Annotated in this window: 215 protein-coding genes, 2 tRNA genes and 1 pseudogene (2 of these 218 cut by a window edge); 97 read left to right on the plus strand and 121 right to left on the minus strand. The window is 71.1% G+C overall.

The window, feature by feature from the left end; genetic code table 11:
• On the minus strand, positions 1-228 hold the 5' portion of the coding sequence (locus ACZ7PG_RS43605) for a glutamine synthetase family protein (protein ID WP_470245079.1). Its footprint begins 1,137 nt before the window's first position; 228 of the gene's 1,365 nt are visible here — the first part of the coding sequence; the start codon lies at positions 226-228; its stop codon lies beyond the left edge, outside the window.
• Between the two features lie 397 nt (positions 229-625).
• Between ACZ7PG_RS43605 and ACZ7PG_RS43610 the strand changes: the two genes are divergently transcribed.
• Positions 626-1,150 (plus strand): YflT domain-containing protein, encoded by a 525-nt coding sequence (locus ACZ7PG_RS43610; RefSeq protein WP_155545185.1) that lies wholly within the window; start codon positions 626-628, stop codon positions 1,148-1,150.
• Positions 1,151-1,237: 87 nt separating this feature from the next.
• On the opposite strand, the gene ACZ7PG_RS43615 is transcribed toward ACZ7PG_RS43610, so the two are convergent.
• From ACZ7PG_RS43615 to ACZ7PG_RS43625, 3 genes are all read right to left on the minus strand, one after another.
• Positions 1,238-2,470 (minus strand): DUF1700 domain-containing protein, encoded by a 1,233-nt coding sequence (locus ACZ7PG_RS43615; protein WP_470245080.1) that lies wholly within the window; start codon positions 2,468-2,470, stop codon positions 1,238-1,240.
• On the minus strand, positions 2,467-2,802 hold the full coding sequence (locus tag ACZ7PG_RS43620; protein WP_470245081.1) for a PadR family transcriptional regulator: 336 nt from the start codon (positions 2,800-2,802) through the stop codon (positions 2,467-2,469). Before ACZ7PG_RS43620 ends, ACZ7PG_RS43615 begins: the two co-directional genes overlap by 4 nt.
• 87 nt (positions 2,803-2,889) lie before the next feature.
• On the minus strand, positions 2,890-3,336 hold the full coding sequence (locus ACZ7PG_RS43625; RefSeq protein WP_470245082.1) for an Lrp/AsnC family transcriptional regulator: 447 nt from the start codon (positions 3,334-3,336) through the stop codon (positions 2,890-2,892).
• Positions 3,337-3,397: 61 nt separating this feature from the next.
• Between ACZ7PG_RS43625 and ACZ7PG_RS43630 the strand changes: the two genes are divergently transcribed.
• Positions 3,398-4,300 carry an SMP-30/gluconolactonase/LRE family protein gene (locus tag ACZ7PG_RS43630; RefSeq protein ID WP_470245083.1) on the plus strand — a complete coding sequence of 301 codons (903 nt, stop codon included), beginning with the start codon at positions 3,398-3,400 and terminating at the stop codon, positions 4,298-4,300.
• 323 nt (positions 4,301-4,623) lie between these two features.
• Here ACZ7PG_RS43630 and ACZ7PG_RS43635 read toward each other — a convergent pair whose 3' ends face one another.
• The 14 genes from ACZ7PG_RS43635 to rsmD form a co-directional block, all read right to left on the minus strand.
• A complete protein-coding gene (locus ACZ7PG_RS43635) occupies positions 4,624-5,802 on the minus strand; it encodes an MAB_1171c family putative transporter (RefSeq protein WP_470245084.1) in 1,179 nt (392 codons plus the stop codon).
• The gene (locus ACZ7PG_RS43640) at positions 5,799-6,365 is read right to left on the minus strand and encodes a hypothetical protein (RefSeq protein ID WP_470245085.1); all 567 of its coding nucleotides are present in this window, start codon (positions 6,363-6,365) and stop codon (positions 5,799-5,801) included. The genes ACZ7PG_RS43635 and ACZ7PG_RS43640 overlap by 4 nt, the downstream gene beginning before the upstream one ends.
• 464 nt (positions 6,366-6,829) lie before the next feature.
• The gene (locus tag ACZ7PG_RS43645) at positions 6,830-7,264 is read right to left on the minus strand and encodes a helix-turn-helix domain-containing protein (protein WP_470245086.1); all 435 of its coding nucleotides are present in this window, start codon (positions 7,262-7,264) and stop codon (positions 6,830-6,832) included.
• 58 nt (positions 7,265-7,322) lie between these two features.
• Positions 7,323-8,192, minus strand: coding sequence for a bifunctional DNA-formamidopyrimidine glycosylase/DNA-(apurinic or apyrimidinic site) lyase (gene mutM, locus ACZ7PG_RS43650; RefSeq protein ID WP_470245087.1), 870 nt, complete (start codon positions 8,190-8,192; stop codon positions 7,323-7,325).
• 30 nt (positions 8,193-8,222) lie between these two features.
• Positions 8,223-9,578 carry a polysaccharide lyase 6 family protein gene (locus ACZ7PG_RS43655; RefSeq protein WP_470245088.1) on the minus strand — a complete coding sequence of 452 codons (1,356 nt, stop codon included), beginning with the start codon at positions 9,576-9,578 and terminating at the stop codon, positions 8,223-8,225.
• An 89-nt stretch (positions 9,579-9,667) separates the two neighbouring features.
• Positions 9,668-10,417, minus strand: a complete 750-nt coding sequence (gene rnc, locus ACZ7PG_RS43660) for a ribonuclease III (RefSeq protein WP_470245089.1) — start codon at positions 10,415-10,417, stop codon at positions 9,668-9,670.
• A 13-nt stretch (positions 10,418-10,430) separates the two neighbouring features.
• Positions 10,431-10,613, minus strand: coding sequence for a 50S ribosomal protein L32 (gene rpmF / locus ACZ7PG_RS43665; RefSeq protein ID WP_013223689.1), 183 nt, complete (start codon positions 10,611-10,613; stop codon positions 10,431-10,433).
• A 70-nt stretch (positions 10,614-10,683) separates the two neighbouring features.
• Complete coding sequence (locus ACZ7PG_RS43670; protein ID WP_470245090.1) at positions 10,684-11,286, minus strand: YceD family protein; 603 nt, start codon at positions 11,284-11,286, stop codon at positions 10,684-10,686.
• Positions 11,287-11,781: 495 nt separating this feature from the next.
• Positions 11,782-12,510, minus strand: coding sequence for a DivIVA domain-containing protein (locus ACZ7PG_RS43675; RefSeq protein ID WP_470245091.1), 729 nt, complete (start codon positions 12,508-12,510; stop codon positions 11,782-11,784).
• A gap of 111 nt (positions 12,511-12,621) precedes the next feature.
• Positions 12,622-13,242, minus strand: coding sequence for a hypothetical protein (locus tag ACZ7PG_RS43680; protein WP_470245092.1), 621 nt, complete (start codon positions 13,240-13,242; stop codon positions 12,622-12,624).
• Positions 13,239-13,742 (minus strand): RNA polymerase sigma factor, encoded by a 504-nt coding sequence (locus ACZ7PG_RS43685; RefSeq protein ID WP_470245093.1) that lies wholly within the window; start codon positions 13,740-13,742, stop codon positions 13,239-13,241. Before ACZ7PG_RS43685 ends, ACZ7PG_RS43680 begins: the two co-directional genes overlap by 4 nt.
• Before the next feature lie 65 nt (positions 13,743-13,807).
• Positions 13,808-14,527 (minus strand): ribonuclease domain-containing protein, encoded by a 720-nt coding sequence (locus ACZ7PG_RS43690; protein WP_470245094.1) that lies wholly within the window; start codon positions 14,525-14,527, stop codon positions 13,808-13,810.
• A gap of 154 nt (positions 14,528-14,681) precedes the next feature.
• Positions 14,682-15,167, minus strand: a complete 486-nt coding sequence (gene coaD, locus ACZ7PG_RS43695) for a pantetheine-phosphate adenylyltransferase (protein WP_470245095.1) — start codon at positions 15,165-15,167, stop codon at positions 14,682-14,684.
• Positions 15,168-15,225: 58 nt separating this feature from the next.
• Complete coding sequence (gene rsmD / locus ACZ7PG_RS43700) at positions 15,226-15,783, minus strand: 16S rRNA (guanine(966)-N(2))-methyltransferase RsmD (protein ID WP_470245096.1); 558 nt, start codon at positions 15,781-15,783, stop codon at positions 15,226-15,228.
• A gap of 123 nt (positions 15,784-15,906) precedes the next feature.
• On the opposite strand from rsmD, the gene ACZ7PG_RS43705 reads away from it, so the two are divergent.
• Complete coding sequence (locus ACZ7PG_RS43705; protein ID WP_470245097.1) at positions 15,907-18,024, plus strand: HelD family protein; 2,118 nt, start codon at positions 15,907-15,909, stop codon at positions 18,022-18,024.
• A gap of 182 nt (positions 18,025-18,206) precedes the next feature.
• Here ACZ7PG_RS43705 and ACZ7PG_RS43710 read toward each other — a convergent pair whose 3' ends face one another.
• The 3 genes from ACZ7PG_RS43710 to ACZ7PG_RS43720 are packed head-to-tail and all read right to left on the minus strand — an operon-like array spanning position 18,207 to position 22,702.
• Positions 18,207-21,980, minus strand: a complete 3,774-nt coding sequence (locus ACZ7PG_RS43710) for an nSTAND1 domain-containing NTPase (protein WP_470245098.1) — start codon at positions 21,978-21,980, stop codon at positions 18,207-18,209.
• A gap of 55 nt (positions 21,981-22,035) precedes the next feature.
• Complete coding sequence (locus ACZ7PG_RS43715; RefSeq protein WP_470245099.1) at positions 22,036-22,494, minus strand: Clp protease N-terminal domain-containing protein; 459 nt, start codon at positions 22,492-22,494, stop codon at positions 22,036-22,038.
• A gap of 4 nt (positions 22,495-22,498) precedes the next feature.
• A complete protein-coding gene (locus tag ACZ7PG_RS43720) occupies positions 22,499-22,702 on the minus strand; it encodes a helix-turn-helix domain-containing protein (protein ID WP_155545168.1) in 204 nt (67 codons plus the stop codon).
• A 61-nt stretch (positions 22,703-22,763) separates the two neighbouring features.
• Here ACZ7PG_RS43720 and ACZ7PG_RS43725 point away from each other — a divergent pair, with 61 nt between their 5' ends.
• The 13 genes from ACZ7PG_RS43725 (at position 22,764) to ACZ7PG_RS43785 (ending at position 35,750) form a co-directional block, all read left to right on the plus strand.
• Complete coding sequence (locus ACZ7PG_RS43725) at positions 22,764-24,122, plus strand: FAD-dependent monooxygenase (RefSeq protein WP_470245100.1); 1,359 nt, start codon at positions 22,764-22,766, stop codon at positions 24,120-24,122.
• An 8-nt stretch (positions 24,123-24,130) separates the two neighbouring features.
• Entirely contained in the window at positions 24,131-25,123 is a 993-nt protein-coding gene (locus ACZ7PG_RS43730; RefSeq protein WP_470245101.1) for an LLM class flavin-dependent oxidoreductase, read from the plus strand.
• 385 nt (positions 25,124-25,508) lie between these two features.
• Positions 25,509-26,303, plus strand: coding sequence for an MlaE family ABC transporter permease (locus ACZ7PG_RS43735; protein WP_360684440.1), 795 nt, complete (start codon positions 25,509-25,511; stop codon positions 26,301-26,303).
• Between the two features lie 2 nt (positions 26,304-26,305).
• Positions 26,306-27,157, plus strand: a complete 852-nt coding sequence (locus ACZ7PG_RS43740; protein WP_470245102.1) for an MlaE family ABC transporter permease — start codon at positions 26,306-26,308, stop codon at positions 27,155-27,157.
• Positions 27,154-28,428, plus strand: a complete 1,275-nt coding sequence (locus ACZ7PG_RS43745) for an MCE family protein (protein WP_470245103.1) — start codon at positions 27,154-27,156, stop codon at positions 28,426-28,428. The genes ACZ7PG_RS43740 and ACZ7PG_RS43745 overlap by 4 nt, the downstream gene beginning before the upstream one ends.
• Entirely contained in the window at positions 28,425-29,429 is a 1,005-nt protein-coding gene (locus ACZ7PG_RS43750) for an MCE family protein (protein WP_470245104.1), read from the plus strand. The genes ACZ7PG_RS43745 and ACZ7PG_RS43750 overlap by 4 nt, the downstream gene beginning before the upstream one ends.
• On the plus strand, positions 29,426-30,409 hold the full coding sequence (locus tag ACZ7PG_RS43755) for an MCE family protein (protein WP_470245105.1): 984 nt from the start codon (positions 29,426-29,428) through the stop codon (positions 30,407-30,409). The genes ACZ7PG_RS43750 and ACZ7PG_RS43755 overlap by 4 nt, the downstream gene beginning before the upstream one ends.
• The gene (locus ACZ7PG_RS43760; protein ID WP_470245106.1) at positions 30,406-31,440 is read left to right on the plus strand and encodes an MCE family protein; all 1,035 of its coding nucleotides are present in this window, start codon (positions 30,406-30,408) and stop codon (positions 31,438-31,440) included. The genes ACZ7PG_RS43755 and ACZ7PG_RS43760 overlap by 4 nt, the downstream gene beginning before the upstream one ends.
• On the plus strand, positions 31,437-32,498 hold the full coding sequence (locus ACZ7PG_RS43765; protein WP_470245107.1) for an MCE family protein: 1,062 nt from the start codon (positions 31,437-31,439) through the stop codon (positions 32,496-32,498). Before ACZ7PG_RS43760 ends, ACZ7PG_RS43765 begins: the two co-directional genes overlap by 4 nt.
• A complete protein-coding gene (locus ACZ7PG_RS43770) occupies positions 32,498-33,697 on the plus strand; it encodes an MCE family protein (RefSeq protein ID WP_470245108.1) in 1,200 nt (399 codons plus the stop codon). The genes ACZ7PG_RS43765 and ACZ7PG_RS43770 overlap by 1 nt, the downstream gene beginning before the upstream one ends.
• Positions 33,685-34,188, plus strand: coding sequence for a hypothetical protein (locus tag ACZ7PG_RS43775; RefSeq protein ID WP_470245109.1), 504 nt, complete (start codon positions 33,685-33,687; stop codon positions 34,186-34,188). Before ACZ7PG_RS43770 ends, ACZ7PG_RS43775 begins: the two co-directional genes overlap by 13 nt.
• Positions 34,185-35,033: a hypothetical protein gene (locus ACZ7PG_RS43780; protein WP_470245110.1), complete on the plus strand. Its 849-nt coding sequence runs from the start codon at positions 34,185-34,187 to the stop codon at positions 35,031-35,033. Before ACZ7PG_RS43775 ends, ACZ7PG_RS43780 begins: the two co-directional genes overlap by 4 nt.
• 66 nt (positions 35,034-35,099) lie before the next feature.
• Positions 35,100-35,750: a hypothetical protein gene (locus tag ACZ7PG_RS43785; RefSeq protein ID WP_470245111.1), complete on the plus strand. Its 651-nt coding sequence runs from the start codon at positions 35,100-35,102 to the stop codon at positions 35,748-35,750.
• Positions 35,751-35,792: 42 nt separating this feature from the next.
• Here ACZ7PG_RS43785 and ACZ7PG_RS43790 read toward each other — a convergent pair whose 3' ends face one another.
• Positions 35,793-36,665, minus strand: coding sequence for an RCC1 domain-containing protein (locus tag ACZ7PG_RS43790; RefSeq protein WP_470245112.1), 873 nt, complete (start codon positions 36,663-36,665; stop codon positions 35,793-35,795).
• Between the two features lie 442 nt (positions 36,666-37,107).
• Between ACZ7PG_RS43790 and ACZ7PG_RS43795 the strand changes: the two genes are divergently transcribed.
• The 3 genes from ACZ7PG_RS43795 to ACZ7PG_RS43805 all read left to right on the plus strand — a co-directional run bounded on the left by ACZ7PG_RS43795 (position 37,108) and on the right by ACZ7PG_RS43805 (position 39,814).
• On the plus strand, positions 37,108-37,746 hold the full coding sequence (locus ACZ7PG_RS43795) for a DUF6801 domain-containing protein (protein ID WP_470245113.1): 639 nt from the start codon (positions 37,108-37,110) through the stop codon (positions 37,744-37,746).
• Between the two features lie 79 nt (positions 37,747-37,825).
• Positions 37,826-39,229 carry a DUF6801 domain-containing protein gene (locus tag ACZ7PG_RS43800; RefSeq protein ID WP_470245114.1) on the plus strand — a complete coding sequence of 468 codons (1,404 nt, stop codon included), beginning with the start codon at positions 37,826-37,828 and terminating at the stop codon, positions 39,227-39,229.
• A 9-nt stretch (positions 39,230-39,238) separates the two neighbouring features.
• Positions 39,239-39,814 (plus strand): hypothetical protein, encoded by a 576-nt coding sequence (locus ACZ7PG_RS43805; protein ID WP_470245115.1) that lies wholly within the window; start codon positions 39,239-39,241, stop codon positions 39,812-39,814.
• Between the two features lie 20 nt (positions 39,815-39,834).
• Here ACZ7PG_RS43805 and ACZ7PG_RS43810 read toward each other — a convergent pair whose 3' ends face one another.
• On the minus strand, positions 39,835-41,115 hold the full coding sequence (locus ACZ7PG_RS43810; RefSeq protein WP_470245116.1) for a PucR family transcriptional regulator: 1,281 nt from the start codon (positions 41,113-41,115) through the stop codon (positions 39,835-39,837).
• A 294-nt stretch (positions 41,116-41,409) separates the two neighbouring features.
• On the opposite strand from ACZ7PG_RS43810, the gene ACZ7PG_RS43815 reads away from it, so the two are divergent.
• A complete protein-coding gene (locus tag ACZ7PG_RS43815; RefSeq protein WP_470245117.1) occupies positions 41,410-42,105 on the plus strand; it encodes a hypothetical protein in 696 nt (231 codons plus the stop codon).
• Positions 42,102-42,467 (plus strand): GntR family transcriptional regulator, encoded by a 366-nt coding sequence (locus ACZ7PG_RS43820; RefSeq protein WP_470245118.1) that lies wholly within the window; start codon positions 42,102-42,104, stop codon positions 42,465-42,467. Before ACZ7PG_RS43815 ends, ACZ7PG_RS43820 begins: the two co-directional genes overlap by 4 nt.
• Here ACZ7PG_RS43820 and ACZ7PG_RS43825 read toward each other — a convergent pair.
• The 5 genes from ACZ7PG_RS43825 to ACZ7PG_RS43845 form a co-directional block, all read right to left on the minus strand.
• Entirely contained in the window at positions 42,464-43,255 is a 792-nt protein-coding gene (locus ACZ7PG_RS43825; RefSeq protein WP_470245119.1) for an arginase family protein, read from the minus strand. The two genes, ACZ7PG_RS43820 and ACZ7PG_RS43825, sit on opposite strands and share 4 nt — an antisense overlap.
• Complete coding sequence (locus tag ACZ7PG_RS43830) at positions 43,252-46,629, minus strand: pyruvate carboxylase (protein ID WP_470245120.1); 3,378 nt, start codon at positions 46,627-46,629, stop codon at positions 43,252-43,254. The genes ACZ7PG_RS43825 and ACZ7PG_RS43830 overlap by 4 nt, the downstream gene beginning before the upstream one ends.
• A 133-nt stretch (positions 46,630-46,762) precedes the next feature.
• A complete protein-coding gene (locus ACZ7PG_RS43835) occupies positions 46,763-47,659 on the minus strand; it encodes a S8 family peptidase (protein ID WP_470245690.1) in 897 nt (298 codons plus the stop codon).
• A gap of 43 nt (positions 47,660-47,702) precedes the next feature.
• Positions 47,703-50,015 carry a caspase, EACC1-associated type gene (locus ACZ7PG_RS43840; protein ID WP_470245121.1) on the minus strand — a complete coding sequence of 771 codons (2,313 nt, stop codon included), beginning with the start codon at positions 50,013-50,015 and terminating at the stop codon, positions 47,703-47,705.
• A 62-nt stretch (positions 50,016-50,077) separates the two neighbouring features.
• Complete coding sequence (locus tag ACZ7PG_RS43845; RefSeq protein WP_470245122.1) at positions 50,078-51,196, minus strand: erythromycin esterase family protein; 1,119 nt, start codon at positions 51,194-51,196, stop codon at positions 50,078-50,080.
• 31 nt (positions 51,197-51,227) lie between these two features.
• On the opposite strand from ACZ7PG_RS43845, the gene ACZ7PG_RS43850 reads away from it, so the two are divergent.
• Positions 51,228-51,863 carry a TetR/AcrR family transcriptional regulator gene (locus ACZ7PG_RS43850; RefSeq protein WP_470245123.1) on the plus strand — a complete coding sequence of 212 codons (636 nt, stop codon included), beginning with the start codon at positions 51,228-51,230 and terminating at the stop codon, positions 51,861-51,863.
• Here the strand turns inward: ACZ7PG_RS43850 and ACZ7PG_RS43855 are convergent.
• The 3 genes from ACZ7PG_RS43855 to ACZ7PG_RS43865 are packed head-to-tail and all read right to left on the minus strand — an operon-like array spanning position 51,823 to position 56,027.
• Complete coding sequence (locus tag ACZ7PG_RS43855) at positions 51,823-52,296, minus strand: GNAT family N-acetyltransferase (RefSeq protein WP_470245124.1); 474 nt, start codon at positions 52,294-52,296, stop codon at positions 51,823-51,825. The genes ACZ7PG_RS43850 and ACZ7PG_RS43855 overlap by 41 nt on opposite strands.
• A complete protein-coding gene (gene recG, locus ACZ7PG_RS43860; protein WP_470245125.1) occupies positions 52,293-54,446 on the minus strand; it encodes an ATP-dependent DNA helicase RecG in 2,154 nt (717 codons plus the stop codon). Before recG ends, ACZ7PG_RS43855 begins: the two co-directional genes overlap by 4 nt.
• Positions 54,447-54,449: 3 nt before the next feature.
• Positions 54,450-56,027, minus strand: a complete 1,578-nt coding sequence (locus ACZ7PG_RS43865) for a DAK2 domain-containing protein (protein WP_470245126.1) — start codon at positions 56,025-56,027, stop codon at positions 54,450-54,452.
• Positions 56,028-56,160: 133 nt separating this feature from the next.
• Here ACZ7PG_RS43865 and rpmB point away from each other — a divergent pair, with 133 nt between their 5' ends.
• Positions 56,161-56,352, plus strand: a complete 192-nt coding sequence (rpmB, locus tag ACZ7PG_RS43870; protein WP_247062089.1) for a 50S ribosomal protein L28 — start codon at positions 56,161-56,163, stop codon at positions 56,350-56,352.
• 57 nt (positions 56,353-56,409) lie between these two features.
• On the opposite strand, the gene ACZ7PG_RS43875 is transcribed toward rpmB, so the two are convergent.
• The 3 genes from ACZ7PG_RS43875 to ACZ7PG_RS43885 all read right to left on the minus strand — a co-directional run bounded on the left by ACZ7PG_RS43875 (position 56,410) and on the right by ACZ7PG_RS43885 (position 58,481).
• A complete protein-coding gene (locus ACZ7PG_RS43875; protein WP_470245127.1) occupies positions 56,410-57,180 on the minus strand; it encodes an alpha/beta fold hydrolase in 771 nt (256 codons plus the stop codon).
• A gap of 62 nt (positions 57,181-57,242) precedes the next feature.
• Complete coding sequence (locus ACZ7PG_RS43880; protein ID WP_470245128.1) at positions 57,243-57,920, minus strand: uracil-DNA glycosylase; 678 nt, start codon at positions 57,918-57,920, stop codon at positions 57,243-57,245.
• A gap of 30 nt (positions 57,921-57,950) precedes the next feature.
• Positions 57,951-58,481 (minus strand): gamma carbonic anhydrase family protein, encoded by a 531-nt coding sequence (locus tag ACZ7PG_RS43885; RefSeq protein WP_470245129.1) that lies wholly within the window; start codon positions 58,479-58,481, stop codon positions 57,951-57,953.
• A 93-nt stretch (positions 58,482-58,574) separates the two neighbouring features.
• Between ACZ7PG_RS43885 and ACZ7PG_RS43890 the strand changes: the two genes are divergently transcribed.
• Positions 58,575-59,738, plus strand: coding sequence for a glycoside hydrolase family 27 protein (locus tag ACZ7PG_RS43890; RefSeq protein WP_470245130.1), 1,164 nt, complete (start codon positions 58,575-58,577; stop codon positions 59,736-59,738).
• Here the strand turns inward: ACZ7PG_RS43890 and ACZ7PG_RS43895 are convergent.
• Both ACZ7PG_RS43895 and ACZ7PG_RS43900 read right to left on the minus strand, forming a co-directional pair.
• Positions 59,725-60,204 (minus strand): GNAT family N-acetyltransferase, encoded by a 480-nt coding sequence (locus ACZ7PG_RS43895; RefSeq protein ID WP_470245131.1) that lies wholly within the window; start codon positions 60,202-60,204, stop codon positions 59,725-59,727. The two genes, ACZ7PG_RS43890 and ACZ7PG_RS43895, sit on opposite strands and share 14 nt — an antisense overlap.
• Before the next feature lie 16 nt (positions 60,205-60,220).
• Complete coding sequence (locus ACZ7PG_RS43900) at positions 60,221-61,177, minus strand: thiamine-phosphate kinase (RefSeq protein ID WP_470245132.1); 957 nt, start codon at positions 61,175-61,177, stop codon at positions 60,221-60,223.
• A 124-nt stretch (positions 61,178-61,301) separates the two neighbouring features.
• Between ACZ7PG_RS43900 and ACZ7PG_RS43905 the strand changes: the two genes are divergently transcribed.
• Together ACZ7PG_RS43905 and ACZ7PG_RS43910 are read left to right on the plus strand one after the other, a co-directional pair.
• A complete protein-coding gene (locus tag ACZ7PG_RS43905; protein WP_155545137.1) occupies positions 61,302-61,535 on the plus strand; it encodes an Lrp/AsnC ligand binding domain-containing protein in 234 nt (77 codons plus the stop codon).
• A gap of 19 nt (positions 61,536-61,554) precedes the next feature.
• Positions 61,555-62,094 (plus strand): DUF3515 domain-containing protein, encoded by a 540-nt coding sequence (locus ACZ7PG_RS43910; RefSeq protein WP_470245133.1) that lies wholly within the window; start codon positions 61,555-61,557, stop codon positions 62,092-62,094.
• On the opposite strand, the gene ACZ7PG_RS43915 is transcribed toward ACZ7PG_RS43910, so the two are convergent.
• Positions 62,091-63,185, minus strand: a complete 1,095-nt coding sequence (locus ACZ7PG_RS43915; protein WP_470245134.1) for a D-alanine--D-alanine ligase family protein — start codon at positions 63,183-63,185, stop codon at positions 62,091-62,093. The genes ACZ7PG_RS43910 and ACZ7PG_RS43915 overlap by 4 nt on opposite strands.
• Positions 63,186-63,390: 205 nt before the next feature.
• Here ACZ7PG_RS43915 and ACZ7PG_RS43920 point away from each other — a divergent pair.
• Positions 63,391-63,650 (plus strand): annotated as a pseudogene (locus tag ACZ7PG_RS43920) (IS481 family transposase); the annotation flags it as partial.
• Positions 63,651-63,690: 40 nt separating this feature from the next.
• Here ACZ7PG_RS43920 and pdxR read toward each other — a convergent pair.
• Positions 63,691-65,061, minus strand: coding sequence for a MocR-like pyridoxine biosynthesis transcription factor PdxR (gene pdxR / locus ACZ7PG_RS43925; RefSeq protein WP_470245135.1), 1,371 nt, complete (start codon positions 65,059-65,061; stop codon positions 63,691-63,693).
• Positions 65,062-65,141: 80 nt separating this feature from the next.
• Between pdxR and ACZ7PG_RS43930 the strand changes: the two genes are divergently transcribed.
• Positions 65,142-65,792: a pyridoxamine 5'-phosphate oxidase family protein gene (locus ACZ7PG_RS43930; protein WP_470245136.1), complete on the plus strand. Its 651-nt coding sequence runs from the start codon at positions 65,142-65,144 to the stop codon at positions 65,790-65,792.
• Here the strand turns inward: ACZ7PG_RS43930 and ACZ7PG_RS43935 are convergent.
• Complete coding sequence (locus tag ACZ7PG_RS43935; RefSeq protein WP_470245137.1) at positions 65,770-67,200, minus strand: sensor histidine kinase; 1,431 nt, start codon at positions 67,198-67,200, stop codon at positions 65,770-65,772. The genes ACZ7PG_RS43930 and ACZ7PG_RS43935 overlap by 23 nt on opposite strands.
• Positions 67,197-67,910: a response regulator transcription factor gene (locus ACZ7PG_RS43940; protein ID WP_470245138.1), complete on the minus strand. Its 714-nt coding sequence runs from the start codon at positions 67,908-67,910 to the stop codon at positions 67,197-67,199. Before ACZ7PG_RS43940 ends, ACZ7PG_RS43935 begins: the two co-directional genes overlap by 4 nt.
• Before the next feature lie 147 nt (positions 67,911-68,057).
• On the opposite strand from ACZ7PG_RS43940, the gene ACZ7PG_RS43945 reads away from it, so the two are divergent.
• From ACZ7PG_RS43945 to ACZ7PG_RS43970, 6 genes are all read left to right on the plus strand, one after another.
• The gene (locus tag ACZ7PG_RS43945) at positions 68,058-69,404 is read left to right on the plus strand and encodes a ferredoxin reductase family protein (protein ID WP_470245691.1); all 1,347 of its coding nucleotides are present in this window, start codon (positions 68,058-68,060) and stop codon (positions 69,402-69,404) included.
• Positions 69,405-69,418: 14 nt separating this feature from the next.
• Positions 69,419-69,871, plus strand: coding sequence for an FMN-binding protein (locus ACZ7PG_RS43950; RefSeq protein ID WP_470245139.1), 453 nt, complete (start codon positions 69,419-69,421; stop codon positions 69,869-69,871).
• A complete protein-coding gene (locus tag ACZ7PG_RS43955; RefSeq protein ID WP_470245140.1) occupies positions 69,868-70,608 on the plus strand; it encodes an FAD:protein FMN transferase in 741 nt (246 codons plus the stop codon). Before ACZ7PG_RS43950 ends, ACZ7PG_RS43955 begins: the two co-directional genes overlap by 4 nt.
• A gap of 63 nt (positions 70,609-70,671) precedes the next feature.
• Positions 70,672-71,052: a VOC family protein gene (locus ACZ7PG_RS43960; protein ID WP_470245141.1), complete on the plus strand. Its 381-nt coding sequence runs from the start codon at positions 70,672-70,674 to the stop codon at positions 71,050-71,052.
• A complete protein-coding gene (locus ACZ7PG_RS43965; protein WP_470245142.1) occupies positions 71,049-71,873 on the plus strand; it encodes a class I SAM-dependent methyltransferase in 825 nt (274 codons plus the stop codon). The genes ACZ7PG_RS43960 and ACZ7PG_RS43965 overlap by 4 nt, the downstream gene beginning before the upstream one ends.
• 13 nt (positions 71,874-71,886) lie before the next feature.
• Complete coding sequence (locus tag ACZ7PG_RS43970; RefSeq protein ID WP_470245143.1) at positions 71,887-72,870, plus strand: asparaginase; 984 nt, start codon at positions 71,887-71,889, stop codon at positions 72,868-72,870.
• Between the two features lie 5 nt (positions 72,871-72,875).
• Here ACZ7PG_RS43970 and ACZ7PG_RS43975 read toward each other — a convergent pair whose 3' ends face one another.
• The 3 genes from ACZ7PG_RS43975 to ACZ7PG_RS43985 form a co-directional block, all read right to left on the minus strand.
• Positions 72,876-73,355: a cysteine dioxygenase gene (locus ACZ7PG_RS43975; protein WP_470245144.1), complete on the minus strand. Its 480-nt coding sequence runs from the start codon at positions 73,353-73,355 to the stop codon at positions 72,876-72,878.
• A gap of 197 nt (positions 73,356-73,552) precedes the next feature.
• On the minus strand, positions 73,553-74,569 hold the full coding sequence (locus ACZ7PG_RS43980; RefSeq protein WP_470245145.1) for an NAD(P)H-dependent glycerol-3-phosphate dehydrogenase: 1,017 nt from the start codon (positions 74,567-74,569) through the stop codon (positions 73,553-73,555).
• Positions 74,569-75,273, minus strand: coding sequence for a lysophospholipid acyltransferase family protein (locus tag ACZ7PG_RS43985; RefSeq protein ID WP_470245146.1), 705 nt, complete (start codon positions 75,271-75,273; stop codon positions 74,569-74,571). Before ACZ7PG_RS43985 ends, ACZ7PG_RS43980 begins: the two co-directional genes overlap by 1 nt.
• Before the next feature lie 672 nt (positions 75,274-75,945).
• On the opposite strand from ACZ7PG_RS43985, the gene cofC reads away from it, so the two are divergent.
• From cofC to ACZ7PG_RS44000, 3 genes are read left to right on the plus strand one after another with little or no spacing between them, the layout of a single operon-like run.
• Positions 75,946-76,557 carry a 2-phospho-L-lactate guanylyltransferase gene (cofC, locus tag ACZ7PG_RS43990; protein ID WP_470245147.1) on the plus strand — a complete coding sequence of 204 codons (612 nt, stop codon included), beginning with the start codon at positions 75,946-75,948 and terminating at the stop codon, positions 76,555-76,557.
• A 42-nt stretch (positions 76,558-76,599) separates the two neighbouring features.
• Entirely contained in the window at positions 76,600-78,975 is a 2,376-nt protein-coding gene (locus ACZ7PG_RS43995) for an RNA degradosome polyphosphate kinase (RefSeq protein WP_470245148.1), read from the plus strand.
• The gene (locus ACZ7PG_RS44000; protein WP_470245149.1) at positions 78,972-79,925 is read left to right on the plus strand and encodes an NUDIX hydrolase; all 954 of its coding nucleotides are present in this window, start codon (positions 78,972-78,974) and stop codon (positions 79,923-79,925) included. Before ACZ7PG_RS43995 ends, ACZ7PG_RS44000 begins: the two co-directional genes overlap by 4 nt.
• A 206-nt stretch (positions 79,926-80,131) precedes the next feature.
• On the opposite strand, the gene ACZ7PG_RS44005 is transcribed toward ACZ7PG_RS44000, so the two are convergent.
• The 4 genes from ACZ7PG_RS44005 to leuC form a co-directional block, all read right to left on the minus strand.
• Positions 80,132-82,990: an AfsR/SARP family transcriptional regulator gene (locus ACZ7PG_RS44005; RefSeq protein WP_470245150.1), complete on the minus strand. Its 2,859-nt coding sequence runs from the start codon at positions 82,988-82,990 to the stop codon at positions 80,132-80,134.
• A gap of 521 nt (positions 82,991-83,511) precedes the next feature.
• Positions 83,512-84,222, minus strand: a complete 711-nt coding sequence (locus ACZ7PG_RS44010) for an HU family DNA-binding protein (protein ID WP_470245151.1) — start codon at positions 84,220-84,222, stop codon at positions 83,512-83,514.
• Positions 84,223-84,450: 228 nt separating this feature from the next.
• On the minus strand, positions 84,451-85,053 hold the full coding sequence (gene leuD / locus ACZ7PG_RS44015) for a 3-isopropylmalate dehydratase small subunit (RefSeq protein WP_470245152.1): 603 nt from the start codon (positions 85,051-85,053) through the stop codon (positions 84,451-84,453).
• A 21-nt stretch (positions 85,054-85,074) separates the two neighbouring features.
• Positions 85,075-86,508, minus strand: a complete 1,434-nt coding sequence (gene leuC, locus ACZ7PG_RS44020; protein ID WP_470245153.1) for a 3-isopropylmalate dehydratase large subunit — start codon at positions 86,506-86,508, stop codon at positions 85,075-85,077.
• A gap of 147 nt (positions 86,509-86,655) precedes the next feature.
• Between leuC and ACZ7PG_RS44025 the strand changes: the two genes are divergently transcribed.
• Positions 86,656-87,357 carry an IclR family transcriptional regulator gene (locus ACZ7PG_RS44025; protein ID WP_051183801.1) on the plus strand — a complete coding sequence of 234 codons (702 nt, stop codon included), beginning with the start codon at positions 86,656-86,658 and terminating at the stop codon, positions 87,355-87,357.
• Between the two features lie 14 nt (positions 87,358-87,371).
• On the opposite strand, the gene ACZ7PG_RS44030 is transcribed toward ACZ7PG_RS44025, so the two are convergent.
• The gene (locus ACZ7PG_RS44030; protein ID WP_470245154.1) at positions 87,372-87,686 is read right to left on the minus strand and encodes a nuclear transport factor 2-like protein; all 315 of its coding nucleotides are present in this window, start codon (positions 87,684-87,686) and stop codon (positions 87,372-87,374) included.
• A gap of 100 nt (positions 87,687-87,786) precedes the next feature.
• Between ACZ7PG_RS44030 and ACZ7PG_RS44035 the strand changes: the two genes are divergently transcribed.
• Together ACZ7PG_RS44035 and ACZ7PG_RS44040 are read left to right on the plus strand one after the other, a co-directional pair.
• Positions 87,787-88,038, plus strand: coding sequence for a hypothetical protein (locus tag ACZ7PG_RS44035; protein WP_470245155.1), 252 nt, complete (start codon positions 87,787-87,789; stop codon positions 88,036-88,038).
• A gap of 52 nt (positions 88,039-88,090) precedes the next feature.
• A complete protein-coding gene (locus ACZ7PG_RS44040; RefSeq protein WP_470245156.1) occupies positions 88,091-88,666 on the plus strand; it encodes a hypothetical protein in 576 nt (191 codons plus the stop codon).
• 9 nt (positions 88,667-88,675) lie between these two features.
• Here ACZ7PG_RS44040 and ACZ7PG_RS44045 read toward each other — a convergent pair whose 3' ends face one another.
• The 5 genes from ACZ7PG_RS44045 to ACZ7PG_RS44065 form a co-directional block, all read right to left on the minus strand.
• Positions 88,676-90,739 carry a glycoside hydrolase family 3 C-terminal domain-containing protein gene (locus tag ACZ7PG_RS44045; protein WP_470245157.1) on the minus strand — a complete coding sequence of 688 codons (2,064 nt, stop codon included), beginning with the start codon at positions 90,737-90,739 and terminating at the stop codon, positions 88,676-88,678.
• A gap of 381 nt (positions 90,740-91,120) precedes the next feature.
• Positions 91,121-92,098, minus strand: a complete 978-nt coding sequence (locus ACZ7PG_RS44050) for a hypothetical protein (protein WP_470245158.1) — start codon at positions 92,096-92,098, stop codon at positions 91,121-91,123.
• On the minus strand, positions 92,095-95,496 hold the full coding sequence (locus ACZ7PG_RS44055; protein WP_470245159.1) for an AAA family ATPase: 3,402 nt from the start codon (positions 95,494-95,496) through the stop codon (positions 92,095-92,097). Before ACZ7PG_RS44055 ends, ACZ7PG_RS44050 begins: the two co-directional genes overlap by 4 nt.
• A gap of 1 nt (position 95,497) precedes the next feature.
• Positions 95,498-96,658, minus strand: a complete 1,161-nt coding sequence (locus tag ACZ7PG_RS44060; RefSeq protein ID WP_470245160.1) for an exonuclease SbcCD subunit D — start codon at positions 96,656-96,658, stop codon at positions 95,498-95,500.
• Between the two features lie 34 nt (positions 96,659-96,692).
• Entirely contained in the window at positions 96,693-98,435 is a 1,743-nt protein-coding gene (locus tag ACZ7PG_RS44065) for an ATP-binding protein (RefSeq protein WP_470245161.1), read from the minus strand.
• Between the two features lie 681 nt (positions 98,436-99,116).
• Here ACZ7PG_RS44065 and ACZ7PG_RS44070 point away from each other — a divergent pair.
• The 3 genes from ACZ7PG_RS44070 (at position 99,117) to ACZ7PG_RS44080 (ending at position 100,826) form a co-directional block, all read left to right on the plus strand.
• Entirely contained in the window at positions 99,117-99,794 is a 678-nt protein-coding gene (locus ACZ7PG_RS44070; RefSeq protein ID WP_470245162.1) for an HU family DNA-binding protein, read from the plus strand.
• A gap of 292 nt (positions 99,795-100,086) precedes the next feature.
• The gene (locus ACZ7PG_RS44075) at positions 100,087-100,233 is read left to right on the plus strand and encodes a hypothetical protein (RefSeq protein ID WP_470245163.1); all 147 of its coding nucleotides are present in this window, start codon (positions 100,087-100,089) and stop codon (positions 100,231-100,233) included.
• 182 nt (positions 100,234-100,415) lie between these two features.
• A complete protein-coding gene (locus ACZ7PG_RS44080; protein WP_470245164.1) occupies positions 100,416-100,826 on the plus strand; it encodes a histone-like nucleoid-structuring protein Lsr2 in 411 nt (136 codons plus the stop codon).
• 164 nt (positions 100,827-100,990) lie between these two features.
• Here ACZ7PG_RS44080 and ACZ7PG_RS44085 read toward each other — a convergent pair whose 3' ends face one another.
• The 3 genes from ACZ7PG_RS44085 to ACZ7PG_RS44095 all read right to left on the minus strand — a co-directional run bounded on the left by ACZ7PG_RS44085 (position 100,991) and on the right by ACZ7PG_RS44095 (position 103,095).
• Positions 100,991-101,140, minus strand: a complete 150-nt coding sequence (locus ACZ7PG_RS44085) for a hypothetical protein (protein ID WP_470245165.1) — start codon at positions 101,138-101,140, stop codon at positions 100,991-100,993.
• Positions 101,141-101,532: 392 nt separating this feature from the next.
• Positions 101,533-102,222, minus strand: a complete 690-nt coding sequence (locus tag ACZ7PG_RS44090) for an HU family DNA-binding protein (protein ID WP_470245166.1) — start codon at positions 102,220-102,222, stop codon at positions 101,533-101,535.
• A gap of 273 nt (positions 102,223-102,495) precedes the next feature.
• Positions 102,496-103,095: a hypothetical protein gene (locus ACZ7PG_RS44095; protein WP_470245167.1), complete on the minus strand. Its 600-nt coding sequence runs from the start codon at positions 103,093-103,095 to the stop codon at positions 102,496-102,498.
• 53 nt (positions 103,096-103,148) lie between these two features.
• On the opposite strand from ACZ7PG_RS44095, the gene ACZ7PG_RS44100 reads away from it, so the two are divergent.
• The 3 genes from ACZ7PG_RS44100 to ACZ7PG_RS44110 are packed head-to-tail and all read left to right on the plus strand — an operon-like array spanning position 103,149 to position 105,069.
• A complete protein-coding gene (locus tag ACZ7PG_RS44100) occupies positions 103,149-103,580 on the plus strand; it encodes a hypothetical protein (protein WP_470245168.1) in 432 nt (143 codons plus the stop codon).
• Entirely contained in the window at positions 103,564-104,613 is a 1,050-nt protein-coding gene (locus ACZ7PG_RS44105; RefSeq protein WP_470245169.1) for an HtaA domain-containing protein, read from the plus strand. The genes ACZ7PG_RS44100 and ACZ7PG_RS44105 overlap by 17 nt, the downstream gene beginning before the upstream one ends.
• A gap of 42 nt (positions 104,614-104,655) precedes the next feature.
• Entirely contained in the window at positions 104,656-105,069 is a 414-nt protein-coding gene (locus tag ACZ7PG_RS44110) for a histone-like nucleoid-structuring protein Lsr2 (protein WP_470245170.1), read from the plus strand.
• 178 nt (positions 105,070-105,247) lie between these two features.
• Here the strand turns inward: ACZ7PG_RS44110 and ACZ7PG_RS44115 are convergent.
• The 4 genes from ACZ7PG_RS44115 to gltX form a co-directional block, all read right to left on the minus strand.
• Positions 105,248-105,323, minus strand: a tRNA-Glu gene (locus ACZ7PG_RS44115).
• Positions 105,324-105,425: 102 nt separating this feature from the next.
• A tRNA-Gln gene (locus tag ACZ7PG_RS44120) sits at positions 105,426-105,497 on the minus strand.
• Between the two features lie 58 nt (positions 105,498-105,555).
• Positions 105,556-106,290: an HAD family hydrolase gene (locus ACZ7PG_RS44125; RefSeq protein ID WP_470245692.1), complete on the minus strand. Its 735-nt coding sequence runs from the start codon at positions 106,288-106,290 to the stop codon at positions 105,556-105,558.
• A 202-nt stretch (positions 106,291-106,492) separates the two neighbouring features.
• On the minus strand, positions 106,493-107,971 hold the full coding sequence (gltX, locus tag ACZ7PG_RS44130; protein ID WP_470245171.1) for a glutamate--tRNA ligase: 1,479 nt from the start codon (positions 107,969-107,971) through the stop codon (positions 106,493-106,495).
• A 95-nt stretch (positions 107,972-108,066) separates the two neighbouring features.
• On the opposite strand from gltX, the gene ACZ7PG_RS44135 reads away from it, so the two are divergent.
• Entirely contained in the window at positions 108,067-109,314 is a 1,248-nt protein-coding gene (locus tag ACZ7PG_RS44135; protein ID WP_470245172.1) for an FAD-dependent oxidoreductase, read from the plus strand.
• 15 nt (positions 109,315-109,329) lie between these two features.
• Here the strand turns inward: ACZ7PG_RS44135 and ACZ7PG_RS44140 are convergent, their stop codons facing one another.
• The 6 genes from ACZ7PG_RS44140 to ACZ7PG_RS44165 all read right to left on the minus strand — a co-directional run bounded on the left by ACZ7PG_RS44140 (position 109,330) and on the right by ACZ7PG_RS44165 (position 119,717).
• Positions 109,330-110,100, minus strand: a complete 771-nt coding sequence (locus ACZ7PG_RS44140) for a fumarylacetoacetate hydrolase family protein (RefSeq protein ID WP_470245173.1) — start codon at positions 110,098-110,100, stop codon at positions 109,330-109,332.
• Between the two features lie 4 nt (positions 110,101-110,104).
• Complete coding sequence (cimA, locus tag ACZ7PG_RS44145; RefSeq protein ID WP_470245174.1) at positions 110,105-111,736, minus strand: citramalate synthase; 1,632 nt, start codon at positions 111,734-111,736, stop codon at positions 110,105-110,107.
• 823 nt (positions 111,737-112,559) lie between these two features.
• Positions 112,560-113,600 (minus strand): 3-isopropylmalate dehydrogenase, encoded by a 1,041-nt coding sequence (locus ACZ7PG_RS44150; RefSeq protein ID WP_470245175.1) that lies wholly within the window; start codon positions 113,598-113,600, stop codon positions 112,560-112,562.
• Positions 113,601-113,828: 228 nt separating this feature from the next.
• Entirely contained in the window at positions 113,829-117,191 is a 3,363-nt protein-coding gene (locus tag ACZ7PG_RS44155) for a S8 family serine peptidase (protein ID WP_470245176.1), read from the minus strand.
• 238 nt (positions 117,192-117,429) lie between these two features.
• Complete coding sequence (serA, locus tag ACZ7PG_RS44160) at positions 117,430-119,028, minus strand: phosphoglycerate dehydrogenase (protein ID WP_470245177.1); 1,599 nt, start codon at positions 119,026-119,028, stop codon at positions 117,430-117,432.
• A gap of 125 nt (positions 119,029-119,153) precedes the next feature.
• Positions 119,154-119,717, minus strand: a complete 564-nt coding sequence (locus tag ACZ7PG_RS44165) for a TetR/AcrR family transcriptional regulator (RefSeq protein ID WP_470245178.1) — start codon at positions 119,715-119,717, stop codon at positions 119,154-119,156.
• 87 nt (positions 119,718-119,804) lie between these two features.
• On the opposite strand from ACZ7PG_RS44165, the gene ACZ7PG_RS44170 reads away from it, so the two are divergent.
• From ACZ7PG_RS44170 to ACZ7PG_RS44185, 4 genes are all read left to right on the plus strand, one after another.
• Entirely contained in the window at positions 119,805-120,704 is a 900-nt protein-coding gene (locus tag ACZ7PG_RS44170) for a TIGR03620 family F420-dependent LLM class oxidoreductase (protein WP_470245179.1), read from the plus strand.
• Positions 120,701-121,531 carry a TIGR03620 family F420-dependent LLM class oxidoreductase gene (locus tag ACZ7PG_RS44175; RefSeq protein WP_470245180.1) on the plus strand — a complete coding sequence of 277 codons (831 nt, stop codon included), beginning with the start codon at positions 120,701-120,703 and terminating at the stop codon, positions 121,529-121,531. The genes ACZ7PG_RS44170 and ACZ7PG_RS44175 overlap by 4 nt, the downstream gene beginning before the upstream one ends.
• A 262-nt stretch (positions 121,532-121,793) precedes the next feature.
• Entirely contained in the window at positions 121,794-123,122 is a 1,329-nt protein-coding gene (locus ACZ7PG_RS44180) for an ankyrin repeat domain-containing protein (RefSeq protein ID WP_470245181.1), read from the plus strand.
• Between the two features lie 69 nt (positions 123,123-123,191).
• Positions 123,192-124,055 carry a nuclear transport factor 2 family protein gene (locus ACZ7PG_RS44185; protein ID WP_470245182.1) on the plus strand — a complete coding sequence of 288 codons (864 nt, stop codon included), beginning with the start codon at positions 123,192-123,194 and terminating at the stop codon, positions 124,053-124,055.
• On the opposite strand, the gene ACZ7PG_RS44190 is transcribed toward ACZ7PG_RS44185, so the two are convergent.
• The 4 genes from ACZ7PG_RS44190 to ACZ7PG_RS44205 form a co-directional block, all read right to left on the minus strand.
• A complete protein-coding gene (locus ACZ7PG_RS44190; RefSeq protein ID WP_470245183.1) occupies positions 124,052-124,318 on the minus strand; it encodes a DUF397 domain-containing protein in 267 nt (88 codons plus the stop codon). The two genes, ACZ7PG_RS44185 and ACZ7PG_RS44190, sit on opposite strands and share 4 nt — an antisense overlap.
• Before the next feature lie 80 nt (positions 124,319-124,398).
• The gene (ilvC, locus tag ACZ7PG_RS44195; RefSeq protein ID WP_323331932.1) at positions 124,399-125,412 is read right to left on the minus strand and encodes a ketol-acid reductoisomerase; all 1,014 of its coding nucleotides are present in this window, start codon (positions 125,410-125,412) and stop codon (positions 124,399-124,401) included.
• A 35-nt stretch (positions 125,413-125,447) separates the two neighbouring features.
• Positions 125,448-125,954 (minus strand): acetolactate synthase small subunit, encoded by a 507-nt coding sequence (gene ilvN, locus ACZ7PG_RS44200; RefSeq protein WP_003080760.1) that lies wholly within the window; start codon positions 125,952-125,954, stop codon positions 125,448-125,450.
• Position 125,955: 1 nt separating this feature from the next.
• The gene (locus tag ACZ7PG_RS44205) at positions 125,956-127,848 is read right to left on the minus strand and encodes an acetolactate synthase large subunit (RefSeq protein WP_470245184.1); all 1,893 of its coding nucleotides are present in this window, start codon (positions 127,846-127,848) and stop codon (positions 125,956-125,958) included.
• A gap of 346 nt (positions 127,849-128,194) precedes the next feature.
• Between ACZ7PG_RS44205 and ACZ7PG_RS44210 the strand changes: the two genes are divergently transcribed.
• Both ACZ7PG_RS44210 and ilvD read left to right on the plus strand, forming a co-directional pair.
• A complete protein-coding gene (locus ACZ7PG_RS44210; RefSeq protein WP_470245185.1) occupies positions 128,195-128,644 on the plus strand; it encodes a PH domain-containing protein in 450 nt (149 codons plus the stop codon).
• 94 nt (positions 128,645-128,738) lie between these two features.
• A complete protein-coding gene (ilvD, locus tag ACZ7PG_RS44215; protein ID WP_470245186.1) occupies positions 128,739-130,583 on the plus strand; it encodes a dihydroxy-acid dehydratase in 1,845 nt (614 codons plus the stop codon).
• Between the two features lie 466 nt (positions 130,584-131,049).
• Here the strand turns inward: ilvD and ACZ7PG_RS44220 are convergent, their stop codons facing one another.
• A complete protein-coding gene (locus ACZ7PG_RS44220) occupies positions 131,050-131,625 on the minus strand; it encodes a DoxX family protein (RefSeq protein WP_470245187.1) in 576 nt (191 codons plus the stop codon).
• 51 nt (positions 131,626-131,676) lie between these two features.
• A complete protein-coding gene (locus ACZ7PG_RS44225) occupies positions 131,677-132,585 on the minus strand; it encodes an NAD(P)-dependent oxidoreductase (RefSeq protein WP_470245188.1) in 909 nt (302 codons plus the stop codon).
• A 65-nt stretch (positions 132,586-132,650) separates the two neighbouring features.
• Here ACZ7PG_RS44225 and ACZ7PG_RS44230 point away from each other — a divergent pair, with 65 nt between their 5' ends.
• A complete protein-coding gene (locus tag ACZ7PG_RS44230) occupies positions 132,651-133,859 on the plus strand; it encodes a PQQ-dependent sugar dehydrogenase (RefSeq protein ID WP_470245189.1) in 1,209 nt (402 codons plus the stop codon).
• Between the two features lie 33 nt (positions 133,860-133,892).
• On the plus strand, positions 133,893-134,345 hold the full coding sequence (locus ACZ7PG_RS44235; RefSeq protein ID WP_470245190.1) for a hypothetical protein: 453 nt from the start codon (positions 133,893-133,895) through the stop codon (positions 134,343-134,345).
• Position 134,346: 1 nt separating this feature from the next.
• Here the strand turns inward: ACZ7PG_RS44235 and ACZ7PG_RS44240 are convergent, their stop codons facing one another.
• The 8 genes from ACZ7PG_RS44240 to gatC all read right to left on the minus strand — a co-directional run bounded on the left by ACZ7PG_RS44240 (position 134,347) and on the right by gatC (position 142,510).
• The gene (locus ACZ7PG_RS44240) at positions 134,347-135,489 is read right to left on the minus strand and encodes a Gfo/Idh/MocA family protein (protein WP_470245191.1); all 1,143 of its coding nucleotides are present in this window, start codon (positions 135,487-135,489) and stop codon (positions 134,347-134,349) included.
• Positions 135,486-136,238, minus strand: a complete 753-nt coding sequence (locus ACZ7PG_RS44245) for a cupin domain-containing protein (RefSeq protein WP_470245192.1) — start codon at positions 136,236-136,238, stop codon at positions 135,486-135,488. Before ACZ7PG_RS44245 ends, ACZ7PG_RS44240 begins: the two co-directional genes overlap by 4 nt.
• Complete coding sequence (locus tag ACZ7PG_RS44250) at positions 136,235-137,155, minus strand: DUF6807 domain-containing protein (RefSeq protein WP_470245193.1); 921 nt, start codon at positions 137,153-137,155, stop codon at positions 136,235-136,237. Before ACZ7PG_RS44250 ends, ACZ7PG_RS44245 begins: the two co-directional genes overlap by 4 nt.
• A complete protein-coding gene (locus ACZ7PG_RS44255) occupies positions 137,152-138,249 on the minus strand; it encodes a Gfo/Idh/MocA family protein (RefSeq protein WP_470245194.1) in 1,098 nt (365 codons plus the stop codon). Before ACZ7PG_RS44255 ends, ACZ7PG_RS44250 begins: the two co-directional genes overlap by 4 nt.
• A gap of 400 nt (positions 138,250-138,649) precedes the next feature.
• Entirely contained in the window at positions 138,650-139,186 is a 537-nt protein-coding gene (locus tag ACZ7PG_RS44260; protein ID WP_470245195.1) for a hypothetical protein, read from the minus strand.
• Positions 139,187-139,194: 8 nt separating this feature from the next.
• Complete coding sequence (gene gatB / locus ACZ7PG_RS44265; protein ID WP_470245196.1) at positions 139,195-140,700, minus strand: Asp-tRNA(Asn)/Glu-tRNA(Gln) amidotransferase subunit GatB; 1,506 nt, start codon at positions 140,698-140,700, stop codon at positions 139,195-139,197.
• Entirely contained in the window at positions 140,697-142,214 is a 1,518-nt protein-coding gene (gatA, locus tag ACZ7PG_RS44270) for an Asp-tRNA(Asn)/Glu-tRNA(Gln) amidotransferase subunit GatA (protein WP_470245197.1), read from the minus strand. Before gatA ends, gatB begins: the two co-directional genes overlap by 4 nt.
• Positions 142,211-142,510, minus strand: a complete 300-nt coding sequence (gene gatC / locus ACZ7PG_RS44275; protein WP_470245198.1) for an Asp-tRNA(Asn)/Glu-tRNA(Gln) amidotransferase subunit GatC — start codon at positions 142,508-142,510, stop codon at positions 142,211-142,213. Before gatC ends, gatA begins: the two co-directional genes overlap by 4 nt.
• 236 nt (positions 142,511-142,746) lie before the next feature.
• Between gatC and ACZ7PG_RS44280 the strand changes: the two genes are divergently transcribed.
• Positions 142,747-143,400, plus strand: a complete 654-nt coding sequence (locus ACZ7PG_RS44280; protein WP_470245199.1) for an ACT domain-containing protein — start codon at positions 142,747-142,749, stop codon at positions 143,398-143,400.
• Between the two features lie 55 nt (positions 143,401-143,455).
• Here ACZ7PG_RS44280 and ACZ7PG_RS44285 read toward each other — a convergent pair whose 3' ends face one another.
• The 4 genes from ACZ7PG_RS44285 to ACZ7PG_RS44300 form a co-directional block, all read right to left on the minus strand.
• Positions 143,456-143,950, minus strand: a complete 495-nt coding sequence (locus ACZ7PG_RS44285; protein ID WP_470245200.1) for a GNAT family N-acetyltransferase — start codon at positions 143,948-143,950, stop codon at positions 143,456-143,458.
• On the minus strand, positions 143,943-146,138 hold the full coding sequence (ligA, locus tag ACZ7PG_RS44290) for an NAD-dependent DNA ligase LigA (RefSeq protein WP_470245201.1): 2,196 nt from the start codon (positions 146,136-146,138) through the stop codon (positions 143,943-143,945). The genes ACZ7PG_RS44285 and ligA overlap by 8 nt, the downstream gene beginning before the upstream one ends.
• Positions 146,139-146,149: 11 nt before the next feature.
• Positions 146,150-146,854 (minus strand): hypothetical protein, encoded by a 705-nt coding sequence (locus ACZ7PG_RS44295; RefSeq protein WP_470245202.1) that lies wholly within the window; start codon positions 146,852-146,854, stop codon positions 146,150-146,152.
• 83 nt (positions 146,855-146,937) lie between these two features.
• Complete coding sequence (locus ACZ7PG_RS44300; RefSeq protein WP_470245203.1) at positions 146,938-147,975, minus strand: uroporphyrinogen decarboxylase/cobalamine-independent methonine synthase family protein; 1,038 nt, start codon at positions 147,973-147,975, stop codon at positions 146,938-146,940.
• Between the two features lie 134 nt (positions 147,976-148,109).
• Between ACZ7PG_RS44300 and ACZ7PG_RS44305 the strand changes: the two genes are divergently transcribed.
• The 5 genes from ACZ7PG_RS44305 to ACZ7PG_RS44325 all read left to right on the plus strand — a co-directional run bounded on the left by ACZ7PG_RS44305 (position 148,110) and on the right by ACZ7PG_RS44325 (position 152,533).
• Positions 148,110-148,934, plus strand: coding sequence for an LURP-one-related family protein (locus ACZ7PG_RS44305; protein WP_470245204.1), 825 nt, complete (start codon positions 148,110-148,112; stop codon positions 148,932-148,934).
• Positions 148,935-149,038: 104 nt separating this feature from the next.
• Complete coding sequence (locus ACZ7PG_RS44310; protein ID WP_470245205.1) at positions 149,039-150,082, plus strand: MBL fold metallo-hydrolase; 1,044 nt, start codon at positions 149,039-149,041, stop codon at positions 150,080-150,082.
• A 79-nt stretch (positions 150,083-150,161) separates the two neighbouring features.
• Positions 150,162-150,563 carry a GNAT family N-acetyltransferase gene (locus ACZ7PG_RS44315; protein WP_470245206.1) on the plus strand — a complete coding sequence of 134 codons (402 nt, stop codon included), beginning with the start codon at positions 150,162-150,164 and terminating at the stop codon, positions 150,561-150,563.
• A gap of 10 nt (positions 150,564-150,573) precedes the next feature.
• Positions 150,574-151,026: a GNAT family N-acetyltransferase gene (locus ACZ7PG_RS44320; protein ID WP_470245207.1), complete on the plus strand. Its 453-nt coding sequence runs from the start codon at positions 150,574-150,576 to the stop codon at positions 151,024-151,026.
• Positions 151,027-151,255: 229 nt separating this feature from the next.
• Entirely contained in the window at positions 151,256-152,533 is a 1,278-nt protein-coding gene (locus ACZ7PG_RS44325) for a DUF222 domain-containing protein (RefSeq protein WP_470245208.1), read from the plus strand.
• 7 nt (positions 152,534-152,540) lie between these two features.
• Here the strand turns inward: ACZ7PG_RS44325 and mnmA are convergent, their stop codons facing one another.
• From mnmA to ACZ7PG_RS44345, 4 genes are all read right to left on the minus strand, one after another.
• Positions 152,541-153,632, minus strand: coding sequence for a tRNA 2-thiouridine(34) synthase MnmA (mnmA, locus tag ACZ7PG_RS44330; protein WP_470245209.1), 1,092 nt, complete (start codon positions 153,630-153,632; stop codon positions 152,541-152,543).
• Between the two features lie 5 nt (positions 153,633-153,637).
• The gene (locus tag ACZ7PG_RS44335) at positions 153,638-154,834 is read right to left on the minus strand and encodes a cysteine desulfurase family protein (RefSeq protein ID WP_470245210.1); all 1,197 of its coding nucleotides are present in this window, start codon (positions 154,832-154,834) and stop codon (positions 153,638-153,640) included.
• Between the two features lie 64 nt (positions 154,835-154,898).
• Positions 154,899-156,266, minus strand: coding sequence for an MFS transporter (locus ACZ7PG_RS44340; protein ID WP_470245211.1), 1,368 nt, complete (start codon positions 156,264-156,266; stop codon positions 154,899-154,901).
• Between the two features lie 44 nt (positions 156,267-156,310).
• Positions 156,311-157,594, minus strand: coding sequence for a helix-turn-helix transcriptional regulator (locus tag ACZ7PG_RS44345; protein ID WP_470245212.1), 1,284 nt, complete (start codon positions 157,592-157,594; stop codon positions 156,311-156,313).
• A gap of 150 nt (positions 157,595-157,744) precedes the next feature.
• Here ACZ7PG_RS44345 and ACZ7PG_RS44350 point away from each other — a divergent pair, with 150 nt between their 5' ends.
• Positions 157,745-158,647 (plus strand): NADP-dependent oxidoreductase, encoded by a 903-nt coding sequence (locus ACZ7PG_RS44350; protein ID WP_470245213.1) that lies wholly within the window; start codon positions 157,745-157,747, stop codon positions 158,645-158,647.
• A 161-nt stretch (positions 158,648-158,808) separates the two neighbouring features.
• Here the strand turns inward: ACZ7PG_RS44350 and ACZ7PG_RS44355 are convergent, their stop codons facing one another.
• From ACZ7PG_RS44355 to ACZ7PG_RS44370, 4 genes are all read right to left on the minus strand, one after another.
• Positions 158,809-159,693, minus strand: coding sequence for a lysophospholipid acyltransferase family protein (locus ACZ7PG_RS44355; protein ID WP_470245214.1), 885 nt, complete (start codon positions 159,691-159,693; stop codon positions 158,809-158,811).
• The gene (locus ACZ7PG_RS44360; protein ID WP_470245215.1) at positions 159,690-160,472 is read right to left on the minus strand and encodes a GNAT family N-acetyltransferase; all 783 of its coding nucleotides are present in this window, start codon (positions 160,470-160,472) and stop codon (positions 159,690-159,692) included. Before ACZ7PG_RS44360 ends, ACZ7PG_RS44355 begins: the two co-directional genes overlap by 4 nt.
• Before the next feature lie 159 nt (positions 160,473-160,631).
• A complete protein-coding gene (locus ACZ7PG_RS44365) occupies positions 160,632-161,591 on the minus strand; it encodes an electron transfer flavoprotein subunit alpha/FixB family protein (RefSeq protein WP_470245216.1) in 960 nt (319 codons plus the stop codon).
• A gap of 29 nt (positions 161,592-161,620) precedes the next feature.
• Positions 161,621-162,406, minus strand: coding sequence for an electron transfer flavoprotein subunit beta/FixA family protein (locus ACZ7PG_RS44370; RefSeq protein ID WP_470245217.1), 786 nt, complete (start codon positions 162,404-162,406; stop codon positions 161,621-161,623).
• A gap of 243 nt (positions 162,407-162,649) precedes the next feature.
• Between ACZ7PG_RS44370 and ACZ7PG_RS44375 the strand changes: the two genes are divergently transcribed.
• Positions 162,650-163,495 (plus strand): DegV family protein, encoded by an 846-nt coding sequence (locus ACZ7PG_RS44375; RefSeq protein ID WP_470245218.1) that lies wholly within the window; start codon positions 162,650-162,652, stop codon positions 163,493-163,495.
• On the opposite strand, the gene ACZ7PG_RS44380 is transcribed toward ACZ7PG_RS44375, so the two are convergent.
• Positions 163,473-163,898: a hypothetical protein gene (locus tag ACZ7PG_RS44380; RefSeq protein ID WP_470245219.1), complete on the minus strand. Its 426-nt coding sequence runs from the start codon at positions 163,896-163,898 to the stop codon at positions 163,473-163,475. The genes ACZ7PG_RS44375 and ACZ7PG_RS44380 overlap by 23 nt on opposite strands.
• Positions 163,899-163,951: 53 nt before the next feature.
• Between ACZ7PG_RS44380 and ACZ7PG_RS44385 the strand changes: the two genes are divergently transcribed.
• The 4 genes from ACZ7PG_RS44385 (at position 163,952) to ACZ7PG_RS44400 (ending at position 167,148) form a co-directional block, all read left to right on the plus strand.
• Positions 163,952-164,725, plus strand: a complete 774-nt coding sequence (locus ACZ7PG_RS44385) for a class I SAM-dependent methyltransferase (RefSeq protein ID WP_470245220.1) — start codon at positions 163,952-163,954, stop codon at positions 164,723-164,725.
• On the plus strand, positions 164,722-166,227 hold the full coding sequence (locus ACZ7PG_RS44390) for a 1,4-alpha-glucan branching protein domain-containing protein (protein ID WP_470245221.1): 1,506 nt from the start codon (positions 164,722-164,724) through the stop codon (positions 166,225-166,227). Before ACZ7PG_RS44385 ends, ACZ7PG_RS44390 begins: the two co-directional genes overlap by 4 nt.
• Positions 166,228-166,237: 10 nt before the next feature.
• Positions 166,238-166,726, plus strand: coding sequence for a glutathione peroxidase (locus ACZ7PG_RS44395; RefSeq protein ID WP_470245222.1), 489 nt, complete (start codon positions 166,238-166,240; stop codon positions 166,724-166,726).
• Between the two features lie 215 nt (positions 166,727-166,941).
• On the plus strand, positions 166,942-167,148 hold the full coding sequence (locus ACZ7PG_RS44400; protein ID WP_470245223.1) for a hypothetical protein: 207 nt from the start codon (positions 166,942-166,944) through the stop codon (positions 167,146-167,148).
• 48 nt (positions 167,149-167,196) lie between these two features.
• On the opposite strand, the gene ACZ7PG_RS44405 is transcribed toward ACZ7PG_RS44400, so the two are convergent.
• Complete coding sequence (locus ACZ7PG_RS44405; protein WP_470245224.1) at positions 167,197-168,426, minus strand: YbiU family protein; 1,230 nt, start codon at positions 168,424-168,426, stop codon at positions 167,197-167,199.
• Between the two features lie 86 nt (positions 168,427-168,512).
• Between ACZ7PG_RS44405 and ACZ7PG_RS44410 the strand changes: the two genes are divergently transcribed.
• The gene (locus ACZ7PG_RS44410; protein WP_470245225.1) at positions 168,513-169,628 is read left to right on the plus strand and encodes an ROK family transcriptional regulator; all 1,116 of its coding nucleotides are present in this window, start codon (positions 168,513-168,515) and stop codon (positions 169,626-169,628) included.
• A gap of 63 nt (positions 169,629-169,691) precedes the next feature.
• On the opposite strand, the gene ACZ7PG_RS44415 is transcribed toward ACZ7PG_RS44410, so the two are convergent.
• Positions 169,692-171,455: a glycoside hydrolase family 2 protein gene (locus ACZ7PG_RS44415; RefSeq protein ID WP_470245226.1), complete on the minus strand. Its 1,764-nt coding sequence runs from the start codon at positions 171,453-171,455 to the stop codon at positions 169,692-169,694.
• A gap of 125 nt (positions 171,456-171,580) precedes the next feature.
• On the opposite strand from ACZ7PG_RS44415, the gene ACZ7PG_RS44420 reads away from it, so the two are divergent.
• Entirely contained in the window at positions 171,581-172,858 is a 1,278-nt protein-coding gene (locus tag ACZ7PG_RS44420; RefSeq protein WP_470245227.1) for a glycosyltransferase family 4 protein, read from the plus strand.
• 106 nt (positions 172,859-172,964) lie between these two features.
• On the opposite strand, the gene ACZ7PG_RS44425 is transcribed toward ACZ7PG_RS44420, so the two are convergent.
• The 3 genes from ACZ7PG_RS44425 to ACZ7PG_RS44435 all read right to left on the minus strand — a co-directional run bounded on the left by ACZ7PG_RS44425 (position 172,965) and on the right by ACZ7PG_RS44435 (position 174,507).
• Positions 172,965-173,093 (minus strand): hypothetical protein, encoded by a 129-nt coding sequence (locus ACZ7PG_RS44425; RefSeq protein ID WP_470245228.1) that lies wholly within the window; start codon positions 173,091-173,093, stop codon positions 172,965-172,967.
• Between the two features lie 118 nt (positions 173,094-173,211).
• A complete protein-coding gene (locus ACZ7PG_RS44430; RefSeq protein ID WP_470245229.1) occupies positions 173,212-173,991 on the minus strand; it encodes a methyltransferase domain-containing protein in 780 nt (259 codons plus the stop codon).
• 57 nt (positions 173,992-174,048) lie between these two features.
• Positions 174,049-174,507, minus strand: coding sequence for a nuclear transport factor 2 family protein (locus ACZ7PG_RS44435; protein ID WP_470245230.1), 459 nt, complete (start codon positions 174,505-174,507; stop codon positions 174,049-174,051).
• Between the two features lie 90 nt (positions 174,508-174,597).
• Here ACZ7PG_RS44435 and ACZ7PG_RS44440 point away from each other — a divergent pair, with 90 nt between their 5' ends.
• The gene (locus tag ACZ7PG_RS44440) at positions 174,598-175,131 is read left to right on the plus strand and encodes a TetR/AcrR family transcriptional regulator (protein ID WP_470245231.1); all 534 of its coding nucleotides are present in this window, start codon (positions 174,598-174,600) and stop codon (positions 175,129-175,131) included.
• On the opposite strand, the gene ACZ7PG_RS44445 is transcribed toward ACZ7PG_RS44440, so the two are convergent.
• Positions 175,122-175,979 carry a hypothetical protein gene (locus ACZ7PG_RS44445; RefSeq protein WP_470245232.1) on the minus strand — a complete coding sequence of 286 codons (858 nt, stop codon included), beginning with the start codon at positions 175,977-175,979 and terminating at the stop codon, positions 175,122-175,124. The two genes, ACZ7PG_RS44440 and ACZ7PG_RS44445, sit on opposite strands and share 10 nt — an antisense overlap.
• A gap of 10 nt (positions 175,980-175,989) precedes the next feature.
• Complete coding sequence (locus ACZ7PG_RS44450; RefSeq protein ID WP_470245233.1) at positions 175,990-176,481, minus strand: SigE family RNA polymerase sigma factor; 492 nt, start codon at positions 176,479-176,481, stop codon at positions 175,990-175,992.
• A 142-nt stretch (positions 176,482-176,623) separates the two neighbouring features.
• Between ACZ7PG_RS44450 and ACZ7PG_RS44455 the strand changes: the two genes are divergently transcribed.
• Entirely contained in the window at positions 176,624-180,202 is a 3,579-nt protein-coding gene (locus ACZ7PG_RS44455) for a S8 family peptidase (RefSeq protein WP_470245234.1), read from the plus strand.
• A gap of 117 nt (positions 180,203-180,319) precedes the next feature.
• Here ACZ7PG_RS44455 and aceB read toward each other — a convergent pair whose 3' ends face one another.
• A complete protein-coding gene (aceB, locus tag ACZ7PG_RS44460; RefSeq protein WP_470245235.1) occupies positions 180,320-181,927 on the minus strand; it encodes a malate synthase A in 1,608 nt (535 codons plus the stop codon).
• Positions 181,928-182,023: 96 nt separating this feature from the next.
• Entirely contained in the window at positions 182,024-183,304 is a 1,281-nt protein-coding gene (gene aceA / locus ACZ7PG_RS44465) for an isocitrate lyase (protein ID WP_470245236.1), read from the minus strand.
• Between the two features lie 228 nt (positions 183,305-183,532).
• On the opposite strand from aceA, the gene ACZ7PG_RS44470 reads away from it, so the two are divergent.
• Positions 183,533-184,957, plus strand: a complete 1,425-nt coding sequence (locus ACZ7PG_RS44470) for a short-chain fatty acyl-CoA regulator family protein (protein WP_470245237.1) — start codon at positions 183,533-183,535, stop codon at positions 184,955-184,957.
• 8 nt (positions 184,958-184,965) lie between these two features.
• On the opposite strand, the gene ACZ7PG_RS44475 is transcribed toward ACZ7PG_RS44470, so the two are convergent.
• Together ACZ7PG_RS44475 and ACZ7PG_RS44480 are read right to left on the minus strand one after the other, a co-directional pair.
• Complete coding sequence (locus ACZ7PG_RS44475; protein WP_470245238.1) at positions 184,966-185,949, minus strand: hypothetical protein; 984 nt, start codon at positions 185,947-185,949, stop codon at positions 184,966-184,968.
• Positions 185,946-186,437, minus strand: coding sequence for a SigE family RNA polymerase sigma factor (locus ACZ7PG_RS44480; protein ID WP_470245239.1), 492 nt, complete (start codon positions 186,435-186,437; stop codon positions 185,946-185,948). Before ACZ7PG_RS44480 ends, ACZ7PG_RS44475 begins: the two co-directional genes overlap by 4 nt.
• Before the next feature lie 88 nt (positions 186,438-186,525).
• Here ACZ7PG_RS44480 and ilvA point away from each other — a divergent pair, with 88 nt between their 5' ends.
• Positions 186,526-187,782, plus strand: coding sequence for a threonine ammonia-lyase IlvA (gene ilvA, locus ACZ7PG_RS44485; protein WP_470245240.1), 1,257 nt, complete (start codon positions 186,526-186,528; stop codon positions 187,780-187,782).
• 21 nt (positions 187,783-187,803) lie between these two features.
• Positions 187,804-188,373, plus strand: a complete 570-nt coding sequence (locus ACZ7PG_RS44490; RefSeq protein WP_470245241.1) for an NADAR family protein — start codon at positions 187,804-187,806, stop codon at positions 188,371-188,373.
• A 1-nt stretch (position 188,374) separates the two neighbouring features.
• Here the strand turns inward: ACZ7PG_RS44490 and ACZ7PG_RS44495 are convergent, their stop codons facing one another.
• Positions 188,375-189,772, minus strand: a complete 1,398-nt coding sequence (locus ACZ7PG_RS44495; protein ID WP_470245242.1) for an alpha/beta fold hydrolase — start codon at positions 189,770-189,772, stop codon at positions 188,375-188,377.
• Positions 189,773-190,016: 244 nt separating this feature from the next.
• Positions 190,017-190,748: a FadR/GntR family transcriptional regulator gene (locus tag ACZ7PG_RS44500; protein ID WP_470245243.1), complete on the minus strand. Its 732-nt coding sequence runs from the start codon at positions 190,746-190,748 to the stop codon at positions 190,017-190,019.
• A 75-nt stretch (positions 190,749-190,823) separates the two neighbouring features.
• Between ACZ7PG_RS44500 and ACZ7PG_RS44505 the strand changes: the two genes are divergently transcribed.
• Together ACZ7PG_RS44505 and ACZ7PG_RS44510 are read left to right on the plus strand one after the other, a co-directional pair.
• Entirely contained in the window at positions 190,824-191,699 is an 876-nt protein-coding gene (locus ACZ7PG_RS44505; protein ID WP_470245244.1) for a carbon-nitrogen hydrolase family protein, read from the plus strand.
• Positions 191,696-193,021, plus strand: coding sequence for an APC family permease (locus tag ACZ7PG_RS44510; protein WP_470245245.1), 1,326 nt, complete (start codon positions 191,696-191,698; stop codon positions 193,019-193,021). The genes ACZ7PG_RS44505 and ACZ7PG_RS44510 overlap by 4 nt, the downstream gene beginning before the upstream one ends.
• Before the next feature lies 1 nt (position 193,022).
• Here the strand turns inward: ACZ7PG_RS44510 and ACZ7PG_RS44515 are convergent, their stop codons facing one another.
• Both ACZ7PG_RS44515 and ACZ7PG_RS44520 read right to left on the minus strand, forming a co-directional pair.
• Complete coding sequence (locus tag ACZ7PG_RS44515; RefSeq protein WP_470245246.1) at positions 193,023-193,400, minus strand: hypothetical protein; 378 nt, start codon at positions 193,398-193,400, stop codon at positions 193,023-193,025.
• 43 nt (positions 193,401-193,443) lie between these two features.
• Positions 193,444-194,196: an acyltransferase gene (locus ACZ7PG_RS44520; RefSeq protein ID WP_470245247.1), complete on the minus strand. Its 753-nt coding sequence runs from the start codon at positions 194,194-194,196 to the stop codon at positions 193,444-193,446.
• A 53-nt stretch (positions 194,197-194,249) separates the two neighbouring features.
• On the opposite strand from ACZ7PG_RS44520, the gene ACZ7PG_RS44525 reads away from it, so the two are divergent.
• The 6 genes from ACZ7PG_RS44525 to ACZ7PG_RS44550 all read left to right on the plus strand — a co-directional run bounded on the left by ACZ7PG_RS44525 (position 194,250) and on the right by ACZ7PG_RS44550 (position 199,059).
• Complete coding sequence (locus ACZ7PG_RS44525) at positions 194,250-195,212, plus strand: nucleoside hydrolase (protein ID WP_470245248.1); 963 nt, start codon at positions 194,250-194,252, stop codon at positions 195,210-195,212.
• Between the two features lie 47 nt (positions 195,213-195,259).
• A complete protein-coding gene (locus ACZ7PG_RS44530) occupies positions 195,260-196,372 on the plus strand; it encodes a C40 family peptidase (protein ID WP_470245693.1) in 1,113 nt (370 codons plus the stop codon).
• Positions 196,373-196,469: 97 nt separating this feature from the next.
• Positions 196,470-196,877 carry a YciI family protein gene (locus tag ACZ7PG_RS44535; RefSeq protein ID WP_470245249.1) on the plus strand — a complete coding sequence of 136 codons (408 nt, stop codon included), beginning with the start codon at positions 196,470-196,472 and terminating at the stop codon, positions 196,875-196,877.
• 86 nt (positions 196,878-196,963) lie between these two features.
• On the plus strand, positions 196,964-197,461 hold the full coding sequence (locus ACZ7PG_RS44540; protein WP_470245250.1) for a pyridoxamine 5'-phosphate oxidase family protein: 498 nt from the start codon (positions 196,964-196,966) through the stop codon (positions 197,459-197,461).
• Between the two features lie 9 nt (positions 197,462-197,470).
• Complete coding sequence (locus ACZ7PG_RS44545) at positions 197,471-197,911, plus strand: VOC family protein (protein WP_470245251.1); 441 nt, start codon at positions 197,471-197,473, stop codon at positions 197,909-197,911.
• Between the two features lie 2 nt (positions 197,912-197,913).
• On the plus strand, positions 197,914-199,059 hold the full coding sequence (locus ACZ7PG_RS44550) for an RNA polymerase sigma factor (RefSeq protein WP_470245694.1): 1,146 nt from the start codon (positions 197,914-197,916) through the stop codon (positions 199,057-199,059).
• A 134-nt stretch (positions 199,060-199,193) separates the two neighbouring features.
• On the opposite strand, the gene ACZ7PG_RS44555 is transcribed toward ACZ7PG_RS44550, so the two are convergent.
• Entirely contained in the window at positions 199,194-200,015 is an 822-nt protein-coding gene (locus ACZ7PG_RS44555; protein ID WP_470245252.1) for an MBL fold metallo-hydrolase, read from the minus strand.
• A gap of 69 nt (positions 200,016-200,084) precedes the next feature.
• Here ACZ7PG_RS44555 and ACZ7PG_RS44560 point away from each other — a divergent pair, with 69 nt between their 5' ends.
• Entirely contained in the window at positions 200,085-200,621 is a 537-nt protein-coding gene (locus tag ACZ7PG_RS44560) for a hypothetical protein (RefSeq protein ID WP_470245253.1), read from the plus strand.
• Here ACZ7PG_RS44560 and ACZ7PG_RS44565 read toward each other — a convergent pair.
• Positions 200,618-200,986 carry a VOC family protein gene (locus ACZ7PG_RS44565; protein WP_470245254.1) on the minus strand — a complete coding sequence of 123 codons (369 nt, stop codon included), beginning with the start codon at positions 200,984-200,986 and terminating at the stop codon, positions 200,618-200,620. The two genes, ACZ7PG_RS44560 and ACZ7PG_RS44565, sit on opposite strands and share 4 nt — an antisense overlap.
• 60 nt (positions 200,987-201,046) lie before the next feature.
• Here ACZ7PG_RS44565 and ACZ7PG_RS44570 point away from each other — a divergent pair, with 60 nt between their 5' ends.
• Entirely contained in the window at positions 201,047-201,679 is a 633-nt protein-coding gene (locus ACZ7PG_RS44570) for a winged helix-turn-helix transcriptional regulator (RefSeq protein WP_470245255.1), read from the plus strand.
• Here the strand turns inward: ACZ7PG_RS44570 and ACZ7PG_RS44575 are convergent.
• The gene (locus tag ACZ7PG_RS44575) at positions 201,669-202,820 is read right to left on the minus strand and encodes an MFS transporter (protein WP_470245256.1); all 1,152 of its coding nucleotides are present in this window, start codon (positions 202,818-202,820) and stop codon (positions 201,669-201,671) included. The genes ACZ7PG_RS44570 and ACZ7PG_RS44575 overlap by 11 nt on opposite strands.
• 22 nt (positions 202,821-202,842) lie before the next feature.
• On the opposite strand from ACZ7PG_RS44575, the gene ACZ7PG_RS44580 reads away from it, so the two are divergent.
• The 8 genes from ACZ7PG_RS44580 to ACZ7PG_RS44615 all read left to right on the plus strand — a co-directional run bounded on the left by ACZ7PG_RS44580 (position 202,843) and on the right by ACZ7PG_RS44615 (position 209,150).
• Entirely contained in the window at positions 202,843-203,238 is a 396-nt protein-coding gene (locus ACZ7PG_RS44580; protein WP_470245257.1) for an MmcQ/YjbR family DNA-binding protein, read from the plus strand.
• A 67-nt stretch (positions 203,239-203,305) separates the two neighbouring features.
• A complete protein-coding gene (locus ACZ7PG_RS44585) occupies positions 203,306-203,701 on the plus strand; it encodes a YciI family protein (RefSeq protein ID WP_470245258.1) in 396 nt (131 codons plus the stop codon).
• Complete coding sequence (locus tag ACZ7PG_RS44590) at positions 203,701-204,912, plus strand: RNA polymerase sigma factor (RefSeq protein WP_470245259.1); 1,212 nt, start codon at positions 203,701-203,703, stop codon at positions 204,910-204,912. The genes ACZ7PG_RS44585 and ACZ7PG_RS44590 overlap by 1 nt, the downstream gene beginning before the upstream one ends.
• Positions 204,913-204,954: 42 nt before the next feature.
• The gene (locus ACZ7PG_RS44595) at positions 204,955-205,725 is read left to right on the plus strand and encodes a maleylpyruvate isomerase family mycothiol-dependent enzyme (protein WP_470245260.1); all 771 of its coding nucleotides are present in this window, start codon (positions 204,955-204,957) and stop codon (positions 205,723-205,725) included.
• Positions 205,726-205,784: 59 nt separating this feature from the next.
• The gene (locus tag ACZ7PG_RS44600; RefSeq protein ID WP_470245261.1) at positions 205,785-206,579 is read left to right on the plus strand and encodes a hypothetical protein; all 795 of its coding nucleotides are present in this window, start codon (positions 205,785-205,787) and stop codon (positions 206,577-206,579) included.
• A gap of 42 nt (positions 206,580-206,621) precedes the next feature.
• Positions 206,622-207,050, plus strand: a complete 429-nt coding sequence (locus ACZ7PG_RS44605; protein WP_470245262.1) for a MarR family winged helix-turn-helix transcriptional regulator — start codon at positions 206,622-206,624, stop codon at positions 207,048-207,050.
• Between the two features lie 41 nt (positions 207,051-207,091).
• The gene (locus ACZ7PG_RS44610) at positions 207,092-207,667 is read left to right on the plus strand and encodes a PadR family transcriptional regulator (RefSeq protein WP_470245263.1); all 576 of its coding nucleotides are present in this window, start codon (positions 207,092-207,094) and stop codon (positions 207,665-207,667) included.
• 10 nt (positions 207,668-207,677) lie between these two features.
• The gene (locus ACZ7PG_RS44615; protein WP_470245264.1) at positions 207,678-209,150 is read left to right on the plus strand and encodes an FAD-dependent monooxygenase; all 1,473 of its coding nucleotides are present in this window, start codon (positions 207,678-207,680) and stop codon (positions 209,148-209,150) included.
• A gap of 426 nt (positions 209,151-209,576) precedes the next feature.
• Here the strand turns inward: ACZ7PG_RS44615 and ACZ7PG_RS44620 are convergent, their stop codons facing one another.
• Positions 209,577-210,095, minus strand: coding sequence for a GNAT family N-acetyltransferase (locus tag ACZ7PG_RS44620; RefSeq protein ID WP_470245265.1), 519 nt, complete (start codon positions 210,093-210,095; stop codon positions 209,577-209,579).
• Positions 210,096-210,233: 138 nt separating this feature from the next.
• On the opposite strand from ACZ7PG_RS44620, the gene ACZ7PG_RS44625 reads away from it, so the two are divergent.
• Together ACZ7PG_RS44625 and ACZ7PG_RS44630 are read left to right on the plus strand one after the other, a co-directional pair.
• Positions 210,234-211,199 carry a chitinase gene (locus ACZ7PG_RS44625; RefSeq protein WP_470245266.1) on the plus strand — a complete coding sequence of 322 codons (966 nt, stop codon included), beginning with the start codon at positions 210,234-210,236 and terminating at the stop codon, positions 211,197-211,199.
• Positions 211,200-211,312: 113 nt separating this feature from the next.
• The gene (locus tag ACZ7PG_RS44630) at positions 211,313-212,068 is read left to right on the plus strand and encodes a TRADD-N-associated membrane domain-containing protein (protein ID WP_470245267.1); all 756 of its coding nucleotides are present in this window, start codon (positions 211,313-211,315) and stop codon (positions 212,066-212,068) included.
• Between the two features lie 6 nt (positions 212,069-212,074).
• On the opposite strand, the gene ACZ7PG_RS44635 is transcribed toward ACZ7PG_RS44630, so the two are convergent.
• From ACZ7PG_RS44635 to ACZ7PG_RS44665, 7 genes are all read right to left on the minus strand, one after another.
• Positions 212,075-212,920, minus strand: coding sequence for a LysR family transcriptional regulator (locus ACZ7PG_RS44635; RefSeq protein ID WP_470245695.1), 846 nt, complete (start codon positions 212,918-212,920; stop codon positions 212,075-212,077).
• A 1-nt stretch (position 212,921) separates the two neighbouring features.
• A complete protein-coding gene (locus tag ACZ7PG_RS44640) occupies positions 212,922-213,302 on the minus strand; it encodes a DUF427 domain-containing protein (protein WP_470245268.1) in 381 nt (126 codons plus the stop codon).
• A 65-nt stretch (positions 213,303-213,367) separates the two neighbouring features.
• Positions 213,368-214,132 (minus strand): HAD family acid phosphatase, encoded by a 765-nt coding sequence (locus ACZ7PG_RS44645; RefSeq protein ID WP_470245269.1) that lies wholly within the window; start codon positions 214,130-214,132, stop codon positions 213,368-213,370.
• Between the two features lie 96 nt (positions 214,133-214,228).
• Positions 214,229-215,389 (minus strand): class I SAM-dependent methyltransferase, encoded by a 1,161-nt coding sequence (locus ACZ7PG_RS44650; RefSeq protein ID WP_470245270.1) that lies wholly within the window; start codon positions 215,387-215,389, stop codon positions 214,229-214,231.
• Positions 215,390-216,355 (minus strand): class I SAM-dependent methyltransferase, encoded by a 966-nt coding sequence (locus ACZ7PG_RS44655; RefSeq protein WP_470245271.1) that lies wholly within the window; start codon positions 216,353-216,355, stop codon positions 215,390-215,392.
• A 4-nt stretch (positions 216,356-216,359) separates the two neighbouring features.
• Positions 216,360-217,139, minus strand: coding sequence for an enoyl-CoA hydratase/isomerase family protein (locus ACZ7PG_RS44660; RefSeq protein WP_470245272.1), 780 nt, complete (start codon positions 217,137-217,139; stop codon positions 216,360-216,362).
• 55 nt (positions 217,140-217,194) lie between these two features.
• On the minus strand, positions 217,195-218,016 hold the full coding sequence (locus ACZ7PG_RS44665) for an ABC transporter ATP-binding protein (protein ID WP_470245273.1): 822 nt from the start codon (positions 218,014-218,016) through the stop codon (positions 217,195-217,197).
• A 327-nt stretch (positions 218,017-218,343) separates the two neighbouring features.
• On the opposite strand from ACZ7PG_RS44665, the gene ACZ7PG_RS44670 reads away from it, so the two are divergent.
• The gene (locus tag ACZ7PG_RS44670; RefSeq protein ID WP_470245274.1) at positions 218,344-218,889 is read left to right on the plus strand and encodes a cysteine dioxygenase; all 546 of its coding nucleotides are present in this window, start codon (positions 218,344-218,346) and stop codon (positions 218,887-218,889) included.
• The gene (locus ACZ7PG_RS44675; protein ID WP_470245275.1) at positions 218,886-219,281 is read left to right on the plus strand and encodes a rhodanese-like domain-containing protein; all 396 of its coding nucleotides are present in this window, start codon (positions 218,886-218,888) and stop codon (positions 219,279-219,281) included. The genes ACZ7PG_RS44670 and ACZ7PG_RS44675 overlap by 4 nt, the downstream gene beginning before the upstream one ends.
• On the opposite strand, the gene ACZ7PG_RS44680 is transcribed toward ACZ7PG_RS44675, so the two are convergent.
• The gene (locus tag ACZ7PG_RS44680) at positions 219,278-220,264 is read right to left on the minus strand and encodes an LLM class F420-dependent oxidoreductase (protein WP_470245276.1); all 987 of its coding nucleotides are present in this window, start codon (positions 220,262-220,264) and stop codon (positions 219,278-219,280) included. The two genes, ACZ7PG_RS44675 and ACZ7PG_RS44680, sit on opposite strands and share 4 nt — an antisense overlap.
• A gap of 63 nt (positions 220,265-220,327) precedes the next feature.
• Positions 220,328-222,856, minus strand: a complete 2,529-nt coding sequence (glgP, locus tag ACZ7PG_RS44685; protein WP_470245277.1) for an alpha-glucan family phosphorylase — start codon at positions 222,854-222,856, stop codon at positions 220,328-220,330.
• A 133-nt stretch (positions 222,857-222,989) separates the two neighbouring features.
• Between glgP and ACZ7PG_RS44690 the strand changes: the two genes are divergently transcribed.
• Positions 222,990-224,131: the 5' portion of a neutral zinc metallopeptidase gene (locus ACZ7PG_RS44690; RefSeq protein WP_470245278.1), read on the plus strand. It continues 292 nt past the right edge of the window; the window shows 1,142 of its 1,434 coding nt (coding positions 1-1,142); its start codon is at positions 222,990-222,992; the stop codon falls past the right edge of the window.

Genomic DNA, 224,131 nt, shown 5'->3' on the forward strand with positions numbered 1-224,131 from the left:
GAGCGCGTAGCCGTCGACGGTGTTCATGTCGACGTCCACGGCCAGGAGGTAGTTGCAGGCCTCGGTGGCGTGCCCGACGACCTCGTCCAGGAAGTACTCCGCCGAGCAGCGCTTGCCCTGGAGCCTGCCCTGCATGTCCGTGATCGCGACGAGCACGGTGTCGATCGTGCCCGCGTCCACCCGCGCCCGGAGCTCGTCGAGCGTGAGCATGCCTCGTCTGCGTGCCATCAGCCGCCCCAAAGGTTTGATGCGAATCCTTTGCGGGTCCTTCCTACCCGGTGACGCCGGACGGGTCAACCGGAACAAAGGTATTTTTGTGAACCATTGATTCGGCGGGCCGCGCACCCCCTCCGGCCGTGTCGTCCAGCCAGGTACGCGTGTCGTCCACCTGCGTGCGCGTGTCGTCCCTCCGGGTACGCGAGGCACGCGTCCGGAGGTACCGGACCGGCGCGCACGCGCACCTGGACGGACGACACGCGTACCCGGATGGACGACACGATGGCCCGCCCGGGTCCGGCGCGGCGGATTGCGCGGTTTGCCCGGCTGAGAAGAGTCTGTGAATTCCGCGCGAGCGGGAGGAATCCGGGGTACTCCCACGTTGAACGGGGCAGGAGAGGTGAGATCGATGACCACAGCATTCACGCAGCAGAGCACGATCGGACAGCAGCAGGCGCGGCCCCAGCTGCCCACCCTGCCCACCGGCTGGCCGATCGGTTCCTACGAGTCCTACGAGCAGGCGCAGCGCGCGGTCGACCACCTCGCGGGCACGGACTTCCCGGTCACCGACGTCACGATCGTGGGCGTGGAGCCGATGCTCGTCGAGCGCATCGCCGGCAAGATGTCCTGGGGCAAGGTCCTGGGCAGCGCGGCGACGTCCGGCGCGATGTTCGGTGTGTTCCTCGGCCTGGTGCTGAGCCTGCTGAACCCGGGCGCGGGCCTGGTCCCGATCGTGATCGGCCTGGTCGCCGGTCTCGGGTTCAACCTGCTCTTCGGCGCCCTCGGGTACGCGGCCAACCGCAACAAGCGCGGCTTCGTCTCCCAGAGCCAGCTGGTGGCGCGCCGCTACGACGTCCTGTCCCAGCCCCGCAACGCCGAGAAGGGCCGCGCTCTCCTGGCGGACCTCGCGGCCCGCAGCGCTTTCGGCCACTGACCCACCGAGATCGAAGGCCGCCCCCGGTTCTCCGGAGGCGGCCTTCGTCGCGTCAGGAGCGGCCCCGACCTCCGCTCCTGGTGGCTTCTACCTGGTCGGCGTCGTCGTGGTGCTCGTCGTGGGTGACGGAGTCGGCGTCGGCGTCGCCGAAGTCGTCGGCGGCACCGTCACCTTCGGGATCGCCGCGCTGAACGGCACCCCCGCGTTCTCGCGGCAGGCCGAGCGGTACCCGTTGTAGCCGTTGTAGTTGCCCTGGTCGTCGGTGACGCCCTGCTCGATCTTCGGCCGCGGGAACCGGTTGTCCTCGCCGATCTTCTCCTTGGACCCGCTCGACCGCTCGCAGCCGTAGCGGGTCAGCGTGATCGGACGGCCTTCCTCGTCGTAGAGGTAGACCTCGGTCAGCGGCTTGCCCTCGGCGTCGAACGCGTAGACGTTCTCGATCTCGTGGTTGCCGTAGCTCAGCTGCTCGTTGCCGTACCGGTCGGACGACGACGGGTAGTACGACGGCGAGCTCGAGTAGGAGTTCCGGTTCGAGATCAGGTCGACCGCGGCGCCGAACCCGCCCAGGATGCCGCCGATGACGAACGCCGAGATCGGCACGGCCACCCACAGCAGCCGCCGGTCGCGCCGCAGCCGCGGGCCCGCCCACACGGCCGCGCCGCCCGCGACGAACAGGAACGGCAGCAGCAGGACGGCACCGCGCGAGCGCAGCATGAGCAGCAGCCCGAAGCCGATCAGCACGAAGGCGCACACGATCCACCACGCCGGCTTGAGCGAAGCGAGGTAGCTCAGCGCCTTCCCGGAGTCCTCCTGCTGACGTCCCTTGTTCAGCGTCTGCCGCAGCCACGCCACCTCGGGCAGCGCCAGCACCGGCTCGATCCCGCCGCGCAGCAGCAGGAACAGGCTGATGAGGAACACGGGCAGGAAGAGCCCCGCGCCGAGGAGCGCGTCCGGCTGGACGCTCACGGCGGCGGCGAACGCGAACAGCGCGAGCGCCACCGCGCAGAGCACCAGGCCCCAGAACGCGATCCGCGGCTTCGCGAGGCTCGGGGTCGCCGACGTGGCGAGCACCTGCGTCGCCCCTTCGGCCGCCGGCGGGTAGCCACCGGACGCGCGCAGCTCGGCGGCGTAGCTTTCGGGCGTGCCGAGGCGCTCGATCAGGGCCTCGACGCGGGCTCCCTCCCCCAGCTCGGCCTCCAGCTCCGCCAGGTGCGGGCGGACGTCTTCGAGGATCTCTTCGATCTCGCTCGCGGGCAGGTCGGCGAGCGCGGTCCGGACCCGCGCCAGATAAACCCGCACGGCGGTCGGCTTGTCGCTCATGCTGCCTCTCCCACTGCGTCTCCCAGGAGTACGTTCATCGTCGATGCGAAGCTCTGCCAGGTCTTCCCCGACTCCGCGAGGCGGAGCCGACCCGGTTCGTTCAGGCTGTAGTACTTGCGATGCGGGCCCTCTTCGCTGGGCACCACGTACGAGGTGAGCAGGCCGGCCTTGTAGAGCCTGCGCAACGTCCCGTACACCGACGCGTCCCCCACCTCGTCCAGGCCCGCGCCCCTGAGTCTTCGCAGGACGTCGTACCCGTAGCCGTCTTCCTCGCGGAGCACCGCGAGCACGGCCAGATCCAGCACCCCTTTGAGCAGCTGACTGATCTCCACTGCACCCTCCAGTCCTACGCTTGGAAAGGTACCACGCATTGCGCAGTAGTGCGGACAGCGGAGGGCCAAGTGGGCGTGTTCGCCCGCTCAGGCCCCGGTGTCCACCGGGCGCTCGAAGAAGGATTCGAGGATCACGATGGTCCGCGTGCCGGTGACGCCGTCGATCGCGAACAGCCGGCGCAGCGACGCCTGGAGCTCCTCGGTCGTCGGCGTGCGCACCTTGACCAGCAGTGACGCCGGTCCGGCGATGACGTGCGCCTCCACCACCTCGGGCAGAGCTTCGAGGGCCACGCGCACCGGCTCGTCGCCCATCCAGGCGTTGGCCTCGACGAGGACGAACGCCGCGACCCCGCGACCGACGGCGGCCGGGTCGACGTCCACGGTGGTCCGGCGGATCACGCCCTGCTCGCGAAGCTTGCGGACGCGCTCGTGGGCCGCCCCCGCGGACAGACCGACGGCCTTGCCCAGCGCGGCGTACGCCTGCGTCGCGTCTTGCTGCAGCGCGGAGAGCAGCATGCGGTCCACGTCATCCACGGCTTGACCATATCAGGTTCGGCGATCCATGCTTGACGCAGAATATCATTAGGGGTGACAGATGGATCTGGTCAAGACGGAGTTCGAGGTACTGGACGAGCGGTTCGCGCGCGTGAACGGCGACGAGTGGATGCAGCGCCTCCACACGGGGTGCCGCTGGACCGAGGGGCCGGCGTACTTCCCGGCCGGGCGCTACCTGGTGTTCAGCGACATCCCGAACGACCGCACGCTGCGCTGGGACGAGACGACGGGCCAGGTCGGCGTGTTCCGGCAGCCCGCGTCCTATGCGAACGGGCACACGGTCGACCGCGCCGGCCGGCTGGTCAGCTGCGAGCAGGGCCACCGCCGGGTGACCCGCACCGAGCACGACGGCTCGATCACCGTGCTGGCGTCGGAGTTCGAGGGGAAGCGTTTCAACAGCCCGAACGACGTCGTCGAGCACTCGGACGGGTCAATCTGGTTCACCGACCCGAGTTACGGCATCGACAGCGACTACGAGGGGTACCGGGCGGAGAGCGAGATCGGGGCATGTCACGTGTACCGCGTGTCCCCATCGGGTGACGTACGGATCGTCGCGGACGACTTCTCCCGCCCGAACGGCCTGGCCTTCTCGGCCGACGAGTCGCTGCTGTACATAGTGGACACCCGGCAGAAGCCCAGCCACATCCGGGTGTTCGAGGTGGGCGCCGAGGGGGAGCTGACCGGCGGAGCGGTGTTCGGAACGTGCGACAACGGCGTGTTCGACGGAGTCCGGGTGGACAGCGAAGGCCAGGTCTGGGCGGCGGCACACGACGGGCTGCACTGTTTCGCGGCGGACGGGACGTTGATCGGGAAGCTGCGGGTACCGGAGATCTGCTCGAACTTCACGTTCGGCGGCGCGAGGGGGAACGAACTGTTCATCACGGCTTCGAGCTCGCTGTACACGCTGAGGGTGACGGTGAACGGGGCTCGCTACCCACGTTGACGGGCGCTCGCGTGGACTTGCGGGCTGAGCCTGCGGCTGCGGCCTCGCGAGAATCTGCGCGGCCGGCGGTCGAGTGGCGGGCTGGCAGCGGCCTGCGAGGATCGGCCCAACCGGCGGCGCCGCGGGCTGAGCCTGCGGCTGCAGCCGCCCCACCAGATCGGCCCAACCGGCAGCGCCGCGGGCCGCACCTACGCCAGCAGCCGCCCGCGAGAATCAGCGAGGCCGGCGGCGGCGCGGCGGGCCCCGCGAGAATCGGCCCAGCCGGCTGCGCCCACTCCGGCAGCCGCCCGTGAGAATCGGCGAGGCCGGCGGGCCAGCCCTTGCTACCCGCGTTGACCGGCGGTTGTCCTCACCCGGTCCACCACCGCGTCGCGCTGCCAGGCTCGGCTTACCCGGACCAGCCAGGCCGCCTCCGTCGCTACGTCCGCGTCCGGGAGTGGGTCCGGGGTTGGCTCGGCCGGCTCGAACCTTCTCCCCTGGCGGCCCGCCTCGATCGCCGCCGCCAGGGTTACCGCCTCCACCGTCGGGGCCACCTCCGCCTCCGGAACTCCCTCCTGGCGGGCCGCCGTCTCGGCTCGGGCCGGGAGGTCCGGGTCGAAGTGGGCTCGGAGCGCCAGGTGACCGTCGCGGATCTCGATCACCCTGCGGTACAGCGCGAACTCGGCGCCGCCCGACAGCTCGCGGCCCGGGTCCAGCGCTATGCCCGGGACCGCCGCGCGCAACGCCGTCCAGAGTGGCTCGATGCGGCGGTACGCCCGGTACGCCCGCACCCGGCCGATCACCGACGACACCGCCGGCGACCACGCGCTGAGCGTCGCGCCGGCCGTCACGAAACCGATCGTCGTCGCGGCGAGCACCGATGACGGCAGGTCCTCGCGGGCGCCGATCCGGGCGCCCTCGGCGAGGCGGCGGACGTCGTCGATGTCCCAGAACGTCCACGCGAACGCCGCGGCCACGCCGACCACCAGCAGCCACAGCCCGGTGCGCAGCGGGCCCGGCTCCGCGTGCCACGCGCTGCGGGCGAACACCGTGATCAGCAGGCCGAGGCTGAACAGGCTGTACGCCAGGAAGACGAGCTTGTCGGCCAGCGCGAACGGCAGGCCCGCGTCCGAAAAGACCGTGTCGTCGCCGACGCGCCGCGGCCGGGAGAGCGTGAAGCACACCGCGAGCAGCACCATCGCCACGCCGGTGAACAGCGCGTGCGGGGCGAGCCGGGCGCCTTCGCCGCGCCACACCGACTGCGTGAACGCGACGGCGAACCCGATCGCGCCCAGCTTCAGCTCGTCGCCGGCCAGGCTCAGGACCCATTCGGCCACCGGGCCCGGCCCGGCGAGGGCGGCCATCGCCGGGGTCAGCACGAGGATGCCGGTGGCGATGCAGATGCCGAACCCGGCGAGGAACCACATGGTGCGCACCGGCTGGCTGCGCCGCGCCTCGACGATCTTGTACCCGAACCCGGCGAACCCGACCAGGCACAGGTGGTAGGCCAGGGTTTCGATCACGGCGTCCGGCGGCGGGACCGGCCGAAGAGGGAGTCGAAGCGCCGCAGGCCGTCCGGGGCGTCGGGCGCGAGCTCGCGCGGCTCCTCGTGCCGGGCGACGCGCTGGGCGAGCAGGCTCGCCACGAGCTCGGCTTCGCGCTCTTCGACCTCGGTGTAGGTGGTGCGGCCGAGCACGCGCCGGACGAGCTCGGGCGAGAGGCTGGGCATGAGCTGCCGCCCGGCGGCGGCGTCGATCGCGACCCCGTCCGCGCCGCCGGCCGGGCCGGTGTGGCCGCAGAGCAGGTGGCCGACCTCGTGCAGCAGGATGTGCTGCCGGTGCAGGGCGGTGGTGGTGGTCGGGTAGAGGATGTAGTCGGCGCGTTCGGTGCTCATGAGCAGCCCGCAGGGAGCACCTTCGGGCGCGCTGACGGGCATGAGCTCGATGGGGCGCCCCCGTTCGGCGGCCAGGCTCGCGACGAACGCTTCGGCATCGAAGGGCTCGGGCAGCGTGACGGCATCGGCGACCTCCCGCGCCCGCTTCCACAGCGCCCGCCCCGGTCGCCGGCGCCACGGTGTATGCGCCACGTCAGCCCTCCCTCACGCCGCGACCCCACGGCCCCAGCCGGTTCAACGCGACGAGCCTGGCGTGGATACGCGACGGGAGCAAGATCGGGCGCCCGGATTTCGAGCCGGCGAACCGGACAGCGCCATCGGGAACGAGCGTCGGCGACTCACGAGGGGCGCGCGGCCCGCGGACGGACCGAGCGGCGCCGGCCGCCGACAACCCACCGGCACCGCGCAGCCGGCAGGCGGACCGAGCGGCGCCGGACGCCGACAACCCACCAGCGCCGCGCGGCCGGCAGGCGGACCAGGCGTCGGACGCGGGCTCCGGCTCGACACCAGCAGCGCGTGGCAGGCAGGCCGAGCGCCGATCCGCCGCCAGTTCGATGCACCGTGGGCGGCCGAGAGCGCTCGCCCTCGCGGGCAGGTGGACGCGCGGCCGGTAGTCCGCGGCAGCAGTCGCCGCCGGGTTCGCGAACGGCGTCACCTCAGTCCTCCTTCTTCGGTGCGCTGCGACCGGCCTCCCTTCGGGCGATCGCGTCGATCATGTCGCTGATCGTGTCCAGTCCGTCCGCCGACAGGGTCACCGCGCGCAGGGCCAGGTCGCGGACGCCCGCGTCGCGGAGGGCGCCCAGCAGGGCCAGCTCCTCCGCGATCTTCGTGCTCTGCTCGTCGTCGAAGAAGTATGCCGGGGGCACTCCGAAGAACTGGGCCAGTGCTTCCAGGTGCCGCTTCGTCGGGTTGTTGCGACGGCCCGTGCGCAGCTGCCACAGGTACGTCGTCGAAAAGCTCTCGCCCGTTGCCTCACGACAGGCCTTCGCGACCTCTTCGTTGCTGTACGGCTCCCGATCGGGCCTGCGGACCACGTGGAACAGCCGGTCGATCTTGTCGGCCAGCGTCGACTTTCCGGGCTCCTTGACCACGATGCACTCCCTCAGCTACCAGGCACATTCATCCTAGCTGAAGTGCGAACACCATTTATCAACGCGAGTTCGCCCTCGGCCGCGGCTGACAACGTGGGCACGAGAACGACGACCGGTTCATGAACGGCTCCCGCCGGATCGCCGTGCCGCACCGGTGGCACGGCAGCCCCTCCTGGCCGTACGCGTCCAGCGAACGGTCGAAGTAGCCCGACTGCCCGTTGATGTTCACGTACAGCGCGTCGAACGACGTCCCGCCCGCACCCAGCGCCGCGTTCATCACGTCCGACGCCGCCGACAGCAGCTCGCGGCCCTTCGCCGGCGTCAGCTTTTCGGTCGGCCGGGACCAGTGCAGGCGAGCGCGCCACAACGCCTCGTCCGCGTAGATGTTGCCGATGCCCGAAACCAGCGTCTGGTCCAGCAGCGCCCGTTTGACCTCGGTGCGCCGCGACCGCAGCGCGCGCACCGCCGCACCGAGGTCGAACGCCGGGTCCATCGGGTCGCGCGCGATGTGCGCGATCGTGTCCGGCAGCAGGATGTCGTCGCCGATGTCGTGGACGTCGTCGAGCGCCAGGCCGCCGAACGTCCGCTGGTCGACGAACCGCAGCTCCGGGCCGTCGTCGTCGAAGCGCAGCCGCACCCGCAGGTGCTTCTCGTCCGGCGCGCCCTCGGGCTGGACGAGCATCTGCCCGCTCATCCCGAGGTGGGCCAGCAGCGCCTCCTTGTCGGACAGCTCCAGCCACAGGTACTTGCCGCGGCGCCGCGCCGCCTCGACACGGCTGCCGATCAGCCGCTTCGTGAAGTCCTCCGCGCCCAGCGCGTGCCGGCGGATGGCGCGCGGGTGCAGGACCTCCGCCTCGCGGATGGTCCGGCCCGCGATGTGCGCCTGGAGGCCCACGCGGACGACTTCGACCTCGGGGAGTTCGGGCATGCCCCCATTGTGCCCGGGAGGTACGACACTTTACGGCGCGGTCGGTCCGACGTCGGCCTTCGTCAGCGGGACCCGCGTCGCGCCGGAGGCGAAGTACTCGTCCGCGCCGACGTCGAAAGCACCCGAACGGGACTGCAGGTCGAAGTCCTTCGCCGCCGACGGGTACGAACCCACGCCCGCGTCGATCGCCGGGCTCCCCGCGGCCAGCCGGTACAGCCCGGCCGCGTCCTTCACCAGCTTCGGGTCCACGTCGCGAGACGGCACACCCGCCGAGCCGCCGAAGGTGATGTTGCCTTCGTACTTCACCGTCGACCCGCCGGGCAGCGTCACGAGCGGGCCGGACGTCCCCTTCACGATGTTGTCCGCGACGACGCAGTCCTTCGGCTTGAAGTCGCCGCCGTCACCGTCGATCACGCTCTTCGAACCCAGCACTGTGTTGTACGCGACCGTCACCCGATCGGGTCGATCATGGAGCTTGCTCGTCGGCCCGCTGTCGGCCTCGTCGCCGGACCCGAACACGATCGCGCGGTCGCCGGAGTTCGCGACGTAGTTGCCGACGATCTTGTGGTCGTTGCCGTGGAACCGGATGCCCGAGCCGAACAGCAGGTTGCCCTCGACGACGCTGCGGTTGCCGTGGCGCAGGACGATGTAGCCCTTGCTGTCCCGGATCGTGTTGTACCGCACCACGTTGTCGGACGACTTGACCGAGATCGCCTCGCTGTCGCCGTCGGCCTTCTCGAAGAGGTTGTTCTCGATCAGGGCGTTCGCGGTGTACGACTGGCGGTCGCTCAGCCCGAGCCGGATCGACTCGCCGCCGTTCGCGCCGGCGAACTGGTGGTTGAAGAAGTAGTTGTGGTGCACGTGGACGCGCTTCGCCATGGCACCGGACGGCCCGAGGATCTGCAGGAACACGCCCTGGCTGGTGCGGTTCTGGAAGACGTTGCGGTCGACCACCGTGTCGTCACCGCTGACGGTCACCCAGTTCCCGTCGCCGGTGAGCTGGAAGTCGTTGCGGGTCAGGCGGTTGTGCGACGCGCCGGCGGGGATGCTCAGTGACGCGCCGCCCCGGAACTTGAAGCCCCGCAGGACCACGTTCGAGACGCCGCCGGCGAAGGCGAACGTCTTCGAGCCGGTGATCGTGGCCTTGCCGGTGTGCTCGGCGGCGACCGTGACGGGGGCGGCCTCGGTGCCGGACCGCTTGATCGACAGTGTTGAGCCCGCCGAGTACGAGCCGTCGGCCAGGACGATCGTGTCGCCCGCGTTCGCCTTGTCCAGCGCGGACTGCAGCGCCGTCAGCGAGGTGACGCGGATCTGCGCCGCCGACGCGGACGGCCCGGGTGCGACGACGAGCGCCGCCACGATCAGGGGAACCAGGAAAAGACGCATCCGCCGGACCTCTCAGTGAGTAGTTGCGCGGCGGATGATCATCACGCTACTGAGTGGCCGACGGAGGCGTCAACGGAGGTTCCCGGTGATCAGGACTCCGGGGTGTCCTTCTTCTCGGCTTCGAGCTCGGCGGAAAGCGAACGCCAGGCCGTCTCGGCGGCCTTCTGCTCGGCTTCCTTCTTCGTCGACCCGTTGCCGTTGCCCAGCGGGCGGCCGGCGACGAGGACGGTGGCCGTGAACTCCTTGCGGTGGTCCGGACCGGTGTCTTCGACGCGGTACTCGGGCACGCCGAGACCGGCCGACGCCGTCAGCTCCTGCAGGCTGGTTTTCCAGTCGAGACCGGCGCCGCGCAACGGGGCTTCGGCGAGCAGGCCGTCGAAGAGGTGGTGCACGAGCTTGCGCGCGATCTCGATGCCGTGCGCGAGGTAGACGGCACCGATGACCGCTTCCAGGCCGTCGGCCAGAATGCTCGCCTTGTCCCGGCCGCCGGTGAGCTCTTCGCCCTTGCCCAGCAGCAGGTGCGCCCCGAGCCCGCCCTCGCCGAGCCCGCGCGCGACCCGGGCCAGCGCGTGCATGTTGACGACGCTGGCGCGGAGCTTCGCGAGCTGACCCTCGGGCAGGTCGGGGTGTGTGGTGTACAGGTGATCGGTGACGACCAGGCCGAGCACGGCGTCACCGAGGAACTCCAGCCGCTCGTTCGGCGGCAGGCCCCCGTTTTCGTACGCGTACGAACGGTGGGTCAGCGACAGCTCGAGCAGCTCGGGGTCGAGAGTGACCCCGAGCGCGTCGAGCAACGGCGCCGGATCGGCTGGTGGTCCCCCGGGCGTCTTGCCCCCCATATCGGCTACCCGATCAGGCGGGCTCGACGACCTGGCGACCGTTGTGCTGGCCGCACGACGGGCACGCGATGTGCTGGAGCTTCGGCTGCTTGCAGGCGCGGTTGGAGCAGGGCACCAGCTGCACCGGAGCCGCCTTCCACTGGCTGCGGCGGGAGCGCGTGTTGGATCGCGACATCTTCCGCTTCGGGACGGCCACGAGTAGATCTCCTTAAGACGGTCTGCTCGCGGTGCGAGCGAACTTCCTCCGCAACGAGCTGGGGCGCTCGTCAGGCTTGCTCGGCGGGACCCGGCGCAGGCTTCTCGCCCGCATTCTCGTCGAAGCGCTCGACCAGTGCGGCCCACCGAGGGTCTATCTTCTCATGCCCGTGTCCGGGCTCGAGATCGGCCCACTTGACGCCGCAGTCGATGCAGAGCCCGGCGCAGTCCTCGGTGCACAGCGGCGCCAGGGGCAGGGCGAGCACGACGGCGTCGCGCACGATGGGCTCGAGGTCGATCCGGTCGTCGACCAGCCGCGGGATCTCGTCCTCGTCGGTGGTCTCCTCGGTGGCCGAGCCCGGGTAGGCGAACAGCTCCTGGACCTCGACCTCGACCTCCTCGGTCACCGGGTCGAGGCAGCGCGCGCAGGTGCCCTTCGCGGTCGCGGTCGCGGTGCCGCTGACCAGGACGCCCTCGACGACGGACTCGAGCAGCAGGTCGAGCTTGAGCTCGGAGCCGGCATCGATGGTGATGACATCGGGGACGCCGAGCGGCGTCTCCACCGGCACGCTGCGCTGGACGGCGCGGCTGAGGCCGGCGTGACGACCGAGCTCACGGGTGTCGAGCACCCAGGGGCTGCGGTCGTCGAGCTGGGGGGTCTTGTTCTCGGACATCCAGTCCAGGGTACGCACCGGGTGCCACCCCTTTTGAGCAGGCACCCGCGCGGGAGCGGCGGGCGGTGCGGGGCGGTTCTTCCGGTGACTTGAATGACTCGTTCATGTCGTCAGGCGAAGTGAACGGGTCGTTCACGTCGTCGGACGACAGTGCTCGGCAAAGTCGCGGGACCCGGCTCGCTCCGCCACCGCCGGGCGGCGTGCGCAGTTCGGGCGAGGTCCGCCGGTCAACCGACCCGCCATCGCTGCTGACCCGGCACGTTCGTGGCCACTGGGGCATCGAAAACCGGCTGCACTGGGTCCGTGTCGGCACCGCATCTCGAGCCATGGCCGGGGCACGCCGACATCGCTGCCGGACTCCGCAACCCGCCCGCGACGACGCCCGCTCGCTCGCCCTCCGCGGCATCGCTTAGCCCCGACTGTGCCGTGGCCCTGTCTTCAGGCGAGGTGAACGACTCATTCACCTCATCGCGCCGGCACCGGCTGAGAGGCTCGTCACACCTGGTAGTCGTACAGCGTCGGGCGGCCGCCCGAGTTCGGGAGGTTCGCCGGGGAGCGCAGGTGGTTGCGGCCCGAGTCCACCGTTCGCAGCGTTGTCGCCAGCAGCTCCGAGAACTCCGCCAGCTTGCCGTCCACGTACGCGTCGCAGTCGGCGCGCTGGCGGTCGGCCTCCGCGTGGGCCTCGTCGACGATGCGGGCCGACTCCGCGTGGGCCGCCTGGACGACCTCCGTCTGCGCGACCAGCCGGGACTGCTCGAGACGGCCGTCCTCGATCGCGCGGTCGTAGGCGTCGCGGCCGGCCTGGATCATGCGCTCGGACTCGGCTCGCGACCGGTCGGTGAGGTTCTGGTACTCGGCCTGGCCCGCCGCCACCGTGCGGTCGGCCTGGTCGTGCGCGTCGGCGAGCATCGCCTCCGCGCGGGCGCGCGCGTCGGCCAGGATGCGCTCGGCCTCGTCGGTGGCGTCGGCGATCGCGCGCTCGGCCTCGGCGTTCGCGCCCGTGACCGTCTCCCCCGCCTCCTTGCGGGCGGCGAGGATCAGGTCGTCGCGCTTGTCGAGCACGTCCTGCGCGTCGTCGACCTCCGCCGGCAGTGCGTCGCGGACGTCGTCGAGGAGCTCGAGGACGTCGCCGCGGGGCACCACGCAGCTGGACGTCATCGGAACGCCGCGCGCCTCCTCGACGATGGTGACGAGCTCGTCGAGCGCCTCGAAAACCCGGTACACGGCAACTCCAATCCCCTGTCGCTGAGATCAGTCTGCCCTTGTTCGGCGCGGAACCGGTGAACGCCACCGGCGCCGGGCGTGTCCCCCTGGCCACGCCCGGCGCCCCTCCCCCTACGGCAGCCTGAAGGCCGGATCCGTGATCAGCTTCGTGAGCTGCTCCGGGGTCAGCGAAAACCCGAGACCCACGATGACCATCACCGTCGAGCCGTCGGGGCGGTAGAGAACCCCGCTGGGGTCCAGCACGCCACCGCCGGGCTGGGACACCCCGCGGCACCCGGTCCCGGTGCACGGCTGCCCGGGCGCCAGGCCCGACGGTCTGGCCTTCGGGCCGCGCACGGTCAGCTGGAACCAGCCCGCCCGCCCGGTCGCGTCGACGAACTCGGCCGACACGCTCATCTGCGCCGGCGAGATGGCATCGGCGGGCGAGGTTCCCACGCTCAGGTGCCGCAGCCCGGGGAAGAGCCGCGTCACGGCGTCGGTGAGCGCCTGGCGGATCCGGGCCTGCTCGGCGAGCGACGGCGGCACGGGGCCGGCCGCCGGGGACACCGGGGCGGGCGCCGGGGCGAAGACGAACGCGGCCACGACGATGGCGATGACGGCGAGCGTGCCGCCGATCCCCGCGGTTCGGGTGCGGGCCTGCCGCGCCGCCCGGTCGGCGACCTCGTCCGGGTCGAAGCCGAGCGGCGGCTCGGCGAGGCGCACGTCCCGCAGGCGGGTCTCGAGGTCGGTCATCGCACGCTCCTCTCCGCGTCGTGCTCGAGGACGCCCCGGAGGGTCTCGAGCCCGCGCGCGGCCTGGCTCCGGACGGTTCCTTCCGAGCAGCGCAGCACTTCCGCCACCTCCGCGGCCGGCAGGCCGGCGCAGTAGCGGAGCACGACGGCGGCGCGCTGCTTCGGCGGAACTTCGGCGAGGGCGCGCAGGAGCGGGCCGGAGATCCCGGCTTCCGGCTCGGGAGCGGCCTGGTCCGGCACGACGCCGTCCCGGCGTTCGCGGTGGTGCCACGGCCGGCGCCGCTCGTCGAGCCAGCAGCGCAGCAGGACCCGCCGGGCGTAGTTGTCGACCGGCCCGCGACGGGTGATCTTCGGCCAGACCCGGTAGAGCTTGACCAGCGCGTTCTGGACTAAGTCCTCGGCCAGGTGCCAGTCGCCGCACAGCAGGTACGCCGTGCGCCGGAGCACCAGTGCCCGCGCACGGGCGAACTCCCGGAAGTCGGCGTCGTCACCGGCCCGCATCGCGCCTCCTCGTCCTCGTTCCGGTGTACCTCACGGACGAGGGGGCGCGACGCGTTGCACGGAGCTCAGGAATTCAGATCGATCCGCTTGAAGGTGACGTAGTGGTCGGGCGTGTAGGCGAGCTCGCCGGCCTTGCCGGAGATCACGCGGTCGTTCGTGCCGACGTTGAAGAGCTTGTAGTAGCCCGACGCGCAGGCCGGGAGGACGCCCTCGCGGTTCTCGTAGGTCGTGCTGCTGGTCGCCCCGCCGCGGACGTTGTCGACCACCGTGCGGGCGGCCGCCGAAAGCTGGGAGTAGCCGACCTTGGTCAGGCCCGACAGGTCGCCGCAGGCGTGCGTCGTGCCGCCGCCGCCGATGTCGATGACCTTGAAGGTCGCGTAGTGGTCACCGGTGTAGAAGTACTCGCCGCCCGAGCCGGTCACGATGCGGCGCGTGCCGCGGTTGCTCGAGCCGGGCGTCGGGACCGTGTACTCGTGGTAGTAGCCCGACGCGCAGGACGGGAGGATGCCTTCCCGGTTGTCGAAGACGACGCCGTCGTTCTGCGGGTACGGGAACGGACCACCCTTCTGGATCAGGTTGTACGTCGTCGTCGCCTCGGCGGGCAGGGCCGAGAGCGTCGTGTGGGAGAACCCGGAGAGGTTCCCGCAGGCGTTCTGGGCGGCGACGGCCGGTGATGCCGGTGTGGCTGTCACCGCTTCGGCGGCGGTGACCCCCGAGAACGACACGGACAGCGTGGCCAGGAGCGCGAACAAGACCGCGACCAGGCGTGATCGGTAGTTGGTCATTTTCGGACCGTAGCCCGATCGGATGATCGTCAGAAGGCGCGCACGTGAACTCCGGCCGTGTGGAACGGAAGTCCCGACGAACGTAGGGGGCCGAACGACGGGAACCGGGCGTCCGGGTTGCGCGAAGTCCTGTGTGGATGGACGCGGCGGAGGGTCAGCGCCCGAGCTTCGGGAACTTCTCCGTGAGGCGTTCGTAGACCACCGGCGGCACGAGGTGCTCGATGTCGCCGCCGAGCGCCGCGACCTCCTTGACCAGCGAGCTGGACACGAAGCCGTACGCCGGGTTGTTCGCCATCAGCAGCGTCTCGACGCCGGTCAGCTCGCGGTTCATCTGCGCCATCTGCAGCTCGTAGTCGAAGTCGCTGACCGAGCGCAGGCCCTTGGCGATCGCCACGATCTCGTTGTCGCGGCAGTAGTCGACCAGCAGGCCTTCCCACGAGTCGATCCGCACGTTCGGCAGCTTCGCGGTGATCTCGCGCAGCATCTCCAGGCGTTCTTCGATCTCGAAGAGGCCCTTCTTGCTCTTGTTCACCCCCACCGCGACGACGACCTCGTCGAACAGGATGCTCGCCCGCTCGATGATGTCGAAGTGCCCGTTGGTGGCCGGATCGTAGGAACCGGGACAGACCGCACGCCGCATGGCGCGGACGCTACCGTGCCGCAGGTCGCGGCGCCCGCTCTGCCGCGCGTGGCCCACGTCACGAAGGGCCGTAGTCCGCCCAGAAGACCGCCGTGTCGCCGTACTTCTTCGCGCGCGAGAGCTCGAAGCCGGCCGGCCAGTCCGGCTCGCCGTCGCGGGCCGCGCGCTCGACGACGACCAGCGCGCTCTCCCCCAGCCAGCCGCCCGCGGCCAGCGACGCCAGCACCTTGCCGAGCGCGGCCGCGTCCACGGCGTACGGCGGGTCGGCCAGCACCAGGTCGTACGGCCGGGGCGCGGGCGCCGCGACCACCGCCTCGACCTGCCCGGCGCGGACCGTGCCGCCCAGGCCCAGCGCCGCGACGTTGCCGCGCAGGACCTCGACCGCGCGCCGGTCGGCCTCGACGAACAGCGCGTCCGCCGCGCCGCGCGAGAGCGCTTCGAGACCGAGGGCACCGGAGCCCGCGTAGAGGTCGAGGACGTGGGCGCCGTCCAGCTCCCCCGCCGTCTCCAGCGCGTTGAACAGGGCCTCCCGCACGCGTTCCGAGGTCGGCCGGGTGCCCTTCGGCGGCACCTTCAGCCGCCGCCCGCCCGCCGTCCCGGCCACGATCCTGGTCACCCCCTGATTGTGCGGGGATGACACGCGGCACTGATGGCCGGGACATCGGTGTGCCCGCCGGAGCCAACGCGTAGAGTCGTTCTTCGCCCTCGGAGGCGATCCAGAGCTGTCAAGGAGCCATGCGTGTCGGAACCTCGGGTCAGACGGGCCGAGATCGCCATCGAACAAGCCCACGTCGATCGCGTGTACACCCGTCTGGACGAACTGCGTGCCCAAGCCGAGGCGATGCGCACCAAGGGCTACGAGATCGGCCAGGGCGCGCAGCGCGAGGCGATCTTCGAGCAGGCGTCGATGCTGTTCGAGCGCGACATGATGGTCTACCACGCCAACCAGACGCTGCAGACGCTCGACGCCGAGTACGAGGGCCTCGTCTTCGGCCGGCTCGACCACGTCGACGACGACGAACGCACCTACGTCGGCAGGCTGGGCATCCGCGACGCGGAGTTCGACAACCTCGTCACGGACTGGCGCGCGCCCGCCGCGGCGGCGTTCTACCAGGCCACCGCCGAAGAGCCGATGGGCGTCGTGCGGCGGCGCGTGATCCGCTGCTCCGGCCAGAACGTGCTCGACGTCGACGACGACGTCCTCATCGCCGACGCCGTGCCCGAGGACATGCAGATCGTCGGCGAAGGCGCGCTGATGGCGGCGCTGGGGCGCTCGCGCGGCGAGAAGATGCGCGACATCGTCGCGACCATCCAGAAGGAGCAGGACGAGGTCATCCGGGCGCCGTGGCGCGGCGTCACCGAGATCACCGGCGGCCCGGGCACCGGCAAGACCGCGGTCGCCCTGCACCGCGCGGCCTACCTGCTCTACCGCTACCGCCGTCAGCTGGGCGGCGCCGGCGTGCTCGTGATCGGGCCGTCGGGCGTGTTCACCAGCTACATCTCGCGCGTCCTCCCCTCGATGGGGGAGACGAACGTCGAGCTGCGCGCGCTCGGCGAGGTCCTCGACGGCCTGGAGGCGACGCGGCAGGACGCGGCGCCGCTGGCCGCGATCAAGGGGTCGCTGCGGATGCGGAAGATCCTGCTGCGGGCGCTGCGGGACACCCCGCCGGGAGCGCCGGAGGAGATGCGGATCGTCTACCGCGGCGAGGTGCTGAAGCTGACCGCGCGCGACCTGGAGAAGGTGCGCCGCAAGGCCCACACGCAGGGCGCGCCGCCGAACCGGTCGCGGATCCGGGCGGCCGAGATGCTGCTGGACGCGCTCGCGGCGAAGGCCGAGGAGTACGCGAAGGCCGACGGCAAGCCGTTCGAGCGGGCCGAGCTGATCACCGACCTGGGCGAGCGGATCGACTTCCACCGGTTCCTGGTGGTGTGGTGGCCGGAGCTGTACCCGGCGCAGATCCTGAAGTGGCTGGGCGAGGAGAAGCGGCTGGCGTCGGTGGCCAGGGGCGTCCTGAACCGGACCGAGATCTCGCTGCTGGCCGCGGACTTCGCGGACCGGTCGCGCGGCTGGTCGATCGCGGACGTGGCGCTGCTCGACGAGCTGCGCGTGCTGGTCGGGACCCCGCCGAAGCGCAAGCGCCGTCAGGTGCTCGAGGTGGAGCCGCAGCGGTCCGGCGGCGCCCCGACCCGGCCCGAGCACTACGACGAGTACTCGCACGTCGTCGTCGACGAGTCGCAGGACCTTTCGCCGATGCAGTGGCGGATGGTCGGCCGGCGCGGCAAGTACGCGAGCTGGACGGTCGTCGGCGACCCGGTGCAGAGCTCGTGGCCGGACCCGGCCGAGGCGGCCCAGGCGCGCGACCAGGCGTTCGGGGTGAAGACGGCACGGCGGCGGTTCACGCTGCGGACGAACTACCGGAACTCGGCGGAGATCTTCGACCTCGCGGCGAAGGTCGTCGCCGGGCACGCGGAGTCGGGCGAGCTGCCGATCGCGGTGCGCAAGACGGGCGTGGAGCCGGAGGTCCGCCCGGTCGAGGCGGCGGGCCTCGCGTCGGCGACGCAGGCGGCGGTCAAGGAGCTGCTGGGCGCGGTCGAGGGCACGGTCGGCGTCATCACGGCGATGGACCGGGTGCCGGAGGTCGAGGGCTGGGTGTCGGGGCAGGCGGACGAGCGGCTGAAGGTCGTCGGCAGCCTGGACTCGAAGGGCCTGGAGTACGACGCGGTGGTGCTCGTGGAGCCGAACGAGCTGATCACCGAGTCGACGACCGGGCGGCGCGTGCTCTACGTGGCGCTGACCCGGGCGACGCAGCAGCTGATCGTGCTGGCCTCGAACCCGGACTGGATCCCGGCGGGCTGACGAAGACACGCTGAAGGGCTCCTTCGAGGGGCGGGAGGCAGGTTCCCGTGCCCTTGAAGGAGCCCTTCAGACCCCCGGTGAAGAAACGTCTCTCGGACCGAACGGGTCCGAGGGCATGTCTACTGGACAAAAGTTGTTCGGTGTCCGCGCACCCGCACCGAACAACAACGCCGGACAACTCGTTATGGGCACGGCGGCGCGTAGCCGATGCCCGGGAGGTTCGCCGACCACTCCGCCGGCGTGATCCGGGGCGCCGCGTCGGCGCAGATCCGGGCGGCCGCCCGGTCGGGGTCGGTCTCGGCGAACCGGACCGTGCCGTCCGCGACCGTCCCGGCCAGCGTATGGCCGTCCGGGGCGTACTGCACGGCGTAGACCCGGTCGTCTTCCTCGGGCAGCACCGCGTACGGCTCGCGACGCGCGACGTCCCAGAGCCGGACGGTGCGGTCGTAGCTGCCCGAGGCCAGCACGCGGCCGTCGCCGCTGAAGGACACCGACATGACGATGTCGGCGTGCCCGGCGAGGATCGCCGACCCGTGCGCCGCCGCGGGGTCGCCGACGTCCCACAGGCGGATCATCCGGTCGGCGCCGGCGGTCGCCAGCGTGCGGCCGTCGGGGCTGAACGCGACCGAGAAGATCGTGTCGGTGTGCCCTTCGAGCTTCGAGAGCGGCCGGGGCGCGCGGGGCTTCGAGACGTCCCACAGCCGCGCGGTGTGGTCCCAGCCCGCCGTCGCCAGCGTCCGGCCGTCCGGGCTGAAGGCGAGCGTGTGGACGTCGTCGTCGTGCCCCTCCAGCCGGGCGATCTCCACCGGGTGCAGGCGGTCGGCGAGGTCCCAGAGCCGGGCCGTGTGGCCGTCGCCCGCGGTGGCGAGCACCTTGCCGTCGGGGCTGAACGCGACCGCGTCGATGTCGTCGTGCGGCCGGGAGAACACCACCGGCGGCCCGGGGTGGGCGGGGTCGGTGATGTCCCGCAGCGTCATCGTGTGGTCCCAGCTGCCGGTGGCCAGCGTCCGGCCGTCCGGGCTGATCGCGACGCCGCAGGCAGCGTCGTCGAAGCCGCCGATGGTGGCGACGGTCCGGGGCGCGGCCGGGTCGGCGAGGTCGTGCAGCCGGACCGTCTTGTCGTAGCCGCCGGTGGCGAGCAGCCCGCGGCCGAACGCGGCGTGGCACGCCTGCGCCGTGTGGGCCGGGATCGCCGGGCCGGGCAGGTCCCACAGCCGGGCGGTCTGGTCGTCGCTGGCCGTGGCGAGGGTGCGGCCGTCGCGGGAGAACACCGCGGAGCCGACCGCGCCGGTGTGCCCGGGCATCGACGCCAGCTCGCGCGGCTGCCGCGGGTCGGCGACGTCCCACAGCCGCGCGGTGCGGTCGAACCCGGTCGTGGCCAGTGTGCGGCCGCCGGGGGCGAACGCGACCGACCGCACGATCGCCTTGTGCGCGCCGAGCGACGACAGCTGCCGGGGCATCGCCGGGTCGGTGACGTCCCACAGGCGCGCGGTCTCGTCGGCGCTCGCCGTGGCGAGGGTGTGCCCGTCGGGGCTGAAGGCCACCGAGTGGACGACGCCGGTGTGGCCGGTCGCGACACCCAGTGGACTCCGCGCCCCGACGTCCCAGACGCGCGCGGTCTTGTCGGCCGACGCGGACGCGAGCAGCCGGCCGTCGGGGCTGAAGGCGAGGTTGTTGACGTACGACGTGTGCCCGGTCAGCTCGCCGGCTTGCCGCAGGTGGGCCGGGTCGGTGGTGTCGTAGAGCCGGAGCGTCCCGGCGACGTCGCCGGTCGCCAGCAGCGGCGCCACCGGGCTGAACGCGACCGCGTACGCCTTGCCCTCGTGCTGTTCGACGACCACCCCGGGCCCCGGCCGCGCCGGGTCGCCGACGTCCCAGACCCGGACGGTGCCGTCGAACCCCGCGGTGGCGACGCTCCGGCCGTCCGCGCTGAAGGCGACGTTGTTGACGTTGCCGGTGTGCCCGGTGAGGACGCCCAGCGGCGCCGGGTGGTGCGGGTCGTGGACGTCCCACAGGCGCGCGGTGCCGTCCCAGCTCGCCGTGGCGAGGACCTGCCCGTCCGGCCGGAGGGCGACGGTGTTGACCCGGCCGGTGTGCCCGGTGACGCGGGTCGAGTACGGCGTCGCGAACATGCCGAGCACGCTGCTGCGCGCCTCGGCGCTCGGGTCGAGGCGGTACGCGGCGAGCGCGAGCTGCGCGGCCAGCGCCGGGTTGGTGGCACGCATGGCCAGCGCCTGGCCGGCGACCTTCTGGGCGAGCGCGCTGTTGCGCTGGCCGGTGGCCGTGTTCTCGGCGCGCACGGCGTACACCGTGGCCGCGACGGCGAAGACCAGCAGCACGGCGAGCAGCGCGACGAGCTGCCGCAGCCGCCGCGTGCGCCGGCGGTCGCGCTCCTGCTCGGCGTGCTCGACGGCGAGGCTCGCATCGAGGAACCGGCGTTCCCGCCGGGAAAGCGCGGTGTCCTGGCGCGCGGCCCACTCCCGCGCGACGGCCAGCCGGGTGCCGCGGTAGAGCCAGCCGGGGTCCTCCTCGACGGACTCCCACGCGTCGGTCGCCTCGGTGAGCTGCCGGTGCACGCGCAGGCCCTCGCGGTCCTGGGTGAGCCACTCGCGCAGGCGTGGCCAGCCGCGGATGAGGGCCTCGTGGGTGATCTCGATGCCGGTGTCGTCGAGGGTCACCAGGCGCGCGGCCGCCAGCTCGCCGAGCACGACGGCGGTGTCGTCGTCTTCGGTGTCGAGCTCGGCCCGGCTGATCCGGCGCTTGGTGTCCTCGGTGCCTTCGCCGAGCGCGGTCATCCGGAGGAAGATCTGCCGCGCCAGCCGCTGCTGACGCGCCGAGAGCGTCGCGAAGGTGCCTTCCGACGTCTGCGCGACCGACCGCTCGATGCCGCCGGTGGACTCGTACCCGGTCAGGGTGAGCGTGGTGCCGCGTCGCCGCCGCCACGTCTCGAGGAGCGCGTGCGAGAGCAGCGGCAGCACGCCGGGCCGGCCGGTGGCGTCCGCGACGAGCCGGGAGACCAAGGCCGTCTCGACGCGGTACCCGGCGTCGACCGCGGGCCGGGAGATGGCCTGCCGGAGCTCCTCGGTGGTCATCGGGCCGACGAGGACCTGGGCGTCCTGCATGGCTTCGGCGAGGTCCGCGTGCCGCGCGCAGTGGGTGTAGAAGTCGGTGCGGATGCCGAGGACGACCCGGGTCCGGCTGCCGGGCTCGGTCGTCGCCGTGACGAGGGCGGCGAGGAACCGCGCTCGCTCCTGGTCGTCCTGGCACAGCGTGAAGACCTCTTCGAACTGGTCCACGACCACGACGACGTCGGTGTCTTCGGCTTCGGCCAGCTGCCGGGCGGCGAGCCCGAGGTTGCGCGGGTGCGCGGCGAAGTCGTCGAGCAGCGCGCCCGGCGCGAGGCCGAGCGCGGCGGCGAACTTGACGGCGCACTCCTGCAGCGGCCGGGCGCCCGGGGTGAGCAGTACGACCGGGTCCTTGACCGACGGCAGCAGGCCGGCGCGCAGCAGTGACGACTTCCCCGAACCGGATGCGCCGAGGACAGCGAGAAAACGCTGTCTCGAAAGCCGGGAGACGAGCTTTTCGACCAGCCGTTCCCGGCCGAAGAATCGGCTCGCGTCCGCCGGGCCGAATGCGCCCAGCCCGATGTACGGCGGCTTCTCCCCGGTTTCCGGCTCGGGTGGTGCACCATCACCGTCGCGGGCGACGGCGTGCCAGCGTTCTTCCCATTCGCCGGGAACCCCGCCGCAGGCCCGGACGTAGGCCAAAGTGACGGCCAGGCTGGGGAGTTTCCGTCCGCCGGCGGCGTCCGAAAGCGTCCCGGCCGAGTAGTGCGCGCGCCGGCCGAGCTCGCGGTAGGTCGGATTCCCGGCGCTCTCCCGCAAACGCCGGAGATCGGCGGCGAATTCGGTCAGCGGGTCGTCGCCGGGATCCAAGGGTCGCTCCGGACGCGGCACCCCGTCCTCCCTTTGTCCGCCGGTTTCCGACAACCGTATCGGGTATCGCGACGCGTCAGGGTTCGTTCGGCGAAACCAGCCGGTGGTGGACGGCCGCGGCGTCGACACCCAGTTCGGCGAGCAGGTCGGCGGCCGGATCGGGCGGGGTCACCTTCAGCAGTTCCCGCAGCAGTTCGGCGGGCTCCCGTGGTTTCGCCCGGTTGACGACGGCGCGGGCGTTCGACGTCAGCGCGCCCGGGGACAACCGCCCACGCTTCGCCGGGACCGCCGCCGGCCGCAGTCCTTCCACGTCGATGCCGAGCGCCGCCAGTGCCGCGCGGTCGAGGCGGTCGAGGGCCGCGCGGGCCTCCTCGACGGTCTTGCCGAGGGCGCGGGCGCTGTCCGGGTCGTGGAGGAGGCCGAGCAGCAGGTGCTCGGTGCCGAGGCGCCGGTCGCCGCGGCGGCGGGACTCCTCCAGCGCCGCCGTCACCACGACGGCGAACGGGCTCTTGGCGATCAGCCGGTCGAGCACCACGGCCTCACTTCCCGTACTTCGCGTGCACGGACTGGCGGGCGACGCCGAGAGCGTCCCCGATCTGCTCCCACGACCAGCCGCGCTCCCTCGCGTGCGCGACGGCGGCCGCCTCGACCTGCTCGGCGAGCCGGTGCAGCGCGCCGACCGCCCGCAGCGCGACCGCGGGGTCGGTTTCCGAGATCCGCCCGGAAAGCTCTTCCGCTTCCATGGTGCGTCAGTCTAGCCTGACAGCTCATCCGTCAGTTCAAACTGACAGCGAGGAGGACGTCATGGACGTCGCGGTGATCGGAGCGGGCCCGGTGGGCCTCATGCTGGCGGCGGAGCTGCGGCTCGGCGGAGCCGAGGTGGTGGTGCTGGAGCGGCGGGCGACGCCGGACGAGCGGCCGCGGGCGAACGGCCTCGTCGGCCGGATCGTCGAGCAGCTGGACCACCGGGGCCTGCTGGACCGCTTCCGGGCCGAAGCCGGGTTCGCCGGGCCGCTCCCCGGTTTCCCGTTCGGACCGGTGCCGCTGAACACGCCCCTGCCCGGGCTGATGCTGCAGCAGCCGCAGATGGAGGCCCTGCTGACCGGGCGCGCGCTCGAGCTCGGCGCCGAAATCCGGCGGGGTCACGAGCTGCTGGACCTCGGCACCATCCGCGGCCCGGACGGCGAATATCCCCTGGAGGCGAAGTACGTCGTCGGCTGCGACGGCGCGCACAGCCGCGTCCGCGAGCTGGCCGGCATCGGGTTCCCCGGCACCACCGACGACGAGCTGATGCGCCTCGGGCACTTCCGGGCGGACCTGCCCCTCTTCACCTCGGAGCTGAAGCAGGGCTGGAACCGCCGGCCCGGCGGCCGGGTGCTGGTGACGTCGCTGACGCCGGGCGTCCTGGTCGCCGGCGTCCGGGAGGTGGCGCCGGAGCCGGCCGGCGAGCCGACGCTCGACGAGTTCCGCGACGCCGTGCGGCGCGTGCTCGGCACCGACCTGCGGCTGGGCGAGCCCCTCTGGCTGTCGCGGACGGTCAGCTCCGCCCGGCTCGCCGAGCGGTACCGCGCCGGGCGGGTGCTGCTGGCCGGCGACGCGGCGCACGTCTTCCCGGCGGGCGGCTCCTCGCTGAACGTCGGGCTGCTGGACGCGGTCAACCTCGGCTGGAAGCTCGCCGCCGTCGTGCGCGATTCCGCGGACGAAAGCCTGCTCGACAGCTATCACGCGGAACGGCACCCGGTCGCGGCGCGGACGTTGACCCAGACCCGCGTCCAGGCCGTGCTCGACCGCCTGACCGGCGAGGACGGCGACGCGCTGCGGACCCTGTTCGGCGAGCTGGCGGCGCTTCCGCCGGCGACGCGGCACCTGGCCGGCCTGCTGCGGGACGCCGACGAGCTGCCGTACGTCCCCGACCTGCCGCTGACCGTCGGCGGCCGCACCACTCGCGTGGCCGAGGTCATGCGCGCGGCGCGGCCGGTGCTGTTCGACTTCGCCGATCGCGCCGACCTGCGGGAAGCCGCCGGCCCGGACGTGAAGATCGTCACGGCGGAGTGCCCGGAAGCCCCGGCCGACGCGCTTTTCGCACGCCCGGACGGCGTCGTGGCGTGGCAAGGCGGCGATCCGGCGGCGTTGCGGGAAGCAATGACGGCACCGGGGCGTTGACCCCGGTTGTGAGCTCACTGCCTGACGTGCCGCTGTCCGTGCTCGACCTGTCCCCCGTGTCCGAGGGGAACAGTGTCGGCGAGACGCTGCGAAACACCTTGGACCTCGCCCGCGCCGCGGAACGGCTGGGCTACCACCGCTACTGGCTGGCCGAGCACCACAACATGCCCGGCATCGCCAGCTCCGCCACCGTCGTGCTGATCGGGCACGTCGCGGACGCGACCGAGCGCATCCGCGTCGGCTCGGGCGGGATCATGCTGCCCAACCACGCGCCGCTGGTGGTCGCCGAGCAGTTCGGCACCCTGGAGGCGTTCCACCCGGGACGCATCGACCTCGGCATCGGCCGCGCGCCGGGCACCGACCAGCGGACGGCGCTGGCGCTGCGCGGCCCCGGCGGGCTGTCCGCGGAGAACTTCCCGGAGCACCTGCAGGAGCTGATCGGCTACTTCACCCACTCCGAGGCACGCGGCGTCAACGCCGTGGTCGCCGAGGGCAACCAGCCGCCGGTGTGGCTGCTGGGCTCGAGCGGCTTCAGCGCCCAGCTGGCCGGACGGCTGGGGCTGCCGTTCTCCTTCGCGCACCACTTCGCGGCCGAGAACACGATCCCGGCCGTGCAGCTGTACCGGGAGAACTTCCGGCCCGGCGTGCTCGACGAGCCGTACGTGATGCTCGGGGTGTCCGTGGTCGCCGCCGAGACCGACGACCGCGCGCAGTTCCTGGCCGGGCCGTCCGGGCTGACGTTCCTGAGCCTCCGCCGCGGCCGCCCGATCGCGCTGCCGACGCCGGAGGAGGCCGCGGAATACCCGTACACCGAGATGGACCGCGCGTTCCTCGCCGAGCGGTTCGGCTCGAGCATCGTCGGCTCGCCCGAAACGGTCCACAAGGGACTCGAGCAGCTCCTGGCCGACACCGGCGCGAACGAGCTGATGGTCACGACGATGGTCCACGGCCACGCGGACCGCGTCCGCTCCTACGAGCTGCTGGCCGGCCTCAAGTCCTGATCCCCCTGGACGGAGGGCACCGCCGGGCCTACTCTCCCCCCTGGCGTGTCCTCCGTTCGGCGGTGTTCCCTCCCCGCGCGAATGGATAGCGGTGCACCCACTCCCGCATCCGGTACGGGATTTTCTTTTCCTTCTCTGACAACAAGATCAGGTCCGTTTGTCAACGACTGACAAGAAATGCGCGGTTACCAGCCCGTGACCGCGTGATCCTGCTCAAGTTCTTGTCTCCCAACAAGGCCGTGGTTAACGTACCGACCAGTAGGAACCGGCACGGTGTCCCCCGAGACCGTGAATGGCCGACAATTGTTACCCCGTTCGGACCATTTCCCCTTGCTCGACTCGGGTGTATTCGACGTGCCGTCGAAACCGCTGGGGAGGCACACGAATGGCCGAACGGACGACGACGCCGTCGTTCCCCGGGGCCGCCGCACTGCGGCAGACCGGACGGCTTTACGGGCTCGGGCTGGACGTCGTCCGGCTGACGTTCCGCCGCCCGTTCCAGGTGCGTGAGCTGATCCAGCAGTTCTGGTTCATCGCGAGCGTCTCGATCCTGCCGACGGCGCTGGTCTCCATCCCGTTCGGCGCGGTGATCGCGCTGCACATCGGGTCGCTGACCACGCAGATCGGCGCACAGTCGTTCACCGGCGCGGCCAGCGTGCTAGCGATCATCCAGCAGGCCGCCCCGATCGTGACGGCACTGCTCATCGCCGGGGCCGGCGGCAGCGCGATGTGCGCGGACCTCGGCTCGCGCACCATCCGCGAAGAGATCGACGCGATGGAGGTCCTCGGCGTCTCGCCCGTCCAGCGGCTGATCGTGCCGCGGGTGCTCGCCGCCATGGGCGTCGCGGTCTTCCTCAACGGCATGGTGAGCGTCGTCGGCGTGCTCGGCGGCTACTTCTTCAACGTGATCATGCAGCACGGGACGCCGGGCGCGTACCTGGCCAGCTTCTCGGCGCTGGCGCAGCTGCCCGACCTGTGGATCAGCGAGATCAAGGCGGTCATCTTCGGCTTCGTCGCCGGCGTGGTCGCCGCCTACCGGGGGCTGAACCCCAAGGGCGGCCCGAAGGGCGTCGGCGACGCCGTCAACCAGTCGGTGGTCATCACGTTCCTGCTGCTGTTCGTGCTGAACCTGGTGCTCACCACCGTCTACCTGCAACTCGTGCCGCCCAAGGGGAGCTGATCGTGACGACCACGGAAGTCCCCAAGACCGCGCGGGTGCGCGAAGCCGTCGACCGCCGGTTCGGCTTCCTCGACACCCTCGGCGACCAGATCCTGTTCTTCCTCCGCGCGATCGCCTGGATCCCCCGGGCGATCCACCGGTACCTGCGCGAGATCGTCCGCCTGCTGGCCGAGGTCAGCTTCGGCAGCGGCGCGCTCGCCGTCATCGGCGGCACGATCGGCGTGATGATCGGGATGACCGTCGCCACCGGCACGGTCGTCGGCCTGCAGGGCTACTCCGCGCTCAACCAGGTCGGGACGTCGGCGTTCGCCGGGTTCGTCTCCGCCTACTTCAACACCCGCGAAATCGCGCCGCTGGTGAGTGGCCTGGCCCTGAGCGCCACCGTCGGCTGCGGGTTCACCGCGCAGCTCGGCGCGATGCGGATCTCCGAGGAGATCGACGCGCTCGAGGTCATGGGCATCCCCAGCGTCCCGTACCTGGTGACGACCCGGGTGATCGCCGGCTTCCTCGCCGTCATCCCGCTCTACGCGATCGGGCTGCTGTCGAGCTACCTCGCCTCCCGGCAGGTCACCGTCTGGTTCTTCGGCCAGTCCGCGGGCACCTACGACCACTACTTCCTGCTGTTCCTCCCACCCGGCGACGTCCTGTGGTCGTTCGGGAAGGTGCTCGTGTTCAGCGTCGTCGTGGTGCTGGCCCACTGCTACTACGGCTTCCGCGCGAGCGGCGGCCCGGCCGGCGTCGGCGTGGCGGTCGGCCGCGCGGTGCGCACCGCGATCGTCGCGATCAGCGTCCTCGACTTCTTCCTCTCGCTGGCGATCTGGGGCGCGACGACCACCGTGCAGGTGGCCGGATGAGACGGGAGACCCGCCACAAGGCCGGGGTCCGCACCGCCGGGGTGCTGTTCCTGGTGGTGATGGGCGTGCTCGTGACGCTCTCCATCAAGGTGTACGACAAGGACTTCGTCAGCACGGTCCCGGTGACGCTCAAGGCGAGCCGGATCGGCAACCAGCTTTCCCCTGGCGGGCAGGTCAAGGCCCGCGGGGTGCTCGTCGGCGAGATCCGCGAGGTCCGGGCGACGCCGCAGGGCGCCGAGATAGCGCTTGCCCTGGAGCCGGGCAAAGTGGACATGTTGCCGCGCAACGTGTCCGCGCTGCTGGTACCCAAGACGCTGTTCGGCGAGCGGTACGTCCAGCTGTCCATCCCGGACGGTGCCCGTGCCCCGCACTTGGCCGCGGGTGACACGATCGAACAGGACCGCTCGGCCAACGCGATCGAGCTGGAACGCGTCTTCGACAACCTGCTGCCGCTGCTCAAGGCCGTCCAGCCGCAGAAGCTCGCGACGACGCTGACCGCGGTGTCGACGGCGCTGCAGGGCCGCGGCGAACAGCTCGGGCAGACGATCGGCACCGCCGCGGACTACCTCAAGGACTTCAACCCGGAGCTCCCGCAGCTGACGTCGGACCTCCACGACCTGGCCACCGTCTCGAACCTCTACGGCGACATCGCCCCCGACCTGCTCGACGCGCTCACGTCCTCGGCCGTCACGCTCACCACGGTCAAGGAGAAGCAGGACGACCTCGCCGGGGTCTACCAGCAGGTGACGTCGTCGTCCCAGGAGGTCACGAACTTCCTGCAGAACAACCGCGACAACCTCATCGCGCTGGCCGCCGACAGCCGCGCGCCGCTCGAGGTCGCCGCGAAGTACTCCCCCAGCTTCGCCTGCACCATCAGTTCGCTCAGCGCCCTTGAGGGATCCATGGACAAGGTCCTCGGCGTCACCCGGAAGGAGCCCGGCCTGCACGCCGAGGTCTCGGTGACCGCCGACAGCGGCAAGTACCTGCCCGGCCGGGACGACCCGCGCTTCACCGGCGGCGGCGAGCCGCGCTGCTACCCCTCCGGCGTCGCCCCGACCACCGGCGTCGCCGCCGCGGCCCCGGGCAGCGCCGGGCACCCGCTGCTCACCGGCGGCGAGGGCGACCTCGGCGTCGCGAACTCCCCGCAGGAGGAGCAGCTGCTGGCCACGCTGGTCGCGCCGTCGATCGGCGTGCCCGCCGGGCAGGTCCCGGAGTGGAGCAGCGTGCTCGTCGGGCCGCTCTACCGCGGCACGGAGGTGAAGCTCAAATGAGGAACATCGCCTCCCCGCTCATCAAGAGCCTGATCTTCATCGTCATCACCGTCCTGGCGACGACGCTGCTGGCCGTGTCCATCACGAACTCCGGCGTCGGCGCGGGCGAGCACTACACGGCGAAGTTCCTCGACGCGACTTCGCTCAACGCCGGTGACGACGTGCGCATCTCCGGCGTCCGCGTCGGCCAGGTCGAAACGCTGGAGATCAGCGACCACAACCGCGCGCTCGTCGGGTTCTCCCTCGACCAGGGCCGCCGGCTGCCCGCCGACGTCCACGCGGTCATCAAGTACCGCAACATGGTGGGGCAGCGCTACATCGCCCTCGAACGCGGCACCACCGGCACCCGCGACCAGCTGCCCGAGGGCGGCGAGATCCCGCTGGACCGCACGACTCCCGCCCTGGACCTCACCGACCTGTTCAACGGCTTCAAGCCGCTGTTCCAGGCGCTGTCGCCGAACGACGTCAACGAGCTCTCCGGCGAGATCGTCCAGGTGCTGCAGGGCGAAGGCGGCACCGTCGAAAGCCTGCTGGCCCACACCGGTTCGCTGACCACCACCCTCGCCGGGCGCGACAAGGTGATCGGCGAGGTGATCGGGAACCTCAACTCGGTGCTCAAGACCGTCAACGGCAAGGGCGACGCGCTCGCGAACCTGGTGTCCACGCTGCGGCAGCTGGTGTCCGGGCTGGCCGGCGACCGCGCCGCGATCGGCGACGCCATCAGCGGGATCGGGGACCTGACGCAGTCGACGGCCGGCCTGTTCGAGCAGGCGCGCCCGCCGCTGAAGGAGAGCATCGCCGACCTGCAGGAGGTCGCCGGCACGCTGGTGCAGAAGCAGTCCGATGTGGACAGCTTCCTGACGAACCTCCCGGTGAAGTTCACCGAAATCGGCCGCGTCGCCTCCTACGGCACGTGGATGAACTTCTTCCTCTGCCGCGCCACGCTGCAGACCACACCCCCGCGCGGTGTGTACATCCCGACGGCGAGGTGCGACTCGTGAAGTCCTTCAAGGAGCGCAACCCGATCGCCCTCGGCGTCGTCGGCAGCGTCGCGCTGGCCGCGCTGCTGACCGTCACGCTCAACTACGACAACCTGCCGATCGTCGGCGGCGGCACCACCTACGAGGCCGAGTTCTCCGAGGCCGCCGGCCTGCAGGCGGACGACGAGGTCCGGATCGCCGGCATCAAGGTCGGCGAGGTCCGCGACGTCGCGCTGGCCGACGACCACGTCCTGGTGTCCTTCCGGGTCAAGAACGCGTGGATCGGCGACCGCACGACGGCCGACATCAAGATCAAGACGTTGCTGGGCCGCAAGTACCTCGCGCTGAACCCGACCGGCGACGGCGTGCAGAACCCGGACCAGGCGATCCCGCGCACCCGGACGGTCACGCCCTACGACGTCACCGACGCGTTCAACGGCCTGGCCGACACGGTCGGCGCGATCGACACCAAGCAGCTCGCGAACAGCTTCACCACGCTGTCGGACACCTTCCGCAACTCCCCCGAGCACGTCCGCAGCGCGCTCGACGGCCTGTCCCAGCTGTCCAAGACGGTCTCCAGCCGCGACGGCGAGATCGCCGAACTGCTGGCCAACGCGCGGAAGCTGACCACGACGCTGGCGAACTCCAACGAGGACTTCGAGAAGCTGATCGACGACGGCAACCTGCTGCTGACCGAGCTGAACCGCCGCCGCGACGCGATCCACGACCTGCTCACCGGCTCGGCGCGGCTGGCCGACCAGCTGCGTGGCCTGGTCGCGGAGAACTCCGACCCGCTCAAGAAGGCGCTGCAGTCGCTGAGCCAGGTGACCGACCTGCTGAAGCGGCAGAACGACAACCTCACCAAGGGCCTGCAGCTGGCCGGACCGTACTTCCGCGTGGTCACCAACACCACCGGCAACGGCCGCTGGATCGACGCCTACCTCTGCGGCCTGGTGCCGGAAAACCACAACCCCTGCACGACGCCGGGAGGCACCAGGTGAGCGCGCTGACCACCACCCGCGCCGGGGTGCTGACCACCCGGTTCGTCGCCGCCGCGATCCTGCTCGCGCTGGTCGTGACGGCCGCGCTGTGGTGGGTGTTCTCGGGCACCGGCCAGCACCACGTCACGGCGTTCTTCACCCGCGCGGTCGGCGTCTACTCCGGCTCCGACGTCCGCGTGCTCGGCGTCCGCATCGGCCAGGTCGACGCCGTCACCCCGCGCGGCGAGCAGGTGCAGGTGGACATGAGCATCGACGGCTCGGTCGGCATCGCCGAGGACACCACCGTGCTGGTGATCGCCCCCAGCGTCGTCGCCGACCGCTACGTCCAGTTCGCCAAGCCGGCCCGCGGCGGGCCGCGGCTGCCGAACGGCGCGTCGATCCCGGCGCGGCGGACCGCCACCCCGGTGGAGCTCGACCAGCTCTACGCCAGCCTCGACACGCTGTCGAAGGCACTCGGCCCGAACGGCGCGAACTCCCAGGGCGCGCTGTCGGACCTGCTCAAGACCGGCGCGCAGAACCTGCGGGGCAACGGGCAGGCGTTCAACGACAGCGTCCGCAACTTCGCCCAGCTCGCCCGGACGCTGGCCGGCAACTCCGGTGACCTGTTCGGCACCGTCGACGAGCTGCAGCGGTTCACGACCATGCTCGCCACCAACGACCAGCAGGTCAGCGGGGTCAACCAGCAGCTGTCGCAGATCTCCGGCACGCTGGCCGCGAACAGCGGCGAGCTGGCCCACGCCCTCGACAGCCTCGGCCAGGCGCTCGGCGACGTCCAAGCGTTCATCCGGGACAACCGAGGCGCGATCAAGTCCACTGTGGACAATCTGGTGACGACGACGCGGACGCTCGTCGAACAGCGTCAGTCGCTGGCCGAGACGCTCGACGGGGTCCCGCTGGCCGTGACGAACGTCCTCAACGCGATCGACCCGGCGACCGGGCAGCTGCTGGGCCGCGACAACGCCCTCGAGTACTACCCGCCGATGCCGCTGCCGGCCACCGGCGACGTCTACACGAACGGGGGCGGGCGATGAAACGGGTCCTGACCGCCGTGACCATCGGGTGCCTGGCCCTCGCGGGCTGCTCGCCCGGCGAGTTCAAGGGCGTCTACGACCTGCCGCTGCCGGGCGGCGCCGACCTCGGCGACCACCCGTACGCGGTGACCGCGCAGTTCACCGACGTCCTCGACCTCGTGCCGCAGGCCGCCGTGAAGGTCGGCGACGTGCCGGTCGGGCGGGTGCGGCAGGTCCGGCTGGGCGGCGACGGCTGGACGGCCGAAGCCGTGCTGGACGTCAACGGCGACGTCGTGCTGCCGGCCGGGGCCGTCGCGCGGCTGCGCCAGTCCAGCCTGCTGGGCGAGAAGTTCGTCGAGCTGGCCGCACCCGACGGCGCGGCGCCGGCCGCGGGCGGCGCGCGGCTGGTGAACGGCGCGGTGATCACCCTGGACCGCACCAACCGCAACCCCGAGTTCGAAGAGATCTTCGGTGCCCTTTCGCTGCTGCTCAACGGCGGCGGGATCGGCCAGCTGCAGACGATCAACCGCGAGCTGTCGAAGGTGATGGACGGCAACGAGGCGCAGATCCGCTCGTTCCTGGGCGGGGTGAACACCCTGATGACGGACCTGGACGCGCACCGCTCGGACATCACCGAAGCGCTGGACGGGCTGAACCGGCTGTCCTCGACGCTCGCGAACCGCCACGAGCAGGTCTCCGGCGCGCTGACCGACCTGACGCCCGGCCTGCAGACGCTCACCGACCAGCGCACCCAGCTCGTCTCGATGCTGCAGGCGCTGGACCGGCTTTCCACGGTGGCCACCGACGTCGTCGACCGCAGCCGCGACGACATGGTGGCCGACCTGCGGGCGCTCGCGCCGATCCTGGACCAGCTCGCCGACGCCGGGGCCGACCTGCCGAAGTCGCTGCAGATGCTGCCGACGTTCCCGTTCCCCGACTCGGTGCTCCCGGCGATCAAGGGCGACTACATCAACGCCTACGCGTCGATGATCCCGGCGCCCGGCGTGCCGCTGCCCGCACCCGGCGAGGGCGTGCCGCCGGACCTGCCGCAGCTCCCGCTCCCCTCGGGAGGCCAGTGATGCTGACGCGCAGAGTGCGGGTCCAGGTGGTGCTGTTCGTCGTGATCGCGCTGGCGACGACGGCGTTCGTCGGCGCGAACTACGCCGGGCTCGGCCGGCTCTTCGGTTCGGGCAGCTACACGGTGAAGCTGGAGCTGGCCGAAGGCGGCGGGCTGTTCACCAACGGCGAGGTGACCTACCGCGGCGTCGCCGTCGGCCGGGTCGGCGAGCTGCGGCTCACCGTCACCGGGACCGAGGCCGACCTGCTGATCGACGACGGCGCCCCGCCCATCCCGGAGGACTCCCGCGCGGTGGTGGCGAACCGGTCGGCCGTCGGCGAGCAGTACGTCGACCTGCAGCCGCGCACCGGCGACGCGCCCTACCTCACGGCGGGCTCGGTCATCCGGCGCGAGTCGACGACGCTGCCGCTGCCGGTCAATAGCCTGCTGACGGACCTGGACTCGTTCACCGCGTCGGTGCCGACCCAGGACCTGCGCACGGTGGTCGACGAGCTCGACGACGCCCTGCGCGGCGCCGGCCCGGACCTGCAGACGCTGATGGACTCGGCGACGACGTTCACGCACGAGGCGAGCGCGAACCTGCCCCAGACGTCGAAGCTGATCAACGACGGGGCGACGGTGCTGCGGACGCAGGTCGACTCGTCGGCGGAGTGGCGCTCGTTCAGCAGCAACGCCCGGGTGTTCGCCCAGCAGCTGGCCAAGTCCGACGGAGACCTCCGGCGGCTGATCGCGACCGCGCCGCCCGCGGCGACGGAGCTGTCTTCGCTGCTGAAGGAGAACGACCCGGGGCTGCCGATCCTGCTGGCCAACCTGCTGACGACGGCCCGGGTGTTCGGCACCCGCACCGCGGCGGAGGAGACGCTGTTCGCGAACCTGCCTCGCGCGGTCGCCGGGGTGGGGTCGGCGTTGAACCCCCAGGGCGACGCGCTGCGGATGGGGCTGGTGCTGAACTTCAATAACCCACCGCCGTGCAGCCAGGGCTACGAGGGAACGCAGCACCGGCCGAGCAACGACCTCTCGCCGTTGCCGCTGAACACGGACGCGGCCTGCACGCTGCCGTACGGGAACGAGAGTTCGGTGCGCGGCGTGCAGAACGCGCCGCACCCACCGGTCCCGGAGCCGGCGCTGCCGGGCGGCCTGACCGGACTCGACGGGCAGGCGACGTCGACGAGCCTCGAGGAGATGCTGTGGCTGCGCTGAAGCAGGGCGCTGTGGTGGTTTTCGCGGCCGCCGCGATCTTCGCGGGCTGGTCGGGCTACTCGTGGTACGCGGCATCGCACGACGCGTCCCTGACGTACGGGGTGGCCCGCGACGAGGCACTGTCGAGCGGGCGGACGCTGGTGGCGGAGCTGAACACCCTCGACTACCACGACGTGAACGGTGGTCTGGGTCGTTGGCTGTCGGCGTCGACGGGTCCCCTGCACGACCAGCTGGCCCGCACGGACTCGAAGACGAAGGAAGCCCTGACGGCGAACGCGACGGTGGCGACGGGCCGGGTCCTCGACGCGGCCCTGAGCGAGCTGGACGAACACGCGGGCACGGCGAAGATGCTGGCTTCGGTGGAGATCACGATGGCAAAGCAGGGAACGGCCCCGGCGGTGAAGCGCAACCGTTTCGCGGCGGCGCTGTCACGGACGCCAGACGGCTGGAAGCTCAGCGCGCTGGACCAGCTGCCGGTGGGTGCCCGATGAACCGCGCGCGGACGGTGGCCGAGGCTGGGGAGGCTCCGGTCGAGGTGGAGGAGGCCGAGGCCGGCTCCCCCGCGAGTGTGGCCGGAAGCAACTCGGCCACTACCGAACCTGCTGCCGACTCACTCGCGACCGAGCCCGGCGCCGACGAAGCCGCGGCTGATGGCGAGGCCGACCGGGCATCCGAGGCCGCCGAGCCAGCCGTAGCCGAGCCCGCCGGGGCCGCTGAAGCGTCAGTCGAGCCCGAAGCCGCTTCCGCTGAAGCCGACGCCAACGCCGAGCCGGCCGAGGCCGAAGACGAATCCGAAGGCGAACCCGCAGCTCAACCCCCCAAGCCCCGCCCCGCCTGGCTTCGCCTGCCCGCTCTCCTCCTCGCCGCCGCCCTCGTGCTGGCCGGGGCCGGGGTCTGGTTCACCCTCGAAGCCCACTCCGCCTCGAGCAACCCCGCCGCCGACAACCTCGCGCTCACCGATGTCGGCCAGACCTCCGAGGTCACCTCTTCCGTCACCCTCGCGATGAACCGGATCTTCTCCTATTCCTACGACAAGACCGACGTCACCGAAAAGGCCGCCGCCGCCGTGCTGCGCGGGTCCGCCAAGGATTCCTACGACAAGCTCTTCGCCCAAGTGCGGCAGAAGGCTCCCGAGCAGAAACTCGTGCTCACTTCGCGCGTTTCCGCGATCGCCGTGCAAGAACTCCAGAATGGTCACGCGCGGTTACTCGTCTTTCTCGATCAATCAGCCGTCCGGGCTGACAACAATGCGACCGACAGCGCCGCCGCGCAGCTTTCCGTGACCGCGGAACGCGCCGGCGACGGCTGGGTCGTCACCGAGCTCGAACCCCGCTGAACAACGAACACTTCACCGTTTCCGGGAGCACCCGGAACGGACGGGAAACGCACAAGGAGGACAACCATGTCCGTGGCAACGCAGCTGAGGAGAATGGCCGTGCTCACCTCGACGGCGGCCGTCGTGCTGACCGGGGTCGTCGTGACCCCGGCCTCGGCCGACGTCATCCCGATCCCCGTGTCCTACAAGGTCACCGGCAGCACCACGGTGAAGAAGACCGGCAGCGCCATGGCGCTCGGCCCCGGCTCGCTCAAGGGCAACCTGCTCATCGACGACCAGACCGGCTCGGTCGGGCTCAGCGCGGACCTCGCGCTGCCGCCTTCCCAGGCCGACATCTCCCTGCTCTCGGGCATCTTCCGCATCAAGGCCAAGGTCAAGGTGACCCCGCTCGGCCCGGCCACCGGCACGATCGCCGACGGCAACCTCGTCACCAAGGCCAAGGCCAACATGGAGATCTACGACATCTGGGCCGGCCCGATCATCCCGATCATCCCGCTGCCGACCGTCCCCGGCAGCTGCAAGACCAAGACCCCGCTCGACCTCACGCTGTCCGCGCAGGACATCGACATCACCGCGCCGGCCATCCGGGTCACCGGCACCTACACGATCCCCGAGTTCAACAACTGCTTCATCGCCGACATCGCCCTCGGCGCCCTGATTTCGGGGCCGGGCAACACCATTTCGCTCGACCTGGCCAGCGACGCCACCCTGAAGTGACCGACGCGGGTGGCGGGCGCAGTGCCCGCCACCCGCGCGGTGTCAGCAAGGAGCGGACGGATCTTCCTTCAGCGCGAAGCTGTCGTTGTCCCCGGCCGAGACGGCGAACACCGGGCCGCACCAAGGGAAGTACGTCTCACCGACGAGGTTCGAGCCCCAGGTCACCACCGAACCGTCGGCCTTGAGGGCGACGTTGTGGTTGAACCCGGCGTCGATGCCCACGACGTCCGAAAGCGCTTCCGGCGGCACCTCGGTCTGGTGGAAGTTGTCGCGGCCCCAGGCGTAGACCTGACCGTCCTTCAGCGCCAGGCTGTGGAAGAACCCGGCGGACACCGCCGTGACCCCCGAAGAAAGCCCGGCCGGCACCGTCGTCTGCCCGTAGGTGTTGCTGCCCCAGGCCAGCACGCCACCGTTCTTGAGGACCAGGTTGTGGTCGCCCCCGGCGGAGATCGCGGTGACCCCCGACTGCGCGGTCGCCGGCACGTCGGTCCGCGACCCCCAGCTCACCACCAGCCCGCCCTGCTTCAGCGCCAGGCTGTGCATGTTGGACGCCGAGATCGCGACGACCCCGCTGGACACCGACGCCGGCAGGGTCGTCTGGCCGTACCAGTTGTTGCCCCAGGCCAGGACTTTGCCGTTCTTGAGGGCCAGCTCGTGCCCCCAGCCCGACGCGATCTGGCTGACCCCGGACGTCGCCGCGGCCGGGATCTGGTTGGCACCCCAGTTGTTCGCGCCCCACGCGAGGACCGCGCCGTCCTTCAGCGCCAGCGCGGTCGTGCTCCCCGCCGACACCGCGGTGACCCCGGTCAGCGCGTCCGGCGGCGGGATGGTGACGTCGTAGTCCGGCTTGCCCCAGGCGATCACGCCGCCGACGGTGGCCGCGGACGCCGGCTGGGGGAACACCGAGACGGCCATCGCGGCCGTCACCGCGAATGCGGCGCCCTTCAGTGATACCCGTCCACAACGGGAAGTACCCGGCACGGTAGCCTCATTTCTCCGGTTTTGTTATCCGGGATTGCTTCGGCAAGATCACAAATGGTAGACCGGTGCGCACGGCACTTCGCCGCGCCGGCCGTTCTTTGTCAAAATCCGCCAAATCCGATGTCGCACCTACGCCGTCGCGCACAAGAAATCGAGACGGCCCGAGACCGCCTCACCCGCGACGGTGCGAAGTCTTGTTCCTTACTGAACTGGCGAGTAGCCTCGATTCCGGCAGATGGACCTCCACCTCGCACGCCGATGAAATCGCGACCCGCCGCCCGGGGCAATGGGGACGGTGAACGCGATGGGGGCTCACGGCGGCGAGCAATCGATCAGCCAAAGCCGAGACTGAACTGAATCAAAGGAGATGACAGGTATGTCCCGACTCAGCAGGCTGTCCGCCGGTTTCGCCACCACCGCGACCGCCATCGGCGCCATCGCGGTGCTGACCGCGGGCACCGCGGCCGCCGCCACCACCACCTACACCGCCGGGGGCACGGCGGGCGTCACCTACAACTGCACCTTCCCCGGCATCTCGCCGCAGCCGGTCGCGATCACCGCGCACCTGGACGCGCCGGACGTCGTCCCGGCGAGCACCACCGTCACCCCGGCCAACGTCGGCGGCAGCGCCACGATCAGCTCGACGGTCCACTCGCTGCTGACCGCGGTCGGCTACGACGGCATCCGGGGCAAGGCGACGGTGCCGGTCACGGCGTCGGCGGGCACGCTGTCGCAGCCGTCGGCTTCCGGGCTGGACATCCCGGAAGTGATCTACCCGACCGGCGGGCCGATCACGGTGGTCATCTCGCAGGACGCGGGGTCCAGCATCCCGGACTGGACCGCGCCGGCCTCCGCGGGCAGCGCCACCCTGTCGCTGACGAGCGGGCTGTCGGCGAACCTGGAGTTCCACAAGAAGTCCACCGGCGCCTGGGCGCCGTGGACGATGAACTGCACCCTCAAGGTGACGAGCCCGGCGCAGAACACCTCGTTCAGCCCGAGCATCACCGTTTCCTGACCGGGTTTCCCGGTGCGGGCCGGTTTTCCCGGCCCGCACCGGGACGTCCTGTCCGTTCCGAACACACCCAGGGACCCTGATGCCACGTCGAGCCCGGCCTCGCACCCTCACCGTTTCCGCGCTGGCGGCCGTCGGCTTGCTCTCCGCGGTGAACGGCGCGCTGACCGGGGTCGGTTCGGCCGCTCCCGCGCCCGCGGTCCCGCCGGACACGGAGGCCACGGCGTCGGTTTCGGTGACCTGCCCGTTCGCCGACCCGCTCGGCGCGCGCAAGCTCACGGCCGAGACGGCGGCGACGCTGCCCTCGCAGGCGAAGACCGGGACGTCGGCCACGATCGGCGGGTTCTCGGCGAAGCTCACGCTCCCCCGCGACGTCGCGCTGTCCTTCCTGCCGGAAGGCGCCACCGCCGGGTCGCTGCGCGGCAGCGTGCACGTCGACCTGGCCGTGCACCAGGACGACCGCGCGGACAAGGTGCCGGTCGACCTGACCGTCCCGGCCACCCCGCTGCCGGACACCGGTGACCTCACGCTGACGGCCACCGGCACCGTGCCGGAGATCGCCTTGAACACCGTCGGCGCCGTCACGTTCGACGTCGCCGCGCCGACGCTGGCCCTCGAAGCCGTGCCGCCACCGGACACCGCGGCCACGCAGCCGGCGCCGCAGATCGCGTGCACCCTCGACCCCGACCAGCCGACCGTCCTGGGCAAGATCATGGTCCTGCCGAAGGTGGTGCCGGACGCGAAGCAGGAACAGCAGGCCGCGGCCGCCGACGCTCCCGGTCCCGGCGATCCGCCGACCGAAGACGAGTTCGCGGTGCCGCTGAGCCTGGTCACGATCATGACGAAGTCGACGGTCCGGAAGCTCGGCGCGACCGTCACCGCCGATCCTGCGTTCCTGTTCAACGGCCTGTTCATCCTCAACCTGGTGGACGGCACCTCGCGCGTCACCGGCTCGACGACGTTCAACCCGGCGACGACCACGTTCCTCGGCTTCGGGTTCGTCCCGGTGACCGCGACGGTCGAGTTCCTGCCGGTCGACTACCGGAACAGCAAGATCATCGAGGTCGCCGGCAAGATCACCGACCAGCCCGACGGCACGCACCTGGAGACGACGCTGCAGGTGATGGCCCGGCTGAGCAACGCGAAGGTCAACGGCGTCCCGCTCGACCTCGGCCCCGACTGCGTCACCCGGGAGACGGTGACCCTCACGCTGAGCGGCCCGTACGAAGCCTTCGGCGTCGGGCACATCCGGACCGACGAGAACACGGGGTTCAAGCTCCCCGAGTTCGTCGGGTGCGGCGACGGCGGCCAGGACCTGAGCCCGCTGCTCTCCGGGATGAGCTCGGGCGAGGGCAACCAGGCCTTCGTCGACACGTACAACCTGATCGTCTGCACCGACCCGGACTCCACCCAGTGCCCGCCCGGGTCCGACGGACCGCCCCCGGAGACCCCGGCGGCGAAGAAGGCGGTCAAGCACTCGAACTGAGGGGGACGCATGAGGATCGGACCGGCCATCGCGGCGGCGCTGCTCGTCACCGGCCTGGCAGTGGGCACCGCGCACGCCACGACCACGACGACCACCGGCACGCTGACCTACACCTGCACGTTCCCCGGGATCTCCCCGCCGTCGACCACGCTGACCGCCCAGCTGGCGGTCACCGATCCGCACCCCGGGCAGCCGTTCACGGTTTCCCCCTCGGCGCAGCACGTCTTCCCGATCGGCCTGACGGCGCTGCTGCGCGCGGCCGGCTACGACGCGGTGCGGGGGACCTTCGCCGTACCGTTCGCGGTGAAGAACGCGGGGCCGGCGGCCGGAACGATCAGCGGCGGCTTCCCGGAGACGCCCCTCGGCACGGGCGCGACCACGCTGCCGGTGACCGGCTCACCCCAGACGTTCACGGCGGGCGCGTCGGGCTCGGTCGGGTTCACGGTCGGCGTGAGCTTCACCGAAGGCCTCGAGGTCCACAAGACGTCCACCGGCGCGTGGACGCCTTGGGCGCTGACGTGCACGCTGCGGGTCACCAACCCGGTGCAGGACCGGGCTTTCCAGCCGAATGTCCCGATCACCTGAGCGGGCTTCGGCACCCGAACCTAATTGGACGTCCATTGTGGACGCGAAACCCCGGTGCGCGGTGAAGGCAGCAGCTCGCTGACCGGGTACCGCAGCGGCAACGGCGCCGCACCCGCGCGCAATGCCAGCTCCATCTCGAAGCGCGCCGCCGGGTCGCGGAGCTTCTCGCCGAACGTCGCCTGGAGCTGTCTCATGCGGTAGCGGACCGTCTGGGGGTGGACGCCCAGGCGCTCCGCGATCTCCACCACGTTGCCCTGGCTGTCGAGCCAGGCCCGCAGCGTCTCCAGCAGCCGCTCCTGCTGCTTGCCCGTCATGTCCGCCAGCGGGGCGAACAGGCGGTGCCGCAGCGTGCCGACCAGGCCCGTGTCCGAGTTGACCAGCAGCGTCGCCAGGTGCTCCTCCGCGCGCAGCACCGGGCGGGGCACCAGCACCCCGCGCTCGGCCAGGTGGAGGGCGTTGCGGGCCCAGCGCAGGGAGTCCGCCACCGACGCGAGCGGGACGCACGGGCCGATCGAGAGCCGGCAGTCCGGCAGGGCCACCTGCAGCGTCGCCAGCCGGGCGCCGCCGAGCTCGCCCGGGACCACCAGCTTCGGGTCGGGGGTGTCGAGCTCGGCGAGGATGTCCGCGTCCAGCCCGGCGTGCCGGCGGGCCGGGGCGACGCCGTCGGCCGGGCAGACCGCCACCGGCGTCGCGTCGGTGGGCACCGGCCAGCCGATCAGCTGGGCCAGCTCGGCGATCGCCTTGGGGGACGCGGGCGGCGTCTCCAGGATCAGGTGCAGCAGCTTGCGGCGCCACGTGTCGAGCGCTCCCGCCGTGCGCGCCTTCGCCTCCAGGTAGCCGTCGAGCGCGACGGAGGCGAGCTCGTCCATGAACGCCAGCATCGCGTCGGCCAGCTGGGACATCACCGCCGACGAAAGCCCGCTTCGCCGCCCCACGCGCATGATGCGCCGCCACGACACGCGCGCGCCGACGCGGTACGCCGACTGCAGCGTGTCGAGGCTGCGGCCTTCGCGCATTTCGTTCTGCCCCAAGCGGTGGTGCACCTCGTGGGACTGCTCTTTGGACACCGTCGGGTCGGCGATCTGCGCGACGAACAGCGTGATCGCGTACTCGACGCCGGCGCGGATCGACTTGCCGTACGGCCCGTCGAGCGGGCGGGCGTAGGCGGGGATGGTCGCGCGGATCTCGTCGACGATCTCGGCCGCGAGGCTGGCCAGCTCGGGACGCAGGATGTCGGCGAGCTTGCGGGGTAGTGCGGCGGGCGGCGGCGCAGCGTGATCGAGTCCGCGCTCCACCGACATCGCAGCTCCTTCGCTCCGCCCCGCGACCCCGGCACGCGAGCACCGGGCACCCAGCCTGGTGCGGGGTGACACCGGACACATCGAAAAAGTAGTCCCGAACGTGTCACACCTTCGAAGGGAAACCGATTTCTTGTCATCTTCGTGACAAGTTCACAGGGCCGGGCTGCGATTCGCTGACAAGTACCCCGCCGACTGCTCACGATTGTACGTACGAACGGGCGAACCCCGAAGCCGTCTCGCACGCCGCGCCGAACGCTTGTATCGTGTGGTTGATACAAGCGAGGAGGTCCGGATATGCCGTGGGACAACGTGCTGGCGGTCGCGCTCTTCGGCGGGCTGATCGGCCTGGCGATCCTGATCGTGCTCTGGCCGGGCGAGAAGCACGGAAAGCGCCTTCTCGAACGCTGGGGCGTCCCGGACCCGGACGCCGGCGAGGTGGCGCTCGCCGTCCGGTACCTGAAGCGGCGCCGGCTCTGGTACCCGTGGCTCTACCTGGCGATCCCGCCCGTGCTCGGCGACACCGGGCCGGGCACGATCATCACGACGCTGCTGGTCGGCGGCCTGATCGCGGAGCTGTTCGCCCAGCGGCCGTCGCGCACTCCGCGTCGCGAGGCCGTCCTGGCCCCGCGGACGCTGGCCGACGTCGTCCCCGTCTGGGCGCTGGTGCTCAGCGTGCTGGCGTCGGCGGGCGCGATCGTGCGCCTGGCCTGGACCGCGCAGTGGACGCTGCTGGCGGCCGCGGCGGGCACCACGGTCGTCTGCTGGGCGATCACGGCGCTGGCGGTGCGCCGGCCGGCGGTCAGCGAGCCGCGGGTCGACCTGGCCCTGCGCCGCCGCAGCGGGCGCGTCGCGATCGGGCTGGGCATCGCCGCCTGCGCGGCGATCGGCTGGCCGGGCGGGGACCTCGGGTCGCTGCTGGCGGTCGTCGCCGGGCTGGCCGCGTTCCTGGCGGTGACCGCCCCGGTGAAACGGCAGCCGGCCCGGACGTGAAGATCGTCGTCGACACCGAAAACGGCCTGGCGCCCTGGCGGCAGGTGCACGACCAGATCGTCCGCGCGGTGACGGCGGGGGCGCTCCCGGACGGGACGCGCCTGCCGCCGATCCGCCAGCTGGCCCGTGACTTGGGACTGGCGTCCGGAACGGTGGCCCGCGCGTACCGCGAGCTGGAGACGGCGGGCTGGGTGGTGACGGCCCGCGCGCGCGGCACGGTGGTCACGGTTCCCAAGGACCGCCCGGACCCGACGGCTCTGCTCCTCACCGCGGCGATCGAGTACGCGTCACGGGCGCGCGACCTCGGCGCGGACGTCGAGGCGGCGGCGACCGCGCTCCGAGCCGCCTACGAAGCCGGTTAGCCGGGGGCGAGCAGACGGCCGATCGCGGCCAGGACCGGCTCCAGCACCTCGACCTCGCGCGAAGTCCCCACGCACTCCGTGATCCCCGCGCCCACGACCTCGTACGCCGTGAGGGCATCGAGCGCGCTCACCAGCTGCGGAATGGTCCAGCCGGCCGGCTCCGGGTAGTTGAGGCCCGCGAACTCCGCCGGGTCCAGCACGTCCAGGTCCACGTGGACGTACAGCTTCTCCACGCCCACCAGTGCATCCACCGACGTGACCGCCAGCCCCCGCGCAACCGCCGCCCGCTCCTCCGGGTCGAACACCCGCGTCCCGAGCAGGGCCACCTGGCCCGGCGTCAGAGCCGGGTCCGCCGCGAACTCCGGGTCGCCCTCGCCGAACAGCGACCGCAGCACCATCCCGTGGAACGCGCCCGAGGGCGAGGTCGAAGCCGTGTTCAGGTCGGCGTGCGCGTCGAACCACGCGACGCCCAGGCCGGGGCCGTACCGGAACCGCGCGACGCCGATCGGGACCAGCTCGACCCCGCAGTCGCCGCCGATCGTCAGGACCGGGCCGCCCGGGGCCTCCAGCGCCGCCAGCTGGGCCGCGCGGTTCGGGCCCGTCAGCACCGCACGGGACGCGATCCCGCGGTCCACTTCGGACACTTCCCGCGACTGCCGGACGTGGTGGACGGGCCGGCCGAGCACGTGCCCGGCCAGCTCCGCGAGCGCCAGGCAGCCGTCCGGCAGCTCCGCCGCCCGCGGTCCCACCGCGCCCTGGCGCTGCGGGACCGCGTTGACCAGCGTCACTCCAGCACCAGCAGGAGGTCACCGCCCTCGACCTGCTGGACGGAGTTGATCGCCAGCCGGCCGACCTTGCCCCCTGCGGACGCGGTGATCGACGCCTCCATCTTCATGGCCTCGATCGTCGCGACCGTCGCGCCGGCCTCGACCGTGTCGCCTTCCGAGACCTGCAGCGTCACCACGCCGGCGAACGGCGCCGCGACCTGCTTCGGGTTGCCCTTCTCCGCCTTCTCGGTCGCCGGGATGTCCGAGGCGATCGAGCGGTCGCGGATCTGGATGGGCCGCAGCTGGCCGTTGAGCGTCGACATCACCGTGCGGACGCCGCGTTCGTCGGCCTCGCCGATCGCCTCCAGCTCGATGAGCAGCCGCACGCCCGGCTCGAGGTCGACCGCGTACTCCTCCCCCGGCCGCAGCCCGTAGAAGAAGTCCTTGCTGGGCAGCACGGACGTGTCGCCGTAGGCCTCGCGGTGCGTTTCGAACTCCTTGGTGGGAGCCGGGAACAGCAGCCGGTTGAGCGTCCGGCGCGGGTGCTCGGCCAGCGCCGAACGGTCCTCTTCGGACAGTTCCGCCACCGGCTTGGCCGCCGCCCGGCCTTCGAGGGCCTTGGTGCGGAACGGCTCCGGCCAGCCGCCCGGCGGGTCGCCGAGCTCGCCGCGCAGGAAGCCGATCACCGAGTCGGGGATGTCGAACTTGTTCGGCTCCGCCTCGAAGTCGGCCGGCGAGACGCCCGCGCCGACCAGGTGCAGCGCGAGGTCGCCGACGACCTTCGACGACGGCGTCACCTTCACCAGGTGGCCGAGGATCTTGTCCGCCGCCGCGTACATCGCCTCGATGTCCTCGAACCGGTCGCCCAAGCCCAGCGCGATGGCCTGCGTGCGCAGGTTCGACAGCTGGCCGCCGGGGATCTCGTGGTGGTAGACGCGCCCGGTCGGCGAGGCCAGCCCGGCCTCGAACGGCGCGTAGATCTTGCGCACGCTCTCCCAGTACGGCTCCAGCTCGCCGATCGCGTCCAGGCTCAGCCCGGTCGTGCGGTCGGAGTGGTCGGTGGCCGCCACGATCGACGAGAGCGACGGCTGCGACGTCGTGCCCGCCATCGACGACACCGCGCCGTCGACGGCGTCCGCGCCCGCGTTGATCCCCGCGAGGTAGGTGGCCAGCTGGCCGCCCGCGGTGTCGTGGGTGTGGATGTGCACCGGCAGGTCGAACTCCTTGCGCAGCGCGGTGACCAGCTTGGTCGCCGCGGGCGCGCGCAGCAGCCCGGCCATGTCCTTGATCGCCAGGACGTGCGCGCCGGCGCCGACGATCTGCTCGGCCAGCTTGAGGTAGTAGTCGAGCGTGTAGAGCTTCTCGCCCGGGTCCGACAGGTCCGAGGTGTAGCAGAGCGCCACCTCGGCGACGGCGGAGCCGGTCTCGCGTACGGCTTCGATGGCCGGGCGCATCTGCTCGACGTCGTTGAGCGCGTCGAAGATCCGGAAGATGTCGATGCCGGTCTTCGTCGCCTCCTGAACGAAGGCGTGGGTCACCTCGGTCGGGTACGGCGTGTACCCGACGGTGTTGCGCCCGCGCAGCAGCATCTGCAGGCAGATGTTGGGGACGGCCTCGCGCAGCGCGGCGAGGCGCTCCCACGGGTCCTCGGCGAGGAACCGCAGCGCGACGTCGTAGGTCGCGCCGCCCCAGCACTCCAGCGACAGCAGCTGCGGCAGGGTGTTCGCGACGACCGGCGCCACCGCGAGGAGGTCCTTCGTCCGGACGCGGGTGGCGAGCAGCGACTGGTGCGCGTCGCGGAACGTCGTGTCCGTGACGCCGATGTGCGGCGACTTCCGCAGCCACTCCGCGAACCCGACCGGGCCGAGCTCGACGAGCTTCTGCTTCGAGCCGTCGGCCGGCTGGGCGTCCTTCGGGAGCTTCGGCAGCTTCAGCGTGGCGTCCGGGGTCTTCGGGCGCTCGCCGTGCGGCTTGTTGACCGTCTGGTCGGCGAGGTAGGTCAGCAGGCGCGTGCCGCGGTCGGCGGACTGCCTCGCGGTGAGCAGCTGCGGGCGCTCCTCGATGAACGACGTCGTGACGCGGCCGGCGCGGAAGTCGTCGTCGTCGAGAACCGCCTGCAGGAACGGGATGTTCGTCGCGACGCCGCGGATCCGGAACTCGGCGACGGCGCGGCGCGCGCGGCCGACGGCGGTCTTGAAGTCGCGGCCGCGGCAGGTGAGCTTCACCAGCAGCGAGTCGAAGTGGGCGCTGATCTCGGTGCCGGAGAAGGCGGTGCCGCCGTCGAGCCGGATGCCGGAGCCGCCCGGCGAGCGGTAGGCGGAGATCATCCCGGTGTCCGGGCGGAAGCCGTTGGCCGGGTCCTCGGTGGTGATGCGGCACTGCAGGGCGAAGCCGCGCAGGTAGATCTTGTCCTGCGACAGGCCCAGGTCGTCCAGGGTTTCGCCGGAGGCGATCCGCAGCTGCGACTGCACGAGGTCGACGTCGGTGACCTCTTCGGTGACCGTGTGCTCGACCTGGATGCGCGGGTTCATCTCGATGAAGACGTGCTTGCCCTGCTTGTCGAGCAGGAACTCGACGGTGCCGGCGTTGCGGTAGCCGATCTGCTTCGCGAACTTGACGGCGTCCGCGCAGATCCGGTCGCGCAGCTCGGGATCGAGGTTCGGCGCCGGGGCGAGCTCGACGACCTTCTGGTGGCGCCGCTGCACGGAGCAGTCGCGCTCGAAGAGGTGGATGACGTTGCCCGCGCCGTCGGCGAGGATCTGCACCTCGATGTGCCGCGGCTCGACGACGGCCTTCTCGAGGAAGACGGTCGGGTCGCCGAAGGCGGACTCGGCCTCGCGCGCGGCGGCCTCGATGGACTCGCGCAGCTGGGCCGGATCCTGGACCCGGCGCATCCCGCGTCCGCCACCACCGGCGACGGCCTTGACGAAGACGGGGAAGCCCAGCTCGTCGGCGGCCGCGACCAGCGCGTCGACGTCACTGGAGGGCTCGGACGACCCGAGCACCGGCACGCCGGCCTCGCGAGCGGCCTTGACCGCGCGGGCCTTGTTGCCGGTGAGCTCGAGGATGTCGGCGCTCGGCCCGACGAAGGTGATGCCCGCTTCTTCACACGCACGCGCGAGGTCGGGGTTCTCGGAGAGGAAGCCGTAGCCGGGGTAGACGGCATCGGCCCCCGCCTTCTTCGCGGCGGCGACGATCTCGTCGACCGAGAGGTAGGCCCGCACGGGGTGACCGGGCTCGCCGATCTCGTACGCCTCATCGGCCTTCAGCCGGTGCAGCGAGTTGCGGTCCTCGTGCGGAAACACGGCGACGGTCCCCGCGCCCAGTTCGTAGCCGGCGCGGAACGCTCGGATCGCGATCTCCCCGCGGTTGGCCACCAGCACCTTGCGGAACATGCCCGGTCCTTCCCGGTTGGATCGGTAAGTCAACGCACGTTACCCGGTTCTTCCCGCTCTGCGGGAGCGGTGTCCCGGGTGATGGACGTCATGCGGACCAGGGGATTCGTCCGGTCCGCGGCTGGGCAGCTTGTCAGGATCCCGGCGCGGCGTAAAGCAGCCGGTTCGCCGTGCCGTCCGGGACCCCCTTGAGCGCGTCCGGCGTCGCCGCCTGAACAAGCGCTTGGTCCACCTGGTCGGGCGCCGCTTCCGGGTGCTGGGCGCGGTAGAGCGCCGCCGCTCCCGCCGCGAAGGCCGCCGCCATCGACGTGCCCGATTCCGCGCCCGCGCCCGTGCCGCCCGCGGTCGGGGACGGGACCTCCACCCCCGGCGCGTACAGGTCGACATCCTCGCCGAAGTTCGATGCCTTGTCCGGGTGGTCCTGGGCGTCCGTCGCGCCGACGGTCAGCGCTTCGGTCACCCGGCCCGGGGAGAACCCGCTCGCGTCGGCCGTCTCGCTGCCCGCCGGGACCGCGACCGGGACCACCGCCGCCAGCCGCTTGACCGCCGCGTCGAGCCCGTCGTTCGGGACGCCGCCGATACCCAAGACCGCGACCGCCGGCTGCTGGGCGTTCTGCGCGACCCAGTCGATGCCCGCGATGATCTGGTCGGTCGCGCCGCCGCCGTCCTTGTCGAGCACCCGCACCGGCACGATCTGCGCGCCCTTCGCGACGCCGTACGCCTTGCCCGCGGCGATCCCGGCGAGGCGCGTGCCGTGGCCGTTGGTGTCGGACGTGTCGGAGCCGCCGTTCAGGAAGTCCCGCCCGGGCGCGACGCGGCCCTCGAAGTCCGGGTGCTTCGCGTCGACGCCGCTGTCGATCACGTAGATGGTGACGCCCGAGGCGTCGCTCGCGTAGTGGTAGGCGTGGTCGAGCCCGGCGCGCTGGTCGATCCGGTCGAGCCCCCAGCTGGGCGGATCCGGCTGCACCCCACCGGCGGCGACCGCCGGCGTCTGTCCGGCGAACACGATGGCCACGGCGGCGAGCAGCATCCTCATGATCGTCGTGGTACCCCGGCGGTGCCCGGGCGACAACTCAGGACTGTCGCTCGATCGGCTGATTCCGCAGCTTGACGCCCCAGACGACGGCGAGCACCAGCAGCCCGGCGAGCCCCGCCCCGGCGAGGATTTCACCGGCGAGAGTCAGCGAAGTGTTTTCGCGGAGGGTCGAATACGTGGGGCCCAGCACGCCCGCCAGCCCCGCGGTCCCGGCGCCCAGCACGGCACACGCGACCACCGGCGGGCGCAGGGCCGCCACGGTGACCACCAGCACGAGGACCAGGAGCGGGCCGAGGGTGAAGTAGGCCGTGGCCCGGCCGGCTTCGCTCGGATCGAGGTAGTCCAGCTCGGACAGCTGGGCGATCCACCCGGCCGAGACCACCCCGGCGAGGGCGATCGCCACCCAGGGCTGCCATCCCCGCACCCAGCCGGCGCCGAAGGCGAGGCCCGGACTGCGGTGCAGCGCCACGAGCGCGAGCACCGCGGCCATCACCACCGCGGCGTGGGCGATCAGTTCGAAGACGAAACCCGCGTTGAGGCTGGTCTCCGAATCGCCCGAGCCGAGGGTGATCCCTTCGCCGATGAAGCGCAGCAGCCCGAAGAGCGCCGCGAAGCCGGCGCCCACCAGGATGGCCGGGCCGGTTCGCTGCCTGGTTCGCGGCGCCAGGGCCAGGACGCCGCCGACCAGCGCGCAGACCGCGACCAAGACGACGTAGAACGGCATCCCGGGCCGGTACTGGCCGAGGGTGTACTCGTCGTAGCGGTAGTTCAGGCCGAGCCCGAGCAGGGCGAAGACGACACCGGCGATCGCCGTGACACCGGCGGTGCCGGCCACCGGATCCGCCGCCGCCACGGGGTCAGGCTCGACGGGTCCGGCCGGTCGCGGCTCCTCGGCGACCGGCTCTGGCTCTGGCGTGGCGGCCACCGCAGCTCGCGGCTCCGGCTCTTCGGCGACCGGCTCCGGCTCCGGCTCCGGCTCGACCTCCGCCGCGGCGACCGGCTCCGGCTCGACCAGCGGCTCAGGTGCGGCGGCCGCCGCTGCCCGCGACTCCGGCACTTCGGCGACCGGCTCCGGCTCGACCTCCGCGGCGACCGGCGCCGGCTTGACTTCCGCGACCGGCTCCGGCTCCGTCTCGATCTCCACCGCCACCACGACGTCCCCGGTCGGCCCGGTCACCACGACCTTCCCGCGTCGCGTTCCGGTCTCCCCCGCCGTCACCGACAGCTCCGCGCCGCCCGCGACCTCGACCACCCGGATCCACGCGTGCGACGCCTCGAAACGCACCTCCCGCGCCACCGGTGGCCCCACCACCCGCAGCGCCGCCGACGCATGCGAACCAGCGACCGCCGACAACCGCACCGACGGCACGTCCACCCGCACCACCGCGAACCCCAGTGCGTCCGAGGCCGCCGCCGCGACGTGCTGGATGTCGGTAGCCGCCATGGACTTCAGCGCTTCGAACGCGCCCATCGCCACCGGCAGGTTGTCGCTCGCCAGACGCCTGCGCAGCTCCGCCACCGCGCCCAGGCGCGTGAACGGGTTCTCCGCCCCGATCGCGCCCGCCAGGTCGGCCGGGATCGGGGACGGCTTGATCCGGCGGCGTCTGCTCTTCGCCAGGTACAGCTCGCCCTGCATCTCGATGTCGCGGCTCGGGGTCTGCTTCGGGTTGCGCTCGCGGACGCGGTCGAACAGGTACTCGTACAGCTCCCCCAGCGCGATCCAGCCGTCCTCGTCGCGGTCGGCCTCGCCCGTGCGCAGGCCCTCCACCAGCGCCGACGTGAACACCGACGGCTGTGCGGGCTGTCCCTCGGCCAGCCGTGCGCCCTCGAAGGCGTACTCGATCGAGTTCGACGCCGTGATGACCGCGCGGCCGCGGCCGCCGCGGAAGCTGTCGAGCACGTTCGCGTCGCCCGACGCGCGCACCGCCACGCCCTGCCCGAACGCGCCGCCGTAACAACAGTCCAGCAGCAGGACGACGCTGCGCGAGCGGCTCTGCCGCAGGCACTGCTGCACGAACTGCGCGGGCACGGCCGTCGACCGGAGCCGGTCGGGCCGGGTGTTGCGCGCGGCGAAGTACAGCCCGCCCGAGTCGTCCTTCAAGCCATGACAGGAGAAGTGCATCAGCAGGACATCATCGGGACGGCCCTCGGCGCACAGGTCCTCGATCTCGGCCTGCACGACGTGCGCGGTCTCGTTGCGGACCACCCGGACCTCGAAGTCGCTGATCGCCCGGTCGGACAGCACCTCGACGAGGGCGTCCGCGTCCGCCGCGGGGGAGCCCAGCTGCTGCAGCCCCGCGTTGTCGTACTCGCCGTTGGCGACGATCAGCGCCCGCCTCCGCCCGGCCATACCGGTAGGAAACGCCCACGAACCCACTACGGCAATCAGCCGAACGGGCACACCTGTCCGGTTCAGGCCCGGAAAATCGTTTCCTGCCCCTTCAGGCAGACGACCGCGTCGAAGGCGGCCGCGACGTCCACCGACACCGACATGTGCGCGTGCCGGATGCCGGCAGCCTCGGGCCGCGCGACCACGCACGGCGCCTGAGAAGCCAGCGCCGCCTCCACACTGCCTTCCGCGGGCGCGTCGAGAGCCTGCTCGTACATCCGGAAACCGAGCCGCGCGTCCGAGTCGGGCGCGAGGCCGGCCGTCGTCCCCGAGACCGCGGTCAAAGCGAGCGCGAAGTACTTGTCCCCCAGCTCCGCGGCCAGGTGCGTGCCCGCCGACGGTGCCGTCATGCCCGGCATCGGCGAGAACGGCACGCGCTGGAGGTGTCCGTTGTGGAGCATCAGCACGATCTTCTCACCCGGAAACCGCCGGCGCAGCAACCGGACAGTGGCCGCCATGTACGTGTCCCGCGACGAACTCTGCGGCTCCGGCGCCTGCCCGGCCATCAGCGCGTCCAGCTCACGCAGGTACAGGTCGATCCGCAACGCGCCCTCGGCGTCGTGCGCGGCTTCGGGTGCCAGCGACTCGACGTGTCCTTTGAGGACGGTCAGCGCCGTGGTGGCCGCGTCCCGCGCCTCGACGCTCATCTCCTTGTACCGTCCGGGCGCGACCGCACTGCTCACCGACGCGTACGGCTCACAGGCCGCCATCGCCGTGTCCACAAGGGACACATTGGCGGGATCCACCCGCGACAGGACTTCGCGGACCGCCTTCAGCGACGGCACCGGCGAACCCGCGGAGCTCGGGACGTCCAGACCGGCGAACCGGACGCCGCGGCCACGCAGCCAGGTCAGCATCGAGTGCACTTCGGCCGAGTCGCCCAGGCCGAACGTGAAGCCGTCCCGCGCGATGTCGGCCACCTCACCCGGGCCGCCGGACAGCCACGCGTCGACGAGCCGCCCTTCGGGGTACCCACCCTCGAAGCCGAGGACGGTGAACCCGCACTCGGTGACGAGGTGCCGCAGGAGCTGGTCGCGCAGCACGCCGAACTCGCGGATGTGATGGTTGTTTTCGCCGATGGCGACGACTTCGGCGGCGCCGATCAGCTCGGCGATCTCGGTGACGGCGACGGGTCCTGGCATACTGGGCACACTAACGCAACAGGAGTAGCAGTTGGCAACCGAGATTTCCGGGACCAAGCGACCGGGCGGCCGCACCGAGCGGACCCGCCTCGCCGCGCTGAACGCCACCCTCGAGCTGCTCGGCGAACGCGGGTACGCCGAACTGACCGTCGAGGCGGTCGCCGAGCGCTCCGGCGTGCACAAGACGACGTTGTACCGCCGGTGGGAGTCCGCTGAAGGCCTGGTCGCGGCGGCCCTGCTGATGGGGACCGAGCAGGAGTGGACGCCCCCGGACACCGGGTCCCTGGAAGGCGACCTGCACGGGATCAACCTCGAGCTGGTCCACTACTTCACCTCGCCGGGCGAGCGCGAGCTGCCAACGGCGTCGATCTCGGCCGCCTTCCTCTCGACCCGCGCGGCCGACGCCCTGCAGGAGTTCTACGTCGACCGCCACGCGCGCTCGGCAGTGGTCGTCGACAGGGCCGTTGAACGCGGCGAGGTCCCGCCCGGCACGGACGCCGTCGAGGTGGTGCGGGTCGCGTGCGGGCCGATCTTCTACCGCCTGTTCGTCTCCCGCGAAGGCGTCACACCGCGGGACGCCGGAGTCGCGGCCGCGGCGGCGGCAGCGGCAGCGGCAGCCGGGGTGTTCACGACAGCTGAAGCCGGAACCGCGTCTCCTCCAGCGTGACGCGGCCTTCGTCGATCGTCTCGGTCTGGGTGGCGCCGTCGTCCACCCAGCCCTGCCGGACGTAGAAGGCCTTCGCGCGTTCGTTCGTCGAGAGCACCCACAGCACGGCACTGTCGCCGGACAGTCCTTCGACGACCCGGTCGTGGAGCGCCCGGCCGAGGCCGCGGCCCCAGAACCGCGGCAGCAGGTACAGCGCGTAGAGCTGTTCGTCGCCGAACGCGGCGAACCCCGCGATGACGCCGTCCTCCTCGGCGACCAGCACCCGGCCGGCGCCCTCGCCGATCTGCCGTGCCCACGACGCCGCGCGCGGCTCGACCGTAAGGCGCGCGAGGAAGTCCTCCGGGATGAGGCCCGCGTAAGCCGCCTGCCACGACGCCACGTGGACCTCGCCGATCCCCTGTGCGTCGGCCACCGTCGCGTCGCGAATGCTCAACTCTTCTCCAGGTACTCCGCGCGGTCGACGTCGACGACGTCGGCGACCATCTGCGCCAGGCCGTGGTACTTCTTCAGGTCCGGGTCCTTCTCGACGATCTCCTGCGCGCTCTCCCTCGACGCGGCGATCACGTCTTCGTCCCGCAGCAGCGACAGCAGCTTCAGCCCGGACCGCTTCCCGGACTGCGCGGCACCGAGGATGTCGCCCTCGCGGCGCAGCTCCAGGTCGAGGCGCGACAGCTCGAAGCCGTCGGTCGTCGACTCGACCGCGGCCAGCCGCTCGCGCGTCGCCGTGCCGTCGAGGGCCTCGGTGACCAGCAGGCAGACCCCCGGCACGCTGCCCCGGCCGACGCGGCCGCGCAGCTGGTGCAGCTGGCTGACGCCGAAGCGGTCGGCGTCCATGATCACCATCGCGGTCGCGTTCGGGACGTTGACGCCGACCTCGATCACCGTGGTCGCCACGAGGACGTCGAGCTTCGCCGCCGAGAACGCGCGCATCACGGCGTCCTTCTCATCGGGCGGCATCCGGCCGTGCAGCACGCCGATCTTCAGCCCCTGAAGCGCGCCATGCTCCAGTTCCGGCGCGACTTCGAGGACCGCGAGCGGCGGCCGCTTGTCGCTCTTGTCCGACGGCGGCTCGTCGCCGATCCGCGGGCACACGACGTACCCCTGGTGTCCCTTGCCGACCTCTTCGCGGACGCGCTGCCAGATCCGGTCGAACCAGGCCGGTTTCTCCGCCACCGGCACCACGGTGGTCTTGATCGGCGACCGCCCGACCGGCATCTCGCGCAGCGCGGAGACCTCGAGGTCGCCGTACACGGTCATCGCGACGGTGCGCGGGATCGGCGTCGCGGTCATGACGAGGACGTGCGGGCTGGTGTCGCCGGCACCGCGGGTGCGCAGCGCGTCCCGCTGCTCGACGCCGAAGCGGTGCTGCTCGTCGACGACGGCGAGGCCGAGGTCGGCGAACTCGACGTGGTCCTGGATCAGCGCGTGCGTGCCGACGACGATGCCCGCTTCGCCGCTGACGATCTCCAGCAGCGCCTTCTTGCGGTCCTTCGCGCCCATCGACCCGGTGAGCAGCGTCACGCGGGTGGCGTTCTCCGCCGCGCCCAGCTCGCCGGCCTGGCCGAGGTCGCCGAGCATCTCGCGCAGCGACCGCGCGTGCTGGGCGGCCAGAACCTCGGTCGGCGCGAGCATCGCGGTCTGCCGCCCGTTGTCGACGACCTGCAGCATGGCCCGCAGCGCGACGATCGTCTTGCCGGAGCCGACCTCGCCCTGCAGCAGCCGGTTCATCGGGTGCTCGGAGGCGAGGTCCGCGGCGATCTCGTCGCCGATCGCCTGCTGGCCCGCGGTCAGGTCGAACGGCAGCCGCTTGTCGAAGGCGTCCATCAGGCCCCCGCTGACGTGCGGGTTCGCCTTCGCCGGCCGCGAGATGGCCGAGTGGCGCCGCTGCGCGAAGATCAGCTGGACGGCCATGGCTTCGTCCCACTTCAGCCGCTTCTTCGACGCCTCCAGGTGCGCCCAGTTGGCCGGGCGATGGATGCCGTGCAGCGCGGTGTCGAGGTCGGACAGCTTGTGCAGCCGCCGCAGCTCGGCCGGCATCGGGTCGTCGTCGACCTCGAGGACGTCGAGGACCTGGCGCACGCACTTCGCGATCGACCACGTCGGCATGCCCTGCGCCGCCGGGTAGACCGGGATGATCGCGGCGAGGAAGTCGTCCATCGCCGCGGCTTCGTTTTCGGCGTCGAACAGCTCGTACTCGGGGTTGGTCAGCTGCAGCGTGTCGCGGAAGGCGGACACCTTGCCGGCGAACAGGCCGGTCTTGCCGGGGACGAGGTCCTTCTCGCGCCAGGCCTGGTTGAAGAAGGCGCAGGTGAGCCGGCGTTTCCCGTCGGTGATCACCATGTCGAGGATGGTCCCGTTGCGGGACTTCATCCGCCGCTTGCTCACCTTTTCCACGCGCGCCAGCACGGTGGCGTGCTCGCCGAGCTCGAGGCCGGCGATGTCGGTGAGCTCGCCGCGCTCGGCGTAGCGGCGCGGGTAGTGGCGCAGCAGGTCGCTGACCGTCTCGATGTCCAACGCCGTGGCGAGCGCCTTCGCCGTCTTGGCGCCCAGGAGCAGCGGCAGCTTGTCGCGCAGTCCGGCCATCGGCTATTCGACTCCCATCAGCAGCACGGCTTCCGCCTGGCCGCTGGCGTAGCTGGTCAGCTCCACCTCCGGGTGCTCGACCCGCAGCTGCTCCGCGAGCTCCTCGACGACCCCGGGCGGGGCGGCGGCCCCGCTCAGCACCGTCACCAGCTCGCCGCCGAGCGCCAGCATCCGGTTGAGCACGTTCATCGCGGCCGCGACCAGGTTCGTCTCCGACGCCGGTGCCGGCTCGATCAGCACCACCTCGTCGTCGACCAGGCCGACCACGTCGCCGGACTGGGCCCGGCCCACCCAGGTTAGCGACTCCTCGCGCGCGATCCGCAGTTCGCCACGCCTGGTCGCGGCGGCCGCTTCGGCCATCGCGACGACGTCGTCGTTGGTGCGGCGCCCGGCGTCGTGCACGGCGAGGGCGGCCAGGACCTGCACCGGCGAGACGCACGGGATGACCACGACGTCCCGGTCGCCCGCCATCGCGTGCCCGGCCGCGGTGTCGACCGCCGCGGTGAGCGCGACGCTGCCCGGCAGCACCGTGACGTGCCGCCCCGCGGCCTCGTTGAGCAGGCCGATCACGTCCTCGATGCTGGGGGTTTCCCCTTCGGCGACGGCCAGCACCGGGATGCTCTCGGCGCGCAGCAGCTCGGCCAGCTCACCACCGTGCACGACGGCGACGACGGTGCGGTCGATCCCGCCGCCCGGCTCGATCGGCGTGGGCGTGAGCAGCGGCTCGACCCGGATCTTGCGCGGGCGGCCCAGGGCGAGCCCGGCCTCGATGGCGGCGCCGATGTCGGCGCAGTGGACGTGCACGGCGTGGCTGCCCGAGCCGTCGCCGGCCACGGTGACGCTGTCGCCGAGGCCGCTCAGCTCCTTGCGCAGGGTCGGCAAGCTCAGCTCGTCGACGCCGTCGAGGAGGTACATGACCTCCCAGGCGTAGGCCTCGGCCTGCGGGATCGCGTGCACCTCGAGGGGGTGCTCCTGCTGCAGCGGGACGCCGGTGAGCACGCCGACCAGCGCGTCGAGCACGGCGACGAGCCCGCGGGCGCCCGCGTCGACGACGCCGGCCCTGGCCAGCGCGGGCAGCTGCAGGGGCGTCTTCTCGAGAGCGTGCGCGGCTTCCTTCGCGGCCTTCTGCGCGACTTCGCCGAGCGAGAGCGTGTCGCCGCGCACAGCGAGGGCGACGGCGTGCAGGACGGTGAGGATGGTCCCGGCGACCGGGCGGCTGACCGCGCCGGTGGCGACTTCGTCGGCGTGCCCGAGCGCCGTGGCCAGCCACTCGCCGTCGAGCTCTCCCCGGGCGCTGTCGGCCAGCCCGCGCACGACCTGGGAGAGGATCACGCCGGAGTTGCCCTTGGCCGAAGCGACGGCGCCGCGCGCGAGGATCTTCAGCGCTTCGGCGGCGTCTTCCGGTTGCGCGGCTTCGAGTTCCTTCGCCGCGCCGGTCATCGTGAAGAGCATGTTGGAGCCGGTGTCGGAGTCGGCGACGGGGTAGACGTTGATCTCGTCGATGGCCGGCCGCAGGCTCGCGAGACTGCGCACGCAGCCCGTCGCCCAGGCCGACACCGCAGCCACGTCCAGCACCCGCACCCCGTAACCTCCTACCCGGTCCCGGGCAGCGTATCGACCCGGTGCTCGGGGCCTCGACCGCAGTAGTTACTATGGTCGAGTTGCCCAGTGCATCTGGGCTCATTTCTATGACCCAGATCCAAAGGAGTTCGACGTGGCTGCCGTGTGCGACGTCTGTGGCAAGGGACCCGGCTTCGGCAAGTCGGTCTCGCACTCCCACCGGCGTACCAACCGCCGGTGGAACCCGAACATCCAGACCGTCCACGCCAAGGTGGGTATTTCCCAGCGCAAGCGCCTGAACGTGTGCACCTCGTGCATCAAGGCGGGCAAGGTCGTTCGCGGCTGAGGCGAGAAGAGTTCGAAAATGGCGGGTGCTCCTCGGAGCACCCGCCATTTTTTTCGCTTACTTCAGGAAGTCCAGCAGGAGCGGCTTCAGCGTCTCCGGGTACTGCAGCACGCCGTGGTCCTGCCCCTCCAGCGTCGCGTGGCGGGCTCCCGGAACCGCCTCGGCCGCCACACGGGCACCCGCCTGAAGCTCCTCGGGGCTCGCGCCGCCCCCGATGACCAGCGTCGGGACCGCGATCTTCGCCAGGTGGTCCAAGCGGGGGTGGGCGCCCGGGCCGCAGATCGTCAGGTCGTACGGGAGCGTGTGCGCCAGGCCCGTGAACCAGCCCCACACCGGCGCCTGCTTCATCCCCTCGACCATCTCCTCCGGGGTGCCCGCGACCATCAGGAACGTCTTCACCGCGCCGTCGCGGTCACCCGCGGCCAGCTGGGCCCGCACCTGCCCCAGGACGTCACCCCGCGCCTGTTCGGGAGTCGCGTACGGCGGCTCGTACGCCACGAGCTTGTCGATCGGGAGCCCGGCCGCCGCCGCTTCCAGGGCCAGCACCGCGCCCGAGGAGTGCCCGAACACCGACGCCGAGCCACCCGCGTGGGCGATCAGCGCCGCGATGTCCTCGATCTCCCGCTCGAACGCGTACTCGGCCGCGTCCCCGGAGTCACCGCGGCCGCGCCGGTCGTAGGCGATCGTCGTGAAGTCGCCGGCCAGCACTTCGGCCAGGCCGGCGACGGTCGTCCGGTCGTTGAACGCACCGCCGACCAGGATCACCGGCGCGCCCGATCCGCGCTGGTCGAAAGCGATGGTCGTGCCGTCGGCCGACGTGACGTTCATGGTGTCCTCCAAGGTTCCGTTTCCCCCTGGTCGGAGCCGTCACCCCGATCCGGACACCGAACTTACGGAAGTTTCCAGTCGACCGGCGCCGCGCCCTGCTGCTCCAGCAGCTGGTTGGCGCGGCTGAACGGCTTCGACCCGAAGAAACCGTTGTGGGCCGAGAGCGGGCTCGGGTGCGCGGACTCGATGCACGGCACCTCGCCCAGCATCGGGCGCAGGTTGCGGGCGTTGCGGCCCCACAGGATCGCCACCATCGGCTCCGACCGGGCCGCGAGGGCCTTGATCGCCTGCTCGGTGACCTCTTCCCAACCCTTGCCCTGGTGCGAGTTCGACTTGCCCGGCTGCACCGTCAACGCCCTGTTCAGCAACAGGACACCCTGGTCGGCCCACGGCGTCAGGTCGCCGTTGGACGGCAGCGGGTGGCCGAGGTCCTCGGCGTACTCCTTGTAGATGTTGACCAGGCTCTTCGGGATCGGCCGGACGTCCGGCGCCACCGAGAAGCTCAGGCCCACCGCGTGCCCGGGCGTCGGGTACGGGTCCTGCCCGACGATCAGCACGCGCACGTCGTGGAACGGCTGCTTGAACGCCCTCAGCACGTGTTCACCCGCCGGCAGGTACGTGCGGCCCGCGGCGATCTCCGCGCGGAGGAACTCCCCCATCGCGGACACCTGCGGCGCCACCGGTTCGAGGGCCTCGGCCCAGCCTGCCTCGACGATGTCCTGCAGCGGTCGTGCGGTCACGGCGCGCAAGCCTACCGGGCGTGGCCGGCATCACCCGAGCGGGTCGAGCCGCCGCAGTTCGACGCGGAACCGCTTCCCGCGCTCCACGTAGGAATCGACCACCATGGCGATGTTCTCCGCGCTGAACGACTTGTTCTCCCGCGTCTTCGCGGGCACGCCCAGCGCGATCTCCCCGGTCTTCACGTGCGAGCCGTACGACAACACCGCGCCCGCGCCGACCATGCCGCCGTCCTCGATCACCGAGCCGTTGAGCACCACCGAGCCGGACGCGATCAGGCAGCCGGTGCCGATCGTCGCGCCCTCGACGTGCACGGCGTGCCCGATCGCCGACGACGGCCCGAGGATCGTCGGATGCCGCTCGGTGCAGTGCAGGACGCAGCCGTCCTGGACGTTGGAGCGCTCGCCGATCTCGATGTAGCCGTGGTCGCCACGCAGGACGGTCTGCGGCCACACCGACGCGAACGCACCGATCCGGACGTCGCCGATCACCGTCGCGTCGGGGTGGACGTAGGCGTCGGGGTGGATCGTCGGCTCGAGCGAACCGAGTGCGTAGATCGGCATGCCGCCTCCGGGGTGACTGCGGTTTCACTTCCCGTGCGATTGGATCACGGCATCGCCGCGAACCGGAACGCCAGTACCGGGAGCACGGGTCTCGTGCTCCTCCTCATCGTGCTGACCTGGGTGCTCAGCCTCCCGACCGTGTCGCCCGCGCTGGCGAACGGCCTGGCCGCGACCCCACCGATGGGCTGGAACAGCTGGAACCAGGTCCGCTGCTACGACCTCACCGAAGACGTCGTCAAGAAGGCGGCCGACGCGCTGGCCGACACCGGCCTGCGCGACGCCGGTTACCGCTACGTCGTGGTCGACGACTGCTGGCAGGCCCCGAAGCGCGCCGACGACGGATCGCTGCAGGCCGATCCGACGCGCTTCCCGCACGGCATCGCCGACCTCGCCGACTACGTCCACTCGCGCGGCCTGCTGTTCGGCATCTACGCCGTCCCCGGCAGCCGCACGTGCGCGATGGCCAACGACGCCTACCCCGCCACCGGCATCGGCTCGCTCGGCCACGAACGCCAGGACGCCGAGACGTTCGACCGCTGGGGCGTCGACTACCTCAAGTACGACTGGTGCAACGCCGACACCGTCGACGGCCTCGGCCGCGAGGCGGCGTTCGAGAAGATGCGCGACGAGCTCGCCGCGCTACCCCGCCCGATCGTCTACGCGATCTCCGAATACGGCGTCTCCAGCCCCTGGACCTGGGCGCGGCCGGTGGCCAACCTGTGGCGGACCACCTACGACCTCACCGCGACCTGGGACTCCGTCCTCGCGACGATCGACCAGCAGGCCACCGTCGCGACCCACAGCGGCGGCCCGGGCGGCTGGAACGACCCGGACATGCTGCAGGTCGGCAACGGCACCCTCACCGCGGACGAGGCCCGCGCGCACTTCAGCGTCTGGGCCGTGCTGAACGCGCCGCTGTTCGCCGGGACGGACCCGGCGAAGCTGAGCGACAGCGACCTGGCGACGCTGGGCAACGCCGAAGCGATCGCCGTCGACCAGGACTTCGCGGGCGGCCAAGGGCGGCAGCTCGCCGCGGGCCCCGGCTACCAGGTGTGGGGGAAACCGCTGACCGGCGGCGGGTTCGCGGTGGTGCTGCTCAACACCGGCACCACCACCGCGACCGTCTCCGCGGCGATCCCGGGGTCGTGGACCGTCCGGGATCTCTGGGCCCACCGAGAAACCGGCCCAGCCGTCGGCGCCATCGCGGCGTCCCTGCGCCCGCACGCGGCGGCCTTGCTGAAGCTCACACCGAGGTGAGGTCCTTGCCGTAGCAACGGCTTTCCGGCTCGTCCTTGTAGACGCCGAAGTTCGGGATCTCGGCGTACCCGGAGGACGTGTAGAGCGCGATCGCCTCGGGCTGCTTGGTGCCGGTCTCCAGCACCGCGCGCTTGCGGCCGCACAGCGCCGCCGTGCGTTCCAGCTCGGACAGGATCATCCGCGCGAACCCGCGGCCGCGGGCGGAATCGGCGACGTACATCCGCTTGAACTCGGCGTCGCCGTCCTGGAAGTCCGGCGCGGGGCCGTCGTGCGCGCGCCAGGCACCGCAGGCGACCGCTTCCTCGCCCTGGTAGCCGACCAGGAAGACGCCCTGCGGGGGATCGAAGTCCGCCGGGCTCATCGGGGTGGCGTCTTCGTCGCCGTAGCGCTCGACGTACACCTGCTGCACCGCGGCCATGAGCTTGACCGCGTCGGGATGGTCGTAGGGGACCGGAACGATTCTCACGCTTTCCGAGCCTAGATCAGCGCCAGTGCGTCCATCCCGCTTCTCGCGAAAACGGTTTCCCGTCCACCGTGATCCCGGAGTCCGCCATCGTCACGACGCCGATGGTGCGCCAGCCTTCGGGCAGTTCGGCGAACGGCGGGAAGGTCGCGACGAGAGCGTGATCCTCACCACCGGTCAGCACCCAGTCCAGGGGGTCGGCGCCCAGCGCGGCCCCGACTTCGGTGAGCCGCGCCGGGATGTCGAGGTCGGCGGTCCGGACGTCGAGGCCGACGCCGGAGGCCTCGCCGATGTGGGCGAGGTCGGCCAGGAGCCCGTCGGAGACGTCGATCATCGCCGTCGCTCCCGCGAGGGCGGCGCGCGGACCGGCGTCGTACGGCGGTTCCGGGCAGCGCTGCGCGTTGACGACGCCGACCGGTGACCGGAACCCGCGCCCGAGCACGGCCAGGCCGGCGGCGGCCCAGCCGAGCTTCCCGCAGACCGCGACGACGTCGCCGGGCCGGGCGCCCGAGCGCGTCACGGGCTCGCGGTCGCCGAGGTCACCGAGCGCGGTGACGCTGATCACGAGCTGGTCGGCGCGGACCATGTCCCCGCCGGAGACGCCGATGCCGGCGCGTTCGGCCTCGGCCCACATGCCGTCGGCCAGCGCCGTGACCAGGTCGCGCGGGGTGTCGGGCGGGCAGGCGAGGCCGACCAGGACGGTGGTCGGGGTGGCGCCCATGGCGGCGATGTCGGCCAGGTTGACCGCGACGGCCTTGCGCCCGACGTACTCGGGCGGCGACCAGTCGAGCCGGAAGTGGACGCCCTGGACGAGCACGTCGGTGCTGGCGACCACGCGGCCGTCGGGGGCCGCGAGGACGGCGGCGTCGTCGCCGGGGCCGAGCAGCGTGCCCGGCGGCTGGCGGCGCCCTTCGGTGACCGCGCGGATGAGCGCGAACTCGCCGGTCTCGGCGACCGTTGCGTCGTTCGGTGACACCGGTCACCTCTGCTTTCTCTACCGGGACAAAGATCGATCACCGATAGTCGGATGCCCTATGTTTTTCGGTGAGCTGGCTATACGTTCCTACCTGAGCTGACCGATCCCGACGAAAGGGCGCGCCGTGGTCCACGCATACATCCTCATCCAGACCGAGGTCGGCAAGGCGGCCGCGGTGGCGGCCGAGATCTCCAGTATCGCGGGCGTCACCAGTTCGGAGGATGTCACCGGACCGTACGACGTGATCGTCCGCGCCGCCGCCGACAGCGTCGACCAGCTGGGCCAGCTCGTGGTCGCCAAGGTCCAGAACGTGGAAGGCATCACCCGGACGCTGACCTGCCCGGTCGTGCATCTCTGAGCAGTGGTGTAGTGGTCGGGTGCCAGATTCCGACACCGGTGCCCCACCCAGGGTGGTGCTCGTCACCGCGGCCGCGCTCGCCGTCGCCCTGGCGGTCGCCGTCGCCGTCTTCGCGCTGACCCAGCGCTCCGCGGACTCCGCCGATTCCGGGCCGCTTCCGCTGGTCTCCGTGCCGGCGCCCTTCGCCTCGGCCCCGGGCTGCACGACGCTGATGAGCGCGGTGCCCTCCGAACTGACGTCCAACGGCAAGACGCTGAAGGTGCGCGCGCTGGCCGACCCGGCCCCGCCGGCCACGGTGGCGTGGGGCTCGGACGACCCGCTGGTGCTGCGCTGCGGCTTGGATCGTCCCCCGGAGCTGACGCCGACGGCGGCGCTGCGGCTGGTGAACAAGGTGCAGTGGCTGCAGGTGCCCGGCGACGGCGCGTCGACGTGGTACGTCGTGGACCGCGACGTCTACGCGGCGTTGACGGTGCCGGACAGCGCCGGGACGGGCCCGCTGCAGCAGATCTCGGACACCGTGGCGGCGAAGCTGCCGCCGACGCCGCTGCGCTTCGGCTAGCGCAGGCCCGTGCCGCGGGCGATGGCCGTCTCGATGAGCGTGGTCAGCAGCGTCGAGTAGTCCACGCCGGTGACCTCCCACATCTTCGGGTACGCGGACTTCGTCGTGAAGCCGGGCATGGTGTTGACCTCGTTGATGGTCAGCTCGCCGTCGGCGCCGACGAAGAAGTCGACGCGGGCGAGGCCCTGGCAGTCGAGTGCCTGGAAGGCCTTGACGGCCATGGCGCGGAGCTTCTCGGTGAGGGCGTCGTCGAGCTTGGCCGGGATGTCCAGCTCGGCGTCGTCGCCGAGGTACTTCGTTTCGAAGTCGTACCAAGCGTTTTCGTCCTCGGACAGGACCCGGATCTCGGCGGGCAGCGAAGCTTCGACGCGCCCGTCCGGGAACTCGAGGACCCCGCACTCGACCTCCCGCCCGACGACGGCGGCTTCGACGAGGACCTTGGGATCGGTGGCCCGCGCGAGCTCGATGGCGGCATCGAGGTCACCCCACGACGTCACCCGGCTGATACCGACGGAAGACCCGGCGCGCGAGGGCTTGACGAAGACGGGCAGGCCGAGCTTGGCCTGAGCCTCGTCGTCCAAAGTGGACTCACTGCGCTTGAGCGCGGCGAAGGTCCCGACCGGAAGCCCTTCGGCGGCAAGGAGTTTCTTCGCGGTTTCCTTGTCCATGGCGGCCGCGCTGGCAAGAACGCCGGGGCCGACGTAGGGGATGCCGGCGAGCTCGAGGAGGCCCTGGATGGTGCCGTCCTCGCCGAAGGCGCCGTGCAGCACGGGGAAGACGACGTCGACCTGGGAGAGGAGTTCACTCTCCCGCCCGGCCTCGACGGCGACGAGGCCCTGACTGGAGGGATCACCGGCGAGAACGAGCCCCTTGCCGTCGTCGACGGACGGCAGTTCGCGGCCGCGGATGGCGAGCTGGGCGGAGTCCCCGGTACCGAGCACCCAGCGCCCCGCGCGCGTGATGCCGACGGGGACCGCTTCGAACCGCTCCGGATCGAGGTTCCCCAGGACGCTGCCGGCGGAGAGGCAGGAGATGGTGTGCTCGCTGCTGCGCCCACCGAACACGACCGCGACCCGGATCTTCTCGCTCATGGTGAGCCACCGTACCCGGTGACCTCGACGAACAGCCGAGCCCCGTGCGCCGGGAGGACGGCCTCGAGCGGCGAGCGCAACCTGCGCGGGCGGTGTCGCGTCTGGTAGGTCGAGGGACCGGTGGGCCCCCGCGCCGGGCCAGGGCGGAGCCCGCCCTCCCTGGGGGGACCGCCACCCCACTGAGCGTATCGCCGCGAACAGCTGCGGGATCACCGTCGCGCGGGTCCTGACCGACAACGGATCCTGCTACCACTCACTTCTCCGGCGCGACACGCTGCGCGAGGCAGGCATCGTCCACAAACGCACCCAGAGGAATGGGCCTACAGCCAGCCCTACCGCACCGAAACCGAACGCCGAGCAGCGCTACCGAACTGGCCGCACACTTGCAACCACCACCGAGGACACACCTCACTCGCAGGTCAGCCACCCGCCAGCCGCGTCCCCAACCTCACGGGTCAACACAGCCAGACCTCGTTGTCCACATCACGCAAGAACTACCGCGACCTCACCGCAGCAGCGACACCAGCGTCGGCAACGCCGCCACCAAAGCCTCCCGCGAACACCCCGCGTACCCGATCGCGACCCCATGAGCCGAAGGCGAACCGGCGAAGTGCCGCGCCAGCCCGTCCAACCGAATCCCCCGCCGTTCGGCCGCCGCGAGAACCGAAACCTCCACCGAAGCCGACGAAAACGGCACCACCAGGTGCGCCCCCGCGTCATCCCCGCGAACCGGGACCCCGGCCGACGCCAACGCCCCCGCCAGCAACGTCCGCCGCTCGGCCATCTCCCGACGCAGTTTCCGCAGGTGACGGCCCAGATCTCCGTTCCGCGCGAACTCGTACAACACCCGCTGCCCCGCCGGCGACGGCCGCGTCCCCGTCAGATCTCGATACGCCAGCACCGCCGACGTGATCGCCTCCGGCGCCACCATCCACCCGGCCCCCAGCGTCGGCGTCAGGATCTTCGACGTCGTCCCCAGGTGCGCCACCACGTCCGGTGCCAGCGACGCCAGCATCGGCAACGGCGCCACGTCGAAACGCAGCTCGCCGTCGTAGTCGTCCTCGATGACCAGCATCGACGACGCTCGCGCCCGCTCGACCAGGGACACCCGCCGTGCCGCGCTCAGGCGGCTGCCCATCGGGTACTGGTGCGCCGGCGAGCAGTACACCGCCCTCGCACCCGGGGGGATCGCGTCCGGCCGCAGTCCCTCGTCGTCCACCGGCACGCCCACCACCCGCATGCCCGCCCGCAGGAACGCCTGCACCGCGCGCTGGTACCCGGGCTCCTCGACGGCGACGACGTCCCCGCGTTCGAGCACCGCCGCGGCCAGCTCCACCACCGCCGCCGTCGTGCCGCCCGTCGCCAGCACCGAGCCGGCGGCCAGGCCGCGGTGGCGCAGCAGGTGCTCCGACACCGCCGCGCGGTACTCCGGCAGCCCGGCGCGGTGCGCGCGCACCAGCGGGTCCGGGTCGGCCGCCGCACGCCAGGCGCGGCGCCACGCCGAGCGGTCCAGGCCGTCGGCCCACGGCGTGCCGGGGCCCAGGTCGAGCAGCGACGGCACCTCGGTCTCGGGCGCCGGGACAGCGGGCGCCGGGACCTCCGACGCCGAGAACGAAGGCGGCGTCGTCACGTACGTGCCGGAGCCGTGCCGCCCCGCGATCCAGCCCTCGGCGTGCAGCTGCTCGTACGCCGCCGACGTCACCGTGCGGCTGACGCCGAGACGTCCCGCCAAGGCCCGCGTCGACGGCAGCCGGTCGCCGCCCCGCAGGTGGCCTGAAGCGGCCGCTTCGCGCAACGCGTCCGCGAGCTGGACGGCCAGGGGCGTCACGGCCGAGCGGTCGAGGCTGACCGGGAGCGCGGTGTCGGCGTGGGTCACGGGACCTCCTCAAGTGGACTTCCCAAGTGTACGAGAAGTGGCCGTTTTCCGATGCCACTGTGCTGGGAGACGCTGGTCGCATGCTGTCCACCACGCCCCGCACCACGCTCGGCCGCAAGAAGCACCGGGCCGTGACCGACCGCTCCGCGCTCCACGCCGTCCTGGACGAGGGCCTGATCTGCCACCTCGGCATCGTCCGCGACGGCGCGCCCCTCGTCCTGCCGACCGGCTACGGCCGCGACGGCGACACGCTCTACCTGCACGGCTCGACCGGCGCGTCCAGCCTCCGCACGGCGTCGCAGGACCTCGACGTCTGCGTCACCGTGACGCTGCTCGACGGCGTCGTCTACTCGCGGTCGGTGAACAACCACTCGATGAACTACCGCAGCGCGGTCATCTTCGGGAAGGCCGACGCGGTCACCGACCCCGAGGCGAAGATGCACGGCCTGAAGGTGCTGACCGACCACCTCGCGCCGGGCTCGTGGGAGCACGCGCGCGAGGTCAACGCGAAGGAGTTCGCGGCGGTGAGCGTCCTGGCGCTCGACCTCGCCGAGGCGTCGGTGAAGGTGCGCGCCGAGGGCCCGGACGACGAGCCGGAGGACCTCGACGCCGACGCCGCGTGGGCCGGCGTCCTCCCGGTCCGGACCGTCTTCGGCGCGCCCGAGCCGTCGGACGACCTCTCCCCCGGCTGGACGACGCCGCCGCACGTCACCGGGCGAGCGGCAACCTGACCGTGAACTCCGTGCGGCCCGGCTCCGAGGTCACCGAGACCGTGCCGCCGTGCGCCGTCACCAGGGACTGGACCACGGACAACCCGAGCCCGGTGCCGCCGTTGCCGCGGGTGCGCGAGTCGTCGACGCGGAAGAACCGGTCGAAGATCCGCTCCTGATCGGCGGCGGCGATGCCCGGCCCGGCGTCGGCCACCCGCACGACCGCCTCGGACTCCGAGGACTCCGAGGACTCCACCGAGACGTGCACCGCGGTCCCCGGCGGGGTGTGGATGGCGGCGTTGGCCAGCAGGTTGTCGAGCACCTGCCGCAACCGCAGCGGATCCGCGGAGACGAAAGCCGGCGAAAACGACGACGTCACCGGGTGGTCGGGCCGCCCGGCGGCGAAGGCGTCCGCCGCGTCCCCGGCCAGCTCGGCGAGGTCGACTCGCTCCGGCCGCAACGGCGTCTCGGCCGCGCGCGCGTCGAGCCGGGCGAGCAGCAGAAGGTCGTCGACGAGGACGCTCATCCGGGCCGTCTCGGACCGGATCTTCGCCAGGTGCGCCTCCCGCTCCGCCGGCTCGTTCGCCGCCGCGTAGCGGAAAAGGTCGGCGTAGCCCCGGATCGACGTCAGCGGCGTCCGCAGCTCGTGCGACGCGTCCGCGACGAACCGGCGCAGCCGCTCGTTCGCCTCGGTCTTCGCCGCCAGTGACGTGTCGATGTGCGCGAGCATCACGTTGAACGCCGTCCGCAGCTCGTCGACTTCGGCACCGCCACCGGTGCCGGCCGCGCGGGCCGGCAGGGCGGGGTTCGCCGTGAGGTCGTGGGACGCGATGTCGTGCGCGGTCCCGGCCATGTCCGCCAGCGGGCGCAGGCCGCGGCTCAGCACCAGCCGCCCGACGACCACCAGCACGGCCAGCGCGAACGCGAACGCGCCGACCTCCACCCAGATCAGCTGCTGGACCGTGCCGTCGAGGTCCTTCTGCGGCGCGGCCGACAGCAGCACCGAACCGTTGTCGACCGGGCACGCGCGCACCCGGTACGGGCCGTCGTCGTACAGGTAGATGTTGCGCGTGACGTCGCCGCCGACCGCGTCGGCCGCGATCTTCGCCAGCTGCTCGGCGTCGCCGGGCAGCTGGCCGCCGGGCTGGGGCGTCGCGACGCCGTCACGCACCTTGTACAGCGCCGAGTACCACGAGTACACCGACTGCGGCGAGCCGTGCGTTTCCCGCAGCTGCGGCAGCTGCGTGTTCTGGCTCTTGGTCAGCTGGTCGTCGAGCCGCCGGTCGAGGTAGCCGTGCATGATCCCGACCATCGTGACGCCGACGGCGGCGAACACGACCAGCGCGAGCGCGCCGAGACCCAGCGTGATCCGGGTACCCAGCCGCGTCCGCTGCCAGGCCGCGTACCACCGGCGGAAGAAGCGCGTCACCGGTTGACCCGGCGCACGACGTACCCGACGCCGCGCACGGTGTGGATCAGCGGTTCGCCGTCGCCCGCGTCGACCTTGCGCCGCAGGTGCGAGATGACGAGCTCGACCACATTGGACCGGCCGCCGAAGTCGTACTCCCAGACGTGGTCGAGGATCTGCGCCTTCGTCAGCACCGCGGGCGAGCGGCGCATGAGGTAGCGCAGCAGCTCGTACTCGGTCGGCGTCAGCTCGGCCGGCCGGTCACCGCGCCGGACCTCGCGGGTGTCCTCGTCCAGCGTCAGGTCGCCGACCTGCAGCACGGCACCGCGCGTCACGGTCTGCTGCGCGAGGCCGGTGCTGCGCCGCAGCACCGCCCGCAGCCGCGCCATCAGCTCCTCGACGGAAAACGGTTTCACGAGGTAGTCGTCACCCCCGCGGGTGAGCCCGGCGATCCGGTCGGCCGTCGCGTCCTTGGCCGTGAGGAACACCACGGGCACCGTGCTGCCGTTCTCCCGGAGGCGGTCGAGCACGGTGAAGCCGTCCAGGTCGGGCAGCATCAGGTCGAGCACGACGATGTCCGGCCCGAAGTCCGCGGCCTGGCTGAGCGCGGCCCGGCCGGACCCGGCCGTGACCGCGTGCCAGCCCTCGTACCGGGCGACGGTCGCGACGAGGTCGGCGATGTGCGGCTCGTCGTCGACGACGAGCAGGCGCACGGGTTCGGAGGGCTGCACCACCCCATCTTCTCCCGGCGCCCGGGCGAGCGGCGACCCGTGACGCGGGCCGACAGGAATCCGACAGCCCGTACCCAGACTCGCCACAGGCTGCGTGGCGAAGCTGAGCGTCGTGAACCGAACCCGAGGGGAATCCGTGTGACCAGCATGACGCAGACCGCCGAGGCCACGCGCCCGGCGATCCGCCCCCGGATCGCCGCGAAATCCGGCCTCTTCCTCTTCCTGGGCGCCAACGTGGCCGTCGTCACGGTGCTCTTCGCCGAGGCCGGGCTCTCCCAGAACGTGCTGATCAGCATCGGCAGGCTCGCCGGGATGTACGGCGCGCTGGCGATGGCCGTCCAGCTGCTGCTCATCGCGCGGCTGCCCTGGCTGGACCGGCGGATCGGGATGGACCGGCTCACGACGTGGCACCGCTGGACCGGCTTCACGATCCTGTGGACGCTGCTGGCGCACCTCGTGTTCATCGCGTTCGGGTACGCGGAGGTGTCGGACAAGGGCGTCGTCGACGAGCTGGTCGAAATGGCCAACACGCTCGAGGGGATCCTGCGGGCGCTGGTCGCGTTCGCCGTCATCCTCATCGTGGGCGCGGCTTCGGCGAAGTTCGCGCGCAAGCGGCTGGCCTACGAGACGTGGCACTTCATCCACCTCTACACCTACGCCGCCATCGTGCTGGCGTTCACGCACCAGATCGCGCTCGGGACGTCGTTCGCGAGCGCGCCGACGGCCAAGGCCTACTGGTGGACGATGTGGCTGGGCGCCGGCGCCGCCGTGCTCGCCGGGCGCGTCGTGCTCCCGCTGTGGCGGAACCTGCGCCACCAGCTGCGCGTCACGGCGGTGGTTTCCGAGGCCCCGGACGTGGTTTCGGTCTACATGACGGGCAAGAACCTCGACAAGATGCCGGCGCGGGCGGGCCAGTTCTTCCTGTGGCGGTTCCTCACGAAGGACCGCTGGTACCAGGCCAACCCGTTCTCGCTGTCCGCCGCGCCCGACGGCCGCACGCTGCGCCTGACCGCGAAGGCGCTTGGCGACTCCAGCGCGTCGCTGCGCAGCTTGCGGATCGGGACGCGCGTGTTCGCCGAAGGTCCGTACGGCGCGTTCACGACGATCCACCAGCAGCGTCCCAACGCGCTGCTCGTGGCGGGCGGCGTCGGCATCACGCCGATCCGGGCGCTGCTGGAGGACATCGACGGTCACGTCGTCGTCCTCTACCGGGTGCGCACCCAGGCCGACGCGGTGCTGCTGCCCGAGCTCAACGGGCTCGCCAAGGCCCGCGGCGCGGTGGTGAGCGTCCTCGCCGGATCGGACCAGGCGGTCGGCCCGCGCGGGGCGATGCTCGGCCCGGCGAACCTGCACATGATGGTGCCGGACGTGCACGAACGGGACGTGTTCGTCTGCGGCCCGCCGGGAATGACGTCGGCCGTGCTTCGCAGCCTGCGCGAGCTGAAGGTGCCCAAGGCCCAGGTCCACGCCGAACGCTTCAGCCTCGCGGCCTAAAGGGGGATGGTGCAGTGAAGAGGACCATTTTCGTCGTCGCGCTGTCGATCGCGGGCTTCATCGCGGTCTGGCGGTTCGAGCCGGGACCGGTGCACAACACCGCCGTCGCGGCACCGCCGCCGAGCGTCGCCGCACCGTCCACCGCGCCCGCTCCGCCGGCCTCGACGGGCGCGACTCCGTCCACTCCGGACAGTGCGAACGCGACAGTCACGACCCAGGGCACGCCGGAGTCGAGCAGCTACGGGACCGTCCAGGTCGAGGTGACGTTCACCGGCTCCCGGATGGTGGCGGTCACGCTGCTGCAGGCGCCGGACGACGGCCGCGCGCTCACCGCGTTGCCGCGCCTGCAGGAAGAAGCCATGAAGGCCCAGAACGCCGACATCGACACGATCACCGGGGCGACCGAGACGAGCGAGTCGTACAAGACGTCGCTGCAGGCGGCCATCGACGCCAGGGGCAACAGATGACCACGCGCGTCGAACAGGTGATGGGCCTGCCGATCTCCCTCGATCTGAGGGACGAAGGCGACTTCGCCGAGATCGTCGACGAGGTCTTCGCGTGGTTCCGCGACGTCGACGCGAAGTTCAGCCCGTTCAAAGAGGACAGTGAGGTCAGCCGGTACGACCGCGGCGAGCTCACGGCGGCCGAGCTGACCGACGACCTGCTGGAGGTCCTGGAGCTCTGCGCGTACTACGAGCAGCTCTCCGGCGGCGCGTTCCGCGCGCGGCTGCCGGGACGCGGCCTCGACCCGTGCGCGGTGGTCAAGGGCTGGGCCGTGCAGCGCGCCGCCGACATGCTCAAGGCCGAGGGCGCGACGACGTTCTGCCTCAACGCCGGCGGCGACGTCGTCACGGCCGGCGAGCCGGAACCCGGACGGCCGTGGCGGGTCGGCGTGCGCCACCCCGAACAGCCCCTGGCCGTGTGCGCGGTGCTGGAGTCGCGCAACGGCGCCATCGCGACGTCGGCGGCCTACGAGCGCGGCTCGCACATCGTCGACGGCCGGTCGGGGACGCCGGCGACGGGGCTGATGAGCGTCACCGTCATGGCCCGCGACCTGGTCACCGCCGACGCGCTGGCCACCGCGGCCTTCGCGATGGGCGCCGAGGGCATCGCCTGGGCGGCCGACCGGCCCGACTGCGAGATCCTCATCGTCGACGACAGCCGCCGCGTGCACCGGACGGCGGGCCTGGCGCTGGCTTCCTGAAATCGGTTCGCCCTCGCGCGGGTACTCGGCCAGACTCGGAGCCACCCGTCTTCGAGGAGTGCCATGCCTTCGTCCGTCCTGCACGTGTCCGTCGACTGCGCCGACCCCTACAAGCTGTGCCAGTTCTGGAGCGAGGTCACCGGCAAGCCGATCCCCGACGAGGACCAGCCCGGGGACGACGAGTGCGGCATCGGTCTCGAAGGCGGCATCGACCTGCTGTTCCTGCGCGTCCCCGAACCGAAGACCGTCAAGAACCGCCTGCACGTCTGCCTGCAGCCGGACGTCCCGCGCGACGAAGAGGTCGAACGGATCCTGGGCCTGGGCGCGACGCTGGTGAACGACCTCCGCAAGCCGGACGGCCGGGGCTGGGCCGTGCTCGCCGACCCCGAGGGCAACGAGTTCTGCGTGCTGCGCAGCGCCGCCGAGCGGGCCGCGACGCCGTGACGGACTCGTTCGCCGTCAACAAGGCCAACTGGGACGAACGCGCGGTGCTGCACGCGGCGTCGCCGGACTACAGCTTCGCGGCCCTCGCGGCGGACCCGGCGTACCTGAGCGGCGTCGTGCGGTTCGACCGGCCGCGCCTGGGCGACATCACCGGGCTGCGGGCGGTGCACCTGCAATGCCACATCGGAACGGACACGATTTCGCTGTCCCGCCTGGGCGCTTCGATGACGGGCCTGGACTTCTCCGGCGAGGCCATCGCGGCGGCGCGGCGGCTCGCGACGGCCACGGGCGCTTCGGTCGACTTCCACGAGGCCAACGTCTACGACGCCGTCGACGTGCTCGGCGCCGGGCGGTTCGACCTGGTCTACACCGGGATCGGCGCGTTGTGCTGGCTGCCTTCGGTCGCGCGCTGGGCGTCAGTCGTCGCCGGCCTGCTGCGGCCGGGTGGGCGGCTGTTCATCCGCGAGGGCCACCCGATGCTGTGGGCGCTCGACGAGACGGCGGACCCGGCGTGGCCGCGCTACCCGTACTTCGAGCACGCCGAACCGCTGGTGTTCGACGAGCCCGAGACGTACGTCAAGGTGGAACGGAAGCTGGAGAACAGCATCAGCCACTCGTGGAACCACTCGCTGGGCGAGATCATCACGGCGCTGCTGGACAACGGCCTGGCGCTGACCGCGTTCACCGAGCACGACAGCGTCCCGTGGAACGCGATCCCCGGGCAGATGACGCGCGACGAGGCCGTGGACGAGTGGCGGATGACGGACACACCGTCCCGCGTCGCGGCGAGCTACACGCTCCAGGCGGTCAAGGGCGGCTGAATAGGGTGACGGCATGGCACGTCCCTTGATCGCGGTCGCCACGCTCGGCGGCACCATCTCGATGGCCCCCGTCTCCGGCGAGGGCGGCGCCGTCCCCCGCTTCGGCGCCGCGGAACTGCTCGGGGGCCTCGGCGACCTGCCGATGGACGTCCTCGCCGAGACCCTCGCCGGGATCGGCAGCGCGTCGATGGACTTCGCGACGCTGCTGCGGTGCCGCGACTGGGGATTGGCCCAGGACGCCGACGGGTTCGTCGTCGTGCAGGGCACGGACACCCTGGAAGAGACCGCTTTCTTCCTGGAGCTGTGCTGGCCGTCGGAGGTCCCGGTGGTGGTCACCGGGGCGATGCGCAACGCGGGCCTGCTCAGCCCGGACGGCCCGGCGAACCTGCGGAACGCGCTGACCGTGGCGGCCGATCCGCGCAGCCGCGGGCGGGGCGTGCTGGTGACGCTGAACGACGACGTCCACGCGGCGCGCTGGGTGCGGAAGGCGCATTCGAGCCACCTGGAGGCGTTTTCGTCGGCGCCGGCGGGTCCGCTCGGCATGGTCGTCGAGCGGGCCGTGCACTGGTTCCACCCCTCGCCGCCGCGGCTGCCTTCCCTGGCCGGCCGGGACTTCGCCGGGCTGGTGCCGGTGGTGGAGTCCGGTCTGGACGACTCGGGCGCGGTGCTCTCGTACGCGGCTTCGCAGCCGGGAGTCCGCGGGATCGTGCTGGCGGCGACGGGTGCGGGTCACGTGTCGTCCGGCACGGCCGACGCGGTGGCGCGGCTGGTGCCGTCGTTGCCGGTGGTCGTCGCCTCGCGGACCGGGGCGGGCCCGACGCTGCGGTCGACGTACGGCTTCCACGGTTCGGAGTCGAGCCTGATCAAGCTGGGCGCGACGATGGCCGGCTGGCTGGACGCGCGCAAGTCCCGGATCCTGCTGCACACGCTGCTGGCCGGTGGCGCGGACCGGGAGGCGATCGAGCGCGAGTTCCGGGCCCGCGGCGACCTGGACTGAGTGGTTCAGTCCAGGACCGGGCCGCCCAGCGGGTCGAGGTGGTACGAGCGCATCTCGCGCTCGGCGTCGCGGTAGACGTGGATCGAGATCGCCGGGTCCGGGCCGTCGTTGCGCACCTCGTGCACGTACCCCGGGCCGAACACCCGCGACTGCCCCGCCGAAAGCGCGTGCAGCTCGGTGACCGCGCGGCCGCCCGGCGCACGGCGGGCCACCGCCTCCGTCAGGTGGCCGCTGACCAGCGTGAACGCACCGCTGGCGAACGCGTGGTCGTGCAGGTCGGTGCGCTGGCCGGGCAGCCAGCTCATCAGCCAGACCTCCTGCTGCGCGTCCTTCTGGACGAGCGTCGCGAAACGCTCGTCGGGGTCGTAGCGCAGCAGGTGCTTCCAGCGGTCGCGATCGGCGGCGACCTCCAGCGCGACGCGCACCGGGTGGCGCAGCGCCGGGTTCTCGGGACGCAGCAGGGTGTTGTCGGGAACGGCGAACATGAGGGTCCTCACGGAAGAGAAAGGGGTGTCGAACTGGGCCGGGGCGGGGTTCACCGACAACAGCGACACGCGCACATGACAGCGCTGAGGTACGAGGTACCCCGCGGCTCGGTCATGTCGTGCGCGAACATGCGACCAGAGTCGCAGGCGGCCAGGACCCGGTCAAGACGTCTCAGCAACCGGGAAGAACGTCGTCCTCAGGACCACTCGTGCTTCTGCGAGCGGCCCAGCAGCTCCGCGCCGGCCTGCCGCGGGTCGACGCCCTCGTGGCACACGCGGTGCATCGCGTCGGTGATCGGCATGTCGACACCGACGCTCATGGCCAGCGCCCGGATCGACGAGCACGACATGACGCCCTCGGCGACCTGCCCGCCGCCCGCCGCCTGCGCCTGTTCGAGAGTCTCGCCGCGACCGAGGCGTTCGCCGAACGTCCGGTTGCGCGAAAGCGGCGATGAGCACGTCGCGACCAGGTCGCCGACACCGGCGAGCCCGGCGAAGGTCAGTGGGTCGGCGCCCAGTTTCGCGCCGAGACGGGCCATCTCGGCCAGGCCGCGGGTGATGAGCGTCGCCATCGTGTTGGTGCCGAGGCCGAGGCCCGCGGCCATCCCGGTGCTGAGCGCGATGACGTTCTTGCAGGCGCCGCCGAGCTCGCAGCCGACGACGTCGGTGTTGGTGTACGGCCGGAAGTAGGAGTTGGCGCAGGCGCGCTGGATCGCGACGGCGCGTTCGTGGTCGGCGCAGGCGAGCACCGCCGCGGCCGGCTGCCCGGCGGCGATCTCCTTGGAGAGGTTGGGCCCGGTGACGACGACGACGTCGCCGGCATCGATCCCGACGATCTCGCCGATCACCTCGCTCATCCGCTTGAGCGTGCCGAGCTCGACGCCCTTGGCGAGGCTGACGAGGATCGCGTCGGGCGGCAGCAGGGGGCGCCACGACGTGAGGTTCTCCCGCAGGCTCTGGCTGGGGACGCCCAGGACGACGGCCTGGGCTTGTGCCAGTGCCTTTTCGGGATCGCTGGTGGCGGTGATGTTCTCCGGCAGGCCGACGCCGGGCAGGTAGCCGCTGTTGACGTGCCGCTCGCGGATGTCTTCGGCGACCTGTTCGCGGCGCGCCCACATCGTGACGTCGCGGCCGGCGTCACCGAGCACCTTCGCGAAGGCGGTGCCCCAGGAACCGGCCCCGAGCACGGTGACCCGCTGGACGTCGGCGCGCATCAGACGGGATCCCCCGGCTTCGCCGACGGCGGTTCTTCGTGGCGGATCTCGCCGAGCAGGCGGGTGACCTCGTCCATCATGACCTTGGTGACCTCCCGCAGCTTCGACGCGCTGCGGGTGTTGCCGCCGCGGTAGGCGGAGAGGTCGAGCGGGTCGCCGACGCTGTGGGTGATGGTCTTGCGCGGGAACGGCGTGAACTTCTTGGTGTAGCCGTTGAAGATCTGGTTGGTGCCCCAGCGCGCGATGGGGATCACGGGGACGTCGTTCTGGATCGCGAGCCGCGCGGCGCCGGTGAAGGACTCCTTCGGCCAGCCGGCCGGGTCCTTGGTGATGGTGCCTTCGGGGTAGATCACGACGATCTTGCCCTCTTGCAGGGCCTGGTGCGCGGCCTTGAGACTGTCCCCGGCGGCGGCCGACCCGCGCGAGACGGGGATCTGCCCGGAGCCGACGAAGACCTTCCCGAAGATCGGGGTCCGGGTCAGGCTCTCCTTGCCGAGAAACCGCGGCACCCGCTTCGCCCGGTGCACGAACACGGCGTCGACGACGGGATCGAGGTGCGAGATGTGGTTCAGCACGAGCAGCGCGGGCCCCTGCCGCGGAACCTTCTCATCCCCGACGTAGACCCGCCGCGCAATGCCGGTAACCGGGTAGAACACAGCGGCGGCCAACCCCACCCAGAAGCCGCCCTTCTCACGCCGGGCCACGATCTTCCTCCTCCACGCGTCACGTCCGCCCCAGATCCTGCCGCGCCGGGGTGAGGCCAGTCCAGGGAGGGTGCCTTCGCCGAGGTCGAGCCGGTGATCCGGCGGGTGGTCGGGATGTTGTGAAGGAGTCGTTCGTGAGGTGAACAGATCGTTCACGACGTCGGTCTGTGGGGGCCGGGGCGGTTCGTGGCGGCGGCATACCGCCGGTGTGGGTCGGTGTGGGGACGCGCGTCGACCTCGCCGAGCGGGCCGCCGCGCCTGGACCGGGTCCCGACCGAGCCACACCGGCGCCGCCGATCCGCGCCGATGTCCCTGCTGAGCGCCACGTCCACGATGCAGGCCGCCTCACGACGCCCACCAGGCGGGGCCGCCCCACGCACGCCGCCCGCCGCCCCAGGTCCAAGCGCACCCAGCTCCGTGCCCACGCCGGTCCGGGCCCACCCAGGTCCGCCGCTGACCGCACAGAGCCCCACCTCTGCCCAGCCGAGCAACACCCCCACAACGCAAGCCCACCCTCCCTGGGGGCCACCCCGTCTCGAACGTACCGCCGCCCACCGACAAGACCCCTCCCGAAAGCGCTCCCACCCCCGACTTGTCCACAACACCCGTCGCCTGTGGACAACCTGCCCCTCCGGCCGACACCCACCCGGCGTTTCGGGTAAAGATGGATGGGTGGACGTGGACCTGGTCGTGCCGATGAAACACCCCCGCGACGGCAAGTCGCGGCTGCGTGGCGCCGTCGAGGCCGAGCGGCACCCCGGCCTCGTGCTCGCCCTCGCCGCCGACACCCTCGCCGCCGTGACGTCGGGGGCGCACGTGCGGCGCGTCCTGCTCGTCGCCGCCGATCCCGGGGCCGTCGCCGAACTCGCCGAGCTCGGGGTCGAGATCGTCGCCGAACCCGCCGAAAAGACTCTCAACGCCGCCTTCCGCTACGGCGCGGAGCTCCTCCGGAAGGACGACCCGCAAGCGATCGTCGGCGCGCTTCAAGCCGACCTCCCCGCCCTGCGTGCGGGCGACCTGGCCGACGCCCTCGCCGAAGCGGCGGGAAAACGCGCCTTCGTCGCCGATCGCCAGGGCACCGGCACCACCCTGCTGCTGTCGGCCCCCGGCGCCCCCCTCGACCCGCACTTCGGCCTGGGCTCGGCGCGAAAACACGCCGCCTCCGGGGCCGTTCCGCTGAAAAACCCGCTCCCGAGCCTGCGCAGCGACGTCGACACCCCGGAAGACCTCGCCCACGTGCGCGCGCTGGGTGTCGGGAAACACACCGCGGAGCTGTTCATCTGACCTTCACCGCGCCCTGCGCAATTCGGCCGGGCTTAGTGAAGAATGGGGGCCGTGAGCACAGACGACGGCGGAACACCCGCACCGCGGAGGCGACGGAACCCGGCGGACGGATCTTCGGAGGCGGCGAAGAAGACCACCACCGCCCGGGCGAACGCGGCCAAACCGGCCGCCGCCAAGAAGGTCCCGTCGAAGTCGACCGCGCGTGACACCGCCGCCCGTGCCAACGCCGGGAAGCCGAGAACCCGCAAGAGCACCGCCGCCGCGGCCACGCCCCGGCGCCGCGCCAGCGAGCGCCCCGGCGAGGAGTTCCGCGCCGGCCCGTCGGCGCCGCCCGCGGTCACCACGGCCCCGACCGCCACCGAGACGCTGCCGGACGACCGGTACTTCAACCGCGAGCTCTCGTGGCAGGACTTCAACGCCCGCGTGCTCGCGCTGGCCGAGGACGAGTCGCAGCCGCTGCTCGAACGGACGAAGTTCCTCGCCATCTTCGCGTCCAATCTGGACGAGTTCTACATGGTCCGCGTCGCCGGCCTGAAGCGCCGCGACGAGACCGGCCTCCTGGTGCGCAGCGCGGACGGGCTCACCCCGCGCGAGCAGCTCGACTACATCGCCAAGCGCAACCAGGACCTGGTCGAGCGGCAGACCGGCGCGTTCGAGAAGCACCTGCGCCCGCAGCTGGCCGAGCACGACATCCACATCGTCGGCTGGGCCGACCTCTCCGGCGCCGACCAGCTCCGGCTGTCCAGCTACTTCTCCGAGCAGATCTTCCCGGTGCTGACGCCGCTGGCCGTCGACCCGGCGCACCCGTTCCCGTACATTTCGGGCCTTTCGCTCAACCTCGCGGTCACGGTCCGCGACCCGGAGGGCGGCACCGAGCGCTTCGCCCGGGTGAAGGTGCCGAGCAACGTGGCGCGCCTGATGCGCGTCGAGACCGAGCGGACCAGCCGGACGGCGACGTTCCTGCCCCTCGAAGAGCTCATCGCGGCGCACCTCGGCGAGCTGTTCACCGGGATGGACGTCACCGAGCACCACGTCTTCCGCGTCACCCGCAACGCCGACTTCGAGGTCGACGAAGACCGCGACGAAGACCTCCTGCAGGCCCTCGAGCGCGAGCTGGCGCAGCGCCGGTTCGGCCCGCCGGTGCGCCTCGAGGTCGCGCAGGACATGAGCGAGCACATGCTCGAACTGCTGCTGCGCGAGCTGGACGTCGACCCGGCGGACGTCGTCGAGGTGCCCGGCCTGCTCGACCTGACCTGCCTGCACCAGCTGTCCAGTGTGGACCGCAAGGAGCTGAAGGACCGGCCGTTCGTGCCGGCGACGCACCCGGCCTTCGGCGAGCGCGAGACGCCGAAGAGCGTCTTCGCGACGCTGCGCGAGGGCGACGTCCTGGTGCACCACCCGTACGACTCGTTCTCGACGAGCGTCCAGCGCTTCATCGAGCAGGCGGCGGCCGACTCGAAGGTCCTCGCGATCAAGCAGACGCTGTACCGGACGTCGGGCGACTCCCCGATCGTCGACGCGCTGATCGACGCGGCGGAGGCGGGCAAGCAGGTCGTCGCGCTGGTGGAGATCAAGGCGCGCTTCGACGAGCAGGCGAACATCACCTGGGCGCGCACGCTGGAGCGCGCCGGCGTCCACGTCGTGTACGGCCTGGTCGGGCTGAAGACGCACTGCAAGGTGTCGATGATCGTGCGCCAGGAGGGCTCGACCATCCGCCGCTACTGCCACATCGGCACCGGCAACTACAACCCGAAGACCGCGCGGCTCTACGAGGACATCGGCCTGTTCACCGCCGACCCGAGCATCGGCGCCGACGTCACCGACCTGTTCAACGTGCTGACCGGCTACTCCCGCCAGGACACCTACCGGACGATCCTCACGTCGCCGCACGGCATCCGCCGGGGCATCGTGCGCGCGATCGGCGAGGAGATCGAGCTGGCGCGGGCCGGGCAGCACGCCGGCATCCGGATCAAGTGCAACTCGCTGGTCGACGAGCAGATCATCGACGCGCTCTACCACGCGTCGCAGGCCGGGGTGCCGGTCGAGATCGTGGTGCGCGGGATCTGCACGCTGAAGCCCGGCGTCGAAGGGCTTTCCGAGAACATCCACGTCCGGTCGATCCTGGGCCGGTTCCTGGAGCACTCGCGGATCTTCAACTTCCGCGCCGGCGGCACGCACTGGATCGGCAGCGCGGACATGATGCACCGCAACCTGGACCGGCGGATCGAGGCGCTGGTGCGCGTCAAGGACCCCAAGCTCACCGCGCAGCTCGACAACATCTTCGACTCGGCGCTGGACCCGGCGACGCGGTGCTGGGTGCTGACGGCGAGCGGCGAGTGGTCGCCGTTCCCGGCCGACGGCTCGCGGGTGCGCGACCACCAGCTGGAGCTGGCGAAGCTGCACGGGGCCGCCGGATGACCCAGGAGGTACGGGCGGCCGGCGCGGTGCTGTGGCGCGGCGCCGGCAAGGCGACCGAGGTCGCCCTGGTGCACCGCCCGCGGTACGACGACTGGTCGTTGCCCAAGGGAAAGCTCGACCCGGGCGAGACGACCGCCGAAGCCGCCGTCCGGGAAGTGAAGGAAGAGACCGGGTTCGACGCGGTCCTGGGCCGGTACCTGGCCCGGACGGCGTACCCGGTGCCCGCGCGCAACGGCTCCGGCACGGTCCCGAAGACGGTCGACTACTTCAGCGCCGAAGCGGTGTCCGGCGGGTTCACCGTGAACGACGAGGTCGACGAGCTGCGCTGGCTCGACCCGACGGCGGCGGAGAAGCTGCTGACGCGGCCGGAGGACGTGCGGGTGCTGCGCACTTTCTGCGAGGTACCGGTGGGCCTGACGACGCTGGTGCTGGTGCGCCACGCGAAGGCGGGCAAGCGCGACGAGTGGAACGGCGACGACGACCTCAGGCCGTTGTCGGAGGCGGGACTGCGGCAGGCGTCGGCGTTGCGGCGGGTGCTGGCGCTGTACGGACCGGACCGGGTGCTGTCGGCGCCGCGGCTGAGGTGCGTGCAGACGGTCCACGGGATCGCCGACGACACGGGCATCGAGGTGCGCCACGAGCCGCTGCTGTCGGAAGAGGGGTATTGGCCGGACCCGGTTCTGGGCGTGGCGCGGCTGCTGGCGGTCGCGGGCGACGGCGGAACCCCGGTGGTGTGCAGCCAGGGCGGCGTGATCCCGGACCTGATCAGCGCACTGGCCGACCGCGACGGCGTCGAGCTCCCGGCCGCCCGCGGCGGCGTGGTCCCGAGCAAGAAGGGTTCGTTCTGGGTGCTGTCGTTCCGCGCACCGACGGCCGAGGAGGGCCCAGTCCTCCTGGCGGCCGACTACCACCCGAGCGCCCTGCCGACCCCCTCCCCGACCCGCTCCTGAGCAGGCTGTCCACACGCCGGCCGTGATGTGGACAACCGAGGCAGCGGCGGCGGGCTTTCCGGCTTTCCGTCGGACACCCCCGATACGCTGGACAAGGGCACGCCCCCAAGGGAGGGCGGGGCCGTTCCGAGCCGCGCCGTCGCGAGACAGCGGCGTGACAGTCGATCTTGGTGTACTGGATCCGGGTCCCGCTGGGCTGCGCCGGGCTAGGGGTACGGCGCATCCCGGGACGGGGACCCGTCTGTCGGCACCGTCGCCAGCAGGGCTCGGATCTCCGGGATGCGGGGGTCGCCGAGGCGCTGGCAGACGGTCAGCGCCTCGGCCCAATGCGCCCGCGCCTCCGCACCACGGCCGGTGCGGAGCTTCAGGCGGCCCAGCGTGATGCGGACGTCGATCGTGCCGTAGTCGGCGTTCAGCTCCTTCAGCTCGGCGAGCGCTTCCAGGCCCGCCTTCTCCGCTTCGTCCTGTCGCCCGGCTCCTTCGAGCGCTTCGGCGACGTTCCCCAGCGCCAACGCCGCGTGATAGCGGTCGCCCAGGTCGGCGAACGCCTGGTGCGCGGACTGTGCAGCTTCGGCGGCGTTGTCGTAGTTGCGCAGGCCGATGCGGCTGGCGCTGACGTTGAGGAGCGCGTGCGGCACGAACGTCCGCTGGCCGTGGTCGCGCGCGAGACGAACCGCCTGCAGGGCGTAGCGCTCGGCTTCCGCATACTCCGCGCGGACGTAGTACGCGCCGGAGAGATTCGAGAGGATCGCCACCGCCAGCGCGGTGCCGTCGCCCGCCTCGGACGCCGCGCGCGCCTCCTCCAAGGCTTCGAGCGCCTTGTCGGGCTGGAGGGTGCGCAGGTAGGCCGAGCCGAGGTTGTTGGCGCTGTACTGCAGGCCGGTGTTGTCACCCGCGTCGCGCGTGGCGGCGACGGCCGACCGGGCGGTCGTGATCCAGTCGTCGCGGTCGTGGCGTTCGGCGAAGAACCCGCGCAGCAGCCACGCGAGCTTCCACGCGTGGGCGGTGAAGCCGTTCTCCGCCGCGACGCCGACCAGCGCCGTCAGGGCCACGCGTTCGGTCGTGTACCAGGCGATCGTCTGCTCGTGCTGGGTGAACCGGACGGCGGGCACCGGCGCGGGGCCGAGCGTGATGTCGTCGGTGAGCAGGTCGGGGCGGACGAGCTTGGTCGCTTCGGCGACGCTCGCGAGGTACCAGTCGAGGAGCCGGCGCCGCGCGGCCGCGCGCTCGGCCGCCGTCGTCTCGGTTTCGACGAGCTCGGCGGCGTACACGCGCAGCAGGTCGTGGAACTGGTAGCGGTCGGTGCTGGGCTGGTTGAGCAGGTGCGCGGCGGCGAGCTGGTCGGCGAGCTCGCGGGCCTCGCGCAGGTCCGCCCCGGCCAGCGCGGCGGCCGACGACAGGCTGAAGCCGTGGCCGGGGTGCAGGCCCAGCAGCCGGAAGAACCGCGCGGCGGCCGGGCGCAACGCCTTGTACGACCACGAGAACGCGGCCCGCAGGTCGGTGCCGGCGTCTTGCGGGTCGCGCAGGGTGTCGAGCCGCAGGCGCTGGTCGCGCAGCTCTTCGACGATCCCCGCGAGCGAGACGCCGGAAAACCGCGACGCGCGTTCGCCGGCCAGCGCCAGCGCGAGCGGGAGCCGGCCGCAGAGCTGGACGAGTTCGGCGACGGCGTCGGGTTCGGCGGCGAGGCGCTGCGGCCCGACGCTCCCGGCGAGCAGCGCCGTGGCGTCCTGGTCGTCGAAGGAGCGCAAGGCGATCCGGCGGGCGCCGTCGCGCGCGACGACCCCGCGCAGCTGGTTGCGGCTGGTCACGACGACGAGGTTGCCCGGACCGGGCAGGAGCGGACGGACCTGGTCGGCGTCGCGCGCGTTGTCGAGCAGCATGAGCGTGCGACTGCCGGCCAGCCGGCTGCGCAGGAGCGCCGACCGTTCCTCCACTGTGGAAGGCAGCGTTTCGGGTGGCTCGCCGAGGGCGCGGAGGAAGCCGGCCAGTGCGGCGTCCGGCGTGACGGGCGTGCCCACGGAGTGACCGCGCAGGTCGAGGAACAGCTGGCCACCGGGGAAGCGGTCGCGGACGCGGTGCGACCAGTGCACGGCCAGCGACGTCTTCCCGATGCCCGCGGTCCCTTCGATGACGACGATGCCGGACGCGCCGCCGGGCGGGAGCCGGTCGAGTTCGGCGAGCTCGGGGCCGCGTCCGGTGAACCCGGCGACGTCGAAGGGCAGCTGCCGCGGCACGGTGTGACCGGCGGGTCCGGTGTCGGCGGTGAGCAGTTCGGCGTGCAGGCGGCGCAGGTCCTCCCCCGGCTCGACGCCGAGCTCGTCGGCCAGCAACGAGCGAAGCCCGGCGTAGCGGGCCAGCGCCTCGGCGCGGCGGCCGGACCGGGCCAGGACGCGCACCAGCCGTTCCCACAACGATTCCCGCAGCGGGTGCTGGGCGACGAGGTCGGTGAGCTCGGCGACGAGCCGGGCATCGGGGACGAGCCCGGCGTCGAGGTCGATGCGTTGTTCGACGGCGAAGAGGTACCGCTCGGTCAGCAGCGGCCCCCATTCCGCGGCCAGCGCGGGCGACCCGACGCCTTCGAGCGGCGCGCCACCCCAGGCGGCGAGCGCGGCGGTGAGCAGGGCGCGGCGCCGGGTGGGTTCCGACGCGGCGGCGGCCTGGTCGAGGGTGCGGAGGAAGCGCAGGGCGTCCACCCGGGACGGGTCGACGACCAGCCGGTACCCGTCCGGTTCGGTGACGACGGTTTCTTCGCCGCACAGCCGGCGCAGGCGCATGACGTAGGTCTGCAGGCTGCCGCGGATGTGCGCGGGCGGCTCCTCGCCCCAGACGCCGCGCGCGAGCGCGTCGATCGACACCAGGCGACCCGAGGACAAAGCCAGCGTCGCGAGCAGCGCACGCTGCCGCGAACTGGTCAGCACGACCGGCGAGCCGCCGACGAGCACCTGGAACGGGCCGAGCAGCCGGATGTCGATGGTGGTCGCCCCCAGGTTTCGCGCACGCCGCCGGGCACCGCCGGACGCGGACCCCGAGGAGGGCAGCGTGGCATCACTCGGCCGGGCGCTCAAGCAACTTTGCGAAATTGGGCGGAACCGGTCCCGGGGTGGGAGAGTGGTCCGAGCGGGTGGTGCACGGGTCCCGTTCGGACGGCCGATCTTGGCAGTGGGTAACGGGGCTGGGGCCCGCACAGTCGGTTCACGTACTTGGACGGTCGGCTCGCGCGCTTCCGGACGCTCAGGCCCACTCCGCAGGTACGCGAGCCGACCTTCGGGGCACACGAACCAACTTCGCCGTACGCGAGCCGACTCCTTGGGTGCGCGAGCCGACCCTCCGGGTACGTGAGCCGACTTCCGCCGCACGTGACCTGCCTTCCGACGCGCGAGCCGACTTGCTGGCCTGGCCCGGCTCCTGAGTACCGCAGCTCCCGATCGTCCGCCGGACCGCTTCTCCCCCACCGGCGCCGGAAACGCGGCGGGGCCCCGCGCGACGCGCGGGGCCCTGGCCGGAAAAGTCACTCGCCCAGCGGGGGTAACCCCCCGGGGGATCCCCGAATTTCACGTTACCGCAGGGGTCCGACAGTTTCGGGCGGTCAGCTCTTCTTCGCCGCCGTGGTACGCCGGGCAGGTGCCTTGGCGGCCGTCGTCTTCCGGGCCGTCGTCGTCTTCGCAGCCGTCGTAGTCGTCGCCTTCGCCGCCGTCGCCCGACGCGTCGTCGGGGCCTTCGCCGTCGTCGCCGGCTTGGCTGCCGTCGACTTCGCGGCCGTCGACCTGGTCGCCGTCGCCTTCGGCGCCGCTGCCTTCGGGGCCGCCTTCGCGCGGGTCGTGGTCGTCTTCGGGGCCGCCTTCGTCGCCGTCGCCCTCGTTGTCGTCGCGGGCTTGGCCGCCGTCGCGCGGGTTCGTGTTGCCGTCGCGCGCGCCGCTGCCGGCTTTGCCGCCGCCGCGCGGGGTGTGGTCGCCCGCGTTGTCGTCGAGGCGCGGGTGCCCGCGGCCGCGCGCTTCACCGGTGCCGCCTTGGCCAGCTTCTTCGCGCCGGAAATGACGTCCTTGAAGGTGGTCCCGGCGCGGAAGGCCGGCACGTTGGTCTTCTTGACCCGCACGGCCTCACCGGTGCGCGGGTTCCGGGCCGTCCGCGCCGCGCGGGCGCGCTTCTCGAACACCCCGAAGCCGGTGATGTTGACCTTTTCGCCCTTGTTGACCGTCCGGATGATGATGTCGACCAGACCGTCGACCGCCTCGGAAGCGGCCTTCTTGTCGCCCAGGCGCTCCGTCAGCGCCTCGATCAGCTGGGCCTTGTTGGCCATACCAGTCCTCCAAGAAGGAAGTACTCGTCCACGGCCGCGACGGGCCGACTAGCGACACGGTATTACCAACACAGCGCAAATTCCAGACGGGACGCGGAATCCTTCCCTTGCCGGGGGACGGGTTCCGCCTCGCGAAGCGCCCCCTGGGAGGCCTTCGGAGATCCGTCTGGCGAAAGCGAACAGAGGCGGGATCCCTTGGAAGCAAAGGGATCCCGCCTCCGCGTGGAACTAGCTCGTGGCGACCGGCGTGGTCGTCGGCTTCCAGGACGGGCGGGCCGCCTCGTAGCCGTCGATCTCACCGGCATGGCGCAACGTCAGGGCGATGTCGTCGAGGCCTTCGAGCAGCCGCCAGCGGACGTAGTCGTCGATCTGGAAGGGCGCGGTGAAGTCCTTGGCGCGCACGGTCTTGGTCTCGAGGTCGACCGTGACCTCGGTGCCGGGCTCGTTTTCGAGCAGCTTCCAGAGCAGCTCGACGTCGTGCTGCTCGCACTGCGCGGCCACCAGGCCGCCCTTGCCGGAGTTGCCGCGGAAGATGTCGGCGAACCGGGCGGAGATGACGGCCCGGAAGCCGTAGTCCATCAGCGCCCAGACGGCGTGCTCGCGGGACGAACCGGTACCGAAGTCCGGGCCCGCGACCAGCACGCTGCCACTCTTGAACGGCTCGGAGTTGAGGATGAACTCCTGGTCACCGCGCCAGGCGGCGAACAGGCCGTCCTCGAAGCCGGTCCGGGTCACCCGCTTGAGGTAGACCGCCGGGATGATCTGGTCGGTGTCCACGTTGGACCGGCGCAGCGGGACGCCGACGCCGGTGTGCTGGGTGAACGGTTCCATGGCTGTAGCTCCTCGGGTGGGTCAGCGGGCGGCGGTCTGCAGGTCTTCCGGGGACGACAGCGTGCCCCGGACGGCCGTGGCGGCGGCCACGAGCGGCGAGACCAGGTGCGTCCGGCCGCCCTTGCCCTGCCGGCCCTCGAAGTTGCGGTTCGACGTCGACGCGCTGCGCTCGCCCGGCTTCAGCTGGTCCGGGTTCATGCCCAGGCACATCGAGCAGCCGGCCTGGCGCCACTCGGCGCCCGCGGCGGTGAAGACCTCGTCGAGGCCCTCCTCCTCGGCGGCCTTGCGGACGCGCATGGAGCCGGGAACCACCAGCATGCGGACCGAGTCCGCCACCTTCCGCCCACGCAGCACCTCGGCCGCGGCCCGCAGGTCCTCGATCCGGCCGTTGGTGCAGGAGCCGAGGAAGACGGTGTCGACCGAGATCTCCCGCAGCGGCGTCCCGGGCTTCAGGTCCATATAGGACAGGGCCTTTTCAGCGGCGATGCGATCGTTCTCGTCCGGGATCTGCTCCGGGTCGGGCACGTCGGCGCCCAGCGGGAGGCCCTGGCCGGGGTTGGTGCCCCAGGTCACGAACGGCGTCAGCGCGCTCGCGTCGAGGTGCACCTCGGCGTCGAACTCGGCGCCGTCGTCGGTGCGCAGCTGCCGCCAGTTCTCGAGCGCCGCGTCCCAGTCCGCGCCGCTCGGCGCGTGCGGACGGCCCTTCAGGTACGCGAAGGTCGTCTCGTCCGGGGCGATCATCCCGGCGCGGGCGCCGGCCTCGATCGACATGTTGCAGACGGTCATCCGGGCTTCCATCGACAGGGCCTCGATGGCCTTGCCGCGGTACTCCAGGATGTAGCCCTGGCCGCCGCCGGTGCCGATCTTGGCGATCACCGCGAGGATGATGTCCTTCGCCGTGACGCCGGGCCGCAGCTCGCCGTCGACCGTGATGGCCATCGTCTTGAACGGACGCAGCGGCAGCGTCTGGGTCGCCATGACGTGCTCGACCTCGGACGTGCCGATGCCGAACGCGATGCCGCCGAACGCGCCGTGCGTGGAGGTGTGGCTGTCGCCGCAGACCACGGTCATCCCGGGCTGGGTCAGGCCGAGCTGCGGGCCGATGACGTGCACGATGCCCTGCTCGGCGTCGCCCATCGGGTGCAGCCGGACGCCGAACTCCTTGCAGTTGCGGCGAAGGGTGTCGACCTGGGTGCGCGAGACCGGATCGGCGATGGGGAGCTCGATGTCGACGGTCGGGACGTTGTGGTCCTCGGTCGCGATGGTGAGGTCGGGGCGGCGCAGCGGCCGCCCGGCCAGGCGGAGGCCGTCGAAGGCCTGCGGGCTGGTCACTTCGTGCAGCAGGTGGAGATCGATGTAGAGGAGGTCCGGTTCGGCGCCTTCGCCGCGGCGCACGAGGTGGCTTTCCCACACCTTCTCCGCCAGTGTGCGGGCCTTGCCGGTCGGGCTGGTCATCTCCGGCTCCTTCCACGGTGCGTTGTGGTGGTGGAACTCGGGCGCACACCTGCGGAACTGGTGCGAGCCGCGAAGGGAGGGCGCAGCTCGAGTTCGGGGTTTCCCAGATACTGGACTTCCCAAAGTGCGGGACGCTAGTATCGGGTCGTGGGACAGCATAGCGGTATCGGAGTACTGGACAAAGCAGTGGCCGTTCTGCAGGCGGTCGCGGACGACCCCTGCGGCCTGGCGGAACTGTGCACGCGGACGGGCCTGCCCCGGGCCACCGCGCACCGGCTCGCGGTCGGCCTCGAGGTGCACCGGCTGCTGCGCCGCGGTCCCGACGGCCGCTGGCGTCCCGGTACGGCGCTGGCCGAACTGGCCGGCGGTTCGACGGACCCGCTGCTCGACGCGGCGGGCGTGGTCCTGCCGAAACTGCGGGACGTCACAGGCGAAAGCGTGCAGCTCTACCGCCGCGACGGCGTGCAGCGCGTCTGCGTCGCGACGGCGGAGCCGCCGAGTGGCCTGCGCGACACCGTCCCGGTGGGCTCGCGGCTGCCGATGACGGCCGGTTCGGGCGCGAAGGTGCTGGCAGCGTGGGCGGATCCGCACACGCAGCGCACGATCCTGGCGGACGCGGTCTTCGGCGAGCGGACGCTGCTGGAGGTGCGTCGCCGCGGCTGGGCGCAGAGCGTGGCCGAACGCGAGCCGGGTGTGGCGAGCATCTCGGCGCCGGTCCGCGATTCGGCGGGCACGGTCGTGGCGGCGGTGTCGGTGTCGGGCCCGATCGAGCGCATCGGCCGCAAGCCGGGCGCGCGCTGGGCGGCGGACCTCCTCGCGGCGGCGGACGCGTTGCAGGAACGACTCTAGAACCGCGCCGGCGGTTAAGCCTGACCCGTTTCGAAGCGCGCCACCTTGCCGTCGCGAACGGTGAACGCCCAGCGCGTCCGCATCGCGCCCCAAGTCGAGTTCGAGTAGTTCGCGATGAACTTCCGACCGTCGTCTTCGGCGGTTTCCACCTCGAGCCGGCCCTGGCTGGAGAAGATCTCCTTCTCCGTCCACGCCGCGAGGTCGCGGTCGGTGCCGTCGTCGGACATCGTCGCGTCGGGGGTGAGCGCGGCCTGGAACGCTGTGCGGTCGCCCGCGTTCAGTGCGTCGATGAACGCGCGCACCGCCGGGTCGCCGATCGAATCCGTCATGGGGTCATGGTGCACCGTTCGGGGGAACCTGGCGAAAGCCGCGTATTCGGTGACGGCGGTCACGTCTCCTTCAGGACAGCACCACGGAGGGGGAACGACCATGCTGAACAGAAGGGCACTGGCGATGCTGCGGGCCGTCGGGGCGGGACGGGCCGAGCTGACCTGCAGCTGCGAGCCGGACCTGCGGGTCGACGGGTTGCCGTGCTGCGACCAGGCGACGGCGCACGAGCTGGCGCGGGCCGGGCTGATCCGGCCGGCGCGGGGGCCGGTGGTGGCCGTCGGGCAGTGGACGCGGGCGGAGCTGACCGACGACGGCAGGACGGCGCTGGGCGGGACGCTCGCCGCGGCCTGAGGCAACCGTCAGAATGCCTCGCGCGTGTACTCGCAAAGCGTGAGGGGAAGCGATGAAGATCGTCACGGGACTGCTCGGCGCCTGCCTGCTGCTGGCCGCGTGTTCGGAGCCGCAGCCGGTGGCGCCGACCGTGACGGTGACGGCCCCGCCGACGACCGCCCCGGCACCGGCGGTCGACCCGGCGACGCTCGACTGGTTGAACGGCTTCTGCTCCGCCATCCGCGCCTACCGGACGCGCACCGGCGAGGAGGCGGTACCGGGGACGTCCCAGCCGCACTCGGTCGAGGAAGCGCAGAAGGCCTTGAGCGAAGCACTCGGCGGCATCGCGGACCGCGCCGGCGAGGTGGTCGACCGTCTGAAGGCGCTCCCGCCGGCCCCGGTACCGCTGGCCGAGACGGTCCGGAAGGCATTCGCCGGCAAGTACGCGACGGCCCGCGACCGCGCTCGCGACGCGAAGACGGCCCTGGACCAGGCGAAGCCGGGCGACGCGGCTTCGCAGGATCCGGCGATGCAGGCGTTGCAGCAGGCCCAGCGGGACGTCGACGGCACGTACGACCCGCTGGCGCCGTTGGCGGAATCGACGGACCTGCTCACCGCAGCGGCTAGTGCACCGGGTTGCAAGGCCTGAGAGACCTGGTCAGCGCCGCACCAGCGGAGCCTGCAACGGCAGCGAACGCGACGAGTCACCCACCTGAACCGTGAACCCGCCCTTAACCGGCCGCCACGCATGACTCCCCACATCCCAAGTAGAAAAGTCGCGCGCGTCCAAGTCGATCGTCACCCGGCGGGACTGGCCCGGTGCCAGCTCCACCCGCGAGAACCCCTTCAACTGCCGCGGCGGCTCGCCCGCGGCCGACGGGAAGCCCACGTACAGCTGTGCCACCTCGGCTCCCGCCCTCTTCCCCGTGTTCCGGACCGTGAACGTCGCCGTCGCACCCTTGCCCGTGTTGTGCACCGACAGCCCCGAGAACGCGAACGTCGTGTACGACAGGCCGTGCCCGAACGGGAACAGCGGCGTCTTGCCCTGCGCGTCGAACCAGCGGTAGCCGACCTGCAGGCCCTCCGAATACGTCGCCACCCCGTTCACGCCCGGGAACTGCGCCGCCGTGTTCGCCGGGGTGTCCGCGTCCGCCGCCGGGAACGTGATCGGGAGCTTCGCCGAGGGGTTGGCGTCGCCGAACAGCACGCCCGCCACCGCCGCGCCGTCCTGCTGGCCCGGGTACCACGCCTGCAGGATCGACGGCACCGACGACGCCCACGGCATCAGCACCGGACCGCCGCTCTTCACCACCACGACCGTGTGCGGGTTCGCCTCGGCGACCGCCGCCACCAGGGCGTCCTGGTTGCCGTCCAAGGCCAGGCTCGGCCGGTCCTTGCCCTCGGCCTCGTTGTCGCCGACCATCACCACCGCGACCTCGGAACCGGCCGCCAGGGCCGCGGCCCGGGCCGGGTCACTGCCGTCGTCCAGCGTTACCGCGGCGCCCGGAACCCGCTGCTGGAGCCCCGGCAACGGGTCCACTGTGGACGTCGGGATGACGGCGGAGCTGCCCCCGCCGCCGGTCTTGGCCTTGGTCGCGAACGGCCCGATCAGCGCGATCGACTTGACCGTCCGGTCGTCGAGCGGGAGCTGGGCGTGGTCGTTGCGCAGCAGCACCATGCCGCGTTCGGCGAAGTCCTTCGCGGCGGCGTCGTGCTGGGCAGTCGGCAGCGGCGTGAGCGTCGGCGGGTGGTCGAACTGCCCGAACGCGAACATCGTGCGGAACCGCGGCAGCAGCAGCTCGCCGACGCGCTGTTCGCTCACCTGCCCGGCCAGCACCGCCTGCTTCATCTTCTCGCCGTACCAGGTGCCGTCGATCATCTCGAGGTTCATGCCCGCGTTCGCCGAGCCCACGGTGCTGTGCGCGGCACCCCAGTCCGACTGGACGAACCCCTTGAACCCCCAGTCGTCGCGCAGCTTGTCCTGCAGCAGCGCCGGGTTCTCGCAGGTGAACACGCCGTTGATCTTCGGGTAGGCGCACATCACCGAGCCCGCATGACCTTCGGTGACGGCCTGCTCGAAGTGCGGCAGGTACAGCTCGTTGAGCGTGCGCTCGTCGATGTGCTCGTCGATGCTCTGGCGCTGGGTCTCCTGGTTGTTCGCCGCGTAGTGCTTGACCTCGGCGATCGTGCCGTTCTCCTGGATACCGCGGATATCGGCGGCGCCCATGTCCCCGACCAGCACCGGGTCCTCGCCCATCCCCTCGAACGTCCGGCCGTTGCGCGGGACGCGGGCGATGTTGATGTCGGGACCTTCGGACACGTTGTGCGCGAGCGCGCGGGTCTCGTCGCCGATCAGGCGGCCGTAGCGGCGCGCGAGGCCGGTGTCGAACGTCGACGCCAGCGCCATCGTGGCCGGCAGCGCGGTCGCCGGCTTCTGCGGTTTGTCGTCGGCCGGGCCCATGCCGGCCGGGCCGTTGGCGATCCGGAAGCCGGGCACGCCGAGCCGCGGGATCGGCGGCACGAACCGCTGGTGCTCGGCGTCGGGCTGCAGGTGCAGCTGGGAGATCTTCTCGTCGAGGGTCATCGCGGCGACGAGCTCCGCGGCGCGGCGGTCGGGCGACTGGCGGGCGTCGCGCCAGGGCTGCGCGGCCGCGGCGGCGGTCACGGGGGCCGCGAGCGAAAGTCCCAGTACCGCGGCAAGAACGAGCCGGCCGTTGCGCATCGAGTCTCCCTCGTCACCGAACGGGATCAACGGCGGACAAGCTAACGCATACGTGAGCAGTAAACATAGACTCGATAGTCGTTCACGTACTTGAATATTTCGCGGGCTCAACCGTTTTCGCGGCTCAAGCGTGGAGAAGGTACGCGGCAGAGGGGACGGAACATGCCGAAGAAAGCACTGATCGGACTAACGAGGGTCGGGCGGCACCCCACCGGCCGAGCCGGCGAGCCCACCGCGGACGGCTCACCGAGCTGACCCTCCACAAAGGACACCTCGGGAAGGTGCGGGTCCCCAGGCCCGCCGTCCCGGGGCCGCCCACCCCCAGAGGGCGGATTCCGGCCCGGCGGTTCACGCCGCCGGGCCGGTCTAAACGGGCCGGCCTCAGCGAGCCGCGGCCAGCCGCAACGCCCGGTAGACGAACTGCTGGTCGCCCAGCCGGTGCCGCAGGTCCCGCTCCAGCCCCGCGATCGGGTAGAGGTTCTGCGGCGCCCGCGAGTCCTTGTACTCCACCGACGCGAACCGCCCGAGCACCGACTGCGTCAGGTTCGCCAGCTCGGCCACCTCCGCCCGGCCGAGGTGGGGCGCCGCCTCGACCCGCACCACTCCCGACCACGGGGGCCCGCCCACCGACGGCAGCCGCAGGTACCACGAATGCCGGACCCACGTCGTGCCCATCAGGAACACCGGGGTGCGCTGGTGCGGGGTCAGCCGGCCGACCATCGCGTTGAGGTCGCCCGGCAGGTACGTCGTCTGGTGGCTCTTGATGAACCCGACCGCCCGGGACAGGTGCGTGCGGCCGCTCAACGGTCCGTCCACCACGAGCAGGTCGCTGCCGACGTGGCCCCGGATCGCCTCCCGCGCCGCGGTCGCCGTGTCCAGCTCCGTCTCGGCCAGTCGCTCCTGCAGCAACGACGACAGCACGACCGCCAGCGGTTTGTCGTCCTTGGCGGTCGTCGAGAAGGCCTCGTACAGCCCCGCCGAAGTCGAGATGCCGGCCGCCTCGGAGGCCACCGTGAACACCCCGCGCCGGACATCCGACGCGACGACGTGCGCCCGGCCCGAACAGCAGCACACCACCCCGGCCGCGTACGACGCGCACAAGCCGATCGACGCCGAGTTCATCCCGGCCGGGTCGTCGATCCAGACGCGGGCGTCGATCCGGCGGACGCCGTCGACGAACAGGATGGCCTCGGGCGGCGAAACCGGTGACGGGTCGATCGGCGCCCACTCCTCCATGGGCACCTCGACCTCGAGCTCGACCTCGGCTCCGGACCGCGCCAGCTCCTCGGCCTCCATCGAACTGCCGTAACCCGGGTCCCACGAGTCGACGCTGAAGTTCATCCCGGCCACGGCGGTCATGCGCCCTCCCTGCTGATGTGCGAGCCGGTGCCGTCCCGGGTGACCAGGAACCGCACCGGCACGCGCTCGGCGAGCGCCGGCACGTGCGTGATCACCCCGACCATCCGGGAGCCGGTGGCCGACAGGTTCTCCAATGTGGACGCCACGACGTCGAGGGTGGCCTCGTCCAGGGTGCCGAACCCCTCGTCGAGGAAGATCGACTCGAGCTTGGTCGCGCCCTCGGCGGCCATGGCGCCCAGCTGCGAAGACAGGGCGAGGGCCAGCGAGAGCGACGCCTGGAACGTCTCCCCGCCGGACAGCGTCTTCACCGGCCGGCGGGCGTCGGCCTCGTTGTGGTCCACCACCAGGAAGTCGCCCTTGTCGTGGGTCAGCTCGAACTGACCGCCGGACAGCTCCAGCAGCGACGCGGACGCCTCGGCGACGAGCGTGTCGAGCGCCCCGGCGATCAGCCAGCGCGGGAACTTGTCCGAGCGCAGGAGATCCGCGAGCAGCCGCGCGACCTGCGACTCCGACTCGGCCGCCGCGATGTCGCCGTGCAGGCCCGCCACGTGCGCCACGCGCCGCTTCAGCTCCGTGTGGTCGCCCTCGGCCCGCGCCCGCGCGGCGGCGACGGCCACCGGGACGCGGTCGCGCACCGGCCCCTCGGGTAGTTCGACCCCGAGCGCGGTGACGTCGTCGGCGACCGCGCGTTCGGCCACTCGCAACGCTTCGGCGGCTTCGCCCTCGGCGGTCGTCACGACGGTCAGCCGTTCGCGTCGTTCCTTCGCCTGCCCGGCCGCCCAGTCCGTCAACGCAGACCACGCGTCCAGCAGGCTCTCGCCGTCGATCGGCGGAGCCCCGAGGCCGACCAGCGGGTCGCGCGCCCGGGACAGCCGCTGGCGCTCGGCCTCGACCTGGTCGGCGATCCGCGCCTGGGCTTCGGCGGCTTGTTTCGCGGCCGCGCGGGCGGTCCTGAGGTCCGCGTCGGCCGTCTTCGCGGCCAGTTCGAGTCCGGCCACCTGCGCGAGCTGCTCGGTGACGACCTCGGCGGCGGGCGCGCCGGCCAGGGTCTCGGCCAGTTCGCCGTGCCGGCGCCGGGTGTTCGCCCACACCGTGCTCGCCGACTGCTCGGCCAGCGCCGCCTCCGAAGCCCGCTTCCGCCGCTGTTCGGCGTTCCGCTCGGCGGAGGCGAGGTCGTCCGCCGCGACGACGGCTTCCTTGCCCGCGGCTTCGGCGGCCGCCTCGAGCGCGGCCAGCGCCGTGCGCCGTTCTTCCAGCGCGGCCGCCGCCCAGGCGGTCAGCCGCTGCCAGCCCGCCGGGACGTCGTCGCCGTCGATCGCCGGCGCGCCCAGTTCCACCAGGGGATCCCGGGCCGCCCGCAGTGCTTCCCGGGCTGCCGCGAACGACTTCTCCACGACGTCGGCCTCGTGCCGCGCCGCCACGCGGTCGGCACGGGCCGCCGCCAGTTCCTTGTCGGCGGCGTGCGCGGCTTCGGCGACGCGGGTGCGTCCCTCGATCGTCGTCGACAGCCACTCGCCGCGTTCGCGCACGGCCGCGACGAGGTCCGCGTAGTCCTGCTCGGAGAAAGAGGCCTCGACCGGGCGCCGCAGCACCGGCGACTCCGGCGGACCGTCAACGTCGGCGAGCACCACGCGCAGCTCTTCCGCCTGCGCGGCCGCGGACACGGCCGAGTCGGCGTCGCGGTCCGCGGCCCGTTCCAGCTTGCGCAGCGCGGACTCGGCGGCGGCGCGGCCGGATTCCGCCCGCTCGAGACGTTCTTTCGCCTCGGCCAGGTGGGCGTGCCCGCCCGCGTCCGGCAGCGCGGAGACCTCTTGCTCGCACACCGGGCACGCGTGGCCGACGGCGAGCCCGGCCCGCAGCACCAGTGCCTGCCCGGTGCGTTCGGCATCGGTCAGCGCGGTCTTCGCCGCGACCAGCTCCGCATCGGCGCTCGCGAAGGAACTACGCGCCGCTTCGAGCTCCTTCCGGCGGGCGACCTGCTCGGGCGCGGCCTTCCGTTGCGCCTCGCACAACGCGTAGAGCGTGCGAGCGTCGGAACGGGCCGACGCCAGCGGAGCGACGTCCGGCTGCGCGCCCAGCGCCTCGCGCGCTCCGGCATCGGCGGCCTCGGCCTCGCGCAGGCGTGCGTCGGCGGCCTCGGTGCGTTTCGCCACCCGCGCCGAATCCGCCGACAGGTCCCCGAGGTTCGCGGGCGGACGCAGCCCGGCCAGGCGGTCGCGGACCTGCCGGGCCCGCGCGGCTTCGGCGGCGGCGTCCTCGGCGGCGCGGGCTGTCGTGTCCCTGTTCTTCCTGGCCGCTTCGACGACGGACACCGCTTCGGCCACCGCGGCGGTCGCCACCTCTTTCTCCTGCGACGCCGTCTTCGCGGCCTCTTCCAGGCGAGGGAGGGCCTTCTCGGCCTCGGCGAGCTCGGTGCGGGCGGCGCGGATCCGTTCCAGCTCAGCGCGAGCGGGGGCGGCGGCGAGCGCGGCACGGGCGGCCTCGTCCGCCGTCTCGGCCGTCTCCAGCCCCGTCCGGGCCGTCGTGGCCGCGTCCGCCGCCGTGCGGCGCCGGGATTCGAGGTCTTCGACGCCGTCCGGACGTTCCAGCGCGTCGAGGACACCCAGCTCCCGCGTCACCGTCGCGACCAGCTGCCGGGCTTCGTCGTGGGCGCGGGTGGCGTCGGACAACCCCGGCAGGGCCGCACTCACCCGCGCGTCGAGGTCCGCAAGTGCCGTCATCCGCGCGGAAAGCCCTTCGACCGCTTCCTCGGTCGCGTCGGCGTAGCTGCCGAGCTGTTCGGCGAGGACGGCGGCGCGCTGCTTCTGCTGCTCCGCCGTGACGCCGGCGCGGCGGCCGATCCGCTCGTAGACCTCCAGGCCCAGCAGCTTGATCAGGATCTTCTGCCGGTCGGCGGCCTTGGCGTGCAGGAACTCCGCGAAGTCGCCCTGGGGCAGCGCCACGCAGGTGCAGAAGTGCTTGAAGGTCAACCCGAGCAGGCGTTCGACGGCCGGGGTGACCTCGGAGTCCGCGGCGACCGGGTCGGCGTCGTCCTCCGGGCCGCCGAGCGCGGTGGGGTCGGCGAGCCGTTCCAGGCGGACGTTCTTCACGCTGACCGTGGGTTTCTTCCCGCCGCTGCGCCGGACTTCCCGCACGACGTGGTAGCGCGTGCCGCCGGCGTCGAAGACCAGCCGCACGGTCGCCCGGTTCGCCGTCGGGGCGAGCGCGGGCGCGACGAGCCCTTCGTGGTCCCAGCGCGCGACGGACCCGTAGAGGGCGAAGGTGAGCGCGTCGATCACCGTGCTCTTGCCGGCGCCGGTCGGGCCGACGAGCGCGAAGTAGTCCGTGTCCTCGAAGCTGACTTCGGTCTTGTCGCGGAACGACGCGAAACCGGTCATCTCCAGCAGCACAGGCCGCATGTCACACCTCGCTCGTCTCTTCGTCGTGCAGCCGCGCGAAGAGCGACTGGACCCGCTTGTCCTCGACCGTGCGTTCTTCGCAATAGGACGCGAACAGCTCCCCCGGCGAACGGTCCGCGATCGCGCGGTCGCCGCCCGCCGTCGTCACCGGGGCGGCGAACTCCGGGTCGATGCGGATTTCCAGGGCGTTGGGCAGGGCTTCCTGGATCTCCTCGCGCAGCCCGGCCCTGGTCGCTTCGCGGATGTAGACGCGGAGGTAGTCCTCGCCGAACTCCTCCGCGCGGCCGATCAGCTCGGCCACCGTGCCGTGGACGGTCCGCAGCCGGCGTCCGGCGGTCATCGGGAGTTCCGTGATCTTCGCCGGGGTCGTCGGCGTCACCTCGACGGCCAGTACCACGCTCTTGTTGTCCTGCTCGCCGAAGTCCACGGCGAACGGTGAGCCGCTGTAGTGCACCGGGCAGGCGGCGGGCAGGGACTGGCGCCGGTGCAGGTGGCCCAGCGCGACGTAGTGCGGGTCGGCGCCGAACGCCGTCGCGGGCACGTGGTACTCGAAGATGGACTGCGCCGCGCGCTCGCCGCCGCCCATCGTCCCGCCGGTCACCGTCAGGTGCGCCATGACGAGATTCACCGCGCCGGCGGAGAACCCGGACTTGAGGTGCTCCAGGATGTCGCGCACGCGCTGGTCGTACTCGCCGACGTTGTCCGCCGGGGTCCCGGCGAGCAGCTCGGCCGCGCGGACCGCGTAGCGCTGGGAAAGGAAGGGCAGCACGGCGACGTTGACGCGCTCGCCGGTCGAGCGGGCGTCGAACGACACGACCCCGCCGTCCGCGACCGGCCGCGGGTTCCCGGTGAGGTGGATGCCCGCTTTGCGCAGCAGTGGCCGGTACGCCTCGAACGTCGCCGCGTGGTCGTGGTTCCCGGCGATCGCGATGACCTCGGCGCCGGTGTCGCGCAACGCCATCAGCGCCTGGACCACGAGCTCCTGCGCGGCGGCCGACGGCGCCGACGTCTCGTAGAGGTCGCCCGCGACGAGGATCGCGTCGAACGCCTCGTCGCGCGCGATCCGGACGATCTCGCCGAGCACGGCCCGCTGCTCGTCCAGGCGGTTGCGGCCCTTGAGCGTCTTGCCGACGTGCCAGTCGGAGGTGTGCAGGAACTTCACACTTCGTCCTTCCGTTCAGGTAGCGGGCAGTGGCTCAGAACGGCGGCGGGTCGTCGCCGAACGGGTCGCTGCTGCCCGTCGGCAGACCGGCGAAGGGATCGGACTTCTTCGACGCCACCGTCGTCGTCGGGACCTTCCCGGCCTCGGAAAGCCGCGTGGCCCAGGCCGGGAACGGGAAGCCGACGGCGATCGGCACCGGGATCTCCGGCTGGCTCACGAACATCGTGCCGGGCGTGGCCAGGGTCGCGCGGACCCGCTGACTGGTGGGGAGGAAGCCGTACTCGGGGCGCGACGCCTCCGCGGCGTCGAGGCGCCCGACGATCCGCACCGAGCTGTTGCTGACGATGCGGCGCTCGACCTCGCTGGCCGTCTGCTGCGCGCCGATCAGGATGACGCCGAGGGAACGCCCGCGCTCGGCGATGTCCAGCAGCACCTCCTTGATGGGGCTGCTGCCTTCGCGCGGCGCGTACTTGTTCAGCTCGTCCAGCATGGTGAACAGGAGACCGCCCGGGCCGGCGGCTTCCTTGCGCGCGGTCTCCGCGGCGAGCGTGACACCGACGACGAACCGCTGCGCGCGCTCGACGAGGTTGTGGATGTCCACCACGGTCACCTGCTGGTTTTCCGTGGACAGCTGACGGGCGGGGTGATCGGTGAGGTCGCCGCGGATCAGGCCGTTGAGCGCGCGCTGGCTGGACCGCAGGCGGCGGATGAAGGCGTTGACCGTGCCGGCGCCGGTGACCGCGCCCGCCCAGCTGGCGCGGGTTTCCTCGTCGGTGACGCGCTCGCAGATGACGTCGACGAGCTCGGCGTAGGTGCGGCACAGCACGCCGTCGACCTTGGCCGCGCCGTCCTTCCCGGCCGGCTCGCTGTCCAGCCGCAACCGGTTCGCGACCTGGTGGATGACCATCGTGTACTGGTTGCGCTCGTCCTCGGCGTCGGCGAAGACGTAGGGCAGCAGGTCCTTGGCGCAGAACTCCGCGATGGTCCACCAGAAGGCGCCGACCCCGGACGTGCGCCCGGTGACGTAAGGCTTCCCCGTGGTGTCCGACGGCGTCGGCGGCGCGAAGAACCCGGTCGAGGCGAAAGGCTCCGCGGGCAGGCCGAGCTTGGCGTACTCGGCCTTGAGCTTCTCGTCGAGGTGGATGTTCGGGGTGTCGAGGAACAGCAGGTCCTCGCCCTTGACCGAGAACACCAGGGCCTTGGCGTTGTGGGCGTTGGGCAGGGCGCCGCCGCGGAAGATCGAGTGCAGCAGGAACAACGCGAACGACGTCTTGGTGGCGACGCCGGAGACGCCGCTGATGCTGACGTGCGCGCCGCGCGTGCCGTCGAGGAAGTCCATGTTGAGGAAGACGGGTTCGCCGTCGCGCCCCAGGCCGACCGCCACTTGGCGGGTCATGTTGTCGAAGTACAGCGCCTGCGCGCGATCCTCCCCCACGGCCCGCTGGACGACGGCCCCCGGCCGCGGCGGCACGTAGCACTCGGGCTCGACGCGGGTGGTCGCGATCTCGGCGATCTCCTGCACCTGCGCGGGCAGGACACCGTCGGAGATCAGGAAGACGTCGCTGCCGAAGCTGGCGCCCTCGTGCCGCGCGCTCACCTGCGTCACGACCCCGAACGACGTGACTTCGCCCAGGCCGGGGAGTTCCCGCCGGGTGACGACGACGTCGTCGAGCTGCAGGTAGGCCTCGGGATCGATGGCCACGTGGAACTGCAGCGGCGTCGAATCCTCGGTGCCGGCCACCCGGCCGACCACGGTGGTGAGCGTCTCCTGGTCCACGGTTCTCCCTGTCGCACCCGGGGCTTCCTCCGGCCGCAGACTAGCTCGCCGGACCGACAGTCCCGCGGCCAACACGGCGTTCCGGCCGTGGCGTACCGGAGTCGTCACCAGCGGTCCGGCTGGGCCGAACGAGTGAGTTCACCCTACGGGGAAGATCCTTTTCGCCTCACCGTGTTCGTGCGCGGCCGCCACCGGTTGCGCCGCAACGGACCTCGCCGCACCCCGGAGAGGTCGCTCGGGGCGGGCGGGGCGTTACTGCGTTGGCCCCACGGCGAAGTGGCTCCGCGGGGCCTTCCCGGGCGCCCCGCCGGGGCTCGCGACGGGGCCGCCGCGGGGCCCGGGAACCCCCGCCGCTGCGCGGGATCGGGGTCGAAGTGGCCCCGGCCACACGCCTGGGGGCTCCGGCCCGGCGTGTCGCGGAAAAAAGTCTCCCGAGGGCCTCTGGTCCTATATGGACGACCACTGTGGACGGCCCGGATATAGGGTTTTGCCTGCTCAGGGCCATGGTCGACGTCCGGCTTCCATTCCGGTTCATCTCTCACGAAGGCTCTTCGAGAGGCGGAACCAGCGCCCTCGCAAGGAAATATTTCGACTTCCGGTTGGATTTTGTGCGGTATTGGTAATACCGTGTGCAGTGTCGGCCGAGATGGGCCGTGACTAGTTCCACTATGGAGGACTGGAATGACGAACAAGGCCCAGCTGATCGAGGCGCTGTCGGAGCGTCTGGGCGACAAGAAGGTGGCTTCGCAGGCCGTTGACGGTCTGGTGGACATCATCATCCGGACGGTCAACAAGGGCGAGAAGGTCAACATCACCGGCTTCGGTGTGTTCGAGAAGCGCGCCCGCGCCGCTCGCACCGCCCGGAACCCGCGCACCGGCGAAGCCGTGCGCGTGAAGAAGACCAACGTGCCCGCGTTCCGCGCCGGGACCACCTTCAAGGACGTCATCTCCGGCTCCAAGAAGCTGGCCAAGGCTGCCCCGGTCAAGCGCGCCACCGCGGCGTCGACGACCACTCGCGCGGCCGTCGCCAAGGCTTCCGCCCCGGCCAAGACCACCAGCACGCGGGCCACTTCGACCCGTGCGGCCGCCGCCAAGCCGGCCACCGCTCGCGCCACGGCCACGCGGACCCGCGCCGCCGCCGCGAAGCCGGCCGCCAAGGCCACCGCCACCAAGGCGGCCCCGAAGACCGCGGCCAAGGCTCCCGCCAAGGCGACCGCGGCCAAGGCCACCACCGCGAAGGCCACCACCACGCGGGCGAAGGCCGCCGCCAAGCCGGCTGCCGCCAAGACCGCCGCCGCGAAGAAGCCGGCCGCCGCCAAGGCCCCCGCCAAGCGCACCTCGGCTGCCAAGAAGAAGTAGTAACACCAGCTTCTCTCCGAAGGGCCCCGCACCGGCTGGTGCGGGGCCCTTCGGCGTTCCCGGGGCGGCGCGGGGAACGGCGTTCAACGGCGGATGGCGTTGCCGGGCCCCGAGAACGCCGGAACCGGTCCCGGAGCCGGCCGTGCGGACCACCGGGCCGGGTGGGCTGAGACCGCGTGTTCGCGAATTGACGCGTCGAAGAAACGATCCCGGCCCCCGCGATTGCGCTCGTGCTCCGGTGGGTAGCCCGTGAGTGCGGAATTGCCCGAAAAAACCCTCGCGAGGAGTTGTGATGGCGAACGAGAAGCAGGAAGACCCCGACGCGGAGCTCGCCCACTCGCGGCAGCTCATCGACGAGGCCAAGGAGGCCGCGGCGAAAGCGGATCTCGCGGACCCCGCCGAAGGGGAAGAGCCGGACTCGACGCCGTCCGGAACCTAGGCCAGGAAACGGAAACGCTGCGGCGGTACGTCCTATCAGGACTGCGGAATCGCGGGAAGTTCCCGGGGGAAATTGCCGTACCGATCCCCGGGTGGATACACTCCACCCAAGAACGTCGGTCATTGTGCAACTTGTCACACGTCACGTTCCCCGGACGCACATCCAGCTTGAGGAGCATTCCCGTGGCCCAGAAAGTCCTCGTCGAGATCCTGGACGACATCGACGGCTCCACCGCCGCCCAGACCGTTCAGTTCGGCCTCGACGGTGTCACCTACGAAATCGACCTTTCGGACGCCAACGCCTCCGCCCTGCGCGACGAGCTCGCCCGCTTCATCGCGGCCGGCCGTCGCATCGGAGGCCGCAAGGTCCGCGTCGCAACGGGCCAGTCGACCACGACGAGCACCACCGACCGCGAGCGCAACCAGCAGATCCGAGCATGGGCGAACGCGAACGGCTACGAGGTCTCCGAGCGCGGCCGCCTGTCGTCCGAGGTGATCTCGGCGTTCGAGCAGGCCCAGGTGGCCGAGGCGGAAGCCCCGGCAGCCCCGCGCAAGCGCGCCCCGCGCAAGAAGGTCGCCGCCGCCCGGAAGTGAGGCCGGTGTCCGGCAGAGCGCTTGGCAAGGCCCGTCGGCGGCGAGGACAACGGTTCCCGCCGCCGACGAAGGCCGTTTCCGCCTGGTGACGCGGGTCCCCTGTCCCGCGCACTGTGCACCACCGGGGCGCTGTATCGCCCCGAAGGCCGATCCGGTGTACTCACCTACGGCACTGCTGAACTCCTGAACGGCTGCGGCTTGCGTGACGCCTGCGCCCAGCACATCCCGGCGGCCATCGGGCTCGCCGAGACCTCCAGGATGAACCTCGCCCCGGCGTAGGCGTGCGATGCCGTCGCGGTCGCTGCCTTGGTCATCGCGTTCCCCGGCACCCGCCCACACTGCGGCCGCGATCCCGAGCCACGTCGGCTCGCTGGGCCACTCGCCGCCGTCGCGTGCACTGCCGGAGGCCATCCCCTTCCCCGGCACTCGCTCACGCCACAGCCACCATCCCCGGTCCACGTCGGCTCGCTGAGCCACTCGCCGCCATCGCGGCCGGATGCACCGCCTAGGCCATCCCGTTCCCAGCAGCCGCAGCCGCCATCCCCGAGCCACGTCGCCTAGCTGAGCCACTTCCCGCCGTCGCCATCCCGCGCACCGCCGAGGCCATCCCCTTCCCCACCAGCTCGTTGAGCCACCACCCGCCCCGGGAACGCCGAAGGGCCCCGCACCACCAGGTGCGGAGCCCTTCGGAGAGAAGCGGTTGCTACTACTTCTTCTTCGCAGCCGAGGTGCGCTTGGCCGGGGCCTTGGCGGCCGCCGGCTTCTTCGCTGCCGCGGTGCGGGTTGCGGCCGGCTTAGCCGCCGCGGCCGCCGCCGGCTTGGCAGCGGCCTTCGCGCGGGCCGTCGTCGCCTTGGCGGCGGTGGCCTTGGCAGCGGCCGGCTTGGCCGCCGCCGTCTTCGGGGCCGCCTTGGTGGCGGTGGCCTTGGCGGCCGGCTTCGCGGCGGCCGCGCGGGTGCGGGTCGTGGTCGCGCGCGTGGCGGCCGGCTTCGCGGCGGTGGCCCGCGTGGTGCGGGTCGTCGTCGCCTTGGCCGGAGCCGCGGCAGCGGCCTTCGTCGCGGTCGCGCGGGTCGCCGTGGCGGTGGCGCGCTTGACCGGGGCGATCTTCGCCAGCTTCTTCGAACCGGAGATGACGTCCTTGAACGTCGTGCCGGCGCGGAAGGCGGGAACGTTGGTCTTCTTGACCTTCACGGCCTCACCGGTGCGCGGGTTGCGCGCGGTACGAGCGGCGCGAGCGCGCTTCTCGAACACACCGAAGCCGGTGATGTTGACCTTTTCGCCCTTGTTGACCGTCCGGATGATGATGTCCACCAGACCGTCAACGGCCTGCGCAGCCACCTTCTTGTCGTCGCCCAGACGCTCCGAAAGCGCCTCGATCAGCTGGGCCTTGTTCGTCATTCCAGTCCTCCATAGTGGAACTTGTCAGGCCCATCGCGGCCGACGTCACACAGAGTATTACCAGGAGGGCCGAAATTCCAAACAGGGGTGGTCGAGAACTCCGTTGTGTCGCCGAGGAAGTCTCGTCCGGCCGAGCCTGCTCCTTCGGCACACGAACAGAGGGAGCGGCCGCTGACCTGCGAATTCATCGGGATGGCGAGTCATGTCCATATAGGACAAGGCCGCCCAGTCGCTCAACTGTTCGACCTGAAATCGTGAGAAAACCCAAGCGGGTCAACGAGTAGCGCGGGGTGCGGACGCGGCCGGGACGAAGACGTCGGCCGTGCGGTCGCCGGCCGACAGGTGGTCGCGGCGGGACACGATCGCACACGTCACCGCGGCGTCGCCACAGTCGATTCCGCTGTTCGCCCGGGCGATCCGGATCCGCGCGGTGAAAGTGCCGCCGGCGGCGATCGTCGCGGTGCCGCTGGGCAGGTTCGTCACCCACGCCGACGGGCCGACGCCGGTGCCGCCCTGACCGTTGCCGCCCACACAGGGGCTCGGCTTCGTGCCGTACGAGTAGTCCTCGGGTACCACGCACAACGCGACGTAGTAGCCGTTCGCCGCAGCCACCGAACCCGAGCGCGGCACGTGGTGGTGGCTCGCGGCCGGCGCCGCGGCGCTGCTCGGCTGTCTCGTCGCGCCTCCCGAGCCGGCCGCCGATCCGGCGGTGACGGTCACGCCGTCGACCGGGCTCGACCCGGCGGGCACCTCGACCACCGTCAAGGGCACCGGGTTCGCCCCAGCGGCCAACGACGGCAAGGGTGTCGGCCCGGCCAAGGACGACGTGCGCGTCCGCACCGCCACCGGCTTCCAGGCGAGCAAGCTGGTCAAGAAGGACGCTGTCGGCACGCAGATCCCGCTCAAGGGACGACGGCAGCTGGGAGTTGACGGTCACCATCAAGGCCGAGTACACCTCCGCCGGCACGACCTACAGCGCGAAGACGCAGCTGTTCAGCGTGTACGTGTTCGGCTGGGACACCCCGAACGTCAAGTGGGACAGCACGACGCCGCTGAAGTTCACCGGCATCGGCGACCCCGACACGTCCTCGACCGGCTTGGTGTGGGGCATCAAGCAGGGCTGGCGCGCCTACATCGCCCGGTTCGGCGGCACGATCGCCGCGGACCAGGGCGCCACCCTCGACGAGACCGCGCCATTCCCATACCGCTGGCCGGCCGGGACGGCGACCTGGGACGGGCAAAGGGCAGCGTCGCTTTCGGTGGGCGGGTCGTGTTCACCCTCGAACCGCACAGGTCCGGCCGCCGTCCGAAGTGGATTTCGCGGACTTGGCAGCCAAGTCGGTGGGCAAAGACGGTGACGACGTCGTGGTCGAGCTCGCCTCGGCCAGGCTGACGGAAGCGGACGCGGGCGCGTTCGCCGGCTTCTACCCGGCCTGCATCGACCTCGACGCCGGCAAGCTCGTCTTCCCCGCTCCCGGCGGCACGGACCCAAGCACACCCCCGACGTCGGCCACCCCGCCCGTCTGCACCGTCTCCCCCGGCAGCATCGCGCAGGGAAACCTGCTGTGGGGCTTCGAGAAGAGCTTCCGTTCGTACGTCGGCGGCGGGACCGGGGACACGATCACGGCGTCCGACGGCGCGGAGGTCACGACCGGCGCCTACCGGTTCGCGATCGGCAGCGGGACGCTCACCTCGGACACGGAGTTCACCGCGGCGTTCGCCGGCAAGGTCGTCTTCAGCTACCCGGCGCACTTCTTCACGCTGACCCTGGCGAACCCGAAGCTCACGGTGGCGGGCGGCAAAGGCACTCTCTACGCCGACGTCGACCTGCAGACGACCGCGGGCGCGCCGTCGCCGCCGGTCAGCAAGCCTGGCGTGGCACTGGTGAACCTGGACCTGACGTCCGCGGCCAAGACGCCGGGCGCGGGCGCGCTGTCGATCTCGGCGATCAGGGCGACGCTCACGAGCGCGGACTTCTACCAAGCCGGGGACGTCCTGGACGAGCCGGCGGTCACGCTCGCGGCGCAGTGCGCGACGCTGCCCGGAGCGGGCGGTCCGAACCCCGGCGGTCAGGCGGGCACCGGCTCGGGCGGTGGCCTGGTCCCGAACCTCGCGTTCCGGCCGTCGAACTTGGCGAGCACCGGGGTGTCCTTGACGGGCGTCTACGAGGGTGCCGCGCTCCTGGCGGCCGGCGGCGGCCTCCCCCGCCGCCCCGGTGTCCGGATAGGACACTCCGCCCGCGGCGAATACCGGTTCGACGGCCGGGCCGACAATTCTGCGGCCCGGCTTCAGTGTGGCTTGCCGTATTCGATACCGGCGCGGAGATATCTCCGCAAACCGGCCGGTATGGATATACTCTGCGGAAGAGCACCGCATTCGTGTGCTCGGTGACCGCCGCCACTCAACTGGTATATACCGTTTCAAGGAGCAGGAATGGCCCAGAAGGTCCTCGTCGAGATGCTCGACGACATCGACGGTACCCCCGCCACCCACACCGTCCCGTTCACCCTCGACGGGGTCATGTACGAAATCGACCTCTCCGACGAAAACGCGGCCGCCCTGCGCGATGAGCTCGCCCGCTACATCGCCGCCGCCCGCCGCACCGGTGGCCGCAAGGTCCGCGTCGCGACCGGCCAGTCGACGACGACCAGCACGAGTGACCGCGAGCGCAACCAGCAGATCCGCGCCTGGGCGAACGCGAACGGCTACGAGGTCTCCGAGCGCGGCCGCCTCTCCTCCGAGGTGATCGCCGCTTACGAATCGGCTCAGGCGGCGGAGGCGGCGGCTCCCGCGGCGACTCCGCGCAAGCGCGCCCCGCGCAAGAAGGTCGCCGCCGCCAAGAAGTAAGAATGGCGACGGCAGATCACTGGGGAGAAGATCACCGCGGTCATTCGGTCGATCCGTCGGCGGCGAAGACAGTTCACCTTCGTCGCCGGCGGCCACGATCGCCCGGCGACCCGACTGCGGGCTTGCGCACCAAAAAGCCCGCCTGACCTGGGTCAGACGGGCTCGCAGTGGTAACTGCTGGTACCCCCGATGGGATTCGAACCCACGCTACCGGCGTGAGAGGCCGGCGTCCTAGGCCGCTAGACGACGGGGGCTTAGGATCTTTCCCTGGTTTCCCAGGGGCTTTTCTGTTTTTCTTGCTGGAGAGAACTTACCAGAGGCGATTTCTCGCCCCACAGGGGGGTCGCTCTCCGCAGCTGGGGTACCAGGACTCGAACCTAGACTAACTGGACCAGAACCAGTCGTGCTGCCAATTACACCATACCCCAGTGAGGTACCACCGACCCGATCAGGCCCGGCCGGTTCAGCACCGCACGAGGAGAAATACTAGAGCACGCTGTTCCGGACGGTGAACGCGGGGGTGCCACTTCCCCGCTGGGCGGGGACACCGATCGTCGCGTACTCCGAAACCAGCAGCTCAGGCAGCTCGGTCAGGGCCGACACCCGGTGGACGCCCTCGGGGGCGCGCTCGCCGATGTCGTCGCGGTCGAGCCAGACCGCGCCCAGGCCCGCGTCGCGGGCGCCGATCGCGTCCGTGTCCAGTTTGTCGCCGACGTGGACGGTCTGGGCGGGCGCGCAGCCCAGGCCGAGGCAGACCGTGTGGAACATCACCGGATCGGGTTTCGCCACCCCGAGCTCGCCGGCGATGGCGACGTGGTCGAAGAACGGCGCCAGCCCGAGGTCGGCGATTTTCTTGCGCTGGTGGACACCCGAGGCGTTGGTCACGGCGGCCAGCATCAGACCGGCGGCGCGCAGCCACTCCAGACAGTCGAGGACGTCGCCGAACAGCTGCCACGAGTGGTCGAGCAGCTCTCTTCGGCGCCGCTCGAACGAGCTCACCTGCTCGTCGTCGGCGAGGATGCCGATCTCCGCGAGGAAGCAGTCGGTGCGCCGCTGGTGCATCGTCGCGTAGTCGATTTCGCCGGCGACGACGAGGGCGACGTGCTCCTCGGTGATCAGGTCCCACAACGGCCACAGGTCGCCCCGGCCGGTGAGGATGTGGAGGCTGCGGCGGATCGCGGCGGTGCAGTCGATCAGGGTGTCGTCGATGTCCAGGCACACCAGCCGGAGTTCCGGCGGCGCCCAGGGCTCGGGCGCCGCCTCGACGGGGGCGGTTCGCGACGGGGTCCGGGGTGCCAGGGCGAAATCCACCCAGTGAGGCTAGGGCAACCGCAGCGTTCGCGACGCTGCCAAAGAGGTGATTGCCGGTCGCCCGTTCCGGCGCACCGGCTCTACTCCCAGTTGGCGAACCGTCTTCTTTCGGTTATCCGACCAACGCGCGGCGAAGACGTCCAAGTGAGACATCACGGCCGAGCAGTTCCATCGACTCGTACAGCGGCGGGGAAACGGTCCGCCCGGTCACGGCGACGCGAACCGGCGCGAAAGCCTTGCGGGGCTTGAGACCCAGACCGTCCACAAGGGCGTCCTTGAGCGCCTGCTCGATGGCTTCGGTCTCCCAGGACGGCAACGCCTCGAGCGCCGCGACCGCCGCGGTGAGCACCGGCTGCGCGGCTTCGCCGAGGTTCTTCGCCGCGGCGTCCTCCTCTGGCGCGAACGCGTCTTCCGCAACGAAGAGGAAACGCACCATCGCCGGCGCGTCCGAAAGCACCGTGACGCGTTCCTGAACCAGCGGCGCGATCGCGTTCAACCGGGCCAGCTGTTCCTCGCTCGGCGATTCCGGAAGGACACCCGCGGTGACCAAATAGGGCGTGACGCGCTTCACGAACTCGGCCGCGGGCAGCGCCCGCACGTGGGTGCCGTTGATCGCTTCGGCCTTCTTGACGTCGAAGCGCGCAGGGTTGGCGCTGACCTTGGTGACGTCGAAGGCGGCGATCATCTCCTCGACGCTGAAGACGTCGCGGTCGTCGGCGATCGACCAGCCGAGCAGGGCCAGGTAGTTGAGCAGGCCCTCGCGGATGAAGCCGCGGTCGCGGTAGTTGAAGAGGTTCGACGAAGGGTCGCGTTTGGACAGTTTCTTGTTGCCCTCGCCCATGACGTACGGCAAATGGCCGAACCGCGGCGTGAACTCGGCGACGCCGACGCGCTGCAACGCCTCGTAGAGCGCGATCTGCCGGGGCGTCGACGGCAGCAGGTCCTCGCCGCGCAGCACGTGCGTGATCTTCATCAGCGCGTCGTCGACCGGGTTGGTCAGCGTGTAGAGCGGCTCGCCGTTGGCGCGCACCAGCACCGGGTCCGGGATCGTGCCCACCGGGAAGCTGATGTCGCCGCGGACCAGGTCGGTCCACGCGAGGTCCTTGGCGGGCATGCGCAGGCGCAGCACCGGCGCGCGGCCCTCGGCGCGGTACGCCGCGCGCTGCTCGTCGGTGAGGTCGCGGTCGAAGTTGTCGTAGCCCAGCTTCGGGTCCAGGCCGGCCGCCTTGCGCCGCGCCTCGACCTCCTCGTTCGTGGAGAACGCCTCGTACAGCTCCCCCGCTTCGAGCAGCGTCGCGGCGACGTCGGCGTAGATCGCACGGCGCTCGCTCTGGCGGTACGGCCCGTACTCGCCGCCGGCCTCGGGGCCCTCGTCCCAGTCGATGCCGAGCCAACGCAGGGCGTCGAGCAGCTGCTCGTAGGACTCCTGCGAGTCGCGGGCGGCGTCGGTGTCTTCGATCCGGAAGACCAGTTGCCCCTGGTTGTGCCGGGCGAAGGCCCAGTTGAACAGCGCCGTGCGGATCAGCCCGACGTGCGGGGTGCCGGTCGGCGAAGGACAGAAGCGCGCGCGTACCACCGATGTCTCACTCATAGCCCGATCAGCGTATCCGTCGCCACATCGCTTGACGCCGGGGACCGGCCGGGTGCATCCTCAGTTTATTCAACAAGCGATGAATAGATGGGGAGATGGTGGAGATGACCGAGCGCACGGGCTGCGTCGTCATCGGTGGCGGGCCGGCCGGGATGGTCACGGGACTCCTACTGGCACGGGCCGGCGTCGAGGTGACGGTGCTGGAGAAGCACGCGGACTTCCTGCGCGACTTCCGCGGGGACACGGTCCACCCGTCCACGCTCACGCTGCTCGACGAGCTGGGCCTCGGCGAGAAGTTCCACGCGCTGCCGCACAGCGAGCTGACCGCGGCGGGCTTCCCCGAGGAGGACGGCACGCTGATGAAGCTGGCCGACTTCACCCGGCTGAAGGTCCCCCACCCGTACATCGCGATGGTGCCGCAGTGGGACTTCCTCGACCTGCTCGCCGAGAGCGCGCGCAAGGAGCCGACGTTCGTCCAGCGCATGGAGACCGAGTGCACCGGCCTGGTCCGCGAGCACGGCCGCGTCGCCGGCGTCACCTACCGCACGACGGCGGGCGAGACCGGCGAGATCCGCGCCGACCTGGTGATCGCCGCCGACGGACGCTGGTCGCTCGCTCGCCGTGAGGCCGGCCTCGTGCCGCGCGAGTACGACTGCCCGTTCGACGTCTGGTGGTTCCGGCTCTCGCGAGGCGACGGCGAAGCCGGCAACATGCTGCTGCCGAAGATGCGCGACCGTCGCTTCGCGGTGCCGCTCCCCCGCCCGGACTTCTACCAGGTCGCCTACCTCGCGCCGAAGGGCGAGGACCTGCGCAAGCAGGGCATCGAGGCGTTCCGGGAGAACGTGACGCACGTCTGCCCCGAGTTCCACGACCGCGTGCACGAACTGAAGACGATGGACGACGTCAAGTTCCTCGACGTGCGGCTCAACCTGCTGCGCAAGTGGCACGTCGACGGGCTGCTGTGCATCGGCGACGCGGCGCACGCGATGTCGCCGATCGGCGGCGTCGGCATCAACCTGGCGGTGCAGGACGCGGTCGCGGCGGCGACGCTGCTGGCCGAGCCGCTGCGCCGGGGTCGCCCGTCGCAGGCTGACCTGGCGAAGGTGCGCTCGCGGCGGCTCGCACCGACGCTGATGGTGCAAGGGCTGCAACGGCTGATGCACCGGACCGTCGTGCGCGGGGTGATGAGCGGCAAGCGCAACGGCCCGCCGATGCCGATGATCAAGGCGTTCGCGCGGTTCCCGCGGCTGTCGTACTTCCCGGCCCGGCTCCTCGGCCTCGGGCTGCGGCCGGAGCACGCTCCGGCGTACGCCCGGCGGCCGATGGAGCCGGCACAGCGCTGATTCGAAAAGCGGGAACTAGATGTTCTCGACGGGGTTGGTCAGGGTGCCGATGCCTTCGATGGTGATCGAGACGCTCTGACCGCCCTCGATCGGGCCGACGCCCTCGGGGGTGCCGGTCAGGATGATGTCGCCCGGCAGCAGCGTCATCACGCCGGAGACGAACTCGACCAGCTCGGGGATCTTGTGGACGAGGTCGGACGTGCGGCCGTCCTGCTTCAGCTCGCCGTCCACCGACGCCTTGAGCGACAGGTCGGACGCGTCGATCGACGTGTCGATCCACGGCCCGAGCGGGCAGAACGTGTCGAAGCCCTTCGCGCGTCCCCACTGGCCGTCGGCCTTCTGGAGGTCGCGCGCGCTGACGTCGTTCGCGATCGTGTAGCCGAGGATCGCGCTCGCGGCGCGGGCGGCGGGCACGTTCTTCACCGGCTGCCCGATGACGATGGCCAGCTCGCCCTCGAAGTCGACGCGGCCGACGTTCGACGGACGGCGGATCGCCGCGTTCGGGCCGATGACCGTGGTGGACGGCTTGAGGAACAGCATCGGGGCACCGGGCACCTCGTTGCCGAACTCGGCCGCGTGCTTGGCGTAGTTGCGGCCGACGGCGATCACCTTGGACGGCAGGATCGGCGCGAGCAGCCGGACGTCGGCCAGCGGCCACCGCTTGCCGGTGAAGTTGGGCTGGCCGAACGGGTGCTCGGCGATTTCCAGGACCTGGGCGTCGTCACCGTCCCCTTCGACCGAAGCGAACGCGACTCCACCGGGATGAGCAATACGGGCTAGGCGCACGACGTCAGTCTACGTGCGCTGTGCTCGTGACCGGGGCCACGGTGGTGCTCTTGTGCACCAGCGCGTCGCACAGGGCCAGCCAGCTCGCCTCGACGATGTTGCCGTGCACCCCGACCGTGGTCCACTCGCGCTCGCCGTCGGTGCTCTCGACCAGCACGCGCGTCACCGCGTCGGTGCCCGGGTGGCCCTGGAGGATGCGGACCTTGTAGTCGGCGAGCTCCACACTGTCCAACCAGGACAGGTGCGGGGAGAGCGCCTTCCGCAGCGCCGCGTCGAGCGCGTGCACCGGGCCGATGCCCTCGGCGGTGGCGATGACGCGCCGGCCGCCGACGTGCACCTTGACCGTCGCCTCGGAGACGACCTCGGCGTCGGCGCGGTGGTCGAGCACGACGCGGTAGGACTCGAGCTCGAACGGCGCCTCGACGGGTTCGTCGGCCTCCTGGCGCAGCAGGAGCTCGAGGGAGGCGTCGGCGGCCTCGAAGGACCACCCCTCCGATTCGAGGCGCTTGACCTTCGTGATGGCGCTCGTCAGCGCCTCGGGCCGGCCGGCAAGGTCGACCCCGAGCTCACGTCCCTTGAGCTCGAGGCTGGCCCTGCCGGCCATCTCGGTGACCAGTACCCGCATGTCATTGCCGACGGAAGACGGATCGATGTGGTTGTACAGCAACGGATCCACCTTGATCGCGCTCGCGTGCAGTCCCGCCTTGTGAGCGAAAGCCGACGCCCCTACGTAGGCCTGGTGGGTGTAGGGGGCGAGGTTGGCGATTTCGGCAAGGGCATGGGAGACCCGGGTGAGCTCGGCGGTACCTCCGGTCGGGAGGACCTCCATCCCGAGCTTGGTCACCAGGTTTCCCGTCACGGCGAAGAGGTCGGCGTTGCCGGCCCGCTCCCCGTAACCGTTGGCGGTGCACTGGACGTGCGTCACGCCGGCCTGCACCGCGGCGACGGAGTTCGCCACGGCGCAGGAAGTGTCGTCCTGACAGTGGATCCCGAGGCGGAATCCCGTCTTTTCCTTGATGGTCCTGACCGTTTCGGCGAGCCCGAGCGGCAGCTGCCCGCCGTTGGTGTCGCAGAGCACGAGGACGTCGGCGCCCGCGTGCGCGGCGGCGTCGAGGACCTTGAGCGAGGTTTCGGGCGAATGCGCGTAGCCGTCGAAGAAGTGCTCGGCGTCGAGGAAGACCCGCCGGCCTTCCTTCGTCAGGAATTCGACGGTGTCCCGGACCATGGCACAGGCTTCGTCGACGTCGACCCGGAGAGCGCGTTCGATGTGCCGCAGATCGGACTTCGCGACGAGGGTGATGACGGGTGCTTCGCTGTCGAGCAGCGCGCGGACCTGCAGATCGGCGTCGGCGGTGGTGCCGGCCTTGCGCGTCGCCCCGAAGGCGACGAGGGCCGCGTGCTTCAGCGTCAGCTCCCCCTTCGCGGCGCGGGCGAAGAACTCCGTGTCCTTGGGGAGCGCCCCCGGCCAGCCACCTTCGATGAACCCGACGCCGAGCTCGTCCAGCAGCCGCGCGACGGCCAGCTTGTCCTGGACGGAGTAGGAGACGCCCTCGCGCTGCGCACCGTCGCGCAGGGTCGTGTCGTAGAGGTGGAAGGCGTCGCCGAGCGGGGTATCGGCGGGCTCCTGGCGGGTCACGGTGGTCTCCTAATGCAGCGTCTCGAGGCGTTTCGGGCAACAAAAAAACCTCCCGCAAGGGTGCGAGAGGTTGCGCGCCGGGAGCTCTTGTGGAGCTATCGTCCGGCGCGCTCAACGATAATGATCGCGAAGCTGGTCACGGTCGCATCATGCCACAGGGTTTCGCCGGAAGTCCACAAGCTGGGTCAAGCTCCCACCATCCGGGATCGGCCCGGACGCGAAAGCCCCGCCCTCCCTGGGGGCAGGCCCTGGGTCCAGTCTATCGGCGACCACCGACCGAACCGGCTGGAAAGCCGCTCGGCGGCCGGCTTGTCCACATCACGGTGGCGCTGTGGAAACCGAGGCGCTGTGGCGCTGCGGAAGCCGGTGGCGCCGTGGAAACGGTGGAGCCGTGAACGCAGGACGCCCGGCTCGGGCACCGATGCCCTGCACCAGCGGGCCGTTCGCGCACCAACCGCGTACGAACGGACCGTTCGCACGGAAGCTCAAGGGTGATCCCCGCGACCGTAGCCGCCAACGCCCTTCGCAGGCCGGTTGGCTACGCGGTCGTGGCGCCACGGCCTCACACGTCACGAACGGACCGTTCGCACCGCCGCCTGCGCGCGAATGGACCGCTCGCACCACGACGAACAGACTGCTCGCCACACCGTCCGCGCGAACGGACCGTTCGCAGCAAGACCCGCACCCCTGGCCCGTCAGCACCGCGAGCACGAAAGGCCACACGCGTCACCAGCGCACCGCTGTCGTGCGAAGGGACCACACACGGAAACACGAAAAACCCCGCACCACCAGGGTGCGGGGCCTTTCGCAAGCGGAAAGCGGCTCAGCCGGCCGTGCGCACGTTGGAAGAAACCAGAGCCGCCAGCCGGTCACCGATCGCCGTCGTCGCGCCCGGCGAAGCCTGGTCCCGCGTGGCCAGGTCGAACGCCACCGAGGCCTCGATCCGCCGCGCCGATTCCTTCTGGCCCAGGTGGTCCAGCAGCAGGGCCACCGACAGGACCGCCGCTGTCGGGTCGGCGAGGCCCTGGCCCGCGATGTCCGGCGCCGAACCGTGGACCGGCTCGAACATGCTCGGGTTGCGGCGGGTCATGTCCAGGTTGCCGCTCGCCGCGAGGCCGATGCCGCCCGTGACCGCCGCCGCGAGGTCGGTGATGATGTCGCCGAACAGGTTGTCCGTCACGATCACGTCGAACCGGGACGGGTCGGTCACCAGGTGGATGGTCGCCGCGTCCACATGCGAATACGCGACCGTCACGTCCGGGTGCTCCAGCGAGACCTCTTCGACGATCCGCGACCACAGCGAGCCGGCGAACGACAGCACGTTGGTCTTGTGCACCAGCGTCAGGTGCTTGCGCGGGCGGAGCTCGGCGCGGTTGAACGCGTCCGCGACGACGCGGCGGACGCCGAACGCCGTGTTGACGCTGACCTCCGTCGCGATCTCGTGCTCGGTGTCCTTGCGGATCAGGCCGCCCGTGCCCGCGTACGGGCCTTCGGTGCCTTCGCGCACGACGACCATGTCGACGTCACCGGCGTCGGCCAGCGGTCCCCGGACACCCGGGTACAGCCGCGCCGGGCGCAGGTTGACGTGGTGGTCCATTTCGAACCGCAGGCGCAGCAGCAGGCCGCGCTCGAGGATGCCGCTCGGCACCGTCGGGTCGCCGACCGCGCCCAGCAGGATCGCGTCGTGCTGACGCAGTTCGCCGAGCACCGACTCCGGAAGCAGCTCACCGGTCGAGTGCCAGCGAGCGGCGCCGAGGTCGTAGTTCGTGATCTCCGCCGTCGGTAACACTTCGCCGAGCACCTTCAGCGCCTCGGAGACCACCTCGGGCCCGATCCCGTCTCCTGGGATCACCGCGAGCCGCATCCACACACCTCCGTCGACGAGGCCACCGGATGCACCGATGGCCCACCGCAACAAAACGCCAGCAGCCGGAAGGTTACCGGCCGTAGACAAACGGCCGTAGCCGCACCACCCTTATGCCGCATCCTCCCGCAGGGTGAGACACCCGATCGGGTGAACAAGGGTGGGGCGCCCCCGGCGGAATCCCGCCGGAGACGCCCCTGTTCCTGCACAGATCGATCTTTCTTCGAACTAGCGCTGACCGGCCCCGATCGGCTGATGGTCATTGCCTGGCCGGGCACCCTGGGCGGCGTCCACCTTGACCACGTTCGCGCGGTTGCCCGCGGCGTTGTGGTGCTCGATGGCGAGCAGCCCGAGCGCGTTGTCGGCCGCGGCCGAGGCCGCGTTCCGGTTCACGACCAGCGCTGTTCCCGGCTTCGCGACGTAGCCCAGCGCGGCGTCGCCGCCGCCCTGCACCGAATAGCCCGGCGCGAGCGCGTCGAACGAAAGCGGCGTGCCGACGTAGTCGATCAGCCCGTTCGTCGTGCCCGGCGCGACGTAGAAACCGCTCACACCCACCGTGTACGAGATGCGGTGGCTGTCGGCGTTCGCGTCGATGCCCAGCGCCGCCAGGGAAACCGGCAGCGTCAGCACGTTCGTGTCGAACACGTTCGTGTCGACGTCGCCGAGCTGGCCGTTGACGGCCTGGACGTCCACCTGCGGGAAGCCCGGGGTCAGCGCGACCGTGACGGCCAGCAGCACGTCCGTGGACGTCGCCTTGGTCACGTAGGTCTCGAAGTCCGGCGTCCCGTCCCCGGTGGTGTCGATGTCGACGAACGGCGAGGTGTTGCTGCCGATGTTCGCCCAGTCGCCCCACGTGGACAGACCGAACGCGAGGATCGCGTTCTCCGGCTCACCCTGTTCCTTCGCCAGCGGCGCGGTGGAAGCCGCCCCGATGTAGCGGAGGTCGCCGCCCTTGGCCGTCTTGTTCACCGTGCAGTCGGTGACGACGTCCGCGTCGCACTCGGGCAGCTGCGGGGACTCCGCCTGCAGCTCGAGCACGCTGATCAGCGAGCGGTACCGCTGCGCGCCGGAGCCCTGGTCGACGCCCTTGCCGCTCAGGTTCAGCACGGCCTGGGTGGCGTCGGCGCCGAACTTCACCGACTGCGGCGTCGAAATCGTCGACACCGGTTTGGGCGCGGCGTAGACCGAAACCCGCAGCGGCACCTTGGCCCCGCTGGTCGGCGTGAAGGCGACGCGGCCGGAGGCGTCGGCGACGAACTGCCGGGCCAGGCCGGCCTGGGTGGCCTGCATGGTCGGGTCCATGACCTTGCGCAGCGCCTTCGGGTCGGTGATCTTCAGCGTCACCTTGACCTTGGCGGTGCCGCGCGGGGTCAGCTTCACCGACTGCTTGTCCACTGTGTACTCGACACCCGGCAGCGCGTTGACCGCCTGGTAGGCCACGGTGTACTCGGCGGGCGTGACACCCTTGTTGACCAGCTTGATCGTCTTCGACAGCGTCACCGGCCCAGGGGCCTCGACCGTGCCGAAGCTGACGCTGACCGCGCCCGGGTCGTCCTGGACGTAGGCGAGCACCTGGTTGTCCAGCGCCGCCTTGGCGTCGATCCGGCCGCTGCCGACGCGCTGCGGCGCGTAGGTGTGGCCGGCGCCGTCGCCGACGTCGTGACCGGCGGTGTCGACGACCGACGCCTTGACCTCCTCGACCGACCAGTCCGGGTGGGACTGGCGGACCAGCGCGGTGATGCCCGCGGTGTGCGGGGCGGCCATCGACGTACCCGAGAGCACGGTCCGGCCGTTGCCGCTGCCGCGGAACGCCGAGGTGATCGTGTCACCCGGCGCGGCGACGTCCGGCTTGAGAGCCGGGCCGCGGGTGCCGCGCGAGGTGAACGAGCTCGGGGTGTCCACGATGGTCTTGTCGTAGGTCTGGACCGAGGCGCGCCCGGTGCCGTAGAGCCGGATCTGCAGCGTGCCCGCGGTCAGCGCCGCGCGCAGCGTCTTCGTCGCGGAGCCGGTGAACTGGAACATCGGGACCGCCGCGTTGCCCGCGATGCCCGCGCTGAAGTGCTCCAAAGTGGAGGACAGCAGCGCGCCCTTCGCCCCGGCCGCCTGGGCGTTGTTCGCCCGGGCCGCCGAACCGCAGGCGCGGGTCGAGTCGTTGTCGTCCCACTCCAGCCAGACGAACTTGCCGGCGGCCTTCGCCTTGTCCTCGGCGGAGTACGGCGCGCAGCCCGCGTTGTTCGCCGCCGACAACGCGACGACGGGTGCGGTCAGGTTGAGCGTGTCGTAGCCGGCGTAGTTCTGGCTGTACTGCCCGGTCTTCTGGCCCTTCGCCGCGGTCGGCGCGGTGGCCTCGGCGGCGTCGCGCAGGATGCCCGCGTCCCGCGTGCTGGCGACGGTGAGCGCCTCGGGGGTGTTGCCCGGCGAGCCGGCGATGTCGTTGATGTCGCCGCCGTTGCCCGCGGAGATCACCGGCAGCACGTTGTTCGCGGCGAGCTTGCGCACGAACAGCGAGTCCGGGTCGTCCGGCGCGCCGAAGTCGGAGCCCAGCGACAGGTTGACGATGTCGAGGTGGTCGGTGAAGTCGCCGTCGCCGTCCGGGTCGAGCGCCCAGTCGAGCGCCTGCGAGGTGACGTTCGTCGAGCCCGCGCAGCCGAACACCTTGATGGCGTAGAGGAGCGACTTCGGCGCCGTGCCCGGGCCGATCTGCATCGCGTCGACCTTCTTGGCGTCCAGCTTCTTGTAGTCGCCCTTGAAGGTCTTGCCGTCGGCGGTGACGCCGAAGCCGCCGATGGTGCCGGCGACGTGCGTGCCGTGCTCACCGCAGGCCAGCGGGTTCGGGTCCGGCTTCGGGGTGGTCTTGCCCGCCGTCGCGGCGTCGTAGTCGTCGCCGACGAGGTCGGTGCCGCCGACGACCTTGGCGCTCGGGAAGAGCGGGGTCGGCTTGGTGCTGTCGACGCTCTTGTACGCGGCCGGCGTGCCGGGGCCGCCGAAGTCGGCGTGGGTGTAGTCGATGCCGTCGTCGATGACGCCGACGCGGACGTTGTCGCCGAACTTGCCGGTCTGCTGCCACGCGGCGAGCGTGTTGGTCAGCTGCTCGGCGCTGGCGTTGGTACGGGTCTTCGGCACGACCGTGCGGACCGCGACGACGTCCGCGCGCTTGGCGACCTCGCGCAGCTTCGCGGCGTCGGCCGTGACGACCACGCCGGGGACGGCGTTGGCGGTCTGCGTGACGACCTGCGGCTGGGCGTTGACCGAACGCAGCTGGCCGAGAACCGAGTTCACGGCGGCGGCGGTGTCGTCCTTGGCGACCCGGGCGGCGCGCTTGGCGGCTTCCTTGCCCTGGGGTTGCGCGGCGGTGAACGCGTCCACGGCGGGCTTCTTGGCCAGCTCGACGAACGCGGTGACGCGGCCCTGCGCGGCGGCCAGCCGCGGCGCGACCTTGCCCTGCAGCTTGGCGTCGTCGATCTTCGCCGGCGCCACTCCGTCGGCCAGAGGAGCGTCGGCGGCGCTCGCGACCGGCGCCCCGAGCGCGGCCGCCAGCACGACGGCGAAGAACGCCGTCGTGACGCGAGCGGGTAAGCGGGATCTGCTCATGAGTCGGCCCCTTACTCGAGGTCTGGACCCGAACCTGCCTGCCGCTCCTAGCACCCCCGACGGTGAAGCCACGGCGACCGCGCCGTGCCCTCGACGGCGCGTGGTTCGACCTCGCGGAGAGAACCTAATGCCCCAAAACACCTACTTACGTAGGCAAAGGACTCCGTTATCCAGATGTGATTGCGCGCAAAGGCCCCCTCGCCGCGAACGACGAGGGGGCCTTTGCGGGTGTTTCGCGTCAGTTGAAGTCGACGGCGCGGATCGTGTGCGCACCGACCGAAGCGCCGATCGGCTCCAGCAGGTGGGCGTCGATGTGGCGGTCGACGCGCAGCAGCATCACCGCGTCGGAGCCGTCGGTCGTCTGGCTGATCTGCGCGGCCTCGATGTTGATGCCGGCCTCGCCGAGCAGCGTCCCGACGCGGCCCATCACGCCCGGGCGGTCGCCGTACTCGACCAGCAGGACCGTGCCCTCGGCGCGCAGGTCGAACCCGCGGCCGTTGACCTCGACCAGCTTCTCGACCTCGTCCTTGCCGGTGACCGAACCGGACACGGTCAGCACCGCGCCGTCGGCGTGCACCGCGCGCACCGTGACCAGGCTGCGGAACTTCGGGCTCTCCGACTCGGTCTCCAGCTCGACCTGCACGCCCAGCTTCTCCGCCAGCTGCGGCGCGTTGACGAACGTGACCTGGTCCTCGACCACGCCGGTGAACACCCCGCGCAGCGCCGCCAGCTGCAGCACCCCGGTGTCCTCACTGGAGATCTCGCCCTTGACCTGAACGGTCACCGACGCCGGCGCCGTCGGGTTCAGGGCGGTGAGCAGCTGGCCGAGCTTCTGCGTCAGCGACAGGTACGGGCGGACGTGCTCGCCCACCGCGCCGCCGCCGGAGACGTTCACCGCGTCCGGCACGAAGTCGCCGCGCAGCGCCAGCAGCGTGGACTTCGCGACGTCGGTGCCCGCGCGGTCCTGCGCCTCGGCCGTCGACGCGCCCAGGTGCGGCGTCACGACGACGTTCGGCAGCTCGAACAGCGGGCTGGCCGTGGTCGGCTCGGTGACGAAGACGTCGATGCCGGCACCGCCGACGTGACCCGAGCGCAGCGCGTCGGCCAGGTCCTCTTCGACGATGAGCCCGCCGCGGGCGGCGTTCACGATGATGACGCCCGGCTTGGTCTTCTTCAGCGCCTCGGCGTCGATGAGGCCCTTGGTCTCCGGGGTCTTCGGCAGGTGGATGGAGATGGCGTCGGCGCGCGACAGCAGCTCGTCGAGGGTGACGAGCTCGATGCCGAGCTGGCCCGCGCGCGCGGCCGAGACGTAGGGGTCGTAGGCGATGATGTGCGTGTCGAACGCGGCGAGGCGCTGGGCGAACAGCTGGCCGATCTTGCCGAGGCCGACCACGCCGATGGTCTTGCCCTGCAGTTCCACACCGGAGAACGAGCTGCGCTTCCACTCGCCGGCGCGCAGGCTCTGGCTGGCGGCCGGGACGCGGCGCGCGACCGAAAGCAGCAGCGCGACGGCGTGCTCGGCGGCGGAGACGATGTTCGACGTCGGCGCGTTGACGACCAGGACGCCGCGCTCGGTGGCGGCGGGCACCTCGACGTTGTCCAGGCCGACGCCGGCGCGGGCGACGACCTTCAGCTGCGTCGTGGCGGCGAAGACTTCGGCGTCGACCTTCGTGGCGGAGCGCACCAGCAGCGCGTCGGCGCTCTTCACCGCCTCGAGCAGCGCGGAGCGGTCCGTCCCGTCGACGTGCCGGACCTCGACCTCGTCACCGAAAACACTCAGCACGGAGGGGGCGAGCTTCTCCGCGATGAGGACGACGGGTTTGCTGGGCTTGCTCACGATGCGGCTCCCACTATCTGGTCATTTCCAGGACGCTTTGTGTCGACAGACGGACTCAGCACGTCGTTGTGCCCCGGTCGAGGCGGAGTTTAACCCGCTGGGCCGCCCCCTGGCTTCCCACGGTGTTAACTCACTCGTAATCCCTCGAAAACAAGTGCCAGGAGGCGCTGCATGCCCTCCGGGCCGGGCAGGTGCCCGCCCGCCCAGGATGCCGCGTGCAGCAAGAGAAGAAGCTCGTGCGTGGTGACGTCCTTGCGTAGTGCGCCTTCTTTTTTCGCGCGTTCCACCAGATGGGAACCCGCCTCCCGCATCGCGTGACACGACGCGTACAAACGGGACGATTCGTCGCTGAGGGCGTCGGCGGTGAGCTCCACCAGGCCGCGGAACGTGCCGGTGGCGACGCCGAGCCCGGTCAGCCAGGTCTGCAGCGCGGCCAGCGGCTCAGGGTGGGTGAGCAGTTCGCGCGCCCGGTCGGCCTGCGCGTCGAACCGGGCGCGCAGCAGCGTCTCGAGCAGGGCCTCCCGGGTCGGGAAGTGCCGGTAGAGCGTGCCGATGCCGACGCCGGCGCGGCGCGCGATGTCTTCCAGCGACGCCTCGACGCCGTGCTCGGCGAAGGCGCGCTGGGCCTCTTCGAGGAGGCGCTCGTAGTTGCGGCGGGCGTCCGCGCGCATCGGCTTGACTTCGGTCATCGCCCTTCCGACCCTACCGGGTAGCCAATCGGAGGCTACCTCCGTATATTAACCGGAGGCAGCCTCACATTACTGGAGGGAACGAGGATGACCCTGGTCGAAGACACGCGTGCCCGGCTCGGCGCCATCGGCGCCTGGCTGCCGAGCGCGCCCCTGCAACCACCCCCGGACGTCGAGCGCACGGCCACCCGCCGGCTCGCCGAAGCCGGCTACCGCTCGGTGTGGAGCGGCGAAGGACCCGGCACCCGCGAGGTGTTCGCCCACTTCGGCGACCTGCTCGCCTCGGTACCGGACGTCGTGCTCGGCACCGGTATCGCGAACACCTGGCTGCGGCGCGGGGTGACCACCGAAAAGGGCGGCGCCACCCTCGCCCAGGCCCACCCGGGACGGTTCGTGCTCGGCATCGGCATCGGGCACGCGTTCCAGGCCACGAAGCTCGGCGAGGAGTACCGGCCGATCGACCGGATGCGCGCGTATCTGTCCGAAATGGACGCGGCGGCGACGGAGACCCCTTCTCCGGTGGCGTTTCCGCGCGTGCTGGCCGCCGTCGGACCGCGGATGCTGGAGCTGTCGCGCGATCTCGCCGACGGCGCGCACCCGTTCGCCCAGCCCGTGTCGCACACGCCGTACGCCCGCGGCATCCTGGGGCCGGACAAGCTGCTGATCCCGCAGCAGACCGTGCTGCTCGGCGGTCGCGAGGACGCCAGGGAGAGCGTGCGGCGGCGGGTGGCGCAGTCGCGCGAACACTCCGTCACGGTCTACCTCGCGGGCTGGAAACGGCTCGGTTACACCGATGCCGACATCGCGGGCCCCAGCGACCGGTTCGTCGACGACCTCGTCCTGTGGGGTGATGCTTCGACCATCGCGAAGCGCCTGGACGAGCTCCTCGACGCGGGCGCGGACCACGTGCTGCTGACCCCGTCCGCGGCGACCTTCGAGTCCACTGTGGACCTGTTGCTGGAGCTGGCCCCGGAGGTCGTCCGATGAGCGTCGGGATCTGGCGGTTCTTCGACGGCGACCCGATTTCCGCGGTGCGCGAGACGGCCGCGGAGATCGAGGAGCTGGGTTTCGACGCGATCTGGTTCGGCGAATACGCCGGGCGGGAGGCGTTCACGCAGGCGGCGTTGCTCCTCGCGGTGACGTCGAAGCTGACGATCGCCACCGGCGTCGCGCGCTTCGACCAGCGTTCCCCGCTCGCGGCGGAAGGCGCCGTCCGCGCGTTGGGCGAGGCCTACCCGGGCCGCTTCATCGCCGGTCTGGGCGGGCACCGGCCGGGCGCGCGGCCGCTGACGGCGTTGCGCGAATACCTCGACGGGATGGACTCGGCCGAGCTGCCGGGACTCCCCCAGCCGGCACCGCGGCCGCGCCGGGTGCTCGCGGCACTGGGCCCGAAGCTGCTGGACCTGGCGGCCGAACGCGCCGACGGCGCCCACCCGTACTTCGTCCCGCCGGAGCACACCGCGATGGCCCGGGAGCGGCTCGGGCCGGGCAAGTACCTGGCGGTGGAGCAGGCGGTTCTCCTGGACGCTTCCCCGTCGGCCGCGCGGGAGCACGTCGACCCGTACGTCCGGCAGGCACGGCACCACCGGGAGAACCTGCGCCGCCTCGGCTTCACGGAGGAGGACCTGGCCGACGGCGGCAGCAACCGCCTGGTCGACGCGATCGTCGCAACCGGCGAGCATGCGGCGGCGAACCGCATCCAGGCCCACCTCGACGCGGGCGCCGACCACGTCTGCGTCCAGGTCCTGGCCCGGACCCCGGACTCCTACCGCCGCCTGGCGGACGTGCTCCGAGGGGCATCACTCGTGTCCTGACGGGCATCACCTGTGACTGGAGAGGCATCACGTCCGATGCCCGCGCAATCACGCGTGATGCCCCTTCAGTCACGCGTGATGCCCGCGCAATCACGCGCGATGCCCCTTCGATCACGCCGGAGTAGGGTGGCGGGACGCGGTGAGGGCCGCGTCCCGTCCGCGGAAAGGGCCGAGCCCACCCCCGCAGCACCGCACCACCAGCTCCGCACCTTCTTTCCTGCCCGGTGCCGGCGGACCACGGGCGTCGAGGGAAGGAGGCACCATGGGCACGTTGCCCGCCAAACCCAGCCTGGACCAGCTCCGCAAACGCGCGAAGGACCTCGCACGCGCCGAAGGCGTCAAACTCTCCGAAGCGCAGTTCCGGATCGCCCGCGACCACGGCTTCCCGAGCTGGCCGAAACTCCAGGCGTACGTCCGGCGCGTCACCCAGCACGGCGAAAACCTGCAGCACCCGTACCACCAGGACGTCCACTACTACGCCGAACGCGCGCTCGGCCTGCTCGCCTCGGCCGAGGACGAGACGCCCGGCGCGCGAAAGCCCTTCGAGCGCTGGGAACAACCGCTCACCCGGGACGGCGCACTCGTGGTCGTCGCCCGCGAACACGGTTTCGTTTCCTGGCGCACCCTCCGCGACCACGTCAAGTCCCTTGTGGACAGTGGGGAGCCGTTTGCCCGGGCGTACCGCGCGGTCGAAGCACGGGATCCCGAAGCCCTCAAAACGCTCCTCGACGAGTTCCCCGGCCTGGTCACCGCCCGCGGCACCAACGGCAACGACCTGCTCGGCATGGCCGGCGCCACCTGCGACGAGCGGCTCAGCAAGATCCTGCTCGACCACGGCGCCGACCCGGCCCGCGGCAACGTCCACGGCTGGACGCCGCTGCACCAGGCCACCTACAGCAACCTCCCGCTCCTGCTCGACATGCTGCTCGACGCGGGCGCCCCGGTCGACGTCTCCGCCCGCGGTGACGGCGGCACTCCCCTGGTCGTCGCGTTGTTCTGGGGTCACCGCGAGGCCGCGGAGAAGCTGGCGCCCCACAGCCGGGCGCCCGGCAACCTGCGCGTCGCGGCCGGGCTCGGCGACCCGGACCTCCTCGACGAGCTCCTGCGACCGGGTCACCCCGCGGCCGGCGCGCACCGCGGCTTTTACCGCCCGCACAGCGGTTTCCCGGCCTGGCACCCGGCGGACGATCTCACCGAGGCCAAGAACGAAGCACTGGCCTGGGCCGCCCGCAACGACCGCGTCGGCGCACTCCGCACGCTCGTCGAGCGGGGCGCCGACGTCGACGCGGACGTCTACCGCGGCACCGCCCTCGCCTGGGCGGCGGCCACCGGCCGGATCGCCGCGATCCGGACGCTGCTCGACCTCGGCGCGGACGTGAACCGGAAGGGCACCTTCGGCGGCCCGAACCACGGCGAAGGCGTCACGGCGCTGCACCTCGCCGCGCAGTCCGGGCACCTGGACGCGATCCGCGTCCTCGTCGGGCACGGCGCCGACCTCGGCGCCCGGGACGGGATCTTCACCAGCACCCCGGAGACGTGGGCCGACGTGTGCGAGCAGCCGGCCGCCCGGGATCTCATCCGCTCCCTGTAGACAACCGGAGTCTGTAGTCCGTATCGTCGGAGGCGGACTACAGACTCCGTTTTGCCACTGGGAGGATTCATGACCACACCCCGCGACGTGTTCGCCGCCCTGTCCGACGGCATCGGCGACGGACGGTTCGGCGAGCTTTCCGCGCTCTACGCCGAAGACACCGTCGTCGAACACCCCCAAGCCGTGCCGCGGCCGACGCGGCTCACCGGCCGCGCGGCCGTGCACGAGCGGTTCGCCGGCCCGCTCGCGACGGCGGTCCGGCTCAAGCCCAAGAACGTGGTCGTCCACGAGACGACGGATCCCGAGGTGATCGTCGCCGAATACGACTATGACGCCGAGTCGGTCGAAACCGGCCGGACGACCACGGCCGCCAACATCCAGGTGCTGCGCGTGCGCGACGGCCTGATCGTCCATTCCCGCGACTACCACGACTTCCTGCGGCTCGCCGCGCTCCACGACGGCGTCGACCTGCTGGCCAAGGCCTACGAGCAAGCGCCGCCGCGGGTCCTTTCACCGGTCACGCCGGAGACCTCGGGCACGGTGTTCGAGCGGCTCGTGCACGGCGTCGCCGGCGGGCGCTGGGACGAGCTGCCGGAGCTGTACGCCGAGGAAACCCACGTGACGCACCCGTTCCTGCCGGGCTCGAGCGTGGTCCGCACGCGCGACGAGCTGCGAGAGCACTTCGCAGCGGGCAAGGCGTTGAACCCCGGCTTCTCGGTGACGGACCTGGTCACCTACCAGGGCACCGACCCGGAAGTCCTGATCGGCGAGTTCGCCTACCAGGGCGAGTACGGCGGCAAGCCGGTGCGGATCGCCAACATCTTCTCGATGCGCGTGCGCGACGGCCTGGTCGTCGAATCCCGCGACTACGGCGACCACCTCGCCATCGCGGGCGAGCTCGGGAAGATCCCCGAGCTGGCGGCGAAGCTCTAGGCCTGCGCGAGGTCTTCGGGCAGGTCGAACTCGCCGTCGCGGACGCCCTTGAGGAACGCGTCCCACTCGGACGGGGTGAAGACGAGGACCACGCCGCCGGGGTCGGTCGACTTCCGCATCGCGGTGTAGGTGACGCCGTCGGTGTGCGGGATGTGCGCGTATTCGACGACCTCGTCGAGCGTGACGCCCGCCGGCTCGGCCCGGACCCATTCCGCCTTCGACAGGTCCAGCTCGTGCCGGATGTGCGCCTTGTCATCGCTCATGCGAATAGCGTAACCAAGCGCCGGAAGCACTGAAGGGGACGCCCCGAGCGGGCGTCCCTTCAGCGTCCAACCGAAAAAGATCAGGCGGTCTCGGTGATCGGCCGGTCCACCCACGACATCAGGTCGCGCAGCTTCTTGCCGGTCGCCTCGATCGGGTGCTGGTTGCCCTGCTCCTCGAGCTTGGTGAAGTTCGGCCGGCCGGCCTCGTCCTCGGCGACCCACTCACGCGCGAACGTGCCGTCCTGGATCTCGCCGAGGATCTTCTTCATCTCTTCCTTGACCGCCGGCGAGATGACGCGCGGGCCGCGGGTCAGGTCGCCGTACTCGGCGGTGTCGGAGATCGAGTAGCGCTGGCGCGCGATGCCGCCCTCGTACATGAGGTCGACGATCAGCTTCAGCTCGTGCAGCACCTCGAAGTAGGCGATCTCCGGGGCGTAGCCGGCCTCGGTGAGCACCTCGAAACCGGTCTGCACCAGCGCCGACGCGCCACCGCAGAGCACGGCCTGCTCGCCGAAGAGGTCGGTCTCGGTCTCCTCGGTGAACGTCGTCTTGATGACGCCGGCGCGGGCGCCACCGATGGCGGCCGCGTAGGAAAGGGCGAGCGCCTGCGCGTTGCCGGTGGCGTCCTGCTCGACGGCGATGAGCGCCGGGACGCCCTTGCCGTCGACGAACTGGCGGCGCACGAGGTGACCCGGGCCCTTCGGGGCGACCATCGCGACGTCGACGTTGGCCGGCGGCTTGATCAGGTCGTAGCGGATGTTGAAGCCGTGCCCGAAGAAGATCGCGTCGCCGTCCTTGAGGTTCGGCGCGATGTCCTGCTCGTAGATGAAGCGCTGCTTCGTGTCCGGAGCCAGGATCATGATCAGGTCGGCTTCGGCCGACGCCTCGGCCGGGGTGAGCACGCGCAGGCCCTGCTCCTCGGCCTTCGCCCGCGACTTGGACCCCTCGGGCAGGCCGATGCGGACGTCGACGCCGGAGTCGCGCAGGCTCAGCGAGTGGGCGTGGCCCTGGCTGCCGTAGCCGATCACGGCGACCTTGCGCCCCTGGATGATCGAGAGGTCGGCGTCGTCGTCGTAGAAGATTTCCACTGCCATGGGGGTTACTGCTTCCTTTCCTGACTGACTTGCTTCTAGCGCGGGGAGGTGGCGGTGATCGAACGGGCGCCTCGGCCCACCGCGACCATGCCGGACTGCACCAGCTCGCGGATGCCATAGGGCTCCAGCATCCGCAGCAGCGCACCGATCTTGTCGGACGTCCCGGTGGCCTCGACGGTGAGCGCCTCGGGAGAGACGTCCACCACCTTGGCGCGGAAGAGCTGGACGGTTTCGAGGACCTGGCTGCGCACGGTGTTGTCGGCGCGGACCTTGACCAGCAACAGTTCACGCTGCACGGCGGTCGACTGCTCCAGCTCGACGATCTTGATCACGTTGACCAGCTTGTTGAGCTGCTTCGTCACCTGTTCGAGCGGTAGCTCTTCCACGGCGACCACGATCGTCATGCGGGACACCTCGGGGTTTTCCGTGGGCCCGACGGCGAGGGACTCGATGTTGAAACCGCGGCGGGAGAACAGGCCCGAGACGCGCGCGAGCACACCCGGCTTGTTTTCGACCAGCACACTCAGCGTGTGGACGCTCATCTCAGCGCTCACCTTCCAGGGCGGCTTCCGCGGCGGCCTCGGTCGTCTCCACCGAAACCTCGTCGTCGTCGAACAGCGGCCGGATGCCCCGGACCGCCATGATCTCGTCGTTGCCGGTGCCGGCCGCGACCATCGGCCACACCTGGGCATCCTTCCCGACGACGAAGTCGATCACGACGGGACGGTCGTTGATCTCCATCGCGCGGCGGATGGTGGCGTCGACGTCTTCCTTCGTCTCGCAGCGCAGGCCCGCGCACCCCAGTGCCTCGGCCAGCAGCACGAAGTCCGGGATGCGGTGCTTGTGCGTGCCGAGGTCGGTGTTGGAGTACCGCTCCGAGTAGAAGAGGTTCTGCCACTGCCGGACCATGCCCAGGTTGCCGTTGTTGATGACGGCGACCTTGATCGGCGCGCCCTCGATGGCGCAGGTGGCCAGCTCCTGGTTGGTCATCTGGAAGCAGCCGTCGCCGTCGATCGCCCACACCGGGGTGCCGGGGACGCCGAACTGCGCGCCCATCGCCGCGGGCACCGCGTAGCCCATGGTGCCGAGGCCGCCGGAGTTGATCCAGGTGCGCGGGTTCTCGTACTTGACGAACTGCGCGGCCCACATCTGGTGCTGGCCGACACCGGCGGCGTACACCGCGTCCGGGCCGACGAGCTGCCCGATCCGCTCGATGACGTACTGCGGCGACAGCGAACCGTCGTCCGGCCACTCGTAGCCGGCCGGGTAGTCGTCGCGCCAGCCGTTGGCCTGGGTCCACCAGTCGGTGAGGTCGGGCTTGCCGCCGTGCTCGAACTCGGTCTGCACGGCCGTGATCAGCTCACCGATGATCTCCTTGCAGTCGCCCACGATCGGGACGTCCGCCTTGCGGTTCTTGGAGATCTCGGCCGGGTCGATGTCGGCGTGCACGATCGCGGCGTCCGGCGCGAACGACGACAGCTGGCCGGTGACGCGGTCGTCGAACCGGGCGCCGAGCGCGACCAGCAGGTCGGCGCGCTGCATCGCGGCGACGGCGGCGACCGTGCCGTGCATGCCCGGCATGCCGAGGTGCTGCGGGTGCGAGTCGGGGAACGCGCCGCGCGCCATCAGCGTGGTGACGACGGGGATGCCGGTCAGCTCGGCGAGCTGCTTCAGCTGCTCGTGCGCCTCCGCCTTGATCACGCCGCCACCGACGTAGAGCACCGGGCGACGCGACTTCGCGATGAGCTTCGCGGCTTCGCGGACCTGCTTGCCGTGCGGGCGCAGCGTGGGGCGGTAGCCCGGCAGCCGCAGCTCGGTCGGCCAGGAGAACGAGGTCATCTCCTGCAGCACGTCCTTGGGGATGTCCACCAGGACCGGGCCCGGCCGGCCCGTGGACGCCAGGTGGAACGCCTCGGCGATCGTCCGCGGGATCTCCGCCGGGTCGGTCACGAGGAAGTTGTGCTTGGTGATCGGCATGGTGATGCCGCAGATGTCGGCTTCCTGGAACGCGTCGGTGCCGATCAGCGCCCGGGACTGCTGCCCGGTGATGGCCACGACCGGGACGGAGTCCATGTTCGCGTCGGCCAGCGGGGTGACGAGGTTGGTCGCGCCCGGGCCCGAAGTCGCCATGCAGACGCCGACCTTGCCGGTGGCCTGCGCGTAGCCGGTGGCCGCGTGCCCCGCGCCCTGCTCGTGGCGGACCAGGATGTGGCGGACCTTCGTCGAGTCCAGCAGCGGGTCGTAGGCGGGCAGGATGGTGCCGCCCGGAATGCCGAAGACCACCTCGGCGCCGACCGCCTCGAGGGAGCGCACGAGGGACTGCGCGCCGGTGACGCGCACCGGGGTTCCCGCCGGTGGCGCCGGCTTCGGACGTGCTCCGGGCGTTCCGGGCGTCGGCCCGGGTTTCGCGTCGCTGCGCGACGTGGCACTGGTCATCGGTTCTGCCTCGTGGGTCTCGGTGTCACTCGTTCGGGTCTTTTTTGGGCTCGCTTGGTGCGGTGGGGCGGGGAATCTCTTCCCGTGGGCAACAAAAAACCCTCGCCGACCGTAAGGTCGCACGAGGGTTCGCGCGTCGACGCAGCGGAAAGTCTTCCCTAAGCGTCGACGCGCTTGGGAAGTACGAGGCCGGTCAGCGGTGTCACGACGCTGACGCTAGTCCGAAGGTCTCTCAGGTGTCAACTCTGCGGGATGACGTGTCCGCATCGTGGACACCGGCGCGGCGCATGTCACTCGCGCCCGACCCGGTTCCGGGCTGGTCCGCGCCGCGGTGCACCATTTCGGGGTGGCCGAAAAAGAGCAGGACGAAGGCCGGAAGGCCGTCTTCCGGATCCCCCGCACGTCGTTCATGGCGATCGCGCTCCTGACGCTCTGCGTGACGCCGATCGCGCTCGGCGAGATCCCGTACCTGCAGTGGCTCTACATCTTCCCGATCGCGCTCGCGGTGTTCGTGGTCCGGACCCGCACGATCGCGACCCGCACGGGGCTGGCGACGCGCACGATGTTCGGCCACCGCGACGTCCCGTGGTCGGCGCTCAAGGGACTGGCGATCACCAAGAAGTCGCGCGTGCAGGCGGTGCTCGAGGACGACACGAAGGTGCCGCTGCCGACCGTGCGGACCCGGCACCTGCCGGTGCTTTCGCTGGTCAGCGAAGGTCTCGTCGCCGACCCGAGCGGCTTGCTGGATGCCAAGGACGTCAAGCCGGCCAAGCCCGAGACGTCGCCCAGCGAGTAGCCCTCGGGAACCCGTGGGCTAAATTGGTAGGACCAGTTTCGCCGGAGCGTCCCCGCCCTCCGCCTGGCCCACCATTCCGACCTGGGAGTTCGCCGTGCCGCCTCTCCGTTCCCGGACCACCACCCACGGCCGCAACGCGGCGGGCGCGCGCTCGCTCTGGCGCGCCACCGGCATGACCGACAGCGACTTCGGCAAGCCGATCGTGGCGATCGCCAACTCCTACACGCAGTTCGTGCCCGGCCACGTGCACCTCAAGGACCTCGGCGAGATCGTCGCCGGCGCGGTGAAGGAAGCCGGCGGCGTCGCGCGCGAGTTCCACACCATCGCCGTCGACGACGGCATCGCCATGGGCCACTCCGGCATGCTCTACTCGCTGCCCTCGCGCGAGATCATCGCCGACTCGGTCGAGTACATGGTCAACGCGCACCAGGCCGACGCGCTCGTGTGCATCTCCAACTGCGACAAGATCACACCGGGCATGCTCAACGCCGCGATGCGGCTCAACCTCCCGGTCGTGTTCGTCTCCGGCGGCCCGATGGAGGCCGGCAAGGCCGTTGTCGTCGGCGGGGTCGCGCAGGCGCCGACCGACCTGATCACGGCGATCGCCGCGTCGGCCAGCCCCGAGGTCGACGACGACGGGCTCGACATCGTCGAACGCTCGGCCTGCCCGACCTGCGGCTCGTGCTCCGGCATGTTCACCGCGAACTCGATGAACTGCCTCACCGAGGCGCTGGGTCTCTCCCTGCCGGGCAACGGTTCCACGCTGGCGACGCACGCCGCGCGCCGCGCGCTGTTCGAGGAGGCCGGGCGCACGGTCGTCGAGCTGTGCAAGCGCTGGTACGAGCAGGACGACGAGTCCGCGCTGCCGCGCTCGATCGCCACGCGCGAGGCGTTCGAGAACGCGATGGCCCTCGACATGGCGATGGGCGGCTCGACGAACACCGTGCTGCACATCCTCGCCGCCGCCCAGGAGGGCGAGGTCGACTTCACGATCGCCGACATCGACGCGATCGGCCGCCGCGTGCCGTGCCTGTCGAAGGTGGCGCCGAACTCGGACTACCACATGGAGGACGTCCACCGGGCGGGCGGAATCCCGGCGATCCTCGGCGAGCTGTACCGCGGCGGCCTGCTGAACACCGACGTCCGGTCGGTGCACTCCCCGGACATCGAGTCGTGGCTCGGTTCGTGGGACATCCGGGCGTCATCGCCTTCCGCGGTTGCTCTGGAGCTCTTCCACGCGGCACCGGGCGGAGTCCGCACGACCCAGGCGTTCTCGACTTCCAATCGGTGGTCGTCACTGGACACCGACGCGGCCGGGGGTTGCATCCGCGACGTCGAGCACGCGTACACGAAGGACGGCGGCCTGGCCATCCTGCGCGGCAACCTCGCCGAGAACGGAGCGGTGATCAAGGCCGCGGGCATCGACGAGGACCTGTGGCACTTCGAGGGCCCGGCGCGGGTGCTGGAGAGCCAGGAGGAGGCGGTGTCGGCGATCCTCAAGAAGGAGATCCAGCCGGGCGAGGTCCTGGTGATCCGCTACGAGGGCCCGGCGGGCGGCCCGGGCATGCAGGAGATGCTGCACCCGACGGCCTTCCTCAAGGGGTCGGGCTTGGGCAAGAAGTGCGCCCTGATCACGGACGGCCGGTTTTCGGGCGGATCATCGGGCATTTCGGTGGGCCACATCTCCCCGGAGGCGGCGGCAGGCGGTCTGATCGCCCTGGTGGAGAACGGCGACCGGATCCTGTTGGACATCCATGAGCGCCGCTTGGAGCTGCTGGTGGACCCGGAGGTGCTGGCCGAGCGCCGTTCGAAGATGGAGGCATCCGAGCGGCCTTGGCAGCCGAAGGACCGCCAGCGCCCGGTGACGGCGGCCTTGCGCGCGTACGCCCGGATGGCGACGTCCGCCGACACGGGCGCGGTCCGCGACGTGAACAAGTAGGTCCCGCTTCGAGCCGGAACAATGGGGTCCGGCTCAAGCCGGGACCGTCGGTTCCGGCTTGAGTCGGGCAGCAAATCCCGCTTCGGGCCGGAAACGTGAGTTCCGGCTCAAGCCGGGCAGCGGGTTCCGGCTCGGGCTGGGGCAGCAAGCCCCGCCTTGATTCGGGACCGTGAGTTCCGGCTTGAGCCGGGGCAGCAAGTCTCGGCTCGAATCGAGGCAGCGTGTTCCGGCCAAGCCGCGGCAGCAAGTCTCGACACGAGCCGGGCAGTAAGTCTCGGCACTAGCCGCGAAGGCCGTCCCACTTCCGGGGCGGCCTTCGCGGCGCCCGAACCCCCTCAGGCCGCGAGGGGGACCCCCGGTTTCAACGTTACCGGCGAGCACCGACACTTCCGACCCCGCGAAGCCGAGTTGTCCACAGCCCCGCCCCGCGAAGCGAGGTTGTCCACAGCCCTCGCCACCACAACCACTACCGCGTCAAAACAATGACCACCACAGCAGCAGCGGCCGCCAGCAACAACGACACCAGCGCCAACGGCAACGGCCGCTTCCGCCAAGGTGTGTTCCGCTCCAGCGAAATCGGCCCGGACCCGGTGAACAGCAGGCTCAGCGCCGAAGCCGCCACCAGCAGTTCGAACTCGAACCCCTGCCCCTGTCCCTCGAAGAACCCGCCGTGGAACTTCGCGTAAACGGCGTTCGCCGCTACCCCCAGCAGACCCGCCGCGGCCAGCGGCGTGAACAGCCCGACGATCACCAGCACCCCGCCGCCCAGCTCGGTGATGCCGGTGATCCACGACAGCAGCGTCGTCTGCTTGTGGTACCCGAACGTCTCCAGCGCCCGCGCGAACCCGCCGATGCCCGGCCCGCCGAACAGGCCGAACAGGTGCTGCAGGCCGTGCGCGCCCATGGTCGCGCCGAGCGCCACCCGCAGGATCAGCAGGCCGAGGCCCAGCCCGCCCTGGCGAGGGGTGTCGTCGGGCCCGTCGTCCTGGACGTCCGAAAGGAGGCTGGTGGGCTGCTGCGAAAAGTCGTCTCCACTGCTCACGCGCGAAGAGTAGGGGATGCGGGCTGACCTGGCGAGAGACCGCGCCGCGTGTCAGTACTCCCCGTGCACGAGGTTGTCCGGCAGCTCCCCGCCGGCGTACCGCGCGATCTCGGCCGCGGCGACGGCGTACGACCGGCCCCGCACCCCGCGCACGGCCCCGCCGACGTGCGGGGTGAGCAGCAGCCCCGGCACCGTCCAGAGCGGGTGCCCGGGCGGCGGCGGTTCGGGATCGGTGACGTCGAGCGCGGCGCGCAGCCGGCCCGTGGCCAGTTCGGCGACCAGGGCGTCGGTGTCCACGACGGCGCCGCGGGCGACGTTGACCAGCACCGCGCCGTCTCGCATCTCGGCGAGGAACTCCGCGTCGACCATCCCGCGCGTCCGCGAGGTCAGCGGCACCATCAGCACGACGACGTCGTGCAGGCCGAGCAGCGCCGGCAGCTCCTTGACGCCGTGCACGCCGTCCCGCGCGGTCATCCCGACCATGGTGCAGCGCGCGTCGAACGGCTCGAGCCGCCGCCGCAGGTGCTGCCCCAGGTCACCGGCGCCGATGACGAGCACGCGCTTGCCCTGCAGCGTGTCGGTGCTCTGTCGCTCCCACCGCCCTTCGCGCTGCGCCGCGCCGAAGACGTCCAGCTTCCGGTACATCGACAGCAGCGCCGCGACGACCCACTCGGCGCTGCTCCCGCCGTGCGCGCCCCGGCAGGTGGACAGCAGGACGCCGTCGGGCACCTTGCCGACCCAGTCTTCGGCGCCGGCGGAAAGCAGCTGGATCAGCCTCAGGTTCGGCAGCGCGCGCCACAGCTCCTCGCCCGGCGGGTGCTTGCCGGGGATGAGCACCGCGGCTTTCGCAGCCTCGGGCGGCACCTGCTCGCCCCACTGGTGGCGGACGGGCAGGACCCGCGGCACCTCGGCGAGCACGGTCAGGCCCTCGTCGTCGGGCACCAGCACGGTCAGCGTCATGATCCTCACCGTAATCGAGGAGTACTCACCCATGGTTCACGCACCGGCCCTTAGGCTGGGCGATCATGCGCACCCGGTACCGCTCGACCCTGCTGGCGATCCTGGCCTGCGGCGTCCTGCTGCCCGCCGGGTGCGCGCGGTTCGACGACACCGCGGCCGGCCAGACCTTCAGCCCCGCGCCCGTGCCCAGCCCCGAGTCGCCGCCCGAGGTCCAGGGCCCCGGCGCGGACTCCGGCGGTGACGGCCGGCAGGCGCGGCCCGGCCAGTCGGCCACGCCCGTGCCGCCGCCGCAGGGCTGCAAGGACTTCGACCCGTCGGTGATCGCGACCTGCCTGGACACCGTCGCGGCGGTGGCCGGCCTGCCGGGTGACGGCTCGACGCCGAGCGCGCTGGCCGGCGAGCGCAAAAGCGGCCGCGTGCTGCTGGCGACGGCGGGCAAGGACGCCACGGACTTCGCGAAGCTCGACGTCGAGGCGGCCGGGGACGGCGGCCTGACGGGCCTCGCGCTTTCGCCGTCGTACGTCGAGGACCAGCTCGTGTTCGCCTATGTGACGACAGCGACGGACAACCGCGTCGTGCGCTTCGCCAAGGGTCAGGCGGCGAAGCCGGTGCTCACCGGCATCCCCAAGGGCGCGACCGGCAACCGCGGCACGATCAGCGCCGACAACCGGGGCGCGCTGCTGGTCGCCACCGGCGACGCGGGCAACCCGAACGCCGCCGCCGACCCGAACTCCCTCGCCGGGAAGGTGCTGCGGATCGACACGTCCGGCAAGGCCGCGGCGGGCAACCCGCAGGGCTCGCTGACCGTGGCGGCCGGCCTGCACGCGCCGGGCGGGCTGTGCGCCTCCGCCGACGGCGGCCGCGTGTGGGTCACCGACCGGCTGGCCGACAAGGACGCCATCTACCGGGTCCAGGCCGGGCAGCCGATGTCGACGCCGGCGTGGACGTGGCCGGACAAGCCGGGGGTCGCGGGCTGCGCCGACTTCGTCGACGCGAACGGCTCGGTCTCGGTCGGGATGTCGCTGGCCGGAAACCTGCAGAACCTGCCGGTGACCGCGGAAGGCGCGATCAGCGGCAAGCCGACGGTGAGCCTCGACGGGAAGACCGGCAAGCCGCCGGAGACGTTCGGGCGGCTCGCCGGGATGAGCATGATCAACCCCCAGCTCGCGGTGGCGGGCACGGTCAACAAGGACGGCGGCACACCGGTTTCGAGCGACGACCGCGTCGTGCTGATCACGCCGGCGACGTCCGGCGGCGGCAACGGCAAGGACTGACCGCGGCGACATCGCCCGCGCTAACCTCGCGACGTGACCGACCCTTTCCAGTTCCACGAGAGATCCCGTTCGGAAAACGACCCGGACTATCGCGCGCCGGCCGAAGCGGTCGATTCCTGGCTCGAACTCGCCCGGGCGGTCGAAGTCGAATTGACCCGGATGGGATTCGCCGCCTCGGTTCTCCGCGAAGCCGATTTCCATCCCTATCCCACCGGGGCGCACATCAGGGTGCACGAGTCCCACCCGTTCGGCGTGGAGATCAGCTGGCGGGCCCCGGTCACGGAAACGGAAAACTACCGCGCGGTACTGCGGGCCCAGGACGCGAGCAGCCCGCTGCTCAGGTACGTTCTCGACGCGCGGAAGGTCGTCGCCGAGGCCTTGCTGGACGTTCTGGCGAAAGCCGGGTTCCGGACACGGATCGACCACGAGGGAAGCACTTCCCACCTCCACCGCGTTCTCGAAGCGCCCCGGACCCCCGTCGACTGACCTACGTCAGCGGCTTCAGCTCCACCCGCCGTCCCTCGGCCGACGACGTCAGCCCGGCCTCCGCGAGCTGCAACCCGCGGGCGGCCGAGAAGAAGTCGTAGCGGTGCTGCCGCCCGGCGACGACGTCCCGGACGAACTCCTCCCACTGCGCCTTGAAGCCGTTGTCGAACTCGGCGTTGTCCGGCACCTCCTGCCACTGGTCGCGGAACGGCTCGGTGGCCGGCAGGTCCGGGTTCCACACGGGCTTCGGCGTCGCCGAGCGGTGCTGGACGCGGCATCGTCGCAGGCCGGCGACGGCGCTGCCCTCGGTGCCGTCGACCTGGAACTCGACGAGCTCGTCGCGGAACACCCGCGTCGACCACGACGAGTTGATCTGCGCGATGGCCCCCGACTCGAGCTCGAAGATGCCGTACGCGGCGTCGTCGGCCGTCGCCGCGTACGCCTCGCCTTGCTCGTCCCAGCGACGCGGGATGTGCGTCGTCGCTTTCGCGGTCACGGCCTCGACGCGGCCGAAGAGGTTCTCCAGCACGTAGTTCCAGTGGCAGAACATGTCGAGCACGATGCCGCCACCGTCCTCGGCGCGGTAGTTCCAGCTCGGCCGCTGCGCCTCCTGCCAGTCGCCCTCGAAGACCCAGTAGCCGAACTCGCCGCGCACCGACAGGATCCGGCCGAAGAACCCGCCGTCGACCAGCCGCCGCAGCTTCCGCAGCCCGGGCAGGAACAGCTTGTCGTGGACGACGCCGTGACAGATCCCGGCGTCCCGCGCGAGCCCGGCCAGCTCCAGCGCCGCCGGGAGCGTGTCGGCCAGCGGCTTCTCGGCGTAGACGTGCTTGCCCGCGGCGATCGCCGCCCGCACCGATGGTTCGCGCGCCGACGTCAGCTGCGCGTCGAAGTAGATCCGGACGTCGTCCAGCGCCGAATCGACGTCGGTCGTCCACGCGGTCAGGCCGTGCCGATCGGCGAGTTCCTTCAGCTTCGCCGCGTTGCGCCCGGCGAGGATCGGTTCGAGCTGCACGCGGGTGCCGTCGGGCAGCTCGACGCCGCCCTGCTCGCGGATGGCCAGCACCGACCGGAGCAGGTGCTGCCGGTAACCCATCCGGCCGGTGACGCCGTTGAGCAGCACTCCGATGGCGGTCTGGTTCATCGCTGACGGCCTTCCTGATCGAGGGCTTCCTCGCCGTACGGCGAGGTGACACCCGGGATGTCGTATTCCGCGCGACGCCCGCACATGCCGTAGCCGTCGGGGTTCGACGGCGTCGCGACGCGGACGCCCGACTGGTCGAGGTGGCTCCCGTCGCCGTCGGCGAGTGCCTTGAGGTGTGCGCCGGTCAGTTCGGCGGCCTTGAGCGCCCCAGCCTGCCAGCGCGGTACCCAGTCTCCGATTTTCGGCGACACCAGCGCGACGGCCGCCCGGTGAAAAGTCCGCAACGGCTCCGGATCGCCGTCCAGCAGCGCTTCGCGCAGCGGCAGGTAACCGCGAACCGCCAGGTCACGACGCCTTTTGGCACCCTCGTCGGTTTTCGGCAACGCGGCGGCCTCGGCGTAGGTCTCCGCGTCCGCGAGCACGTCTGGTGGAAAAGTGAACACGGCGTCGCCCGCCTCGGGCAGGCCGCTGTTCTGCATGAGAACGGTGACGCGCAGGCCGCCGCCCTGCACCATCCGGTGGACGGTCCCCGGCGCGAACCACGCGATCACGCCGGCTTCGAGCGGCGTCTCGGCGTACCCGTCGGCGCTCAACGTCTGGACGGCACCTCGTCCGGCCGTGACGACATAGGCCTCGGTGCAAGCGAGGTGCAGGTGCGGGCTGCCGCCGCACACGCCATCCTCGGCTTCCCAGTCGTAGGCCCGCAAGTGCGAAACGCCGATGCCACCCGGTAGCGGGAATTCGTTCATGACCATCCGTGCCTGTCGAGGTATTCGGTCACCTGATCGCGGTCCCACGCGCCGTCCGCGACAACGACCCGGTAGCGGTACGTGAAGCTTTCTCCCGGCGGGAGGACGAATTCTTCGAAGAACGCCCACGAGAACGCCACCATGGGCGTCTCCTTGCTTCGGACGAACCAGTGCGACTCGTGGATGGCGTCGTCGTTTTCCGGCGAGTGCGCGAAGACGAGCGTCGAGTGCGCGTCGACGTCGTCGTGCTCGCCGACGAAGGCCAGCCACGGCGCCTGCGCGCCCATCATGTCGTCGCCGCCGAGACCACCGGGCCCGAAGACGCGGCCACCGCTGAAGTCACGCGGGCCCCGCCAGTGCAGCCCGGTGTACCCGGCCTGCTCGCGGCCGGCGGTGGTCGGGCTGCCGAACACGAGCGGCGTGTCCCGGACGTTGGTCAGTTCGATGCCCCAGTCGATCGCCCAGGCGCCTTCGCCGGGTTCGACGGAGTGGACGACGATGTCCCGCCGCTCGCGCGCCCACTCGTCGCCGCGGTGGGCCACCCAGGTGAGCCGTTCGGTGAAGGTCAGCCGGTCGCCGCCGACGGTGAAGCCGGCGAACCCGTCGTGGCGCATCGAGCCGATGCGGTCGGGCAGGTCCTGGTACCAGCGGCCGGGGACGTAGGTGTGGCCGCCCCAGAAGTTCTGGCCGGACAGGTGGCTCGACGTCATCTGCAGGCCCTTGTGCCACCGATGGTCGGCGGGCCGGTACCCGCTGACGCGCCGGCCGCGCAGGGTGCGCAGCGGGTGGGTATAGGGCTTGCGCGACTCGTAGGCGACGGGGTCGGGCTTGTACACATAGGACATGAGCGGGACCCCGCCGGCCTCGACGGTCACGCGGTCACCGTGCCGGTGCGTGACGGTGATCGCGGCGCTCATCCCGCACTCACCCCGGCCATTCCCAGGTAGAAGGGATCCTTGGGCCCGATCTCACCGCGGCGCACAATTTGCCCGGTGAAGGCGGCCTTGTAGAGAGCGGCGACGAACTCGAGAACCCGCCGCCCGTCGGCGCCACTGCACGGTGGTCGCTTTTTGGCTCGGAAGGCTTCCAACACAGGCTTGAAGGCGGCGACGTGCGAGCTGCCGACGTCCTCGGCCGGTGTCGTCAGTATTCCGGCAACGTCCGGCGCGGGGGTGTACCGCCAGTTTTCGGCAACGTGACCGTAGAGGTGCGCGAGCTCGACGGTGGCCCGCTCACAGTCGATCCGGATCCGGCTCACCTCATCGGGTGAAAGGACACTGTTGACGACGGTGGCGAGCGCCCCGGACCCGAACCGGACGAGCGCGGTGGAGACGTCCTCGGTCTCGACGTCGTGCACGAGCCGCGCGGTCATCGCCTGGACTTCGGCCCACTCGCCGTCCCCGGCGCCGCCATCGTCGTCGGCGAGCAGGTGGAGCAGCAAATCCATCTGGTGGATGCCATGGCCCATGGCGGGTCCACCACCTTCGGTCGTCCAACGCCCACGCCACGGGACGGCGTAGTAAGCGGCATCGCGGTACCAGGTGGTCTGACAATGCGCGACGAGCGGACGCCCGAGTTCCCCTTTCGCGAGCAGTTCCCGAAAGTGGGCAACGGCGGAGCCGGACCGCTGCTGGTAGACGAAGGAGACGTACGGCCCACCGTCAACTTCGACGGAGGTCATCTCGTCGTATTCGGCAAGCGAACGACAAGGCGGCTTCTCACACCAGACCCAGGCGCCGCTCCCGAGGACCTGTTTGGTCTGTTCGACGTGCAGCCCGGGCGGAGTGCAGATCGAGACGAGATCAGGTTCCTGCTCGGCGAGCAGTGAGCCGAGGTCCGGGTAGGGCTTGGCGTGCTCGGTGGTCGAACAGAAGGCAAGAGCCCGACCCTCATCGACATCGGCGGCGGCCACGAGATCGACATCGTCGCGGTGGGCTTGATAGGCGGCACGGTGGCTGTCGGCAATGGCCCCAGTCCCGACGACGGCAACCCGCAGCTTTCCCTGAGCCAACCCGGACTCCCTCCACACCAGCTTCGCCCCCTCGGAACGTCGACATGTGCTCCGCGGACGCCCGCCTCAGTCCCCCGCGCGCCTCCCTCGGGCAGCTCCTTCGCCGACGCGTTTCGATCGCCGCGCGGACCCCCGGCGACGTCGCCGGCACCTCCCACCGTTCGCCCACTCCCTCTGGTGGCTCGCCCCTCGACCGTCTCAGAAAGCGCTTTCTCACGCAACGGCCGCCAAGAATGTCAACGTTGTCACCAGAGGCCATGGACCGGAACGGACGACTCAGCCCGCCCAGCCGACCACGAAATGCGCCCACGGCCGGCGACTCTCAACAGCGCGGCCGTCGCCGCACAACCCCGGCGGCGCCCCGCGATCACCTCAACCGGCGCAGGTTGCCGGAAACCGGTCAGCGACTCTTACTACGAGGCTCACGTTTCCGCGGCTGCCGGCTCTCGGCCCGCGCCGCTCGCATGTCCAAGAAAGCGGCCACGCCCGACACGAGCGCGGCCAGGAACCCGAGGAACCGGCCGAAGCCGGGGCCGATTGCGATGCCGGCGGCCTCGAAGATGCCACGCTGGTCCTCGTCGAACTCCCAGTCCAGCGTGAACCAGCCGATCACCATCAGCAGCAGCGACGCCAACGCGACCGCCAGCCACAGGTGCGGCAGGCCACTGACCCGCGCTTTCCTGATTCGCCCGAAGAAGACCACGACCAGCCCGGCCAGCAGCAAGGGCAGCGGCGGGCACCACGCGAAGAAGGTCGAGTGCCACGCGTCGCGGACGACATCGCTGTGGTCCAACTGCGAGAGAATGTCTTCGATGTCCGGTTTGTTGGTGCTGAGCGTGGTCCACGGCAGGAACATCGAGCCCAGCGCGAGCAGCCCGGCCGCCAGGCCGAGCCACTCGCGCCAGGTGACGCTCTTGACGGAAAACGGCTGTGTCATGAAAACGGTCAGGAACCGACGCGCTCGATGATCAGCTCGCGGACCCGCTTGGCGTCAGCTTGTCCCTTGGTCGCCTTCATGACCGCGCCGACGATCGCGCCCGCCGCGGCCACCTTGCCGCCGCGGATCTTGTCCGCGACGTCCGGCTGTCCCGCCAGGGCCTCGTCGATCGCCGCGAGCAGTGCCGAGTCGTCCGAGACGACCTTCAGCCCGCGCTTCTCGACGACCTCGCGCGGCTCGCCCTCACCGGCGAGCACGCCCTGGACGACCTCCTTGGCGAGCTTGTTCGTCAGCTCGCCGGAGGAAACCAGCCCGATGACCTCGGCCACCTGCTTCGGCGTGATCGGCAGGTCGGCCAGCTCGACCTCGCGGGCGTTCGCCTCCTGCGCCAGCGTGTTGACCCACCAGCCGCGGGCCTCGTCCGGCGACGCGCCGGCCTCGACCGTGGCCGCCACGAGGTCGACAGCGCCGACGTTCAGGAGGTCACGGAGGGCTTCGTCGGAAAGCGACCACTCCTGCTGGATCCGCTTCCGCCGTTCCGACGGCATCTCGGGAAGCGTGCCGCGCAGTTCCTCGACCCACTCGCGCGACGGCGCGATCGGGACCAGGTCGGGCTCCGGGAAGTACCGGTAGTCCTCGGCGGTCTCCTTGGTCCGGCCGGGCGACGTGGAGCCGTCGGCCTCCTGGAAGTGCCGGGTCTCCTGCTTGATCGAGCCGCCGCCGGCGAGGATCGCCGCCTGCCGCGTCATCTCGTACCGCACCGCGCGCTCGACGCTGCGCAGCGAGTTGACGTTCTTCGTCTCCGTGCGGGTGCCGAACTCGGTCGCGTCCTTCGCCATCAGCGAGACGTTCGCGTCACAGCGCAGCGAGCCCTGGTCCATGCGGACGTCCGACACGTCGAGCGCGCGCAGCAGGTCACGCAGCGCGGACACGTACGCCCGCGCGACCTCGGGCGCCCGCTCGCCGGTGCCCTCGATCGTCTTCGTGACGATTTCGATCAACGGCACGCCGGCGCGGTTGTAGTCGAGCAGCGAGTGCTCGGCACCGTGGATCCGGCCGGTGGCGCCGCCGACGTGCAGCGACTTGCCGGTGTCCTCCTCCATGTGCGCGCGCTCGATCTCCACGCGCACGACCTCGCCGTCGTCGAGCGTGACGTCGAGGTAGCCGTTGAAGGCGATCGGCTCGTCGTACTGCGACGTCTGGAAGTTCTTCGGCATGTCCGGGTAGAAGTAGTTCTTCCGCGCGAACCGGCACCACTCGGCGATCTCGCAGTTCAGCGCGAGGCCGATCCGGATCGCGCCCTCGACGGCCTTGCCGTTGAGAGCCGGCAGCGCACCCGGCATGCCGAGGCAGGTCGGGCACACCTTCGTGTTCGGCTCGCCGCCGAACTCGTTTTCGCAGCCGCAGAACATCTTCGTGTTCGTGTTCAGCTCGACGTGCACCTCGAGCCCCAGCACGGGGTCGAACCGCTCGATGACGTCGGCGTAGTCCATCAACTCGGCCACGGCAGTCACTTCGTTCCTCCCAGCTCCGGGACCTTGTGGATGAGCGCCCCGCCGGCGGCGGCGTCGCGCGCGGCCTCGTAGGCGGCGCCGACCCGGTAGAGCCGGTCGTCGGCCAGCGCCGGGGCCATGATCTGCAGGCCGACTGGCAGGCCGTCCTCGTCGGACAGCCCGCTCGGCACGCTCATCGCGGCGTTGCCGGCCAGGTTCGACGGGATCGTGCACAGGTCGGCGAGGTACATCGCCATCGGGTCGTCGACGCGCTCGCCGATCTTGAACGCCGTGGTCGGCGTCGTGGGCGAAACGAGGACATCGACCTTTTCGAAGGCGGCCGCGAAGTCACGCGTGATCAGCGTGCGCACCTTCTGCGCCGAGCCGTAGTAGGCGTCGTAGTAGCCGGACGACAACGCGTAGGTGCCCAGCATGATCCGCCGCTTGACCTCGGCGCCGAAGCCCTTTTCGCGGGTGAGCGACATGACCTCTTCGGCGCTGTGCGTGCCATCGTCGGCGACGCGCAGGCCGTAGCGCATGGCGTCGAACCGGGCGAGGTTCGACGAGCACTCGCTCGGCGCGATCAGGTAGTACGCGGGCAGCGCGTAGACGAAGTTCGGACACGACACTTCGACGACCTCGGCACCGAGCGCACGCAGCTGCTCGACCGCGGCCTGGAACGACCGCTCCACGCCCGGCTGGTAGCCGTCGCCGCCGAACTCCTTCACGACGCCGACCTTGACGCCCTTGAGGTCACCCGTCATGCCCTGCCGGGCCGCGGCGACCACCGGCGGCACCGGCGCGTCGATGGAGGTCGAGTCCAGCGGGTCGTGCCCGGCGATGACCTCGTGCAGCAGGGCGGCGTCGAGCACCGTCCGCGCGCAGGGCCCAGCCTGGTCGAGCGATGACGAAAACGCGACCAGGCCGTACCGCGACACCCCGCCGTAGGTCGGCTTGACCCCGACGGTGCCGGTGACGGACCCGGGCTGCCGGATCGACCCACCGGTGTCGGTGCCGATGGCGATGGCGGCTTCGAACGCCGCGATCGACGCCGACGAGCCGCCGCCCGACCCGCCCGGGATGCGGGCGTGGTCCCACGGGTTGTGCGTCGGGCCGTACGCCGAGTTCTCGGTCGACGACCCCATGGCGAACTCGTCCATGTTCGTCTTGCCGAGAATCACGACACCGGCCTCGCGCAGCTTGCGCGTCACGGTCGCGTCGTACGGCGGGATCCAGCCTTCGAGCGTTTTCGAACCACAGGTGGTCGGGATGCCCTCGGTGGTCAGGACGTCTTTCAGCGCGAGCGGCACGCCGGCCAGCGCCGACGCGGGAGCGTTGCCCGCGGCGATGCCCTCGTCGACGGCCTTGGCCGCGGCCAGCGCGCCCTCGGTGTCGACGTGCAGGAACGCGTGGATGTGGTCGTCGACCTCGGCGATCCGGTCCAGGTGGGCCTGCGTGACCTCGACCGCGGACACCTCGCGCGCGTGGATCTTCTCCGCCAGTTCCGCGGCGGTCAGCTTGATGAGCTCGGTCACTGCTCTTCCCCCAGAATCCGCGGCACCCGGAAACGCCCGTCCTCGGCGGCCGGCGCACCGGACAGCGCCTGCTGCTGCGTGAGCCCGGGGACGACGACGTCCTGCCGGAAGACGTTCGTCAGCGGCACGGCGTGCGACGTCGGCGGCACATCGGCGGCGGCGACCTCGCTCACCTTGGCCACCGAGTCCAGGATCTGGTCGAGCTGGCCGGCGAAGACGTCGAGCTCGTCGTCGGTCACGGCCAGCCTGGCCAGCTTCGCGAGGTGCGCGACCTCGTCTCGGGAAATGTTGGGCACGCGGGTGACTCCCGGGTTGTGCTGTGCGGGTTGTCTCGGAAGCTGCAAGTCTATGGTGACGACGTCGGCGGACTCGACTGGGTTACGCCCGGCGCAGGCCGGGTGCCGTCCGGCGACGCTGGCATCCCGCCCGGCGGACAGTGGGTCCCGCGGGCCGGGTGGGTCTGTCACAATCGGCGACCGGCATCAAGCGTCCCACGGCAAGGCTGGGACGCCAGAGGCGAGAGGGGCGCGTGGTGTCGTTCCTGATCCGGGTCCTCCTTCCGGACAGCCCGGGGACCCTCGGCGCGGTCGCCACGGCGCTCGGCACGGTAGGCGCCGACATACTCAGCGTGGACGTCGTCGAGCGCGGTACCGGAGTGGCGGTGGACGACCTGGTGGTCGAGCTCCCGTCCGGCCGGCTGCCCGACGCGCTCATCACGGCGGCGGAGAGTGTCGAAGGCGTCGAAGTGGACGCGGTCCGCCCCTACGCGGGCGTGCTGGACACGCATCGCGAGCTCGAACTTGTCGAAGAAATCGCCGCGCAGCCGAAGTCCGGCCTCGACATCCTGGCCGAAGGTGTGCCCCGCATCGTGCGCGCCGGCTGGGCAATGATCGTCGAGCACTCCGAGACCGGCGCCCTCCGGCTGGCGTCGTCGAGCGCCGCCCCGGAAACCCCGATCACGGACCTGCCCTGGCTACCGCTCGAGCGCGCGACGGTTCTCGACAGCGAAGAAGCCTGGATCCCGGAGACGTGGCAGGAGCTGGGCACCGAGCTGGCGGCGACGCCGTTGGGCAAACCGGGCAAGGCGCTGCTCGTCGCCCGCCCCGGCGGCCCGGCTTTCCGAGCGGCCGAGGTCGCCCGGCTCGCCCACCTCGCGGGGATCGTCGCGGTCGTCCTCGACGGCTAGCCCGTGCGTTGCCGAAAGGGGACGAGGCCGCGTCCCCTTTTCGACGAACGCCAGGTCAGACGTCGATCTGGTAGGCGATCAAGCTGATGCCCGGGAACGGCCGCCAGTCCCGTTCGGCCAGCCGTGCGAACCCGAGACGCTCGTAGAGCCGGTGCGCGGCGTGCATCCGGTCGAGGCTGCTGAGCACGACCTTCGGGACGCCCAGCGCCCGCGCACGGTCGAGCACGGCCCGCGTCAACGCCTCGCCGACACCACGACCACGCGCCGACGGCACCACCGCGAGCATCCTGAACTCCAGCTCCCCGGGACGCGAGATCTCGGCGTACGGCGACCCCGGCCGCACGACGGTGACGGTGCCGAGCACCTCCCCCGCCGCATCGACGGCGACGAGCACGTCGGCCAGCCTGGCCCGGCTCGCGACGTCACGCAGCTTCGCGTCGTACCCGACGTCGTCGGCCAAGTGACCATCGACGTCGTAAGCCTGAACCGTGACCTCGCCCGCCGCGGCGTACTCCTCGGGCCGCGGTGGCCGAATCTCGACATCACCCATCCGACTCCCCGGCCTCGCCTTCGGCTGTCTCCTCTGAGGCGGTCTCGTCGCCGGTCGGCAACGCCACCTCCTGCGCCGCCTCGGCCCCCCGCTCCAGCAGGACCCGGAAGCCGGCTTCGTCGAGCACCGGCACCTTGAGCTGCACGGCCTTGTCGTATTTCGAACCAGGCGAATCCCCGACGACAACGAACGAGGTCTTCTTCGAGACCGACCCGGCGGCCTTGCCGCCGCGGGCCATGATGACCTCCTTGGCCTCGTCGCGGGAGAACCCGTCGAGCGAGCCCGTCACCACGATCGACAGGCCCTCGAGGTTGCGCGGAATCGACTCGTCGCGCTCCTCCTCCATCCGCACACCGGCGCGTCGCCACTTTTCGACGATCTCGCGATGCCAGCCGACCTCGAACCACTCCTGCGTCGCATGCGCGATGGTCGGGCCCACGCCGTCGACATCCGCGAGCTCCTCTTCGGTGGCCTGCTCGATCCGCTCGACCGAGCCGAACTCGCGGGCCAGCGCCTGCGCCGCGGTCGGCCCGACGTGCCGGATCGACAAAGCGACCAGCACCTTCCACAAAGGTCGATCTTTGGCCACGTCGAGATTCGCGAGCAGCTTTCGCGCGTTCGCCGACAACTCGCCGGCCTTCGTGCGGAATAGCTCGACCTCGGCAAGGCTGTCCTCGTTCAGGTCGAAGACGTCACCCTCGTCGGCGACGACCCGCGCATCGAGCAGCGCGACCGCGGCCTCGTACCCGAGGACCTCGATGTCGAAGGCGCCGCGCCCGGCCAGGTGGAAGAGCCGCTCCCGCAGCTGCGCGGGACAGAACCGCGTGTTCGGGCAGCGGATGTCCTTGTCGCCTTCCTTCTGGTAGGCGAGCTCGGTACCGCATTCCGGGCAGTGGGTGGGCATGACGAACTCGCGCTCGTCGCCCGTGCGCGCGTCCACGACCGGCCCCAGCACCTCGGGGATGACGTCGCCGGCCTTCCGGATGACGATCCGGTCGCCGATCAGCACGCCCTTGCGCTTCACTTCCTCCTGGTTGTGGAGGGTGGCGCGCGCGACGGTCGACCCCGCGACCGTGACCGGCTCGGTGACCGCGAACGGGGTCACCCGCCCGGTTCGCCCAACACCGACCTGGATGTCCAGCAGCGTGGTGATCGCTTCTTCCGGCGCGTACTTGTAGGCGATCGCCCACCGCGGCGCGCGCGTCGTCGTACCCAGCCGTCGCTGCAGCGCGACCTCGTCGACCTTGATGACGACGCCGTCGATCTCGTGCTCGGCGTCGTGCCGATGCTCACCCCAGTACGTGATGTGGTCGGTGAGCTCCTCGGCCGTGGTCAGGACCTTGCTGTGCGGCGACACCGGCAGCCCCCACGCGGCCAGCGCGTCGTACGCCTCCGACTGACGCTGCGGTTCGAAGCCCTGGCGCTTGCCGAGGCCGTGGCAGATCAGCCGCAGCCGGCGTTCGCGGGTGATCTTCGGGTCCTTCTGCCGCAATGAACCGGCCGCGGTGTTGCGCGGGTTCGCGTAGGGAGGCTTGCCCGCCTCGACCATCTTCGCGTTCAGCTCGAGGAAGTCCTCGACGCGGAAGTAGACCTCACCGCGCACCTCGACCAGAGCGGGCACCGGGAACTGCTCGGTCGCGGTGAGCGTCTCGGGCACCTGGTCCAGCGTGCGCATGTTCAGCGTGACGTCTTCGCCGGTCCGCCCGTCACCGCGAGTGAGCGCACGGGTGAGGTGGCCGTTTTCGTACAAGAGGTTGATGGCCAGGCCGTCGATCTTCAGCTCGGCGAGGAACTCGGTGCGCCCGACCTCCTTCTCGACGCGCTCCACCCAGGCCAGGAACTCGTCCCGGTCGAACACGTTGTCCAGGCTGAGCATGCGTTCGAGGTGGTCGTGCGCGGTGAACTCGGTCGAGAACGTGCCGCCGACGCGCTGGGTCGGCGACTCCGGCGTGACCAGCGCCGGGTGCGCATCCTCGATCCCCTGAAGCTCGCCGAGCAGCTCGTCGAACTGCCCGTCGGAGATGATCGGCGAATCCAGGACGTAGTAGCGGAACTGGTGGTTACGCAGTTCCTCCGCGAGGGCGGCGTGCCGCTCGCGGACCTCGGCCGGGACGTCGGTGACGTCCTCGGCGGCCACCGGGGCGTCAACCGCCGCGACCTGGTCCTGGGGAAGTTCGGTGCTGCTCACGGGCAGTAACTCTAGTCGGCAGGACCGACATTTTCGGCGGTGCCGTCGCCCAGTCCGCGGACCAGTTCACGGAACTCCAGAAGGGTGATCGCGCCGGCCGGTTCGACCGCCGCGGTCTCCACGCGCCGTAGCCGCTCGGCGGCGAGCCGTTCACCCAATGTGGCGTCGAGCGGCAGGAACGTCATGGTCTGCCGGGCGGCCTCGTCGAGGTCACCGAAGCCGGGGTGGAAGACGGCGACGTCGACCACGTGCTCGTCTTCGTCGACCTGGGCGACGACCCGGACGTCGGCCAGCGCGATCCGGTGCTCGCCGAGGTTGACGGTGACCTCCGTCGGATCGGGCACGGGCGGGACGGAGTCGTGGTACTCCCAGATCGCGTCGGCCGGCGGTGCGGCGGCCCGCCACGCGTCGGTGAACGGCCGCAGCTCCGGGTCCTCCTGACCGGTCACGACCAGGGCGTAGATCGACCGACGACCACGTTCGAGCGAAAAGTGCAGCCGCGGGTGCAGCGCCTCGACCAGCTGGCAGAGCTCGTGCTCGACCCGGTGCGGTTCACCCTCGCCGAGCGCCGCGCTGACCATCGGGAGCAGGTCGTACCAGCCGTGCCAGAACGCCGCCCCGGCGGCCGCCGGGTCCTCCGGCACGTGTTGCTCGGGCCACGCGGTGCGCGGGTCGGGCGGATCGGCGACGGTGCTCTTGCGGCGGAACAGGCGCATGGTTAAGGGTGGTCCTCGTTCGGTCGGCTACCCGCCACGCTACTGGCCGGGCGGAGTGGACGTCGGCGAGTTGCCGAATTCCGTCACCAGCCTTCGGGGGGCTCCACGAAGGCCTTGCCGAGATCACGCGTCAGCGAGAGGGTGCGACGCATCCAATCGGGCGTGGCGCCGGCGAGGCCGCAGGCGGGCGTCGGCACCGCGCGTTCGGCGAGGACGCTCCGGTTGAAGCCGAGCCGGTCGGCCAGCCGGAACGCCGGCTCGCCGACGTCTTTCAAGGTCAACGGAGACGCGGGCTCCGTTGTCGGGACAGCGCCCAGGAACAGCGTCGCCCCGCCGTCCCAGACTTCGCCGATCTCATCGAGGAACGCAGCGGATGCGCCGTCGAGCGCGGCGAGGTCGAACGCCAGGGCGTCGGCACCGGCTTCGCGCAGCAGGCCGAGCGGCGGCTTCGCGGCGCAGCAGTGCAGGATCACCGGCCGGCCGGTGATCGCCTTCGCGCCGTCGATCACCGTCGAGAGCAGGTCACGTGCCTCGGGCTCCGGCACGGCAGCAACGTTCCCGTAACCGGACGGCGTCGACAGGCCACCGGCCAGTACCGCGGGCAGCGACGGCTCGTCGAACTGGACGACCACGGGCGCCCCGGTCCTGGCCTGGACCTCCGCGACGTGCCCGGCGAGGCCGTCCAGCAGGGAGGACGTGAAGTCCCGCAAGGCGCCGTGGTCGGTGAGGACCCGATGCCCCCGGGGCAGCTCGATCCCGGCACCCAGTGTCCACGGACCGGCCAGCTGGACCTTGAAGACCGGCGGGGTTGCTCCGGCCTTCTCCCGTGCCTCCTGCAGAGCGTCGAGATCCCACCGCAGCAGGTCGACGGCCCGTCGGTGCTCGTGCCCCGGCCGCGCCGCGACGCGGTAGCCGCTCGGGACGACCTCGACGGCCAGGTCGACCAGCAGCGCGGCGGTCCGGCCAAGCATGTCGGCACCGACGCCGCGGGCCGGCAGCTCCGGCAGGTGCGGGAAGTCCGGCAGCTCGCCGAACACGATCGCCGCCGCTTCCGCGGGGTCCGTGCCCGGCATCGATCCGATCGCCGTCGCGGCACCGCTGGGCCAAACTCGCTCACTCACGACCACCGATTCTGGTCGACCACCCGCCGGTGACGCCGACCGGGCTGCCGCACCGGGCCGCCCGGAGACAGACATACGCCGCATTTGCCGTTACCGGCACCGTGACGGGGTCCACGCGGTTAGGCTCACCCGCCATGACGAGTTCGCCACCGCAACCGGGCTGGTATCCCGACGCGCGGGACCCCCGTCTGCACCGTTGGTGGGACGGCCGGGTCTGGACCGCCAACACCAGGCCCGCCCAGCAGACACCACCAACGAGCGACTCCGAGCGGATCGAGCTGGACATCGAGCGGGCCCACGACCCGGCGCGTGTCCAAGACCAGGTCAATCGCGCGACCCGCGGCCGAGGCGCCGCACGCGCCGGCGGTGGGACTCTGTTCACCGAGCCGGTCCTGGTGGTCAACCAGCGCGCGAAGCTGATCGAGATGGCCAACGAGTTCGGCGTCTTCGACCAGCACGGCAATCGGATCGGCGGAGTCGTCCAGGTAGGGCAAAGCACGTTGAAGAAGGCGATCCGCCTCCTGACCAACTACGACCAGTTCCTGACCCACAAGTTCGAGGTCCGGGACGCCAACCACAGCACCGTGCTCAAGGTGACCCGGCCCGCCAAGGTCTTCAAGTCGCGGTTCCTCGTCACGCGGGCCGACGAGACCCCGATCGGCGAGATCGTCCAGGAGAACGTCTTCGGGAAGATCCGCTTCGGCTTCGTCGTCGACGGCCACACGGTGGGCGGGATCTTCGCCGAGAACTGGCGTGCCTGGAACTTCTCGATCCGCGACCACACCGACACCGAGGTCGCCCGCGTGACCAAGACGTGGGGCGGCTTCCTCAAGGCCGCCTTCACCACCGCCGACAACTACGTCGTCGAGGTCCCCCACCCGCTGCCCGATCCGCTCGCCAGCATGGTGGTCGCCGCGGCGCTCACGATCGACACCGCCCTGAAGCAGGACACCAACTGAGCGAGTGACCGGCGTCTCAGCTGCTCCAGGTGGACAGCGCGCCCGGCACGGCTCAGGGTGATTGAAGGCCGGGACACCGCAGTCTCGCCGGGCCGGAGGTCACCGTGGAACCGTTGCCGGAAAGCGTCGACAGGAACTGGACCGAGCCCGGGATCTACGAGGTCTCGGCCGGTGTCTATCGGATCCCGTTGCCCCTACCCAACGATGCTCTGCGCGCGGTCAACGTCTACGCGGTCACCGACGGCGAGAAGCTGGTCCTGATCGACTCCGGCTGGGCGTTGACCGTGGCGCGGCAACAGCTCGCCGACGCGCTCAGCGGAATCGGCGCGGAGCTCGCCGATGTCAGCGAGTTCCTCGTGACCCACGTGCACCGCGATCACTATTCGCAGGCTGTCGTCCTTCGTCGAGAATTCGGCTCGAAGATCGCTCTGGGACAGGACGAAGAGCCATCGCTGAAGGCTTCCGGCAACCCTGACCGGCTGCCGATGGAAGCTCAGATCGACCTGCTGTTCCAGGCCGGCGCCCGCGAAGTCGTCGAAGCCCTGGCCCGCGATTTCGGCACGGACCGGCGGCACACGGAAGCCGATCTTTGGGAAGCGCCCGATGAGTGGCTGACTCCGGGACGACGTTCGATCCTGCCCGGCCGCGCGTTCGACGTCGTCGCCACGCCCGGCCACACGGCCGGCCATGTCGTGTTCATCGACGACACCGCCGATCTGCTGTTCTCCGGCGATCACGTGCTGCCGCACATCACGCCTTCGATCGGATTCCAACCCGTGCCGGCCGAGTTGCCGCTCAACGACTTCATCGACTCACTGCGCCTGGTGCGCGCGATGCCCGACCGCCGCATGCTTCCCGCGCACGGTCCCGTCTCCGAAAGCGTGCACACGCGGGTCGACGAACTGCTGGAACACCATCGGCAACGCCTCGAAACGATCGGCTCCCAGATAGCGGCCGGCGCGAGCACCGCATTCGAGGCCGCGCACCGGATCGGCTGGACCCGCCGCAACCGCAAGCTGTCCGAAATGGACTCGTTCAACCAGACGCTCGCAGTCCTGGAGACAGCGGCACACCTCGACCTGCTGGTATCCCAGGGCAAACTGACCGCCCAAGCCGTCGATGGCGTCCGCCACTACACGACACCCTGAGCGGCACCTCAGCCAGCACCGCGGGTAGCCACGCCGTCGCAGTTACGACGCTCGACCGGCGTCCTGCATACTGGGTGAAATGGATGTCATCAGACGTGCCAGAGCGACGGACATCGAGGCGCTCGTGCGTCTGTTCGGCGCACCGGGCGAGCCGCTGGCAGCCGCACTTCGCGAACTCATGACCACCCCGTACGTCACACTGGTCGTCGCCGAGGACGACAACGGCGTCGCTGGTACCGCGCAACTGACGGTGCTGCGAGGACTCGCCTGGGAAGGCGCGACTCGCGGTTTGCTCGAAGGCATCCGAGCCGCTCGGCGCGGAGTGACCAGCGCACTTCTGACCTGGGGTATCGACGAAGCCCGTCGACGAGGCTGCAGCCGTCTTCACCTCGATTCCGGTCTCGCGCGCGCCGACCTGCGAGACTTCTACGCACGCTTCGGGTTCGAGCAGAGCTATCAAGGGTTCACCCGAGTTCTGTGATACTGGCGCCGTGAGCGACTACACCATCCGCAAGGCACGGCGTGAGGACATCGGTGCGATAGTGCGCATGCTGGCGGACGACCAGCTCGGTGCGGCTCGCGACGATCCCCATGACCTCGAGCCCTACCTGCACGCTTTCGAGCAAATCGATGCCGATCCGAACCAGCTTCTGGTCGTCGTGACCTCCGCCGACGAACCGGTCGGAACCTTGCAGCTGACGATCATCCCCGGTCTCGCCCGGCGCGGCGCTCTTCGCGGCCAGGTCGAGGCTGTCCGGATCCATGCCGACCATCGCGGCTCCGGCCTCGGCGCCGACCTCATGCGCTGGGCGATCGACGAGTCGAGACGACGCGGATGCGCGCTCGTGCAGCTCACGTCGGATGTCTTGAGGACCGACGCACACCGGTTCTACGAGCGACTGGGCTTTGCCCCAAGCCACACCGGGTTCAAGCTCAAGCTCTGAGCGTCGAAGGCGTTGGCACATAAAGTTTCTCATCCGTCCATATAGGACCTAAGATCGATCGATCCTCCTCCCGGAATCAGTGACGCGCACGCCCACCCACGCGAACCATTCCGAATCAATTCGAGTACGTCAAGTCGCGAAGGGCGCGAACGGACCGTTCGCTCCCTTTTACCACCCATTCTTCTGAATCTCGGTGACATTTCCCGAGAGTCCTCGTACCGTCGGACTCATGTCACCTTCCCAGCCGCTCCGCAAACTCACCCCTCCCACTGACTCCTCGAACATCTACGACAAGCTCCCGTTCGTGCTGACAACGGTCCGCGCTGACCCGGATGTGTTGCAACGCATGAAAGACGAACAGGTCGTCGACCTGATCCGCGTCACCGATGCGGAGATCTCCAAGCTGCAAGCCCTGCAGCTACGGGCGATCTCAGACCTCAGCGTGCGCCGGAGACGGGCGCCCGGCACCGCTTCCGAAGTGGCGTTGGCCTTGTCCATCACGGAACACCGGGCCGGTGCCATGGTCTCGGCGGCGAACGCGCTGATCGCCCGCCTTCCCCGCATGCTCAACCTCATGGACGACGGCCGGCTCGACCTCTACCGCGCCATGAAAGTCACGGATGCGACGGCATGGCTGTCCAGAGATCACGTACTCCTCGTCGACGCTACGCTCGAGGATCGCGTCCCAGGACGCAATGCCACTCAGGTCCGCCGGGCCGCGGCCTACGCAGCCGCGAAAGCGGATCCGGAGGGAGCGGCGCAGCGCACCGAACGGAGTCTCGTCGAACGGCGGCTGGCTCTGCACCACCAGGACACCGGCGTGACCAGTCTTTCGATCAACAACGCGCCTACCGAGAAGGCAACTGCGGCGTACGCACGTATCGACCGAGCAGCTCGAGCATTGAAGACTCCTGAGGAGTCTCGAACACTGGACCAGCTCCGAGCGGACGTCGCCATGGATCTGCTGCTCAGCGGAACAGGTGGCGCAAGCGAGCGCACCGAAGTGTTCCTACACGTCGACCTGGCCACGTACCTCGGCGTGAACGACTTCCCGGCGGCCCTGGCTGGACGCGGCCCCATCGCGGCATCAGTGGCCCGTCGCATCATCAGCGGCTCCGACACAACGCTCCGACGAGTCCTCACCGATCCGCGTACCGGCCAAGCGATCGAGCTGTCGCCGACGCGGTACCCGCTGGATCCGGCGCACGACGAGTTCATCCGGGTCCGGGACCGTGAGTGCCGGCAGCCCGGATGCACGCGCCCTGCGCAGAACTGCGCAATCGAACCGACCCGTGCGCAAGGCGAGGCCAAAGAAACCGCGGATCAGCCGATCACGTACTGCCCTCGACACCGCAGGCTGAAGAGCCAGCCCGGTTGGGACTACGAAGTCACATCTGATGGCACGGTGAACGTCGCGACACCAGCCGGCCGGACCCACTCGACGAAACCGCCGTCAATGCATTCCGGCCGACGAGTGAACCGAAGCCGCAAGAAGCCACGGCTATGACCGACAGTCAGCGCGTACCCGAGATCTTCGCACTGCCCAGAACGATGTCCCCGTCCTCGGCATCCGGCCGGTAGAGCACGACGACCTGGCCCGGGGCGACCCCGCGCAGCGGCTCGCGAAGATGCACCGTCATGGTGTCGGAATCCACGTCGGCGACCGCGTCGGCGATGCCTCCATGTGCCCTGACCTGTACCACGCATTCGGTCGGTTCGGTCAGCGGCTCACCACCTGGCCAGATCGCGCGGTCGGCCTCGATCGTCTTGATCCCGAGCTCCGCTGCGGAACCGACCTTGACGGAGCCGGAAACCGGTTCGAGCGACAGGACATATCGAGGACGGCCGTCAGGCGCCGGGGCCTCGATCCCGAGCCCCTTGCGCTGTCCGACGGTGAAGCCGTGCACCCCGGTGTGCCGGCCGAGCACTGCGCCGGTCTCCGCGTCCACGAGTTCGCCAGGACGCTGGCCCAGTCGGTTCTCCAAGAACTTCTTGGTGTCACCGTCCGGGATGAAGCAGATGTCGTGGCTGTCCGGCTTGTTGGCGACAGACAGACCGCGCCGCTCCGCCTCGGCACGCACGTCGGTCTTCCACGAGTCGCCCAGAGGGAACATGGCATGGCTGAGCTGCTCGGCGGTGAGGGAGGCGAGCACGTAGGACTGATCCTTGCCACTGTCAGCACTGCGACGCAGCTCAGGCACGCCGTCCACCACGGAGAGGCGCGCGTAGTGGCCCGTCGCGACCGCGTCGAAGCCGAGCGCCATCGCCTTCTCGAGGAGAGCTTCGAACTTGATCTTCTCGTTACAGGTGACACACGGGTTCGGCGTGCGTCCGGCGGCGTATTCACCGACGAAGGTCTCAACAACCTCTTCGGTGAAGCGCTCCGCGAAATCCCAGATGTAGAAAGGGATTCCGAGGATGTCGGCGGCGCGCCGGGCGTCGTGCGAGTCTTCGATCGTGCAACACCCGCGTGACCCGGTCCGCAAGGTGCCGGGTTTGGCCGACAACGCCAGGTGCACGCCGACGACGTCATGCCCGGCATCGACCGCACGCGCGGCAGCCACCGCCGAGTCCACTCCTCCGCTCATGGCGGCCAAAACCCGCATTGCCTCTACACCTCTTGCTTCTCGTTCTGCTTGCGCATTCCGGCCAGGCCGGCCTGCCGGGCGCGCGTGACGACTCCGCCGATCTCGGCGGCGACCGCCTCGACGTCCGCGGCAGTGGAGGTGTGACCGAGGGAGAAACGGAGAGAACCCCGAGCCGCCGCAGGGTCGGCACCCATGGCGAGCAGGACGTGGCTCGGCTGAGCGACGCCCGCCGTGCACGCGGACCCCGTCGAGCATTCGATGCCCTTGGCGTCGAGCAGCATCAACAGGCTGTCGCCGGCGCAACCAGGAAATGTGAAATGAGCGTGGCTGGGCAGCCGCTCGCCGTCTTCGCCGTTGAGGATGGCGTCAGGTACTTCGCGTTGGATGACTTCGACGAGTCCGTCGCGGAGTTCCTCGACACGCTTCGCGTAATCGGCTCGGGTCGCGACGCTTGCCCGGACTGCAGCCGCGAAACCGACTATTGCCGGGACGTCGAGTGTGCCGGAGCGAACGCTGCGTTCCTGGCCTCCACCGTGCAGAAGGGGTACGCACGTTACGTCGCGGCCGAGCAGGAGGGCGCCCACGCCGAAGGGGCCACCGAGCTTGTGCCCGGTGAAGGTGAGTGCGGCGGCACCACTGGCCGCGAAGTCGACCGGGACAGCGCCGACGGCCTGTACCGCGTCGGTGTGGAGCGGGATGTCGAACTCGGCACAGACGGCGGCCAGGTCGGCGATCGGATTGATCGTCCCGACCTCGTTGTTGGCCCACATCACCGTCACCAACGCCACGGAGTCGGGATCTGAAGCGATGGCGGCACGGAGGGTATCGGGCGAGACGCGGCCCTGGCTGTCGACTTCCAGCAGCGTGATCGCGGCGCCGCAGTGGGATTCCAGCCATTCGACCGTGTCGAGGACGGCGTGATGCTCCGCGGCTCCGACCAGGATGCGGCGACGCTGTTCCTGCTCGTCGTGGCGGGCCCAGAAGATGCCCTTGAGCGCGAGGTTGTCGCTCTCGGTGCCGCCGCCGGTGAAGATCACCTCGGAGGGGCGGGCGCCCAGGGCGTCGGCGATGGTTTCGCGGGCTTCCTCGACCATTCGCCGAGCTCGGCGGCCCGAAGAGTGCAGTGCGGAGGCGTTGCCCACGTTGGACAGCGCCTCGGTCATCGCCGCTACGGCTTCGGGCAACATCGGAGTGGTCGCCGCGTGGTCGAGATAGGTCATCGCTCCATCAGGGTAGTCCGCTCCACCGCGTGACGAAGCCCACCCTGGGCCTCGAAGTGGCCTGTCACACCTTCGACGGCCAACGTCCGGTCAACCGGACCCCCAGCAGAGCGAGGGTCACTAAGGCCACCGTGAGCAGGGCCATCGCCGGTGAGGGATCGAGCACGGAGCCCACCACGCCGAACAGAACGCCGCCCAGACCGATGAGCAGCGCGGAACCCACCCAGTCGGCAAGCTGCACCGCCGAGGTGTTGAAGCCGCGCTCACCCTCAGGTGAATAGCGGAGCAGGAGGACGGAGATCGCCGGCATCGCGATCCCCATGCCGGCGCCGCCAACCGCACAGGCAATGAACGCCGTCCAGGCGGGGAACCAGGGCTGGGAGACGAGGCCGAAGCAGACCAAACCAGCCGCGACCAGCCAGAACCCTGTGCGGAGCGATGCCTCCCTGGACCAGTTGAGGAACCGGCCTTGCGCCGCCGAGGCCGCTGACCAGCCCAGCGCCGTGATGGTCAATGGCAGGCCGGCAAGGGCCGGGCTGTAGCCGTGGACCGCGCTCATCGTCAGGGGCAGATACGCCTCCATCCCGGCGTACGCGCCGGCGATCAGGGCGCGGGAGGCGACGACCGTCGGGAGGCCGGGGCGGGATGACAGCGTTCCGGTCGGGAGCAGCGTCCGGAGGGCATAGCCCAGCGCGACGAGCCCGGCCGTGCCATAGACGAGGGCGAGGAGCGACTGGTGCTGGGCTGCCCACGTCAGCGCTGCGACGCCGAGGGCCGCGACGATCGCCTGGACCACGCCCGCGCGGCGCCCGCTGGTGGATGGCGAGTGCGCAGGGAGGCGGCGCACGACCACCACCAGCATCGTCACACCGATGACCACCAGCGGAACGAGACCGAGGAAGACCCAGCGCCAGCCGATGCTGACCGTCAGCACACCGGCCACGGACGGCCCGATCACTGCCGGCAAGACCCAAGCGGCGGCGTTCGCCGCATAGATCACCGGGCGCTCCTGGTCGGTGAACGTCAACGCGATCAGGAGCGAGACCGAAACCAGGAGCAACCCCGAGCCGAAGCCCTGCAGCGCGCGGCCGAGGAGGAACGTCGGCATCCCGCTCGCCGTACCCGCCACGACCAGGCCCACCGCGAACAACACCGGCCCCGCCAGCAGGGCCGGCGCCGGGCCGAGGCGGTCGCCGATCCGGCCTGACAGCACCGTCGCGACCACGCTCGAAATGAGGAAGGTCGTGAACGGCCACGAGTACAGCGACAATCCATGGAGGTCGGCGACCAGGGTCGGCATCGCCGTCGCGACGCCCATGTTCTCGAACGCGACCAACGTGACCACGAGCAGCAGCGCGATCGTGGTCAGGCGATGTTCCGCAGTCCAGAGCACGCTGCGGCGACGGGGAGCGGAGTCGAGCGTCGATGCCATGATCAGCAGCGTGCAACCTCCAGCCCGCTGGAGGTCAAGCCGGTTTAGGCCGTGCGGTGCGCCACCGGCTCCAACCGCAGGTCGCGGGCCAGTGCGGCGGCCTCGCCGCGGGAGCTCACGTCCAGCTTGTCCAGGATGTTGCGGACGTGGAACTTCACCGTGTGCTCGCTGAGCTGCAGCTGTTCGGCGATCTGCCGGTTGCGCAGGCCCTGCGAGATTCCCGTCAGGACCTCGACCTCGCGCGGGTTGAGCCGGTCGAGCGGACGCAGCTCCGGCGGTTCGGCGACGCCGAGTGGCAGGACCGCGGTGACCGTAGTGCCCCAGCCCGGCACCGCGTCGACCTCCCAGTGGCCGCCGAGGGCGGTGAGCCGCTCGGTCAAGCCGCGGGCTGGGATCGCGCCGGCGACCTCAGGACTGTCGTCGCGGACCGTGATCCGCAACACCGGGCCGTCGAGCCGCCACGACGCCCGCAGGCGCGTGGTCGCCGGGCGGTCCAAGGCGGCGAGCACCAGCCCGCGGGTCATCGTCCGCGCCGTGTGGGCGATGTCCTGCGGAAGCGACGCGTCGCTAGCCGGGTCGACCAGGTCGACGTCGACCTCGGTGTGCCGGACCAGGTCGGCGAGCTGGGTCCTGAGCAAGGCGAACGCCGTGCCCGCTCGCTCCTCGGAAAGGGCCTGGTCTCGGTCGATGACGACCTTCAGGTCGAGCAACGCGTCGGTCGCCAGGTCGACCGCCGTGCGGCGGGCGACGGCGTCGGAGAGGCGTCCCGAGCGCAGCACCGCCAGGAGCGTGGTCAAGGTCGCCGCGTGGGTCTGGCCCAGGTCCGTGATCGCCTGGGCCCGTGCAGTGGCCGCCGCGAGGTTGCTGGCCAGGACGTCCGGGCCCGGATCGGCCGCGCGTTGGCCCGCGTCGGTGCTGAGGATGTGCCACAGCTGCGCGGCCAGCTCCAGCTCGGCCGTCGGCAGCTCGGTGTCCTCGGGCACGACGGCTAGCACTGCCCCCTGGCCGACCGCCGGCATCGACGAAAGCAGGACGAGACGGCGCTCGACGCCGCCCAGCACGCCGTCGACCACCAGGGCCTTGCCCGGCTCACTGCGGTCGACCAGCCGTTGCAGCTCGACGCTCGTCACGGCGTCGGCTATCGCCTGGTCACCGACGACCTTGAGCGGGCTGCGCGGACAGTCACCGGTCTGCATGGCCGCCGCGCGGTGCAGGATCAGCTTCCCCAGCTCGGTCGAGAACTGGAGCAGCAGATGGGTCCGCGGCGCCGACAGCAGCCGTTCGACGACGTCGAGCACGTGTCGCGGATCCGACCAGGAAGCGTCCATGCGACCCAAGGTAGGCGCGTCCGCGCCGCGGCGGCCTGCTCGTCCGGCTAGTGAACACTGCTCGTCCGAGTGGTTCGGCGGAATAGCCGCGCGGGTTGACTCCTTGGGGAGGACATTCGAAGTCACAAATCCGAGGAGCGCGAGAACACCATGCGAGCGATCACCTTCTCCGCCTACGGCGGGCCGGACGTCCTGCAGCTGTCCGAGGTACCGGTGCCCGAGCCCGGCCCGGGACAAGTACGGCTGGCCATCCGGGCCGCCGGGATCAACCCGATCGACTGGAAGATCCGCAACGGCTACATGCAGCAGAACTTCCAGGTCTCCTTCCCGCACACCCCCGGTCTCGAAGTGGCCGGTGTCGTCGACGCCGTCGGCGAGGGCGCGGACTTCGCCGTCGGGGACGAGGTGTTCGGCTGGTCCGAGACCGGCGCATACGCCGAGTACGCGCTGGCGAAAACGCTTGCGCCGAAGCCCGCCGGTATCTCGTGGGCAGACGCGGCGGCGTTGCCGGTCGCCGGCGAGACGGCACTTCGCGTGCTCGGACTGCTCGATGTTCGCGAAGGCGAGACGCTGCTGGTCCACGGCGCCAGCGGCACGGTCGGGCGGTTCGCCGCGCAGGTGGCCGTCGCCAAGGGACTGACCGTCATCGGCACCGCCGGCAGCCGGAACCTCGACGACCTGAAGTCGCTAAGCGTCGTGCCCGTGCTCTACGGCGACGGCTGGGCGGACCGGGTTCGTGAGGCCGCGCCCGGACCGGTGGACGCCGTGTTCGATACGACCGGACACGGGGTGCTGCCCGGGTCGGTCGAGCTGCGGGGCACGAAAGACCGGATCGTCACCATCGCCGACGGTGCCGCTTTCGAGCTCGGCATTCCGTTCTCGAGCGGAGGCGAGCAGTCGCGTGAGGTCCTGACCGGCATCGCGAGCTGGGTGACCGACCACGGGGTCCGCATCGCCCAGGGCAAGAGCTATCCGCTCGCGGAAGCCGCCGCCGCACAGGTCGAGAGCGAAGACGGGCATCCCGGCGGAAAGCTCACGCTCGCTGTCAGCTGAACGAGCCAGCGTCTCCGTCCGGCCGGCGGAGGCCAGGGGCCGAACCGCCCGAGTGCGGCGAACGGGCCTGTCATCGGATCACGACGACAGGCCCGCGCTCACAAGACCGCGAACGCCTTCCAACCCGGGCCTGTCGCCGGATCGCGGCGACAGGGCCCGGATCACTTCGCGGGAGGCGAAGCCAGGGGGACCGGCTGAGGACGCGGGGTCCGGCGCCGCTGCTGGGCCGGGATCTTCACCGTCCCCAGCGCCGAATGCACCGACGCCTCGGCGAGCGCCGCCAGTTCACGACGGTTCTCCGCGCGCCCAGGGGCGATCTCCGGGCAGATGTGGATCTCGAGCACCAGCCCGCGCAGCGCCGCGACCCGGCGCAGGGACGCGATCAGCGACTCCGGGCCGATGAACGCCGGGCGGCTCGTCTCGCGGCCGTCCGCGAGGCGGTACCTCAGCGCGAGCGGGCGGACCGGGACGCCGCCGTCGATGGCCGCCTGGAACGTCGCCGTCGTGAATCGACCAGACGCCAGGCCGCACCACGTGGTTCCTTCCGGGGTCACGCTCACCAGCGAGCCCGTCCGCAGCGCGTCGGCAAGCGACGCCATCGTGGCCAGCAGCGTCGTCAGCCGCTCGCGGTCGAGGAAGATGCTGCCGCCGCGGCGGACCAGGCCGCCCAGTACCGGCCAGCCGGCAATCTCCTTCTTGGCCAGCGCGCGCATCGGCCGCAACGCGTTGATCGCGACGATGTCCAGCCACGAGATGTGGTTGTTGACCACCAGCGCACCACGGCCGGCGGGCGCGGTCAGGAAGTCCTCGCCGCCGTGAACGTCAAGCCGGACGCCGAACGCCCGCAGCACGCCGCGGAAGATCAGCCGGATCCGGCGCTCGCGCCCCCACGACACCAGCAACAGGGGCGCCGACAGCAGCGCCGAAAGAACGACGAGGATCGCCGCGGTGAAGCGCAGCACGCGCCGCGGGAAACCGACCACCGGCTCGCCGTCGGTCAGACATCCGTCGCCGCACGGCGAGGCCGGCATCCAGGCGTGCCTCATACCTGGACTCCGAGGAAGAACTTCAGGTACCGCTCGTCGACGTTGTGCAGGTCCAGCACGACGAAGAAGTCCGCCACGCCGAAGTCGGCGTCGAGCGCGGGCGGTCCGTAGGTCTTGGCGCCGAGCCGGACGTAGCCCTTGATCAGCGGCGGCAGGATCGAGCGGGCGGGACGTTCGATCCCCGACGCGTCCCAGGGGATCAGCGGCGAGACGCGCGTGGCCTCGTCCGAGTAGTGCTTGGTGCGCAGGACGTCCCAGACGCCGGCGGCGAACGAACCGCCGTCCACCAGCGGGACCGACGCGCAGCCGGCGAGGTAGCGGTGGCCGGACAGCAGCATGTACCGGGCGATGCCGGCCCAGACCAGGCTGACGACGGCGCCGCTGCGGTGGTCCGGGTGCACGCACGACCGGCCGGTTTCGACCAGGGACGGACGAAGTGCGTCGAGCGCGCTCAGGTCGAACTCGCTGTCGGCGTAGAGCTTCCCGGCCTGCGCGGCGCGGTCCGGCGGCAGCATCCGATAGGTGCCGACGATTTCGCCCGTGTTGTCGTCGCGGACCACGAGGTGGTCGCAGAACTCGTCGAACTCGTCGGCGTCGAGGCCGGCGATCGGCGAGTGCAGCCGCGCGCCCATCTCCTCGGCGAAAACCCGGTGACGCAGCTTCTGCGCGGCGACCACTTCTTCGTTCGCGTGGGCGACGAGAAGGGAGTACCGGGGAGCGTCCGAGGGAAGGTCGGCACCCGCCTGATCAGTGCTGACGAGGAGCTGTGACGTCGTCATGGTCAAGGTTTACCCGCGCGGAGGAAACCGCGGAGAGTGCCATCCGATGACCGATTAGTGCACGTTCAGTTAATGGCGGGTTCTCAGGCTTCTCTCAGGTCCCGGAAACGCGCGAAGGGCCTTCCGGGGTGGTCCCGGAAGGCCCTTCGGAGCGATCGATCAGCCCTTGCGCTTCTCGACCGCTTCGGTCAGCTGCGGCGCGACGTTGAACAGGTCGCCGACGATGCCGAAGTCGGCGATCTCGAAGATCGGCGCCTCCGCGTCCTTGTTGACGGCGATGATCGTCTTCGACGTTTGCATGCCGGCGCGGTGCTGGATCGCGCCGGAGATGCCGAGCGCGATGTACAGCTGCGGCGACACGGTCTTGCCGGTCTGGCCCACCTGGAACTGCGCCGGGTAGTAGCCGGAGTCGACAGCGGCACGCGACGCGCCGACAGCCGCGCCGAGCGAGTCGGCCAGCTTCTCGACGACGTCGAACTTCTCCGCCGAGCCGACACCGCGGCCACCCGAGACCACGATCGAGGCCTCGGTCAGCTCGGGGCGGTCACCGCCGGTCACCGGTTCGACGCCGGTGATCTTGGTCGACTTCGCCGCGTCGGTGGCGGGGAGCTCGACGGCTTCCTCGGCCGCCGCGCCCTCGGCCGGCTCGGTCTCGACCGCACCCGGGCGGATGGAGACGATCGGCGCGCCCTTCGCGGACTTCGACTTCACCGAGAACGCGCCACCGAAGATGGACTGGTCGATGACGCCGTCGCCGTTGACGCCCACGGCGTCGTAGATCAGGCCGGAGCCCAGGCGCACGGCCAGGCGGGCGGCGACCTCCTTGCCCTCACCGCTGGCGGTGACGAGCACGGCGGCCGGGGACGCCTGCTGCGCCAGCGCGGCGAGCACGTCCACCTTCGGCGTGACCAGGTAGTTCGCGGCGTCGTCACCTTCGGCGACATACACCTTCGCGGCACCGTGGGACGCAAGCGCCTGCTTCGCCTTGGCGGCGGTCCCGGTCGGGCCGACGACGACAGCCGACGGCTCACCGAGCGCGCGGGCCGCGGTCAGCAGCTCGAGCGTGACCTTCTTGACCTCACCGTCGACGTGGTCGACGAGGACGAGTACTTCAGCCATGTTCTTGATTCCTCCTCGAAGAGCCGTTGTCAGATGAGCTTCTGGCCGACCAGGTACTCGGCGACCTTGGTACCGCCGTCACCCTCGTCCTCGACCTTCTCACCGGCGGTGCGCGGCGGCTTCGGCGAGGATTCGGTCACGGTGGACCACGCGTTGCCGAGGCCGACCTCGCCCGCGTCGACACCCAGGTCGGCGATGGTGAACGTCTCGACCGGCTTCTTCTTCGCGGCCATGATGCCCTTGAAGGACGGGTAGCGCGGCTCGTTGATCTTCTCGCCGACGCTCACCACCGCGGGCAGGGTCGCCTCGAGGCGGGTCAGGCCGTCCTCGGTCTCGCGGACGGCCTTGATGGTCGTGCCCTCGACCGTGACCTCACGGGCGTAGGTGACCTGCGGCAGGCCGAGGAGCTCGGCGAGGATCGCGGGGATGGCGCCACCGCGGCCGTCGGAGGACTCGTTGCCGGCGATGATCAGGTCGTAGCCTTCGACCTTCGCGATCGCGGCGGCCAGCACCTTGGCGGTGGCGATCGCGTCGGAGCCGTGCAGCGCCTCGTCGGAGACGTGGATGGCCTTGTCGGCGCCCATGGACAGCGCCTTGCGGATGGCGTCGGTCGCACGGTCGGGGCCCACCGAGATCACGGTGATCTCACCCTCGCCGGCTTCCTTGATCTTAAGCGCCTCTTCGACGGCCTTCTCGTTGATCTCATCGAGCACGGCGTCGGCGGATTCGCGGTCAAGGGTGTGGTCGGACCCGTTGAGCTTGCGCTCCGAGTAGGTGTCCGGTACCTGCTTGACCAGGACGACGATGTTGGTCATGGGTCTTCTTCGACCTCCCGGTTGTGGCCCGCGGACGCACCACGGGTCAGTGCTCTACTGGCCGGTAGATTAGGGCCAATCGGCGCTCAGGACCCGCCGAGGTGACGCCATTCACCTGGATGCGCAACCTAATGGGACCATCGTCCCGGTAGTCGACCGGTTACCCCACCCGAACTGCCGTTCGTCCGATCGGACCAACCACGGCCTACTCGCAGTGGGTGTAAGGCATTAACCTCCCCCACCATGCCCTCGCGCATCGCCGTCATCACCGACTCGAGCTCCTGCCTGCCCGACCTCGTCGCCTCCCGCTGGGCCATCGGAGTCGTCCAGATCCAGCTGAACCTGGGTGGTCACTTCGACGACGAAAACCGCTTCGACCGCGGCGAGGTGATCGACGCCATGAGAGAGGGGCACGTGATCACCACTTCGCCCCCGGATCCGGGGGCGTTCTTCTGGACCTACCAGGAAGCGGCCGCCTCCGGCGCGACCGCGATCGTCAGCATCCACATCTCCGGCCGCATGTCCGACACCGTCCGCGCGGCCCGGGAGGCCGCCCAGCAGGTCCGCATCCCGGTGCACATCCTGGACAGCCGCACGACCGGGATGAGCCTGGGCTTCGCCGCGGTGTCGGCGGCCCGCGCGGCCGCGGCGGGCGCGGACGCCGACCGGGTCATCGAGGCCGCCGAACGTCGGTGTTTCACCAGCACCGAGTTCATCTACGTCGACACGCTGGAGTACCTCCGCCGAGGCGGGCGGATCGGCGCCGCGCAGGCGATGGTCGGCACCGCGTTCTCGATCAAGCCGCTGCTCACGGTCAAGGACGGCGAGGTCGCGCCGCTGGCCCGCGTCCCCGGCACGCGGCGGGCGCTGGCCAAGATGGTCGATCTCGCGGTCAAGAAGTCCGGCGGCTTCCGCGCCGACATCGCCGTGACCCGGTTCGGCGCGAGCGACCACGAACTCGAGATCGGCCGGCAGATCGAACGCCGGGTGCCGGCGATGGCCGAGAGCATGGTCGTCGAAGCGAGCACAGTCATCGGCGCGCACCTCGGCCCGGGCGCGCTCGGCATCACGGTGTCACCGGTGTACTGACCCGGCGACCCGGAATCACCAGCAGCACGAGCGGCACCAGCACGGTGAGCCCCGTGAGCGCGATGATGAGCACCTGGTCGATCGTCTCGAAATGCGACACGTGCCCGAGGTGGTACACGAAGTGCGGAACGCTGTAGAGCAGCGCCGCCACCGAAGCCAGCCGGGCCGCGGCTGTGGTGCCGATCACGGCGGCGCCGATCAGCGTCGCCGCGAGCGCCAGGTTGAGCCCGCCGAAGTCGCGCAGCAGGTGCTCGTTGAAGGGGCCGTCCATCGAGACCCAGCCCGTGCGGACGCCGGGAAAGTCCTGGTAGAAGCCCATTGGTGTGATCAGCGGCCACAGTCCGATCGGGACCTCGATCAGGCCGAAGAGGACGAGCAGAACGCGGGTGATTGTCCGTTGCATGACCACGGAACGAGACGGCCGGGCCGGACGTGACACCCGCTAGGGTCGCGGAGGTGACCACCCCAGCCACCCGGGCCGAGGCGCTGCACCTGACCGGCGAACGGACCGTCCCCGGCATCGCCGAGGAGAACTACTGGTTCCGCCGCCACGAGGCCGCCTACCTCGCCCTGCTCCCCCACTGCGCGGACGCGACGGTGCTCGAAGCCGGCTGTGGCGAGGGCTACGGCGCGAGCCTCCTCGCGACCACCGCCCGCCGGGTGCTCGCGCTCGACTACGACGTGCCGACGACCGAGCACGTCACCCGCCGCTACCCCGAGCTCGCCGTCGCGCGGGCGAACCTGGCGTTCCTGCCGGTGCGCGACGGCGCTGTCGACGTCGTGGCCAATTTTCAGGTCATCGAGCACCTGTGGGACCAGGCCGGGTTCCTCGCCGAGTGCCGGCGGGTGTTGCCGCCGGGCGGCAAACTGCTGGTCACGACGCCGAACCGGCTGACATTCACCCCGGACAGCGACACGCCGCTGAACCCGTTCCACACCCGGGAGCTGGCGCCGGCCGAGCTCGAGGGACTGCTTGTCGACGCCGGTTTCGACGTCGAAGCGCTCCACGGCCTGCACCACGGCGAGGCCGTCCGCACGCTCGACGAGCGCTACGGCGGGTCGATCATCGACGCCCAGCTCGACGTGGTCATGGGCTCGCTGCCCGGCCAGGCCGTCTGGCCGCAGGCGCTGCTCGCCGACGTCGCCGCGATCGAGGCCACCGGGTTCGACATCCACGGCGATGACCTCGACGCCAGCCTCGACCTGGTCGCCGTGGCGGTGCGCCGATGAACGAAGGCACCTTTTGCCTCGTCGTGCACAGCCACCTGCCGTGGTTGCCGCACCACGGGAGCTGGCCGGTCGGCGAGGAATGGCTCTACCAGGCGTGGGCGCATTCGTACCTGCCGATGGTCGACCTGCTCGAGCGGTTGGCCGCCGAAGGCCGACGAGACGTGCTGACGCTGGGTGTCACACCGGTGCTCGCCGCGCAGCTCGACGACCCGTACAGCATCCGCGCGTTCCACGACTGGCTCGGCCATTGGCAGCTGCGGGCCCAGCACGCGTCGACGTTGTGGCGGGGCGACCCGGTCCTGCGCGAGCTGGCGGCGGCCGAACACCGGACCGCGGTCCGCGCGGCCGAGGAGCTGGGCACCCGCTGGCGCCACGGCTTCTCCCCCATCCTTCGTTCGCTGGTCGACAACTCGACGATCGAGCTGCTCGGCGGGCCATTGGCCCACCCGTTCCAGCCGCTGCTGGACCCGCGGGTGCGCGAGTTCGCGCTGAACGCCGGCCTCGACGACACGGCGTTGCGGATCGGCTCGCGGCCGGAAGGGATTTGGGCGCCGGAGTGCGGCTACGCGCCTGGTATGGAAACGGACTACGCGGCCGCCGGCGTGCGGCGCTTCATGGTCGACGGGCCGTCGCTGCGTGGCGACACCTGGGCCGCGCGCCCGGTCGGCGACAGCGACGTGGTCGCTTTCGGGCGAGACCTCGAGGTCACCTACCGCGTCTGGTCGCCGAAGGCCGGCTACCCCGGCCACGCCGCGTACCGCGACTTCCACACCTGGGCGCACGAGGTCGGGCTCAAGGCGTCGCGCGTCACCGGGAAGACGGTCGAGCCGCCGGACAAGGCGCCGTACGACCCGTCGCTGGCCGCGGACGTGCTGGGACTGCACGTCAAGGATTTCGTCGACACCGTGGTGACGCGGCTGCGTTCGCTGAAGAAGCAACACGGACGCGAGGCGCTCGTGGTCGCCGCGTACGACACGGAGCTGTTCGGGCACTGGTGGCACGAAGGGCCTGCTTGGCTGGAGGGCGTGCTGCGCGCGCTGCCCGAGGCGGGCGTCCGCGTGACGACGCTGAAGGGCGCGCTCGACGCGGGGCTCGTCGGGGAGCCGATCGCGCTGCCCGCGTCGTCGTGGGGGTCGGGCAAGGACTGGCGCGTCTGGGACGGCGAGCAGGTCAAGGACATGGTCGACGCCAACACCGCGCTGCAGGAGCGGCTCCTCTCGCTCGTTGCCGGTTTGCCGACCACGGCGCGGGACACCGTCGCCGACCAGGCCGTGGCCGAGGCGATGCTAGCGCTGGAGAGCGACTGGGCTTTCATGGTCACTAAGGACTCCGCCGCGGACTACGCGCGCCGCCGCGCGGCGGTGCACACCGAGCGCTTCGACGCCTTGGCCGGATCGCTGCGACGCGGCGACCGCGCACGGGCCGAGGAGCTGGCGGCCGCCTACCGCGCCGACGACGGACCGTTCGGGCACCTCGACGCCCGGGCGCTGAAGCACGACTGAAAGGGACTCCATGGGGATCCACGAAATTCCGGTCAAGACGCTCGACGGGCAGGACAGCTCGCTGGCCTCGCTCGCGGGCAAGGCGTTGCTCGTGGTCAACGTCGCGTCGAAGTGCGGCCTGACGCCGCAGTACTCCGGCCTCGAGCGGCTGCAGGAGCGGTTCGGCGGCCAGGGCTTCTCCGTTGTCGGTTTTCCGTGCAACCAGTTCGCGGGTCAGGAGCCGGGCAGCGCGGAGGAGATCCAGACGTTCTGCTCGACGACCTACGGCGTCACCTTCCCGCTGTTCGAGAAGATCGACGTCAACGGCGAGGACCGGCACCCGTTGTACACGGAACTGACGAAGACGGAGGACACCGAGGGCGCGTCCGGCGACGTCCAGTGGAACTTCGAGAAGTTCCTGGTCGGCGCCGACGGCGAGGTCCTGGCGCGGTTCCGGCCGCGGACCGAGCCGGAGGACGACGCGGTCGTCAAGGCCATCGAGGCTGCGCTTCCGGCGTGACGAGGGCGGGGGACGGCTGTCCCCCGCCTCCCCCGGAATTCACCGGATCGACTGACTGCTGCGGCCATCCGGGTATCACGGAAACCGATCCGGAAATGATTCCCATGAGCCTTTGGCTCGAATCAAGGGTGATCAGCCTGCCCTTTTCCCATCCGCACGCCGAATACTTCTGTGGACGCCATTCCGGCGCCATCGTGCGGAGAAGGGATCATGGGATGAGTACCTCCAGACGACGGGTCACGCTGGCCGCGCTCCCTGTGGCACTCGGGCTGTTGCTGGCCGGACCCGCGGTGGGCACCGCGTCGGCCGCGCCGTCGTCCGACGCCGGCCAGGCCCGCCACTGCATCCTGTGCGTGGACCACCACCATCACCACCACGGGCACATTCACCTGCTGGGTCTGCACCTCGGACTCTGGCTGTAGATCCCGGTCGCGCCGGGGCGGAGTGCGGCCGCCCCGGCACGGCGCCGTTCAGAGGCCCAACTGCTCGCGTCCGACCGCGTTGAGGTCGTCGATCGTGGCGCGACCGGTCCAGTTCACCTCGTAGTCTTCGGGCGCGAAATCGCCCGGACTCGCGCTGGCCAGGAATGCGCGTCCGCATTTTTCGGCATAGGCGGCGTTCTTCGCGCAATGCGGGCTCGCCGGGATGTACATGACGTTTCCCCAGCGCTCCGGATTGGTTCCGTCGGCGACCGCGTGGACGACGTCGCCGTGCCACCAGACCGTGTCGCCCGGTTCGATCGCGGGGATCGAGGTCAGGGCGGGCAACAGGTCGTCGTGGTACTTGTCGCTCACCGGCAGGGCCTGGCCGTTGGCGGCGCCGCAGAGGTCGTCGTCGGGGATGTCGTCCTGCAGCGCTCGGAGCAGCACGTACGCCATCGCCGACGGAATCGGCACCACGTGCAGCACGCCGTCGCCCTGGTGCATTTCCGACAACGCCGTCCAGCCCTGGAAGGTGCGGAAGGCCGAGCACATGACCGTCGACGGGTATTCGTCGACTTCGGCGCGGTAGGCGCCGTCCCACGGGTCGTACTGGTGCCAGTTTCCGGCGAAGACGTGACGGAAGACCTGCTGGTAGGCGGGCAGCAGCCAGCGTTCGACCGAGCCTGAGTCGGTGTGAGCGGACAGGCCGAGCGACGCCGAGCCGGGCGGGCGCCGGCGGATGCGGTCGGGGTAGGCCGTGTCACGATCGGGGTCGAACCACACGCGGCCCTCGGACTCGTGCCGCCAGAAAGAATTGAGGAACCGCCGGACGGCGACCATGTGCTCGTGCTGCCGGGCCTGGATCTGCGGCTTCGACCAGTAGACCGGGTAGATCTGCGGCTGGCTCGACGCGAGGCCGGCGAAGACGTCGTCGGCCGGACCCTGGTAGGTCCCGGCGAAGTCGTTGTCGGCGAGGTACGCGGCCAGTTCGGCGTCCCAGGCTTCGGCCGTTTCGCGCGCGAAGGTGCCCTTGACGACGGCACAGCCACGGCGCCGGACGGCGTCGAGCGTGCGCTGCGGCACGGTCCCGCCGGCGATGTCGCGGTAGCGGACCACGGGGAAGGCGTCCGGGTCGGCGGCGACGGCATCGACCTCCCGCCGCATCGCGTCGCGCACCTCGGCGAACACGCCGGCGACGTCGCCGATCCGGGCGCGCAGTTCGTGCTTGGTCCGCGACATGGCCTCGGACATGTTCGTGGGCAGCTCTGTGGTCGTCATCGGTCTCCTTGATCTTTGGTTAGGACTCCTTACTAGAATGTCCCGGCTACGGTAACCCCTGTCCGTCTCCCGCCACAAGAGGTGCGATGTCCGACCCCGACCGGCCGCTTCCGCGCCTGGCGATGCTGCGGGCCATGACCGACCGCGCGGTGCTCGACCAGGTCTTCGTTCACGGCCGTACCACGCGCGCGGAGCTCGCCTCGACCACCGGGATCTCGAAGCCGACGATTTCCGAGTCGGTCCGCCGACTGGAGACGGCCGGCGCGCTGCGGGCCACCGGCACCGATCAGACCGGCCGCCGCGGCCGGATCGCCACGTTCTACGAGCTGGCCGCGGACGCCGGTCGCGTCGTCGCCGCGGAGGTCAACCAACAGGGCGTCCGCACGATCACGACCGACCTCACCGGGACGGTCCTGGCCACCGAGCGGCACCTGCCCGGCGACCGGCCGGTGACGGCCGCGGTCCGGGACGTCGTCGCCGCCGCGAGCGGAGTGGGCTCGGGTCCGGTGCGGGCGATCGCGATCTCGGTGGCCAACCCGGTCGACCCGGTCACGCACGAGGTCGTCGCGCTGCCGGGGTCACCGTTTCCCGAGGGGGCGCTGCGGGCCGAGGAGATCGGGCGTGACGTTCTGCTCGACAACGACGTCAACTTTTCCGCGCTCGCCGAACGACGGGAGGGCGCCGGGCGGGAGGCGAAGAGCTTTGCGTACGTCTACGTCGGCGCCGGGCTCGGTGTCAGTCTCTACGTCGGCGACCAGCTCGTGCGGGGCTCGCACGGACTCGCGGGCGAGATCGGGTACCTGGACAGTTCGGGGTCGACGCTCGCGTCGGCGCTCGCCGACCAGGGTTTCGGCAGGTCCGACGCGCCCTCGCTGGACGTCGACGCGATCTTGACCACGCTCGACCAGGCCGCCGTCGACGCCGTGGCCGCCGAACGGCTACGGCTGCTCGGCGCGACGCTCGGACGGGCCGTCGCCGCGATCTGCACGATCGTCGATCCGGATCTGGTGCTGCTGGGCGGCCCGGCGGGGAGCCGGCCCGGCCTTGTTGCCGAAATCCGGCGGACGGTCCGCGCGGCGGCGCCGGGGCCGGTCCGGGTGGAGACGGGGGCGGTGACGGACTCGGCGGCCTTGCGCGGCGCGTTGTTGTCGGCGCTCGACCACGGGCGGGACGGACTGGTCAAGGCCGTCGCTGAAAGCTGACCACGGAACTGTCCCGGGCGAGGTCGTCGCCCTGGACGGTTGCCGGGAATCGACCAGGGCAGCTCAAGCCGAGCCGGCGTCGATCACCGCTCGGACGCACTTCGCGACCACCTCCGGGTCGACCTTGACCACTCGGCGGTCGTACGTCAGCAGGCCGTTGACCTCGTTCTCGACATCCGTCGTCTGGGTGTAGATCGCGCCGGACAGGCCCCACTCGACGACCACTCGCTCCAGCGCGGCGCTCACCTCCGCGTAGCGCTCGGTCAGCCGGTCCCGCGTCGGCGTCATTTCGTACGCGTTCGGCGGGCCCGGCCAGCGGTGGTCGTCCAGCACCAGACCGAGGCCGCCGTACTCGCCGTCGACGATCGCCCGGCCATCGGTGACCGTCGGCGTGCCCGGGCCCACGTACGTGTGGTCGTCGTAGACGTCGCCCGCGCCTGTGTCCGGGCGGGAGAAGCAGCAGTTGACACCGCTGTTGGCGATCACCAGCCGGGTCGGGTCGAGGGCCTTGACCAGTTCCGCGACACGGGCCGTGTCGAACTCGCCCCAGCCCTCGTTGAACGGCACCCAGCCGACGATCGACGGGACGGCCCGCAGCTGTGTGATCATTGTGATTAATTCCGCTTCGAACCGCTCGCGCGCCCGCGGGACCGGGTCCGGCGCGATGCCGGGTGGGCCGTCGAACGACACCGTCAGCGACGGCATGTCCTGCCAGACGACCAGGCCCAGCGTGTCGGCCCAGAAGTACCAGCGCGCCGGCTCGACCTTGACGTGTTTGCGGACGAAGTTGAAGCCCAGCTCCTTCGTCTTCTCGAGGTCGAAGCGCAGGGCGTCGTCGGTGGGCGCGGTCGAGATGCCGTCCGGCCAGTAGCCCTGGTCGAGCGGGCCGTGAAGGAACGTGGGCCGGTCGTTGAGCGCGATCCGCGGACGGCCTTCGGAATCCGGGAGCAGGCTGATCGTCCGGAGACCGGCGTAGCTGCCGACTTCGTCCAGAACCGCGCCATGCTTGTCGAGCAGGCGGACGCGCACCGAGTAGAGGTGTGGGTCGTCGGGTGTCCAGAGGCGTGGTTCGGGAACGTCCACACGGACCGACGTCCCCGCCGAGCCTGAGCCGCGCGCTACTTCGCCGTCCGTGGTCGAAACGACGACCACGACTTCGGCACCTCCGGTGACCTGCGGGAACACCGTCACGCCGGTGAGGTCCGGAGTCAGGTCCAGGCGTTCGACGCGGGTCTCGGGCACCGGCTCGAGCCACACCGTCTGCCAGATTCCGGACGACGCCGTGTAGCAGATGCCGCCGGGCGCGTTGCGCTGCTTGCCGACCGGGAAGGGCTCGATATCGGTGCGGTCCTCGGCCCGCACGGTCAGCTCCTGCGGCCCCGACGCGCGCAGGACGTCGGTGATGTCCGCGCTGAACGCCGTGTAGCCGCCTTCGTGCGTCGCGACGAGCTGGTTGTTGACCCAGACCTTCGCCGTCTGGTCGACCGCGCCGAAGTGCAGAAGGACCCGCGAGCCACTCCAGTCGGCGGGGATCTCGACCAGGCGCCGGTACCAGAGGACCTCGTCGCGTCGCCCGATTCCCGACAACGCCGACTCCGGCGGAAACGGGACCAGGATCCGCTCGGCGTAGCCGGACGGCCGTGGTTCGTCCGGCGACGACGGCCAGCCCGCGTACTCCCAGACGCCGTTGAGGTTCAGCCAGCGCGGCCGGGTCAGCTGGGGTCGTGGGTACTCGGGCAGGGCGTTGTCCGGGCCGACCTCGCCGGTCCACGGGGTGGACAGTGGCGGGTCGAGCCGGCGCCAGGCGGTGTCCTCTGGTGATGTCATCCCGGCCGATGGTGGCAGAGATCGCCGGGCTCGCCAGTGAGTCGGACCACATTCGGCGACGGATCTGGCCGGTCGGCTGGCACGGGCGCCGCCAAGCCCTTCCGACTCGCGAGTAACCTCTGCGCATGCGTGTGCTGATGCTGTCCTGGGAGTACCCGCCAGTGGCCATCGGTGGCCTGGCGCGGCACGTGCACGCACTCGCCTGCCACCTGGCCCGCCAGGGTCACGAGGTCGTCGTCCTCTGCCGGCACGCCGCGGGCACCGACGCCGGGACGCACCCGCGGACCGATCGCGTCGTCGAGGGCGTGCGAATCATCCGGGTCGCCGAGGACCCGATGCACGTGACGTTCGAACGCGACCTCGTCGCCTGGACGCTGGCCATGGGGCACGCCATGATCCGCGCGGCGCAGGACCTGCTGCGTAGCTGGCAGCCGGACGTCGTCCACGCGCACGACTGGCTGGTCGCGCATCCGGCCATCGCGATCGCCGAGGCCGCGCGGGTGCCGCTGGTCGGCACGATCCACGCGACCGAGGCCGGGCGGCACTCCGGCTGGCTGTCGCACCCGCTGAACCAGCAGGTTCACTCGGTCGAGTGGTGGCTGGCGAACCGCGCCGACGCGCTCATCACCTGCTCACAGGCGATGCGACGCGAGGTTGCGCACCTCTTCGAGGTCGAGGCCGGCGATGTCACGGTGATCCACAACGGCATCGAGGAACGCGGCTGGCAGGTGCCGGCGAAGGAGATCGCCCGCGCTCGCGAGGTCTACAGCCCGGCCGGGGCGCCGCTGTTGCTCTATTTCGGACGACTGGAGTGGGAGAAGGGCGTGCAGGACCTGCTGGCCGCGCTCCCCCGCATCCGGCGCCGCCACCCCGGCACGCGCGTGGTCGTCGCCGGAAAAGGACGACACTTCGACGAGCTGGTCGAGCAGTCGCGGAAGCTGCGGGTGCGGCGCGCGGTCGACTTCGTCGGGCACCTGTCGGACCGTGACCTGCGGGCGGCGCTGGCCGCGGCCGACGCCGTCGTGCTGCCCAGCCGGTACGAGCCGTTCGGGATCGTCGCGCTGGAGGCCGCGGCCGCGAAGGCGCCGCTGGTGGCGTCGACGGCCGGCGGGCTCGGCGAGGTCGTGGTGCACGGCGAGACCGGGCTCGCGTTCAGCCCCGGCGATGTCGCGGAACTGGCCAACGCGGTGACGGCCGTGCTCGACGACGCGCCGGCGGCGGCGAAGCGGGCGAAGGCCGCGCAGTCGCGGTTGGCCGCGGACTTCGACTGGGGCCGGATCGCCGAGGCGACCGCCGCGGTCTACAAACGGACCAAGCCGGGCGAGCCGGTCGAGCTGCCGCGGCCGAAGATCGCCACCGGCAACGCCTTCGAGCCGGTCGCGGCCGGGCTGCCGGAACTGTAGGTAGTGGTCGCGATGCCGACAAGACGTCGAATGCGCGACGCCGCGGCCGACCTTCGGAGCGCCTGAGGTCGCCGACGTGCGAGCCGAACTGTAGGTAGCGGCCCGCTCAGAAACGGCAGGGCCGGAAGCAGTCGGTGTGCGCCGACGTCGGCGCGGGCAACGTCACCGTGGCGCCGAACGAGAACGACAACACGACGAAGACGGCGGCGACGACAGATCTCAACCTGCTGGTCATGGGTGCTCCTCGGAGGATCGGCGCAGGCTCGCGCCTCGCAGCGAGCATCCGCGCCGGCCCCCGGGTAAACAATCAGCGGAACACTAGGGGTCGGTACCCATTCGCCTTGCGTGACCGGTCAGCGGGCCCCGATCAGGAGGCGCACCCGGACTTGCTCCCGCAGTGGCCCGTGCGGCGACAACGCCGACCGGACGCGCTCGGTGAACGCGGCCCGCGCCTCGACCGCCGGCAGCTGCGCCGGGCTCATGGCCGAAAACACGCCACCGACTATCTCCTCGACACTCAGCGGCGCGTCGTACGCGACGACCCGGGAATCGACCGCGTACCCCGCCGCCGAGAGGGCGTCCGCGTAGCGCGACTGGCTCGTCTCGTCCGTGCCGCACGTCCGGTGCAGCGGTGTCCCCAAATACGACGAGACCACCTCGCGCAGCGCCGTCGACCACGCCGTGTCCTGCAGCCACAGCGGCTCGCCGTTGGTCACCACCGCGACGCCGCCACCTTCGCGCAGCAGCGGGCGCGCCGCCGCGAACAGCGTCGCGTGGTCCATCCAGTGCAACGCCTGCGCGACCGTCACCGCGCCCAGCCGGCCCGGGCCGAGAGCCGGCGTCAGCGCGCCGACGTCGGAGTCCGCGCCCAGGAGCCAGCTCACGTTCGGCGGCGAACCCGCCCGGCGGGCCTGGTCGAGCATCGCCGGTTCCGGGTCCATGCCCAGCACCGCGCCCACCCGGGGCGCCAGGACCCGGGTGAGCTGGCCGGTGCCGCAGCCGAGGTCGAGCACGACGTCGTCGCGCGTCAGCGTGAACGCCGCCGTCAGCGCGTCCGCCACCGCGGGCGGGTAGCCGCGGCGGAACCGCTGGTAGAACTCGCTCACTTCGCCGCCGAACGCCGGTGCCGTCATGCGCCCGAGCTTGCCCACGACGACGCCCGGCCAGGGACGATTACGCGTGAAGCGGACTCAGAAGATCGGCAGCAGGAGGCCGTGCTCCGACTCCGGGCGTGCGCCGAAGATCCGACGGTCCGAGGACTCGATCGGCACGTCGTTGATGCTCGCCTCCCGGCGGCGCATCAGGCCTTCGTCGCTGAACTCCCACAGCTCGTTGCCGTAGCTGCGGAACCACTGGCCGTCGGCGGTGCGGGACTCGTACTGGAACCGGACGCCGATGCGGTTGCCGCGGAAGCCCCACAGCTCCTTGCGCAGCGCGTACTCCAGCTCGCGCTCCCACTTCGCCGTCAGGAACCTGACAATCTCCGCGCGCCCCACGACGTGCCGGTCGCGATTGCGCCACACGGAATCCTCCGTGTAGGCCAGCGAGACCCGCTCCGGGTCGCGCGTGTTCCACGCGTCCTCGGCGGCCTGGACCTTCTGGCGGGCGGTGTCCTCGTCGAACGGCGGGAACGGCGGACGCGGGGTCATGTGAGCTCCTTAGCCATGGGGAGAACGCGCGTTCTCAAGTCTCCTCGCTAGACTAGAGAACGCTCATTCTCCGCACCAGAGGCAGGTGACATGACTCCCACGGAGGCGACCGACCGGCTCCTGGAAGCCGCCGAGGAGCTCTTCTACGCCCACGGCGTCCAGGCGGTCGGGATGGACGCCGTCCGCGCGCGCTCGGGCGTCTCGCTCAAACGGCTCTACCAGTCCTTCCCGGCGAAGAACGACCTGGTCGAGGCCTATCTCCGGCGCCGCGACGAGCGCTGGCGGAGGTCGTTGCGCGAATTCGTCCACGCCCGTGGCGACGACCCGCTGGCCGTCTTCGGCTGGCTGGCGAACTGGTTCGCCGAACCCGGGTTCCGCGGCTGCGCGTTCATCAACTCCTTCGGCGAGTTCGGCGAACCGGCGCCGGGCATCGCCGCCGCGATCCGGCTGCACAAGGACCAAGTCCGCGCGTACCTGCGTGGTCTCGTTCCGGACCAGAAGCTCGCCGACCAGCTGTTCTCGCTGGTCGAAGGCGCGACCGTGCTCGCCGCGATCACCGGTGACCCGGGCGAGGCGAGCACGGCCCGCGAAGCCGCAAAGGTGCTGCTGACGGCTCAGGGGTAGAGGGTCAGCCCCGGGTCGAGCGCGATCTCCGTCAACTGCGCGAGGCTCAGCGGCGGCGACGGCATGTCGGGCTCGCCGCCCCGCTTCGCGTCCCCGGCCACGTTCTCCGCATCGAGGATGATGCCTGTGCCATCGGGTTTGGTGACGTCCGATCGGTACATCGTTGGGCCGCCGGGCTGGAGCACCGTGGACTCGAGGATCGTTTCGCCGTGCGGCCCGGTCCGGCGCTGGCACGACCCCTCCGAGCGCTCGGGCGGGGGCATGCACTCGGTGCTGGGCGTCGCGACGCCGCCGATCCGGGTGACGATGGCCATGACGTTGCCCTTGAGTTCCCCATTCGCCGTCGTGGCCGACGACATGAAGTAGTCCTCGCCGCCGCTGCACGCCCCTTCGAAGGGAACCGGCGCCGAAAACACGTGGAAGAACTCCAGCGGACCGTGCGCGACCCCCTTCGGGTAGACGCCGTGTTCGTGGGGACCGAGCGTCGAGCCGGCGGCCAGCCGCTGTTCGACGGCGGCGGTCAGCACCGCCGTGAGCCGGCTCGACGCGGCCGCCGACGTCTCCGGGATCGGTGCGCCGGTCTGCGGCGGGCCGGGCCGGACGGCGCAGGGATCGTCCGTCGGCGCCGTGCTCGCCGCCGGCGGCACGAGTACCGGCGCGGGATCCCCGGGCACGAACGCCACCGCCACCCCGGCCGCGATCGCCGTCACCCCCGCGCCCGCGGCGGTCCACGGGTTCGCCACGCGGCGCACCCGCGCCCGGCGGCGTTCGCGGTCCAGCACCGCCTCGACGTCCACTGTGGATGGTGGCACGACGCCGATCGCCGCGTCGAACTGGTCCTTGCTCACAACGCCTCCTTCAGCTCTGGCTCGCGGCGACGAGCGCGCGCAGCGAGTCGAGCCCGCGCGCGGTCTGGCTCTTCACGGTTCCGGGAGAACAGTCGAGGACCTCGGCGGTCTCCTCGACGGACAGGTCGCAGTAGTACCGCAGCACCACCGCGGCCCGGCGCCGCGGCGGCAGCGCGTCGAGCAGTTCCAGCAGGCCGAGCCGCTCGACGACGTCGTCGGTCGGCAGCACCGCCGGCTCCGGCAGCGTGTCCGCCGGTTCCTCGCGCCGCCACGCCCTGGCCTTCTCGTCCAGCCACGTCCGCACCAGGATGCGGCGCACGTACGCGTCGAGATGCTCGACGTGCCGGGCCCGCGGCCAGTGCCGGTACAGCTTGCCGATGCTGATCGACACCAGGTCGTCGGCGAGGTGCCAGTCCCGGCACAGCAGAAAGGCCGTGCGGCGCATGACCTCCATCCGCGCCGTCACGTAGTCGCGGTACCCCGCTTCTTCGGACCGTTTCACCGATTCCTCCTCGTCGCCCCCACACCCTGTCGAACGGGGTGCACGACCTCCGGGGTTGCTCCGAGATCGAAATCCGGGCAACCCGCGGGCGCGCCGGGGCCGTTCCACGAGCCGAGGGACCCCGACAGTGAGGAACCATCCCATGAGGAAATCGATCACCGCGCTCGTCGCGGTGGCTCTGGCCGCGGGCGGCCTGACCGCACCCGGCGCGGCAGCCGCCCCGACCGGCGGCCCACCCGGCACACCGACGAAGATCACGCTGGTCACCGGCGACCAGGTGCTGGCCGGAGGCGCGGACGTCCGCGTGCTGCCGGCCCGCCGCGACCGGCCGGTGCCGTTCCGGCAGTACGTCCGCCACGGCGACCGGTACGTCCTGCCCGGCGACGCCGCCGAACTGGTCCGCGCCGGACGGCTCGACGAGCAGCTGTTCAACGTCACCGGCCTGCTGCGCCAGGGCTACGACGACGCGCACACCCCACACGTGCCCCTGCTGGTCCGCCAGGCCGGGCCGGCGCTCGCCGCGCGGACCGGCGTCGCCGCCAAGGCCGCCGCTCTCGGCTACACCGCGCTCGACGAGCCGAAGTCCGGCGCGACGGCGTTCTGGAACCGGCTCACCACCGAACCCGCCACGCTCGCGGCGGGCGGCGCGAAGGTGTGGCTGAACGCGAAGGTGCGCGCGAGCCTCGACCAGAGCGTGCCGCAGATCGGCGCGCCCACGGCGTGGCAGGCGGGCCTGACCGGCCGCGGCGTGCCCGTCGCGGTGCTCGACACCGGGATCGCCACCGCCCACCCGGATCTGGCCGGCCACGTTTCGCTGAGCAAGGACTTCACCGGCAAGGGCACCGTCGAGGACGGCGACGGGCACGGCACCCACGTCGCTTCGACGATCGCGGGCTCCGGCGCCGCTTCCGCCGGCAAGTACAAGGGCGTCGCACCCGACGCGTCGCTCGCCGTCGGCAAGGTCCTCGACGACACCGGCGAAGGCACGCTGGACATGGTCCTGACCGGCATGCAGTGGGCGGCGGCCGACGCGCACGCCCGCGTCGTGAACATGAGCCTCGGCGGCGGTCCGTCCGACGGGACCGACCCGGTCTCCGAAGCCGTGAACACCCTGTCCCGGCAGTACGGCACGCTCTTCGTCGTCGCCGCGGGCAACTTCGGCGCGGACGAATCCGTGTCGAGCCCGGCCGCGGCGGACGCGGCACTCGCCGTGGCCAGTGTGTCCAAAAAGGACGTCCTCAGCCCGTTCTCCAGCCGGGGCCCGCGGATCGGCGACGGCGCCGCGAAGCCGGACGTCGCGGCACCCGGCGAGTCGATCACCGCGGCCTGGCCCGGTGGCGGCTACCAGGCGCTGAGCGGGACGTCGATGGCGACGCCGCACGTTGCGGGCTCCGCCGCGATCCTCGCCCAGCAGCACCCGGACTGGACCGCGGACCGCCTCAAAGCGGCTCTCACCAGCACCGCGACGCAGGTCGACGCCGGACCGGCCGCGGTCGGCACCGGCCGCGTCGACGTCGCCCACGCGACGACCTCGGCGGTCACCGCCACCGGCAGCGCGTCGGCGTACCTGCCGTGGCCGAACCACGGGACGACCAAAAAAGCCACCGTCACCTGGTACAACTCCGGCGCCACGCCGGTCACGCTGACGCTCGGGGCAGCGGTCGAGGGAGTGAGCTTTCCGCCGAGCGTCACCGTTCCCGCCGAGGGCAGCACGCCCGTCGAGCTGACCTTCACCGCGCAGGACGGCCACCCGGGCACCCGCTCCGGCATCCTGACCGCGAGCGGCGACGGCGTCACCACGCGGACCGCGCTGTCGATGCGGCAGGAAGACGAGACCTACGACCTGACCGTCGGCCTCGTCGACCGCGACGGCAAGCCGTGGGCGCCGACGGGCTACCCGCCGGTGTCGATCTTCGACCTGGACACCGGCGCGCTCACCCAGGGCGAACCGGGCACTTTCCGGCTGCCGCGCGGCCGTTACGTCGTCAACGGCGTCATCGAGACGCCGCGGCCGGGGCAGGAACCGTCGTACAGCTTCCTCAGTCACCCCGAGCTGGTCCTGGACCACGCCGTCACGCAGACCTTGGACGCGCGGGACGGCAAGCCGGTGTCGCTGGAGCCGGACAACCCGGCGGCGCACGGTGGCATGCAGAGCGTCGAGCGGCTGAGCCGGATCACGAGCTGCTCGTGCGTCTTCGCCGACGGTTTCGACCTCGACCCGCGCTTCCAGGAGGCGTTCGCCGCGACGGTCCCGGGTACGTCCTCGGCGACCTTTGCCTTCAGCCAGGAACGCCGCGCCACCGAGCCGGACCTGGAGCTGACCGCGGACGACGGGCAGCCGTTCGCCGTCCGGGGCATGTGGCTGGAGTCGGCCGCGCCGGCCGGAACCAGCACGCTCCCGGTCGTGTTCGGTGGCGGGGGCACGCCCGAGGACCTGGCCGGGATCGACGCGCGCGGCAAGCTCGTGGTCGTCCGGCTGCCGCTCGGCATCCGGATCGACGAGGCGTACCAGCGGCTGGTGAACGTCGAGAACGCCGGCGCGAAACTCGGCGTCGTCGCGCTCGACGGCGGCCCGGCCGGGACCACGGTCCTCGGCGGCGAGCTGCCCACGCTGCACCTGCCGGTGGTGTGGAGTGGGCTGAGCGTCACCGGGCAGCGGTTCACGGAGCTGGCGAAGACGGGCCGGGGGTCGGCCACCGTGGTCAGCCGTCCGTCGCCGCGATTCCGCTACGAACTCGCGGACGGCGTCGAAAAGCAGGTGACGACTCCGCGCGTGCAGCGGCCGAAGACCCGCGACCTCGCCGAGGTGCGCACCGCCTACCACGACAACGCACCCGGCCAGGTCCGGTACGTTGCCGGGCACGAGTTCTTCGGCCGGCTGGTCGGGTACGGCTACACCGAACCCGTTGCCGCGCAACAGGAACGCCTCGAGTACTACTCCCCCGGCAAGTGGGACTCGGTGTGGACGGCAGGCTACCGCGGCGAACTGACCGAGCAGCTCGACCTCGCCGCGGGCAAGAAGTACCAGCTCAGCTGGAACAAAGCGGTGGCCGGGCCGTCGCTGCGCGGGCTGACCGTGACGCACTCGGGTGAGCAGCCGCGGCCGTGGGCGTGGCGCAAGGACGGCGTCTTCGACCTGTGGCTGCCGCTGTTCGGCGATGCCGCCGGCCGCTCGCGCCGGCCCGAATCCGGTGCCGGGGACACGGGTTCGGTGGCCCTGACGAGGGACGGCGTCGCGATTCCCGTGGAGCCGACCGGGGAACCGACGCTCGCGACGATCCCGGTGCCGGACGCCGACGGCGCGTACCGGCTCACCGCCGAGGCGCACCGGCACACCGACTGGTGGCCACTGTGGACGGACGTCTCCGCGGAGTGGGGATTCCGCTCCTCGGCGGCCGCGGACGGCCAGGCGCTGCCCCTGCTGACGGCTCGGTTCGCGCCGGCGGTCGACCTGCGCAACAGCGCGCCGGCGAACCGCGTCTTCACGTTTCCGGCGTTCGTGGAGCGGCAAGGCGGTGGTAGCGGGACGAAGCTGACCGTCGAGACGTCCACGGATGACGGACGCAGCTGGCAGCCCGCGCCGGTGCTCCGGACCGGGGACCACTGGACGGTCGCCGTGCGGAACCCGGCGGGCGGGTTCGTCTCCCTGCGGGCGAGCGCGGCCGACAACGCCGGGAACACCGTGCGGCAGACGGTGATCCGGGCGTACGCGGTGGGCTGAAATCGAACCGGTCCGGCGACGGGGAGCCACCGTCGCCGGACCGGTCCGGACCCACACCATCCCAAACGGTGTGGAATCCGCCCGCCCCTCGTCAGGTAGGGGCGGGCGGGGCCCCTGCTACCGGGCGTCTGTGAGGTACCGCGCGTAGGCACCCGTCGTGAGGAAGCTCGGCAGCTTCTCGCCCAGCGCGGTTTCCGTGAAGATCTCGTACGCGTCGTCGAGGCGGTTGCCGGTCCCGAGCTCGGCGCGCACCGACGCGAGTTCGTCGTCCAGGAACTCGACGGCCAGCTCGCGGGTCAGCGCCGTGCCGTCCTCGAGCTTCGTGCCGTTGCGGATCCACTGCCAGACCTGGCAGCGCGCGATCTCCGCCGTGGCCGCGTCCTCCATCAGGTTGTGGATCGCCGCCGCGCCCGTGCCGCGCAGCCACGCGTCGACGTAGCGCAGCGCGACGTTGATGTTCGCGCGCACGCCCGCTTCGGTGACCTCGCCGCCGGCGCTGGCCACGTCGAGCAGGTCCTCGGCGGTGACGTGGACGTCGTCGCGCAGCTTGCCGAGCTGGTTGGGCCAGCCGCCGAGCACGTCGTCGAAGACCTCGCGGCAGATCGGGACCAGGCCCGGGTGCGCGACCCAGGAGCCGTCGAAACCGTCGCCGGCCTCGCGTTCCTTGTCGGCGCGGACCTTCTCGGCCGCGGTCGCGTTGACCTCCGGGTCCTTGCTCGGGATGAACGCGGCCATGCCGCCGATGGCGTGCGCGCCGCGCTTGTGGCAGGTGCTCACCAGCAGCTCGGTGTAGGCGCGCATGAACGGCACGGTCATCGTGACCTGCGCGCGGTCCGGCAGCACGAAGTCGGCGCCGTGCGCGGCGAAGTTCTTGATCATGCTGAAGATGTAGTCCCAGCGGCCGGCGTTCAGCCCGGCCGCGTGCTCACGCAGCTCGTAGAGGATCTCGTCCATCTCGAACGCGGCGGTGATCGTCTCGATCAGCACCGTCGCCCGGATCGTGCCGCGCGGGATGCCGAGCTCGCGCTGCGCCAGCAGGAAGACGTCGTTCCACAGCCGCGCTTCGAGGTGGTTCTCCAGCTTCGGCAGGTAGAAGTACGGGCCGACGCCGCGCGCGACCAGCTGGCGGGCGTTGTGGAAGAAGAACAGCCCGAAATCGACCAGGCTCGCCGAGACCGGACGGCCGTCGATGCGGATGTGCTTCTCCACCAGGTGCCAGCCGCGGGGGCGCGCGACGATCGTCGCGGGTTCGTCGCCGATCGTGTACTGCTTGCCGGCTTCGGTGGTGAAGTCGATGTTGCGGCGGATGGCGTCGAAGAGGTTGACCTGGCCGTCGACGACGTTGTGCCACGTCGGCGACGTCGCGTCCTCGAAGTCCGCCAGCCAGACCTTCGCGCCGGAGTTCAGCGCGTTGACCGTCATCTTGCGGTCGGTCGGGCCGGTGATCTCGACGCGGCGGTCCTCCAGGCCCGGCGCGGTCGGGGCGACCTGCCACGAGTGGTCCTCGCGCACCCGGCGCGTCTCCGGCAGGAAGCCGAGCGGCTTCTCGCCGGACTGCAGTTCTTCGCGCCGCACGCGGCGGGCGTCGAGCAGCTCGCGACGGCGGCCGGCGAACGTGTTGTCCAGCTTGGCCAGGAAGTCGAGTGCCGCCGGGGTCAGGATCTCCGCGAACCGGCCGTCGACCTCGCCGGTGACCTCGATGCGGTAGTTCAGCCGATCAACCATGGGGTGCCTCCGCGAGCAGAGCTGTGCAGGGAAGGAAAGAAGGGGAGGGACGCGGCCTGACGACGGAGGGGGGTCGCCGTCAGGCCGCGGCCGGGATCAGTGGAACTGGGCTTCTTCGGTGGAGCCCTTGAGCGCGGTGGTCGAGCTCTCCGGGTTCAGCGCCGTCGCGACGTTGTCGAAGTAGCCGGTGCCGACCTCGCGCTGGTGCTTGGTCGCGGTGTAGCCGCGGCTCTCCGAAGCGAACTCGCGCTCCTGCAGGTCGACGTAGGCGGTCATGCCCTCGCGGGCGTAACCGTGCGCCAGGTCGAACATCGAGTAGTTGAGCGCGTGGAAGCCGGCCAGCGTGATGAACTGGAACTTGTAGCCCATGTGGCCGAGCTCGCGCTGGAACTTCGCGATCGTCGCGTCGTCCAGGTGCTTCTTCCAGTTGAACGACGGCGAGCAGTTGTAGGCCAGCATCTGGTCCGGGAACTTCGCCTTGATCGCCTCGGCGTACTTGCGCGCCACCTCGAGGTCCGGCTCCGAGGTCTCCATCCAGAGCAGGTCGGCGTACTGGGCGTAGGCCAGGCCGCGCTCGATGCACGGCTGGATGCCGTTGGTGACCTCGTAGAAGCCCTCGGCGGTGCGGCCGCCGGTGAGGAACTGCTGGTCACGCTCGTCGACGTCGCTGGTCAGCAGCGTCGCGGCCTGCGCGTCGGTGCGGGCGACGATCAGCGACGGCACGTTCAGCACGTCCGCGGCGAGGCGGGCGGCGTTCAGCGTGCGCTCGTGCTGCTTGGTCGGGATGAGGACCTTGCCGCCGAGGTGACCACACTTCTTCTCCGACGCGAGCTGGTCTTCCCAGTGCACACCCGCGGCGCCGGCCGCGATCATGCCCTTCATCAGCTCGAACGCGTTGAGCGGGCCACCGAAGCCGGCCTCGGCGTCGGCGACGATCGGGGCGTACCAGTCGATGTCGGTGTTGCCCTCGGCCCAGTTGATCTGGTCGGCGCGGCCCAGCGCGTTGTTGATGCGGCGGACCACGGCCGGCACGGAGTTGGCCGGGTAGAGGCTCTGGTCCGGGTAGGTCTGGCCGGACAGGTTGGCGTCGGCCGCGACCTGCCAGCCCGACAGGTAGATGGCCTGCAGACCCGCGCGGACCTGCTGGACGGCCTGGTTGCCGGTCAGGGCGCCGAGCGCGTGGACGTAGTCCTCGGTGTGCAGCAGGTCCCACAGCTTCTCGGCGCCGCGGCGGGCCAGGGTGTGCTCTTCGACGACGCTGCCGCGCAGCTTGACGACGTCCTCAGCCGAGTAGGAGCGCTGCACGCCCGCCCAGCGGGAGTCGTTCGCCCACTGCGCCGCCAGCTCCGCGGCCGCCTGCTTGGCCTGTTCCGTCATCGGATCTCCCGGTGTTGCGAAGTTTGCGATTGCTCGCCTTGCCTGATCCGACCCTCGCACGGCTGGGAAAATCCGGTCCAGTTGTCCAAGTTGCCAATTTGTGCGAAGGGTACGTACGCTCTTTGCAAAGGTTGCGAATAGCCGTTTCGCAACCACACCGAAAATCCGCGTTCTTGACCGTTCACGTAACCGTTCAGGACCGGAAACCTTCCGGAGAGATGGGCTCGAATGGAGAAGACTTTCGCCGGAGCGAGGTTGCGCCATCTGCGGGAAAGCCGGGCGATGAGCCAGGCCGACCTCGCTCGTGTGCTGGAGATCTCACCCAGCTACCTCAACCAGATCGAGCACAACTCGCGTCCGCTGACGGTCCCGGTGCTGCTGCGGATCACGCAGGCGTTCGGGGTGGACACCGAGTTCTTCGCGAACAACGACACGTCCCGGCTGGTCGCCGACGTCAAGGAAGCCCTGCTCGACGAGGTCCTCGGCGTCGACGTCACGACCAGCGAGCTCAACGAGCTGGCGTCGAACCTGCCGGCGATCGCCCAGGCACTGGTCAAGCTGCACCGCAGCTACCGCAACGCCGTCGAGAGCACCGCCGCGCTCACCACGGAAAACGGCCTGGGCCTGCACGGCAGCGCGGCGGCGCCGCTGCCGCACGAGGAGGTCCGCGACTTCTTCTACGAGCGTGAGAACTACGTCGCCGAGCTGGACGAGCGCGCCGAGAAGATGGCGGCCGACATCCCGCTGCAACGCGGCCAGGTGCTCGGCGCCCTGAAGGAACGGCTTTGGCAGCGCTACGGCGTCGAAGTGACCAACAACGGGATCGACGAATCCGCCGGTGAGCAGCACCGCTACGAGCCGGTGACGCGGGTGCTGCGGCTGGCGCCCAGCCTGCGGGTCGGGCAGCAGGCGTTTCGCATGGCTTCGCAGATCGCGCTGCTCGAGTACGACGACCTGATCACCGAGCTGGCCGACTCGTGGGCGTTTTCCGGACCGGCCGCGCGCTCGCTGGCGCGCGTCGGGCTCGCGAACTACTTCGCGGGAGCGCTGATCCTCCCCTATGGACCGTTCCTGGCCGCGGCCGAACGGTTCCGCTACGACATCGAGCGGCTGTGCGACCACTACGGCGTCGGCTTCGAGACCGTGTGCCACCGGCTGTCCACTTTGCAGCGTCCGAAGCAGCGCGGGGTGCCGTTCTCGTTCGTGCGGGTCGACCGCGCCGGGAACATGTCGAAGCGGCAGTCCGCGGCGGGCTTCCACTTCTCCCGGGTGGGCGGCGCCTGTCCCTTGTGGAACATCTACGAGGCGTTCACCCAGCCGGGGAAGATCCTCACCCAGATCGCGACCCTCCCGGACGGGAAGAGCTACTTCTGGATCGCGCGGACGGTGTCGCGCAACATCGGCGGCTACGGCAGCCCCGGGAAGACGTTCACGGTCGGGGTGGGCTGCGAACTGCGCCACGCGGGCCGGCTCGTCTATTCGACGGGCCTCGACCTCGACGAGCCGGCCGCGGCGACGCCCATCGGGATGGGCTGCAAAGTCTGCGAACGGCCGGCCTGCTCGCAGCGCGCGTTCCCGACGATCGGCAAGCAGCTCACCGTGGACGAGAACACCAGCACCTTCGTCCCCTACCCGGCGGTGCCGAAGGGCTGATCATCCCCTCATCCGATGACGTGCGTGGTCCACTTCGACTCGTCCGGGCCGAGCAGCGTGACGCGGTCGAGCAGGGCCTGGCTGTCGATGCCCGCGGCCGCCGGGTGGTCGATCGCGACGCACGCCTTGAGCCCGTTCTTCGTCTTGCAGACCGGCTTGCCGAGACCGTCGGCCCGGCCGCCGGGCGGGGAGACCGTGATCGTCGCGAGCGCGCCGTTCGACGAGTACTGCAGCACCGCCCGCCACGGGACGCCGTCGGTGTCGGGGCGGCGCCACAAGGCGATGTCGGCGACGCGGAACGTCTCCGGCAGGCTGGTGACGTGCAGCGGCAGCGGCACCGGCCGGTTCGCGAACGTCACTTCCCCGGCGACGCGCAGCAGGACCTGCTGCAGATCGGGCAGGGCGAGGTAGTAGGCGTTCAGCTCGGCCCAGCGGCCGTCCGGGGTCGGCCAGCGCAGGTAGCTGTTGCCCTGGTTGAGCGGATCCCCGGCGTCGGCCGTGACCCAGTAGCCGTCGCGGTCGCCGACCCGGACCGGGACGCGCACCGCCCGCCCGCCCATGTCGTGCCTGCGGTCCAACGCGGGCTCCTGGTCGTACACCGCGAGCCAGATCATCGGCGCCAGCTCGCCACGCCCGATGGCCAGCGCGTAGTCGCCGTGGGCGCCGACGCCGTACTCGATGCCCTTGATCGGCTCCGGCAGCCAGCCAAAGCTCGCCTTCGCCGCCAACGGGTCGTCGGTGGGCGCCGGGGCGACGGGCGCGGGCTTGGGCAGGACTGCCGCCGGCGCGGGTGGCGGCGTGGGCTGGAACACGGCGGCCGCCGTCACGCCCCCAGCCGCCACGACGGCGGCGCACCCCAGGACGAGGGCCGTGGTCCGCGCGCGACGACGACGTCCGCCGAGCCGGCGCGCGCGGTCGACGTCGATCCGGGGCGGCGGCGCGGGCGCGTCGGCCAGGTCCTTCAGCATCGTGGACAGCTCGGTGTCGGTCATGCCCGTCCCTCCCAAATCGGCTCGCGCAGCAGCTCGCGCAGCGTGTCGACGGCCTTCGCGGTCTGGCTCTTGACGGTGCCTTCGGAACATCCGAGGGCTCGGGCGGAGTCGGCGACGGATTGGTCGCAGAAGTAGCGAAGGACGACGGTCGCCCGCTGGCGCGTGGGCAGCCGGTCCAGCGCGGCCCGCAGGTCGAGCGCCGAATCGACGTCCGCGCCGGGCGGCGGTGCCGGGTCGTGGTCGGCACCGCGCAAATCCACTCGCCGCCACCACGACGTCCGCTGCTCGGCCAGGTACGCGTTGACCAGCGTGCGGCGCGCGTAGCCGTCGAGGTTGTCCGCCTTCGCGGCCCGCGACCAGTTGGCGTAGAGCCGGGTGATCGCCGTCTGGACCAGGTCGTCGGCCCGGTGCCAGTCGCCGCAGAGCAGGTACGCGACCTTGCGCAGCCAGCCCGACCGTGCCATCACGTACTCGGTGAAGTCGTTCACCGGCGCCCCCTGTCCTGTTCGTCACCCCTTTGATGCGCGCGGAGGGCCGGACGGTTGCCCGGGACGCGCGAGTCGTAGATTCATCGGGGTGCACGACATCGACACGGTGACCGCGGCGACCATCGAAAAGGCCGCCCAGCGGCTGGCCGGGGTGGTGACCCGCACGCCGCTGGAGCCGAGCGCGCGGTTGTCGTCCCGGGTGGACGCCCAGGTCTGGGTGAAGCGCGAAGACCTGCAGACCGTCCGGTCGTACAAGATCCGCGGCGCCTACAACTTCATCGTCCAGCTGGACGATGCCACGCGCGCGCTCGGCGTCGTCTGCGCCAGCGCCGGCAACCACGCCCAGGGCGTCGCGTACGCGTGCCGCCGGCTCGGCGCGAACGGCCGCGTGTACGTCCCGGGCACCACGCCGCGGCAGAAGCGCGAACGCATCGCGACGCTCGGCGGCGCGCACATCGAGGTCATCGTCGTCGGCGAAACGTACGAAGACGCCTTCGCCGCGGCCAACGAGGACGCCCAGCGCACCGGCGCGACGCTCGTGCCGGCGTTCGACGACGTCCGCACCGTCGCCGGCCAGGGCACGGTCGCGCTGGAGGTCATCGAGCAGCTCGGCTTCGTGCCGGACGTCGTGGTCGTCCCGGTCGGCGGCGGCGGGCTGCTCGCCGGCGTCGGCAGCTGGCTGCGGGAGCGGCACCCGGACGTCCGGGTCGTCGGCGTCGAACCCGCGGGCGCGGCGTGCATGGCGGCCGCTTTGGCGGCGGGACAGCCGGTGCGGCTGCCCGAGCTCGACTCGTTCGTCGACGGCGCCGCCGTGCGCGAGGCCGGCGCGGTCACGTATCCGCTGATCCGCGAGAGCGGCGCCGAGCTGACCGCGGTCGCCGAGGGCGCGATCTGCACCGAGATGCTGGCGATGTACCAGTCCGACGGCATCATCGCCGAGCCGGCGGGTGCGCTCGCCGCGGCGTCGCTCGGCTCCGTGGTCCAGGTGGAGCCGGGGCAGACCGTCGTCGTCGTGGTCTCCGGCGGCAACAACGACGTCAGCCGCTACAGCGAGATCCTCGAACGCTCGCTGATGCACGAAGGGCTGAAGCACTACTTCCTGGTCGGGTTCCCGCAGGAGCCGGGCGCGCTGCGGCGGTTCCTCGAGCAGGTCCTCGGGCCCGAGGACGACATCACCCGCTTCGAGTACGTCAAGCGCACCAACCGCGAGATGGGCCCGGCGCTGGTCGGCATCGAGATCGCGCGCTCGTCCGACCTCCCGGGACTGCTCGCGCGGATGGACGCGAGCCCGCTACAGGTGGAGCGGATCGAGCCGGGCAGCCCCCTCTTCCACTTCCTGCTCTGACGCCTGTGGTGGACTAGGCGGATGGTGAAGGTCGACGGAGTCCGCAGTGTCGAGGCGTTGCGCGAAAAGGTCCACGAGGGTGCGGAGCCCGAATACCTGCTGTTCTACGGGCACACGCCCACGAAGTCCGGGCGGGTGACGTCGAGCTGCCTGAGCCAGTGGTGGGTCGACCCGTTCGAGGTCGACGGCGTCGTCTACCCGACCGCCGAGCACTACATGATGGCCGGCAAGGCTGCGCTGTTCGGTGACCACGAAAAGGCCGCGCTGATCCGCGAGACGCCGGACGCGAAGACGGCGAAGGTCCTCGGTCGCGAGGTCGCCGAGTTCGACGCGGCCGTCTGGGAGCGGCACCGGTTCGACATCGTCGTCGACGGCAACCTGGCCAAGTTCGGGGCGCACCGCGACCTGCGCCGGTTCCTGCTCGGGACCGGCGAGGCCGTGATCGTCGAGGCGTCGAAGAAGGACCTCGTGTGGGGCACGGGCCTCGCGCGCGAAGAGAAGAACGCGACCAAGCCGGACTACTGGCGCGGGCTGAACCTGCTCGGTTTCGCCCTGATGGAGGTTCGCGAGCAGCTGCGGGCCCGCGTCTGAGTCAGGGCTTCGGGGTCGGCGCCCCGGGGCACGACTTCGACGTGGTCTGACCCGTGTCGAAGAAAGTGACGGCGGCGTCGGCGCACGGCAGTGAGGACAGCGAGCCGTGGGCGTCGTCCTCGACGGTCAAGAGCGCGCCGCCGATCTTCTGCCGCATCCGGAGCGCCCAGCCGATGGGCGTGACCGGCTCGTAGGCGTGGCCGACGAGCTGCAACGGGCTCTTGCCCTGGGAGAACGACCACGGCCGCGCGTCCAGCGGCCAGCCGACGCAGAGCTGTTCGTAGAAGCCGTAGCCGCCCGCGACCGGCAGTCGCTTCATCCGGTCGAGGCGGTGCTGCCAGACGGTCTCGAAGTCACGGGGGCTCGGCGACTCGTTGCAGAGCAGGGCCGTCTGCTGGAAGTGGTTGAACGCCTGCGGCTCGCCGTCCCAGCCGAGTCCCGTGGTCCTCTTTTCGACGACGGGCGTGCCGCCGTCTCGGAGGGCAACGAGCTGCTCGGCGAGGCCGACCCACTCGCGGCGCGGGTTGGCGAGCATGCCGTTCACGGTCGCGCCGAACTTCGCCCGCAGGTCGAGGAGGGCGTTCGCGACGACGGGCTCGGTAGCCCCGAAGTGGTAGACGGCGTCGTATCGAGCGATCCAGGACGCGAACTCGTGGAAGGTGTTCTCAACGGCGGTCGCCTGGTCGTCGTCCATTTCGGTGACATTCAGGTCCGGCGCCATGACGGAGTCGAGCAGCATCTTGTCGACGTGGTCGTCGAAGAGCGACCGGTACTGCGCGCCGAGCGCGGTGCCCCAGGAGACGCCGTAGTAGCCGATCTTGTCCTCGCCGAGTGCCTGCCGGATCCGGTCCAGGTCGCGAGCGATGGTCGGCGTGGTCAGGTTGCGGACGAAGTCCGGGTGCGCGGCGACGCACTCACGGTTCGCGGCGGCCGCGCGCTCCACGGCTTCGCGGGTCTTCTCCTTGTCGGGGACGCCGGGGTCGGGCTCGGGGAAGTCGACCGCGCACGGCAGGTCGGCGCTGTAGCCGACGCCCCGCGGATCGAACCCGACGAGGTCGTGGTGAACGCCGATGCCACCGGCGTGACTGCCGGCGATGCTGCGCGGCATGGCCAAGCCGGACTGACCGGGGCCGCCGGGATTCAGCAGGACAGTGCCCGTCTTCGCGCCGGTGGCCTTGATCTGGCTGACGGCGATGTCGATTTTCGGACCACCGGGGTCGGCATAGTCGAGTGGGACGGGGACGAGACCGCACTCGCTGCGCTGATCGCCGGAGTCCCAGCCTTTCGCGACCGCGGCGCAGAGCTGCCAGGAGACGCCCTCCGCGGCAGCGACCGCGGGGACAGCTGGGACGAGCGCCGCGGCGGCGAGCAGCGGGACGGCGAACCGGGTGATCGACATGGGCCCAGGCTGCCGGGAGAGTGTTCGCCGAAGATCGGCCGATAAGCCGACGATCACCGCCGAACGGCCGGGACGACGGTCGCCTTCCGGGCCACCGCGGCGAACCTGGCCTGATCGCCGGCGGCGGCTGTCGTCGAAGATTGACCACGGTCAGCCGAGCCCCGCCGACCACGGCCGGGTCAGCCGACCCGTGGGTCGACTTCCGACCATCACCACGCCCTGCCCAGCCCAGCCCGAGCCGTCGTCAGTTTTCGGCCGTTGCCGAATCCCCGGCACCGAGACCGACGAACATTGTCTGGTGCAGACCGCGCACGTGCTTCCTCGTGACCCGCGACGCCGCGTCCGGGTCGCCCGCTGCCAATGCCTTCACCAGTCGCGCGTGGTCGCGGTTCGACTCACGCAGCTTCGCCATCGGGTACGGCAGGTAGAACCGGTACAGCTCGGCCAGCACCGTCTCGTACTGCGCGACTGCCGCGGCCGGGGCGGGGGCAGCGACCGTTCGGTGGAACTCCGCGTCGAGTTCGTGGAACTCCGCCCAGCCCGTCGCCGTGTCCATGCGAGCGACCAATGTCCGCAAGCGCGGTAGGTCCGGTGAACGCTTCGCCACCAACTGGACCAAGCCCGACTCCAGGACCAGGCGGTGGTCGATCAGGTCACGGACCTCCGCCGCCGACTCGCGGTAGGCACCGACCTCGCGGACTCGCTCCGCCGGCGGATCCGCGGCCACGAGCGTTCCGCCGCTTCGGCCGCGGCGACGCTCGATCAGGCCGTCACCGACCAAGGACTCCAGAGCCCTCCGCACGGTGATCTCCGCGACCCCGAGCGCTCGCGCGATGTCGGCGTTCGCCGGCAAACGCTCCCCCGGCTTCAACAGACCCAGCTCCACGGCGAGCGCGATGCGGGCGCGGACGGTGTCCAGTGCGGACAGCCGCCGGATGCCGGTCAGCGCCGGCGCGCTCAGGTCTGCCGTCGCCATGAACCGACCGTACCGCACAAACTGCTCATCTTGAGCACTCTTGTTTAACTGTTCAAGATGGACTATTTTTCGTCCATGCCGCGACCACTGCCGATCGCCCTGGTGCAAGCGCCGCCCCGGCCCGTCGGCGACGCCGGGTTCGCGGGCGAGGTCGAAGCCGTCCTCGGCCGATTCCCGGACACGCGCCTGGCCGCCTTCCCCGAGCTGCACCTCTGCGGCGTCGACGGCGAAGGCGACGAACGCACCGAACAGCTCCGGGCCGCCGCCCAGCCCCTGCGCGGCCCCAGGACCAAAGAGCTCGCCGAACTGGCCGGCGACCTGGGGATCTGGCTCGCGCCCGGCACCGTTTGCGAAGAAGGCGACCACGGCGAACTGTTCAACACCGCCCTGGTCTTTTCCCCGCGAGGCGAGCTGGCCGGCTGGTACCGCAAGGTCTTCCCCTGGCGGCCGTACGAGCCCTACGACCCCGGCGACCGGTTCGTCGTCGCCGATCTGGCCGACGCCGGCCGCGTCGGGTTCTCCATCTGCTACGACGCCTGGTTCCCCGAAGTGACCCGGCACCTCGCCTGGATGGGCGCCGAGATCGTGCTCAACCCCGTCCAGACCACGACGCCCGACCGCGCCCAGGAGCTCGTGCTGGCCCGGGCGAACGCCATCGTCAACCAGGTCTTCGTCGCCAGCGTGAACACAGCCGGGCCGTTCGGGATGGGCGACAGCCTGCTCGTCGGCCCCGAAGGCGACGTGCTCAGCGCGTTGCCGGGAACCGGCCAAGACGTCCTCGCCCACACGATCGACCTCGACGAGGTGGCGCGCGTTCGTCGCGTGGGCACCGCGGGCACCAACCGCATGTGGGCGCAGTTCACCCCCACCGACGCACCCCTCGACCTGCCGCTCTACCAGGGCCGCATCGACCCGGACCGCTGGCGTCCACGAGAAGGAGACGACCGATGACCTCCACGGCCGCGGCCCCGGCCGCCCTGCAGCGCCGGCTCGGCCTGCCCGGCGTCGTCCTGTTCGGGCTCGCCTACATGGCCCCGCTGATCGTGCTCGGCACCTTCGGCATCGTCGCGACGACGACCGACGGCACCGTGCCCTCGGCGTACCTGCTCGCCCTGGTCGCGATGCTGTTCACCGCGGCGAGCTACGGGAAGATGGCCGCGACCCACCCCGTCGCCGGCTCGGCCTACACCTACGTCCGGAAAGCGGTCGACGCGCGCGCCGGGTTCCTCGTCGGCTGGGCCGTGCTGCTCGACTACTTCTTTCTGCCGATGGTGATCTGGCTAATCGGCGGCGCCTACCTCTCGGCCGAGTTCCCGTCCGTGCCCAATTGGATCTGGTTGATCACTTTCATCGCGGTGACCACGATCCTCAACGTGCTCGGCATCAAGATCGCCGAGAAGGCGAACTTCGTCCTCATGGCGTTCCAGATCCTGGTGATCGGCTTCTTCGTCGTTCTTTCGGTCAAGCAGGTGCTGCACGTCGGCGACGCGCTGGCGAGCACGCAGCCGTTCTTCCACGCGGGCAGCACGCTGGGGACGATCTCCGGCGGCGCCGCGCTCGCGACGTACTCCTTCCTCGGCTTCGACGCCGTGACGACGTTGACCGAGGAGACGACCGAGCCGCGCCGGACGATCCCCCGCGCCATCCTGCTGACCGCGCTGATCGGCGGCGGCATCTTCATCGTGCTCGCCTACTTCACCCAGCTCGCGCACCCGGGCAGCGCGTTCACCGACGAGTCGTCCGCCGCGTTCGAAATCGCGACGACGATCGGCGGCAACCTCTTCGCGTCGTTCTTCCTCGCCGGCCTGGTCGTCGCGCAGTTCGCGTCAGGGATCGCGGCGCAGGCGAGCGCGTCGCGGCTGATGTTCGCCATGGGACGCGACGGCGTCCTGCCGCGCGTTTTCGGCAAACTGCAGCCGCGGTTCGCGACGCCCGTGTTCGGCATCGTCCTGACCGGGCTCGTCGGGCTGGTCGCGCTGACGCTGGACGTCAGCACGTCGACGTCGTTCATCAACTTCGGGGCGTTCACGGCGTTCACGTTCGTCAACGTCAGCGTCCTGGCGACGTGGCTACGCGACCGAGCCGGGAAACGCGTGCTGACCTGGGTGGTCTTCCCGGTGATCGGCGCCGTGGTCGATTTGTGGCTGCTGGTCAACCTGGACGGCATCGCGCTGGTGTTCGGGCTGGTCTGGCTGGCGATCGGCATCGTCGTCCTGGCCGCGATCACGCGCGGCTTCCGGCGGCCGCCGCCGGAGATGACGTTCGAGGAGTAGGTCAGCCGCCCGGGCAGTCGGTGCCGCCGCCGCTGTGCTCGACGCAGTGGCGGGGCTCCGGCGGGGGCGGCGGCGCGTGGCGGGCGTGGTCGACCCAGTTCATCCCGGCGACCGCGACGGCCAGGACCAGGCAGACCCCGAAGAACCACGTCCACCCGCGACGCCGCCCGAGAGCGGCGACGACCACCCCCACCAGCGGTAGCCCGGCGCCGAGCCAGGCCGCCCAGGTCAGGTAGCCGCGGGCGCCGTCGCCGACTTCGCCGAACACCGGGACGCTCGCCAGGAAGCCCTGCAGCACCAGAAGCGGGACGACGAGCAGCAAGCCCACGGCGCACAGCGCCAGCACGACCGAGGACCACGCGGTCCGGAGTTCCCCCACGCGGCCAGTATGGCCGGCCTGGAGACGAAAGACCTGAGTAGATCTACTGCTCGAGGGTCTTCTGCAGCGCCTTGTTCGCCTTCCGCGCCATGTCGGCGACGGCTTCACGGCGGGCCGCGTCGGCCGCGTAGTCCTCTTCGCGGTTACGCACCACGCGGGCCGGCGCGCCGACCGCGATCGAGTAGTCCGGGATGTCACCGCGGACGACCGCGTGCGCCCCCAGCACCGAGCCGCGGCCGATGCGGGTGCCCTTCAGGACGCTGACCTTCGTGCCGAGCCAGGTGTCCGGCCCGATGCGCACCGGCGACTTGACGATGCCCTGGTCCTTGATCGGCACGTGGATGTCGGCGATGACGTGGTCGAAGTCGCAGATGTACACCCAGTCGGCGACCAGCGTGGCCGCGCCGAGCTCGATGTCGAGGTAGCAGTTGATGACGTTCTGGCGGCCGAAGACGGACTTGTCGCCGATCCGCAGCGAACCCTCGTGGCAGCGGATCGCGTTGCCGTCGCCGATGTGCACCCAGCGGCCGATCTCGAGGCGCCCGTAGCCCGGCCGGCAGTGGATCTCGACGTCCTTCCCGAGGAAGAGCATCCCGCGCAGGATGATGTGCGGGTTCGCGACCCGGAACTTGAGCAGCCGGTAGTACCGGACGAGGTACCAGGGCGTGTACGCGCGGTTGCGCAGCACCCAGCGCAGTGAGTCGGCGGTCAGGAACTTCGCCTGCCGCGGGTCGCGCCGCGCGCGCCGCCAGGCCCGCACCCGCGACAGCGCGGGCGCACCCCACATCGACGTCATGCCCGTGACCGTAACCTGTGTGCGGGACGGGTTCACAGGCAAGGGGAGCGTGGATGGGCACGAAGCTGATCATCGACACCGACCCGGGCGTCGACGACGCGCTGGCGATCGCGCTGGCGGCGCTGTCCCCGGACGTCGACCTGCTGGGCGTGACGTCGGTTTTCGGCAACGTGCCGCTGGATCGCACGACCTCGAACGCTCGCCGGCTGCTGGAGCTGTTCGGACGCACCGACGTGCCGGTGGCCGCCGGCGCCGCCCGGCCGCTGGTCTATTCGAAGCCGCGTGACGCGAAAGAGGTCCACGGCGGCGACGGCCTGTCGGGTCATTCCGCCACGCTGCCCGCGGCGAGCCGTCCCCTCGAAGAGCGCGACGCCGTCAGCCTGATGCTGGACCTGCTCGAAGCCTCCGACGAGCCGGTGACCATCGCGCCGATCGGGCCGCTGACGAACATCGCCGCACTGCTGGCGGCCCACCCGGGCGCGGCGGCGAAGATCGGGCGGCTCGTGATCATGGGCGGCGGGGTGACGTTCGGCAACAGCACCACCGCCGCCGAGTTCAACATCTGGAGCGACCCCGAGGCGGCCCGCCGCGTGCTGGTCGAGGAGGACGTCCCGGTCGTGCTCGTGCCGCTCGACCTCACCCACCGTTGCGCGGTCGACGCCGACTGGCTGGCGAAGCTCGCGGCGTCGGGGCCGATCGGTGCCACCCTCGAAGGCCTCACCTCCACCTACCGGCAGCACTACACACGCGTGTTCGGCGAAGACCGGATGGTCATGCACGACGCCGTCGCGGTCGCGGAGGCGATTTCGCCCGGAATCCTTCACACCGAGACCTACCGCGTCGACGTCGACTGCGGGCTGGGCCCGGCACGCGGGCAGACCCTGGTCGATCGGCGACGACTCGGCGAGGACGATCCGCAGTTCAGTCCCGGCCGCCCGATCGAGGTCGCGATGGACACCGACCTCGACGGTCTGCGCGGTTTCGTCCTCGACCGGTTGACCGGAGCCGCGCGGTGAGCGACGAGTCCGAGGTCGTGCCGGTGGAGGAGCCCGAAGAAGCACCGGTGGAGAAGGACGGGCCACGCCGCCGGAAGGCCGCCATCGTGGTCGCCGCGGTGGTCGTGGTCGCCGCCGCGCTCGTGGTCGGCGTCCAGTTCGCGCCGAAGCAGCAGGAGGCGACGAACGCCGCCGCGACGGTCACGCAGTCGACGTCCGTCCCGAAATCGACCACGCCCCCGCAGACGTCGGCGCCGCCGAAGGTGCCCGAAGCGAGCGAGTTCGACGCCTGGGCGTCCAAGACCAGCCAGTGGCTCGACGTCCCGTTGCGTGCGATGGTCGGCTACGCGAAGGCGACGACGAAAATCGGCAAGGACATCCCGGGCTGCCACCTGTCGTGGGTGACGCTGGCCGCGGTCGGAAAGGTGACCACGGACCACGGCCGCGCCCAGGGCGGGCAGATCGGCACCACCGGCGTGCTGGACAAGCCGCTGGCCACGATCGAGGTGCGCGACTTCTACAACAAGGTCGTCTCGACGGCGAACGCCGCCGGGCCGATGCAGGTCTCCCCCGCGATCTGGGCGAAGTACCAGGCGAGCTACGCGGGCGGGAAGCCCGATGTCCAGAACATCGACGACGCCGCGCTGACCACCGGCCGGGCGCTGTGCGACGGCGGCACCGACCTGTCCCAGGGCCAGCCGTGGTGGGACTCGGTCGCGAAGCTGCAGTCGGCGCCGCTGTTCCTGCACCGGACGCTGGCCACGGTCAACGTCTACGGCACGGTCGGCCAGGGCTCCGCAGCGCCGAACCCGGCGGTGCTGAGCGCGGTGAACTTCGCCATCGACAAGATCGGCCTCCCCTACATCTGGGGCGGCAACGGCACCGGCGGCAACGACCCGGGCTTCGACTGCTCCGGCCTGACGACCGCGGCGTACGGGAGTGCCGGCCTCAAGCTCATGCGCACGGCCGACACGCAGTTCCGGAGCGTCCCGCACGTGACCGATCCGCAGCTGGGCGACCTGATCTTCTACGGCGAACCGGCGACGAAGATCCACCACGTCGGGCTCTACATCGGCAACCAGCAGATGATCGACGCGCCGCAGACCGGCCAGGCCGTGCAGGTGCACTCCTACCGCAGGGACGGCGACGACTACGCCGGAGCGGGCCGCCCGACGGCCTGAAAACAAGTTCGAAGGCGATGTCGAGAACGCGCGATCGGCTGCGTCCCCGGGTCGGACGTGGCCAAGATGGGCCGCACCCGAACCGAGGAGAACGACGATGGCCAAGTACCTGCTGCTGAAGCACTACCGAGGCGCCCCGGCTTCCGTCAACGACGCGCCCATGGACCAGTGGACGCCGGAGGAGATCTCGGCCCACATCCAGTACATGCAGGACTTCGGGACCCGGCTCGAGGAGACCGGCGAGTTCGTCGAGCACCAGGCGCTCACCCCCGAGGGGACGTTCGTCCGGTTCGACGGCGAGGGCCGCCCGCCGGTCACCGACGGCCCGTTCGCCGAGACGAAGGACCTCATCGCCGGCTGGACGGTCATCGACGTCGACAGCTACGAGCGCGCTCTCGAGCTGGCCGCGGAGCTGTCGGCCGCCCCGGGAGCGGGCGGCAAGCCGGTGTGCGAGTGGCTCGAGGTGCGTCCGTTCTGGGGCGCGACACAGACCATCACAGAGTGACTCACGTCACAATCAGACCTGGTCGAGAAACCTCCTGCAGCTCCGTCCCCGGCGCGAAGACACCGCCGATCGACGAGGAGACCACCATGCACCAGAACGCCATCGACGAAGTCCTGAACCGTCCGTACAGCCGGGAGCTGCTGGCCCGCGATCTGACCCGGCTGGCCTACACCGCCCTCGACGGCACGCCCCGCGTGATCCCGATCGGGTTCACCTGGAACGGCTCGCAGATCGTCCTGTGCACGTCGACGAACGCACCGAAGCTGCCGGCGCTGCGCCGGAACCCGGCGGTCGCCCTGACGATCGACACCGAGGTGCACCCGCCGAAGATGCTGCTGATCCGCGGCACGGTCGAGCTGGACGTCGTCGACGGCATCCCGGACGAGTACCTGCAGTTCAACGGCACCTACGAGATGACGCCGGAGCAGCGGGTGGAGTGGGAGGAGGGCGTGCGGTCGCTTTACGACGGCATGGTCCGGATCGTGGTCACGCCGACGTGGGCCAAGCTGATCGACTTCGAGACGACGCTGCCGTCGGCCGTCGAAGAGCTCGTCCGCCGACGCGACGAGCGCCAGCCTGTCTGAGAGGAAACCATGGGGAACTTTCCGCGGCTCGAGCACATCGGCGTCGTCGTCGAGGACCTCGACGCCGCCAAGGCGTTCTTCGCCGAGCTCGGGCTCCGGCCGGAGGGTGACATGACGGTCGAGGGCCGCGTGGTCGACCTCATCAACGGGCTCGACGGGGTCCGCTCGGACGTCGCGATGATGCGGACCCCGGACGGCGTGGGCTGCCTCGAACTGATCCGGTACCGGACGCCGTCGGGCCCAGCGGCCGACCCGGGTCCGCCCGCGAACACGCCCGGCATCCGGCACATCCTGTTCGAGGTGGCGGACATCGACGACGTCGTCGGCCGCCTGCGGAACCACGGCGCCGAGCTCGTCGGCGAGGTGGCGCAGTACGAAGACAGCTTCCGGCTCTGCTACCTGCGCGGCCCCGCGGGGATCATCGTCGAGCTGGCCGAAAAGATCGGGTGAAAGTGGACGAGGCCCTGCTCCGGAGCCTGACGCCGCACGTGCTCGGGATCGTCGTCCGGCGCGGCGCCGACTTCGCGTCGGCGGAGGACGCCGTGCAGGACGCGCTGGTCGAGGCCCTCCGCGTCTGGCCGGCCGAACCGCCGCGTGACCCGAAGGGCTGGCTGATCACGGTCGCCTGGCGCAAGTTCCTCGACACCGCCCGGTCGGACACCGCGCGCCGGCGACGTGAAGACGTCGTCGACGTCGAACCGGAGCCCGGCCCGGCGGCCGACTCGGACGACACGCTCCAGCTGTACTTCCTGTGCGCGCACCCGTCGCTGACGCCGTCTTCGGCGGTCGCGCTCACCCTGCGCGCGGTCGGCGGGTTGACCACGCGCCAGATCGCGCAGGCTTATCTGGTCCCCGAAGCGACCATGGCGCAGCGCATCAGCCGGGCCAAGCGCACGGTCGGGCAGGTGCGGTTCGAGCAGCCCGGCGACGTCGCGACCGTGCTGCGCGTCCTCTACCTGGTCTTCAACGAGGGCTACTCCGGTGACGTCGACCTGGCCGCCGAGGCGATCCGGCTGACCCGGCAGCTCGCGTCGGCGATCGACCACCCCGAGGTCGCGGGGCTGCTGGCGCTGATGCTGCTCCACCACGCCCGGCGCGCCGGGCGGACGGCGGCCGACGGCAGCCTGGTGCCGCTCGCCGAACAGGATCGCGGCCGGTGGGACACCGTGGCGATCGCCGAAGGCGTCGGGATCCTGCAGACGGCGCTCGCCCGCGACCGGCTGGGCGAGTTCCAGGCCCAGGCGGCCATCGCGGCCCTGCACGCCGACGCGCCGACCGCCGGGGAGACGGACTGGGTGCAGATCGTCGAGTGGTACGACGAGCTGGCGCGGCTGACCGACAGCCCGGTGGTCCGGCTCAACCGCGCGGTGGCGGTGGGCGAGGCAGACGGGCCTCGCGCGGGGCTGGCGGCCCTCGCGGAGCTGGACGACAAGCTGCCCCGCCACACGGCGGTGGCGGCCTACCTCCACGAGCGCGACGGCGACCTGACAACGGCGGCGCGGCTGTACGCCGAAGCGGGCGCGAAGGCGGCCAATCTCGCGGAGCGCACTCATCTGACCAAACAGGCTGCCCGGCTCAACACGCGGCTGCGGGGCTGAGGGAATGCCCGCGTTGGGCTGGGGTCGCGGCCGTCGGGTCACCAGCGAGCTCGCCACGCTCCTGATCGGCTCGACGACCGCCGACGTGGCCGACCCCCAGTTCTCCGGACAGGACGGCAGCTTCGCCCGCTCCCTCAGCCGAGGTGGTCGTTCGCCCCGCTTACCCAGCCGATGTAGCGTTCGGCCGACCTGCGGACCGCGCCCTTCGCGTCGCCCAGGATCTTGCCGCCCAGGAGGCCGTACAGATTGTCGAACTCGTACGGCTCCAGCCTGTCCACGATCCTCTGCACCAGGCCGGCCGACAGCGGGATCTTGTTGGGGTAGCTGCGCATGAAGGTCACCCAGCCCGCCGCCGGCACCGGCAGCATCGTGTCGCCGACCAGCAGAGCTCCGCCCGTCTCGTTCTCCACGTGGGCCACCGCGGCGCCCGGGAAGTGGCCGCCTGCCTCGACGAGCGTCACGCCCGGGAGGACCCGCTCCGTGCCGGACCACTCCCGGATCACCGGGTCCTCGCGCCGCACCCACTGGCGGTCGGCCGCGTGCACCAGCACCGGGACGCCGCCGAGCCGGTGGCTCCAGCTGACCTGGGAGCCGTACATGTGCGGGTGACTCGCGACGATCACCGCGGCGCCGCCGAGGGCTTCGAGCTTGGTCGCGAGCGCCTCGTCCAGGTGGTTCGGCGGGTCCCACAACAGGTTGCCCTCGGGGGTGCGGACCAGGTGCGTCCACTGGCCGATGCCGAACGGCGGTTCGCGGTTGAACCGGTGCAGCCCCGGCTCCAGCTCCTCGTGCACCACGTCGTGGCCGCCGGCCGAGAGCTTGTCGAGCGTTGTCCACACCTGCCCGGAGGCGGGCACCCACTGGCGGTCGTCGGCGCAGATGGCGCAGGTGCCGGCCGGGGGTTGTTCGGTGTCGGGGTGTTCGACCCCGCAGGTTCCGCAGATCCAGATCGTCATGACGCCAGTCTTGAAGCTCCAGCAAGGTCGAGGTCAAGCCCGATCCGCGAGTGCTGCGACAATCCCGCCATGGACTCGGGGACGACCACGCAGCTGATCACCGTGGGATCGACGCTCGGCGGCGTCGTGCTCACGCTGCTGACCACCACGCTCGTGGAGGCACGCAAGCTGAAGGCGACCCGGCGCGCCGAGGCGCAGAAGCGCGCGGCCGATCACGCCAACTGGTTGCGCGACGAACGGGTCAAGGCCTACGCGGGCCTGTCGAACGCGGGCGAAGAGGCTTTCCAGCTGATCCGGTCGGAATTCGTCAAGCTGCAGGAGAACCGCGACGAGATCGAGTCCCGGTGGCGCGAACGGCGCAACGAGCTGCGCAAGGCGCACAACCAGGTCGCCCTGTTCGGCACCGAAGAACCACGCCGGCGCGGCAAGGAGCTGTGGAAGGTGGCCCGCAACGGGGTGAACGCCATCCTCGCGGAACTGGACTCCGGCGAGACCACGGTGCGGCGCGCCAGTCTCGACCACGTGCTGACCGGCATCAGCGAAGCCGGCGACCGGTTCCTCGAAGCGTGTCGCGCCGATGTCCAGGGCACGGCGCCGGACCTCTAAGCCGGGCCGGCGAGCCCGATCAGGTTGCCCTCGGGGTCGGTGAAGTGGGCGACGACCAGGTCCCGCCCCGGCGCGCGGGCCGGGCCCAGCCGGCGCGTTCCGCCGAGGCGTTCGGCCTCGGCCAACGCTGCCGCGACGTCCGGGACGCCCACGTAGAACACCACGTGACTCTCGTGTCCAGCGCCGCCGCCGACGCCACCCGGGATCGTCTCCGTTTCGACGAAGCCGTAGTTGCCCGCTTCCGACACCTGGTCCGAAACCGGGCCCGACGTGTCGTACTCCCAGCCGAACAGCTCGCCGTAGTAGCCGCGCAGTCCCGCGGGGTCGGTGCCGATGATCTCGAAGTGCACGACCGGATTGCCCATGGCAGCCACCGTACGCCGTCGTAGTTGTTAAAAACAACCTCAGACTTGTAGATTAGAACCATGCCGACGAGCCGCAGCTATGGGGACGCCTGCACCATCGCCCGCGCACTGGACGTCGTCGGGGAACGCTGGGCGCTGCTCGTCGTGCGCGAGCTGCTGCTCGGGCCGCAGCGCTTCTCCGACGTCCGCCGCGCGCTGCCGGGCGCCAGCTCGAACCTGGTCACCGATCGGCTCCGCGAGCTGGAAGGCCACGGCGTGGTGACCCGCCGGCAGCTGCCGCCCCCGGCGGCGTCGACGGTCTACGAACTGACCGAGTGGGGTCGCGAGCTGGAGCCGATCGTCCTGGCGCTGGGCGCGTGGGGCGGCCGGCTCTCCCTTCCGCCGGCGGCGCACCTCGGCACCACGTCCGTGCTGCTCTTCCTCCGCGGCTTCGCCCGTCCGCGCTCCAGCGCCCGCTACCGCGTCGAACTGGACGCCCGCGTGTGGACGGTCCGCACCGAGCCGGGCCGGCTGACGGTCGAGCCGGGCGAACCCACCGACCCGGACGCGACGATCCGGACCGATCCGCCGACGTTGAACGCGCTGCTCGAAGTACCGTCCGACCTGGACGCGGCGATCCGCGACGGCCGTGTGGTCGTCGAAGGGGACAAGAAGGCCGTCCGGCGGCTGCTGCGCGAAACGCTCAGCGCGTGAGCACCCCTTCCCGCACCCGCAGCGACGGCGCCAGGAACACGATCGCGAAAGTGACCACGACCGCCGACGACAACGCCCAGTGCAGCCCGACCCTCGTCGCCAGCGCGCCCACCAGCACCGGCTCCACCAGGAACCCCAGGTACCCGCACGCGGCGACGGCGGCCACCGCGCGGCCCGGCGCGTCCGCCTGCTTGCGGCTCGCCACGCTCCACGCGATCGGCACGATTCCGGCCACGCCGAGGCCGACCACCGCGAAGCCGAACACCACCGCGACCGGCCATGGCGCGAAAAGGACCACGCCGAAACCGAGCACCGCGACTGTGGTCGCCACGTGGACGAACCGCACCGCGCCCGTGCGGGCCACCACGCGGTCGGCGACCAGGCGAACCGCGATCATCGTCCCGGAGAATGCGAAGTAGCCCAGTGACGCGAGCGCGGGCGTCGCTCCGGTGACGTCCGCGAGGTACACCGCGCTCCAGCTGTTGACCGCGCCCTCGGCGACGAACCCGCAGAACGCGATCGCACCGAGCGGCACCAGCGCCCGGCTCGGCCACGCGAACGCCGCGTCACCCTGACCGCGGTCGGCACCGGAGAGGAACAGCGCGCGGCCCCACAGCGCCAGCGCGAGCAGCACCGCGCCCGCGATCGGGAAGTGCACCGAGACCGGGACGTGCAGGGCCTCCATCAGCGCGTCGACGCCGGACCCCGCGAGTCCGCCGATGTTCCAGAACGCGTGGAAGCCGGCGAAGATCGGGCGCCCGTAGCCCTCCTCGACGCGGGCCGCGTGGGCGTTCATCGCGACGTCGAGGAGGCTGTTGCCCACGCCGAGCACGACGAGCGCGGCGACGAACACCGGCGCGGACCACGCGAACGCCACCAGCGGCAGCCCGCCGCACAGGATCACCGCGCCGAGGGTCACGGCCGCGCGGCTGCCGATCCGGGTGAGCAGCGCCCCCGCTCCCACTAGCGCGACCACCGAACCCAGGGCGAGGCCGAAGAGCCCCATCGCCAGCTTGCCGGTGGTCAGTCCCAGCTGCTCCTGGACCGCCGGCACCCGCGCCAGCCAGGTCGCGAACGCGGCGCCGCACACGGCGAAGACGACGGAAACTCCCAGGCGAGCGCGTTTCAGTTCCCCGGTCACTTCGGCGATTATCCTGACCTCCATGGCCGGCTGGGACGACGCCGGCCGGATCGCGCGCGGGCTGCCCGAGGTCGTCGAGGACAGCTCCCGCGGGCATCTGGCCTGGCAGATCGGTAAGAAGGGGTTCGCCTGGGAGCGCCCGCTGCGCAAGGGCGACGTCGAGGCGCTCGGCGCGCGGGCGCCCACCGGGCCGGTGCTCTGCGCCTACGTGCCGGACGTCGGGGTCAAGGACGCGCTGATCGCCGACGACCCGGCCGTCTTCTTCACCACCCCGCACTTCCGCGGCTTCCCCGCGATCCTCGTCGAGCTCGACCGGATCGACCTGCCGACGCTCGAAGAAGTGCTGGTCGAGGCCTGGTTATGCCGGGCGCCGAAGCGGCTGGCGAAAACGTGGCTGGAAAATCGGCGAACTGTGTAGAGACCGCGGGCCGGACTCCGTCCTTTCCCGTGAACGCGCCGCCGGGGCGCGACGAGAGGAGCCGATCATGGCGAAGTACATGCTGCTGATGAGCTACAGCGGGGGCACCGACTGCGACCTGCCGATGGGCGAATGGCCGCCGGAGGACATCCGCGCGCACATCGACTTCCAGCACGCCCTCGACGCCGAACTGCGGGACAAGGGCGAGCTCGTCGACGCGCAGGGACTGGCCGGGCCCGACCTGGCGAAGACCGTGGTCTCCGACGGCCGGACCAGCCCCGTGGTCACCGACGGACCATTTCCGGAGGGCAAGGAGCTGCTGGCCGGCTACTGGGTCGTCGACGTCGAGAGCGAGGAGCGCGCGCTGGAGATCGCGGCGAAGGCGTCGGCCGCGCCCGGGCCGGGCGGCGTGCCGATCCGGCAGCCGATCGAGGTCCGCCAGGTGATGAGCGCGCCCGCCTGATGGCCGCCGAAGGGGTCGAGGACCTGCTGCGGACGCTCGCGCCGCAGGTCCTCGGCGTCGTCGCGCGGCGCTTCCGCGACTTCGGCGCCGCGGAGGACGCCGTGCAGGAGGCGCTGCTCGCGGCCGCGCGGCACTGGCCGTCCGACGGGTTGCCGGACAACCCGCGCGCGTGGCTGCTCCAGGCCGCCGTCAACCGGATGACCGACCAGCTCCGCAGCGACCAGGCCCGTCGCCGCCGGGAGGACGCGGCGGCGCTCGAACCGCCGTCGCCGGATGTCCCGGATCGCGACGACACCCTCGTCCTGCTGTTCCTGTGCTGCCACCCGGCGCTGACTCCGGCGTCGGCGATCGCGTTGACGCTGCGCGCGGTCGGCGGCCTGACCACGACCGAGATCGCCGGCGCGTTCCTGGTCCCCGAAGCGACCATGGCCCAGCGGATCAGCCGGGCCAAGGCGCGGATCAAGGCGTCGGACGTGCCGTTCCGGCTGCCGGACGACGACGAGCGCGAAGCCCGGCTGCGGTCGGTCCTGCACGTGCTCTACCTGGTGTTCAACGAGGGCTACACGAGCAGCGCGGGCAGCCGCCTGCACCGCACCGAGCTCTCCGGCGAGGCGATCCGGCTGACCCGGCTGCTGCACGCGACGTTGCCGAAAGACGGCGAAGTCACCGGTCTGCTGGCGTTGATGCTGCTCACGGACGCGCGGCGCCCCGCGCGGACCGGGCCGTCCGGCGAACTGGTGCCGCTGGCCGAGCAGGACCGGGCGAAGTGGGACCGCGCGCAGATCCGGGAGGGCGTCGCGCTGGTCACGGAGGCGCTCGCGCTCGGCGACGCGGGCGAGTACCGGCTGCAGGCCGCGATCGCCGCCGCGCACGACATCGCGCCGCGCGTCGAAGACACCGACTGGGACCGGATCCTGGGGACCTACCGGCTGTTGGAGCGGCTGAGCGACAACCCAGTGGTCACGCTCAACCGCGCGATCGCGACGGCGATGGTCCACGGGCCCGACGCCGGACTAGCGCTGCTGGAGACGCTCGAGCTGAGCGGGCACCGGCCCGACGCCGTCCGCGCGCACCTGCTGGAGCTGGCCGGGGACGTCGACGGCGCCGTCCGGCACTACGACGCCGCGGCCGCGCGGACCACCAACACCCCGGAACAGCGCTATCTCCTGACGCGCGCCGCGCGGCTGCGGAAATCGGGCCGGAGCAGCTGAAAACCCTCCCGCGGACGCCTCGGTTCCCACTACGGTGGCCGGGTGAAGTCCCTGAGCCACGATCGGCTGGCCGAGGCGCTCATCGCCGAGGCGGAAGAGTTCGGGATGGCGATCGAGGGCGCCGCCCCGGACGTCCGCGTCCCGACCTGTCCCGAATGGACCCTGCGCGACCTGACCTGTCACGTCGGGCTGGCCTACCACAAGTCCGCCGCGATCGTCGAAAGCCGACCAACCGGGTACGTGCCGTTCGACTCGGTCGAGGTCGGCGATCCGCCGGGCTTCGACGCCCTCGGCGGCTGGCTGGTCGAGGGGGCGGAACGACTGGTGGAAGCCGTTGCCGATGTCGGACCAGAGACGCCGACGTCGACCTGGACCCCCGATCGCCGCGCGGGGTTCTGGACGCGCCGGCTCACCCACGAGACCGTCGTCCACCGCGCGGACGCGGCGTTCGCGACCGGCGCGCCGTACGAAGTCGACGGCGACCTCGCCGCGGACGGGATCTCCGAGGGCCTCGACCTCGTGTCCGTCTTCTCGCGTCTGGAGCACCCGGCGATGGACCGGACCGCGCTGCGGGGCACCGGCGAGACCCTGCTGTTCCGGTCGACCGAACCCGACGTCCGCTGGCTCGCGCGACGGACGCCGTCGAGCGTCGAGGTGAGTCTCGAAGCCGCCGAGGCCGACGTCGTCGTCGAAGGTCGCGCCATCGACCTGCTCCTGGCTCTGACCGGCCGGATCGCCGAGGACGACCCGCGGTTGACGATTTCGGGCGACGCGAAGCTGTTCGGGCATTGGCGGGAGAACACGACCTGGTGAACCGCGCGCTCGGCTAGAATTCGGCGTTCCTTCCGCACCTGCGGACCCGAGGAGGCCGGATGCTGATCCGTGTGCTCGCCCTTTCCGCCGCGTTGCTGGCGGGGACCGTCGCACCGGCCGGCGCGTCGACCCGGACAGTGACGGTCGACGGCGCGGTCGCCACCCCGGCGCCGTACACCGCTTCACAGCTGAAGACCTTCGGCGGCGATCTGGCCAAGCTCGTCACCGCGGCGGCGCCGCTGCTGCCGCCCGGGAAGAACACCGCGCTGCGCGTCACGGTGACCGTCACCGGGTCGGCCCACCGGGCGGTGACGTTCGCCCTCGCGGAGCTGGACCCGGCGTTCGGGAACCACCCCGCTGTCCTGACGACGGACCACGGGATCGACCTGGTCGTCCCCGGCGACCAAGACCGCAGCCGGAGTGTCGGCGACGTCCGGCGGGTTCACGTCGCCGTTTCCGCCGCGACCGCTGCCGAGCGAGCGGTGCGGATCACGACCGGCCACCGGTCCGTGACGCTGCCGCCGGCGCTGCTGGCCCACCTGCCGTCCCACACGGTGACGGCGACCTTCGCCTCGGGCACCGGCCAGCAGACGCACACCGAGACCGGGCCGTCGCTCGCGCTCGTGCTGCTGATCGCCGGCGTGGTCCCGCGACCGGACACGGCGGTGGTCGCCGTCGGCGAAGACGGCTACGGCGCCGCCGTGACGCTCGCCGAGGAGCGCACCGGCGGCCGTCCGCTCCTGCTGTCCACGGCGGAGGACGGCGTTCCACTCGCGCTGCCGAGGCTCGTCCCGCTCGGCGACGTCAAGGGTGGCCGCTACGTTTCCGAGGTGACCGCGCTCGACGTGCGCTGACGTCAGGATCCTTACGTAGGTAGCTTGCGTAAGGTTCCTGTCATGAGTCAACCCCTGACCGGCGACCGCCCCGGTTACCTGATCAAACGCGCCCAGCAGGCGCTGCACCAGGCTTGCACCGATCGTCTGCGCCCCATGGAGCTGTCGATGTCGCAGTACGCCGTGCTGCGCGCGCTCGACGACCACCCCGGCGCGTCGTCGGCCGAGCTCGCGCGGATCACGTTCGTCACCCGGCAGTCCCTGCGGGACGTCCTCAGCGGACTGCGGTCGGCGGGGCTGGTCACCGTGGCCGAGCAGGCGAGCACCGGCCGGGCGCGGCCGGTCGCCCTGACGACGTCCGGCCGGGCGAAGCTGCGCGCCGCCGAGGAGCTGGTCACGCAGGTCGAGGAAGAGATGCTCGGCGACCTGTCGGCCGACCAGCGGCGCTACCTGGCCGGCCTGCTGCGCACCTGCGTCGAGAACCTGACTTGACGAACGTCGTATAGTCGGTTCCGACCAATAGGGAGCGACTAGTGCCACCACGCAAGATCCGCAACACCCTCGCACTGGCCCTGCTCGGCCTGCTGCTGGAACGCGCGATGCACCCGTACGAAATGGCATCCACGTTGCGCGAGCGCTTCAAGGACACCAGCTTCAAGATCAACCCCGGCTCGCTCTACGACACCGTGGAGTCGCTGGCGAAGCACCGCTGGATCGAGCCCGTCGAGACCGTCCGGGACGGCAACCGGCCGGAGCGGACGGTCTACGCGCACACCGAGCTCGGCCGTCAGGAGTTCGTCGCGTGGCTCGACGAGCTGGTCCGCGAGCCGGTCGCGGAGTACCCGAAGTTCGTCGCGGCGGTGAGCTACCTCGGCGCGCTCGGCCCGGAGCGCGCCGCCGACGCGCTGGAGGAACGCGCCCGCCACCTCGCCGACCGCATCGACGGCGCGAACACCGCCCTCGACGAGACCGTCGGCAAGGGCGCGCCGCGGCTGTTCATGATCGAGGTCGAGTTCGTCCGGCACGCGTGGCAGGCCGAGCTCGACTGGGCCCGCGCCACCGCCGCCGAAATCCGCGCCGGCTCCCTGCCCTGGCCCGACCACTCCTGAGGGGAAACTCGTGCTCGAAACTGATGTGCTCGTCGCCGGCGCCGGTCCCGCCGGCTTGTTCCTGGCCGCGGAGCTCGCGCTGGCGGGTGTCCGCACCACGATCGTCGAACGCCATCCCTCGCGGCCGCCGTACTGCCGCGGCTTCAACCTCAACTCGCGCTCGCTGGACCTGCTCGCCCGCCGCGGGCTGGCGGAGGGCCTGGTCGCCGAAGGCCACCGGGTGCCGCACGCGCCGGTCACGGGTCTGCCCGGCCCGCTGCTGCTCGCCGACGCCGCGACCGATCACCCGTTTTCGCTGGGGATCCCGCAGACCCGCGTCGAGGAGGTCCTAGAGGGGTGGGCCGCCGACCTCGGCGTCGAAATCCTGCGGGGCCACGAGCTGCGGTCGTTCACGCAGTCCCCGGAAAGCGTTTCCAGCATTGTCCACAACGGACAGTTCGGCCGCACGATCTCCGCGCGCTTCCTGGTGGGGTGCGACGGCGGGCGCAGCGAGGTGCGCAAGCAGGCCGGGATCGGCTTCCCGGGCGTCGACGCGCGCTGGTACGCGCTGCTCGGCGACGTCGAATGCGAGCTGCCGTACGGGGTTTCGACCGGACCGGACGGGCGCACGCTGTTCGTCATCCCGCGGCCGGGGTACGTCCGGATCGTGGTGCGCGAGGACGACCCGCCGGCCGACAAGTACGCGCCGGTGACGCTCGAACGGCTGCAGGCACAGGTGGACGCGGTCCTCGACCGGCACGTCGAGCTGCGTTCGCCGCGCTGGCTGACGCGTTTCGGCGACGCGGCACGCCTGGCGACGCACTATCGCGAGGGCCGGGTGCTACTGGCGGGCGACGCGGCGCACATCCACCCGCCGGCCGGGGCGATCGGGGTGAACGTGGCACTCGACGACGCGTTCAACCTGGGCTGGAAGCTCGCGGCGACGGTGCACGGGACGGCCCCGGAAGGACTGCTGGACACCTACCACACCGAGCGGCACGCGGCGGGCGCGCGGATTCTGGCGAACACGCGGGCGCAGGTGGAGCTGGAGGAAGCCGGCGACGCGCCGTGGGCCGACCTGATGCGCCGGGTTGCCGCGCACCCGGCGGGGAATCGGGCGCTGGCCGAGATCATCACGGGGTTGGACGCGTGTTACGAGCCGGGCGGGCATCCGTGGTTGGGGCGGTTGGCGCCGGATGTGCCGTTGGTGGTCTCTTCGACCGAGACGCAGTTGGCCGCGTTGCTGCACTCGGGGCGTCCGGTTTTGCTTGATCTGACGGGGGCCTTGGCCGGATGGTCGTCGGTGGTTGAGGTGATCTTCGCGGTGGCTCCGTCCATTTCGGACATTGATGCGGTGTTGCTGCGGCCGGATGGGCATGTGGCTTGGGTGGGTACGCCGGGCTCGGGCGACGAGGGGCTGGCGGAGGCGGTGCACCGGTGGATCGGTGATGCGGCCTCCGCTCTTTCGACGGCTTCCGGGGGTCTGTTGGTCGGCGGTGAGTGATTGGGGCGGATCCGCGCCGGCAGTGTCGCGACCTTCGCGGTGAGCATCGGGGGAACCGAGTGTCGGCGCTCGTCGATTGTGAGCGCAATGCCGATTTGGGGGTTGAGCGCATCAGAATCGGCATTGGCACACGGTCGCCGGGGTTCCGGCCCGCGGGCTGAACCGAGCCGCGGTCCGGCCTCGGCGACGCTGACCGGCGGAACCGCGGCAATGTTGGCAGGACTTGCGAAGGCAGCGGCTGGGCGTGGGTGAGACCGAGGTCAGAACGCTCACAACCCGCCGATGGGAACGCGCCGAACTCGCAGCAGCCCCCGCCCTTCCCTGGGGGGCGTCCCCGAGTCCAGTCTATCGGTGAGGTAGGTCAAATCCGCCGGGATCGCTCGGTGGGCACCGAGTTGTCCACATCCGGGCCACCCTGTGGACAGGTCAGCTCGGGCGATCCAGGACCGCCCGCTGCTCGACCCGTCCATCAAGCGTGAAACGGCTGTGCGGCGTAAACCCCAGCTTCTCCACCACCCGCGCCGATGCCTTGTTCGCCGGCTCGTACACCGCCATCAGACGGTCTGCGAACCCCGATGAAAACACGTGGTCGCGGACCGCCGTTGTGGCTTCGGTTGCGTAGCCGCGGCCCCAGGATGATGGGGCTATCCACCAGCCCATCTCCACCGCCGGGGATCCCACGCCGGACTCGATGGGGCTGCGGTGGACCAACGACACCACTCCGTCGAACGAGCCCGGGGCCGCCGATATCGCGAACCAGCCGAAGTCGTACGTCGCCCAGTGGGCGAGCGTTGCCTGGTGCTTGGCCAGTGTGTACTCGTGGGTCCACGGCTCGCCCGTTCCGACGTACCGGACCGTCTCCGGGATCTGCGCCATCGCGAACAACCCGTCGAAGTACTCCTCGGCCCACGCGTGGAGCGTGAGCCTTTCCGTGGTGATCAGCACCACCGGAACTCTAGGCCGCCCGTTACCCGCGGTCACCCAGGTAGCCCGTTCGGCCTATGGTTCGGACCACGTTAATGGTCTATACCAATTATGTCCGGAAATCCCCGCCGCCGCGCTCGTCGTCGTGGAGGTTCCACCATGCGTCTTCGTTCCCTGCTGGCCGGCCTGGCCGGTCTCGCGCTCGTGAGCACCGGGCTCGGCTCCCCCGCCGAAGCCGCCGCCGGGTCGCCGATTCCCGTCGGGCCCTATGTCGACATGGGGGCCTGGCCCACCCCGAGCCTTTCGGCGATGTCCGCCGCCAGTGGCGTCAAGGGCTTCACGCTCGCCTTCGTCAACTCCTACGGCTGCAAGGCCAGCTGGTTCGGCGCCTACGACCCGCGCACGGCTTGGCAGAAGGACGAGATCACCAAGATCCGCAACGCCGGCGGCGACGTCAAGATCTCCTTCGGCGGCGCGTCCGGCATCGAGCTGGCCCAGGCGTGCAGCACGTCCGCGCAGGTCGCGGCCGAGTACGACGCCGTCGTCAAGGCCTATGGCCTCAAGTACGCCGACTTCGACATCGAGGGCGCGGCCGTCGCGGACCCGGCGTCGATCACCCGCCGCTCTCAAGCCATGAAGACGCTTCAGACCAACAACCCGGGCCTGAAGATCTCGCTGACGCTGCCGGCGCTGCCGACCGGCCTCGACGCCAACGGGCTCAACGTCGTCAAGGCCGCCAAGAACGCCGGCGTCACCCTCGACCTGGTCAACATCATGGCCATGGACTACTACCAGGGTGCCGGCGACCAGGGCGCGAAAGCGATTTCCGCGGCCAAGGCCACGCAGGCGCAGCTCAAGTCGCTGTACGGGCTGAGCGACGCGGCGGCGTGGAAGAAGGTCGGCGTGACCCCGATGATCGGCGTCAACGACTCGCAGAACGAGATCTTCTACCAGAAGGACGCGAAGGCGCTGGTGGCCTTCGCGAAGACCGTGCACCTCGGCATGCTGTCGTTCTGGGAGGCCGGCCGCGACGCCAACGCGTGCACCGGCGCGCTCTACAAGTGCACCAACGTTCCGCAGTCGAAGTACGAGTTCGCGAAGATCTTCGCGGGCTACACCGGCTGAATCGACGCTGAGCCACCACCGGGCGGGGTGCGTCCCGCAGACCCCGCCCGGTGGTGGCCCCTCGAGGGGTGATCGTCGGTAACGCGACACGCGGGCGGTCCGACTGGGGAACCATGCCGACCGCGATTCCCGACTCGCCCGAAGCCGAGCCCGACCGGGCACGGCCTCCCCTGACCCGGATCATCGCCGCCGCACTGGCGGCCGGATTCGTCGCGGCAGGCGCCACGTACGTCTTCAAGACGTCGTCGGACTTCGGGAAGCAAGTCTCCGTCTTCGTCGCCTGCGCCGGCCTGATCCTCGCGGTCGGGAGCCTCGCCCTCACCATGAGGTCGACGCTCAACGCCGAGGAGAACCACGCGCGGGCGGTGAACTCCGAGCGCGAGCGGCTGCGACAGCTCGCGAACTTCGACGGGGGCACCTCTGCCGCCACCGCCCCCCAGGAAGTCCGGTTCACCAAGCTGCTCATCGAGTACTACGCGCACGGTCTGGTCGAAGCGCGCAGCAGCTCCGCCGACAGCCGGCGATCGTCCTGGCTCGGCATGTCGGTCATCGTGATCGGCGTCGTCCTGGCCGTGGTCTCGGGGGCGAGCGACGCGCTCGGGAACGGGGTGCAGATCTCGCTGATCGTGAGTGCGGCCGGGGTCGTCACGAACGCGGTGGGCGTCCTGTTCCACCGCCAGGCCACCAAGGCGCTGGCGCACATGGAGAAGCAGACCTCCAGCCTGCAGCAGGACATGTGGGCGGACCGAGGACGGCGGGACGCCATCGGCTTGGTCGATCGTGTGTCCGACCAAGATCTGCGGGACAAGCTGCTCGTCGACGTCGCGCTGGGGCTCGCGAACTCCGGTTCCGGACCGACCGCCCACTGAACCGGGTCACCATCGGGCGGCGTCCGCGAGCAGAGCGTCCCGCACCGCCGCGGGCCCCGCCCGGCAGGGTTCCGCACGACTCACCACGAACAACGTGTTGATCGGTGGCTCCTCCGGCTCGAGCAAGGCGACCAGCGAGCCGGACGCCAGCTCGGCCGCGCACAGGTACTTCGGCAGCACACTGACGCCGAACCCGGCCAGCACGCACGTCAGGACACCGCGCAGGTCCGGCACCACGACGGCGGGTCCGGTGGGCGGCCGCACCCCCAGCACCGAACGCCAGTAACGCCGGATGATCGGCAGGTCTTCGGCGTAGGCCACCAGCGGCGCCGTACGCGGGTCGCCGGTGAAGCCGCGCGGGCCGACCAGGACGAACTCCTCGTCCGTCAGCGGCGTCGCTGTGAGGCCGCGGCCGCGCGGACGGATCGTGGAGACCACCAGGTCGAACCGGCGCTGCGAAAGACCCGCCAGCAGGTCGTCGGCCAGGCCGAACGTCACCCGTAGCTTCAGCCCCGAAGCGACCAGACCCGCCAACGCCGGCAGGACACGAGCCGTCGTCAGCTCGGCCGGCCCGGCCAGGTGCACCGGCTCGGCGAACGGATCGATCTCGCCCACGGTCAGCGACGACAGCGCGTCGACGTGCGGGGCCACCCGGGCGGCCAGTTCGTCGGCCGCCGGGGTCGGCGTGACGCCGCGGGCGCGCCGGACGAACAACTGCCGTCCGAGCTGCTCTTCGAGGGCTCTGACCTGGGCGGTCACCGTCGGCTGGGACAACCCCAGCGACGGCGCCGCGCCGGTCAGCGATCCCGCCCGGTGTACGGCCAGGAACGTCCTCAGCAGGTCGAGGTCCAGGTCAGTCCTCGACCAGCTCGATCGAGTCCACGACGTTCGGGTAGAACGCGACGTGGTCCTTGATCGCCGCGACCGCGTCGTACGGCTTCTCGTACGTCCAGATCGCGTTCTCCGCCTTCACGTCACCGACGTTCAGGCTGTAGTAGCTGCTGTCGCCCTTGTACGGGCAGTACGTCTCGTGGTCGGTCCGCTCCAGCACGCTGAAGTCGACGTCCGCCCGCGGGATGTACTGCGCCGCCGGGTAGTTCGACTCCTGCAGCGTCAGCGCGTTGCGGCTGTCGGCCACGACGCGCCCGCCCGCCTTGACCACCACGCGCGCCTTGGTCGGCTCGACGGTGATCGGGTGGTCCGGGCCCGGGACCAGCACCTTCTTCTCCGGCATGTCAGCTCCTCGAAAAAGTCGTGTAGAAGGAGCAGCACCCGGGACCCGGTGGTTATTCCGGAGGATCAGGGCAGGTAGTACATCGGGTTCGGCAGCTTGGTCGGGTGCAGCGCGTAGCCGCCCTCGAGGTCGCTGAACTGGTCGCCGACGTTGAGCACGATCTTCGCGCCGGTCGCCTCGATGTGCGCCCGCGTGCCCGACTTGTACTGGACGGTGGTGCAGGTCAGCCCGCACGGCAGGTAGTCCGGCACGGTCACCTTCGGCTTGAAGAACGCGCCGGCCGGGGCCGGGTAGCCCTCGTTGGCCAGGTTCTTCAGCGACTGCGGGCCCTGCAGCTCGTTGCGGCCGGTCAGGAAGTACAGCTTGACGCCGTGCTGCACGGCCCAGTTGGCCAGCTCCAGCACCGGCTTGTTCGAGACGAACGTGCCGTTGTCGATGGCCTGCTGCTGCTTGACCGGGTCGAAGCCGAAGTCGTTGTCGGCCTCCCAGCCGTAGGTGACCTCGGCGGTGTCGTCGACGTCCAGCACGATCGCCGGGTTCTTGACGCGGCCCAGCTGCTGCTGCAGGTAGCGCTTCGCGTCCGTGACCACGCGGTTGGTGTCCTTCACGAAGCGGCTCGTGTCGGAGTAGTGGTGCTTGCCGGCGGCGTCGAGGTAGTCGCCGTAGTAGGCCTTGACGTCGAGCTTGACCTGGCCGATGTTGGCCGGCTCCTTCGAGCGGGCGGCGGTCGCGTCGTCCGAGCCGGCCAGCGCGGTGGCCCCCGAGGCGACGGTGGCGCCGATGGCCGCGGCGGCGGCGAGCTTGACGAGACCTGACCATTTTCCGGACACGGCGACCCTCCAGTGAAGACTTGACGACTCGGGGAACCTACGTCACGTTCACCCGGAGTTCCACCCCTCGAAAGTTTCCGTTCACCTTTCGGCGCGTCATCTTTCGGCGCGGCAGAGGAAAGCCACCGGAGACCGCCCGATCCGCGTGAGCACGACGGACGCCTCCGCGGCGCCACGGGGTTTCAGTCGCCGCCGCAAGGCATCCGGGTCGACGTCGAGGCCGCGGACCAGGATTTCCAGCCGGCCGACGTCGTGTCGCTTGAGGACGGATTTGAGCGCTTTCTCGGTGTAGGGCCCGTGCTCCAGGACGCGGAAGGCCCGCACGCCCGGCGGCGGGGTGTCACCGGTCAGGTACGCGATGCGTTCGTCCAGCTGCCACAGCCCGTGCCGCGCCGCGTAGTGGCGGACCAGCCCGGCCCGGACGACGGCACCGTCCGGGTCGACGATCCACTCCCCCGGCTCGCGCGTGGGCAGTTCGTCCGGTTCGGCATCGGTGACCGTCCACTGTGTCCCGTCCGAGCGCAGCACGGTCGCCCGTCGGGTGACGCCGGTGCCCAGGCCGCGCCAGAGGCAGGACTCGCGGACCTGGCCGTCGAGGGACACCAGCTCGACCTCTTCGGCCCACGGGGTGATCGCGAAGTCGAGGCCCGGCGCGCACTTCACGGACAGCGCGCGCCCCGGGTACGCCGCGACCAGCTCGTCCAGCGGCGGCGTGAAGTCCGCGGGTTTCCACGCCCGGCGGCCGGCGGAGTCACGGCGGGCCGGATCGGCGACGACGACCCCGGCGCGGCTGACCGGGCGCAGCGCGTCGGCGTGGGCGAGCCCGAACGAGACACCCGCGGCGATTCCGTTGTGCCGCGCCATTTCCAGCCGCACCGGGTCCACATCGGACCCGAGCGCCCGCCGCGCCACCCGGGCGATCTCGACCAGGTCCGCGCCCACGGAACACGTGACGTCGTGGACGTCGAGCCCCGCCAGGCGCGAAGCCCGGTGCCGGGCGACCGGCGACGCGCTCGCCTGCTGGAGCGCGTCCGAGGTGAACAGCCAGTCCACACCGGACAGTTTGCCGACGGCTTTCCGGCGCAGCAGCACGGTTTCGAGCACCGAAGCCGCATGCTCCTCACCCACCAGGCGACGAACAGCGGCGACGGCGGCGATGTGGTCGGTGAGCGGCAGCGCCGACACCTCGGCGAGCGCCGCCGTCCCGGCGCCGGAGCGCAGGTAGGCGACGTCGTCGACCGTGAACGCGAAGGACACTCAGGACGGCCGTTTGGTCCCGGTGATCATCACGTTGTAGAACAGCTCGCGCGGCAGGATCTTCGACAGCAGCTTCTTGTCCACAGCGGACAGCCGCAGCCACAGCTTGTAGGCGAACAGCCGCCAGCGGACGGTCAGCTTCTCCTGCGGCACCGCGGCCTCGAACGTCCGGATCGGCCAGCCCGCGAGCGCGGCCGCGAACTCCTCGGTGACCGCGTGGACATCCTGCGCGCCGGCCCCGCGGGCCCACGACTCCAGCTCCGACGGGTCGAAGGTGTGGATGTCAACGACGGCTTCCAGTGCGGCCGCGCGGGAGGACTCGTCGAGCTCCTCCTGCGGACGGCGCCAGCCGCTCAGCGCGGGCAGCTTCGTCACGCGGGTGGTCAGGAACCAGGTGAACTGGCCGAGCTTGCGGGCGTAGAAGTCGCCCACCTTGGTCGGCTCGCCGGCGAAGACGAACCGGCCGCCCGGCTTGAGCACGCGCAGCACCTCGCGGAACGCCGCCTGGACGTCCGGGATGTGGTGCAGCACGGCGTGCCCGACGACGAGGTCGAACGTGTTGTCCTCGTACGGGATGCGCTCGGCGTCGGCGACCCGGCCGTCGACGTCGAGGCCGAGCTTCTCGGCGTTGCGCAGCGCGACCTGGACCATGCCGGGCGAGAGGTCGGTGACCGAGCCCTTCTTGGCGACGCCGCCCTGCATGAGGTTCAGCAGGAAGAAGCCGGTGCCGCTGCCCAGCTCCATCGCGTGCTGGTAGGGCTGGCCGTCGTCGCCCGCGACGGCGTTGAACACGTCGGTGGCGTAGGAGATGCAGCGCTCGTCGTACGAGATCGACCACTTCTCGTCGTAGGTGCCGGCTTCCCAGTCGTGGTACAGCACGTTCGCCAGCTTGGGGTCGGCGTAGGCCGCCTGGACCTCTTCCGCGGTGGCGTGCGGGTTCGGGGCCGGGTCGTTCACGTCGGTCAAGGCGTCATTTCCCTTCGAAAGTGGCCTTGCCGGGCCCGTTTTCGATGAACGACTTCATGCCGTTCTTCTGGTCTTCGGTCGCCCAGAGCGCGGCGAACAGGTGCGATTCGAGCTTGAGGCCGTTCGCGAGGTCGGTGTCGAGACCGCCGTCGATGGCCGCCTTCGCCGCGCGCAGCGCGACGGCCGGTCCGTTCGCGAACTGCGCCGCCCACTTGTGCGCGGCCGCGTAGACGTCGTCGGGGGCGACGACCTCGTCGACGATCCCCAGCTCCAGGGCTTCCTGGGCCTTGACGAACCGTCCGGTGTAGACGATGTCCTTGGTCTTGCTGGGCCCGATCAGGCGCGCCAGGCGCTGGGTGCCGCCCGCGCCGGGGATGACGCCAAGCTGGATCTCGGGCTGGCCGACCTTGACGTTGTCGCCGGCGACCCGGCGGTCCGCGGTCAGCGCGAGCTCGAGGCCGCCGCCGAGGGCATAGCCGGTGATGGCCGCGACGACCGGCTTCGGGATGTTCGCGATGGCCGCGAGGGTGCCGGTGAGGTTCGCGCCGAACTTGGCGATCTCGGGGTAGGTGCGGCTGGCCATCTCCTTGATGTCCGCGCCGCCGGCGAAGGTCTTCTCGCCGCCGTAGAGGATCACCGCGCGGACGTCGTCGCGCTCGGTGGCCTCCTTCGCCAGCTCGGCGAGTTCGGCGGTGACCTGGGCGTTCAGGGCGTTGACCGGCGGCCGGTCGAGCCGGATCGTGCCGACCCCGTCCTTGACTTCAAGGGTTACGAACTCTCCCACGCCCATCCTCCTCGTTGACGATCTGCCAGCACGCTACCGGCGGGTAAGCGACAGCTTAGCGACGGCGGGCGAAGAAGCGATCCCCGGAACGCTCGAGCACGAGGTCCTGGTCGAACGTCTTCGAGAGGTTTTCGCTGGTGATGACGTCGTCGACGAGCCCGGACACCACCGCGCGGCCGTCGCGCAGGAGCAGCGCGTGGGTGAACCCCGGCGGGATCTCCTCGACGTGGTGGGTGACCAGCACGAGCGCCGGCGCGTCCGGGTCCAGCGCCAGCGCGGAGAGCCGCGCGACGAGGTCCTCACGGCCGCCGAGGTCCAGCCCGGCCGCCGGCTCGTCGAGCAGCAGCATCTCCGGGTCGGTCATCAGCGAACGGGCGATCAGCGCGCGTTTGCGCTCGCCCTCGGACAGCGTCCCGAAGGTGCGCTCGGCCAGGTTGCCGATGCCCATCGCGTCGAGCAGCTCGGTCGCGCGGGCGGTGTCGAGGGTGTCGTACTCCTCACGCCAGCGGCCGAGCACCGCGTAGCCGGCGCTGACCACGACGTCCTTGACCAGCTCGTCGCCCGGCACGCGCTGGGCGATGGCCGCCGAGGTGAAGCCGATGCGCGGGCGCAGGTCGAAGATGTTGACCCGGCCGATCCGCTCGCCGAGCAGGTCGACCTCGCCGGTGGTCGGGTGCAGCTCGGCCGCGGCGAGACGCAGCAGCGTGGTCTTGCCCGCGCCGTTCGGGCCGAGCACCACCCAGCGCTCGTCCAGTTCCACGGACCAGTCGAGGCCGGCGAGGAGGTCGTTGGTCCCCCGGCGGACGCCGACACCGGCCATCCGGACCACGAGATCGTCAAGTTCGCTGGGCTGGATCGGCTCGCTCACGAAGCCCATTCTGTCTGCCGACGCGCGCGCGTGCGCACCCGCCCGGGCGAGAAGGCGAACCGGCTGGTCGGAGGGCGTCCACGACGTGGAACAACGCACGCCGGAAGTGCCGTTGCCCACTCTCTTGTGGCAGGATCGCGGGCATGTCAGCCGACGTGCACGCCGCCCCGGTCACCCGGGGTTCGTTCTGGCGCCGTCGTGCGATCGACCTGCTCCTCGTCGCTTCGGCCGGGTGTACGCGGGCGCGGCTCCGCTGATCCCCCGCGTCCTCACGGGCGGGTGCGGTGCCGCGCTGGTTCGCGTCCCGATCACCTTCGCGCCCGAGGAGCACCCGCGTTGACCACTTCCCTCACCCGCCCCGCCGCCGAGATCCACCCGCAGCTGACCGACCCGCTGCTGCCCGAGCTGCTGCACCCGTCGCGGCTGCTGTGGACGCCGCGTGAGCTGGCGGACCTGACCGCCACCGTGACCACCGAGCTGACCGCGAACGTCCAGGACATCCTGCGGTTCGACGAGGATGGCCGCTGGTGGGCCCGGCTGGCCCTGACCGACGGCGTCGAGCTGTGGCTGCTGTCGTGGCTGCCCGGCCAGCAGACGAAGCCGCACGACCACGGTGGCGCGTCCGGCTCGTTCACCGTCCTGCAGGGCGAGCTGGGCGAGGAGTACCGCTACCCCGGCGGCCCGATCCGGCGCCGCACGCACGTCGCCGGCGACGGCATCGGCTTCGGCGCCGGCCGCGCGCACCAGGTCACCGGGATCGGGGACGCGCCCGCGGCGAGCGTCCACGCGTATTCGCCGCCGCTGGTGCCGACGCGGGAGTACGCGACACTCGCCGACGTCCCGGCCGAGATCCCGCCGCTGCCGGTTATCGTCGGACGATGAGCGCCATCGACTCGTTCCTGGAGAAGGCCCGGTCCGGACTGGACCGGGTCGCGCCGCCGCGGGCCCTCGAACTGCAGGAGGCGGGCGCGCTGCTCGTCGACATCCGTCCCCTCGCGAACCGGCAGGCCGAGGGCGAGATCCCGGGCTCGGTGGTCGTCGAGCGGATCCACCTGGAGTGGCGGCTCGCGCCGGACAGCGAGTGGAAGCTGCCGTCGGTGACCGCGGACACGACGGTTGTCGTGCTGTGCAACGAGGGTTACTCGTCGAGCCTGGCGGCGGCGGACCTGCAGCGGCTGGGGCTGCCGCGGGCGACGGACCTCGAAGGCGGCTTCCGCGCCTGGGCCGCCGCCGGCCTCCCAGTGGAGACCGGCGGCAGCCCCGCGGTGCCCTAGGCGAGGGCGGGCGCGACCTTCTCGGTGAACAGGTCGATGCCGGAACGGTCGTACGCGGCTTCCGGGAAGTTGAAGATCGCGTAGGACATGCCCAGCTCACCCAGCTCGGCGAGCTTTTCGGTGACCTGCTCGGGCGTGCCGGTGGTGGGGCTGTTCGCGAAGACGCCGTGCCACCGGTCCGCCGCGTCCGCCGGCGCGTACTTGTGGAGGTGGGACTTGAGCCAGGCCAGCTTGTCCTGGACGTCCTTCTCCGTCTCGCCGATGACCACGTTGTGGTTGACCGAGCGGACGATCGCGTCGAAGTCGGTACCGACGTCCTTGCAGTGCTGCGCGAGGATCTCCGACTTGCGGGTGAACGTCTCGGGGTCGCCGGCGAAGTTCGTGTACTTCGCGTACTTGGCGGCGATCTTGAGTGTCTTCTTCTCACCGCCGCCGGCGATCCACAGCGGGATACCGCCGTCCTGCGGCGGCAGCGGACGCAGGATCGCGCCGTCGGTCTGGTAGTGCTTGCCGTCCAGTGTGGACGTTCCGGTGGTCCAGAGGTCGCGCATGATCTGCACGCCCTCGTCGAGCTGGCCCAGGCGCTCACCGGCACTGGGGAAGCCGTAGCCGTAGGCCCGCCACTCGTGCTCGTACCAGCCGGCACCGATGCCCATCTCGACGCGGCCACCGGAGATCGTGTCGGCGGTGGCGGCGACCTTGGCGAGGTAGGCCGGGTTCCGGTACCCCATGCAGGTGCACATCTGCCCGAGCCGCACGGTGTCGGTCGCGGCGGCGAACGCCGAGATCAGCGACCAGGCCTCGTGCGTGGCCTCCTCGGTCGGCACGGGCACGGTGTGGAAGTGGTCGTAGACCCAGATCGATTCGAAGGGCCCGGCCTCCGCGTGTTTCGCGAGGCCGAGCATGGTCTTCCAGTGGTCCGCGGGATCGATGCCGGCCAGGTCGAGCCGCCACCCCTGCGGGACGAAAATTCCGAAGCGCATGCGTTCAACTTAACGCCGCTCGCACCCTGGTGCGCAGCGATTTCGAGGTGGAGTGACTCCAGGTCAGGCCAGCACCACGCGCGCCAGTTCGGCGGGGGTTGCCAGCAGCCCGTGCTTCGGGAGCACCCGGACCGTGTACCCGATCGATCCCGGCCTCGGCAGCTTCAGCCGGGCCGCGAACGCGCCGATGCCGTCTCCGCTCATCGGGACCGTCACCGCCTCGCGCAGCTCGTCGTCGTCTCCGACCTGGCCGACCACCGCCTGGATGTCCACTTCGGACGGGTCGAGGCCGGCCAGGTCGATGCGGGCCCGGATCGTCACCTCCGTGCCGACGACCAGGGGCTCGGTCGCCTCCACCAGCAGCTCCGAGTCGAAGATCCGCAGCCGCGGCCACGACACCTCCAGCTTGGTGCGGTAGTCCGCCAGCGACAGCGCGCCGCGGTAGCCGTCGCCGGTTGCCGCCGCGACCATGCGGGATGCCGGGAGGTAGCCGTTGTCGACGTACTCGCGGACCATCCGGGACGCCTGGACGCGCGGGCCGAGCGTCTCCAGCGTGTGCCACACCATCGACAGCCAGCCCGTGGGGACGCCGTCGGCGGACCGGTCGTAGAACAGCGGCGAGATCTGCTGGCCGAGCAGCTCGTACAGCGCCGCGGCCTCGAGGTCGTCGCGACGCAGGGGGTCGGTGACGCCGTCCGCGGTCGGGATCGCCCAGCCGTTGCTGCCGTCGTAGCACTCCTCCCACCAGCCGTCGCGGATCGACAGGTTCAAGCCGCCGTTCAGCGCGGACTTCATCCCCGACGTCCCGCACGCTTCGAGGGGCCGCACCGGGTTGTTCAGCCAGACGTCGCAGCCGCGGTAGAGGTAGCGCGCCATCGACATGTCGTAGTCCGGCAGGAAGACGATCCGGTGGCGCACGTCCGCGCCGTCGACGAACCGGACGATCTGCTGGATCAGCTGCTTGCCGTTCTCGTCGGCCGGGTGCGACTTCCCGGCGACGACGACCTGGATCGGCCGGTCGTCGTCGAGCAGCAGCGTGCGCAGCCGCTCGGGGTCGCGCAGCATCAGCGTCAGCCGCTTGTACGTCGGGACTCGGCGGGCGAACCCGACGGTCAGCACGTCCGGGTCGAACACGGAGTCCACCCAGCCCAGCTCCAGCGGGGACGCGCCGCGCTGCAGCCACGCCGCGCGCACCCGGCGCCGCACCTCGAACACGAGCTTCTCGCGCAGCTCGCGCCGCAGCCCCCACAGCTGGGCGTCCGAGACGCCGTCGCGCAGCGGGCCCTCACCGACGTCGAGACCCCATTCGCGGCCGAGCAGCGTGCTCAGCTCGCGCGCGACCCACGTCGGGCCGTGGACGCCGTTGGTCACCGACGAGATCGGCACCTCGTCGTGGTCGAACCCGGGCCACAACCGCGAGAACATCTTGCGCGTGACGCGCCCGTGCAGCTGCGAGACGCCGTTCGCGCGCTGCGCCAGCCGCAGGCCCATGTGCGCCATGTTGAACAGGCCGGGGTTGTCCTCGGCGCCGAGCGCGAGCACGCGTCTCGGGTCGATGTCCGGCACCAGCCTGCCGTCGTTGAAGTAGCGCTGCACCAGGTCCACCGGGAAGCGGTCGATCCCCGCGCTGACCGGGGTGTGGGTGGTGAACAGCGTCCCGGCGCGGACCGCGGGCATGGCCTCGTCGAACGCGAGGCCGTCGGCCTGCACGATCTCGCGGGCACGCTCGAGGCCGAGGAAGCCCGCGTGTCCCTCGTTCGTGTGAAACACCATCGGCTGCGGGTGGCCGGTCAGCTCGCAGTACTTCCGGACCGCGCGGAACCCGCCGATGCCGGCCAGGATCTCCTGCCGCAGCCGGTGGTCGGCGTCGCCGCCGTAGAGCCGGTCGGTGACGCCGCGCAGGTCGTCGTCGTTGGCCTCGGTGTCGGTGTCGAGCAGCAGCAGCGGCACCCGCCCGACGCGGGCCTGCCAGATCTGCGCGCACAGCTCGCGCCCGCCCGGCATCGCGACGCCGATCAGCACCGGGCGTCCCCCGGCGGTCAGCAGCTCGAGGGGGAACGCGTTCGGGTCGATCACCGGGTAGTGCTCGACCTGCCAGCCGTCGAGCGACAGCGACTGCCGGAAGTAGCCGTTGCGGTAGAGCAGCCCGACGCCGATCATCGGCACGCCCAGGTCGGACGCGGCCTTGAGGTGGTCGCCGGCCAGCACGCCGAGGCCGCCGGAGTAGTTCGGCAGCGCTTCGGTGACGCCGAACTCCATGGAGAAGTAGGCGACCGCCGGCGGCAGCTCGGCGTCTTCGCGCCGCTGGTACCAGCGCGGCTCGGACAGGTAGTTCTCCAGGTCCGCGGCCGCGTCCCGGGCGCGGGCGAGGAAGTCGTCGTCGACGGCGAGCTCGTCGAGGCGCGACGGCGGCAGCGCGGTGAGCATCCGCAGCGGGTCGCGCACGGCGTTGAACAGCTCGGCGTCCATCGACGCGAACAGGTCGCGCGTCGGCGGGTGCCACGTCCAGCGCAGGTTGGTGGCCAGCGCGCCGAGGCCGGACAGGGACTCCGGGAGGCTGGCGCGAACGGTGAACCGGCGGACTGCACGCATGGGAAGCGACGATATCGGGCCGAGGCTCCGCCTGCGCAGGGAGTAGTTCGGGGATAACGCGCACACGCCCCGTAAGCGCTGGGTATGGTCCTGCCCGTCGGGTACGCGCAGGTCGGGAGTGGAGCACGTGAAGATGACCCCAGGGGGAGGACGGCGCGCGCTGGTGGCGTTGCTGGCCGTCGCGGCGGTGGCCGTGAGCGGGTGCAACGACAAGGGCGGCGCGAGCGGGGACCCGAGCAAGGACACCGGCGCCGGGTCCGTCGCCGGGCTGCCGGTGACGCACTTCGAGAGCGGCCTCAAGCCCGACGCGCCCACGCCGACCATCGACGTCAAGAACGCCGACGGCGGTGAGGACGACAAGCTCGCCACCGCCGCGATCGACGACGTCCAGACGTACTGGAACGAGCGGCTGCCCGCCGACTTCGGGGAGCAGTTCCAGCCGGTGAAGTCGCTGCTGTCCTACGACTCGCAGACCGACACCGAGAAGACCGGCTGCGGCAGCGTCAAGAAGCTCGTGAACGCCTTCTACTGCTCGGTCGACGACTCGGTGGCGTGGGACCGCGGCGTGCTGCTGCCGATGCTGCGCCAGCGGTTCGGGCCGATGTCCGTGGTCGTCGTGCTCGCGCACGAGTTCGGCCACGCCGTCCAGTACCGGCTCGGCGACAAGGCCAACATGACCAAGAGCACCCCGACCGTCGTGAAGGAGCAGCAGGCCGACTGCTTCGCCGGCGGCTACTTCCGCTGGGTCGCCGAGAACAAGAGCAAGTACTACCAGGTGTCGACGTCCGAAGGCCTCAACCAGGTGATGGCGGCGATGTTCCTGATCCGCGACCAGGCGGGCACCAGCGGCGCCGACCGCGGCGCGCACGGCACGGCGTTCGACCGCACCTTCGCGTTCCAGACCGGGTTCGAGAAGGGCCCCAAGGAGTGCGCGGCGATGAACACCGAGAACGTCAAGGCCCGGCTCACCGAGCGCCCGTTCGACGCGGGCGACAAGGGCAAGGGCGACGCCAAGTTCACCGAACAGGCCGTCGAGCTGCTGAAGAAGAGCCTCGACGAGGCGTTCAAGGGCGCCGGGGTGGCCGCGCCGGAGATCGCCGACGGCGGCAGCTGCCAGACCACGCCGCCCGCGTCGTACTGCCCCGACAACAACACGGTCGCCATCGACCTCGCGAAGCTGGCGGAGCTGGCCCAGCCGATCGACCGCGACGCCGAGATGAAGGGCGAAGACCCGGGCGGCATGGGTGACTTCGCCGCGTTCTCCGAGGTCGCGTC

Source organism: Amycolatopsis sp. NPDC114504 (assembly GCF_055633595.1).

What these genes read in the sequence shown, in the direction of transcription:
- ACZ7PG_RS43610 (WP_155545185.1), top strand. Translation starts at nt 626, where the DNA reads ATGACCACAGCATTCACGCAGCAGAGCACGATCGGACAGCAGCAGGCG.
- ACZ7PG_RS43615 (WP_470245080.1), bottom strand. Translation starts at nt 2,470, where the DNA reads ATGAGCGACAAGCCGACCGCCGTGCGGGTTTATCTGGCGCGGGTCCGG.
- ACZ7PG_RS43630 (WP_470245083.1), top strand. Translation starts at nt 3,398, where the DNA reads ATGGATCTGGTCAAGACGGAGTTCGAGGTACTGGACGAGCGGTTCGCG.
- mutM (WP_470245087.1), bottom strand. Translation starts at nt 8,192, where the DNA reads ATGCCCGAACTCCCCGAGGTCGAAGTCGTCCGCGTGGGCCTCCAGGCG.
- ACZ7PG_RS43655 (WP_470245088.1), bottom strand. Translation starts at nt 9,578, where the DNA reads ATGCGTCTTTTCCTGGTTCCCCTGATCGTGGCGGCGCTCGTCGTCGCA.
- rnc (WP_470245089.1), bottom strand. Translation starts at nt 10,417, where the DNA reads ATGGGGGGCAAGACGCCCGGGGGACCACCAGCCGATCCGGCGCCGTTG.
- ACZ7PG_RS43670 (WP_470245090.1), bottom strand. Translation starts at nt 11,286, where the DNA reads ATGTCCGAGAACAAGACCCCCCAGCTCGACGACCGCAGCCCCTGGGTG.
- ACZ7PG_RS43680 (WP_470245092.1), bottom strand. Translation starts at nt 13,242, where the DNA reads ATGACCGACCTCGAGACCCGCCTGCGGGACGTGCGCCTCGCCGAGCCG.
- ACZ7PG_RS43685 (WP_470245093.1), bottom strand. Translation starts at nt 13,742, where the DNA reads ATGCGGGCCGGTGACGACGCCGACTTCCGGGAGTTCGCCCGTGCGCGG.
- ACZ7PG_RS43690 (WP_470245094.1), bottom strand. Translation starts at nt 14,527, where the DNA reads ATGACCAACTACCGATCACGCCTGGTCGCGGTCTTGTTCGCGCTCCTG.
- coaD (WP_470245095.1), bottom strand. Translation starts at nt 15,167, where the DNA reads ATGCGGCGTGCGGTCTGTCCCGGTTCCTACGATCCGGCCACCAACGGG.
- ACZ7PG_RS43720 (WP_155545168.1), bottom strand. Translation starts at nt 22,702, where the DNA reads ATGGAAGCGGAAGAGCTTTCCGGGCGGATCTCGGAAACCGACCCCGCG.
- ACZ7PG_RS43725 (WP_470245100.1), top strand. Translation starts at nt 22,764, where the DNA reads ATGGACGTCGCGGTGATCGGAGCGGGCCCGGTGGGCCTCATGCTGGCG.
- ACZ7PG_RS43735 (WP_360684440.1), top strand. Translation starts at nt 25,509, where the DNA reads ATGGCCGAACGGACGACGACGCCGTCGTTCCCCGGGGCCGCCGCACTG.
- ACZ7PG_RS43745 (WP_470245103.1), top strand. Translation starts at nt 27,154, where the DNA reads ATGAGACGGGAGACCCGCCACAAGGCCGGGGTCCGCACCGCCGGGGTG.
- ACZ7PG_RS43750 (WP_470245104.1), top strand. Translation starts at nt 28,425, where the DNA reads ATGAGGAACATCGCCTCCCCGCTCATCAAGAGCCTGATCTTCATCGTC.
- ACZ7PG_RS43765 (WP_470245107.1), top strand. Translation starts at nt 31,437, where the DNA reads ATGAAACGGGTCCTGACCGCCGTGACCATCGGGTGCCTGGCCCTCGCG.
- ACZ7PG_RS43770 (WP_470245108.1), top strand. Translation starts at nt 32,498, where the DNA reads ATGCTGACGCGCAGAGTGCGGGTCCAGGTGGTGCTGTTCGTCGTGATC.
- ACZ7PG_RS43780 (WP_470245110.1), top strand. Translation starts at nt 34,185, where the DNA reads ATGAACCGCGCGCGGACGGTGGCCGAGGCTGGGGAGGCTCCGGTCGAG.
- ACZ7PG_RS43785 (WP_470245111.1), top strand. Translation starts at nt 35,100, where the DNA reads ATGTCCGTGGCAACGCAGCTGAGGAGAATGGCCGTGCTCACCTCGACG.
- ACZ7PG_RS43790 (WP_470245112.1), bottom strand. Translation starts at nt 36,665, where the DNA reads ATGGCCGTCTCGGTGTTCCCCCAGCCGGCGTCCGCGGCCACCGTCGGC.
- ACZ7PG_RS43795 (WP_470245113.1), top strand. Translation starts at nt 37,108, where the DNA reads ATGTCCCGACTCAGCAGGCTGTCCGCCGGTTTCGCCACCACCGCGACC.
- ACZ7PG_RS43800 (WP_470245114.1), top strand. Translation starts at nt 37,826, where the DNA reads ATGCCACGTCGAGCCCGGCCTCGCACCCTCACCGTTTCCGCGCTGGCG.
- ACZ7PG_RS43805 (WP_470245115.1), top strand. Translation starts at nt 39,239, where the DNA reads ATGAGGATCGGACCGGCCATCGCGGCGGCGCTGCTCGTCACCGGCCTG.
- ACZ7PG_RS43810 (WP_470245116.1), bottom strand. Translation starts at nt 41,115, where the DNA reads ATGTCGGTGGAGCGCGGACTCGATCACGCTGCGCCGCCGCCCGCCGCA.
- ACZ7PG_RS43815 (WP_470245117.1), top strand. Translation starts at nt 41,410, where the DNA reads ATGCCGTGGGACAACGTGCTGGCGGTCGCGCTCTTCGGCGGGCTGATC.
- ACZ7PG_RS43830 (WP_470245120.1), bottom strand. Translation starts at nt 46,629, where the DNA reads ATGTTCCGCAAGGTGCTGGTGGCCAACCGCGGGGAGATCGCGATCCGA.
- ACZ7PG_RS43835 (WP_470245690.1), bottom strand. Translation starts at nt 47,659, where the DNA reads ATGCTGCTCGCCGCCGTGGCCATCGTGTTCGCCGGACAGACGCCGGCG.
- ACZ7PG_RS43840 (WP_470245121.1), bottom strand. Translation starts at nt 50,015, where the DNA reads ATGGCCGGGCGGAGGCGGGCGCTGATCGTCGCCAACGGCGAGTACGAC.
- ACZ7PG_RS43845 (WP_470245122.1), bottom strand. Translation starts at nt 51,196, where the DNA reads ATGCCAGGACCCGTCGCCGTCACCGAGATCGCCGAGCTGATCGGCGCC.
- recG (WP_470245125.1), bottom strand. Translation starts at nt 54,446, where the DNA reads ATGGCCGGACTGCGCGACAAGCTGCCGCTGCTCCTGGGCGCCAAGACG.
- ACZ7PG_RS43875 (WP_470245127.1), bottom strand. Translation starts at nt 57,180, where the DNA reads ATGAACGTCACGTCGGCCGACGGCACGACCATCGCTTTCGACCAGCGC.
- ACZ7PG_RS43885 (WP_470245129.1), bottom strand. Translation starts at nt 58,481, where the DNA reads ATGCCGATCTACGCACTCGGTTCGCTCGAGCCGACGATCCACCCCGAC.
- ACZ7PG_RS43915 (WP_470245134.1), bottom strand. Translation starts at nt 63,185, where the DNA reads ATGAGCGAGAAGATCCGGGTCGCGGTCGTGTTCGGTGGGCGCAGCAGC.
- ACZ7PG_RS43930 (WP_470245136.1), top strand. Translation starts at nt 65,142, where the DNA reads ATGCTGTCCACCACGCCCCGCACCACGCTCGGCCGCAAGAAGCACCGG.
- ACZ7PG_RS43945 (WP_470245691.1), top strand. Translation starts at nt 68,058, where the DNA reads ATGACGCAGACCGCCGAGGCCACGCGCCCGGCGATCCGCCCCCGGATC.
- ACZ7PG_RS43955 (WP_470245140.1), top strand. Translation starts at nt 69,868, where the DNA reads ATGACCACGCGCGTCGAACAGGTGATGGGCCTGCCGATCTCCCTCGAT.
- ACZ7PG_RS43960 (WP_470245141.1), top strand. Translation starts at nt 70,672, where the DNA reads ATGCCTTCGTCCGTCCTGCACGTGTCCGTCGACTGCGCCGACCCCTAC.
- ACZ7PG_RS43970 (WP_470245143.1), top strand. Translation starts at nt 71,887, where the DNA reads ATGGCACGTCCCTTGATCGCGGTCGCCACGCTCGGCGGCACCATCTCG.
- ACZ7PG_RS43975 (WP_470245144.1), bottom strand. Translation starts at nt 73,355, where the DNA reads ATGTTCGCCGTTCCCGACAACACCCTGCTGCGTCCCGAGAACCCGGCG.
- ACZ7PG_RS43980 (WP_470245145.1), bottom strand. Translation starts at nt 74,569, where the DNA reads ATGCGCGCCGACGTCCAGCGGGTCACCGTGCTCGGGGCCGGTTCCTGG.
- ACZ7PG_RS43995 (WP_470245148.1), top strand. Translation starts at nt 76,600, where the DNA reads ATGGGGGCCGTGAGCACAGACGACGGCGGAACACCCGCACCGCGGAGG.
- ACZ7PG_RS44000 (WP_470245149.1), top strand. Translation starts at nt 78,972, where the DNA reads ATGACCCAGGAGGTACGGGCGGCCGGCGCGGTGCTGTGGCGCGGCGCC.
- ACZ7PG_RS44010 (WP_470245151.1), bottom strand. Translation starts at nt 84,222, where the DNA reads ATGGCCAACAAGGCCCAGCTGATCGAGGCGCTGACGGAGCGCCTGGGC.
- leuD (WP_470245152.1), bottom strand. Translation starts at nt 85,053, where the DNA reads ATGGAACCGTTCACCCAGCACACCGGCGTCGGCGTCCCGCTGCGCCGG.
- leuC (WP_470245153.1), bottom strand. Translation starts at nt 86,508, where the DNA reads ATGACCAGCCCGACCGGCAAGGCCCGCACACTGGCGGAGAAGGTGTGG.
- ACZ7PG_RS44030 (WP_470245154.1), bottom strand. Translation starts at nt 87,686, where the DNA reads ATGACGGATTCGATCGGCGACCCGGCGGTGCGCGCGTTCATCGACGCA.
- ACZ7PG_RS44035 (WP_470245155.1), top strand. Translation starts at nt 87,787, where the DNA reads ATGCTGAACAGAAGGGCACTGGCGATGCTGCGGGCCGTCGGGGCGGGA.
- ACZ7PG_RS44040 (WP_470245156.1), top strand. Translation starts at nt 88,091, where the DNA reads ATGAAGATCGTCACGGGACTGCTCGGCGCCTGCCTGCTGCTGGCCGCG.
- ACZ7PG_RS44045 (WP_470245157.1), bottom strand. Translation starts at nt 90,739, where the DNA reads ATGCGCAACGGCCGGCTCGTTCTTGCCGCGGTACTGGGACTTTCGCTC.
- ACZ7PG_RS44050 (WP_470245158.1), bottom strand. Translation starts at nt 92,098, where the DNA reads ATGACCGCCGTGGCCGGGATGAACTTCAGCGTCGACTCGTGGGACCCG.
- ACZ7PG_RS44055 (WP_470245159.1), bottom strand. Translation starts at nt 95,496, where the DNA reads ATGCGGCCTGTGCTGCTGGAGATGACCGGTTTCGCGTCGTTCCGCGAC.
- ACZ7PG_RS44070 (WP_470245162.1), top strand. Translation starts at nt 99,117, where the DNA reads ATGACGAACAAGGCCCAGCTGATCGAGGCGCTGTCGGAGCGTCTGGGC.
- ACZ7PG_RS44075 (WP_470245163.1), top strand. Translation starts at nt 100,087, where the DNA reads ATGGCGAACGAGAAGCAGGAAGACCCCGACGCGGAGCTCGCCCACTCG.
- ACZ7PG_RS44085 (WP_470245165.1), bottom strand. Translation starts at nt 101,140, where the DNA reads ATGACCAAGGCAGCGACCGCGACGGCATCGCACGCCTACGCCGGGGCG.
- ACZ7PG_RS44090 (WP_470245166.1), bottom strand. Translation starts at nt 102,222, where the DNA reads ATGACGAACAAGGCCCAGCTGATCGAGGCGCTTTCGGAGCGTCTGGGC.
- ACZ7PG_RS44110 (WP_470245170.1), top strand. Translation starts at nt 104,656, where the DNA reads ATGGCCCAGAAGGTCCTCGTCGAGATGCTCGACGACATCGACGGTACC.
- gltX (WP_470245171.1), bottom strand. Translation starts at nt 107,971, where the DNA reads ATGAGTGAGACATCGGTGGTACGCGCGCGCTTCTGTCCTTCGCCGACC.
- ACZ7PG_RS44135 (WP_470245172.1), top strand. Translation starts at nt 108,067, where the DNA reads ATGGTGGAGATGACCGAGCGCACGGGCTGCGTCGTCATCGGTGGCGGG.
- ACZ7PG_RS44150 (WP_470245175.1), bottom strand. Translation starts at nt 113,600, where the DNA reads ATGCGGCTCGCGGTGATCCCAGGAGACGGGATCGGGCCCGAGGTGGTC.
- ACZ7PG_RS44155 (WP_470245176.1), bottom strand. Translation starts at nt 117,191, where the DNA reads ATGAGCAGATCCCGCTTACCCGCTCGCGTCACGACGGCGTTCTTCGCC.
- ACZ7PG_RS44165 (WP_470245178.1), bottom strand. Translation starts at nt 119,717, where the DNA reads ATGACCGAAGTCAAGCCGATGCGCGCGGACGCCCGCCGCAACTACGAG.
- ACZ7PG_RS44170 (WP_470245179.1), top strand. Translation starts at nt 119,805, where the DNA reads ATGACCCTGGTCGAAGACACGCGTGCCCGGCTCGGCGCCATCGGCGCC.
- ACZ7PG_RS44175 (WP_470245180.1), top strand. Translation starts at nt 120,701, where the DNA reads ATGAGCGTCGGGATCTGGCGGTTCTTCGACGGCGACCCGATTTCCGCG.
- ACZ7PG_RS44180 (WP_470245181.1), top strand. Translation starts at nt 121,794, where the DNA reads ATGGGCACGTTGCCCGCCAAACCCAGCCTGGACCAGCTCCGCAAACGC.
- ACZ7PG_RS44185 (WP_470245182.1), top strand. Translation starts at nt 123,192, where the DNA reads ATGACCACACCCCGCGACGTGTTCGCCGCCCTGTCCGACGGCATCGGC.
- ACZ7PG_RS44190 (WP_470245183.1), bottom strand. Translation starts at nt 124,318, where the DNA reads ATGAGCGATGACAAGGCGCACATCCGGCACGAGCTGGACCTGTCGAAG.
- ilvC (WP_323331932.1), bottom strand. Translation starts at nt 125,412, where the DNA reads ATGGCAGTGGAAATCTTCTACGACGACGACGCCGACCTCTCGATCATC.
- ilvN (WP_003080760.1), bottom strand. Translation starts at nt 125,954, where the DNA reads ATGAGCGTCCACACGCTGAGTGTGCTGGTCGAAAACAAGCCGGGTGTG.
- ACZ7PG_RS44205 (WP_470245184.1), bottom strand. Translation starts at nt 127,848, where the DNA reads ATGACCAGTGCCACGTCGCGCAGCGACGCGAAACCCGGGCCGACGCCC.
- ACZ7PG_RS44225 (WP_470245188.1), bottom strand. Translation starts at nt 132,585, where the DNA reads ATGACGCTGACCGTGCTGGTGCCCGACGACGAGGGCCTGACCGTGCTC.
- ACZ7PG_RS44230 (WP_470245189.1), top strand. Translation starts at nt 132,651, where the DNA reads ATGCGCACCCGGTACCGCTCGACCCTGCTGGCGATCCTGGCCTGCGGC.
- ACZ7PG_RS44240 (WP_470245191.1), bottom strand. Translation starts at nt 135,489, where the DNA reads ATGAACCAGACCGCCATCGGAGTGCTGCTCAACGGCGTCACCGGCCGG.
- ACZ7PG_RS44245 (WP_470245192.1), bottom strand. Translation starts at nt 136,238, where the DNA reads ATGAACGAATTCCCGCTACCGGGTGGCATCGGCGTTTCGCACTTGCGG.
- ACZ7PG_RS44250 (WP_470245193.1), bottom strand. Translation starts at nt 137,155, where the DNA reads ATGAGCGCCGCGATCACCGTCACGCACCGGCACGGTGACCGCGTGACC.
- ACZ7PG_RS44260 (WP_470245195.1), bottom strand. Translation starts at nt 139,186, where the DNA reads ATGACACAGCCGTTTTCCGTCAAGAGCGTCACCTGGCGCGAGTGGCTC.
- ACZ7PG_RS44285 (WP_470245200.1), bottom strand. Translation starts at nt 143,950, where the DNA reads ATGGGTGATGTCGAGATTCGGCCACCGCGGCCCGAGGAGTACGCCGCG.
- ACZ7PG_RS44295 (WP_470245202.1), bottom strand. Translation starts at nt 146,854, where the DNA reads ATGCGCCTGTTCCGCCGCAAGAGCACCGTCGCCGATCCGCCCGACCCG.
- ACZ7PG_RS44305 (WP_470245204.1), top strand. Translation starts at nt 148,110, where the DNA reads ATGACGAGTTCGCCACCGCAACCGGGCTGGTATCCCGACGCGCGGGAC.
- ACZ7PG_RS44315 (WP_470245206.1), top strand. Translation starts at nt 150,162, where the DNA reads ATGGATGTCATCAGACGTGCCAGAGCGACGGACATCGAGGCGCTCGTG.
- ACZ7PG_RS44325 (WP_470245208.1), top strand. Translation starts at nt 151,256, where the DNA reads ATGTCACCTTCCCAGCCGCTCCGCAAACTCACCCCTCCCACTGACTCC.
- mnmA (WP_470245209.1), bottom strand. Translation starts at nt 153,632, where the DNA reads ATGCGGGTTTTGGCCGCCATGAGCGGAGGAGTGGACTCGGCGGTGGCT.
- ACZ7PG_RS44335 (WP_470245210.1), bottom strand. Translation starts at nt 154,834, where the DNA reads ATGACCTATCTCGACCACGCGGCGACCACTCCGATGTTGCCCGAAGCC.
- ACZ7PG_RS44340 (WP_470245211.1), bottom strand. Translation starts at nt 156,266, where the DNA reads ATGGCATCGACGCTCGACTCCGCTCCCCGTCGCCGCAGCGTGCTCTGG.
- ACZ7PG_RS44345 (WP_470245212.1), bottom strand. Translation starts at nt 157,594, where the DNA reads ATGGACGCTTCCTGGTCGGATCCGCGACACGTGCTCGACGTCGTCGAA.
- ACZ7PG_RS44350 (WP_470245213.1), top strand. Translation starts at nt 157,745, where the DNA reads ATGCGAGCGATCACCTTCTCCGCCTACGGCGGGCCGGACGTCCTGCAG.
- ACZ7PG_RS44355 (WP_470245214.1), bottom strand. Translation starts at nt 159,693, where the DNA reads ATGAGGCACGCCTGGATGCCGGCCTCGCCGTGCGGCGACGGATGTCTG.
- ACZ7PG_RS44360 (WP_470245215.1), bottom strand. Translation starts at nt 160,472, where the DNA reads ATGACGACGTCACAGCTCCTCGTCAGCACTGATCAGGCGGGTGCCGAC.
- ACZ7PG_RS44365 (WP_470245216.1), bottom strand. Translation starts at nt 161,591, where the DNA reads ATGGCTGAAGTACTCGTCCTCGTCGACCACGTCGACGGTGAGGTCAAG.
- ACZ7PG_RS44370 (WP_470245217.1), bottom strand. Translation starts at nt 162,406, where the DNA reads ATGACCAACATCGTCGTCCTGGTCAAGCAGGTACCGGACACCTACTCG.
- ACZ7PG_RS44375 (WP_470245218.1), top strand. Translation starts at nt 162,650, where the DNA reads ATGCCCTCGCGCATCGCCGTCATCACCGACTCGAGCTCCTGCCTGCCC.
- ACZ7PG_RS44380 (WP_470245219.1), bottom strand. Translation starts at nt 163,898, where the DNA reads ATGCAACGGACAATCACCCGCGTTCTGCTCGTCCTCTTCGGCCTGATC.
- ACZ7PG_RS44390 (WP_470245221.1), top strand. Translation starts at nt 164,722, where the DNA reads ATGAACGAAGGCACCTTTTGCCTCGTCGTGCACAGCCACCTGCCGTGG.
- ACZ7PG_RS44395 (WP_470245222.1), top strand. Translation starts at nt 166,238, where the DNA reads ATGGGGATCCACGAAATTCCGGTCAAGACGCTCGACGGGCAGGACAGC.
- ACZ7PG_RS44400 (WP_470245223.1), top strand. Translation starts at nt 166,942, where the DNA reads ATGAGTACCTCCAGACGACGGGTCACGCTGGCCGCGCTCCCTGTGGCA.
- ACZ7PG_RS44405 (WP_470245224.1), bottom strand. Translation starts at nt 168,426, where the DNA reads ATGACGACCACAGAGCTGCCCACGAACATGTCCGAGGCCATGTCGCGG.
- ACZ7PG_RS44410 (WP_470245225.1), top strand. Translation starts at nt 168,513, where the DNA reads ATGTCCGACCCCGACCGGCCGCTTCCGCGCCTGGCGATGCTGCGGGCC.
- ACZ7PG_RS44415 (WP_470245226.1), bottom strand. Translation starts at nt 171,455, where the DNA reads ATGACATCACCAGAGGACACCGCCTGGCGCCGGCTCGACCCGCCACTG.
- ACZ7PG_RS44420 (WP_470245227.1), top strand. Translation starts at nt 171,581, where the DNA reads ATGCGTGTGCTGATGCTGTCCTGGGAGTACCCGCCAGTGGCCATCGGT.
- ACZ7PG_RS44425 (WP_470245228.1), bottom strand. Translation starts at nt 173,093, where the DNA reads ATGACCAGCAGGTTGAGATCTGTCGTCGCCGCCGTCTTCGTCGTGTTG.
- ACZ7PG_RS44430 (WP_470245229.1), bottom strand. Translation starts at nt 173,991, where the DNA reads ATGACGGCACCGGCGTTCGGCGGCGAAGTGAGCGAGTTCTACCAGCGG.
- ACZ7PG_RS44435 (WP_470245230.1), bottom strand. Translation starts at nt 174,507, where the DNA reads ATGACCCCGCGTCCGCCGTTCCCGCCGTTCGACGAGGACACCGCCCGC.
- ACZ7PG_RS44440 (WP_470245231.1), top strand. Translation starts at nt 174,598, where the DNA reads ATGACTCCCACGGAGGCGACCGACCGGCTCCTGGAAGCCGCCGAGGAG.
- ACZ7PG_RS44455 (WP_470245234.1), top strand. Translation starts at nt 176,624, where the DNA reads ATGAGGAAATCGATCACCGCGCTCGTCGCGGTGGCTCTGGCCGCGGGC.
- aceB (WP_470245235.1), bottom strand. Translation starts at nt 181,927, where the DNA reads ATGGTTGATCGGCTGAACTACCGCATCGAGGTCACCGGCGAGGTCGAC.
- aceA (WP_470245236.1), bottom strand. Translation starts at nt 183,304, where the DNA reads ATGACGGAACAGGCCAAGCAGGCGGCCGCGGAGCTGGCGGCGCAGTGG.
- ACZ7PG_RS44470 (WP_470245237.1), top strand. Translation starts at nt 183,533, where the DNA reads ATGGAGAAGACTTTCGCCGGAGCGAGGTTGCGCCATCTGCGGGAAAGC.
- ACZ7PG_RS44475 (WP_470245238.1), bottom strand. Translation starts at nt 185,949, where the DNA reads ATGACCGACACCGAGCTGTCCACGATGCTGAAGGACCTGGCCGACGCG.
- ACZ7PG_RS44490 (WP_470245241.1), top strand. Translation starts at nt 187,804, where the DNA reads ATGGTGAAGGTCGACGGAGTCCGCAGTGTCGAGGCGTTGCGCGAAAAG.
- ACZ7PG_RS44495 (WP_470245242.1), bottom strand. Translation starts at nt 189,772, where the DNA reads ATGTCGATCACCCGGTTCGCCGTCCCGCTGCTCGCCGCCGCGGCGCTC.
- ACZ7PG_RS44500 (WP_470245243.1), bottom strand. Translation starts at nt 190,748, where the DNA reads ATGGCGACGGCAGACCTGAGCGCGCCGGCGCTGACCGGCATCCGGCGG.
- ACZ7PG_RS44505 (WP_470245244.1), top strand. Translation starts at nt 190,824, where the DNA reads ATGCCGCGACCACTGCCGATCGCCCTGGTGCAAGCGCCGCCCCGGCCC.
- ACZ7PG_RS44510 (WP_470245245.1), top strand. Translation starts at nt 191,696, where the DNA reads ATGACCTCCACGGCCGCGGCCCCGGCCGCCCTGCAGCGCCGGCTCGGC.
- ACZ7PG_RS44520 (WP_470245247.1), bottom strand. Translation starts at nt 194,196, where the DNA reads ATGACGTCGATGTGGGGTGCGCCCGCGCTGTCGCGGGTGCGGGCCTGG.
- ACZ7PG_RS44525 (WP_470245248.1), top strand. Translation starts at nt 194,250, where the DNA reads ATGGGCACGAAGCTGATCATCGACACCGACCCGGGCGTCGACGACGCG.
- ACZ7PG_RS44535 (WP_470245249.1), top strand. Translation starts at nt 196,470, where the DNA reads ATGGCCAAGTACCTGCTGCTGAAGCACTACCGAGGCGCCCCGGCTTCC.
- ACZ7PG_RS44540 (WP_470245250.1), top strand. Translation starts at nt 196,964, where the DNA reads ATGCACCAGAACGCCATCGACGAAGTCCTGAACCGTCCGTACAGCCGG.
- ACZ7PG_RS44545 (WP_470245251.1), top strand. Translation starts at nt 197,471, where the DNA reads ATGGGGAACTTTCCGCGGCTCGAGCACATCGGCGTCGTCGTCGAGGAC.
- ACZ7PG_RS44555 (WP_470245252.1), bottom strand. Translation starts at nt 200,015, where the DNA reads ATGACGATCTGGATCTGCGGAACCTGCGGGGTCGAACACCCCGACACC.
- ACZ7PG_RS44560 (WP_470245253.1), top strand. Translation starts at nt 200,085, where the DNA reads ATGGACTCGGGGACGACCACGCAGCTGATCACCGTGGGATCGACGCTC.
- ACZ7PG_RS44565 (WP_470245254.1), bottom strand. Translation starts at nt 200,986, where the DNA reads ATGGGCAATCCGGTCGTGCACTTCGAGATCATCGGCACCGACCCCGCG.
- ACZ7PG_RS44570 (WP_470245255.1), top strand. Translation starts at nt 201,047, where the DNA reads ATGCCGACGAGCCGCAGCTATGGGGACGCCTGCACCATCGCCCGCGCA.
- ACZ7PG_RS44580 (WP_470245257.1), top strand. Translation starts at nt 202,843, where the DNA reads ATGGCCGGCTGGGACGACGCCGGCCGGATCGCGCGCGGGCTGCCCGAG.
- ACZ7PG_RS44585 (WP_470245258.1), top strand. Translation starts at nt 203,306, where the DNA reads ATGGCGAAGTACATGCTGCTGATGAGCTACAGCGGGGGCACCGACTGC.
- ACZ7PG_RS44590 (WP_470245259.1), top strand. Translation starts at nt 203,701, where the DNA reads ATGGCCGCCGAAGGGGTCGAGGACCTGCTGCGGACGCTCGCGCCGCAG.
- ACZ7PG_RS44600 (WP_470245261.1), top strand. Translation starts at nt 205,785, where the DNA reads ATGCTGATCCGTGTGCTCGCCCTTTCCGCCGCGTTGCTGGCGGGGACC.
- ACZ7PG_RS44605 (WP_470245262.1), top strand. Translation starts at nt 206,622, where the DNA reads ATGAGTCAACCCCTGACCGGCGACCGCCCCGGTTACCTGATCAAACGC.
- ACZ7PG_RS44625 (WP_470245266.1), top strand. Translation starts at nt 210,234, where the DNA reads ATGCGTCTTCGTTCCCTGCTGGCCGGCCTGGCCGGTCTCGCGCTCGTG.
- ACZ7PG_RS44630 (WP_470245267.1), top strand. Translation starts at nt 211,313, where the DNA reads ATGCCGACCGCGATTCCCGACTCGCCCGAAGCCGAGCCCGACCGGGCA.
- ACZ7PG_RS44640 (WP_470245268.1), bottom strand. Translation starts at nt 213,302, where the DNA reads ATGCCGGAGAAGAAGGTGCTGGTCCCGGGCCCGGACCACCCGATCACC.
- ACZ7PG_RS44665 (WP_470245273.1), bottom strand. Translation starts at nt 218,016, where the DNA reads ATGGGCTTCGTGAGCGAGCCGATCCAGCCCAGCGAACTTGACGATCTC.
- ACZ7PG_RS44675 (WP_470245275.1), top strand. Translation starts at nt 218,886, where the DNA reads ATGAGCGCCATCGACTCGTTCCTGGAGAAGGCCCGGTCCGGACTGGAC.
- ACZ7PG_RS44680 (WP_470245276.1), bottom strand. Translation starts at nt 220,264, where the DNA reads ATGCGCTTCGGAATTTTCGTCCCGCAGGGGTGGCGGCTCGACCTGGCC.
- glgP (WP_470245277.1), bottom strand. Translation starts at nt 222,856, where the DNA reads ATGCGTGCAGTCCGCCGGTTCACCGTTCGCGCCAGCCTCCCGGAGTCC.